General features: G+C 55.5%; 197 protein-coding genes, 3 tRNA genes, 6 pseudogenes, 1 riboswitch and 1 other annotated feature (2 of these 208 cut by a window edge). Of the genes and pseudogenes, 108 read left to right on the top strand and 98 right to left on the bottom strand.

Annotated features, from left to right (window positions below):
* The 8 genes from ACVWZ0_RS15280 to ACVWZ0_RS15245 all read left to right on the top strand — a co-directional run.
* A protein-coding gene (locus ACVWZ0_RS15280; protein ID WP_253459845.1) for a BapA/Bap/LapF family prefix-like domain-containing protein crosses the window boundary here: on the top strand, window positions 1–3,841 show its 3' portion. It extends 248 nt beyond the left edge of the window; the window shows 3,841 of its 4,089 coding nt (coding positions 249–4,089); the start codon falls outside the window, past its left edge; the stop codon is at window positions 3,839–3,841.
* A 73-nt stretch (window positions 3,842–3,914) separates the two neighbouring features.
* Window positions 3,915–5,267 (top strand): TolC family outer membrane protein, encoded by a 1,353-nt coding sequence (locus tag ACVWZ0_RS15275; RefSeq protein ID WP_253459848.1) that lies wholly within the window; start codon window positions 3,915–3,917, stop codon window positions 5,265–5,267.
* 25 nt (window positions 5,268–5,292) lie between these two features.
* A complete protein-coding gene (locus tag ACVWZ0_RS15270) occupies window positions 5,293–7,443 on the top strand; it encodes a type I secretion system permease/ATPase (RefSeq protein WP_253459851.1) in 2,151 nt (716 codons plus the stop codon).
* Window positions 7,440–8,609: an HlyD family efflux transporter periplasmic adaptor subunit gene (locus ACVWZ0_RS15265; RefSeq protein ID WP_253459854.1), complete on the top strand. Its 1,170-nt coding sequence runs from the start codon at window positions 7,440–7,442 to the stop codon at window positions 8,607–8,609. Before ACVWZ0_RS15270 ends, ACVWZ0_RS15265 begins: the two co-directional genes overlap by 4 nt.
* Window positions 8,610–9,140: 531 nt before the next feature.
* Window positions 9,141–10,253 (top strand): porin OmpC, encoded by a 1,113-nt coding sequence (ompC, locus tag ACVWZ0_RS15260; protein WP_253459856.1) that lies wholly within the window; start codon window positions 9,141–9,143, stop codon window positions 10,251–10,253.
* Between the two features lie 349 nt (window positions 10,254–10,602).
* A complete protein-coding gene (apbE, locus tag ACVWZ0_RS15255; RefSeq protein WP_253459859.1) occupies window positions 10,603–11,649 on the top strand; it encodes an FAD:protein FMN transferase ApbE in 1,047 nt (348 codons plus the stop codon).
* 40 nt (window positions 11,650–11,689) lie between these two features.
* Window positions 11,690–12,334, top strand: a complete 645-nt coding sequence (gene alkB / locus ACVWZ0_RS15250; protein ID WP_253459863.1) for a DNA oxidative demethylase AlkB — start codon at window positions 11,690–11,692, stop codon at window positions 12,332–12,334.
* 71 nt (window positions 12,335–12,405) lie between these two features.
* Window positions 12,406–14,055 (top strand): multidrug ABC transporter permease/ATP-binding protein, encoded by a 1,650-nt coding sequence (locus ACVWZ0_RS15245; protein WP_253459866.1) that lies wholly within the window; start codon window positions 12,406–12,408, stop codon window positions 14,053–14,055.
* A gap of 68 nt (window positions 14,056–14,123) precedes the next feature.
* On the opposite strand, the gene ACVWZ0_RS15240 is transcribed toward ACVWZ0_RS15245, so the two are convergent.
* Window positions 14,124–14,921 (bottom strand): 4'-phosphopantetheinyl transferase family protein, encoded by a 798-nt coding sequence (locus ACVWZ0_RS15240; protein ID WP_253459869.1) that lies wholly within the window; start codon window positions 14,919–14,921, stop codon window positions 14,124–14,126.
* A gap of 69 nt (window positions 14,922–14,990) precedes the next feature.
* Window positions 14,991–15,197, bottom strand: coding sequence for a hypothetical protein (locus tag ACVWZ0_RS15235; protein ID WP_125288215.1), 207 nt, complete (start codon window positions 15,195–15,197; stop codon window positions 14,991–14,993).
* An 878-nt stretch (window positions 15,198–16,075) separates the two neighbouring features.
* On the opposite strand from ACVWZ0_RS15235, the gene ACVWZ0_RS15230 reads away from it, so the two are divergent.
* Window positions 16,076–17,149, top strand: a complete 1,074-nt coding sequence (locus ACVWZ0_RS15230) for an acyltransferase family protein (protein WP_301251153.1) — start codon at window positions 16,076–16,078, stop codon at window positions 17,147–17,149.
* An 88-nt stretch (window positions 17,150–17,237) separates the two neighbouring features.
* Here ACVWZ0_RS15230 and ACVWZ0_RS15225 read toward each other — a convergent pair whose 3' ends face one another.
* Window positions 17,238–18,449, bottom strand: a complete 1,212-nt coding sequence (locus ACVWZ0_RS15225; RefSeq protein WP_253461269.1) for a sugar transporter — start codon at window positions 18,447–18,449, stop codon at window positions 17,238–17,240.
* A gap of 469 nt (window positions 18,450–18,918) precedes the next feature.
* Window positions 18,919–20,109, bottom strand: a complete 1,191-nt coding sequence (locus ACVWZ0_RS15220; RefSeq protein WP_253459873.1) for a macrolide family glycosyltransferase — start codon at window positions 20,107–20,109, stop codon at window positions 18,919–18,921.
* Between the two features lie 188 nt (window positions 20,110–20,297).
* Between ACVWZ0_RS15220 and ACVWZ0_RS15215 the strand changes: the two are divergent.
* Window positions 20,298–20,452, top strand: a pseudogene (locus tag ACVWZ0_RS15215) (IS3 family transposase); the annotation flags it as partial.
* A 198-nt stretch (window positions 20,453–20,650) separates the two neighbouring features.
* Window positions 20,651–20,953, top strand: coding sequence for a hypothetical protein (locus ACVWZ0_RS15210; RefSeq protein WP_369895600.1), 303 nt, complete (start codon window positions 20,651–20,653; stop codon window positions 20,951–20,953).
* A gap of 448 nt (window positions 20,954–21,401) precedes the next feature.
* Here ACVWZ0_RS15210 and ACVWZ0_RS15205 read toward each other — a convergent pair.
* From ACVWZ0_RS15205 to ACVWZ0_RS15195, 3 genes are all read right to left on the bottom strand, one after another.
* A tRNA-Pro gene (locus ACVWZ0_RS15205) sits at window positions 21,402–21,478 on the bottom strand.
* 133 nt (window positions 21,479–21,611) lie between these two features.
* Window positions 21,612–23,360, bottom strand: a complete 1,749-nt coding sequence (yejM, locus tag ACVWZ0_RS15200; protein ID WP_253459874.1) for an LPS biosynthesis-modulating metalloenzyme YejM — start codon at window positions 23,358–23,360, stop codon at window positions 21,612–21,614.
* Window positions 23,361–23,372: 12 nt separating this feature from the next.
* Complete coding sequence (locus tag ACVWZ0_RS15195) at window positions 23,373–23,600, bottom strand: YejL family protein (protein ID WP_125288209.1); 228 nt, start codon at window positions 23,598–23,600, stop codon at window positions 23,373–23,375.
* Window positions 23,601–23,756: 156 nt separating this feature from the next.
* Between ACVWZ0_RS15195 and yejK the strand changes: the two genes are divergently transcribed.
* Window positions 23,757–24,761, top strand: coding sequence for a nucleoid-associated protein YejK (gene yejK / locus ACVWZ0_RS15190; protein WP_253459876.1), 1,005 nt, complete (start codon window positions 23,757–23,759; stop codon window positions 24,759–24,761).
* A 91-nt stretch (window positions 24,762–24,852) separates the two neighbouring features.
* On the opposite strand, the gene rplY is transcribed toward yejK, so the two are convergent.
* Together rplY and ACVWZ0_RS15180 are read right to left on the bottom strand one after the other, a co-directional pair.
* A complete protein-coding gene (gene rplY, locus ACVWZ0_RS15185) occupies window positions 24,853–25,137 on the bottom strand; it encodes a 50S ribosomal protein L25 (protein ID WP_125288207.1) in 285 nt (94 codons plus the stop codon).
* Between the two features lie 141 nt (window positions 25,138–25,278).
* The gene (locus ACVWZ0_RS15180) at window positions 25,279–27,033 is read right to left on the bottom strand and encodes a DEAD/DEAH box helicase (protein WP_253459878.1); all 1,755 of its coding nucleotides are present in this window, start codon (window positions 27,031–27,033) and stop codon (window positions 25,279–25,281) included.
* Between the two features lie 165 nt (window positions 27,034–27,198).
* On the opposite strand from ACVWZ0_RS15180, the gene rsuA reads away from it, so the two are divergent.
* From rsuA to ACVWZ0_RS15165, 3 genes are all read left to right on the top strand, one after another.
* Window positions 27,199–27,912, top strand: a complete 714-nt coding sequence (gene rsuA / locus ACVWZ0_RS15175) for a 16S rRNA pseudouridine(516) synthase RsuA (RefSeq protein WP_253459880.1) — start codon at window positions 27,199–27,201, stop codon at window positions 27,910–27,912.
* 10 nt (window positions 27,913–27,922) lie between these two features.
* Window positions 27,923–29,131, top strand: coding sequence for a Bcr/CflA family multidrug efflux MFS transporter (locus ACVWZ0_RS15170; protein WP_253459882.1), 1,209 nt, complete (start codon window positions 27,923–27,925; stop codon window positions 29,129–29,131).
* 309 nt (window positions 29,132–29,440) lie between these two features.
* Window positions 29,441–29,773, top strand: coding sequence for a YejG family protein (locus ACVWZ0_RS15165; RefSeq protein ID WP_253459886.1), 333 nt, complete (start codon window positions 29,441–29,443; stop codon window positions 29,771–29,773).
* An 8-nt stretch (window positions 29,774–29,781) separates the two neighbouring features.
* Here ACVWZ0_RS15165 and yejF read toward each other — a convergent pair whose 3' ends face one another.
* The 5 genes from yejF to ACVWZ0_RS15140 form a co-directional block, all read right to left on the bottom strand.
* Complete coding sequence (yejF, locus tag ACVWZ0_RS15160; protein WP_253459889.1) at window positions 29,782–31,365, bottom strand: microcin C ABC transporter ATP-binding protein YejF; 1,584 nt, start codon at window positions 31,363–31,365, stop codon at window positions 29,782–29,784.
* Window positions 31,365–32,390 carry a microcin C ABC transporter permease gene (locus ACVWZ0_RS15155; RefSeq protein ID WP_253459891.1) on the bottom strand — a complete coding sequence of 342 codons (1,026 nt, stop codon included), beginning with the start codon at window positions 32,388–32,390 and terminating at the stop codon, window positions 31,365–31,367. The genes yejF and ACVWZ0_RS15155 overlap by 1 nt, the downstream gene beginning before the upstream one ends.
* Window positions 32,390–33,481: a microcin C ABC transporter permease YejB gene (locus tag ACVWZ0_RS15150; RefSeq protein WP_253459893.1), complete on the bottom strand. Its 1,092-nt coding sequence runs from the start codon at window positions 33,479–33,481 to the stop codon at window positions 32,390–32,392. The genes ACVWZ0_RS15155 and ACVWZ0_RS15150 overlap by 1 nt, the downstream gene beginning before the upstream one ends.
* Window positions 33,482–33,491: 10 nt before the next feature.
* Complete coding sequence (locus ACVWZ0_RS15145) at window positions 33,492–35,297, bottom strand: extracellular solute-binding protein (RefSeq protein ID WP_253459896.1); 1,806 nt, start codon at window positions 35,295–35,297, stop codon at window positions 33,492–33,494.
* A 102-nt stretch (window positions 35,298–35,399) separates the two neighbouring features.
* The gene (locus ACVWZ0_RS15140) at window positions 35,400–36,974 is read right to left on the bottom strand and encodes a cyclic di-GMP phosphodiesterase (RefSeq protein ID WP_253459899.1); all 1,575 of its coding nucleotides are present in this window, start codon (window positions 36,972–36,974) and stop codon (window positions 35,400–35,402) included.
* A gap of 33 nt (window positions 36,975–37,007) precedes the next feature.
* Here ACVWZ0_RS15140 and ACVWZ0_RS15135 point away from each other — a divergent pair, with 33 nt between their 5' ends.
* Complete coding sequence (locus ACVWZ0_RS15135) at window positions 37,008–37,373, top strand: hypothetical protein (RefSeq protein WP_253459902.1); 366 nt, start codon at window positions 37,008–37,010, stop codon at window positions 37,371–37,373.
* 53 nt (window positions 37,374–37,426) lie between these two features.
* On the opposite strand, the gene mepS is transcribed toward ACVWZ0_RS15135, so the two are convergent.
* From mepS to ACVWZ0_RS15120, 3 genes are all read right to left on the bottom strand, one after another.
* Complete coding sequence (gene mepS, locus ACVWZ0_RS15130) at window positions 37,427–38,002, bottom strand: bifunctional murein DD-endopeptidase/murein LD-carboxypeptidase (RefSeq protein WP_125288197.1); 576 nt, start codon at window positions 38,000–38,002, stop codon at window positions 37,427–37,429.
* Window positions 38,003–38,520: 518 nt separating this feature from the next.
* The gene (locus ACVWZ0_RS15125; RefSeq protein WP_253459905.1) at window positions 38,521–39,228 is read right to left on the bottom strand and encodes a phosphatase PAP2 family protein; all 708 of its coding nucleotides are present in this window, start codon (window positions 39,226–39,228) and stop codon (window positions 38,521–38,523) included.
* Between the two features lie 38 nt (window positions 39,229–39,266).
* Window positions 39,267–40,247, bottom strand: a complete 981-nt coding sequence (locus ACVWZ0_RS15120; protein ID WP_253459908.1) for a CobW family GTP-binding protein — start codon at window positions 40,245–40,247, stop codon at window positions 39,267–39,269.
* 97 nt (window positions 40,248–40,344) lie between these two features.
* Here ACVWZ0_RS15120 and ACVWZ0_RS15115 point away from each other — a divergent pair, with 97 nt between their 5' ends.
* Window positions 40,345–40,644: a type 1 fimbrial protein gene (locus ACVWZ0_RS15115; RefSeq protein ID WP_253459911.1), complete on the top strand. Its 300-nt coding sequence runs from the start codon at window positions 40,345–40,347 to the stop codon at window positions 40,642–40,644.
* Between the two features lie 51 nt (window positions 40,645–40,695).
* On the opposite strand, the gene yeiP is transcribed toward ACVWZ0_RS15115, so the two are convergent.
* Window positions 40,696–41,268, bottom strand: a complete 573-nt coding sequence (gene yeiP, locus ACVWZ0_RS15110) for an elongation factor P-like protein YeiP (protein WP_253459914.1) — start codon at window positions 41,266–41,268, stop codon at window positions 40,696–40,698.
* 159 nt (window positions 41,269–41,427) lie between these two features.
* Here yeiP and ACVWZ0_RS15105 point away from each other — a divergent pair, with 159 nt between their 5' ends.
* The 4 genes from ACVWZ0_RS15105 (at window position 41,428) to fruA (ending at window position 45,728) form a co-directional block, all read left to right on the top strand.
* Entirely contained in the window at window positions 41,428–41,685 is a 258-nt protein-coding gene (locus tag ACVWZ0_RS15105) for a YkgJ family cysteine cluster protein (protein WP_125288192.1), read from the top strand.
* Window positions 41,686–41,936: 251 nt separating this feature from the next.
* Window positions 41,937–43,070: a fused PTS fructose transporter subunit IIA/HPr protein gene (gene fruB / locus ACVWZ0_RS15100; RefSeq protein ID WP_253459917.1), complete on the top strand. Its 1,134-nt coding sequence runs from the start codon at window positions 41,937–41,939 to the stop codon at window positions 43,068–43,070.
* Window positions 43,067–44,005, top strand: coding sequence for a 1-phosphofructokinase (gene fruK / locus ACVWZ0_RS15095; protein ID WP_253459920.1), 939 nt, complete (start codon window positions 43,067–43,069; stop codon window positions 44,003–44,005). The genes fruB and fruK overlap by 4 nt, the downstream gene beginning before the upstream one ends.
* Window positions 44,006–44,021: 16 nt before the next feature.
* Window positions 44,022–45,728, top strand: coding sequence for a PTS fructose transporter subunit IIBC (gene fruA / locus ACVWZ0_RS15090; RefSeq protein WP_253459921.1), 1,707 nt, complete (start codon window positions 44,022–44,024; stop codon window positions 45,726–45,728).
* A 56-nt stretch (window positions 45,729–45,784) separates the two neighbouring features.
* On the opposite strand, the gene nfo is transcribed toward fruA, so the two are convergent.
* On the bottom strand, window positions 45,785–46,627 hold the full coding sequence (nfo, locus tag ACVWZ0_RS15085) for a deoxyribonuclease IV (protein ID WP_253459924.1): 843 nt from the start codon (window positions 46,625–46,627) through the stop codon (window positions 45,785–45,787).
* 60 nt (window positions 46,628–46,687) lie between these two features.
* Window positions 46,688–47,728 (bottom strand): YeiH family protein, encoded by a 1,041-nt coding sequence (locus ACVWZ0_RS15080; protein WP_253459927.1) that lies wholly within the window; start codon window positions 47,726–47,728, stop codon window positions 46,688–46,690.
* Between the two features lie 105 nt (window positions 47,729–47,833).
* Here ACVWZ0_RS15080 and ACVWZ0_RS15075 point away from each other — a divergent pair, with 105 nt between their 5' ends.
* The 5 genes from ACVWZ0_RS15075 (at window position 47,834) to ACVWZ0_RS15055 (ending at window position 52,730) form a co-directional block, all read left to right on the top strand.
* Window positions 47,834–48,205 (top strand): YkvA family protein, encoded by a 372-nt coding sequence (locus tag ACVWZ0_RS15075; protein ID WP_253459930.1) that lies wholly within the window; start codon window positions 47,834–47,836, stop codon window positions 48,203–48,205.
* A gap of 9 nt (window positions 48,206–48,214) precedes the next feature.
* A complete protein-coding gene (gene yieE, locus ACVWZ0_RS15070; RefSeq protein ID WP_253459933.1) occupies window positions 48,215–49,081 on the top strand; it encodes a DNA-binding transcriptional regulator YeiE in 867 nt (288 codons plus the stop codon).
* A gap of 150 nt (window positions 49,082–49,231) precedes the next feature.
* Window positions 49,232–50,698 (top strand): amino acid permease, encoded by a 1,467-nt coding sequence (locus ACVWZ0_RS15065; RefSeq protein ID WP_125288184.1) that lies wholly within the window; start codon window positions 49,232–49,234, stop codon window positions 50,696–50,698.
* Window positions 50,699–50,862: 164 nt separating this feature from the next.
* Window positions 50,863–51,945 (top strand): FecCD family ABC transporter permease, encoded by a 1,083-nt coding sequence (locus ACVWZ0_RS15060; protein ID WP_253459936.1) that lies wholly within the window; start codon window positions 50,863–50,865, stop codon window positions 51,943–51,945.
* On the top strand, window positions 51,942–52,730 hold the full coding sequence (locus tag ACVWZ0_RS15055) for an ABC transporter ATP-binding protein (protein WP_253461271.1): 789 nt from the start codon (window positions 51,942–51,944) through the stop codon (window positions 52,728–52,730). Before ACVWZ0_RS15060 ends, ACVWZ0_RS15055 begins: the two co-directional genes overlap by 4 nt.
* A 106-nt stretch (window positions 52,731–52,836) precedes the next feature.
* Here ACVWZ0_RS15055 and ACVWZ0_RS15050 read toward each other — a convergent pair whose 3' ends face one another.
* The 6 genes from ACVWZ0_RS15050 to ptrR all read right to left on the bottom strand — a co-directional run bounded on the left by ACVWZ0_RS15050 (window position 52,837) and on the right by ptrR (window position 56,649).
* Window positions 52,837–53,175 (bottom strand): helix-turn-helix domain-containing protein, encoded by a 339-nt coding sequence (locus tag ACVWZ0_RS15050; protein WP_253459939.1) that lies wholly within the window; start codon window positions 53,173–53,175, stop codon window positions 52,837–52,839.
* Window positions 53,172–53,399, bottom strand: coding sequence for a hypothetical protein (locus ACVWZ0_RS15045; RefSeq protein WP_253459943.1), 228 nt, complete (start codon window positions 53,397–53,399; stop codon window positions 53,172–53,174). Before ACVWZ0_RS15045 ends, ACVWZ0_RS15050 begins: the two co-directional genes overlap by 4 nt.
* On the bottom strand, window positions 53,329–53,550 hold the full coding sequence (locus ACVWZ0_RS15040) for a type II toxin-antitoxin system RelE/ParE family toxin (protein WP_253459947.1): 222 nt from the start codon (window positions 53,548–53,550) through the stop codon (window positions 53,329–53,331). The genes ACVWZ0_RS15045 and ACVWZ0_RS15040 overlap by 71 nt, the downstream gene beginning before the upstream one ends.
* Before the next feature lie 164 nt (window positions 53,551–53,714).
* Window positions 53,715–54,557 (bottom strand): S-formylglutathione hydrolase, encoded by an 843-nt coding sequence (gene fghA / locus ACVWZ0_RS15035; RefSeq protein WP_253459950.1) that lies wholly within the window; start codon window positions 54,555–54,557, stop codon window positions 53,715–53,717.
* A 10-nt stretch (window positions 54,558–54,567) separates the two neighbouring features.
* Entirely contained in the window at window positions 54,568–55,692 is a 1,125-nt protein-coding gene (locus tag ACVWZ0_RS15030; RefSeq protein WP_253459953.1) for an S-(hydroxymethyl)glutathione dehydrogenase/class III alcohol dehydrogenase, read from the bottom strand.
* Between the two features lie 75 nt (window positions 55,693–55,767).
* On the bottom strand, window positions 55,768–56,649 hold the full coding sequence (gene ptrR, locus ACVWZ0_RS15025) for a putrescine utilization regulator PtrR (RefSeq protein ID WP_253459956.1): 882 nt from the start codon (window positions 56,647–56,649) through the stop codon (window positions 55,768–55,770).
* Between the two features lie 116 nt (window positions 56,650–56,765).
* Here ptrR and ACVWZ0_RS15020 point away from each other — a divergent pair, with 116 nt between their 5' ends.
* The 7 genes from ACVWZ0_RS15020 (at window position 56,766) to mglC (ending at window position 64,839) form a co-directional block, all read left to right on the top strand.
* Window positions 56,766–57,902 (top strand): YbfB/YjiJ family MFS transporter, encoded by a 1,137-nt coding sequence (locus ACVWZ0_RS15020; protein WP_253459959.1) that lies wholly within the window; start codon window positions 56,766–56,768, stop codon window positions 57,900–57,902.
* Between the two features lie 125 nt (window positions 57,903–58,027).
* Window positions 58,028–58,693 carry a GTP cyclohydrolase I FolE gene (gene folE / locus ACVWZ0_RS15015; protein ID WP_125288176.1) on the top strand — a complete coding sequence of 222 codons (666 nt, stop codon included), beginning with the start codon at window positions 58,028–58,030 and terminating at the stop codon, window positions 58,691–58,693.
* Window positions 58,694–58,749: 56 nt separating this feature from the next.
* Entirely contained in the window at window positions 58,750–59,901 is a 1,152-nt protein-coding gene (gene yeiB, locus ACVWZ0_RS15010) for a DUF418 domain-containing protein YeiB (protein ID WP_253459962.1), read from the top strand.
* Window positions 59,902–60,052: 151 nt separating this feature from the next.
* The gene (galS, locus tag ACVWZ0_RS15005) at window positions 60,053–61,093 is read left to right on the top strand and encodes an HTH-type transcriptional regulator GalS (RefSeq protein WP_253459965.1); all 1,041 of its coding nucleotides are present in this window, start codon (window positions 60,053–60,055) and stop codon (window positions 61,091–61,093) included.
* A 135-nt stretch (window positions 61,094–61,228) separates the two neighbouring features.
* Window positions 61,229–62,221 (top strand): galactose/glucose ABC transporter substrate-binding protein MglB, encoded by a 993-nt coding sequence (mglB, locus tag ACVWZ0_RS15000; RefSeq protein ID WP_253459968.1) that lies wholly within the window; start codon window positions 61,229–61,231, stop codon window positions 62,219–62,221.
* 81 nt (window positions 62,222–62,302) lie between these two features.
* The gene (mglA, locus tag ACVWZ0_RS14995; RefSeq protein WP_125288172.1) at window positions 62,303–63,811 is read left to right on the top strand and encodes a galactose/methyl galactoside ABC transporter ATP-binding protein MglA; all 1,509 of its coding nucleotides are present in this window, start codon (window positions 62,303–62,305) and stop codon (window positions 63,809–63,811) included.
* Between the two features lie 17 nt (window positions 63,812–63,828).
* Complete coding sequence (gene mglC / locus ACVWZ0_RS14990; protein WP_125288171.1) at window positions 63,829–64,839, top strand: galactose/methyl galactoside ABC transporter permease MglC; 1,011 nt, start codon at window positions 63,829–63,831, stop codon at window positions 64,837–64,839.
* A gap of 46 nt (window positions 64,840–64,885) precedes the next feature.
* Here the strand turns inward: mglC and ACVWZ0_RS14985 are convergent, their stop codons facing one another.
* The 7 genes from ACVWZ0_RS14985 to metG all read right to left on the bottom strand — a co-directional run bounded on the left by ACVWZ0_RS14985 (window position 64,886) and on the right by metG (window position 72,710).
* Window positions 64,886–65,638: an SDR family NAD(P)-dependent oxidoreductase gene (locus ACVWZ0_RS14985; protein ID WP_253459971.1), complete on the bottom strand. Its 753-nt coding sequence runs from the start codon at window positions 65,636–65,638 to the stop codon at window positions 64,886–64,888.
* Between the two features lie 96 nt (window positions 65,639–65,734).
* Window positions 65,735–66,472 carry an outer membrane permeability protein SanA gene (sanA, locus tag ACVWZ0_RS14980; RefSeq protein ID WP_253459974.1) on the bottom strand — a complete coding sequence of 246 codons (738 nt, stop codon included), beginning with the start codon at window positions 66,470–66,472 and terminating at the stop codon, window positions 65,735–65,737.
* Window positions 66,473–66,636: 164 nt separating this feature from the next.
* On the bottom strand, window positions 66,637–68,334 hold the full coding sequence (locus ACVWZ0_RS14975; protein WP_253459977.1) for an NAD-dependent malic enzyme: 1,698 nt from the start codon (window positions 68,332–68,334) through the stop codon (window positions 66,637–66,639).
* Between the two features lie 151 nt (window positions 68,335–68,485).
* On the bottom strand, window positions 68,486–69,367 hold the full coding sequence (gene cdd / locus ACVWZ0_RS14970) for a cytidine deaminase (protein ID WP_253459980.1): 882 nt from the start codon (window positions 69,365–69,367) through the stop codon (window positions 68,486–68,488).
* 126 nt (window positions 69,368–69,493) lie between these two features.
* Window positions 69,494–70,186, bottom strand: a complete 693-nt coding sequence (locus tag ACVWZ0_RS14965; protein WP_253459983.1) for a CidB/LrgB family autolysis modulator — start codon at window positions 70,184–70,186, stop codon at window positions 69,494–69,496.
* Window positions 70,179–70,565, bottom strand: a complete 387-nt coding sequence (locus ACVWZ0_RS14960; protein ID WP_253459986.1) for a CidA/LrgA family protein — start codon at window positions 70,563–70,565, stop codon at window positions 70,179–70,181. Before ACVWZ0_RS14960 ends, ACVWZ0_RS14965 begins: the two co-directional genes overlap by 8 nt.
* 111 nt (window positions 70,566–70,676) lie before the next feature.
* On the bottom strand, window positions 70,677–72,710 hold the full coding sequence (gene metG, locus ACVWZ0_RS14955) for a methionine--tRNA ligase (protein WP_253459989.1): 2,034 nt from the start codon (window positions 72,708–72,710) through the stop codon (window positions 70,677–70,679).
* 163 nt (window positions 72,711–72,873) lie between these two features.
* Between metG and apbC the strand changes: the two genes are divergently transcribed.
* The gene (gene apbC / locus ACVWZ0_RS14950; RefSeq protein WP_253459992.1) at window positions 72,874–73,980 is read left to right on the top strand and encodes an iron-sulfur cluster carrier protein ApbC; all 1,107 of its coding nucleotides are present in this window, start codon (window positions 72,874–72,876) and stop codon (window positions 73,978–73,980) included.
* A 42-nt stretch (window positions 73,981–74,022) separates the two neighbouring features.
* On the opposite strand, the gene ACVWZ0_RS14945 is transcribed toward apbC, so the two are convergent.
* The 3 genes from ACVWZ0_RS14945 to ACVWZ0_RS14935 form a co-directional block, all read right to left on the bottom strand.
* Complete coding sequence (locus tag ACVWZ0_RS14945; RefSeq protein WP_253459996.1) at window positions 74,023–74,445, bottom strand: GNAT family N-acetyltransferase; 423 nt, start codon at window positions 74,443–74,445, stop codon at window positions 74,023–74,025.
* Window positions 74,442–74,702, bottom strand: a complete 261-nt coding sequence (locus tag ACVWZ0_RS14940) for a hypothetical protein (RefSeq protein WP_253459998.1) — start codon at window positions 74,700–74,702, stop codon at window positions 74,442–74,444. Before ACVWZ0_RS14940 ends, ACVWZ0_RS14945 begins: the two co-directional genes overlap by 4 nt.
* 127 nt (window positions 74,703–74,829) lie before the next feature.
* Window positions 74,830–75,063: a hypothetical protein gene (locus tag ACVWZ0_RS14935; protein ID WP_253460001.1), complete on the bottom strand. Its 234-nt coding sequence runs from the start codon at window positions 75,061–75,063 to the stop codon at window positions 74,830–74,832.
* Between ACVWZ0_RS14935 and ACVWZ0_RS14930 the strand changes: the two genes are divergently transcribed.
* The 3 genes from ACVWZ0_RS14930 (at window position 75,058) to thiD (ending at window position 76,961) form a co-directional block, all read left to right on the top strand.
* Entirely contained in the window at window positions 75,058–75,180 is a 123-nt protein-coding gene (locus tag ACVWZ0_RS14930; RefSeq protein WP_301289678.1) for a hypothetical protein, read from the top strand. The genes ACVWZ0_RS14935 and ACVWZ0_RS14930 overlap by 6 nt on opposite strands.
* Window positions 75,181–75,252: 72 nt before the next feature.
* Window positions 75,253–75,349: riboswitch (TPP riboswitch) on the top strand.
* 32 nt (window positions 75,350–75,381) lie between these two features.
* Window positions 75,382–76,167: a hydroxyethylthiazole kinase gene (gene thiM / locus ACVWZ0_RS14925; RefSeq protein ID WP_253460003.1), complete on the top strand. Its 786-nt coding sequence runs from the start codon at window positions 75,382–75,384 to the stop codon at window positions 76,165–76,167.
* A complete protein-coding gene (gene thiD, locus ACVWZ0_RS14920; RefSeq protein ID WP_253460005.1) occupies window positions 76,164–76,961 on the top strand; it encodes a bifunctional hydroxymethylpyrimidine kinase/phosphomethylpyrimidine kinase in 798 nt (265 codons plus the stop codon). Before thiM ends, thiD begins: the two co-directional genes overlap by 4 nt.
* Before the next feature lie 169 nt (window positions 76,962–77,130).
* Here thiD and ACVWZ0_RS14915 read toward each other — a convergent pair whose 3' ends face one another.
* The 13 genes and pseudogenes from ACVWZ0_RS14915 to ACVWZ0_RS14855 all read right to left on the bottom strand — a co-directional run bounded on the left by ACVWZ0_RS14915 (window position 77,131) and on the right by ACVWZ0_RS14855 (window position 97,063).
* A complete protein-coding gene (locus tag ACVWZ0_RS14915) occupies window positions 77,131–77,817 on the bottom strand; it encodes a GntR family transcriptional regulator (protein ID WP_253460007.1) in 687 nt (228 codons plus the stop codon).
* A 105-nt stretch (window positions 77,818–77,922) separates the two neighbouring features.
* Complete coding sequence (locus ACVWZ0_RS14910; protein ID WP_253460009.1) at window positions 77,923–79,380, bottom strand: mannitol dehydrogenase family protein; 1,458 nt, start codon at window positions 79,378–79,380, stop codon at window positions 77,923–77,925.
* A gap of 40 nt (window positions 79,381–79,420) precedes the next feature.
* Window positions 79,421–80,704, bottom strand: coding sequence for an MFS transporter (locus tag ACVWZ0_RS14905; RefSeq protein ID WP_253460011.1), 1,284 nt, complete (start codon window positions 80,702–80,704; stop codon window positions 79,421–79,423).
* 117 nt (window positions 80,705–80,821) lie between these two features.
* Window positions 80,822–81,832, bottom strand: coding sequence for a Zn-dependent oxidoreductase (locus ACVWZ0_RS14900; RefSeq protein ID WP_253460013.1), 1,011 nt, complete (start codon window positions 81,830–81,832; stop codon window positions 80,822–80,824).
* 10 nt (window positions 81,833–81,842) lie between these two features.
* Complete coding sequence (gene manD / locus ACVWZ0_RS14895) at window positions 81,843–83,057, bottom strand: D-mannonate dehydratase ManD (RefSeq protein WP_253460016.1); 1,215 nt, start codon at window positions 83,055–83,057, stop codon at window positions 81,843–81,845.
* Between the two features lie 492 nt (window positions 83,058–83,549).
* Complete coding sequence (yegS, locus tag ACVWZ0_RS14890) at window positions 83,550–84,452, bottom strand: lipid kinase YegS (RefSeq protein ID WP_253460018.1); 903 nt, start codon at window positions 84,450–84,452, stop codon at window positions 83,550–83,552.
* A 244-nt stretch (window positions 84,453–84,696) separates the two neighbouring features.
* On the bottom strand, window positions 84,697–86,037 hold the full coding sequence (gene trhP, locus ACVWZ0_RS14885; protein ID WP_253460020.1) for a prephenate-dependent tRNA uridine(34) hydroxylase TrhP: 1,341 nt from the start codon (window positions 86,035–86,037) through the stop codon (window positions 84,697–84,699).
* An 88-nt stretch (window positions 86,038–86,125) separates the two neighbouring features.
* Window positions 86,126–86,833: an envelope stress response regulator BaeR gene (gene baeR, locus ACVWZ0_RS14880; protein WP_253460022.1), complete on the bottom strand. Its 708-nt coding sequence runs from the start codon at window positions 86,831–86,833 to the stop codon at window positions 86,126–86,128.
* Between the two features lie 26 nt (window positions 86,834–86,859).
* The gene (gene baeS / locus ACVWZ0_RS14875) at window positions 86,860–88,251 is read right to left on the bottom strand and encodes an envelope stress sensor histidine kinase BaeS (protein WP_253460024.1); all 1,392 of its coding nucleotides are present in this window, start codon (window positions 88,249–88,251) and stop codon (window positions 86,860–86,862) included.
* The gene (gene mdtD, locus ACVWZ0_RS14870; RefSeq protein ID WP_253460026.1) at window positions 88,252–89,655 is read right to left on the bottom strand and encodes a multidrug transporter subunit MdtD; all 1,404 of its coding nucleotides are present in this window, start codon (window positions 89,653–89,655) and stop codon (window positions 88,252–88,254) included.
* A complete protein-coding gene (mdtC, locus tag ACVWZ0_RS14865) occupies window positions 89,655–92,732 on the bottom strand; it encodes a multidrug efflux RND transporter permease subunit MdtC (protein ID WP_253460028.1) in 3,078 nt (1,025 codons plus the stop codon). The genes mdtD and mdtC overlap by 1 nt, the downstream gene beginning before the upstream one ends.
* A pseudogene (locus tag ACVWZ0_RS14860) lies at window positions 92,729–95,849 on the bottom strand (MdtB/MuxB family multidrug efflux RND transporter permease subunit). The gene mdtC and the pseudogene ACVWZ0_RS14860 overlap by 4 nt, the downstream one beginning before the upstream one ends.
* Window positions 95,849–97,063 (bottom strand): MdtA/MuxA family multidrug efflux RND transporter periplasmic adaptor subunit, encoded by a 1,215-nt coding sequence (locus tag ACVWZ0_RS14855; RefSeq protein ID WP_253460034.1) that lies wholly within the window; start codon window positions 97,061–97,063, stop codon window positions 95,849–95,851. Before ACVWZ0_RS14855 ends, ACVWZ0_RS14860 begins: the two are co-directional and overlap by 1 nt.
* A 282-nt stretch (window positions 97,064–97,345) precedes the next feature.
* On the opposite strand from ACVWZ0_RS14855, the gene ACVWZ0_RS14850 reads away from it, so the two are divergent.
* A complete protein-coding gene (locus ACVWZ0_RS14850) occupies window positions 97,346–98,305 on the top strand; it encodes an aldo/keto reductase (RefSeq protein ID WP_253460037.1) in 960 nt (319 codons plus the stop codon).
* Here ACVWZ0_RS14850 and yegD read toward each other — a convergent pair whose 3' ends face one another.
* The 3 genes from yegD to ACVWZ0_RS14835 form a co-directional block, all read right to left on the bottom strand.
* Entirely contained in the window at window positions 98,306–99,658 is a 1,353-nt protein-coding gene (yegD, locus tag ACVWZ0_RS14845; RefSeq protein WP_253460040.1) for a molecular chaperone, read from the bottom strand.
* Window positions 99,659–99,778: 120 nt separating this feature from the next.
* Window positions 99,779–102,436: a diguanylate cyclase gene (locus ACVWZ0_RS14840; RefSeq protein ID WP_253460043.1), complete on the bottom strand. Its 2,658-nt coding sequence runs from the start codon at window positions 102,434–102,436 to the stop codon at window positions 99,779–99,781.
* Window positions 102,437–102,582: 146 nt separating this feature from the next.
* Complete coding sequence (locus ACVWZ0_RS14835) at window positions 102,583–103,212, bottom strand: phosphatase PAP2 family protein (protein WP_253460046.1); 630 nt, start codon at window positions 103,210–103,212, stop codon at window positions 102,583–102,585.
* A gap of 241 nt (window positions 103,213–103,453) precedes the next feature.
* Between ACVWZ0_RS14835 and udk the strand changes: the two genes are divergently transcribed.
* The 3 genes from udk to asmA all read left to right on the top strand — a co-directional run bounded on the left by udk (window position 103,454) and on the right by asmA (window position 106,684).
* A complete protein-coding gene (gene udk, locus ACVWZ0_RS14830; protein WP_125288134.1) occupies window positions 103,454–104,095 on the top strand; it encodes a uridine kinase in 642 nt (213 codons plus the stop codon).
* Between the two features lie 98 nt (window positions 104,096–104,193).
* On the top strand, window positions 104,194–104,787 hold the full coding sequence (gene dcd / locus ACVWZ0_RS14825) for a dCTP deaminase (protein ID WP_253461273.1): 594 nt from the start codon (window positions 104,194–104,196) through the stop codon (window positions 104,785–104,787).
* Window positions 104,788–104,851: 64 nt separating this feature from the next.
* Complete coding sequence (asmA, locus tag ACVWZ0_RS14820; RefSeq protein WP_253460049.1) at window positions 104,852–106,684, top strand: outer membrane assembly protein AsmA; 1,833 nt, start codon at window positions 104,852–104,854, stop codon at window positions 106,682–106,684.
* Between the two features lie 43 nt (window positions 106,685–106,727).
* Here the strand turns inward: asmA and ACVWZ0_RS14815 are convergent, their stop codons facing one another.
* Entirely contained in the window at window positions 106,728–108,299 is a 1,572-nt protein-coding gene (locus tag ACVWZ0_RS14815; protein ID WP_253460052.1) for a TerC family protein, read from the bottom strand.
* Window positions 108,300–109,087: 788 nt separating this feature from the next.
* On the opposite strand from ACVWZ0_RS14815, the gene wbaP reads away from it, so the two are divergent.
* The 12 genes and pseudogenes from wbaP (at window position 109,088) to galE (ending at window position 124,818) form a co-directional block, all read left to right on the top strand.
* On the top strand, window positions 109,088–110,521 hold the full coding sequence (gene wbaP / locus ACVWZ0_RS14810; RefSeq protein WP_253460055.1) for an undecaprenyl-phosphate galactose phosphotransferase WbaP: 1,434 nt from the start codon (window positions 109,088–109,090) through the stop codon (window positions 110,519–110,521).
* Between the two features lie 259 nt (window positions 110,522–110,780).
* Window positions 110,781–111,914, top strand: coding sequence for a polysaccharide export protein (locus tag ACVWZ0_RS14805; protein ID WP_199746380.1), 1,134 nt, complete (start codon window positions 110,781–110,783; stop codon window positions 111,912–111,914).
* 12 nt (window positions 111,915–111,926) lie between these two features.
* Complete coding sequence (locus ACVWZ0_RS14800; RefSeq protein WP_253460058.1) at window positions 111,927–112,361, top strand: arsenate reductase/protein-tyrosine-phosphatase family protein; 435 nt, start codon at window positions 111,927–111,929, stop codon at window positions 112,359–112,361.
* 12 nt (window positions 112,362–112,373) lie between these two features.
* Window positions 112,374–114,542 carry a tyrosine-protein kinase Wzc gene (wzc, locus tag ACVWZ0_RS14795; RefSeq protein WP_253460062.1) on the top strand — a complete coding sequence of 723 codons (2,169 nt, stop codon included), beginning with the start codon at window positions 112,374–112,376 and terminating at the stop codon, window positions 114,540–114,542.
* Window positions 114,543–114,638: 96 nt separating this feature from the next.
* Window positions 114,639–115,544 (top strand): glycosyltransferase family 2 protein, encoded by a 906-nt coding sequence (locus tag ACVWZ0_RS14790; RefSeq protein WP_253460065.1) that lies wholly within the window; start codon window positions 114,639–114,641, stop codon window positions 115,542–115,544.
* 33 nt (window positions 115,545–115,577) lie between these two features.
* Window positions 115,578–116,708, top strand: a complete 1,131-nt coding sequence (locus ACVWZ0_RS14785) for an EpsG family protein (protein WP_125288128.1) — start codon at window positions 115,578–115,580, stop codon at window positions 116,706–116,708.
* A 48-nt stretch (window positions 116,709–116,756) separates the two neighbouring features.
* The gene (locus tag ACVWZ0_RS14780; protein ID WP_253460068.1) at window positions 116,757–117,812 is read left to right on the top strand and encodes a glycosyltransferase family 4 protein; all 1,056 of its coding nucleotides are present in this window, start codon (window positions 116,757–116,759) and stop codon (window positions 117,810–117,812) included.
* Between the two features lie 11 nt (window positions 117,813–117,823).
* A complete protein-coding gene (locus ACVWZ0_RS14775) occupies window positions 117,824–118,624 on the top strand; it encodes a glycosyltransferase family 2 protein (RefSeq protein ID WP_253460071.1) in 801 nt (266 codons plus the stop codon).
* A gap of 69 nt (window positions 118,625–118,693) precedes the next feature.
* Entirely contained in the window at window positions 118,694–120,910 is a 2,217-nt protein-coding gene (locus tag ACVWZ0_RS14770) for a phage tailspike protein (protein ID WP_253460074.1), read from the top strand.
* 293 nt (window positions 120,911–121,203) lie between these two features.
* Window positions 121,204–122,433: a glycosyltransferase gene (locus ACVWZ0_RS14765; RefSeq protein ID WP_253460077.1), complete on the top strand. Its 1,230-nt coding sequence runs from the start codon at window positions 121,204–121,206 to the stop codon at window positions 122,431–122,433.
* Between the two features lie 425 nt (window positions 122,434–122,858).
* Entirely contained in the window at window positions 122,859–123,755 is an 897-nt protein-coding gene (gene galF, locus ACVWZ0_RS14760) for a UTP--glucose-1-phosphate uridylyltransferase GalF (protein WP_125288123.1), read from the top strand.
* Between the two features lie 47 nt (window positions 123,756–123,802).
* A pseudogene (gene galE, locus ACVWZ0_RS14755) lies at window positions 123,803–124,818 on the top strand (UDP-glucose 4-epimerase GalE).
* A 63-nt stretch (window positions 124,819–124,881) separates the two neighbouring features.
* Here the strand turns inward: galE and rfbA are convergent.
* Together rfbA and rfbB are read right to left on the bottom strand one after the other, a co-directional pair.
* Window positions 124,882–125,754 carry a glucose-1-phosphate thymidylyltransferase RfbA gene (gene rfbA, locus ACVWZ0_RS14750; RefSeq protein WP_253460083.1) on the bottom strand — a complete coding sequence of 291 codons (873 nt, stop codon included), beginning with the start codon at window positions 125,752–125,754 and terminating at the stop codon, window positions 124,882–124,884.
* 10 nt (window positions 125,755–125,764) lie between these two features.
* Window positions 125,765–126,829 (bottom strand): dTDP-glucose 4,6-dehydratase, encoded by a 1,065-nt coding sequence (rfbB, locus tag ACVWZ0_RS14745; RefSeq protein WP_253460086.1) that lies wholly within the window; start codon window positions 126,827–126,829, stop codon window positions 125,765–125,767.
* Window positions 126,830–127,308: 479 nt separating this feature from the next.
* Here rfbB and rfbC point away from each other — a divergent pair, with 479 nt between their 5' ends.
* The 8 genes from rfbC (at window position 127,309) to gndA (ending at window position 137,165) form a co-directional block, all read left to right on the top strand.
* Window positions 127,309–127,845, top strand: coding sequence for a dTDP-4-dehydrorhamnose 3,5-epimerase (gene rfbC / locus ACVWZ0_RS14740; protein ID WP_253460089.1), 537 nt, complete (start codon window positions 127,309–127,311; stop codon window positions 127,843–127,845).
* Window positions 127,842–128,720: a dTDP-4-dehydrorhamnose reductase gene (rfbD, locus tag ACVWZ0_RS14735; RefSeq protein WP_253460092.1), complete on the top strand. Its 879-nt coding sequence runs from the start codon at window positions 127,842–127,844 to the stop codon at window positions 128,718–128,720. The genes rfbC and rfbD overlap by 4 nt, the downstream gene beginning before the upstream one ends.
* Window positions 128,721–128,802: 82 nt before the next feature.
* Window positions 128,803–129,633 carry a glycosyltransferase gene (locus ACVWZ0_RS14730; RefSeq protein ID WP_253460095.1) on the top strand — a complete coding sequence of 277 codons (831 nt, stop codon included), beginning with the start codon at window positions 128,803–128,805 and terminating at the stop codon, window positions 129,631–129,633.
* Between the two features lie 67 nt (window positions 129,634–129,700).
* Window positions 129,701–130,534, top strand: a complete 834-nt coding sequence (locus ACVWZ0_RS14725; RefSeq protein WP_253460098.1) for an ABC transporter permease — start codon at window positions 129,701–129,703, stop codon at window positions 130,532–130,534.
* Entirely contained in the window at window positions 130,524–131,861 is a 1,338-nt protein-coding gene (locus ACVWZ0_RS14720; protein ID WP_253460101.1) for an ABC transporter ATP-binding protein, read from the top strand. Before ACVWZ0_RS14725 ends, ACVWZ0_RS14720 begins: the two co-directional genes overlap by 11 nt.
* The gene (locus tag ACVWZ0_RS14715) at window positions 131,858–132,994 is read left to right on the top strand and encodes a GT99 family glycosyltransferase N-terminal domain-containing protein (RefSeq protein ID WP_253460104.1); all 1,137 of its coding nucleotides are present in this window, start codon (window positions 131,858–131,860) and stop codon (window positions 132,992–132,994) included. The genes ACVWZ0_RS14720 and ACVWZ0_RS14715 overlap by 4 nt, the downstream gene beginning before the upstream one ends.
* On the top strand, window positions 132,991–135,489 hold the full coding sequence (locus tag ACVWZ0_RS14710) for a glycosyltransferase (protein WP_253460107.1): 2,499 nt from the start codon (window positions 132,991–132,993) through the stop codon (window positions 135,487–135,489). The genes ACVWZ0_RS14715 and ACVWZ0_RS14710 overlap by 4 nt, the downstream gene beginning before the upstream one ends.
* A gap of 269 nt (window positions 135,490–135,758) precedes the next feature.
* Complete coding sequence (gene gndA / locus ACVWZ0_RS14705; protein WP_253460110.1) at window positions 135,759–137,165, top strand: NADP-dependent phosphogluconate dehydrogenase; 1,407 nt, start codon at window positions 135,759–135,761, stop codon at window positions 137,163–137,165.
* Window positions 137,166–137,239: 74 nt separating this feature from the next.
* On the opposite strand, the gene ACVWZ0_RS14700 is transcribed toward gndA, so the two are convergent.
* The 10 genes from ACVWZ0_RS14700 to hisL form a co-directional block, all read right to left on the bottom strand.
* Window positions 137,240–137,719, bottom strand: coding sequence for a YbaK/prolyl-tRNA synthetase associated domain-containing protein (locus ACVWZ0_RS14700; protein ID WP_253460112.1), 480 nt, complete (start codon window positions 137,717–137,719; stop codon window positions 137,240–137,242).
* Between the two features lie 65 nt (window positions 137,720–137,784).
* Entirely contained in the window at window positions 137,785–138,396 is a 612-nt protein-coding gene (gene hisIE, locus ACVWZ0_RS14695) for a bifunctional phosphoribosyl-AMP cyclohydrolase/phosphoribosyl-ATP diphosphatase HisIE (RefSeq protein WP_253460115.1), read from the bottom strand.
* Window positions 138,390–139,166 carry an imidazole glycerol phosphate synthase subunit HisF gene (gene hisF, locus ACVWZ0_RS14690; RefSeq protein WP_253460118.1) on the bottom strand — a complete coding sequence of 259 codons (777 nt, stop codon included), beginning with the start codon at window positions 139,164–139,166 and terminating at the stop codon, window positions 138,390–138,392. The genes hisIE and hisF overlap by 7 nt, the downstream gene beginning before the upstream one ends.
* Window positions 139,148–139,885 carry a 1-(5-phosphoribosyl)-5-[(5-phosphoribosylamino)methylideneamino]imidazole-4-carboxamide isomerase gene (gene hisA, locus ACVWZ0_RS14685; RefSeq protein WP_253460121.1) on the bottom strand — a complete coding sequence of 246 codons (738 nt, stop codon included), beginning with the start codon at window positions 139,883–139,885 and terminating at the stop codon, window positions 139,148–139,150. The genes hisF and hisA overlap by 19 nt, the downstream gene beginning before the upstream one ends.
* Window positions 139,886–140,476, bottom strand: a complete 591-nt coding sequence (gene hisH, locus ACVWZ0_RS14680) for an imidazole glycerol phosphate synthase subunit HisH (protein WP_253460124.1) — start codon at window positions 140,474–140,476, stop codon at window positions 139,886–139,888.
* A complete protein-coding gene (gene hisB, locus ACVWZ0_RS14675) occupies window positions 140,476–141,543 on the bottom strand; it encodes a bifunctional histidinol-phosphatase/imidazoleglycerol-phosphate dehydratase HisB (protein ID WP_253460129.1) in 1,068 nt (355 codons plus the stop codon). The genes hisH and hisB overlap by 1 nt, the downstream gene beginning before the upstream one ends.
* On the bottom strand, window positions 141,540–142,628 hold the full coding sequence (gene hisC, locus ACVWZ0_RS14670) for a histidinol-phosphate transaminase (RefSeq protein ID WP_253460132.1): 1,089 nt from the start codon (window positions 142,626–142,628) through the stop codon (window positions 141,540–141,542). The genes hisB and hisC overlap by 4 nt, the downstream gene beginning before the upstream one ends.
* A complete protein-coding gene (gene hisD / locus ACVWZ0_RS14665) occupies window positions 142,625–143,920 on the bottom strand; it encodes a histidinol dehydrogenase (RefSeq protein WP_253461275.1) in 1,296 nt (431 codons plus the stop codon). Before hisD ends, hisC begins: the two co-directional genes overlap by 4 nt.
* A gap of 6 nt (window positions 143,921–143,926) precedes the next feature.
* A complete protein-coding gene (hisG, locus tag ACVWZ0_RS14660; protein ID WP_125288103.1) occupies window positions 143,927–144,826 on the bottom strand; it encodes an ATP phosphoribosyltransferase in 900 nt (299 codons plus the stop codon).
* A gap of 78 nt (window positions 144,827–144,904) precedes the next feature.
* Window positions 144,905–145,026 (bottom strand) — a sequence feature (His leader region).
* A complete protein-coding gene (gene hisL / locus ACVWZ0_RS14655; protein ID WP_100396937.1) occupies window positions 145,002–145,049 on the bottom strand; it encodes a his operon leader peptide in 48 nt (15 codons plus the stop codon). Its footprint overlaps the feature before it by 25 nt.
* A 176-nt stretch (window positions 145,050–145,225) precedes the next feature.
* Between hisL and ACVWZ0_RS14650 the strand changes: the two genes are divergently transcribed.
* A complete protein-coding gene (locus ACVWZ0_RS14650; protein WP_253460135.1) occupies window positions 145,226–146,053 on the top strand; it encodes an SDR family oxidoreductase in 828 nt (275 codons plus the stop codon).
* A gap of 1,584 nt (window positions 146,054–147,637) precedes the next feature.
* Here ACVWZ0_RS14650 and ACVWZ0_RS14645 read toward each other — a convergent pair.
* The 6 genes from ACVWZ0_RS14645 to ACVWZ0_RS14620 all read right to left on the bottom strand — a co-directional run bounded on the left by ACVWZ0_RS14645 (window position 147,638) and on the right by ACVWZ0_RS14620 (window position 152,648).
* Entirely contained in the window at window positions 147,638–149,149 is a 1,512-nt protein-coding gene (locus ACVWZ0_RS14645) for a glucosyltransferase domain-containing protein (protein WP_253460138.1), read from the bottom strand.
* 2 nt (window positions 149,150–149,151) lie between these two features.
* The gene (locus ACVWZ0_RS14640) at window positions 149,152–150,066 is read right to left on the bottom strand and encodes a glycosyltransferase family 2 protein (RefSeq protein ID WP_253460141.1); all 915 of its coding nucleotides are present in this window, start codon (window positions 150,064–150,066) and stop codon (window positions 149,152–149,154) included.
* The gene (locus tag ACVWZ0_RS14635; RefSeq protein ID WP_253460143.1) at window positions 150,066–150,428 is read right to left on the bottom strand and encodes a GtrA family protein; all 363 of its coding nucleotides are present in this window, start codon (window positions 150,426–150,428) and stop codon (window positions 150,066–150,068) included. The genes ACVWZ0_RS14640 and ACVWZ0_RS14635 overlap by 1 nt, the downstream gene beginning before the upstream one ends.
* Before the next feature lie 145 nt (window positions 150,429–150,573).
* Window positions 150,574–151,851 carry an NAD(P)/FAD-dependent oxidoreductase gene (locus ACVWZ0_RS14630; RefSeq protein ID WP_253460146.1) on the bottom strand — a complete coding sequence of 426 codons (1,278 nt, stop codon included), beginning with the start codon at window positions 151,849–151,851 and terminating at the stop codon, window positions 150,574–150,576.
* A 42-nt stretch (window positions 151,852–151,893) separates the two neighbouring features.
* Window positions 151,894–152,448 (bottom strand): HTH-type transcriptional regulator PuuR, encoded by a 555-nt coding sequence (puuR, locus tag ACVWZ0_RS14625; RefSeq protein WP_253460149.1) that lies wholly within the window; start codon window positions 152,446–152,448, stop codon window positions 151,894–151,896.
* Window positions 152,445–152,648: a hypothetical protein gene (locus tag ACVWZ0_RS14620; RefSeq protein ID WP_253460152.1), complete on the bottom strand. Its 204-nt coding sequence runs from the start codon at window positions 152,646–152,648 to the stop codon at window positions 152,445–152,447. The genes puuR and ACVWZ0_RS14620 overlap by 4 nt, the downstream gene beginning before the upstream one ends.
* A 221-nt stretch (window positions 152,649–152,869) precedes the next feature.
* On the opposite strand from ACVWZ0_RS14620, the gene ACVWZ0_RS14615 reads away from it, so the two are divergent.
* Entirely contained in the window at window positions 152,870–154,279 is a 1,410-nt protein-coding gene (locus ACVWZ0_RS14615) for a glutamine synthetase family protein (RefSeq protein WP_301289680.1), read from the top strand.
* Between the two features lie 379 nt (window positions 154,280–154,658).
* On the top strand, window positions 154,659–156,020 hold the full coding sequence (locus tag ACVWZ0_RS14610) for an APC family permease (protein WP_253460155.1): 1,362 nt from the start codon (window positions 154,659–154,661) through the stop codon (window positions 156,018–156,020).
* A 94-nt stretch (window positions 156,021–156,114) separates the two neighbouring features.
* Here ACVWZ0_RS14610 and sbcB read toward each other — a convergent pair whose 3' ends face one another.
* The gene (gene sbcB, locus ACVWZ0_RS14605) at window positions 156,115–157,542 is read right to left on the bottom strand and encodes an exodeoxyribonuclease I (RefSeq protein WP_253460158.1); all 1,428 of its coding nucleotides are present in this window, start codon (window positions 157,540–157,542) and stop codon (window positions 156,115–156,117) included.
* 180 nt (window positions 157,543–157,722) lie between these two features.
* Here sbcB and ACVWZ0_RS14600 point away from each other — a divergent pair, with 180 nt between their 5' ends.
* Complete coding sequence (locus ACVWZ0_RS14600; protein WP_253460161.1) at window positions 157,723–158,904, top strand: tyrosine-type recombinase/integrase; 1,182 nt, start codon at window positions 157,723–157,725, stop codon at window positions 158,902–158,904.
* Window positions 158,905–159,117: 213 nt separating this feature from the next.
* On the opposite strand, the gene ACVWZ0_RS14595 is transcribed toward ACVWZ0_RS14600, so the two are convergent.
* From ACVWZ0_RS14595 to ACVWZ0_RS14570, 6 genes are all read right to left on the bottom strand, one after another.
* Complete coding sequence (locus ACVWZ0_RS14595; RefSeq protein ID WP_253460165.1) at window positions 159,118–159,666, bottom strand: hypothetical protein; 549 nt, start codon at window positions 159,664–159,666, stop codon at window positions 159,118–159,120.
* Between the two features lie 240 nt (window positions 159,667–159,906).
* Window positions 159,907–160,398, bottom strand: a complete 492-nt coding sequence (locus ACVWZ0_RS14590) for an HNH endonuclease (protein WP_253460167.1) — start codon at window positions 160,396–160,398, stop codon at window positions 159,907–159,909.
* 177 nt (window positions 160,399–160,575) lie between these two features.
* Window positions 160,576–161,088 (bottom strand): hypothetical protein, encoded by a 513-nt coding sequence (locus ACVWZ0_RS14585; RefSeq protein ID WP_253460169.1) that lies wholly within the window; start codon window positions 161,086–161,088, stop codon window positions 160,576–160,578.
* Between the two features lie 110 nt (window positions 161,089–161,198).
* On the bottom strand, window positions 161,199–161,495 hold the full coding sequence (locus tag ACVWZ0_RS14580) for a hypothetical protein (protein ID WP_253460171.1): 297 nt from the start codon (window positions 161,493–161,495) through the stop codon (window positions 161,199–161,201).
* The gene (locus tag ACVWZ0_RS14575) at window positions 161,492–162,124 is read right to left on the bottom strand and encodes a hypothetical protein (RefSeq protein WP_253460173.1); all 633 of its coding nucleotides are present in this window, start codon (window positions 162,122–162,124) and stop codon (window positions 161,492–161,494) included. Before ACVWZ0_RS14575 ends, ACVWZ0_RS14580 begins: the two co-directional genes overlap by 4 nt.
* Entirely contained in the window at window positions 162,112–162,378 is a 267-nt protein-coding gene (locus ACVWZ0_RS14570; protein WP_253460175.1) for a hypothetical protein, read from the bottom strand. Before ACVWZ0_RS14570 ends, ACVWZ0_RS14575 begins: the two co-directional genes overlap by 13 nt.
* A 107-nt stretch (window positions 162,379–162,485) precedes the next feature.
* On the opposite strand from ACVWZ0_RS14570, the gene ACVWZ0_RS14565 reads away from it, so the two are divergent.
* The 11 genes and pseudogenes from ACVWZ0_RS14565 to ACVWZ0_RS14515 all read left to right on the top strand — a co-directional run bounded on the left by ACVWZ0_RS14565 (window position 162,486) and on the right by ACVWZ0_RS14515 (window position 170,999).
* A protein-coding gene (locus ACVWZ0_RS14565; protein WP_253460177.1) for an IS3 family transposase occupies window positions 162,486–163,633 on the top strand; the annotation gives its coding sequence in 2 pieces (ribosomal slippage) (window positions 162,486–162,723 and window positions 162,723–163,633; 1,149 coding nt in all).
* The gene (locus ACVWZ0_RS14560; RefSeq protein WP_253460179.1) at window positions 163,596–164,339 is read left to right on the top strand and encodes a phage tail tape measure protein; all 744 of its coding nucleotides are present in this window, start codon (window positions 163,596–163,598) and stop codon (window positions 164,337–164,339) included. The genes ACVWZ0_RS14565 and ACVWZ0_RS14560 overlap by 38 nt, the downstream gene beginning before the upstream one ends.
* 65 nt (window positions 164,340–164,404) lie before the next feature.
* Complete coding sequence (locus ACVWZ0_RS14555) at window positions 164,405–164,860, top strand: hypothetical protein (protein WP_253460181.1); 456 nt, start codon at window positions 164,405–164,407, stop codon at window positions 164,858–164,860.
* A gap of 57 nt (window positions 164,861–164,917) precedes the next feature.
* A complete protein-coding gene (locus tag ACVWZ0_RS14550) occupies window positions 164,918–166,264 on the top strand; it encodes a DNA circularization protein (protein ID WP_253460183.1) in 1,347 nt (448 codons plus the stop codon).
* Window positions 166,261–167,331, top strand: coding sequence for a phage baseplate assembly protein (locus tag ACVWZ0_RS14545; RefSeq protein WP_253460185.1), 1,071 nt, complete (start codon window positions 166,261–166,263; stop codon window positions 167,329–167,331). The genes ACVWZ0_RS14550 and ACVWZ0_RS14545 overlap by 4 nt, the downstream gene beginning before the upstream one ends.
* The gene (locus tag ACVWZ0_RS14540; RefSeq protein ID WP_253460186.1) at window positions 167,331–167,888 is read left to right on the top strand and encodes a phage baseplate assembly protein V; all 558 of its coding nucleotides are present in this window, start codon (window positions 167,331–167,333) and stop codon (window positions 167,886–167,888) included. The genes ACVWZ0_RS14545 and ACVWZ0_RS14540 overlap by 1 nt, the downstream gene beginning before the upstream one ends.
* Window positions 167,885–168,298 (top strand): phage GP46 family protein, encoded by a 414-nt coding sequence (locus tag ACVWZ0_RS14535; protein WP_253460188.1) that lies wholly within the window; start codon window positions 167,885–167,887, stop codon window positions 168,296–168,298. Before ACVWZ0_RS14540 ends, ACVWZ0_RS14535 begins: the two co-directional genes overlap by 4 nt.
* Window positions 168,291–169,358: pseudogene (locus ACVWZ0_RS14530) on the top strand (baseplate J/gp47 family protein). The gene ACVWZ0_RS14535 and the pseudogene ACVWZ0_RS14530 overlap by 8 nt, the downstream one beginning before the upstream one ends.
* Window positions 169,349–169,930: a YmfQ family protein gene (locus ACVWZ0_RS14525; protein ID WP_253460190.1), complete on the top strand. Its 582-nt coding sequence runs from the start codon at window positions 169,349–169,351 to the stop codon at window positions 169,928–169,930. Before ACVWZ0_RS14530 ends, ACVWZ0_RS14525 begins: the two are co-directional and overlap by 10 nt.
* A 2-nt stretch (window positions 169,931–169,932) precedes the next feature.
* A complete protein-coding gene (locus ACVWZ0_RS14520) occupies window positions 169,933–170,814 on the top strand; it encodes a glycine-rich domain-containing protein (RefSeq protein WP_253460193.1) in 882 nt (293 codons plus the stop codon).
* A complete protein-coding gene (locus ACVWZ0_RS14515; protein WP_253460195.1) occupies window positions 170,814–170,999 on the top strand; it encodes a hypothetical protein in 186 nt (61 codons plus the stop codon). Before ACVWZ0_RS14520 ends, ACVWZ0_RS14515 begins: the two co-directional genes overlap by 1 nt.
* A gap of 4 nt (window positions 171,000–171,003) precedes the next feature.
* Here ACVWZ0_RS14515 and ACVWZ0_RS14510 read toward each other — a convergent pair whose 3' ends face one another.
* Window positions 171,004–172,080, bottom strand: a complete 1,077-nt coding sequence (locus ACVWZ0_RS14510; protein WP_253460197.1) for an acyltransferase family protein — start codon at window positions 172,078–172,080, stop codon at window positions 171,004–171,006.
* A 124-nt stretch (window positions 172,081–172,204) separates the two neighbouring features.
* Here ACVWZ0_RS14510 and ACVWZ0_RS14505 point away from each other — a divergent pair, with 124 nt between their 5' ends.
* Window positions 172,205–172,525 (top strand): S24/S26 family peptidase, encoded by a 321-nt coding sequence (locus ACVWZ0_RS14505; protein ID WP_253460199.1) that lies wholly within the window; start codon window positions 172,205–172,207, stop codon window positions 172,523–172,525.
* A gap of 494 nt (window positions 172,526–173,019) precedes the next feature.
* Here the strand turns inward: ACVWZ0_RS14505 and ACVWZ0_RS14500 are convergent, their stop codons facing one another.
* The 6 genes from ACVWZ0_RS14500 to ACVWZ0_RS14475 form a co-directional block, all read right to left on the bottom strand.
* Window positions 173,020–173,892 carry an acyltransferase family protein gene (locus ACVWZ0_RS14500; RefSeq protein ID WP_253460201.1) on the bottom strand — a complete coding sequence of 291 codons (873 nt, stop codon included), beginning with the start codon at window positions 173,890–173,892 and terminating at the stop codon, window positions 173,020–173,022.
* A gap of 368 nt (window positions 173,893–174,260) precedes the next feature.
* Window positions 174,261–175,499 (bottom strand): hypothetical protein, encoded by a 1,239-nt coding sequence (locus tag ACVWZ0_RS14495; RefSeq protein ID WP_253460203.1) that lies wholly within the window; start codon window positions 175,497–175,499, stop codon window positions 174,261–174,263.
* Window positions 175,474–175,926, bottom strand: a complete 453-nt coding sequence (locus ACVWZ0_RS14490) for a hypothetical protein (protein ID WP_253460205.1) — start codon at window positions 175,924–175,926, stop codon at window positions 175,474–175,476. Before ACVWZ0_RS14490 ends, ACVWZ0_RS14495 begins: the two co-directional genes overlap by 26 nt.
* Window positions 175,916–176,857 (bottom strand): glycosyltransferase family 2 protein, encoded by a 942-nt coding sequence (locus tag ACVWZ0_RS14485; protein ID WP_253460207.1) that lies wholly within the window; start codon window positions 176,855–176,857, stop codon window positions 175,916–175,918. Before ACVWZ0_RS14485 ends, ACVWZ0_RS14490 begins: the two co-directional genes overlap by 11 nt.
* The gene (locus tag ACVWZ0_RS14480; RefSeq protein ID WP_253460209.1) at window positions 176,854–177,216 is read right to left on the bottom strand and encodes a GtrA family protein; all 363 of its coding nucleotides are present in this window, start codon (window positions 177,214–177,216) and stop codon (window positions 176,854–176,856) included. Before ACVWZ0_RS14480 ends, ACVWZ0_RS14485 begins: the two co-directional genes overlap by 4 nt.
* 441 nt (window positions 177,217–177,657) lie before the next feature.
* The gene (locus ACVWZ0_RS14475) at window positions 177,658–178,488 is read right to left on the bottom strand and encodes an acyltransferase family protein (protein WP_253460211.1); all 831 of its coding nucleotides are present in this window, start codon (window positions 178,486–178,488) and stop codon (window positions 177,658–177,660) included.
* 315 nt (window positions 178,489–178,803) lie between these two features.
* On the opposite strand from ACVWZ0_RS14475, the gene dacD reads away from it, so the two are divergent.
* The 18 genes from dacD to ACVWZ0_RS14385 all read left to right on the top strand — a co-directional run bounded on the left by dacD (window position 178,804) and on the right by ACVWZ0_RS14385 (window position 200,622).
* Entirely contained in the window at window positions 178,804–179,973 is a 1,170-nt protein-coding gene (dacD, locus tag ACVWZ0_RS14470; RefSeq protein ID WP_253460213.1) for a serine-type D-Ala-D-Ala carboxypeptidase DacD, read from the top strand.
* Window positions 179,974–180,128: 155 nt separating this feature from the next.
* Window positions 180,129–181,187 (top strand): FUSC family protein, encoded by a 1,059-nt coding sequence (locus ACVWZ0_RS14465; RefSeq protein ID WP_253461278.1) that lies wholly within the window; start codon window positions 180,129–180,131, stop codon window positions 181,185–181,187.
* 153 nt (window positions 181,188–181,340) lie between these two features.
* The gene (locus ACVWZ0_RS14460) at window positions 181,341–181,661 is read left to right on the top strand and encodes a DUF496 family protein (protein WP_253460215.1); all 321 of its coding nucleotides are present in this window, start codon (window positions 181,341–181,343) and stop codon (window positions 181,659–181,661) included.
* Between the two features lie 167 nt (window positions 181,662–181,828).
* Window positions 181,829–183,286 carry an EmmdR/YeeO family multidrug/toxin efflux MATE transporter gene (locus tag ACVWZ0_RS14455; RefSeq protein WP_253460217.1) on the top strand — a complete coding sequence of 486 codons (1,458 nt, stop codon included), beginning with the start codon at window positions 181,829–181,831 and terminating at the stop codon, window positions 183,284–183,286.
* Window positions 183,287–183,298: 12 nt separating this feature from the next.
* Entirely contained in the window at window positions 183,299–184,540 is a 1,242-nt protein-coding gene (locus tag ACVWZ0_RS14450) for an MFS transporter (RefSeq protein WP_253460220.1), read from the top strand.
* Window positions 184,541–184,803: 263 nt separating this feature from the next.
* A complete protein-coding gene (fes, locus tag ACVWZ0_RS14445) occupies window positions 184,804–186,066 on the top strand; it encodes an enterochelin esterase (protein WP_301251070.1) in 1,263 nt (420 codons plus the stop codon).
* The gene (locus ACVWZ0_RS14440) at window positions 186,053–186,262 is read left to right on the top strand and encodes an MbtH family protein (RefSeq protein ID WP_125288080.1); all 210 of its coding nucleotides are present in this window, start codon (window positions 186,053–186,055) and stop codon (window positions 186,260–186,262) included. Before fes ends, ACVWZ0_RS14440 begins: the two co-directional genes overlap by 14 nt.
* A gap of 8 nt (window positions 186,263–186,270) precedes the next feature.
* On the top strand, window positions 186,271–190,194 hold the full coding sequence (locus tag ACVWZ0_RS14435) for an enterobactin synthase subunit F (RefSeq protein WP_253461280.1): 3,924 nt from the start codon (window positions 186,271–186,273) through the stop codon (window positions 190,192–190,194).
* Window positions 190,191–191,447, top strand: coding sequence for an enterobactin transporter EntS (gene entS / locus ACVWZ0_RS14430; protein ID WP_253460226.1), 1,257 nt, complete (start codon window positions 190,191–190,193; stop codon window positions 191,445–191,447). Before ACVWZ0_RS14435 ends, entS begins: the two co-directional genes overlap by 4 nt.
* Before the next feature lie 222 nt (window positions 191,448–191,669).
* Entirely contained in the window at window positions 191,670–192,848 is a 1,179-nt protein-coding gene (locus ACVWZ0_RS14425) for an isochorismate synthase (RefSeq protein WP_253460228.1), read from the top strand.
* 9 nt (window positions 192,849–192,857) lie between these two features.
* Window positions 192,858–194,471, top strand: a complete 1,614-nt coding sequence (locus tag ACVWZ0_RS14420; RefSeq protein ID WP_253460231.1) for a (2,3-dihydroxybenzoyl)adenylate synthase — start codon at window positions 192,858–192,860, stop codon at window positions 194,469–194,471.
* 14 nt (window positions 194,472–194,485) lie between these two features.
* A complete protein-coding gene (locus tag ACVWZ0_RS14415) occupies window positions 194,486–195,337 on the top strand; it encodes an isochorismatase (RefSeq protein WP_253460234.1) in 852 nt (283 codons plus the stop codon).
* On the top strand, window positions 195,334–196,086 hold the full coding sequence (gene dhbA, locus ACVWZ0_RS14410) for a 2,3-dihydro-2,3-dihydroxybenzoate dehydrogenase (protein ID WP_253460237.1): 753 nt from the start codon (window positions 195,334–195,336) through the stop codon (window positions 196,084–196,086). Before ACVWZ0_RS14415 ends, dhbA begins: the two co-directional genes overlap by 4 nt.
* Window positions 196,086–196,508, top strand: coding sequence for a hotdog fold thioesterase (locus ACVWZ0_RS14405; protein ID WP_253460240.1), 423 nt, complete (start codon window positions 196,086–196,088; stop codon window positions 196,506–196,508). Before dhbA ends, ACVWZ0_RS14405 begins: the two co-directional genes overlap by 1 nt.
* A 72-nt stretch (window positions 196,509–196,580) precedes the next feature.
* Entirely contained in the window at window positions 196,581–197,627 is a 1,047-nt protein-coding gene (yncE, locus tag ACVWZ0_RS14400) for a 7-bladed beta-propeller protein YncE (protein ID WP_253460243.1), read from the top strand.
* 120 nt (window positions 197,628–197,747) lie between these two features.
* Window positions 197,748–198,422 (top strand): antitoxin Xre/MbcA/ParS toxin-binding domain-containing protein, encoded by a 675-nt coding sequence (locus tag ACVWZ0_RS14395; RefSeq protein WP_253460245.1) that lies wholly within the window; start codon window positions 197,748–197,750, stop codon window positions 198,420–198,422.
* Complete coding sequence (locus ACVWZ0_RS14390) at window positions 198,415–199,080, top strand: RES family NAD+ phosphorylase (RefSeq protein ID WP_253460248.1); 666 nt, start codon at window positions 198,415–198,417, stop codon at window positions 199,078–199,080. The genes ACVWZ0_RS14395 and ACVWZ0_RS14390 overlap by 8 nt, the downstream gene beginning before the upstream one ends.
* A 108-nt stretch (window positions 199,081–199,188) precedes the next feature.
* Window positions 199,189–200,622 carry a glycoside hydrolase family 1 protein gene (locus tag ACVWZ0_RS14385; RefSeq protein ID WP_301289684.1) on the top strand — a complete coding sequence of 478 codons (1,434 nt, stop codon included), beginning with the start codon at window positions 199,189–199,191 and terminating at the stop codon, window positions 200,620–200,622.
* Between the two features lie 48 nt (window positions 200,623–200,670).
* Here the strand turns inward: ACVWZ0_RS14385 and ACVWZ0_RS14380 are convergent, their stop codons facing one another.
* Window positions 200,671–204,255, bottom strand: coding sequence for an AAA domain-containing protein (locus ACVWZ0_RS14380; protein ID WP_253460255.1), 3,585 nt, complete (start codon window positions 204,253–204,255; stop codon window positions 200,671–200,673).
* A 548-nt stretch (window positions 204,256–204,803) separates the two neighbouring features.
* A tRNA-Asn gene (locus tag ACVWZ0_RS14375) sits at window positions 204,804–204,879 on the bottom strand.
* A 290-nt stretch (window positions 204,880–205,169) separates the two neighbouring features.
* On the opposite strand from ACVWZ0_RS14375, the gene ACVWZ0_RS14370 reads away from it, so the two are divergent.
* Window positions 205,170–206,309: a Gfo/Idh/MocA family protein gene (locus ACVWZ0_RS14370; protein WP_253460258.1), complete on the top strand. Its 1,140-nt coding sequence runs from the start codon at window positions 205,170–205,172 to the stop codon at window positions 206,307–206,309.
* A 117-nt stretch (window positions 206,310–206,426) separates the two neighbouring features.
* On the opposite strand, the gene ACVWZ0_RS14365 is transcribed toward ACVWZ0_RS14370, so the two are convergent.
* Window positions 206,427–207,881 carry an AMP nucleosidase gene (locus ACVWZ0_RS14365; RefSeq protein WP_253460262.1) on the bottom strand — a complete coding sequence of 485 codons (1,455 nt, stop codon included), beginning with the start codon at window positions 207,879–207,881 and terminating at the stop codon, window positions 206,427–206,429.
* A 145-nt stretch (window positions 207,882–208,026) separates the two neighbouring features.
* On the opposite strand from ACVWZ0_RS14365, the gene ACVWZ0_RS14360 reads away from it, so the two are divergent.
* Together ACVWZ0_RS14360 and ACVWZ0_RS14355 are read left to right on the top strand one after the other, a co-directional pair.
* Window positions 208,027–208,686, top strand: coding sequence for a nucleotidyltransferase family protein (locus ACVWZ0_RS14360; RefSeq protein ID WP_253460265.1), 660 nt, complete (start codon window positions 208,027–208,029; stop codon window positions 208,684–208,686).
* Complete coding sequence (locus tag ACVWZ0_RS14355) at window positions 208,661–208,846, top strand: XdhC family protein (RefSeq protein WP_253460269.1); 186 nt, start codon at window positions 208,661–208,663, stop codon at window positions 208,844–208,846. The genes ACVWZ0_RS14360 and ACVWZ0_RS14355 overlap by 26 nt, the downstream gene beginning before the upstream one ends.
* A gap of 32 nt (window positions 208,847–208,878) precedes the next feature.
* Here the strand turns inward: ACVWZ0_RS14355 and ACVWZ0_RS14350 are convergent, their stop codons facing one another.
* From ACVWZ0_RS14350 to ACVWZ0_RS14335, 4 genes are all read right to left on the bottom strand, one after another.
* Window positions 208,879–211,161 carry a xanthine dehydrogenase family protein molybdopterin-binding subunit gene (locus tag ACVWZ0_RS14350; protein ID WP_253460272.1) on the bottom strand — a complete coding sequence of 761 codons (2,283 nt, stop codon included), beginning with the start codon at window positions 211,159–211,161 and terminating at the stop codon, window positions 208,879–208,881.
* Window positions 211,158–212,156, bottom strand: a complete 999-nt coding sequence (locus ACVWZ0_RS14345) for an FAD binding domain-containing protein (RefSeq protein WP_253460275.1) — start codon at window positions 212,154–212,156, stop codon at window positions 211,158–211,160. Before ACVWZ0_RS14345 ends, ACVWZ0_RS14350 begins: the two co-directional genes overlap by 4 nt.
* Window positions 212,153–212,644: a (2Fe-2S)-binding protein gene (locus ACVWZ0_RS14340; protein ID WP_125288063.1), complete on the bottom strand. Its 492-nt coding sequence runs from the start codon at window positions 212,642–212,644 to the stop codon at window positions 212,153–212,155. The genes ACVWZ0_RS14345 and ACVWZ0_RS14340 overlap by 4 nt, the downstream gene beginning before the upstream one ends.
* Before the next feature lie 204 nt (window positions 212,645–212,848).
* Window positions 212,849–213,292 (bottom strand): type II toxin-antitoxin system RatA family toxin, encoded by a 444-nt coding sequence (locus ACVWZ0_RS14335; RefSeq protein ID WP_253460278.1) that lies wholly within the window; start codon window positions 213,290–213,292, stop codon window positions 212,849–212,851.
* A gap of 302 nt (window positions 213,293–213,594) precedes the next feature.
* On the opposite strand from ACVWZ0_RS14335, the gene ACVWZ0_RS14330 reads away from it, so the two are divergent.
* The 3 genes from ACVWZ0_RS14330 (at window position 213,595) to ACVWZ0_RS14320 (ending at window position 215,713) form a co-directional block, all read left to right on the top strand.
* On the top strand, window positions 213,595–213,957 hold the full coding sequence (locus ACVWZ0_RS14330) for a type II toxin-antitoxin system RelE/ParE family toxin (protein ID WP_253460281.1): 363 nt from the start codon (window positions 213,595–213,597) through the stop codon (window positions 213,955–213,957).
* Window positions 213,945–214,244 (top strand): XRE family transcriptional regulator, encoded by a 300-nt coding sequence (locus ACVWZ0_RS14325; RefSeq protein ID WP_253460284.1) that lies wholly within the window; start codon window positions 213,945–213,947, stop codon window positions 214,242–214,244. The genes ACVWZ0_RS14330 and ACVWZ0_RS14325 overlap by 13 nt, the downstream gene beginning before the upstream one ends.
* Before the next feature lie 236 nt (window positions 214,245–214,480).
* Entirely contained in the window at window positions 214,481–215,713 is a 1,233-nt protein-coding gene (locus ACVWZ0_RS14320) for an MFS transporter (protein ID WP_253460287.1), read from the top strand.
* A 199-nt stretch (window positions 215,714–215,912) separates the two neighbouring features.
* Here ACVWZ0_RS14320 and xylE read toward each other — a convergent pair whose 3' ends face one another.
* Window positions 215,913–217,403: a D-xylose transporter XylE gene (gene xylE, locus ACVWZ0_RS14315; protein WP_253460290.1), complete on the bottom strand. Its 1,491-nt coding sequence runs from the start codon at window positions 217,401–217,403 to the stop codon at window positions 215,913–215,915.
* A 360-nt stretch (window positions 217,404–217,763) separates the two neighbouring features.
* Between xylE and xylA the strand changes: the two genes are divergently transcribed.
* The 4 genes from xylA (at window position 217,764) to ACVWZ0_RS14295 (ending at window position 223,848) form a co-directional block, all read left to right on the top strand.
* Complete coding sequence (gene xylA, locus ACVWZ0_RS14310) at window positions 217,764–219,083, top strand: xylose isomerase (RefSeq protein WP_253460293.1); 1,320 nt, start codon at window positions 217,764–217,766, stop codon at window positions 219,081–219,083.
* A gap of 33 nt (window positions 219,084–219,116) precedes the next feature.
* Window positions 219,117–220,568, top strand: a complete 1,452-nt coding sequence (gene xylB, locus ACVWZ0_RS14305) for a xylulokinase (RefSeq protein ID WP_253460296.1) — start codon at window positions 219,117–219,119, stop codon at window positions 220,566–220,568.
* 217 nt (window positions 220,569–220,785) lie between these two features.
* Window positions 220,786–221,982 (top strand): XylR family transcriptional regulator, encoded by a 1,197-nt coding sequence (locus tag ACVWZ0_RS14300; protein ID WP_253460299.1) that lies wholly within the window; start codon window positions 220,786–220,788, stop codon window positions 221,980–221,982.
* A gap of 72 nt (window positions 221,983–222,054) precedes the next feature.
* Window positions 222,055–223,848 carry a DNA/RNA non-specific endonuclease gene (locus ACVWZ0_RS14295; protein WP_253460302.1) on the top strand — a complete coding sequence of 598 codons (1,794 nt, stop codon included), beginning with the start codon at window positions 222,055–222,057 and terminating at the stop codon, window positions 223,846–223,848.
* A gap of 70 nt (window positions 223,849–223,918) precedes the next feature.
* On the opposite strand, the gene ACVWZ0_RS14290 is transcribed toward ACVWZ0_RS14295, so the two are convergent.
* The gene (locus ACVWZ0_RS14290; protein ID WP_253461283.1) at window positions 223,919–224,479 is read right to left on the bottom strand and encodes a TetR/AcrR family transcriptional regulator; all 561 of its coding nucleotides are present in this window, start codon (window positions 224,477–224,479) and stop codon (window positions 223,919–223,921) included.
* Between the two features lie 258 nt (window positions 224,480–224,737).
* Between ACVWZ0_RS14290 and ACVWZ0_RS14285 the strand changes: the two genes are divergently transcribed.
* Both ACVWZ0_RS14285 and ACVWZ0_RS14280 read left to right on the top strand, forming a co-directional pair.
* Entirely contained in the window at window positions 224,738–225,520 is a 783-nt protein-coding gene (locus ACVWZ0_RS14285) for an SDR family NAD(P)-dependent oxidoreductase (protein ID WP_253460305.1), read from the top strand.
* A gap of 189 nt (window positions 225,521–225,709) precedes the next feature.
* Window positions 225,710–226,743, top strand: a pseudogene (locus ACVWZ0_RS14280) (NADP-dependent oxidoreductase).
* A 104-nt stretch (window positions 226,744–226,847) separates the two neighbouring features.
* Here ACVWZ0_RS14280 and ACVWZ0_RS14275 read toward each other — a convergent pair.
* A tRNA-Asn gene (locus tag ACVWZ0_RS14275) sits at window positions 226,848–226,923 on the bottom strand.
* 290 nt (window positions 226,924–227,213) lie between these two features.
* On the opposite strand from ACVWZ0_RS14275, the pseudogene ACVWZ0_RS14270 reads away from it, so the two are divergent.
* A pseudogene (locus ACVWZ0_RS14270) lies at window positions 227,214–227,588 on the top strand (Gfo/Idh/MocA family protein); the annotation flags it as partial.
* 101 nt (window positions 227,589–227,689) lie between these two features.
* On the opposite strand, the gene ACVWZ0_RS14265 reads toward ACVWZ0_RS14270, so the two are convergent.
* The 3 genes in view from ACVWZ0_RS14265 to ACVWZ0_RS14255 are tightly spaced (each overlapping or abutting the next) and all read right to left on the bottom strand, a layout consistent with a single transcriptional unit that may run on beyond the window.
* On the bottom strand, window positions 227,690–229,261 hold the full coding sequence (locus tag ACVWZ0_RS14265; protein ID WP_253460308.1) for an ABC-F family ATP-binding cassette domain-containing protein: 1,572 nt from the start codon (window positions 229,259–229,261) through the stop codon (window positions 227,690–227,692).
* Window positions 229,251–230,498 (bottom strand): MFS transporter, encoded by a 1,248-nt coding sequence (locus tag ACVWZ0_RS14260; protein ID WP_253460311.1) that lies wholly within the window; start codon window positions 230,496–230,498, stop codon window positions 229,251–229,253. Before ACVWZ0_RS14260 ends, ACVWZ0_RS14265 begins: the two co-directional genes overlap by 11 nt.
* Window positions 230,476–230,686 carry the final stretch of a JmjC domain-containing protein gene (locus ACVWZ0_RS14255; RefSeq protein ID WP_253460314.1) on the bottom strand. Its footprint extends 596 nt past the window's final position, so the window shows 211 of its 807 coding nt (coding positions 597–807); its start codon lies beyond the right edge, outside the window — the gene reads right to left on this strand; its stop codon occupies window positions 230,476–230,478. Before ACVWZ0_RS14255 ends, ACVWZ0_RS14260 begins: the two co-directional genes overlap by 23 nt.

The following is a 230,686-nucleotide window of genomic DNA, read 5'->3' as shown; positions in this document are numbered from 1 at the left end:
TCAGGATGGCGCTACGCAGCAGCAGGCGCTGTTCGCAAACGAAGCAGATGAGGCTGAAACAACCGTCACACTGACGCCGACGCTGGCTGCGGTGCCGGCAGCCGTCGAAACAGTGGATTCCACGCTGATTGTTAACAATATGGCCGTGCCTGTTGATAGCGTAGCAGCGGCCGTCACCACCACTCCCACAACGCCTTCGCCAACGCCTGGCACCGGCGCTGTTACCGCAGAAGCCTCGAACACACTGCCGACGCTGACCATCAATCCGGTTTCTGGCGATGACGCGGTTAACTATAAAGAGGGCGTTTACGGCGTCGAAATTACCGGCACCAGCACGCAGCTGGCCTCCGGCACGCGGGTAGAGCTGACGCTGGATGGTAAAACCTGGTCCGGCTACGTCAATAACAACGTCTGGTCGGTGCAGGTTGGCGACAGCGATCTGGCGGCGATCAAAGACGGCAGCTACACCTTTTCCGTCAGCGCCACCGACGCCAGCGGCAACAGCGTCAGCGCCACGCGCGATCTGCTGCTTATCAGCCACTACAACAGCAGCATCCCGCTGGTCACCACCGATGAGCTGACGCTGGCCGACGTGACTTATCAAAACGGCGAGCCGATCTACACCGTGACCGGCACGATGCAAACGCCTTTTCCGCTGACCATGTTTGCCGTTAAGGGCGAGATCGAGAGCTATCGTACCGGCACGCTGAATGCGGACGGCAGCTGGAGCGTGCAGCTCACTTCCCAGGATATCCATACTCAGCATGGGCAAAACGCGCTGGTGCTGGGCGTGCAGGACGGCGCGGGCAACTGGTTCGAGCAGCAGATTTATGTTACCACCGATTTGGAGACGCCGGTCGGCACGGGCGGCGGTGGCGCGGAAGTGCCGGTTCCTGTTCCGCCGGTAGAAAACCCAACGGACGGTACGCCGCCGGATAACCCAGGCACCACGCCGCCGGAAACGGGCGGCGGCGCGACCGCTACGCCGAAGCCAACTATTGCCGTACCTTTCGGCGATGGCTGGCTGAATCACGATGAGAAAACCCATAGCGAAACGCTGAGCGGCACCACGGGCGTGACGGGCAGCGGTCAACAGGTAGCGATCAATATCAGCGGCAGCCGCTATCAGGCAACGGTGGCGGACGACGGTAAATGGAGCCTGGCGCTGACCTCCGCCCAGCTGATGGGCACTGATTTCTCTACCGGCAAGCACTGGATTAACGTCTACGCCACTAATGCCGAAGGCGAAAGCGGTAAGACCGGCGCCTACTTCTTTACCGATATCAGTACGCCGCATGTCAGCGTCGATACGCTGTCGAACACGGATATCAACCTGAATAGCGCCCGGCAAAACGGCCTGGCCTTTACCGGCACGGGCGATGCGGGCGACGGACTGACGCTGACGCTGGGCACCCAGACCTGGCAGACGCTGGTCGGCTTCGACGGCACCTGGCGGGTAGACATCACGCCGCAGCAGGCGCAGCAGCTGCAATTGGGCAACTATACGCTGAAAGCCAGCGTGACCGATCCGGCGAAAAACGTTGGCACGGAGACGCAGGATATTACGTTTTACAACGGCGCGGTGACGCCCGCTGCGGCTGTTGACAGTGTTTCCGCCGACGATGCCGCCGCAGCCGCAGCCGCGACCGCCGGGCAGGCGATCCCCGCTGCCCAGCCTGAAGCAGACAGTAGCGGCGTGCTGCTGGCCGCCACCGCCGTGCCGCATCCCACTATCAATACGCCTTTTGGCGATGGCTGGCTGAATCGCAGTGAAAAGCTTGACGGTCAGGCCCTGGTCGGCACGACCGGCGCGATCGGCAGCGGCCAGACGGTTACGGTGAATATCAACGGCGTGGACTACCAGGCCGCGGTGACCAACGATGGGAACTGGCGTCTGGATCTGAATACCGAAACGCTGCTGCACAGCGAATTTAATACCGGCAAGCGCTGGATCACCGTGACCGCCAGCAACGCGGAAGGCGAAACGGGTAGCACCCAGGCTTACTTCTTTACCGACGTCAGCACGCCGCAAACGGCTATCGACACCCCTGCTGACGGGACGCACATCAATCTCAACCAGATCGCCGAAAATTATCTCTTTACCGGCACGGGCGATGCGGGCGATGCGCTGACCCTGACGCTGGGCGCGCTGACCTGGCACACCACGGTCGGCTTTGACGGAACCTGGCAGGCGGCGCTGACGCCGCAGCAGGCGCAGCAGCTGACCGCGGGCGACTACACGCTACAGGCCACGATTTCGGACATGGCGAAAAACGTCGGCTCCAGTTCGCTGGCGCTGGACTTTTACAGCGGCAGCACGTCGCCGACCGTCACCATTAACAGCCTCTCCGACGACAACCGCGTCAATCTCAACACCCTTACCGATGATTACGCCATCAGGGGAACCGGCGAGGTGGGGGCCAGGGTTACCGTGTCCATCGGCTCGCTTGCACTCGGCTCGGTTATCGTAGGGCAGAACGGCGAATGGACAACCTGGCTGTACGAGAACGACGCTAAGCAGCTGACCGCCGGTAATACCACGATACTCGCCAGCGTGCAGGATTCGGCCGGGCATGAACACAGCGCGTCGCTAAGCGTGGAGCTTTATGCGGCGGACGTGCAGCCAACGCTGACCATGGATACGGTGGAAATCAACGATATCGTTGATTACGCCAACTATCAGAATGATGTCCAGCTGCACGGCGACAGCTGGGGTCTGCATACGGACACCGAAGTCACCATTACCCTGGCCGACAAAACCTATACTGGCTATGTCTACGCCAATCACTGGATGGCCACGATCCCTTCAGCGGATATAGAGGCGACGGCGGACGGCTACTATAACCTTAAGGTCAGCGTTGAAAGCGCGGGCGGCAATGCCAGCGCCAGCCGCGACGTCCTGCTGCTGTCGCATTTTCACAGTAGCGATCCCGTGCTGACGTTTAACGCGCTGACGCCAGAAGATGTTGTTTATCACGACGATAATGCTTACTACCTTATCAGCGGTACGGTGACCGAACCGCTCCCCGTAGACAAGCTGTCGTTTTATGGCGGCGAGCTGCTTAATTACTATGATATCAACGTGGCGGCGGACGGCACTTTCACCTCCGAGGTGCCGGTAAGCGAATATACCTCCATTTCTTCTACGCCTGGCTTCTACGTCTCCTATCAGGACGCGGCGGGCCATTGGTATGAGACGCGGGATAGCGTCACTCTGCCGGATGCGCCAGCCACAGTAGAAACGGCCGATCAAAGTACGTTTAGCCTGCTTGCGGAGGCTAATCCCCTGGATGACGTTAGTCACGCCAGCGCCACGGATGCGCACGAGAGCAGCGCGGCAGCCGTAACGGAAAGCGGCGCTACCGGCGGCGAACCGGCCGTAGCCAGCCACGTCGAAAGCGTTGCTCCCACCGCTGGCACCGAGGGCAATGACACCTTTACGCTCTCCACGTTGAATCTGCTCAGCAATCTGAACGGCGGCGCCGGTCACGACACGCTGGTGCTGGGCGGTGCGCACGAAGCGCTGGATTTCGCCTCGCTGGGCCTGAAGATTGGCAGCGTTGAAACGATCGACCTCGGCACCTCCGGCAGCAACAGCCTTACGCTGGGGCAAAAGGATCTGCTGGCGCTGACCGACAACGCCAGCGAGGCGCTGACCATCAAAGGCGCGGACGGCAGCGCGGTGACGCTGAGCACCGCCGAAGGCGGCGTCTGGAACGAGGCCGGTATGCAGACGATCGCCGGTCAGCAGTTTGATCTCTATCACAATTCCTCCGCAAGCCATGAAGGCACGCTGGCGGATGTCTTAATTCAACATAATCTACAGGTACAGACTGCCTGACGTAACAGGCCGGCGCGGGGTTGCCGCACCGGCCGTTTTTTCACCAAAAAGGAAGAAGGAAGAGAGGACCAGGATGAAGAAAGTGTGGGTATCTTTGTGCCTGGCCGCGCTGTGCGGCACCGTGGGACAGAATGCGCTGGCAGCAAAGCAGCAGAAAGTGGAATTTAACTGGCGTGCCGCTCCCACCGAGGAGCAAATCTCAACGCTGACGCTACGTGAAGCTATCCTCCGGGCCTTTGCCCGCAACCCAAAAATCTCCGAGGCCGCCGCGCAAATCCGCGTGGGCGAGGCCGATCTGGATGCCGCCGAAAGCGCCTGGTATCCGCAAATTTCCCTGGCGGCGACCGGTGGACGATCGCATACCACCGACTCCTCCGGCAGCCTCAACAACAACGGCTCTGGCGGCATTACCCTCAGCCAGCTGCTGTATGACTTTGGCCGCACCGGCGGCGCTATTGACGAACAGCATCACCTCTCGGAAGCCTATCGCTTCGCCCTTTACGACACCATGACCACGGTGGCGCAGGATACGCTACAGGCCTATTTGCAGGTCAAACGCTACCGGGCGCTGGTGGAGGCGGCCAAAAACAACGTCGCCTCGCTGGAACATGTCAAGGACATCGCCCATATGCGCGCCGACGCGGGGTTAAGCTCGCAGTCGGACGTGCTACAGGCGGAAACCCGCATCGCCGGGATGCACGCGACGATGGAGCAGTACCGCGCTTCAGAACGCTCTGCGCTGGCGCAGCTGACGGTGCTGACCGGCGTGGTGCCCAGCGCGCTGCCGGAGCTGCCGCAGTCGCTGTTGAATCAGCAGATCACGCTGGACAGGATCGCCTACGAAAAAAGCGCGGCGGTGCGCAGCGCGCAGGCCAAACAGGAAGCGGCGATCGAACGCGTTCGCCAGGCGTCCTCTAACCACTGGCCGACCATCAAAGTGCAGGCGGGCCGCACGCGTTATGAAAACGCCACCCGATCCTATTGGGACGATGAGCTACAGCTTCAGGTAGAAGCGCCGCTTTATCAGGGCGGTCTGGTCAACGCCAGAACCCGCGCGGCGGAAGGCGACCGCGAAGCGGCCCAGGCCGCCGTCGAACAGTCCAAGCTGGATATCAATCAGAGCGCCTCCACCGCCTATGCCGACATGATTGGCGCGCAGCAGCGCCAGACGGCAGGCGAGCAGCAGCTGAGCAGCGCCGCTCACACCCGCTCGGTTTACGCCGACGAATACAAATTAAATAAGCGCAGCCTCAACGATTTACTGAGCGTTGAGCAGGATGTCTTTCAGGCTGACAGCAGCCGTCTGACCGCGCTTTACGACGGCTGGGACGCCACCGTGCGCTACGCTTCCGCCGTCGACAACCTGCTGGATATTATGGGCATCGATCGTGAAGCCACCAGCGGACAAACCCTGCCATCGCTCTGATGCCAAACAAGATAAGGCCGTACTTATGACCAAAACCGCTAGTACTGAAAACTGGATTGACGCGATGCTGCGCGTGGCGGCGCGCTTTGGCAAACCGGCGGATGGCTCCACGCTGCGTCAGCAGATGCGCTGGTTCGAGCATCTGACGCCCGCGCAGCAGCTGGAACGGCTGGCGGGCCTGCTGGGCCTGCATCTGACCATGATGCCGCGCGATAAAATTCGCTGGCGGCAGGAGGTGACGCCGGTGGTGCTGATTATGGAAAACGGCAGCGTGGTGGTGGTGGAAACCATCGATACGGAGGGCAAAGCGCGCTACTGGCTGAGCGACGGCGGCGACGTGGTGCGGGAAAGCGAGCTGGCGGTGCTGCTGGCGCAAAGCCAGGAGCAGGTCGGCATTGTCGGCGTGGCGGCGCGCGGACGCGACGCGCGCATCGACGAATTTGTGCAGCCGTACAAAAAGCACTGGTTCTGGGAAAACTTTCGCGGCATGGGCCGCCGCATCATGGAGATTTCGCTGGCTTCGGTGGTCGGCAACGTGCTGGCGCTGGCCGGCATCCTTTTCTCCATGCAGGTTTATGACCGCGTGATCCCGGCGCAGTCGGAGCCGACGCTGTGGGTACTGTTCGCCGGCGTGCTGATTGCCGCCGCCATCGAATATGTGATTCGTTTGATGCGCACCCAGGTTTCGGATCTGATGGGAAAGCGCATCGATCTGAAAGTTTCCTCCATGCTGTTCGCGCGTGCGATGAATATTCGCAACGAAGCGCGGCCAAAATCCACCGGGTCTTTTATCTCGCAGCTGCGTGAAATCGATCAGGTTCGCGAGCTGCTGACCTCGACCACCGTGGGCGCGGCGGCGGATATGCCTTTTGTGATCCTGTTTTTATGCCTGATGGGCTTTATCGGCGGCCCGCTGGTGATTATTCCGCTGCTGGCGATCCCGCTGATCGTTATTCCGGGGCTGCTGGTACAGTTCCCGATGGCGAAGCTGGCGAAAGAGGGGCTACGCGAGGGCGCGCTGCGCAACGCGGTGCTGGTGGAAACCATCGAAGGCATCGAAGATATCAAATCTTTACAGGCGGAACCCTATTTCCAGCGGCAGTGGGAGCAGACGCATGAGGTCAGCGCCACTATCGGCATGCAGCAAAGGCTGTGGGGCGCGAGGCTGACCGGCTGGGCCTCGACGGTGCAGCAGCTGACCTATGCCAGCATGTTGGTGTTCGGCGTTTACCTGGTGCTGAACGGCGATATCACCACCGGGACGCTGGTCGCCAGCAGTCTGCTCTCATCGCGCACCATCGCGCCGCTGATGCAGCTGACCATGGTGTTTTCGCGCTGGCAACATGCCAAAACCGCGATGGCGGGTCTGGATGAGCTGCTGAAAAAACCGCTGGATCAGCCGGAAGAGGGCGAAATGGCGCACTGTCCGACGCTGACCGGCCATTACGATCTGCGCGGCGTACAGTACAGCTACGATGAGGAAAACGTCAAAAACGTGGTCACCATCAACCAGCTGCAAATCAAGCCGGGCGAGCGCGTGGCGATCCTCGGTAAGGTCGGCGCGGGGAAATCCACGCTGCTGAAGCTGCTGGCCGGGCAGGCGCGGGCAACGCAGGGCAAAGTGATCGTCGACGGCGTGGACGTTCAGCGCATCGATCCGGTAGATCTGCGTCGTCAGCTGGGCTGGCTGTCGCAGGACTCGCGCCTGTTTTTCGGCACGCTGCGGCAAAACCTGATGCTGGGCAATCCGCACGCCAGCGAGCAGGAAATGCTCCAGGCCCTGAAGGTCAGCGGCGCGCTGAGCCTGGTGCAGCAGGATGCGTCCAGCCTTGACCGTATTATCAACGAGGGCGGGCGCGGCCTGTCCGGCGGGCAGCGGCAGATGGTGATGCTCAGCCGCATGATCCTGCGGCAGCCGCAGGTGGTGCTGATGGACGAGCCGACCGCCTCGATGGATGAAGCGCTGGAAGAGTATGTGATCCGGCAGATGCAGGGCTGGCTGTCGGGCCGCACGCTGGTGCTGGTCACGCACCGTCCGGCGCTGCTGAAGCTGGTGGACAGAATTATCGTTATGGATAACGGGCGCATCGTGGCGGACGGCCCGCGCGATGATATTTTACGCGCCGCCGCCGCGCAGACGGCGAAGCAAACCGGCGGACAGGGGGACGCAGCATGAGCCTGATACTGATCGACCGCAGCCTGAAACGTAACGAAAAGCGCACCTCGGCTATTATCTGGCTCTGTACCGCCGCGCTGGTGATCTTTTTTGTCTGGGCGCACTTCGCCATTCTGGACGAGGTCACGGTCGGCACCGGTAAAGTCACGCCGTCCAGCCGCGCGCAGATTATCGACAGCCTGGACGGCGGCATCGTCAATCAGCTGAACGTGCATGAAGGCGATATCGTCGAAAAGGGCCAGGTGCTGGGCCGTCTCGACCCCACGCGCTTTCAGTCCAATTTTGGCGAGGCGGCAGCTAAAGCCCGTACGCTGCGCGCCTCGGCGGAACGACTGCGTGCTGAACTGACCGGCGCGCCGCTGGCGTTCAGCGCTGAAACGCTCAAGGAGCCGGAGCTGGTGGCGCGCGAGACGCAGCTTTTCCAGTCGCGTCGGCGCAACCTCACGGAAACGGTCAGCAACCTTACCCAGTCGATGAAGCTGGTGCAGGACGAGCTGCGCATGACCGAGCCGCTGGTGGCGAAAGGCGCGGCGGGGCAGGTGGAGGTGATCCGGCTGCGTCGGCAGATTAGCGATCTGCGCGGTAAGATCGACGAGGCAAAAAATGACTACGCGGTACGCGCGCGCGAGGAACAGGTTAAAAACAATGCCGATCTGGATGCTCAGCTCCAGGTACTGACCGGTAAAGAGGATCAGCTGACGCGCGCCACGCTCTATTCGCCGGTGCGCGGCATCGTCAAAGATATCCAGGTCACCACCGTCGGCGGTGTGCTGCAACCGGGCGGTAAGCTGATGGAGATTGTTCCGCTGGAGGATCAGCTGCTGATTGAAACCCGCATCAACCCGCGCGATATCGCCTATATCCGTCCGGGCTTGCCTGCGGTGGTCAAAATCACCGCCTACGACTCTTCTATCTACGGCAATCTGGATGGCGAAGTGGAGACGGTTTCGCCGGATACGCTGCAGGACGAGGTTAAACGCGACCAGTATTACTATCGCGTTTACGTACGTACGCAGAAGGCGGAGCTGGTCAATAAGGCCGGCAGAAAATTCCCTATCGTGCCCGGCATGGTGGCGAACGTTGAAATTAAAACCGGCCAGAAATCGGTCATGGATTACCTGGTTAAGCCGCTGAATAAGGTTAAAGAGTCGCTGCGCGAAAGATAATTACTTACGCCGCTGAATAGTGAATGAAATAAACTTTTATCATTCGCCGTTCAGCGGTTTTTTTTGGCCTTAATTATAACCGTAGAAACAGCGAGGCGTTCTGCAGATAGCGGCCATAAAAAAAGCCGAACACAAGGTTCGGCCGAAAAATAGGGTAAAACAAAACATTCGGGGTGAATGAAGGTAATAATGAAATAAAATGATGATAGCCCGGTTATTATAAACCAAAATGCTACGCCTTTTTATCATTCAGTGCTCACACAAGTAACATTACATAACCATATGAATCTTCAAAGATTAGCTATTACTTGACATTACGTGCGTTATTTTTTATCACTGCGTGCGGCCATAAAGTTCCCGGTTATTATCATTTTGTAATATTTGAATTACAAAATGAAACACATTCGGAAATTTAGTAGCATTTTCTTTATAGATTATTACTGTCCGCGCTCTACCATGAGGGTGCCGACTGAATTTTCGACGTTCAGCACGCAGTGGTAAATAAGGCATATAACAAGAGGGTAATACAAAATGAAACTTCGCGTTCTCTCCCTGGCCGTTCCGGCCATGCTGATCGCAGGTTCTGCCGGCGCGGCAGAAATCTACAATAAAGACGGGAACAAGCTCGACCTGTTTGGCAAAGTAGACGGCCTGCACTATTTCTCTGATAACGATGGCTCCGATGGCGACCAGTCTTATCTGCGCTTCGGCTTCAAGGGCGAAACCCAAATCAGCAACGAGCTGACCGGTTACGGCCAGTGGGAATACCAGGCGGCGCTGAACACCACGGAAAATGAAGGCACCGCAGACAGCTACACGCGTGTTGGCTTTGCCGGTCTGAAATTCGGCGATGCGGGCTCTCTGGACTATGGTCGTAATTACGGCGTGGCTTACGATATCGGCGCATGGACCGACGTGCTGCCGGAGTTCGGCGGCGACACCTACGGCGCGGACAACTTTATGTTCCAGCGCTCCAGCGGCCTGGCGACCTACCGCAACAACAATTTCTTCGGTGCGGTTGAAGGCCTGAACTTCGCTATCCAGTATCAGGGCAAAAACAACAGCGGCACCGAGCTGGACGGACGTGACGTGCTGGCGCGCAACGGCGACGGCTGGGGTTTGTCCACCACTTACGATCTGGGTTCCGGCTTCGGTATCGGCGCGGCGATGTTCAGCTCTGACCGCACCAACGAACAGAACAATAACACCAACGGCATTCTGGGTAACGGCGACAAGGCAACAGCCTATACCGGCGGTCTGAAATATGATGCTAACAACATCTACCTGGCGGCGATGTATACCCGTTCTTACAACGCAACCCGCTTTGGCGACAGCAGAAGCGACGACAGCATCTACGGTTACGCCAACACGGCGGATAACTGGGAAGTGGTGGCGCAGTATCAGTTTGACTTCGGCCTGCGTCCGTCTCTGGCGTTCGTCAGCTCTCGCGGCTCCGATATCGAAGGATACGGCACGCAGAACCTGAAAAAATATGTGGATGTAGGCGCGACTTACTACTTTAACAAAAACATGTCTACCTACGTTGACTACCAGATCAACCTGCTTGATGACAACAACTTTACCGACGCTGCCGGCATCAACACCGATGACGTAGTAGCGCTGGGCTTAGTATACCAGTTCTGATTTACGCGGGAGCGCGCCATGCGCTCCCGCTTCTTAACTCTTCGCCGTTTCCCTGCGCTTAGCGTACCTCCCTGACCACTTTCTCAGCGAAAACGTGGACGATTGAGCTGTCTGGTATGCGTCTGCTTGTAATGCTTGTAGCCTGAAAAGATAATCAGCGCGAGACAGACGAAAGGCAGCAGAAAGTAGATCATAAAGACCTCCATTATTGCGGCAAAGCGCCGCGGTAAAGTGGGTTCAATGGGTATACTGAGTAGCATCCGTCAGAAGATCAACCCCGCCTGGTCCGGCGCCATGCTGCATTTTCACGCTTTCAGGACCAAAACTATTGCAGGGAAATTTGCGTAATATGAAGAAGAAATGGCTGTACTATCCTGTTATGGCAGCATTTATCCTGCTTTCCGGCTGTGACCGTCATCGTGAAACCGTTGGTGCGTCAGCCATGGTGCTGGAAGGACGCACTATGGGAACATTCTGGAGGGTTAGCCTCGCCAACGTTGACCCCGGCCTGAAAGAAAATCTGCAAAAAGCGGTACAGCAGCAGCTGGATAATGACGATCGGGAGCTGTCGACCTGGAAAGCCGATTCGGTGCTTTCGCGCTTTAATCAGTATCGCGGCAGCGACCCGCAGCCGGTCAGCGACAACATGGCGGACATCGTCACTCTGGCGCTGCGCATCGGCCAGAAAACGCACGGCAAAATGGACATCACCGTCGGGCCGCTGGTCAATTTGTGGGGATTTGGGCCGGTTAAGCAGCCTGCCACCGTGCCGACGCAGGCGCAGATTGCGGCGGCGCGCGCGCTGACCGGCCTGCAACATCTGCGCGTTATCCAGCGCAGCGAAGGGGCTTATCTGCAAAAGGATCTGCCGAATCTTTATGTCGATCTGTCCACCATGGGAGAAGGGTTCGCCACCGATCATCTGGCGCGCCTGCTGGAAAAAGAAGGGATCAATAATTACCTGGTTTCCGTTGGCGGCGCGGTGCTGACGCGCGGCCAAAACGCCGAAGGCAAGGCGTGGAAAGTAGCGATCCAGAAGCCTACCGATAAAGAAAACGCGGTGCAGGCGGTAGTGGATCTGCAGGGGCACGGTATCAGTACCTCCGGCAGCTATCGCAACTATTATGAGCTGAACGGCAAACGCATTTCGCATGTGATCGATCCGACCACCGGCGAGCCGATCCAGCACAAGCTGGTTTCCGCAACGGTGATCGCGACCACCGCGCTGGAAGCAGACGGTTGGGATACCGGCCTGATGGTGCTTGGCGAAGAGCAGGCGAAGGCGCTGGCGCTGCGCGAACAGCTGGCGGTTTATCTGATCGTGAAGCAGGGCAACGGCTTTAGCAGCTGGATGTCGCCGCAGTTCAGCGCCTTCCTGCTGCCGGAAGCGCAATAGCGGCATTTACTCACGGGCAACGGCCCGCTAAGGAGCCATTATGCTGGACTTATTTAGTGAAGAAGCGCCCTGGCTGGAGCCGCTGGCGGAAGGCGCGGCTATCCTGCGTCGACGCGCGCGGGACGAGGCGGCAGCGCTGCTGGCGCTGGTTGACGATATCGCCGCGCAGAATCCTTTTCATCACCGCATTACGCCGGGCGGACACCGCATGTCGGTGGCGATGACCAACTGCGGCGATTTCGGCTGGTCGACGGACGCGCGCGGCTATCAGTACAGCGAATACGACAGCGTTAGCGGCCAGCGCTGGCCGGCGATGCCGGATCGCTTCCATCAGCTGGCGGTGGCCTGCGCGGAAGAGGCCGGTTTTCCCCATTTTCAGCCCGATGCCTGCCTGATTAACCGCTATGCGCCGGAGGCGAAGCTCAGCCTGCATCAGGACAAGGACGAACAGGATATGCGCCAGCCTATCGTCTCTGTTTCGCTGGGCCTGCCCGCCGTGTTTCAGTTTGGCGGCTTCGAGCGAGGCGACGCGGTGCAGCGCGTGCTGCTGGAGCATGGCGACGTGGTGGTATGGGGCGGGCCGTCGCGCCTGCGCTATCACGGCATCCTGCCGTTAAAAGCGGGCAGCCATCCGGCCACCGGCGCATTTCGCTATAATCTGACCTTCCGGCGCGCTTTTCGGTAAACGAGAATTATTATTGCTATCGTCCCGCTTCTCATTAAACTGCAGGCTGCTCAGAATAATGGGATAGTGTCATGGAGTTGCTTCGCGTCGTTTACCGCCAGTATCGCTGGCCTTTTGTGCTGGTTATTGGCCTCAGTTTGCTGAGCGCCGCGCTCGGTATCGGGCTGATCGCTTTTATCAACCGCGAGCTGATTGTTTCGCTGAACGCCGGTACCTGGCTGCTGCCGTCTTTCCTTGGGCTGCTGCTGCTGCTGATGGCGGTGACCCTGGCCTCGCAGCTGGCGCTGACGCTGCTTGGCCACCATTTTGTTTATCGGCTGCGCGGTGAGTTTATTCGACGCATTCTGGATACGCAGATCGAACGTATCGAACAGATCGGCAGCGCCCAGCTGCTGGCCGCGCTGACCAGCGACGTCCGCAGCATTACCCTTGCCTTTGTGCGCCTGCCCGAGCTGATCCAGGGCGTGATCCTGACTTTAGGTTCGGCCGCTTACCTGGCGTGGCTGTCGCCGAAAATGCTGCTGATCACCACTCTCTGGCTGACCATCACCATCGTCGGCGGCTGGCTGCTGGTCTCCAGAGTCTATCGCCATCTGGCGAAGCTGCGCGAGCTTGAAGACGCGCTTTACGCCGACTATCAAACCATTATCGAAGGGCGCAAAGAGTTGGCGCTTAACCGCCAGCGCGCGCAGCAAATTTACGAGACGGTTTATCAGGAAGACGCTCGAGCATATCGTCACCATATTGTGCGCGCCGATACTTTCCATCTCAGCGCGGTGAACTGGTCGAATATCATGATGCTGGGCGCCATCGGGCTGGTCTTCTTTATGGCTAACGGTCTGGGCTGGGCGAATACGGCGGTAGCGGCGACCTATTCGCTGACGCTGCTGTTCCTGCGCACGCCGCTGCTTTCCGCCGTCGGCGCGCTGCCTACGCTGCTGAGCGCCCAGGTTGCCTTTAACAAGCTCCACACCTTCAGGCTGGCGGCTTACCAGGAAAGCTTTGCGCAGCCCGCCGCCGCGCGTGCGTGGCAAACGCTGGAGCTGCGTGACGTGGTGTTTCATTATGGCGACGGCGGCTTTGCCGTCGGCCCGATCGACATGACGCTGAAACGCGGCGAGCTGGTCTTTCTGATCGGCGGCAACGGCAGCGGTAAATCCACGCTGGCGATGCTGCTGACCGGCCTTTATCAGCCGGTATCCGGGCAGATCCTGCTGGACGGCGTGCCGGTGGCGGCAACGGAGATGGCGGACTATCGACGCCTTTTCTCCGCCGTCTTTACCGATGTTCACCTGTTTGACCGCCTGATCGACGCCAGCGGCGAGCCGGCCGATCCGGCTCAGGTACAGCTGTGGCTGGAGCGCCTGCATATGCAGGATAAACTCAAGCTGGAAGGCAACCGGGTGCTGAACCTTAAACTGTCGAAAGGGCAGAGCAAGCGTCTGGCGATGCTGCTTGCTACGGCGGAGCAGCGCGACATTCTGCTGCTGGACGAATGGGCCGCCGATCAGGATCCGCATTTCCGCCGCATCTTCTACCGCGAGCTGCTGCCGTGGCTGAAAGAGATGGGCAAAACCGTTGTTGCCATCAGCCATGACGACCACTATTTTCTGCACGCCGACAGGCTGCTGGAAATGCGTGAAGGCAAACTAAGCGAGCTGATCGGCGAAGCGCGCGATCAGGCTACGCTGGATGCGGTAAAACGCACCGGCACCGACTAGCCTGCCGACGCCGGCTTGCCGTCACTCAGGCTGGCTAAAAAATGGATAAGCCAGCCTGAGGCTATGGCTTAATAAGGGCCAGTGGGCGTATCGGCCGCCTGCGTGACGATGACCCAGCTGGTCAGCTGCCCTTCAGCCAGCGCCACGCGGCCGGTAAACAGCGTGCCGACGGGAAAGCCTGGCGATAAGGCCCGGTTCAACCGCAGCGTGACGTTGGTCAGGCCGGCCCGGCAAGCGATGATTTCCGCCTCGTTGAAATGCATAAACTGGCGGAAAAGCGGGAACAGCGCCTTATACAGACTCTCCTTGAGGGAAAAAGCGGCGGTGAGCGCGGTCGCGAACGGCACGCCGCTGCTCTGTAAAATGCCGTGTTCGCGCTCGTTAATAATCATCTCACGCATCTCTTCCGCCGCTTCGGGCCGCATAATCTCTTCGCAATCCACGCCGGGCTGCTTTCCCGTCACCTTATCGGCCAGCAGGAGGCTGATGCAGGCGCGGGTATGCGAAAGGGAACCCGCTATTCCTTCTGGCCAGACCGGCGCGCGGTCGGCATCGTTAGTCAACAGGAAGTCGTCAAAGCCAAACTGACGCAGCGCTGCACGCACGCACAAGCGGCTGGCAAGGTATTCCGCCCGGCGTTTCGCCACGGCTTTATTCAGGTGAGCAGGGAAGGGCAGGCGATAGTCGGTGAACAGTTGGTCGCTGTAATAAGCCAGATCGTAGCGGGCCTGTACCAGCAGAACATCAGGATGTTCTGCCAGTCGGGAACTGACGGGCGCGGCTAAAAACCGATCTTTGGGTAAGGTGGCGCCCGACAAAATCGCCGGTTCGCTCTGTGCCGGTCTGTTGAGCCAATCAGAACGCATTTCTTCTGCCTGTTAATCAAAAAGAGGATTTAAGCAGGTTAGCGTACCGAGAGTAAAGCACGGCGCAGGTTACTTGTTGGGAGGAATGTGCAGCCCTTTCAGTGAAACGACAAAGTGCTTATTGCCGCGGGAAATCTTCGCGCCGCGATCGCACCAGTGGCTGGCGAATCGAAAAAAATCATCGCTGTCAATGTCATAGGCCAGTTCAACCTTGCTGATACCGGACTGCAGCATCTCTTCAGCGTCCCTGTAATTTCTTGCCTTAATGATTGCCATTGGGTTACCTGTTACTGCCTCAAAAAGTGTAGGGTCAGCCTATGTCAAGAAGATGACAGTTTTGTTGCAGCGTCTGGCTTTAAGATTAAGGCTAATGCCAACCGGGCCGGCAAGAAGTGTGCTTTATGACGGAAGCACTTTCGTAGAGGCTTTCTGGTCAACGTATTGAAGCTAAATTGGCGACTTTTTAATGACTTATAATTGGTCTCAGGATCACAGGGCGCTGAAAATGCTGGCCTGACACCTGACACCTGACGCCTGACGCCTGACGCCTGACGCCTGACGCCTGACGCCTGACGCCTGAACCCTGACACCTGACACCTGACACCTGACACCTGACACCTGACACCTGACTCCTGAGCCTGAGCCTGAGCCTGAGCCTGAGCCTGAGCCTGAGCCTGAGCCTGAGCCTGAGCCTGAGCCTGAGCCTGAGCCCCGAAGGCTGTAAGTAATTATACGCGGCTGTATCAGGCTGTTGGCCAGTCAGCGCTGAACCACCATACCGCCTTGATCTGGCTGATATCTCAGTAAGCATTGGCTGGTACTTTCTGATAATAATTAATTAGCGCGATATTCAAGTGTGGAAAATGGTTACTTTCACTATCTGAATAAGCTGGGCGGTGGGCAAAAAGGCTGAATTGTAAACGTTTACAGACAGGCAAAGCTTTTTCAGAACTTTCCGGTAAGAGACGTCACCTTATGCTCGTTTTCGTTATACTTTGTAAGTTATTTAAAATTAAGGTGATTTTTTTACAACCCTGCTTCTCTGGCGGCCAGCTTTTATGCCGCATCCTTTTCTAAGATTCCTCCCATGTGTGAAGTGTTGTTTATGAGTGCTATGTTGCCGCTTTTGTTGTTTTAGGCTATCAGAGGTCACCATGGAAACGCGAATAAAACACCTGGATGGAATGCGGGGACTAGCAATACTGCTGGTGATCGGCTTTCATGCCTGGGCCAGATGGCCTGAATACCTGGGGTACGTTTCGTTTACTAAGGATTTTCCTTTATTCGCCTGGGGCTATCTGGGCGTGCCGCTGTTCTTTATGATTTCCGGGTTCGTTATTTTTATGACCCTGGATAAATCAAAAAGCTTTATAAACTTTATGTTTAAGCGCTGGCTGCGGCTCTTCCCGGCCATGCTGATAGTAACGCTGCTGATCTTCGCTACGGCCAGCTTATTTAGCGAAAGACCGCTCGGCGTCCCGCATCCGGCCAATGCCATTCCGGGCCTGACTTTTATCAGTCCAGAGATACTCCAGTATTTGACCGGTGTGACCTTTAAACCGCTGGAAGGATCGTTCTGGTCGCTTTACGTTGAAGCCGCGTTTTATATCTTTATCGGTGCCGTCTACTTTACGCTGGGCAGAAAATACTGCCTGCCTTCGCTGCTGGTGCCGATGTTTCTGGTGGCGGGCGCCTCCGCCTTCAAAATGATTGGTCATCCGGCCATTGCGGATTTTATCTCCAAGTTCGGCTTTATCCACTACTCATGGTTTATGATCGGTTGCCTGGTGTATGAGCGGCTGCATCAGCGCGACGCCAAATTCCATTACGCACTGGTGCTGGTGGCGGTGTTGATTAACTTCAGTTATTACATCAAAAACAATGGCTATATCGTTATTTTACCGCTGCTGCTGATGCTGGCGCTGTTTATCGTCAGCTTTTACAGCCGGCTCGTGGAACGACTGCTGTCAGGAAAGTTTCTGACGCTCACCGGCTTTATCAGCTACACCATCTATCTGCTGCATGAAAACATGCTGATCGCTACGTTAAGGAAGCTGGAGCGCCATATCAGCAGCGATTACGTGATGGTCTTTATGCCGATAGCGGTAGTCGCCGCGCTTTACCTGGTTGCCTGGCTGATCACTAAATACATTGAACCGGCCGTCAGAGATACGCTGAGGAACCTTATTCTGTTCCGAGGGAAAAAGAAGGCACTGCCCAACGGCTAAGCGCGAACGGGCAGGGCGGTTGCTGGCAGAGAGGGCACAGCGGCCGTAAAGCCGTAAAAAAAAGGGCGCAGATGACTGCGCCCTGAGTTTATTTCACTTCGGTAATCACGCTGCCTTCATGGGTGGACGGCTGCTCTTTTGTCTTGCGGAAGATCGCCACCGCCAGCACCAGCGCCGCGACGGCAGGTATAGCGCCGATATAGCCCACCGAGGACATGGAAAGATCCAGGCTAACCTTATTGCCCAGCAGCGCGCCCGCGCCGATGCCAATATTGAAAATACCGGAGAACATCGCCATAGCAACATCGGTGGCGTCCGGTGCCAGCGTCAGCACTTTCATCTGCATCCCCATGCCGATCATCATAAAGGCCATGCCCCAGAACAGCCCCAGCACAATCAGACCGGCCTTGCTGGCCGCTACCGACGCCAGCAGCAGCAGGCAGATCGACAGCAGTGCGATAGAGCCGGTCAGCAGCGGCGACAGGCGTTTTTCGCCGCTCTTGCCAAAAATAATGCTGCCGGTAATGCCCGCAATGCCGAAAATCAGCAGCAGAAGCGTGGCGAAGCTTTGGTCAAATCCGGCTACTTTCTCGACAAAAGGTTCAATGTAGGTAAACGCGGTAAAGTGCGCGGTCACCACGGCGACGGCCAGCACGTAAAGGCCTACCAGCGCAGGGCGGCGCAGCAGATCCGGCAGGCTTTTCAGCGAGCCGGTATGCTCCGACGGCACGCGCGGCATAATTTTTAAAATCAGACCCAGCAGCACTAAAGCTCCGACGCCAATGGCCAGGAAGGTGCTGCGCCAGCCGAATGCCTGACCGATAATTCTGCCCAACGGCAGGCCCAGCACGGAAGCCAGCGCGGTAGCGGTCGCAATCAGGCTCAGCGCCTGCGCTCTTTTACCCGGCGGGGCCAGCCTGACCGCCAGCGATGCGGTAATAGACCAGAACAGCGCATGGGCCAGCGCTACGCCCGCGCGGCTCAGCAGCAGCACGTCGAAGCTCCAGGCGAAAAAGGCCAGCACATGGCTAAAGGTAAACAGGCCAAAGATCGCAATCAGCAGCACGCGCCGATCGGTATTGCTGGTCATCAGCATCAGTGGCAGCGACATTAGCGCCACAATCCACGCATAGATGGTCAGCATAATGCCCGCCTGCGCCGATTCCATGCCGAAGCTATGGCCGATATCGGACAGCAGGCCGACAGGCATATATTCCGTGGTATTAAAGATAAACGCAGCAACAGCCAAAGCCAGAACGCGTGACCAGGCAACTTTGCGTGAAACGGTAACGGTGTTCATATCAGTCATAGGCTTCTGCTCCGCAAAACTCAAAACGCGTCATTCTAAAGCCGGCCGCATAAAATTCAATCCGAAAGTGATCGTCATCACACTTTTTACATAGTTTGAAGGTTTAGAAAAGGCTATATCCTGCTACGACGTCGCTGGCCAACAGACCTGGGGAGTTATTTGCGGGCAGGCAGCAGCATGCGGTCAGGCGTAGATGTTCAGCAAAGGAGGAAACAGATAAGCATAAAGAGAGGCGCTAACGGGGGGGCCGAGGACAGTCTTGGTTACGCTGCGTTTACCACCTCGTTGATATCAGCCGCACGCTTTTGGCTTTTCCCTTCTGGTCATTTTCAGCCCCTGAATGCATTTGCGATAAAACAGCCCTGTGAGGGGCTTTGATCTATCTATAAAAGCCTGACGTCTGCCCATCAGTTCAGGCCGTCAGACCGTTGCGGGCCATCACCAGCGGTTTAAAAGCCAGTCAGGCGGCGTGTTGACCCGCTGCCATGATCCGATCGAATACGTCTACGGCAGCGCTGGCACCGCCTGCCTGAGAGATTTCTTGCTGTAAGACGGCCAGGTTTCTCTGACAGGCCGGATCGGCGCTTATCTCCTGCGATGCCATAAGCAGACTGGCTGCAGAAAGGGTTTCCCGAGGCAAATATTTTCCTATGCCCAGCGCCTGAATCCGCCGGGCATTGAGGCGTTGTTCGGCCTGCTGCGGTACGGCTATCATCGGCACCCCGAAATAAACGGCCTCCATCAGGCTGTTCATTCCGGCATGGGTGATAAACAGGCTTGCCGCCTGTAGCACATCAAGCTGGGGTATCTGACGGTGAATTTCAATATTGGCGGGCAGCTCTCCCAGCTGGGCAGAATCGACATAGCGGCCAATAGCCATTACGACATGCCACTCGCTATTGGTGAAAGCCTGAATGCAGGTGCGGAAAAAGGCGGTCTGATGCGTATAAACCGAACCCAGCGAGATGACGACAACCGGCCGTCCTGCTGTTTTTAGTCGCCAGCCAGGCTGCGCGGCCAGTGGCCTGATTTCGGGCCCGACAAAGGTTACGCCAGGGGGAATAGTGTCTGGTTTTTCCTGAAAAGAGCGCGGAATAAAGGCAATGGCAGTATCGCGGGCAGCCAGGATGGCACGAAGATCCACGTTCAAATTATTGTCGTGCAGCATTTTTTCCAGAATCGGTATGCAGGGCCACTCTTCGCCCGACAGGCCCAGCCACTCCTCGGACTGCCCCTGATAGCTGACGTGGGTAGGATTAAGGCTGATGGCCGGAACTTGCCAAAGATGGGCGAATATCTTGCCCAGCCAGCTAAGCGGGCCGTAGGCGATAATGTCGGGCCGGTCGTTCTCAAAGGCCGCCAGCAAAGGGCGACAGGTCGCCTGTGCTTCCCGTGCCAGCTCGCGGACAACGTAGCCCATCTCCTCTGGTCGTGGCTGCTCTTTAGTAAAAGTGGGTTCAAACAGAACCGGCGTGGCGCCGCAGGAAGCGACAAGAGAGGAAAACTCTGGCGAGGTGGTATAGCTGACCCTGTAGCCCCGCGCGACCAGTGCCTTGACCAGCCCCAGGGTCGGGTTGACGTGTCCTTGTTCAGCGCAGTTAAAAATGGCCACGTGCCGTTGGGTATTCTTGCCGCTTATATTCACCGTCATAGTCAGTTTTCCTGAAAGAATGAGAGTTAAAACCGCTTTAGTTTTCCCTGTGCCCGGCCACTGTTGTAACCGCCCGTATAGCTGGCCATTGCTATCAGTCACGTTGGCTCAGGGATTCTCAAAGATATCATTCAGTTAATGAAATTAATATGTCAGGATTTTCTCATAACAAAGAGCGCCGCCGGGCTAACAGCCTTGCACCGGGTATGAGCCGGCATGACAATATTTGGGATAATGTGGTGGCCGAGTCGTTCTTCGATTTACTGAAAAAAGAGCGTATAAGAAAAGGATCTACAAAACTCGCGATCTGGCCCGCGCCGATATCTTCGATTACATTGAAGTGCTCTGAAATCAGGCCCGGTATCATAGCCAGCCCGGGGCATCAGTCCGTAGGCCTGCGGACAGGTTTCAGCGTGAGGACAGGATCTGTCTATTGTTGAGAGGGCAGCGCGGATCTTAGCTTCTGTTGGATAGCTTTTGCCGTATGTGGTATTGCTGGCTTTGCTGCTTCTCATCTTGTCAGAGAGTGGATGGATAAAAAATGAAGAAACTTTTACTTATAGTCGCTATTTCCATGAATATAGTTAACTTTGCCTGTGCGTCTCCTACACCCAATCACACCGTTCCTGCTGGTAAGGTTGCGCAGTGGAAAGGATATGATGTCATTGTTAAGAGGGACAGCTTAGGGATTGTCACTGTTGACGGAAAACCAGCGGCTGTAGATGAAATCACAGAGAAGGCTACAGCCTATCAGCAAGGGCTGTTTAGTGTGATCATCTATAAGAGCGGTAAAGTCGCTTTGATGAAGCAAGGGCAGTTTGTAGGCTATTTGAAGAAAAGCTGACCAGGAAGGGCTGATGAGTCTCTTTTTTATGGGGCATTTGGGGAAATGTACATCATACGAGGATAGGCTTATCAAGCGCTCTGTACTATCCTGATCCCAAAATGAGTCCCTGACTGACAGACTCAGTAGTGATGCCTTTGCCAGGCCATAACTACTGTGGATTGACCGCAAATAAGGCTTACTTTTTGTGCATCACGATGCAAATAAATCCTTACAGCGTGGCGATGAGTGTACATATAGTGACTATTAACGAAGCGACTTACACCTGTCAGGAACAGTTCGTTGCCCGGTCGGACAGAGTTGTGAGCCTCTCCAGACCAATCTTAAAAAATCCATTTGTATACGTTAAATCCCGCTACCTACAGGCAACAAAAAACCCGCAAACTCAAAGAGAATGCGGGTTCTTGCGGGGTTTCCATCAGTAACCGGTACTGACAGAATATGTATTTGGTCGGCACGAGAGGATTTGAACCTCCGACCCCCGACACCCCATGACGGTGCGCTACCAGGCTGCGCTACGTGCCGACGCGTGAGCTAATAGTACGCAAATTCGCTACGATTGCAAGCGGCTAACACGTTGACTGCTATGAAAATAGCCAACGTTGCCGTCTGGTTTACGCAGAGCAGGGCGCGGGAAATAATCTTTAAAACCCACGCCTCAGTTAGCGATAAAGCGTTTCTCTTCCGTCAGCACCTGCAACAGCAGCGTCAGCTGCGGCTTGTGATCTTTCAACCGCTGGCCCTGAGCATCCCAGGCGGTATAGCTGCCGTTGCTGTTCAGCTCCAGCGTCAGGTTCGGCGTAGTCACCACCAGCTGGCCGTCATGCATACTGGTTATCCAGTTATGGCTGCGGCGCACGGCAAACAGATCTTCGCCCTGCGAATAATCAGAAGCTGGCGTACGCACGTGCAGCAGCCGCTGCATCAGCGTAGTCATAATATCCTGATGGCTGGTCAGCTTATCAATCTGCTGCGATGGCGTATTCGGCCAGTGGATCACCAGCGGCACCTGTAGGTTTGCACGGTTGCCCATATCGTCATCGTCGTTCAACGCCACGCCGTGCTGCGCCGTGATCACCACCACCGTATTATCCAGCAGGCCTTTCTCCTGTAACGTGGCGAGCACGTTCTGGATTTGCCCATCCACCTCTGCCGCACTGCGCGCGTAGCGCCGTGCCGCTTCTTTCGCCACGCCAGCGTTTTTGCCGCCGGACAAAGAAAGATAGGAGAACCAGGGGGCGCTTTTCGCTTTCTGCGTCTCCAGCCAGCGTTGCCACTGCGCAACGGTTTGTGCATCGGACTGGCTTTCTGAAGTGGGCAGCGAATAGTCCGCCAGCAGCGCCTGACGATAGAGCGGCGAGGCAAAGCCGTCGCTGGCAAACAGGCCAAACTGGTAACCCTGTTTCGCCAGCGCCTCCGTCAGCGCCGAAGGCACGCGCGAAGAGAGCACGCCGTCCATATAGCCTGCCGAAATACCGTAAAAGAGGCCGAACAGACCGCTGTCGGCCTGGCTGCCCGCGCTGAAATGCTGCGTAAAACGCACGTTGTCCTGAGCGAACCGGGCCAGATGCGGCAGCTGTTTCGGCATCGTGGCCTCGTTCAGGCCATCCACGGTGACGATCAGCAGATTGCTGCGGGTGCCGCCATCGCGGAAAGTAATATCGTTCAGCGGATAGGCGACCGAAAGCGCCTCCGGATTACCCTGCTGCACCAGCCTGCGCTGATACTCCTGCGCATCCAGCAGGCCATGGCGTTCCAGAAAGCGGCGGGCCGTCATCGGATAAGAGAGCGGCAGGTTGGAACGCTGCATGGTGACAGGCCGATAGAAATTCGCATCGGCCCAGATATACATCAAATGGCTGGCAAAGAACGTGACGATAAACAGCACGGCCAGCGGCTTGCCAAAGCTGCGGCGATTCAGGCTGCGCAGCTTTTGCCAGCTCCAGGTAGCGAACAGCATCTCGACCAGGAAAATAGCCGGTACGCTGATAAACATCAGCTGCCAGTCACGCGCCATTTCGCTTTGATCGGGATTGACCACCAGCTCCCAGACGACCGGGTTGAGGTGCAGGTGGAAGCGGGCGAACACCGCGCTGTCAATAAGCAGCAGCGTCAGCCCGGTGGTAGCGATGATGGCGGAAAGAAAGCGCAGCAGTCTTTGCGACATCACCACAAACGTCAGGGGAAAAACAATCAGCAGATAGGCGGCGAAAACAATAAAGCTAAAATGGCCTGTCCAGCTGGTAAACGCATAGATACGCCCGACCAGCGAGGCAGGCCAGTCGGCAACAATCAGATAGCGACTACCCAGGATAAGGGCAAAGATAATGTTAAACAGGGCGAACCAGTGCCCCCAGCCAATCATCTGGGAGACTTTATCACGGTAGCGCGGCTGACTTGTTACCATAGCGGGATCACATCAGTGTGCTTTATCTTCACGTACCGAAGCCTGAAGCGCCTCGGCAAATGAACGCGCAAGCGCGCGGCGTTGCTCCGGAGCAACGCTGGTGTTCAGCAGGTTAGTCACCATATTGCCCAGCACCATCAAAGAGAGATCGGTGGGCGCCTTGTCTTTTTCAAGCACGTTGACCATTTCGGCGAGGAGTTTTTCCACGCGGTCGTCGCTGTAACGGGATGATTGTGGCATAGCGTCAAATTTATCGAGTATTAAAAGGCGGCATCTTACCGTAAAAGCGCGATTCTTTCTGCAATTTTATCATGTGGAAAAGGTTAATGTTGTTGCCTGTTGATCCCGACCACGCTCGGTGATTGAATACGCGCTTAAGTTTAAAGGAGAGTTTACATGAGTCTGGATATCGAGCAGATTGCCCTTCATCAGATGATTAAGCGTGACGAGCAGACGCTGGAGCTGGTGCTGCGGGAGTCGCTGCTGCCGGCCACTGGCCCGGTTACGGCGATGATGGAGGAGCTGCATCGCGTCTACAGCGCCAAAAGCAAGGCTTACGGCCTGTTTAATGAAGAGAGCGAGCTGGCCGACGCGCTGCGCAACTGCCGGAAGGGCCAGGATGATTTTCTGGCCTTCAGCCGCGCGGCGACCGGACGTTTACGCGACGAACTCGCTAAGTATCCCTTTGCGGACGGCGGCGTCGTGCTGTTTGCACACTATCGCTATCTGGCGGTGGAGTATTTGCTGGTTGCGGTGCTGAACAGCCAGAACAGCATGCGCGTTAACGAAGAGCTGGATATCAGCACCACGCACTATCTGGATATCAACCATGCGGATATCGTGGCGCGTATCGATCTGACCGAATGGGAAACCAATCCGGAATCAACTCGCTACCTGACCTTCCTGCGTGGCAGAGTAGGGCGCAAGGTCGCCGACTTCTTTATGGATTTCCTTGGTGCCAGCGTGGGCCTGGATACCAAAGCGCAAAACCGTGGTCTGCTCCAGGCGGTGGACGACTACTGTGCCGAGGCGGCGCTGGATAAAAACGAGCGTCAGAACTATCGCCAGCAGGTTTACAGCTACTGTAACGAACAACTGCAGTCGGGCGAAGAGATTGAGCTGGAAGGCCTGTCGAAAGAGCTGGCGCCGCTGGGCGAAAAAACCTTTCAGGATTTCACCCAGGAGCAGGGCTACGAGCTGGAAGAGAGCTTCCCGGCGGATCGCAGCACGCTGCGCCAGCTGACGAAGTTCGCCGGCAGCGGCGGCGGGCTGACCATTAACTTTGACGCCATGCTGCTGGGCGAGCGCATTTTCTGGGATCCGGCTACCGATACGCTGACCATCAAAGGCACGCCGCCTAATCTGCGCGACCAGCTACAGCGTCGCAGCGGCGGCAAATAAGCGCAGCGGCAGGGATGCCCGCTGCTGACAAACGCCCATAAAAAAACGCCGCATTAAGCGGCGTTTTCTTCACACAGAGATCGGTCGGCGATTAAGCGCGAACGAAGTCGATGTGGTGCAGTTTTGGCTTGAACGGGTGACGCTGTACAGCCTGCACTTTTACTTTAGTTTCTTTACCGTCAACAACCAGAGTCAGCACGTCGGTGTAGAACTCAGGCTTAACCTGCATGTTCATCACGTAGTCGTGATCCAGTTCGATAGCTACAGCTGCTTCGTTACCGCCATAGATGATGGCCGGGAATTTGTTAGCTGTACGCAGGCGGCGGCTCGCACCCTTACCCTGCTCTTTACGTTCTTCTGCATTGATAGTGAACATTGTTCAGTCTCTTTCTAAGTAATTATCCTGCTACAGGCGACCCAGCAACAGGTTGGATTGTTCAGCTTTCGCCAGCGGCAAAAGCGGGGCGCATTGTAGCAGGCAAGGCCGGTGCGGGCAACGCATTAAACACCGTGTGCCCTAACGGATCTCATTAGCGCGTCGAAAACGGCCCTGATAATCGAACACTTTTTCACGGATCTGCCAGAAATTGCGCTGTTTGCGGGCCACCACAAAATCGGGGTGGCGTAGCAGCGGCTGCATCGCTACGATATCCGCCGCGTTTTCCCAGCCGAGCGGCACGCCGGGCGCTCGCTGATGCGGCCGCATAAACAGCTGCTCGAAGGCTTTGCGCTGCGCGGGCGTGCTCAGGCGGAAGCGCTCGCTCACTTCGGTTGCTTCCTCATCGAAATAGCGCGCCTTCAGCCACTCGCCTTTCTCATCGCGACCGTTTTCCAGCACCATCGCGGCGCAGCGCAGCACCAGCGCATCCTTCAGCTTTAGCGCCGCTTTCAGCATATCGTCGGGATCGACCAGCACCGCGTCGCACTGATGGCAGCGGCGGGCGGCGATATCGTTCTCGGCGTTGCAGTGCGGGCAGCTTTTAAAGCGGAAGCGGAAGTCGCACTGCTCGCGCTCGCCTTCGTCGTCTTCCATCACGCCCTGACAACGGCGGCCAAAGTGCTCAATGATGGTGCCGTCGGCGGTGGTTTTGCCCCAGAACGTATTGGCAAAGCCGCAGGCCGGGCAGAAAACCTGCACCGGTTTATTGTCGCTTTTGCCCTTGGGCGCGCCCACTTCCGGCGTAAAGATATCGTGCGGATTACCCGCGTAGTCCAGGATCAGGCAGTCGGTTTTGCCAGGGCACAGCCGCAGCCCGCGTCCGACAATCTGCTGATACAGGCTGACCGATTCCGTAGGGCGAAGGATGGCGATAAGATCGACGTGCGGCGCGTCAAAGCCGGTAGTCAAGACCGCCACGTTAACCATGTAGCGCAGCTCGCGCGCTTTAAAGGCGGTAATAAGGGCATCGCGCTCGGCGGCGGGCGTGGTGGCGCTGATCAGCGCCTTGCTGTCGGGCAGCAGGCCCAGCACCTCTTTGGCATGCTCGACCGTGGCGGCAAAAATCATCACGCCCTGGCGATCCTGCGCAAACTCAACGATCTGCTGAATAATATGCGGCGTAATGCGCTGCTGCTGCTTCAGCTCCAGGTTGAGATCCGCCTCGCTGAACAGGCCGTTTTCCCTGGCGGTCAGGCGGCTGAAATCGTACTGCACCACCGGCATATCCAGCCTTTCCGGCGGCACCAGAAAGCCGTGTTTGATCATATAGCGCAGCGGCAGCTCGTAGATGCAGTCGCGAAACAGCGCCCGCTCGTCGCCGCGCACCATGCCGTGATAGTGGAACTGATAGATCCAGCCCTTGCCCAGGCGATAGGGCGTGGCGGTCAGGCCCAGCAGGCGCAGCTGCGGATTGCGCTGGCGCAGATGGTTGAGGATCTGCTGGTACTGGCTGTCTTCGGCGTCGCCAATGCGGTGACACTCATCCACAATCAGCAGCGAAAACTCGCTGTCGAACTGCGCCAGATTGCGGGCCACCGACTGTACGCTGCCGAACACCACCTTGCTGCGGCTCTCTTTCTTTTGCAGACCGGCGGCAAAGATATCGGCCTGCAGGCCGTAAGCCTGATATTTGCTGTGGTTCTGCGCCACCAGCTCTTTGACGTGCGCCAGCACCAGCACGCGTCCGCGCGCCAGCCGCGCCAGTTCGGCGATCACCAGGCTTTTGCCCGCGCCGGTCGGCAGGACAATCACGGCGGGCTGGTGAGAGCGACGGAAGTAGCTGAGCGTGGCGTCAACGGCTTCCTGTTGGTAGGGGCGCAGGGTAAAGGACATGATTAAATCCGCGAGCAAAGCCGCATTATGCCACGAAAGTCCGCTCCGTGCGCGCGCGCCTCTGTGCCTGAGCCGCAACTCCCGATATACTTCTGCTGTTACTCTCTTCTGACGTTCCCTACAGGAACGGTGAATTCATTCATTGAAACAGGCAGTGCAGATTTAATGCGACTTGATAAATTTTTATCTCAGCAACTGGAAGTCAGCCGGGCGATTGCCGCTCGCGAGCTGCGCGCGCGTAAGGTGACGGTTGATGGGGAAGTGGTGCGCGAAGGGTCTTTTAAGCTCAGCCCGGAAAGCGAAGTGGAATATGACGGCAATCCGTTACGGCTGCAGATCGGCCCGCGCTATTTTATGCTGAACAAGCCGCAGGGCTACGTCTGCTCCACCGACGATCCGGATCACCCAACGGTGCTCTATTTTCTGGAAGAGCCCACCGCGTATAAACTGCACGCGGCAGGGCGGCTTGATATCGACACCACCGGCCTGGTGCTGATGACCGATGATGGCCAGTGGTCGCACCGCATCACCTCGCCGCGCCATCACTGTGAAAAAACCTACCTGGTGACGCTGGAAAACGCGCTGGCCGAGGATACGGCGGAGCAGTTCGCCGCAGGCGTGCAGCTGCATAACGAAAAAGACCTCACTAAGCCAGCCAGCCTGGAAGTCATCAGTGAAAATCAGGTGCGGCTGACCATCAGCGAAGGGCGCTATCACCAGGTAAAACGGATGTTCGCTGCGGTGGGTAACCACGTGGTGGCGCTGCATCGCGAGCGTATTGGCGATATCGTGCTCGATGAGGAACTGGAGCCGGGCGAGTATCGCGCCCTGACGGCGGAAGAGATCGCCAGCGTGAGACTGCCCGCAGAATTAAAATAAGGAAACAGGGATGCGTAAGGAAAAGAACTCGTCGGCGGGACTGGTCGTTATTCTTGGCCTGCTGGCTATGCTAATGCCGTTGTCGATCGACATGTATTTGCCTGCGCTTCCGCAAATCGCCCGCGAATTTGGCGTGTCGGCCGGCAGCGTGCAGATGACGCTGAACCTCTATATCCTGGGCTTTGCGCTGGGGCAGTTAATCTACGGCCCGCTGGCCGACAGCTTTGGCCGCAAGCCGGTGATAGCCGTGGGCACGCTGATTTTCGCCGTCGCGGCGGCGGCCTGCGCGCTGGCGCAAACCATCGATCAGCTGATCTTTATGCGTTTGCTGCACGGCCTGTCGGCGGCGGCGGGCAGCGTGGTGATCAGCGCCCTGATGCGCGACAGCTACTCGAAAGAGGAGTTCTCGCGCATGATGTCCTTTGTCATGCTGGTCACCACCATCGCGCCGCTGCTGGCGCCTATCCTGGGCGGTTGGATGCTGCTGCTGTGGAACTGGCACGCCATCTTCTGGGCTATCTCGCTGGCCGCCGTGGTCACCACGCTGCTGGTGGTCACGCAGATCAAAGAGACGCTGCCGCACGATAAGCGGCAAAAATTCAATATGCGCACCACGCTGCGCAACTTTCTGTCGCTGTTTCGCCACAAGCGCGTGTTCAGCTATATGATGGCCAGCGGCTTTTCCTTTGCCGGGATGTTCTCTTTCCTTAACGCCGGCCCCTTTGTCTATATCGAGCTGAACCATATTTCGCCGCAGGATTTTGGTTACTACTTTGCGCTGAACGTGGTTTTCCTGTTCCTGATGACGCTGCTGAACAGCCGCTGCGTGCGCCGCTTCGGCCCGCTGGCGATGTTCCGTCTGGGGCTGCTGATCCAGTTTACGATGGGCATCTGGCTGGTGGTGGTCAGCGCACTGAACCTCGGTTTCCTGCCGCTGGTGTTTGGCGTGGCAATGTTTATCGGCTGCGTGGCGATGGTTTCTTCTAACGCCATGGCGGTGATCCTGGAAGAGTTTCCGCATATGGCGGGCACCGCTTCCTCGCTGGCGGGCACGCTGCGCTTTGGCGTGGGCGCGCTGGTCGGCGCGCTGCTCTCCACAATGACCTTTACCAGCGCCTGGCCGATGGTTGGCTCCATTTTTATCTGCGCCGCGTTTTCCGTGCTGCTGTTTATCTACGCCACGCGCCCGCGTAAAAGCCGTCAGCGCAGCTTGCCATAACATTGACGCCCGCATCCGCGTAACAGCCTGACCCGCTTAATCCTCGCCAAAACGGGAAGCCTTGCTTCCCGGCTTTTCTGAAGCTTTGCTTCCCGGCTTTTCTGCTGATACACGCTATAATGTTGCCTTATTGTAAAAATAACTAAGCTTAAATTACTTTTGTGCAACAAAATTGATTGTTATTACGGCGCCGACGCGGTAAAAATGAGAACAAAATCACGAACTGGCGGTACTAAGCCCTCGCAGATGGGGTATGTCCACGACCAGAAACAGGCAGAAATGATGATGGCTACGGGCTGGGGAGTAGGGGTGAACAGATTACAACATTCGGTGGTGCATCGCCTGCCGCAAAGCTATCGCTGGGGAGCCGGAAAGCGGCTGGAGCCGCGTGCGCTCAGTGGTACAGAGGCGGAGGATGACCTGGTAGGCCTGAGCCTGCTCAGTCATCAGGGCGTACAGGCCTGGGATATCATGCAGATGCTGAAAGAGGCGCTGGCGGAAATTCAGCTCGACTGCGCCGTGGTCGAGTGGGAAGGCGAGCCGTGCCTGTTCGTGGCGCGTAATGATGAATGCGCCACTACCTGCCGCCTGAAAAACTTTGGCGTCGGCATTGCTGAAGCCTTTAAAAATATACCTGCCTGAGCCAGGCCTCAGGCAAGCGCAATTAGCTCCTGCGTATAGCGCGCTTTCGGCGCGGTAAAAATAGTTTCGCAATCGCCTTGCTCCACGACTTCTCCCTGGCGCAGCACCACCACCTGGTGGCACAGCGATCTGACTACGCGCAGATCGTGGCTGATAAAAATATAGGCCAGCTGACGATCCCGTTGGAGCTTTTTCAGCAGCGCCAGGATCTGTTTTTGTACGGAACGATCCAGTGAAGAGGTTGGTTCATCCAGCACGATCAGCTGCGGCTGAAGGATCAGCGCGCGCGCGATGGCGATGCGCTGCCGCTGTCCGCCGGAAAACTCCGATGGGTAACGATGACGGGTTTCCGCATCCAGTCCCACTTCCTGCATTGCCTGGATCACCAGCGCCTCGCGCTGTTCCGCGCTCAGTTCAGGCTGGTGCACCTGCAAGCCTTCCGCAATGATCTGCTGCACGTTCAGCCGGGGATTGAGCGCAGAATTCGGATCCTGAAAAACCACCTGCATTTCCCGACGTACCGGCAGCATTTGCCTGCGATCCCACTGGTGCAGCGGTCTGTCGCCCAGCCAGATTTCGCCTTTGGCCTCGATTAGCCGCAGCAGCGCCAGGCCGGTGGTGCTTTTGCCCGAGCCGGATTCCCCGACCAGTCCCAGGCTTTCGCCCGGACGTAGCTCAAAACTCAGCGACTTCAGCGCCTGATGCGCACCCACTACGCGGCGCATCAGACCCTTTTTCAGGGAAAAAGCGACGCTGAGGTTGCTGACCTTCAGCAGCGGTGGCGCCGCGCTGTCAACAGGATCGGGGCTGCCTTCCGGCTCCGCATCCAGCAGCGTGCGGGTATAGGGATGTTCGGGCGCGCTGAACAGCTGGCGACTGGTATTGCGCTCCACGCCCTGGCCGTTACGCATCACCAGCACGTTGTCGGCCAGCTGCCGCACAATATTCAGGTTGTGGGTGATAAACAGCAGGCCCATATTCATCTCCTGCTTCAGCTCCTTCAGCAGAACCAGGATCTGCGCCTGCACGGTAACGTCCAGCGCGGTGGTCGGCTCATCGGCAATCAGCAGCTGAGGCCGCGTCAGCAGCGCCATCGCAATCATTACCCGCTGCCGTTCGCCGCCGGAAAGCTGATGCGGAAAATCGCCCATTCGCTTGGCGGGCTGCCGAATGCCCACGCGATCCAGACAGCTAAGGATCTCGGCCTTCGCCGCCGCCGCGCGCATGCCACGGTGCAGCGATAACACCTCATACAGCTGTTTTTCAATGCTGTGCAGCGGATTCAGCGACACCATCGGCTCCTGAAAAATCATCGCCATACGGTTGCCGCGCAGGCCGCGCAGCGTGCGCTCATCGGCCTTCAGTACATCCTGACCGGCGAACAGGATTTCGCCCTGCGGATAGACCACCGGCGGCGTGGGCAGCAGGCGCATCATCGACAGGGCGGTCACGCTTTTGCCCGAGCCGGATTCGCCCACCAGCGCCAGCGTCTCGCCCGCTGCGACGCTCAGCGACAAATTATCGACAACCTGACGCTCAACGCCGGCCTGGCGAAAGGCAATGCTTAAGTTTTTGACGGTCAGCAACGACATCAGTGCACCTTACTGGGATCGAAGGCGTCACGAACCGCCTCACCGATAAAGATCAACAGCGACAGCAGGATCGCCAGCGAGAAAAAGGCCGCCATGCCGAGCCAGGGCGCCTGAAGGTTATTTTTGCCCTGTAGCAGCAGCTCGCCCAGCGAAGGCGACCCCATCGGCAGCCCGAAGCCGAGGAAATCCAGCGAGGTCAGCGTGGTAATAGAGCCGCACAGAATAAAGGGCAAATAGGTCAGCGTCGCCACCATCGCATTCGGCAGCATATGGCGCAGCATAATAGTCCGGTCGCCGACGCCCAGCGCTTGCGCGGCGCGAATATAGTCAAAGTTGCGCGCGCGTAAGAATTCAGCGCGCACCACGCCGACCAGCTGCATCCAGCCAAACAGCACGTTAATGGCCAGCAGCCACCAGAAGCCGGGCTGCACCACGCTCGACAACAAAATAATCAGAAACAGCGTGGGCATCCCCGACCAGACTTCGATAAAGCGCTGGCCCCACAAATCTACCCGCCCGCCATAATAACCCTGACAGGCGCCGACGATGATGCCGACTACGCTGGACATCAGCGTCAGCATCAGGCCAAACAGCAGCGAAATACGCGTGCCGTAGAGGATCCTTGCCAGCACGTCGCCGCCGTTAGCATCGGTGCCCAGCCAGTTTTGCAGCGAGGGTGGCGAAGGGAAGGGGACGCTGGAGGCGAAATTGATGGTGCCATCGCCAAATTTGATCGGCGCCCAGATGGCCCAGCCTTCCTTATCCAGGCGGGATTTCAGCCACGGATCCTGATAGTCGGCTTTGGTCGCCAGCTGGCCGCCAAAATCGGTTTCGCTGTAGTCCACCAGCAGCGGAAAATAGAAGCGATGATCGTAGCGCACCAGCAGCGGCTTATCGTTAGCCAGCAGCTCGGAGCCAAGGCAGAGCACAAACAGAACGGCAAAAATCCACAGCGACCAGTAGCCACGACGGTTATGTCGAAAACGCTGCCAGCGCGCGTGATTAACGGGGCTTAATCGGCTCATCAGCGACCTTCAAAATCAATGCGCGGATCGACCAGCGTATAGGTGATATCGCTGAGGATATTCAGCAGCAGGCCGATCAGGGTGAAAATGTAAAGCGTGCCGAACATAACCGGATAGTCACGCTGAATGGTGGCGTCGTAGCCCAGCAGGCCCAGCCCGTTCAGAGAGAACATCACCTCAATCAGCAGCGATCCGGTAAAGAACATGCTGATAAAGGTGGCCGGGAAACCGGCGATCACCAGCAGCATGGCGTTGCGGAAAACGTGACGGTAGAGAATTTTGCTCTCGTCCAGCCCTTTGGCCCGCGCCGTGACCACGTACTGCTTGCGGATTTCATCAAGAAACGAGTTTTTGGTCAGCATAGTCAGCGTGGCGAAGCCGCCGATCACCGTCGCCAGCACCGGCAGGGTAATATGCCAGAGATAGTCCGTGATTTTGCCGTACCAGGGCAGCGAGTCGAACTGCGCCGACACCAGCCCGCGCAGCGGAAACCAGTCCAGATAGCTGCCGCCTGCAAACAGCACGATCAGCAGCGTGGCGAACAGGAACGAGGGAATGGCGTAGCCGATGATAATCAGCGAGCTGCTCCAGATATCGAAGGCGCTGCCGTTATGCACGGCTTTGCGGATGCCAAGCGGGATAGAGACCAGGTAGATAATCAGCGTGCTCCACAGCCCCAGCGAGACGGAAACCGGCAGGCTCTCTTTAATCAGCTGCACAACCGAGCTGCTGCGAAACAGGCTGTCGCCAAAATCGAAGCGCACATAGTTCCACAGCATATCCAGGTAGCGCTGATACATCGGCTTGTCGAAACCGTAACGTTTGGTGATTTCCGCCACCACTTCCGGATCCAGCCCGCGCGACCCGCGATATTGGCTGTCACCGGGCTGAGCATGCAGCGCGCTGCGTCCCTGCGCCTGCGGCGTATTGCCGGCGCCCGGCATTCCGGTAGTCTGGCCGAATTCGATATTGGCCAGCGCCTGATCGACCGGGCCGCCCGGCGCAATCTGCACGATAAAAAAGTTAATCGTAATAATCGCCCACAGCGTGGGAATGATTAATAGAAGTCTGCGTAGCAAATAGGCGCCCAAACTGCTCTCCTTAACGACGCTGGGCCGGCAGCTGCGCGGCTTTATTAACGTCATACCACCAGCTGTCGAAGCCTAAAGAATAAGTCGGCCGCGTGGCGGGCATCGAAAATTTATCCCACCAGGCATAGCGATCGCTGGCACCATACCACATCGGTATCATGTAATAGTTCCACAGCAGCACCCGATCCAGCGCGCGACCCAGCGGCAGCAGCGCGGCTTCATCGCTCTGATGCTGATTTATCTTTTCAATCAGCTGGTCGATTACCGGGCTGGCGACATGCGGCCGGTTGTAGGTGGAATTTACATAGGCGCTTGACCAGTAAATTTGCAAGTTGCTGTCGGGGTAGGGGATAGCCGGGTAGGGCGAAACCAGCATATCAAAGTCGCTTTTGCGCATGCGGGCCAGATATTGCGAGCTGTCTACCTGCCGGATGACCAGGTTGATGCCCAGGCGCGCCAGATTGTGCTGAAAAGGCAGCACCCACTGATCGTTGCCGCCGCTGCGCAGCAGCAGTTCAAAGGTGAAAGGCTGGCCGCTGGCGTTGACCAGGCGCTGATTTTTCAACGTCCAGCCGGCCTGCTCCAGCAGCGCCGTGGCCTTCAGCAGATTGGCGCGATCGTACCCGCTGCCGTCGGTGTGAGGCGGCTGATAAATCTGCGAGAAAACCTCATCAGGAATTTTGCCCTTAAAGGGCGCCAGAATTTCCAGTTCTTTAGCGTCGGGATAGTCGGTAGCGGCATAGTCCGTGTTCTGAAAATAGCTGCGGGTGCGCTTATAAGCGCCGTAAAATAACGCCTTATTCATCCACTCAAAATCGAACGCCAGCGAAACTGCTTCGCGCACGCGGCGATCGGCAAACAGGGGTTTCTGTACGTTAAACGCCAGCCAGTTTGAGGAGGTAGCCACGGTATTCGGCTTTGCGTCTTTCACGATGTAATGGCTGTCGAAATTCCGGCCGCGATACTGGGTGGCCCACTTTTTGGCGGAGCCTTCGGCACGAAAGTCAAACGCGCCCGCTTTAAACGCCTCGAAAGCCACATTGTCATCCAGATAGTAGTCGTAGCGCAGCGTATCGAAATTAAAACGGCCTTTATTGACGGGCAAATTAGCGGCCCAATAATCTTTGACCCGTGACCAGGTCACGGACTGACCAACTTTATAGGCCGACACGCGATACGGCCCGCTGCCGGGCGGCGGTGCAGGTAACGGCTCGCTGAGATTATGATCTTTCCAGAAGCTCTGCGGGAAAACGGGCAGCGTAAGCAGCGAAAGCATCATATCTTTGTTGCCGACCGGCAGCTCAAAGCGCACCGTCAGCTGCGCAATGGCTTTGACCGTGACGCCTTTGTAGAACACCCGAAACTGCGGTACGCCCTGCTGCATAAATTTATTAAAGGTAAAAGCAACATCTTCTGCGGTGATGGATGAACCGTCCTGGTAACGCGCCTGGGGATTCAGCGTGACTTCCACCCAGCGATAGCTATCCGGGTAGCGAGCGAATTCGGCAATCAGCGGATAGTAGCTGCCCACTTCGTCTTCTGAGTTCACGAACAGCGTATCGTAAAGCGTATCCGTGCCCTGCGCCGGATTGCCGCGCGAGGCGAAACGGTTAAAGTTATCGTAAGTGCCGATAGCGGCAAGCGTCGCGCTACCGCCCTTGGGCGCAGCCGGATTGGCGTAGTCAAAATGCGTGAAGTTCACGGCATATTTAGGCTCGCCCAGCTGGGCAAAGGCGTAGCTCTCATGAATTTCTTCAGCCCGAGCCGTCGTCGCGGCGCAGCAGAACAGCAGCAAAGCTAACCAGCGAAAAATCATCTTATTATCCGATCCTGATAAAAAACGCAGCGCGATCCCCAGCCTGCCAGAGCATTGCGCAATGCGCCAGCGAAGCACATTTAAAAAGCGTAGCGCAATAACTCATCCGGCAGCCGGTTCGCTGCGGGGCTCATGCTGAAAATAATCAATCAGCTGCGTCACCGTACGCGGGCGGCTGAATAAATAGCCCTGAAAATGACAGACGCCACGGTGGCGCAGCCAGCGCGCCTGCTCACCGGTTTCTACGCCTTCAGCTACCGTCAGCAGATTGAGTTTTTTCGCCAGCGCCAGCACCGCATCCAGCACCGGCGAAGAAAACGACTCGCGGGCGATGTTTTTTACAAATCCCCGATCTATTTTCAGGTAGTCAAAACGGAATTTTTCCAGATAAATTAAGGCACTGTGTCCGGTGCCGAAATCATCCAGCGCGATACGAATATTTTGGCCGCGCAGCCAGTCGAACACCGACTGGGCGTTGCGGGTTTCTACCATAGTCCGTTCGGTAATTTCAAAAACGTAGCTGAAGTGATCCTTAGGCATCGCTTCCAGCCACGCTAAAACGTCCTGGAAAAAGGTTTTATCGCCCAGGTGAGCAGGCGAAAGGTTCAGGTTGAGATTGATGCCGGCCGGCACGGCATGTTGCAGCGTATGGCAATCGCGCGCCACCAGTTCAAACAGGTGCCGGGTTAAGGGCACAATCAAATTTTTGTTTTCGGCGTAGCGGATAAAAACGTCGGGCGGGATGGCGCCAGCTTCGGGATGCGTCCAGCGCAGCAGCGCTTCCAGACCGCAGGCCTGGCCGGTCGCCGCGGCAATAACCGGCTGGTACTCTACGTGGAATTCCCCGCGCCGAATGCCCTGCAGGATTTCCTTGCCCGGTCGGATAAAGAGCGTGAGCAGGGCATAGCAGGCAAAGCCGCCGGTCAGGCTCAGCAACAAACCGGCCAGCAGCACCAGCGTAATATCGTCACTATTCAGCCTGCCGCCATAAAGCTTTAACTGTAAAGGATAGCCGGGTAGCGTCATGGTTTTTGACGGATCGTCGGGCAACGAGCTGGTTGCCGTTACGCGCTGTTCCCAGCTGGTTAACGCCCGCTTGCCGGTCACGATAGCTATACCTGACATCTCATGCTGCCGTTCGGTATACAGCAGCCAGGGCGTCAGATTAATCTTTAGCGTGACCAGCAGGCCGTTGCCTGCCTCGCCATTCTGCAACCAGAGGTGAAGAACCGGTTTATCAGGCGTCAGCGGCGCGGCGGCAAGCTGAATATCAAGCGGCTTGCGGGTGTCCGTCGTAGGGGAAAACTGGCGCATAGCGATTTGGGTTTCTCCGGCCAGCGAAGAGCACCATGCCCGATTGTGATTAACCATCAGGATAGCCTGAATATTATCATCCAGGGCGGCGCGCTCAATCAGGTCATTTTTTATGGCGGAGCAGGCAGGGCGAGGCGACGTTTGTAACGGCAACAGTTTCCGCTTTAGTTCATCGAGCATCGTCAGCACATAGGCCTGGGTGTTTCTGGCCATTTCATCGTGATTGTCGGCCCGGCGATGAAGCATAACGGCCAGCGCGATGATGATAAATGCCAGAAAAAGAAGTAAGCCGAGGGTCGCGCTGAAGCAGGCAATCTTGCGAGGATTGAGAAGTGGCCGCGTAAGGCTTGATGAGAGTGGCATGGGGTTTATCTCCCGAAAGTGCCGGTTAAGTCATTGCGCTGTCCTGCACAACAGACGCCGTTTCAATCCGGCAGGATATACCGGGAAAGTGCCGTTTGTCTTCTTATTATTATGATTAGCTTCGGTTTTTTAACGCATTATGTCAGTTATTTCGCTCGTGCGCGCAGGCAGGGCGCAATAAAACAAACCATCAGAACGGCCGATGTAGCCAAAAAGCTTTTGAATATAAATATTTGTGCGTCTGTTATTAATAACAAATTAGTGCCAGTTAATATTGAAGCAAGAGTGTCAGGCTCAGCGGAAAACAGGTTTCTTTGTGCTGGCCTCTCTTTGTCGTTTTCCAACGGGGCTTTAGTGAAAAAGGGGAAGAGCCAGGAAGCAGCCAGCCTTTACCCATAAAAAACCCCGCTTATAGCGGGGCTCGGAACCGTTTTGCACAGACTTCAGGGGGATCAGCTTTGCGTTCGGCTTAGTACCCGGCGGCCTTCGCGATAGCGATTTTTCCAGTAGGCGTCGTTGAGATTGGAAATCATCACGCCGCTACTGGTAGAGGCATGCACGAAATTATCGTTGCCCAGGTAGATGCCGACATGGCGGCCGGTAGAGCCGGCGCGGAACAGCACTAAATCGCCCGGGCGCAGTTTGCCGCGCTGGATGCTTTTGCCGGTGTCTTCCTGTTCATAGGTTGAGCGGGGCAGATCCAGGCCAAACTGTTCACGAAAGGTGGTCTGCACAAAGGCAGAACAGTCAATGCCGCGTTTACTGGTACCGCCAAGACGGTAACGAACGCCCTTCCAGTCCGAATATTGATCCATCAGGCGGGATTTAATATCCACATTCTGAACCATCTGTTCGAATTCATCCTGAGACGCCTGAAGTAAAAAGCCGTTATGGCCATTAACTGCATGCGTATCAGTTTGTGCATTGCTGTTGGTATTCGTCGAGCTACAGGCTGAAAGCAGCGTGGCTAAAGCCACTGCGGGCAATACCCGCCATATATATCTCAGAATCGGTTGAGACTTGACCATTATGTTTGTGATCCCTTGAAGTCCTTAACGACAGAAGTCGCTAGCTATGCGAAACGGAACGAGATTAATTAGCGCACACGGGCAAAACAATTCCACAAAATTCAAATTGTGCGAAAGCGCACAGTTTAAAATGTAAATAATGGAAATATCTTACAGCTTTGTCCTAATCGGAAATGAGATTACCCGATTAACTGCGTGCTGGCGAGGGGTTTTAACGACTTTTTTATTGATTTTTATCATAAGAAACAGAGAGGTCGTAGTCTGGCCACTTTATCGGCACAAACGCTGAAAACCTGAGGCGTGAAAGGCTAAAAGAGCGTTAAAAAATGTGTGTTAGCCACAATTCAGTTTAATCCTGCTGTACGTTTCTTAAAGGCAGAAGATTCCGCTGGGGAGCAAACATCACGGCAGCTGTAGCATAAAGTGGGATTTTGAGAGCTGCATCGCATAAAAAAGCAACGAAAGTGGCGTAAATCACTTTTCGTTGCTTCCTGAAAACGGTAAAAAAAGCGGCTTAATTAATTAGCCGGCTTATATTTACCTGGTAAAGCACGATATAAAATATTCACCAGCCAGTCGCTGCCCGGCGTAATTAACCACCAGCTCGTCCCTACCAGCACCACGGAAAGCGAGCCTACCGCGACATCGGTAAACCAGTGCGCGCCAATCATAATGCGCGGCGTAGCGAATATCAGCACGATCCCCACGGCAATTAAAAAAGCACGAACGCCAAAGTAGCGCAGCATAAAGCTGGCAAAAATCATCAGCATCATGCCGTGATCGCCAGGAAAACTATCGGAAGAGGCATCTTTAGTTGGAATGCCGGTTAATGTCGTCACGTGATGAACGTCCGGGAAATATTTGGTCGGGCTGGGATGCGAAACCGGGATCAGATGACCAAGCTGGTTCAGCACCACCGCCGTCAGCAGCATAGCGATGCCGATAGCCAGCAGCCGCCTGCGCCCCTGGGGCGTTTCACGCCGCCAGAAACTGTAATAAAGCGCGCCCATCGCCAGCAGCGACACCGCGTCAAAAGGGCGAAAGTTGGTAATAGCAACCAGCCATAACAGCGCTTTATTGGTTGCCAGCCGCTCGTTAAACCAATAAAAAAGGTTTTTATCGAGCGTAAACCAGGCGCCGTGATTCTCCGGCAAATACCAGGAAAAAAAGAGCGCCAGTCCCAGCGCGTTAAGCACCAGGATAGTGATCAGTTGATTAGCACGCATTTTATTAAGATTAAGTTAAGAAGAAGTGACGGCGTACATTATACAACAGCAGTTAAACGAAGTTTCAACAAAGATGCCTGGAGGCTGTTCCAGTCGGCTTCTTCTTCATGAATAATTTCGATCCGGCTGTCTGGCGGCGCAGCCTGACGCGTTTCGATATTAAGATCCTCGCCCTGACGATTCACGCTCAGCAGGCCTTCCTGAATGCGCACCACGCCTTTTACCCGGCTAACCGGAGCGAGCCGCGCCCACTCCAACACGCCAACCGTATCGAACACGGTTTCTGCATCAAACACCCAGCCGCAGGAATAGTAGCCCTGGCCCTGATTCAGCGAACGCCGCCAGCGCGTATTCTGCACGGGCGCCAGCGCCGCCAGTCGCGAAGCGGGCCTGGCATGATGGTGTGCCGCCTGCGGCAGCGGCTGCTGATTCAACCGTGGACGCGTCAGCAGTTCGCCAGCGATCTGGCCGAAACGCGCGGGAATAATGGGGCGCTGTAAAGCGTCCTGCGCGCGCCAGTCTTGCAGCGCTGCCAGCGTGGCCTCATCCCAGCGATCCTCTTTATTGGCCACGATAATATCGGCGGCGGCGAGCTGATCGCGGAAGTTTTCATTAGCCGTAATGCGGGCATCGCCTAGCTGACGTGGATCGAGCAGGCAGAGCGTGGCATCCAGCGTCAGCCAGGGCTGATAAACCTCCGCAGACAGCAGGTCGAGGATCTGTTTAGGGTGACCAAGGCCGGTCGGCTCAATCAGCAGACGGTCGGGCCTGGTTTGCTTCAGCAGCATATTCAGGCCCACCTGCATCGGCAGGCCGTTAACGCAGCACATGCAGCCGCCGGGGATCTCTTTTAGCACCGCGCCGCTTTCCGCCAGCAGCGCGCCGTCTATACCTACCTCGCCGAACTCATTAACCAGCACCGCCCACTTTTCTCCCTGTGGTTTCTGCGCCAGCAGATGCAGCAGCGTAGTGGTTTTGCCGCTGCCCAGAAAACCGGTAATCAGGTTTACGCGAGTCATTATTTTCTCCTTGAGTTGTGGCCGGTTGTGCTTATCGGCTTTCGGAAAGCGTATTGCCGACTATGTTAATTAAGAGACGCTAATAAATGAGGTAAGTATGAGCAAACTTAACTTTTCGCTGGCCCTTTTTTTGATGGTTCCGGCAGGTAGCGCGCTGGCGACGGTAGCCGCAGGCACCGGCGTTATCACTTTTTCCGGAGCGATCACGGAGCCGGGTTGCGCTGTGCAACAGGAACAGAATCAAATCAGCGCTACCTGTTATCGCGACGGCCAGCTAAAAGTATCGCCGATCTCGCTACAGGCCAACGGTACGCTGCCATCCGGCATCGCCCGTATCGACGTTGAATGGCTGGACCAGGCGCGACGACAGGGCATACTGACCGTTAGCTATCGCTAGTAGTGTAATAATATAACAATAACGGCGAGGCGTGGCGCGCTCGCCGTTTTATTAGTCTGCGCGGCCCATATAGCGGCGTTCGGCAATATGGATGCGGATGCGCTCGCCGCTGCTGAGGTATTCCGGCACCTGGATCACCAGGCCGGTGCTCATGGTGGCAGGCTTGGTACGCGCGCTGGCGGAAGCGCCTTTAATGCCCGGCGTGGTTTCGATAATTTCCATATCCAGCGTTTGCGGCAGCTCAAGCGCCAAAATTTGCCCGTCCATCGTCAGCACCTGAATGCCCGGAATGCCGCCTTCCGGGATAAACAGCAGCTCTTCTTCGATCTGATCTTTTTTGAAGACGTAAGGCGTGTAGTCCTCGTCATCCATAAAGACGTATTCGTCACCGTCTACGTAAGAGAAGGTAACCTGACGACGGCTCAGCGAGATCGCTTCCAGGATGTCGTCACCCTTGAAGCGCTCCTCGACTTTCATGCCGGTACGAATATCGGTAAAACGCATTTTATAAAGGGTAGAAGCCCCGCGCGCGCTGGGGCTTTGGACATCAATATCTTTGACTAACAGCAGCTTACCGTTATGGCTGACGGCCATGCCTTTTTTGATTTCGTTTGCTCTTGGCATTGTGTTATCTCGATGAAAGGGGCAATGAAAATGTTCGCGACAAATTACTCTTGCTGACGGCTTCAGGCAAGTGCTGAACGAGGAAGAAAAGCGGGGATGGCGACCATAGTATTCCCACTGCGCGCCTGCTATTGTCGCGTCTCTTAAAGGGGATAACCAATGCAATGTCGAGCTTCCTGCGGCGCCTGCTGTACCGCGCCGTCTATTTCCACACCGATCCCCGGAATGCCCGACGGCAAACCGGCCAACACGCCCTGCGTTCAGCTGGATGAACAGCAGCGCTGCAAAATCTTTACCTCGCCGCTGCGGCCGTCGGTCTGCGGCAGCCTGAAACCCGATGCTGAAATGTGCCGTAACAGTCGGGAAGAGGCGATGGTCTGGCTACTGGATCTGGAAAAACAGACCGCCTGGTGTTAATTGCCTGTTGGCTAAAAGTAAGGCATCAGCCATCCATCGGCCGATGAGACCTTTTTCCCAAAAAGAAAAGTCGAAGTGTGCGTCGCTTCAAAAATCTGCTATGCCGTTGGCAGTAAAACTTGCCATAAACGCAGGAACGGGGCCAAAATCATTGAAACGTTTCAGCGTCGTCTGCACAGGCAGTTAGCGGCCTGAAAGCTTATTTTTCCGTCCGCCAGCTGAAACGATTCAATGAAGCAGTGAGGAGAACTATGTTCCAGCTTGAACTGAATGCAATCCATCCCGGTGCCAGGGCCGGAGATAAAGAAGAGGCCATCCGACAGGTGGCAGCCGCTTTAACCTCAGCCGGCAACGTGGGTGAAGGATATGTTAACGGTATGCTGGCCCGCGAGCAGCAAACCTCGACCTATCTGGGTAACGGCATCGCTATTCCCCATGGCACGACCGACACGCGCGATCTGGTGTTGAAAACCGGCGTGCAGGTTTATCAGTTTCCGCAGGGCATCGCCTGGGGCGAAGACCAGACCGCCTATGTGGTGATCGGCATCGCCGCTAAATCGGACGAGCATCTGGCGCTGCTGCGTCAGCTGACGCACGTGCTGAGCGATGACAGCGTGGCGGAACAGCTGAAAACCACGGACTCCGCAGAAACGCTGCGCGGTTTGCTGATGGGGGAAAAGCAGGGAACGGAATTTAAATTCGACACCTCGCTGATCACAGTTGACGTGGCGGCCACCGATCTGATGACGCTCCAGGCGCTGAACGCCGGTCGCCTACAGCAGGCCGGCGCGGTTGATGCGAGCTTTGTCAGCCGCGTTATCGCTTCGCGTCCGCTGAATTTAGGGCAGGGCGTCTGGCTGAGCGACAGCACCGAAGGCAACCTGGGCAGCGCCGTCGCCGTAAGCCGTAGCGCGACACCCTTTGAAGTAGACGGCGAAAAAGCCGCGCTGCTGGTGACGGTTGCCGTAGCCGACGAGCAGCCGCTGAACGTGCTGAACTATCTAAGCGATCTGCTGATTAAGCAAAAAGCGGATCGCCTGCTGAGCGCCGATGCCGCAGGGATCCTGGCGCTGCTGACCAGCGAAGTCTCCGAACAGGCCGATACGCTGACGGAAGAGTTTACTATCCGCAACGAGCACGGCCTGCATGCCCGTCCGGGCACGGCGCTGGTCAGCGTCATTAAAAAATTCAACTGCGACGTCACGGTGACCAACCTTGACGGCAGCGGCAAGCCGGCTAACGGCCGCAGCCTGATGAAAGTAGTGGCGCTGGGCGTGAAAAAAGGTCACCGCCTGCGCTTCACCGCCAGCGGCGAAGATGCCCGCGCGGCGCTGGATGCGATCGGCGAGGCTATCAGCGCTGGTTTAGGCGAGGGGGCGGCATGAGCAGACGCGTAGCAACCATCACGCTGAATCCCGCTTACGATCTGGTGGGCTATACGCCGGAAATCGAGCGCGGCGAAGTCAACCTGGTGAAAACCACCGGCCTGCACGCCGCCGGGAAAGGCATCAACGTTGCCAAAGTGCTGAAAGATTTGGGCATCGATGTCACCGTTGGCGGCTTCCTGGGCAAAGAGAATCAGGATGGCTTTCAGCATTTGTTCAGCGATCTGGGCATTGCTAACCGTTTTCAGGTGGTCGAAGGCCGGACCCGCATCAACGTTAAGCTGACTGAAAAAGATGGCGAGGTCACCGATCTTAACTTTTCCGGTTTTGACGTCACCCCGCAGGACTGGGAGCGCTTCACCACGGATTCTCTGACGTGGCTGGGCCAGTTCGATATGGTCTGCGTCAGCGGCAGCCTGCCCGCAGGCGTCAATCCCGATGCCTTTACGGAGTGGATGATCGCGCTGCGTACGCACTGCCCGTGCATTATTTTCGACAGCAGCCGCGAAGCGCTGGTGGCGGGCCTGAAAGCCGCGCCCTGGCTGGTTAAGCCAAACCGTCGCGAGCTGGAAATCTGGGCCGGGCGCAAGCTGCCGACCCTGCAGGATGTGATTGAGGCGGCGCATGCGCTGCGTGAACAGGGGATCGCCCACGTGGTGATTTCGCTGGGCGCAGAAGGCGCGCTGTGGGTTAACGCTTCAGGCGAATGGATCGCCAAACCGCCGGCCTGTGAGGTGGTGAGTACCGTGGGGGCCGGGGATTCGATGGTGGGCGGGCTGATTTACGGCCTGCTGATGCGCGAATCCAGCGAGCATACCCTACGCCTGGCTACCGCCGTAGCAGCCCTGGCCGTAAGCCAGAGCAATGTGGGCGTAAGCGATCGTACCCAGTTGGCCGCGATGATGGCGCGCGTCGACCTGAAACCTTTTAACTGACAGCAGGAGAGGCATAATGAAAACGCTGCTGATACTTGATCCTTCGCTGGGACTGGCTACCGGTCATCTGGCAAAAAATATCACCAGAGCGAGCGCGGCCGCAAAAGGACTGACGCTAACGGAAAATCTGGCCGAAGCGGACCAGGTGATCCTGGTGGGCGACACGCTGCCCGCCAACATCGACCTGACGGGTAAAACCGTTTATCAGACCACGGCGGAGCAGCTGCTGCGCCAGCCGGAAGCAGAGCTGGCCCGCGCGCAAACCGAGGCGAAAGCCTGGCAGGCGCCTGCCGCCGTAGCTAAACCTGCCGCGGTGAACACGGCCGACGCGGTTGCCAGCGGGCCAAAACGCATTGTCGCCATTACCGCCTGTCCAACCGGCGTGGCGCACACCTTTATGGCGGCCGAAGCCATTGACGCCGAAGCGAAAAAACGCGGCTGGTGGGTGAAGGTCGAAACGCGCGGCTCCGTAGGCGCGGGCAATGCCATCACGCCGGAAGAAGTCGCCCAGGCTGACCTGGTTATCGTGGCGGCGGATATCGAAGTCGATCTGGCTAAGTTTGCCGGTAAGCCGATGTATCGCACCTCGACCGGCCTGGCGCTGAAGAAAACCGCACAGGAGTTTGATAAGGCGCTGGCGCAGGCCAAACCTTATCAGCCGCAGGGCGGCGGTCAACCAGCGGCGCAGGGCGAGAAAAAAGAGGGCGCAGGCGCCTATCGTCATCTGCTGACCGGCGTTTCCTATATGCTGCCGATGGTGGTGGCGGGCGGCCTGAGCATCGCGCTCTCTTTCGCCTTCGGCATTACCGCGTTTAAAGAGCAGGGTACGCTGGCGGCGGCGCTGATGGAAATCGGCGGCGGCAGCGCCTTCAAACTGATGGTGCCGGTGCTGGCGGGCTTTATCGCCTTCTCAATTGCCGATCGTCCTGGTCTGACGCCTGGCCTGATTGGCGGCTGGCTGGCCAGCACCATCAACGCCGGTTTCCTTGGCGGCATTATTGCCGGTTTTATTGCCGGTTACGCCGCGAAGTTTATCAGCGCTAAGCTTAAGCTTCCGCAGAGTATGGAGGCGTTAAAACCGATCCTGATTATTCCGCTGGTCGCCAGTCTGATCACCGGCCTGCTGATGATTTATGTGGTTGGCGGCCCGGTTGCCCAGATTATGGCGGGGCTGACCCACTGGCTGAGCAATATGGGCACGGGTAACGCGGTTCTGCTGGGTGCGGTACTGGGCGGCATGATGTGTACCGATATGGGCGGCCCGGTGAACAAAGTGGCCTATGCGTTTGGCGTCGGCCTGCTCAGTTCGCAAACCTATGCGCCGATGGCGGCCATTATGGCGGGCGGCATGGTGCCTCCGTTGGCGATGGGCGTCGCTACGCTGGTGGCGCGCCGGAAATTCAACAAAGGCCAGCAGGAAGGCGGTAAAGCGGCGCTGGTGCTGGGCCTGTGCTTTATTTCCGAAGGCGCTATTCCGTTTGCGGCGCGTGACCCGATGCGCGTTCTGCCATGCTGTATCGTTGGCGGCGCGCTGACCGGCGCTATATCTATGTGGGTAGGCGCGAAGCTGATGGCGCCGCACGGCGGGCTGTTTGTGCTGCTGATCCCTGGCGCTATTACGCCGGTGCTGGGCTATCTGATAGCGATTATCGTCGGCACGCTGGTTGCCGGACTCTCTTACGCGGTGCTGAAGCGCCCGGAAGCGGAAATGGCTAAAGCCTGATCCAGGCGGGCATAATAAAAAAGCGCGGGCGACCGCGCTTTTTTTTCGTCTATAGATCAGACCTGCTGCGACTTGAGCCAGGCGATTTCATCTTTCCAGATATCAGGATTGACGGTTTCCAGGATCAGCGGAATACCGTCGAAGCGAGCATCCTTCATCAGCCAGCTGAACACCGTATTGCCGATATTACCTTCGCCCAGGCTGTGATGACGGTCAACGCGGCTGGCAAACGCGCTTTTGGCATCGTTAAGATGCATCCCGCGCAGATACTCAAAGCCCACCACGCGACCAAACTCCTCAAAGGTTTTCACGCAATCTTCTTCAGTACGCAGATCGTAACCGCCCGCAAAGGCGTGGCAGGTGTCAATACAGACGCCGATGCGCGACTTATCCTCTACGCCGTCGATAATGGCTGCCAGGTGCTCAAAGCGGAAGCCCAGATTGCTGCCCTGACCGGCGGTATTTTCAATCACGGCGGTGACGCCCTGGGTTTTATCCAGCGCGACGTTAACCGATTCGGCGATGCGCTTCAGGCAGGCGTCCTCGTCAATCTGCTGCAAATGGCTGCCGGGATGGAAGTTCAACAGCGTCAGGCCCAGCTGCTCGCAGCGCTGTAGTTCGTCGATAAAGGCGAGGCGGGACTTTTCCAGCGCCTCTTCCTGTGGATGGCCCAGGTTAATTAAAAAGCTGTCGTGCGGCAGGATCTGGGCCGCGCTGTAGTGATATTTTTCGCAGGCGTTGCGGAAAGCGGCAATCACCTCTTTGCTCAGCGGGGCCGCGCGCCACTGACGCTGATTTTTAGTGAAAAGCGCAAAGGCCGTCGCCTCGATTTCATGGGCGCGAAGCACCGCCTGATCCACGCCGCCGGATGCGCTGACGTGGGCGCCGATATATTTCATGCCTGCTCTCCTGTTGGTTTTACTGTAAAGCGGGCCATGATAACCGGAAACGGCGCGGATTTATGCCAGCAAATGCTGGATAGCCAGGTTTATCGCGCCGCCGCCCAGCAGCAGCCAGACGAATAACAGCAGGCCCAGCAGTAAAGGCCTTAGTCCCGCCTTTTTCAACAGGCTGAACTGCGTGGTTAATCCCAGCGCCGCCATCGCCACGGCCAGTAAAAAATTGTCCAGCTCGTTCAGGCCGCTAACCAGCGACGGCGGCAGCAGATGCAGCGAGTTAAACAGCGCCACGCCGATAAAACCCAGCGCGAACCAGGGAAAGCTTACTTCGCCGCCGCCGCTGTCGTCGGCACGCACGAAACGGCTGAGCAGCAGCAGGAAGGGCGCCAGCATCATCACGCGCAGCATTTTAGTAATGACCGCCGCGTTCTCCGTTTCCGCGCTCACGGCGTGCCCGGCCGCCACTACCTGTGCCACTTCATGCAGCGTAGAGCCGGTAAAGATCCCCCATTGCGTCGGCGTCAGGCCCGGCAGCAGAGCGGCCAGCTCATGCCATAGCAGTGGATAAAGAAAGATGCCGAGCGTGCCAAACAGCACCACGGTAGCCACCGCTACCGCCACTTTTTGCGGCTCCGCTTTAATTACCGGCTCCGTCGCCATAATCGCCGCCGCGCCGCAAATGCTGCTGCCCGCGCCAATCAGCCAGGCGGTATCGCGATCCAGATGCAACACGCGACGGCCCAGCCAGCAGGCCAGCAGAAAAGTGGAGGTCAGCAGCAGCAGATCGGTCAGCACGCCGCTTAAGCCGATATCGGCAAGTTGCTGAAAGGTCAGCCGAAAACCGTACAGCATGATGCCAAGCCGCAGCAGCTGCTGTTTGGCAAAGTGTACGCCTGTGCCGCAGCGCGCAGCCAGGCGGCCATAAACCGTATTGCCTGCTACGATCCCCAACAGCATCGCCAGCGTTAAGGTGCCCAGCCCGGCCGTTTTCAGCACGGGCAGGTTGCCAGCCTGAAGGGCAGCAGCGGCCAGCAGCATTGCCAGCCCGAGGCCTGCGCCATAGCGCAGCGGACGAGAAGAAGGAAATGCCAGTTCAGCCATATCAGCCTCCTTAGTAGACAGACGCAGCATGGCGCAGGCTGGCTTAAAAGAGAAATTGATTATATATTTATAATTAACCAGAATAAGTGATATGAGAGGGCGGGGATGTTCAGGCGATTAACAAGATGGGTAAGCGTAATCAGAAAAGATGGCGTCACGCTGTGGTATGCCTGCCGCGATCCGCGTACGCCACTGTGGCAAAAGGGCATGGCCGTGCTGCTGGCGGTTTATGCGCTAAGCCCCGTTGATTTTATTCCCGACGTTATTCCCTTTGTTGGGCTACTGGACGACGCTATTATCGTGCCGTCGGGCATGATGCTGCTGCTGCGCCTGCTGCCGGCGGAGGTCAGGGCCGCCAGCCAACAGCGAACCGCCCGGCAGGCCCACAGGAAAAAGAAGCTTGGCGGCTGGCTGGCGATAGTGCTGCTGGTATGGCTGGCGATGATTATCTGGCTGGTGAAGACATGGAGTCAGTAAGGAAGAACAATGCATATCACATTAAGGCAGCTTGAGGTCTTTGCTGAGGTGCTGAAAAGCGGCTCGACAACTCAGGCCTCGCAGGTGCTGTCGCTGTCGCAGTCGGCGGTCAGCGCGGCGCTGGCGGATCTGGAAAATCAGCTGGGCGTTCAGCTGTTCGACAGGGTCGGAAAACGGCTGGTGGTTAACGAGCACGGCCGCCTGCTTTATCCACGGGCGGTGGCGCTGCTGGAGCAAACCACTGAAATCGAACAGCTGTTTCGCGAAGATAACGGCGCGCTGCGGGTTTACGCCAGCAGCACCATTGGTAACTATCTGTTGCCGGGCATGATTGCCGGCTGGCGGCGCGACTTTCCCGAGCTGCCGCTGGAGCTGAGCGTGGGCAACAGCCAGGATGTGATTAACGCCGTGGCTGATTTTCGCGTCGATGTGGGTTTTATCGAAGGGCCGTGCCACGTCAGCGAGCTGGTTGGCGAACCCTGGCTGGAAGATGAGCTGGTGGTTTTTGCCGCCGCCGACGCGGCTATTCTGCGTCAGCCGGTAACGCTGGAAAGCCTGGCGGCCGCGTCGTGGATCCTGCGCGAACACGGCTCCGGCACGCGCGAAATCGTCGATTATCTGCTGCTTTCGCATCTGCCGCAGTTTAGCCTGGCGCTGGAGCTGGGCAACTCAGAGGCAATCAAGCATGCCGTGCGCCACGGGATGGGCATCAGCTGTCTGTCGCGGCGGGTTATTGCGGAACAGCTGGCGGCAGGCACGTTAAAAGAAGTGCCGATCCCGCTGCCCAAACTCAAACGCACGCTGTACCGTATTCATCATCGGCAGAAGCATCTCTCGAAGGCGCTGCTGCGTTTTCTAAGCTACTGCGCGGAATAAAGCGGAGCAGTCAGAAAAACGGGGCTTAATCAGGCGCTAATAATTCACCGCAGATCATGAAGCTATCTTATAACGTCGCGGAATGACTTCTTCTGACGAAGGAGTTTGTTACAATCGCGCCTCATTTTAGCCAGAGCACAGCATTTACCAATGGATCATGACACAAAAACAACACAACAGCCTGAATTACAGCGCAAACTAAAGGCGCGTCATTTGACGATGATCGCCATCGGCGGTTCCATAGGCACCGGCCTGTTTGTCGCTTCCGGCGCGACTATCTCCCAGGCTGGCCCCGGCGGCGCGCTGCTTTCCTATGCCCTGATCGGCCTGATGGTCTATTTCCTGATGACCAGCCTCGGCGAACTGGCCGCCTTTATGCCGGTATCCGGCTCCTTTTCTACCTATGGCTCCAACTTCGTTGAAGAAGGCTTCGGCTTTGCGCTGGGCTGGAACTACTGGTACAACTGGGCCGTGACCGTGGCGATTGAACTGGTTGCCGCGCAGCTGGTGATGACCTACTGGTTCCCCGATACGCCCGGCTGGATCTGGAGCGTACTCTTTCTGAGCGTTATCTTCCTGCTCAACTACATCTCGGTAAAGGGCTTTGGTGAGGCAGAATACTGGTTCTCCCTGATCAAAGTGGTCACGGTAGTGATTTTTATCGTAGTGGGCGTGATGATGATCCTCGGCATTCTGCGCGGCGACCAGCCGGTCGCGGGCTGGGGTAACTGGCAGATCGGCGATGCGCCTTTCTCCGGCGGCTTTTCCGCCATGATCGGCGTGGCGATGATTGCCGGCTTCTCCTTCCAGGGAACGGAACTGATTGGTATCGCCGCAGGCGAATCGGAAGATCCGGCCAAAAATATTCCGCGCTCGGTTCGTCAGGTCTTCTGGCGCATCCTGCTGTTTTATATCCTGGCGATCCTGGTGATCAGCCTGATTATCCCTTACACCGACCCAAGCCTGCTGCGTAACGATGTGAAAGACATCAGCGTCAGCCCGTTCACGCTGGTGTTTAAACATGCCGGGCTGCTTTCAGCGGCGGCGATCATGAATGCCGTGATCCTCACCGCTATTCTGTCAGCGGGCAACTCCGGGATGTATGCGTCGACCCGTATGCTGTTTACGCTGGCGCGCGAAGGCAAAGCGCCGCGTATGTTTGGCAAGCTGTCAAAAGGCGGCGTGCCGCGCAATGCGCTGTATGCCACCACCGTGGTTGCCGCGCTCTGTTTCCTGACCTCAATGTTCGGCAACCAGACGGTCTATCTCTGGCTGCTGAATACTTCCGGCATGACCGGTTTTATCGCCTGGCTGGGGATAGCCATCAGCCATTACCGTTTCCGTCGCGGCTTTGTCTCGCAGGGCTACGATATCAACGATCTGCCGTACCGCTCTAAGTTCTTCCCGCTGGGGCCGATCTTCGCTTTCGTGCTCTGCCTGATCATCACCCTGGGGCAAAACTACCAGGCGTTCCTGGCGGATCGCATCGACTGGTACGGCGCGGCGGCAACCTATATCGGCATCCCGCTGTTCCTGATTATCTGGTTCGGCTACAAGCTGACGAAGCGCACGCGCTTTGTGAAATACAGCGAAATGCAGTTCCCCAAATTTAAATAAGGGTGAAGGCGCGGTTTCCGCGCCTTTTTCTTTGACATACTCTGTTACATATAGGATTGATAACTATTATCATTTCCTTTATTGTTAGCGCCGTACGTTTTCCGCTTTGCTAATTTTCAGGGTTTGCAGCCGGCCTGGTGCGAACTCCATGACAGGTAGAAACCATGAGCGTGACCCACAACACCGACCGCTACGCCAGCGTCCAACAGCACGAAGGCGCGATGGATCGTTATCATCATCTGCTGCGCCGCCGCCTGTTTTTTATGGGCGTGCTGGTGTTGGCTATCCTCGCTTCGCTGCTGTTCGACTTTACTTTAGGCCCGTCGGGCCTGTCGCTGGAAACGCTGTGGCAAACGCTGCTGTCGCCGCAGAGCGTGGATGCCGGTTCGCGCGTTATCGTCTGGGATATTCGTTTACCTTACGCGCTGATGGCAGTGGTGGTCGGGCTGGCGCTGGGGCTGGCCGGGGCGGAAATGCAGACTATCCTGAATAACCCGCTGGCCAGTCCGTTTACGCTGGGCGTCTCTTCCGCCGCCGCCTTTGGCGCCGCGCTGGCTATCGTGCTGGGCATCGGTTTGCCCGGTATCCCGGATCAGTGGTTTATCTCAGCTAACGCCTTTATTTTTGCGCTGCTGGCCGCGCTGATGCTGGACGGCGTTACCCGCTGGACGCGCGTGGCGACTTCCGGCGTGGTGCTGTTCGGCATCGCGCTGGTGTTTACCTTTAACGCGCTGGTATCCATGATGCAGTTTATCGCCAGCGAAGATACGTTGCAGGGCCTGGTGTTCTGGACGATGGGCAGCCTGGCGCGCGCCTCCTGGGAGAAACTGGGCGTGCTGACGCTGGCGCTGCTGCTGGTTCTGCCGTTCTCCATGATGAGCGCCTGGAAGCTCACCGCGCTGCGCCTGGGCGAAGATCGCGCCGTCAGTTTTGGTATTGACGTGCGCCGCCTGCGGCTGGGCACGCTGCTGCGCATCAGCGTGCTTTCCGCGCTGGCGGTGGCTTTTGTCGGCCCAATCGGGTTTATCGGCCTGGTGGCGCCGCATATCGCTCGCCTGATCTTTGGCGAGGATCACCGTTTTTACCTGCCAGCCAGCGCGCTGACCGGCGCGCTGGTGCTGTCAATGGCGTCGGTGGTGTCGAAAAACCTGGTGCCCGGCGTGATTATCCCGGTCGGCATCGTCACTTCTCTGGTCGGCGTGCCGTTCTTCCTGAGCATTATTCTGCGTCATCGGGGGAGCGTCTGATGGACGGTTTAGCTATTAAAGGCTTTCACGCCGGTTATCCTAAACGCAAGATTATCAGCAACCTGAACGTGCCGCTGCTGCCGCGAGGCAAAATCACCGTGCTGCTGGGGCCGAACGGCTGCGGAAAATCCACGCTGCTGCGCTCGATTGCCGGACTGAATCAGGCGCAGGGCGAGCTGTGGCTGAACGGCACGGAGCTGCTGAGCCAGCCGTTTGCCCGCCGGGCGGAAAAAGTGGTGTACCTGCCGCAGTCGCTGCCCGCTGGCGTGCATCTGCACGTGCTTGAATCCATTATTGTCGCCCAGCGCGCTTCCGGCGCACGCGGTAGCGCGACGAGCGAGGCGGAAGTGATGGCGCTGCTGGAAAGGCTGGGCATCGCGCATCTGGCGCTGAGCTACCTCGATCAGCTTTCCGGCGGCCAGAAGCAGCTGGTTGGCCTGGCGCAGTCGCTGATCCGTCGCCCGGAGCTGCTGCTGCTGGACGAGCCGCTAAGCGCGCTGGATCTTAACTATCAGTTCCACGTCATGGATTTAGTGCGCCGGGAAACCAGCAAGCGGAATATCGTTACCGTAGTCGTGGTGCACGATATCAATATCGCTCTGCGTCACGGTCAGCACGTGCTGATGCTGCAAAACGGCGGCCTGATTGCTGACGGTCTGCCGGAAGAGGTGATTACACCGGAAAGCCTGGCGAAGGTATACGGCGTGCGGGGCCGTATTGAGCGCTGCTCGCAGGGGACGCCGCAGGTGCTGATTGATGGCCTGGTCAGCGAGCCGGTTTCCTGAATGGACGAGTCGGTTTCTTGCCGGCTCTCTTGTGCATTGCTTCCCTCTCTGTCTGGCGCATCATTGTTAATTCCCTGACGCTCAGATTTTTACCCTGCGTTTGTGCTCAGATAGCGAAAACATCGGGGCCTTTTACCGCCAGCGTGTTCAGTATGCGCAGAACCGGGCCGCTTGGGGTAATCTCGCCACGCTCCCATTTGGAAACGCTGTCTACCGTCATGCCCAACGTATAGGCCAGCGTGGCCTGGGTCAGTCCCCAGCGGGCGCGAACGGCTTTGATTTCGCTGGCGGACATGGTGCGGACTGCGGCAATACGTTGACGAAACTCACGCAGGCTGACGCGGGCAGCGATTTCCTGCACATCGTTATTGCTCATTAGCCCCAGCGCCTGTAGCTCTTTAGCATCGTCAAGCATCTCATGTAACTCGGCCGGTTTCGTTTTCATTGTTTTACCTCTCTGAACGTCCCGCTTGCTTTCAGTCGATCCAGCATGTTTTTATCCGCTTTAAAATAAGCTCTGGCGAGCTTCTTATAAATCTCCAGCTCATCCTCGCCAATCTCTTTTGCCGCTTTTTTCGAACCGTCTTTCAGCCAGCCATCATAAAAAAAACAGATTGTTATCTTTTTTAAAAAATACCACTGTGCGGGCGCCGCCGCGTTTGCCTGCATTCAAAGCAATCCGCTTTTTTTTAACGCCCCCGCCCAAATCTGCCTCATAGTTGCCGCACTCAATCTCCCTTGCGGCCAGACAAAGGTCGGTATCTGCAATGCCAGCTTTTGCAAACATCTTGTCCAGGCGCTTATGGATATAAATCGCCATTTCCCTGGCCTCCGCTCCATATAGTAACCATTATTATAATAACCATTACGGCTTCACTACAAGTGGTTATGGCCATGCCGACAGGAGGATGTATTGCTATTGCAGGGCGGATCCTGAGGGGAGCGCAAGAAAAAAAAGGCCGGGAAGATCCCGGCCCTGAAGGGTTACGCCAGCAAATAGCGGGCATGGAAGCGCAGATGATCTTCCACGAAGCTGGCGATAAAGTAGTAGCTGTGATCGTAACCGGGCTGAATGCGCACGGTCAGCGGATAGTTTTTCTCGCTGGCCACCGCTTCCAGCCGTTCCGGGCGCAGCTGATCGGCGAGGAACTGATCGCTGTCGCCCTGATCCAGCAGCATCGGCAGCGGATGCGTCGCCTGCTGCATCAGCAGACAGCTGTCCCAGGCTTCCCACAGCGCGCGATCCTCGCCCAGATAGGCCGTAAAGGCTTTTTCGCCCCACGGCACCTGCGTTGGATTAACGATCGGCGCAAAGGCGGAGGCCGAAACATAGCGCTGCGGATTACGCAGCGCCAGCATCAGCGCGCCGTGACCGCCCATAGAATGGCCCATAATCGCCTGCTTATCGCTGACGTTAAAGTTGCCGGCAATCAGCGCGGGCAGCTCTTCCGTCAGGTAGTCGTACATCCGAAAATGCGCATCCCACGGCGCCTGGGTCGCGTTCAGATAGAATCCGGCACCCTGGCCCAGATCGTAGGCTTCGTCGTTGGGCACCACTTCGCCGCGCGGGCTGGTATCCGGCATCACCAGCACCAGACCCAGCTCTGCCGCCGCGCGCTGCGCGCCCGCTTTGGTCGAGAAATTCTCGTCGCTACAGGTCAGCCCGGCCAGAAACCAGAGCACCGGCGGGGCGGTATCGCCTTTCGGACCCGGCAAAAAAATGCTGAAGGTCATAGAGCAGTTCAGCGTGGCCGACTGGTGGCGATAGCGCTGCTGCCAGCCGCCAAACATGCGGTGTTCTTCCAGTAACTCCAGGGTGGATACCATCCTTGTCTCCTTATTTAGAAAAATGCACCACGGAACGGATAGATTTCCCTTCGTGCATCAGATCGAACGCGTCGTTGATCTCTTCCAGCGGCATATTGTGGGTGATGAAATCATTCAGCTGGAATTCACCATCCAGGTAGCGCTGGACGATCCCCGGCAGCTCCGAGCGGCCTTTCACGCCGCCAAACGCGGAGCCGCGCCAGACGCGTCCGGTCACCAGCTGGAACGGGCGGGTAGAAATCTCTTCGCCTGCACCAGCCACGCCGATAATCACGGACTCGCCCCAGCCTTTGTGGCAGCACTCCAGCGCGGAACGCATCACGTTAACGTTGCCGATGCACTCAAAGGAGAAATCGACGCCGCCATCGGTCATTTCAACAATCACATCCTGAATGGGCTTATCGTAATCTTTTGGATTAACCAGGTCGGTGGCGCCCAGCTTTCTGGCGAGATCGAACTTGCTGGTATTGAGATCGATACCGATAATCCGGCCCGCTTTCGCCATCTTCGCGCCGATAATCGCCGAAAGGCCGATGCCGCCCAGACCGAAGATCGCCACGGTATCGCCTTCTTTTACCTTGGCCGTGTTCATCACCGCGCCCATACCGGTGGTGACGCCGCAGCCCAGCAGGCAAACTTCTTCCAGCGGCGCTTCTTTACTGATTTTCGCCAGTGAAATTTCCGGGATAACGGTGTACTCAGAGAAGGTCGAGGTGCCCATATAGTGGAAAATCGGCTTGCCGTCCTTAAAGAAACGGGTGGTGCCGTCCGGCATTAGCCCTTTGCCCTGGGTGGCGCGGATAGCCTGGCACAGGTTGGTTTTGCCGGAGAGGCAGAACTTACATTTGCCGCATTCCGGCGTGTACAGCGGAATGACGTGATCGCCGACCGCCACGCTGGTAACGCCTTCGCCAACCGCTTCGACAATACCGCCGCCTTCGTGGCCCAGAATAGCCGGGAACACGCCCTCAGGATCTTTTCCTGAAAGGGTATAGGCATCGGTGTGGCAGACGCCGGTCGCGACGATGCGTACCAGCACTTCGCCTTTCTGCGGCGGCATCAGGTCGACTTCTTCAATCGACAGCGGCTCGCCGGCGGCCCAGGCAACAGCGGCGCGAGTTTTAATCATCTGCATATCAGTTTATTCCTTGTAGAGGTTGCCATTTGGCAGGGATCTGGCGAGCGGCCTGACGCCGCTCAAACCATTTAATTATGGCTGAATTTCATCGTCCGGGGATTGCTCTATAATCAGGTACTTCAGCGCCTTGACGTTGGGGGTAAACGCATCCCGACGCCACACCAGGTAAGTCGTGGTCTCGCTGATATCCGCAGGCAGCGCATGTTTTTGCACCTGGCCCGGCGCGGCGATCCTTTCCAGCACCGATTCCGGCAGTATCGCCAGCCCGGCGCCGCTGGCTACGCAGGCCAGCATGGCGTGATAGGACTGGATCTCCATAAACGGGCCGGGTGAAATCCCCGCCTGACGAAACCAGTTTTCTAAACGAAGACGGTAAGAGCAGCCGGGACGGAAGGCGAACAGCGTATCGCCTGCGGCATCTTCAGGGCGCTGAATGGGCGCATGGTGCAGGTTGCTGATCAGCACCATGCGCTCGCTAAAGGTTTTGCAGCTGTTCAGCTCGTCGGCCACGACCGGGCCTTCGGCCAGCGCGGCGGCCAGCGTGCCTTTCCGCACCTGCTCAATGATTTCACCCGAGGTACCGGTGACCAGCGACAGCGTGACCTCAGGATAGCGCTGATGGTAGGTTGACAATAAAGAGGGCAGGTGGACAGCGGCGGTGCTCTCCATCGATCCCAGCGCAAATATGCCGCCAGGCTCGCCGTTGTGCGTCATTGCCAGCGCTTCCTCGCTGAGCGCCAGGATCCGCTGCGCATAGCACAAAAAATTATGGCCCATCGGCGACAGCCGCAGGCGCTGCTTTTCGCGGATAAAAAGATCGATGCCCGTTTCCTGCTCCAGCTGGCGCAGCCTGGTCGTCAGGTTGGACGGCACGCGATGCAGCTGTTCGGCGGCGCGCGCCAGCGAACCGGTCTCCGCTACCGCGCAGAACATTTTAAGCTGGGTCAGATCCATTTATTCTCTTTTCGTAAACAAGTTGGTTTGTATTATTCACTTTTTGTAAGTCTATCCATGATGCAGACTGACTGCAACACTTTCATCAAGCCGGATAAAGCCGGAAGGGAGAACAAATGGCAATACGGGTAGCGCTAAGCGCTTTTATTGCGCTGATTGTCGCGATGGGCATTGGGCGGTTTACCTTTACGCCGCAGGTGCCGCTGATGATTACGGAGCATCAGCTGACGCTGACCAGCGCGGCGGTGGTCGCGGCCTTCAACTACCTGGGCTACCTCTGCGGCTCCTGGAACGCGATGCGGACGACCACGCACGTGGAGGCCAGGCTTAAGGCAGGCATCGGCGGCGCGGTGATCCTGACGCTGCTTTCCGCCTGCGTGTCCGATGCCTGGCTGCACGGCGTGGTGCGCTTTGCGATCGGCTGGGCCAGCGGCTGGGCGATGGTGCTGGTAGCGGCATGGAGCAACGAGCAGCTGCATAAATATGGCCGTCCCGGCTTAAGCGCCGCCGTCTTCGCCGGGCCGGGCATGGGCATCTTTCTGAGCGGGCTGCTGGCCGTGTTTCTTCACGCACGCCAGGTCAGCGCCGCGCAGGCCTGGTGCGCCTATGGCGTGCTGGCGCTGGTGCTGGCTTCTCTTATTTTTCGTTTCCTGCCGCGTAAAGGCGAGCTGCACCGGCCCGAAACCACGCCGGAACCGCTGGTGCTGACCAGCGGGCTGAAAAAGCTGGTCTGGAGCTACAGCCTGGCCGGCTTTGGCTACATCATTCCCGCCACGTTTCTGTCGCAGATGGCGGCGGCCCGTTTCCCTGCCAGCGCTTTTGCGCAGTTTGTCTGGCCCATTTTTGGCGGCACGGCGGTGTTAGGCGTCGGGCTGGGCATTGTTATGCGGCATATCGGTTCATCCAATACGCGGCTGGCGTTTAACCTGTGGGCGCAGGCGCTGGGCGTGCTGTGCGCCGCCGTGGTGCCGGGTTTGAGCGGGCTGGTGGTCGGTTCAATACTGATGGGCATTGGCTTTCTTAACCTGGTGTCGCTTTCGCTGCAATATGCCCGCGAGATGGCGCCACGCCATAGCCGGTATATGGCGGGTCTGCTGACCACCGGTTACGCTATCGGCCAGCTGGCCGGGCCGCTGGTTTCCGCACTTTCCACCACTTTTACCCATCGCCTCGAGCCAGCGCTTTACGTCGCGGGCGCGGGACTGCTGGTGGCCGGGCTGCTGGTCTGGCGGCGCGATCCCGGTGCTGCATGAAACAGTTTCAGGGTGGTTTAGCTTGATTCGCTGGATTAACGACGCGTTGTGTACCAAAATACGCCCTCTGAAATTGTACCGGTCCCGTCGGGACCGGCGTTACACCTGCTGGAGAATAGATCGCCATGGCTACGTTAAGTCAGGAAGCCACACTTGTTCACGAAGCGCTGCTTGCGCGTGGACTGGAAACACCCCTACGCTCGCCTGCGCGTGATATGGATGACGAAACCCGCAGGCGGCTGATCGCCGGGCACATGACCGAAGTCATGCAGCTGCTTAATCTTGATTTAGAAGATGACAGCCTGATGGAAACGCCGCACCGCATCGCTAAGATGTATGTGAATGAGGTGTTCTCCGGCCTGGACTACGCCAACTTCCCGAAAATCACCCTGATTGAAAACAAAATGAAGGTGGACGAAATGGTGACGGTGCGGGATATCACGCTGACCAGCACCTGCGAGCACCACTTTGTGATCATCGACGGCAAAGCGACGGTAGCCTATATCCCGAAAGATAAAGTGATTGGCCTGTCGAAGATTAACCGCATCGTGCAGTTTTTCTCTTCCCGTCCACAGGTACAGGAAAGGCTGACCCAGCAGATCCTGGTTGCGCTGCAAACGCTGCTTGGCACCAATAACGTCGCGGTTTCCATCGACGCGGTGCACTACTGCGTAAAAGCGCGCGGCATTCGTGATGCGACCAGCGCCACCACCACCACTTCACTGGGCGGCCTGTTCAAATCCAGCCAGAACACCCGTCAGGAGTTTCTGCGCGCCGTTCGCCACAGCTAAGCTACGGCGCGCCGTCGTAGCCAGTTGTTACCCTTCACCACAGTCAGGGCCTGCCGATGCCTCGTATTCAGACGCTGGATTTTATTCGGGGCATCGCCATTCTGGGGATCCTGCTGCTCAACATTAACGCCTTCGGTCTGCCGGGCGCCGCCTATCTGAACCCGGCGTGGCAGGGCAGCGTTACGCCGGGCGATGCCTGGACGTGGGCGCTGATCGATTTCTTTGCCCAGCTGAAATTCCTCGCGCTGTTTGCGCTGCTGTTTGGCGGCGGCTTGCAATTGCTGCTTTCGCGCGGCAAACGCTGGCTACAGGCGCGCCTGAGCTGGCTGGTGCTGCTCGGTTTTCTGCACTGTCTGCTGTTCTGGGAAGGGGACATCCTGCTGGATTACGGGCTGATTGGGCTGGTAGCCTGGCGGATGATCCGCGACGTCTCCTCGACGCGGCAGCTGTTTAATACCGGCGTGATGCTTTATATCGTGGGCTGCGGCGTGCTGCTGGTGTTCGGCCTGCTGTCGGGCCATCAGCCTAACAATTCCTGGCTGGCGGGGGCGGCGGATATTCAGTATGAAACCTTCTGGAAAACCCACGGCGGTTGGGAAGCGGTGCGCAACCGTCTCGATCTGCTCTCGTCAGGCCTGCTGTCGCTGGCGGCGCAGTACGGCTGGCAGCTGGCCGGCCTGATGCTGATTGGCGGCGCCTTGATGCGCAGCGGCTGGCTACAGGGGCGCTGGAGCCTGACCCACTACCGGCGCACTGCGCTGATGCTGCTGCTGCTGGCGGCCATCATCGAAATACCGGGCATTTATCTGCAGTGGGCTTGCGGCTGGGCATTTTATCCGTCAGCGTTCTATTTACAGCTGCCGCGCGAGCTGAGCGCGCCGCTTCAGGCTATCGGCTATGCCGCGCTTTGCTTTGGTTTCTGGCCTACGCTGGCCCGTTTTACCCTCACGCGCGCCATCAGCAGCGTAGGGCGGATGGCGCTGAGCAACTATTTACTGCAAACGCTGCTTTGCACCACGCTTTTTAACCATTTCGGCTGGTTCAACCGGCTCGATCGGCCGCAGCTGCTGGTGGTAGTGCTGCTGGTCTGGCTGGTAAATCTCCTCTTTTCGCTGTGCTGGCTGCGCTATTTCCGCCAGGGGCCGGTCGAATGGTGCTGGCGTCAGCTCACCCGTCTGAGCAGCCGCGACGTAATGTTACAAAAATGATAAGCGTCACAAATGTGACGGAAAGGGATGTAACCGTTTTCATCAGTGTGACCTGATTCACGCAGTCTTGCCTTGCCCTTTGTCAGAATAGCCCCGCAAACAACGCATCCGGGAGGGCTATGCAAACCTTATCTTCCACAGGCAGTCAGCCATGATCACCATTCGCGATGTAGCCCGTGAGGCTGGCGTGTCGGTGGCGACGGTTTCACGCGTGCTTAACCACAGCGCGGCGGTCACACAGGAAACGCGGGAAAAAGTGCTGGGCATCGTCGGCCAGCTGGGCTACCGACCCAACGCCAACGCGCAGGCGCTGGCTTCCCAGGTCAGCGATACCATCGGCGTGGTGGTGATGGACGTCTCCGATCCCTTCTTCGGCGCGCTGGTCAAAGCGGTGGATACCGTCGCGCAGCGTATGCAAAAACACGTACTTATCAACAACTCCTATCATCAGGCGGACAAAGAGCGGCACGCTATCGAGGTGCTGATCCGTCAGCGTTGCGGCGCGCTGATCGTTCATGCCAAAGCCCTGGCAGACGACGAGCTGGCCTCGCTGATGGATCAGGTGCCCGGCATGGTGCTGATCAACCGCGTAGTGCCGGGCTACGCGCACCGCTGCGTCTGCCTGGACAACGTCAGCGGCGCGCTGATGGCGATGCGCATGTTGCAACAGCAGGGCCACCGGCGCATCGGTTATCTGGGGTCGAGCCATACTATCGAAGATACAGACCAGCGACGCGCGGGCTGGCGGCAGGCGCTGGCCGAGCAGGCTACCCAGCCTGCCGAAAGCTGGATCGCCAGCGCCGAGCCGGATATGCAGGGCGGAGAGGCGGCGATGGTGGAGCTGCTGGGGCGTAATCTCCACCTCAGCGCCGTGTTCGCCTATAACGACAGCATGGCCGCCGGGGCGCTGACCGCGCTGAAAGATAACGGCATTGCGGTGCCGCAGCAGCTGTCGGTGATTGGCTTCGACGATATCCCCATTTCCCGCTATACCGACCCGCAGCTGACGACCGTCCGCTATCCTATTGTTTCCATGGCTAAACTGGCTACCGAACTGGCGTTGAAAGGCGCGGCGGGCCTGCTGGACGAGTCGGCCGGTCACTGCTTTATGCCAACGCTGGTGCGCCGTCATTCCGTCGCGCCCTGCCAAAGTGTGGCGGCGATCACTATACGCAACGATACCGCCATGTAACCGTTTTCAATCCGTGAGTAAGTTCACAGTTAATTAACATCTGCTTCACTAAGATGGCCGTGCCTGGCCGGGACAGAATAACAACACGGTCCGGCTGCACACGCATACCGACCCTACAAAGAACCGGAGAGAACAATGAAGAAGGCATTCACCCTCACAGCCCTGGTTGCCAGCATGATGTTTGGCGCAACGGCGCAGGCGGCCGATACCCGCATTGGCGTAACCATTTATAAATATGATGACAACTTTATGTCCGTGGTGCGCAAGGATATCGAGAAGGAAGCGAAAAACAGCAGCGGCATTCAGCTGCTGATGAACGATTCGCAGAACAGCCAGTCAACGCAAAACGATCAGATTGACGTGATGGTGGCGAAAGGCGTGAAGGCGCTGGCGATTAACCTTGTCGATCCGGCGGCGGCGGCGGTGGTTATCAGTAAAGCCAAAGCCAACGATATTCCGATTGTTTTCTTCAACAAAGAGCCTTCTGCTAAAGCGCTGGCCAGCTACGACAAGGCTTACTATGTCGGTACCGATTCTAAAGAGTCCGGCGTCAAGCAGGGCGAGCTGATTGAGAAACACTGGAAAGCCAATGCCAACTGGGATCTGAACAAAGACGGCGTGGTGCAGTTTGTGCTGCTGAAAGGCGAGCCGGGCCACCCGGATGCCGAAGCGCGTACCAAATACGTGATCGAAACCCTGAATAAAGACGGCCTGAAAACGCAGCAGCTGCATCTGGATACCGCCATGTGGGATACCGCTCAGGCAAAAGACAAGATGGACGCGTGGCTCTCCGGCCCGAACGGCAACAAAATCGAAGTGGTGATCGCCAATAACGATGCGATGGCGATGGGCGCGGTAGAAGCGCTGAAGGCGCATAACAAAACGTCCGTACCGGTCTTCGGCGTGGATGCGTTGCCGGAAGCGATGGCGATGGTGAAATCCGGCGCGATGGAAGGCACCGTGCTGAACGATGCGGAAAACCAGGCCAGAGCCACTTTTGAAATGGCGAAAAACCTGGCGGCGGGCAAACCGGCGACCGAAGGCACCAACTACAAGCTGGAAGGTAAAGTGGTGCGCGTGGCCTATGTGCCGGTTGATAAAGAGAACCTCGCTCAGTTCAGTAAATAAGTCTTTCCGGGCGCACTCGCGTCCGTTACCGGGCCCGTCGCAGAACGGGCCCGATCGTAAAACGATCCGCCAGGTAGAATTATGAGCAGCGATCAGGGGCAGTATCTGCTGGAAATGACTAACGTCAGCAAGTCCTTTCCGGGCGTAAAGGCGTTAGATAACGTTAATTTAAAAATTCGTCCCCATTCGGTTCACGCGCTGATGGGGGAAAACGGCGCGGGCAAATCGACTTTATTAAAATGCCTGTTTGGTATTTATAGCAAAGACACGGGAAGCATTCTTTTTCAGGGCAAAGAGATCGACTTTAAAAGTTCCAAAGAGGCGCTGGAAAACGGCGTATCTATGGTGCATCAGGAATTAAACCTGGTTTTACAGCGCACGGTCATGGATAACATGTGGCTGGGCCGCTATCCGCGAAAAGGCTTTTTCGTCGACCAGGATAAAATGTATCGCGATACCAAAGCCATTTTTGAAGAGCTGGATATTGATATCGATCCGCGCGACAAAGTGATTAACCTTTCCGTTTCGCAGATGCAGATGATAGAGATAGCTAAAGCGTTCTCTTATGATGCCAAAATTGTCATTATGGACGAGCCGACCTCTTCATTAACGGAAAAAGAAGTGAACCACCTGTTCACTATTATCCGTAAATTAAAAGATCGCGGCTGCGGCATAGTTTATATCTCCCACAAGATGGAAGAGATTTTCCAGCTGTGCGACGAAATTACTATTTTGCGCGACGGCCAGTGGATCGCTACCCAGCCGCTGGAAGGGCTGGATATGGATAAGATCATCGCCATGATGGTAGGGCGCTCGCTGAACCAGCGCTTCCCGGATAAGTCCAACGTGCCGGGCGAAACTATCCTGGAGGTGCGTAACCTTACCTCACTGCGCCAGCCGTCTATTCGCGATATTTCGTTCGATCTGCGCAAGGGCGAAATCCTTGGCGTGGCCGGGCTGGTGGGGGCTAAACGTACCGATATCGTGGAAACGCTGTTCGGCATCCGCGAAAAGTCCGGCGGCACCATTAAGCTGCACGGCAAAAAAATCAACAATAACTCGGCTAACGAAGCGATTAATCACGGCTTTGCGCTGGTGACGGAGGAGCGTCGCGCCACGGGGATTTATGCGTTTCTGGATATCGGTTTTAACTCGCTGATTTCAAATATTCGCAAATATAAAAACTCGATTGGCCTGCTGGATAATAACCGGATGAAAAGCGATACCCAATGGGTTATCGATGCCATGCGGGTAAAAACACCGGGACACGCGACCTCTATCGGCTCGCTTTCGGGCGGCAACCAGCAGAAAGTCATTATTGGCCGCTGGCTGTTAACCCAGCCGGAAATATTAATGCTGGACGAACCGACGCGCGGCATCGACGTCGGCGCAAAGTTTGAAATTTATCAGCTGATTTCCGATCTGGCGAAAAAAGAGAAGGGCATCATTATTATCTCTTCCGAAATGCCGGAGCTGCTGGGCATTACCGACAGGATCCTGGTCATGAGCAACGGCATGGTCGCAGGCATTGTCGAAACCAAAACTACCACGCAAAACGAAATATTACGTTTAGCATCCAAGCACCTTTAATGAGGTAAGGGCTGTCCATGAATGCTGTGAATAAGAAGAATGCGCTCACCTGGCTGAAAGAGGGTGGCATCTATGTTGTGTTGCTGGTTCTGCTGGCGATTATTATTTTCCAGGATCCGACATTTTTAAGCCTGATGAACCTGAGTAATATTCTGACCCAGTCCTCCGTGCGCATTATTATTGCGCTTGGCGTGGCCGGGCTGATTGTAACGCAGGGCACCGACCTTTCCGCCGGTCGTCAGGTTGGTCTGGCCGCGGTAGTGGCGGCGACGCTGCTCCAGGCGATGGATAACGCCAACAAGGTGTTTCCACATATGGATACCGTGCCGATCCCGCTGGTTATCCTGATTGTCTGCGTTGTCGGCGGCCTGATTGGCCTGATCAACGGCGTGATCATCGCCTATCTGAAGGTGACGCCTTTTATCACCACGCTGGGCACGATGATTATCGTTTACGGCATTAACTCGCTTTATTACGACTATGTAGGCGCTTCGCCGATCGCCGGGTTCGATGAGAAATTCTCGACCTTTGCGCAGGGCTTTATTCGCCTGGGCGACTTCAAGCTCTCCTACATTACGTTCTATGCGGCTATTGCTATCTTCTTTGTCTGGATTTTGTGGAACAAGACCCGCTTTGGCAAAAACATCTTTGCTATCGGCGGCAACCCGGAAGCGGCAAAAGTGTCGGGCGTGAACGTTAACTTCAACCTGATCCTGATTTATGCGCTTTCCGGCGTGTTCTACGCCTTCGGCGGGATGCTGGAAGCGGGACGTATCGGCTCGGCAACCAATAACCTGGGCTTTATGTACGAGCTGGATGCGATTGCGGCCTGCGTAGTAGGCGGCGTCTCCTTCGCCGGCGGCGTGGGCACCGTGGCCGGTGTGGTAACGGGCGTGCTGATTTTCACCGTTATCAACTACGGCCTGACCTATATCGGCGTTAACCCTTACTGGCAGTACATTATCAAAGGCGGCATCATTATTTTCGCCGTGGCGCTCGACTCCCTGAAATACGCCCGCAAGAAATAGTGTGCTTCTATAGAGAAAGGCCAGCCCGGCCTTTCTCTTTTTCCTGTCAGAACTGCACGCCTTTGGTCAGCCCGCCGTCCACCAGGAGATTAGTGCCGGTGGTGAAACTGGCCGCCTCGCTGGCAAGAAACACCGTGGCTTTCGCTACTTCCTGCGGCGTCGCCATTCTTCCCAGCGGATTCGCCGCCAGGCATTTGGCAAAGGTTTCCGGCTGGTTGCGTTCAATATCGCCCCACACGCCTTCACTGAAATAAACGTTGCCCGGCGAAACGGTATTCACGCGAATGCCATCTGCCGCGTGGCGTTCCGATAAGGTTTTGCCGTAATGGATCAGCGCCGCTTTCATAATGCCGTACGGCTCGGCAAACATATCGACCTCGCGTCCCGCCACGCTGGAGATCAGCACGATAGATGCAGCAGAGGATTTTTTCAGGTAAGGAAGGGCGCCCTGCACCATCGTTACGGTGCCCATCAGGTCGGTGTCGAACGCTTTACGCCACACGTCCGGATCGCTGCCTGCCGCCAGCGCGCTGACGTTAGGCACGATAATATCCAGCCCGCCAAGGCGGTTCGCCGCTTCCTGAATCCATGTTTGCATCTGCTCTGGGGAGGTGACATCGACCGCCGTGCCGTTTGCGCGTGAACCCAGCGCCTGTTGCGCTTCCTGCACGCCTTCAGGGCTGCGCGCGCAAAACTCCACCCGTGCGCCTTCGGCAAGAAAGCATTCCACAATTGCTCGTCCAATGCCGCGCGAGCCGCCGCTGACCAGTACGCGACGATCCTTCAAGTTCAGATCCATTTGTCTCTCCTGTTAACGTTTAGTGATCTATTCGGCAGACAGACTGACAGAAGAAGCGGGCAGGTTCATAACAATCAGTGCGTTAACGGCGGCATGTCACGCTGGCGGACGGGCATCCGCCTTCATTTTTTGTTCCAGCTCCAGCAGCTGTTCAGGCGTGACCGCCGGATAGCTCTGCGCATCTTCCGGGACTTCGTGCCGCGCCGGGATCGGCACCAGCGGCCCCAAAAAGCGCGGTTCGCGCTTCATCAGATACAGATCGGCCAGCGCGCCCAGGCGAGCCGCCACTTCCCTGGTGCGGATATTCAGCATGTTTTTCGGCGAGGGCACCGCGTAACACTGCGCCTGAATGCCCATATGCAGCGCAATAAACAGCGCGCGCTCGCAGTGGAAACGCTGGGTGATGATGATGAAGTCGTTGGTGTCGAAGACCTTGCGCGTGCGCACGATAGAATCCAGCGTACGGAAGCCGGCGTAATCCAGCACAATATCGGCAGGCGCCACGCCGGCGGCAATCAAATCCCGCCGCATGGTCATCGGCTCGTTGTAGCTTTGCTGCGCATTATCGCCGCTCAGCAGCAGATAGTTAACCTTGCCGCTGTTATAGGCGTTGAGCGCGCCCTGCATCCGATAAAGGTAATACTGATTGATGACGCCGGTACGATAATATTTTGCCGTGCCTAATACGACGCCGACCTGACGATGGGGCAGGGATTTGAGATTATCGTAGACGTAAGGCGCGGTTTTGACGCTTATCCAGCGATCCAGGCCGAGCGCGGTTATTACCATCAGGGTAACGATGATAATCAGGCCGTAGATCAAGCGTTTTATCATGCCGTACGGTACTCAGACTGAAGCCGAAAAGGTGGCTCAAGGCTACTGTACCCGACGAGGTGAAGCAAGCGGTAGCGCACCGGCTGGCGGCTTTTTGCACAAAATCGTCAAACGCTGTGGAAAGGGGATAAAAACCGGGCGCACGGCGCGCCCGGTCAGCGGTATTAAATAGAAGTACGGCGATAGTTACGGTACTGCGGCAACCAGAAATTGGCGGCAATCGCTTTGGACAGCACATCTTCCGAGGTGACCACCGCCACGCCGGCCAGCTGCGCCGCTTTGCCTACGGCCATCGCAATTATTTTCGACACGCCCTGAATATCTTTCACTTCCGGCAGCACCGGGCCAGCGCCGTCGTTGACCAGCGGTGAACAGTCGGCCAGCGCGCGGCTGGCGGCCATCAGCATACTGTCGGTCACGCGGGTGGCGCCCGAAGCGATCACGCCCAGGCCGATGCCGGGGAAGATATAGGAGTTGTTGCACTGCGCGATCGGGAACGTTTGCTCTTTCCAGGTGACCGGCGCGAACGGGCTGCCGGTCGCGACCAGCGCGGCACCGTCGGTCCACGCCATAATATCCTGCGGCGTTGCTTCCACGCGGGAGGTCGGGTTGGAGAGCGGCATGACGATTGGGCGCGCGCAGTGCTTGTGCATCTCGCGGATAATCTCTTCGCTGAACAGGCCGGGCTGGCCGGAAACGCCGATCAGAATATCCGGGCGCGCGTTACGCACCACGTCCAGCAGCGACAGGGAATCGGAACTGGAATCCCAGTCGGCCAGATCCTCGCTCTTCTGCACCAGCTTGCTCTGGAAGCTGAGCAGGTTTGGCTGCTTGTCGGTGAGCAGGCCGAAGCGATCCACCATAAAGACGCGCGCGCGGGCTTCTTCGTCGCTCAGACCTTCTGATTTCATCTGCGCGATAATCTGCTCGGCGATGCCGCAGCCGGCAGACCCCGCGCCCAAAAACACTACTTTCTGCTCGCTCATTTTGCTGCCTGCTGCGCGGCTGGCGGCGATCAGCGTGCCCAGCGTGACGGCGGCGGTGCCCTGGATATCGTCATTAAAGCAGCAGACTTCATCGCGATAGCGCTCCAGCAGCGGCATGGCGTTTTTCTGCGCGAAATCCTCAAACTGCAGCAGCACGTTTGGCCAGCGGCTTTTTACCGCCTGGATAAATTCATTAACGAAGTTATCGTACTCTTCGCCGGTGATACGCGGATGACGCCAGCCCATATAGAGCGGATCGTTCAGCAGCTGCTGGTTGTTGGTGCCGACGTCCAGCACCACCGGCAGCGTATAGGCCGGGCTGATGCCGCCGCAGGCGGTATACAGCGACAGCTTGCCGATAGGAATGCCCATGCCGCCGATGCCCTGATCGCCCAGGCCAAGAATACGCTCGCCGTCGGTGACTACGATGACCTTCACGTTCTGCTTGGTGGCGTTTTGCAGCATATCTTCAATGCTGGCGCGGTTCGGATAGGAGATAAACAGCCCGCGCGCGCGACGATAGATTTCAGAAAAGTGTTCACAGGCCGCGCCGACGGTCGGGGTATAGATAATCGGCATCATCTCTTCAAGATGATTATCCAGCAGGCGGTAGAACAGCGTTTCGTTGGTGTCCTGAATGTTGCGCAGATAAACGTGCTTGTCGTTGGCGTTTTTGAAATCCTGAAACTGACGCCAGGCGCGCTGGGCCTGCTCTTCAATGGTTTCCACCGTCTCGGGCAGCAGACCGTTCAGGTTAAAGTCATTGCGTTCTTCTATAGAGAAGGCGCTGCCCTTATTCAACAGCGGAAATTCCAGCAGGATAGGGCCAGCGTAGGGAATGTAGAGAGGGCGTTTACTTTCGTAGTCGAGTTCCATGTAATCAATGCTCACTGGGATCGGTAGTGGCCCAATCCTAAAATAATTCATCCGAAAGTACAGCATTTGTTAACAGCTTATAACAAATGCGGGCACTTTTTTGGCAATAAAAAGCCAGCCGGCAGCGGGGCTTGCGGGCTGGCGAAGCGGATCAGCGCAGCGGCACGGTTTGCAACGTCGCGCAGCCCAGCGCCTGAAGCGTCGCGGCGGTTGCCTGTCGCTGGATAAGGCGGGCATCGGGCGCTTCCGCCAGCACGGCGCGCTGAATTTGCAGCACGTCGTAGCCTGCAAGGTTCAGCAGGATCAGCGCGGCCTGCAGCGGCGGCAGGCTTGGGTTAAAGGCGGCGTTTTCCGCATAGCTGCCGGCAAAAATCGCGCCGTCGGCCATTTGCAGCGCCACGCCGCTTAACGCCTGCGAGTAAGGCGCATGGCTGCGGTTAGCCGCCTCAAGCGCGGCCCTGACCAGCGCGTCGCCGGTAATGGTCAGGCCGTGATCGACCTCGTCCAGCAGCAGCGTCTCAATCGCTAAATCGCGCGGGCCGAAAGCATCTGGCAGGTAATCGCCCAGCGTCGCCGGTTCGCGTCCCGGCAGATGAATGCGCAGCGCGGTGCCGCTGTTCAGCTCGTTCATAAACTGGCGGCAGTGGCCGCAGGGCGTGTAGTTGACGGTAATCGCCTCAAGACCTTTTTCGCCGCGCAGCCAGGCATGGGTTACCGCGCTCTGTTCGGCGTGGACGGTTTGCTGCATGGTCGCGCCGGAAAACTCCATGTTTGCGCCAAAATAGAGATGGCCGCTGCGGCCCAGCGCCAGCGCGCCGACGTTAAAGCGCGACAGCGGCGCGACGGCACAGGCGGCCGCCAGCGGCAGCAGCGCAAAGGTAAGTTCGCGGTTGTCCAGACCGGTTTCGGTTCTGATGGCGGCCATTTGTTCTGGGGTAAAAAAAGCGGGAAAGGTGTCGGTCAGCAAAGGCTGCAACGCCGCCTGCAGCGGGGAAGGCAGCGCGGCGAAAGCCGCTTGAAAACGTGGTTGCATAGTGGCTTCTCTTGCATAAGTGGCCGCTTATTCTGGCGGGCAGCCAGGCTAATGTATGTGATTATAATCACACAGATTATGCAATTTATGAAAGAGAACCACAAAATGCGCGACGCATCGCAAGTTTTATCGCCAGAAATGCATCAGTAGCGGAAAAAGAAACGGTGCCAGCAGCGAAGTGATAATGCCGCAGATCACCAGCGCCAGCGAGCTGTAGGCGCCTTCCTGGTAATCCAGCTCCGAGCAGCGCGCCGTACCCAGCGCGTGAGAAGCGTTGCCGATCGCCAGACCGCGCGAGGCCTTGCTGCGGATCTTCAGCAGGTTAAGCAGCATATGACCGAAAACCGCGCCGAGTACGCCCGCAATCAGCACGCAAATGGCGCTGATGGCCGGAATGCCGCCCAGCGTGGCGGAAACCGCCATGGCAATCGGCGTGGTCACGGATTTAGGCATAATAGTCGCCGCTATCTGCGGCGTGGCGCCCATCCACAGCGCGATAGCCGTACCGGAAATCATCGCCGTCATGCTGCCGATAAAGCAGACGCCGATAATTGACTTCCAGCGCGCGCGGATCTGATGCATCTGTTCATACAGCGGCAGCGCCAGCGCCACCACGGCGGGCTGCAACAGCTGGTTCAGGATCGCGCTGCCCTGAAAATAGCGGGCGTAGGGCATCTGCATCAGCAGCAGCAGCGGAATGATGACCGCCATGGAGATCAGCAACGGATTGAGCAGGGAAATTTTCACCTTCGCCGCCACCCGGCGAGCGCCGAAAAAGACCAGCATGGTCAGCGGCAGAGACCACCAGATATCACTCATCGCCTGTTCCTTTCACTTTGCCATGCAGCTGGTGCGAAGCCAGCCCCACGGTCAGCAAAACAATAAAGGTGCTGACCACGCAGGAAACCACTATCGGGCCGAACTGCGCGCTGAGCAGGTCGGTATAGCTCATCACGCCGACGCTGATCGGCACAAACAGCAGCGCCATATAGCGGATCAGGAGCAGGCTGCCGGGCCTGATCCAGTCGGGTGGAACCAGTTGAAAAGCCAGCAGAAAAAACAGGATCAGCATACCGATAATGCTGCCCGGGATCGTGACCGGCAGCAGCAGCCCCAGCGCGTTTCCGGCATAGAGGCAGAGATAGATAATCAGAAAGGCGCGCAGATAGCGCCAGAGGATCAACAGTACGGTACGCATGATAAGCTCCGGTTTTGCAACGCATTAATCATACGATCGGCAGGAGATTTGTGCCAGAGATCACAGTGGGCCGCAAAAAAACGGGCGAATCGCTTCGCCCGTCTCCGTTGCTTATTTCACCTGCATTCCCGGCTGAGCGCCGCTGTCCGGCGACAGCAGGAAGATCTCTTTGCCGCCAGGGCCGGCGGCCATCACCATACCTTCCGAGATGCCGAAGCGCATCTTACGCGGCGCCAGGTTAGCCACCATCATGGTCAGGCGGCCTACCAGCACCGACGGATCCGGATAGGCGGTACGAATGCCGGAGAAAATGTTGCGGGTTTCGCCGCCCAGATCCAGCGTCAGGCGCAGCAGCTTATCGGAGCCTTCGACAAACTCGGCGTTCTGGATCAGCGCGATACGCATATCCACTTTGGCAAAGTCGTCAAACGTAATGGTTTCCTGAATCGGATCGTCCGCCAGCGGGCCGGTCAGCGCCGGTTTGTTCGCCGCCGCCGCGTCCTCTTTCGAGGCCTCGATCAGCGCGTTGACCTTGTCCATCTCGACGCGGTTGTACAGCGCTTTAAAGGCGGAAAGCGTGTGATCGCGCAGCGGCTGCGCAATACCGTCCCAGCTCAGCTCCTGGTTCAGGAAGGCTTCGGCGCGCTCGCTCAGCGAAGGCAGCACCGGCTTCAGCCAGGTCATCAGCACGCGGAACATATTGATGCCCATTGAGCAGATCGCCTGCAGGTCGGCATCGCGGCCTTCCTGCTTCGCCACCACCCACGGCGCCTGCTCGTCAACGTAGCGGTTCGCTACGTCCGCCATCGCCATGATTTCACGCACCGCACGGCCAAACTCACGGCTCTGCCAGGCTTCCGCAATGCTGGCGGAGGCGTCCACAAAGGATTGATACAGCGCCGGATCGGCCAGCTCGGCGGACAGCTTGCCGCCAAAGCGCTTGTTGATAAATCCGGCGTTACGGGACGCCAGGTTAACCACTTTATTAACGATATCCGCATTCACGCGCTGGACGAAATCTTCCAGATTCAGGTCGATATCATCAATGCGCGAAGAGAGCTTGGCGGCATAGTAGTAGCGCAGGCTGTCGGCATCCAGATGCTGTAGCCAGGTGCTGGCCTTAATGAAGGTGCCGCGCGACTTGGACATTTTCGCGCCGTTAACCGTCACGTACCCGTGGACAAACAGGTTGTTCGGCTTGCGGAAGTTGCTGCCTTCCAGCATGGCTGGCCAGAACAGGCTGTGGAAATAGACGATGTCCTTGCCGATAAAGTGATACAGCTCGGTCTCGGAGTCTTTTTGCCAGAAGGCGTCGAAATCAATATCGCCGCGCTTGTCGCAGAGATTTTTAAACGAGCCCATATAGCCGATAGGCGCATCCAGCCAGACGTAGAAATATTTGCCCGGCGCGCCCGGAATTTCAAAGCCGAAGTAGGGCGCATCGCGTGAGATATCCCACTGTTGCAGACCCGACTCGAACCACTCCTGCATCTTGTTGGCGACCTGCTCCTGCAGGGCACCGGAACGGGTCCAGGCCTGTAGCATGGCGCTGAACTCCGGCAGATCGAAGAAGAAGTGCTCGGAGTCGCGCAGTACCGGCGTCGCGCCGGACACCACGGATTTAGGATCGATCAGCTCGGTCGGGCTGTAGGTGGCGCTGCACACTTCGCAGTTGTCGCCGTACTGATCCGGCGATTTACATTTCGGGCAGGTGCCTTTCACAAAGCGATCCGGCAGGAACATGCCTTTTTCCGGGTCGTAAAGCTGCGAAATAGTCCGGTTTTTGATAAAACCGTTCTCTTTCAGACGGGTATAGATCAGCTCCGACAGCTCGCGGTTCTCCTCGCTGTGCGTGGAGTGGTAGTTATCGTAGCTGATATTGAAACCGGCGAAGTCATTCTGATGTTCCTGACTCATCTCGGCAATCATCTGCTCAGGCGCAATGCCCATCTGCTGAGCTTTCAGCATGATCGGCGTACCGTGCGCATCGTCGGCGCAGATGAAGTAAACCTCGTTGCCGCGCATTCGCTGGTAACGGACCCAAATATCCGCCTGGATATGCTCGAGCATGTGGCCGAGATGAATAGAACCGTTGGCGTAAGGGAGTGCGCACGTTACCAATATTTTTTTCGCGACTTGAGTCATAGTGAGACTTGCTATACCTGTTTAAAATAGGGGGTTCCGATGTTACCCGAAAGGCCCGGCCTGCGTAAACAACGCCGCGCCGACCGTGCCGTTTTTTACTGCCTGCCGCCGACAGCCTTATCTGATATGCTCTGAATAACGTCACAGAAAAAAAGGAGCCGGGATGATGCCTCAATCCCAACATTCACCTGAAGCGCTGCGCGCGATAGTGATGGGCGTTTTAACCACGTTTGAACATCCGACGCTACAGCGCAACCTCACCGCGCTGAAGGCGCTGCACCATTGCGCAATGCTGGACAACACCCTGCATATTGAACTGCTGATGCCTTTCGCCTGGCACAGCGGCTTTGAAGCCTTAAAGGAGAGCGCCAGCGCGGAGCTGCTGCGCCTGACTAATGCCACCGCCATCAGCTGGAAGCTGAGCCTGGATATCGCCACGCTGAAAAGGGTGAAGAACCAGCCAGGCGTAAAGGGCGTGAAAAATATTATTGCCGTCAGCTCCGGCAAGGGCGGCGTCGGCAAATCCAGCACGGCGGTCAACCTGGCGCTGGCGCTGATGGCCGAAGGCGCGAAAGTCGGCCTGCTGGATGCGGATATCTATGGCCCGTCGATCCCTGATATGCTCGGCACGCAAAACGAACGGCCTACCTCGCCGGACGGTACGCATATGGCGCCGATTATGGCGCACGGGCTGGCGACCAACTCTATCGGCTATCTGGTGACCGATGACAACGCGATGGTGTGGCGCGGGCCGATGGCCAGCAAGGCGCTGATGCAGCTGCTGAACGAAACGCTGTGGCCGGATCTGGACTACCTGATCCTGGATATGCCGCCAGGCACGGGCGATATTCAGCTGACGCTGGCGCAAAACGTGCCGGTGACCGGCGCGCTGGTGGTGACCACGCCGCAGGATATCGCGCTGATCGACGCCCGTAAGGGGATTGTGATGTTTGAAAAGGTCAGCGTGCCGGTGCTGGGCATCGTCGAGAACATGAGCGTGCACGTGTGCAGCAACTGCGGTCATCACGAGCCGATTTTCGGCAGCGGCGGCGCGCTGGCGCTGGCGGAACAGTATCACACGCGCCTGCTGAGCCAGCTGCCGCTGCACATCACGCTGCGCGAGGATCTGGACGACGGAATGCCGACGGTGGTGCGCCGTCCCGACAGCGAATTTACCTGGCTGTATCGCCAGCTGGCAGGCCAGGTCGCCGCACAGCTCTACTGGGATGGCGAAGTGATCCCGGACGATATCGCTTTCCGTGTAGTCTGACGGCAAATGTGCGATACGGGCGCACCAGGCGCCCGTTTTCTTTTACAGCACGTAGTGCAGCAGCAGATATTCTCCCTGTTCGCCTTCACCGCTGCTGATAACCTGCCAGCCGTGACCCTGATAAAAAGCCAGCGCCCGGTCGTTTGCCTTAAGGCACTTTAGCGCGCCGGTCGACGTGAAGCCGGCCTGCACCGCCTCCAGCAGCTCGCTGCCAATACCCTGACCCTGACACGCCGGGTCGACAAATAAACTGTGCAAAAAATTATCGGCGGGCAGCAGCGCGGCAAAGCCCGTGCGGTGGCCGTCGTGCTCGGCGACCAGGATGCGTTCGCCCAGCGTTACGCGGTCGAAATCCTCCAGCTGCCAGGCGCTGCCGTCAAGCCAGTGCCAGTTCGCCTTGCGGGCGGCCAGAAACAGCGTGCGCAGAAAAGGGCGGTCGGCTTCGGTAAAGGCGCGTACCGTCATCCGTTCTCTCCCCAGACGGGCTTTACGTGTCTTTCGCCCTCAATGCCCGTGCCGCGATAGTCATAATCGATTTTGCCCGCTTCAAAAAGCTGATCCAGCAGGCGGAAATTGTCGGGGGGCGTAACGTTACAGCGGCTATTCAGCACGGTATCCTGAATGGTAAAGGCACGATCGCCGCGCGCTATCTGTTGCAGATAGTGCAGCATTTGCAGCGCCGCGACGCTGATGCCGTATTGTTCATTAAGCGGTCTTGTCATCTTACTTCTCGTCAGGACAGGGATGGCGTTCAGATTAGCGAATGGGCGGACTTTATCAAAAGCCGCTACGGGATCGGAGAGTATGACGCAAAAATTCCCGGCGGCAAAAGAGACCGCCGGAAAATAATCAGAAATTCACCGTCACGCCGCCAGCCAGCAGCCAGTCGTTGGCGCCTTCCCGTTGCAGCCTGCGCTGATGGTTGAGGCGGGTGGAGAAGGTCACATTGTCGGTAACGGCCAGCCTGGCCTCCGCTTGCACAGCCAGCGCATCGCCGCCGTTGCCGGTACGGAAGGCGTCACGGTTGTGGCCATCGCTAACGGTTACTTTGCCCTGGCCTGCCGGACGATGAAGCCAGTGCATGTCCATGCCCAGATGCAGGGTGCCAGGGACTATCGGCAGCGTGTAATCCCAGGCCAGGCCGCCAATCCATGCCGTCCGCCGCTGCTGCTGCTGGCGCTGGCGCTGGCAGCAGTGTAAACCCTGGCGCTATCTGCGTTAGCAAGCCGTTCCGCGCTTGCGTAAAACAGCGCGTTTCCCTATGCTGGCAAGCACTACGACTCGGGGTGCCCTTCCTTGTGAAGGCTGAGAAATACCCGTTGAACCTGAACTGGATAATGCCAGCGGAGGGAAGTCAGATGCTTTATCGCATCGCCTTCTTGATCGCCGGTTGGGAGCGCTATGATCCAACCTACTCACTATACGGCCAGCCCGGCCGCGTCTCTTGCTCTGTTCCGCCAGCGGTCGCCGCTGGTTCACTGCCTGACCAATGATGTGGTACAAAGCCTGACGGCTAACGTGCTGCTGGCGCTGGACGCGTCGCCCGCGATGGTGACTGAACCTGTGGAAGCGGCACAGTTCAGCGCCATTGCCGATGCCGTGCTGATCAACGTCGGCACGCTGACCGCTGCACGTAGCGAAGCGATGCTGGCCGCGGTGCAGGGAGCGACGGCGGCAGGCCGACCGTGGACGCTGGATCCGGTTGCCGTCGGCGCGCTGACTTTTCGCAGCGATTTTTGCCAGCGGCTGCTGGCATTCCGTCCTGCCGCCATTCGCGGCAACGCCTCTGAAATTATGGCGCTGGCCCGACAGGCGGTTTCCGGTCGCGGCGTCGACAGCCAGCATCATCCTTCCGCCGCGCTGGAGGCCGCTATTCAGCTGGCGCAGTCCAGCGGCGCGGTGGTTGCCGTGACGTGCGAAACGGATTACGTCACCGATGGACGGCGGCTGCTGGCGGTATCGGGCGGCTCTCCGCTGATGACGCGCGTGGTCGGCACGGGCTGCGCGCTCTCCGCCGTGGTGGCCGCATTTTGCGCACTGCCGGGCGACAGGCTGCTGCATATCGCTGCCGCCTGTCGGGTAATGAGCCAGGCGGGCGAGCAGGCGGCGGCGGCGGCCAACGGGCCGGGCACCTTTGAACCGCTGTTTCTCGATGCGCTCTACCGTCTGTACAAGGAGGCGGTATGAGAGTCAACGCATTGACCATCGCCGGTACGGATCCCAGCGGCGGAGCCGGGATCCAGGCCGATCTGAAAACGTTCTCCGCGCTTGAAGCCTACGGTACCAGCGTGATCACCGCGCTGGTGGCGCAGAACACCTGCGGCGTGCAGGCCGTCTATCCCGTGGCGGCCGATTTTGTTTCGGCCCAGCTAGCCTCGGTATTAAGCGACGTGCGCATCGACAGCGTCAAAATCGGTATGTTGCAGGACAGCGATATTGTGGAGGCGGTAGCAGAAGGGCTGGCAAAGGCGGCGATCCCCTGGCGGGTGTTGGATACGGTGATGCTGGCGAAAAGCGGCGATCCGCTGCTTTCCGGGCGGGCCGTGGCGACGCTGCGGGAAAAACTGCTGCCGCAGGTTTCCATTATCACGCCGAATCTGCCGGAAGCCGCTGCGCTGCTGGAGTGCTCACCGGCCCGCAACGAACAGGAGATGCTGCAACAGGGCAGGGCGCTGCTGGCGCTGGGCTGTCAGGCGGTGCTGATGAAAGGCGGCCACCTGAGCGACAACGAAAGCCCGGACTGGCTGCTGACCCCGGAAGGAGAAGAGCGCTTTACCGCGCCGCGCGTGCCGACTAAAAATACGCACGGCACCGGCTGCACGCTTTCTTCCGCGCTGGCCGCGCTGCGCCCGCGTCATACCAGCTGGCCGGGTACGGTAAGCGCAGCGAAACAGTGGCTGCAGGGCGCATTGCAGCACGCAGATACGCTGGAAGTGGGTAAAGGCATTGGCCCGGTGCATCATTTCTACCGCTGGTGGTAGCGCGCTGGAACGCTATCAGCGGGCAAACTGCTGACGGGCCGGGAGAGGATGATTAGTAGTGCATCGACGAGCGAAAACGTTACGGCTGAACCGGCGCGTGTAGCGGTAGTGATGAGACGCGCGGGTGGAAGGACGCTGACGGCCGGAACCGCTCGCCAGCCCGGCAGGATTACTCCTGTTCAAACCACGCGCCGTTTTGCTCTGCAATCGGCGTGATGGAAAAAATCATCTCCTGCAAATGATGCCGCAGCGCCCGTTCGGCGGCGTCGGCGTCTTTCGCCAGCAGCGCCTGCAGGATCTCTTCATGCTGATTGATCAGGCTTTCCGGCGGCGAAACCTTACTGAGGGTCAGGAAGCGCACGCGATCCATCGTCGCCTTGATATTTTCTACCGTTTCCCATGCCAGCTCACAGTTGATGCTCTGCGCGATAAGGCGGTGGAACTCATCATCCAGCAGCAAAAACGCCTGGCTGTCGTTGCGCTCCGCAGACAGCTTTTGCAGGCGCAAATTATGCTCCAGCCGGGCCAGCGCCTCTGGGGTCGCTTCCGTCGCCGCTCGCCTTATTACCGCCGTTTCCACCGCTTCACGAATAAAACGGCCGTCGGCAACGCGTCGCGCAGAAATCTTGCGCACAAAGGTGCCGCGCTGCGGCAGAATTTGCACCAGATCGGCCTCGGCCAGCTTAATAAAGGCTTCCCGCACCGGCTGGCGCGAGACGCTGAAACGGGCAGAAACCTCTTTTTCAGACAGTAAGGCACCCGGTGAAATCACGCAGGTCACAATATCCTGGCGTAAAAAGCGATAGATTTGCTGATTGACTGGTTCGCTGGCGGTAATGATATAGGCAGTAGACATGCGGCAATTTTCATTTCATTAGTGCGTCGCGAAGCCTGACGCTGGAAACAGCCAGTCTAATCAGCCTGCTGCGCCAGCGCCAGTTCTTTTGCCATTAAGCGGCGGTCAGCCGATAACCTGCCTGACCGTTTCTTTCGCGCCCAACTTCAGTAACAGCGCGTAGTAATGGCCGACTTTTTCGCGGAACAGCGAATTATCGGGCAGATCCTCGCCAAAAACAGCCCGCAGCGAGAGCAGAGCGGCGACGCGCTCATCGCCTTCCTGACTGTCGTTTACCCGCTGCGCCAGCTCCGCACGCAGCGGATCGTTAATGACGATTGGCTTGCCCTGCTCATCCACGCCGCCAACAAAGCGTATCCAGCCTGCCACGCCCAGCGCCAGCAGCGTAAAATCGCTGCCGTTAGCCAGATGCCAGCGAATACTGTCCAGCCAGCGCTGCGGCAGCTTTTGCGTGCCGTCGGTAGCGATCTGATAAGTGCGGTGCTTAATCGCCCGGTTGCGATAACGCGCGATCAGCGAATCCGCATAGGCTGTCAGATCCACATTTTTAGTGCTCAGCGTGGGCGCCTGCTCATCCAGCATCAGGCTGCGGGCGGCCTTGAGGTAGTAAGGATCGTCCATACAGTCGCTGATATGCTCATAGCCAGCCAGATAGCCGAGGTAGGCCAGCAGCGAATGGCTGCCGTTGAGCATCCGCAGCTTCATCTCCTCAAACGGCAGGACGTCCGCCACCAGCTCCGCGCCCGCTTTTTCCCATGCCGGGCGACCATTCACAAAATTATCTTCAATGACCCACTGGAAAAAAGGCTCGCATTCGACGCCCACCGGATCGGCGCAGCCCAGCTTGCGGCTCAGTTCGTCAAAGGCTTCCGGCGTCATGGCGGGCACGATGCGGTCCACCATAGTGGAAGGGAAGGTAAGGTGTTTACGGATATAGTCGGCCAGCGCCGGCTCCTGCTGCTGCGCCAGCTGCGTGATGACGTTGCGCGTTACCCGACCGTTTTCCGGCATATTGTCGCAGGACATCACGCTGAAGGGCGGCAGGCCGAGCGCGCGCCGACGTCTGATGGCCGCCAGCACGATCCCCGGAAAAGAAACAGGCTGCTCAGGATGAGCCAGGTCATGCACAATGGACGGATGCGTCAGGTTTAGCTCGCCGCTGGCAGGCTGGTAGCAGTAGCCTTTTTCCGTGATGGTGGCGGAGACAATCGCCACGTCCGGCTGGCAGAGCGCGGTAATAACGCGCTCGACGCCGTCTTCGCGCGCAAAGAGCGCTTCTTTGACCACGCCAACCACGCGGGTGCGCAACTCGTCGGCGGTTTTTTCCGTTACGCTGTAGAGACAATCCTGCCCGCGCAGCGCTTTAATCAGATCGCCGCTGTTAAGCTGGCATTCGCAATAGCCCCAGTCGCTTTGCTGCTCGGCGGCCAGCCTGTCGGTACACACGGCCTGATGAGCGCGATGGAAAGCGCCGAAGCCAAAATGCACGATACGCGTACGCAGCGCGCTACGATCGTAACGCGGGAGGAGGGTGCCTTCAGGTAACACATCGACAAGTAACATGATAAATCCTTATCAAATAAAAGGCGCCGCAATGCGCCAGTCAGACGGAAACTCGCGCCGCCGCGTTTTTTGGGCTTTTGATCACCAGCAGTACCAGCACAGCGCCCACGGCGGCAATCACGCCGGCCAGCACGAAAGCGCTGTCGAACTTGCCGGTGTGGTGCACGATATAGCCGGTAACGACAGGGCCGATAATGCCGGAAAGGCTGCCGATCAGGTGGATAAAGCCGCTGATGCTGCCGACGCGGCTTTTATGCACCACATCCTGAATAATCGCCCAGTAGATAGCCCCGGTGATATAGAGGAAAAAGATAGAGACCGACATCAGGATAACGGCCGGATAAACCCCTTTTACCGAGCCGGCGAAAGCGACGCAGATAGCGGCGGCCAGCAGCGACACCACCAGCACAATTTTTCTGGAGAGCAGGAGCTTACCGGTGACCTTAAAGATTTTGTCGGAGATTAAGCCGCCCAGCGCCAGCCCGACGAACCCCACCACCCAGGGGATCACCGTAGTCATACTCATCGATTTGATATCAAGGTTATGCGCCTGCACCAGATAGGCCGGGAACCAGCTCAGGAAGAAAAACAGAATATAGTTGTAGCAGAAGAAGGCAAAGGCGGTCACCAGGATAATCGGCTGGCGCAGATAGTAGCCCAGGCCGTGGGACGCCTGCGCCAGCTCTTCGTCCGGCGTGGTTTGCTCCGCTTTCAGACTGGCAATCAGCTCACGCTCGCGCGCGCTGACAAGGCGGCTTTTTAACGGGTTATCCGCGGCGATAAAGAACCACGCCACCATCCAGACGATACCAATAGAGCAAATAATCATAAACGCCGGCCGCCAGCCGAAGGCCAGCGCCAGATAGCCGATAATCGGGCCGGCTACCGCGCCGCCCAGCGGCGAACCGGCGCTGAGAAAGCCCATCGCGGTCGCGGCCTGTTTTTTAGGAAACCAGCCGTTGATCGCCTTATTCGCCGAGGCGCAGATCGGCCCTTCGGCCATGCCAAACAGCACCCGCAGGATCAGCATCGACCAGAAGCCGGTAGCCAGCGCGGTAAAGCCGCAGAACAGCGACCACAGGCCGACGGCAATCCCCAGCACCAGCGTCGGGCCATATTTATCGGTGGCCAGGCCGCCAACAAAGTTGAAAATCGCATAGCCAAAGAAAAAGCTGCCGAAAATCAAACCGAACTGTTCGGCGTTCAGCAACAGATCTTTTTCAATCATCGGCACGGTCAGAGAGAGCGCCACACGATCGAGATAGTTGATCATGTAGACCAGAAACAGCAGGAGTACGATAGTCCAGCGGAGATGCTTGAACATATAAAATCCTTATTTCTTATGGTTTTAAGTGATTCTCTTGACGACTCAGGGAGCCTGGTAACGGGAGGCTGGCCCTCCCTTACCGACTACCGCCCTGACCGTTAAGCCCGGCGTTCGTTAACTGACTTTAAGGACAACTTTGCAGCAGCTGCGCGGATCTTTTTCAAACAGCGTCATCGCTGCCTCCACCTCGCTCAGCGGCAGATAATGCGTGACCAGCTTTTCTGGCTGGATCAGGCGTTTTTCCATCCACTCGATCACCTGAGGGAAACGGTGGCTATTCAGCCTTGAGGTAAACAGGGAGAGCTCTTTGCTGGTCAGGCTTTGCTGCGTTACGGTGCACGGCTCGCCGGAAAAACCCAGTAGCCCGATACGCGCCGCTGGCGAAGCGAGCGCGACGGCTTCGGCCAGAATAGCGGGATGGCAGGCGGCATCGATAATCAGCGTTGGCTTGACCCCTTCCAGCTGGGCAGCCAGCGGGATCTCGCTGTTATCCAGCACGGTATCCGCGCCGTTTTCTTGCGCCATCGTCAGCCTTTCCGGCAGCCTGTCCGCCACAATGACGTTACGCACGTTGAATACGCCTTTCAGCGCCTGGATAGCGGTTAAGCCCATCGGGCCGGCCCCGAAGATCAGCGCAACATCGTCCGGCACGGGCTTCAGGAAAGCACAGATATTGGCGGCGATGGTAAAAGGCTCGATCAGGCTGGCGAGCTTATCGGGGATCGATGGCGGCACCACGTAAGCGTTGCGCGCCGGTACGACGGCATAGTCGCTAAAACCGCCGTCGCGGTGGACGCCGATCACCTGTAGCTCGCTACAAACGTTGGGGCGACCAACGGAGCAGGGATAGCAGTGGCCGCAGCTGACCACCGGATCGACCGCTACGCGCTCGCCAACGCGCGATGCCTCTACGCCCGGGCCTGCTGCCTCGATCACGCCAAAAAACTCGTGGCCGATCACGCGCGGATAGCGGGCGAAAGGATTGTGGCCGTGCCAGATATGCACGTCTGAACCGCAGATGCTGGCATAGGCTATTTTTACCCGTACTTCGCCAGCGGCTGGCTCCGGTAAGGCGCGCTCCTCAATTACCAGCTCGCCGGGTTTAGCAATAACGACGCTTTTCATTTTATTTTCCTCACCAGTTCCATAAAGTGCCGTCTTCAAGGCGGGCTACCGGCAGGTAGGCAGGCTCATAGGGGTATTTCGCCGCCAGCTTCTCGTCAAACTCAATGCCCAGGCCCGGTTTATCGCCCGGATGCATATAGCCGTCTTCAAAAGTCCAGCTGTGCTGGAACACTTCCATCATCTGTTCGGAATAGCCCATATATTCCTGCACGCCGAAGTTCGGTACCCAAAGGTCAAAATGCAGCGCGGCCGCCATGCAGATTGGCGACAGATCGGACGGGCCGTGCGAACCGGTACGTACCTGATAAAGCGAAGCGAAATCGGCGATGCGGCGCATACCGGTAATGCCGCCCGCATGGGTGATGGTGGTACGGATATAGTCGATCAGCTGCTCTTCTATCAGCTGCTTGCAGTCCCAGATGCTGTTGAAGACTTCGCCTACCGCAATCGGCGTAACGGTGTGCTGGCGGATCAGGCGGAAACATTCCTGATTTTCGGCAGGCGTCGGATCCTCCATCCAGAACAGACGGTAATCTTCCACGCTTTTACCAAAGCGGGCGGCCTCAATCGGCGTCAGGCGGTGGTGCATATCATGCAGCAGATGCTCATTAAAACCGAACCTGTCGCGAATGGCGGCAAACAGTTTAGGGGTAAAATCGAGGTATTTTTCCGTAGACCAGAGCTGCTCTTCCGGCCAGTCGCCTTTGGTGGCCGGCTCGTAGGCCAGGCCCTTGCCTTTGGCCATCCCGTAGGTGGTTTTCATGCCCGGCACGCCGCACTGCGCGCGGATAGCCTTAAAGCCCATCTCTTTATGCTTTGCGTAGTCGTCCATGACTTCATCAATGCTGTGGCCGGTGGTGTGACAGTAAACCATCACGCCCTCGCGCGAGGCGCCGCCCAGCAGCTGGTAGACCGGCATATTGGCCGCTTTGCCTTTGATGTCCCACAGTGCCTGATCGACAGCCGAAATGGCAGACATGGTCACTGGGCCGCGACGCCAGTAGGCGCCTTTATAGAAATATTGCCAGATGTCCTCGATCTGATGCGCGTTGCGACCGATCAGCTGCGGGCAAACGTGATCTTTCAGATAGGAGGCCACCGGCAGCTCGCGGCCGTTCAGCGTGGCGTCGCCGATGCCGGTCAGCCCCTGATCCGTGGTGATCTTAACCATAACGAAGTTCCTGCCGGGGCAGGTAACAAAGACTTCCGCTTTTACAATTTTCATTCTTGTCGTCCTGGTGAAGAGAATGAGGAGAAAATACGTTCTGGCGTACTACCATACAAGTTGCAGGGGACGAAACTCCGATAGCGATCACACTTGTGAAAGCATTGTTATGAGCAGAGGGGCATTTTTGCTGGCGGAAGCCGATGCCGGATCCACCGGAAGCGCGCTTTTCAGCATCCAGACGGAAACGGCGCCGCTATGCGGCAGGAGATAAGATCGGTAACGGCGGAAGAGGGCGCGCGCCGGTTCGCGCTGAACGTTAAGGCTGGCGGTCAGCGCCGGTCGCTCTGAACGTTAAGGCTGGTGGCCTGCGCTGGTCGCCCTGAACGTTAAGGCTGGCGGTCAGCGCCGGTCGTCCTGAACGCTAAGGCTTGCGGTCAGCGCCGGTCGCCCTGAACGTTCAGGCTGGCGGCCTGCGTGGGACAAGGCTAAAAGCCTGCCTTCGCCTTTATGCATCGCTGTCCAAAACCGGGGCGCAATGGCCCCGGTCGGTCAGGCCAGAAGCTCGCAGGAAGGCGGCAGGCGGCAGGCCAGCGCGGCGGGCAAAATCTCAATATGGAAAGTGGTGCCGCGCAGCGGTTCGCCATCAAGATTAAAGGCCATCTCGTTTGGCGAGGTAATTTCCAGCCACGGCAGCGAAGCGCGAATGATGTTTGGATTTTCATCATCGCCGCCGGTCAGCGAGTTAAACAGCGTCGGCAAAATTTCTTTTGAGGTGACAATGGTCAGCTCCAGCCGGCCGTCGTTGATCAGCGCGGTCGGACAGAGCCGCTGGCCGCCGCCCGCCTGGCGTCCGTTGCCGATGCCGATCACCAGCGCGTCGCCCTGCCAGCTAAAATCCGGGCCGCGCAGTTCGCAGCTGTCCGCCTTAAGCGTATCCATGCGCAGCAGGCCGTGGATCAGATAAGAGACGCCGCCCAGCGCCGATTTGAGCTTCTCCGGCGTTTCGGTGGTAATACGCGTGCCGAAGCCGCCGGTCGCCATATTGATAAAGTAGCGATCCTGATTAACCCGCGCCAGATCGACGGAGGTGGCCTTGCCGACGATAGCCAGACGCAGCGCGTGCTCCATCTCTTCAGGTATGCCCGCGCTGGTGGCGAAATCGTTGGCGGTGCCGAGGGGAATAATCCCCAATACCGGACGTAGCGGCGCATCCACGCCCGCCAGCGCGGTAGCGATTTCGTTAATCGTGCCGTCGCCGCCGCCCGCAACTACGGTCGCCGCGTGCAGATCTACCGCCTCTTTGACGAAGCGTTCGCCATCGCCGTGTTCCCAGGTAACGCGGACTTCAATCTGCAGTCCTTCCTCGCGCAGCGACAGAATAGCTTCGCGCAGTTCCTCATTACCTGCACCTTTACCATTAAGGATTACCAGCGTAAGCGATTGTTGGTCCATCTTCTTTTCCTGTCAAAATGGCCTTAGCCAGACGAGCTTCTGTTATAGCACATCCGACCATCGGTGGAAAAAACCGTGGCTAAAAGAAAGGCCCGCTCGGCGAGCCGGGCGGGCCAGGAGGTGGTTTTAAAAACCGCTATTTAGAATTTTTCATTCGAGGCCCGTGCATCATAACCGGAAACGGCGCGCCGGAATGTGATGGCATTCTAAAAGTCACGTCAGGAAACTTTTAGCACCCTGAACGTTATGCCGATTCAGGAAAATTGCGCATCAGCAGCGCGAAAGCGAGGTCGATCGCTTCCGGCACCGGGATCCAGACAAAGTGGCCGTTGCCCGGCGCGACGCTGGTCGGTTGGCCTTTTTGATTTTCCATCTGCTCCAGGCGGAAATTGACGTTGCCTGCCGGCGTCATCAGCTCCAGGCTGTCGCCCAGGCTGAACTTGTTTTTTACTTCGACCAGCGCCATGTCGCCACGGCGTTCGCCGGTAAACTCGCCGACAAACTGCTGGCGCTCGGAAGCGGAGAAGCTGCGGTCGTAAGTCTGGTAGCTGTCATGCGTGTGGCGGCGTAAAAAGCCTTCCGTATAGCCGCGATGGGCCAGGCCTTCCAGCGTTTCCAGCAGGGAGGCATCGAAGGGTTTGCCTGCGGCGGCGTCATCGATGGCGCGACGATAAACCTGCGCGGTGCGGGCGCAGTAATAATGCGATTTGGTACGGCCTTCAATTTTCAGCGAGTGCACGCCCATCTTCGTCAGCTGCTCCACGTGCGCCACCGCGCGCAGATCTTTGGAGTTCATAATATAGGTGCCGTGCTCATCCTCAAAGGCGGTCATATACTCGCCGGGACGCATGGCTTCCTCAATCATAAAGACTTTGTCGGTTGGCTGGCCCACGCCCAGCGTCGGCTCGACGTTTTTTACCGGAATGGGCTGATACTGGTGCACGATATTGCCGATTTCATCCTCTTTGCCTTCCTGCACCTTATATTCCCAGCGGCAGGCGTTGGTGCAGGTGCCCTGATTCGGGTCGCGCTTGTTGATATAGCCGGAAAGCAGGCAGCGGCCGGAATAGGCCATGCAGAGCGCGCCGTGCACGAAAATTTCCAGTTCCATTTCCGGCACGCGCTCGCGGATTTCGGCGATCTCCTCCAGCGAAAGCTCGCGCGAGAGGATAACGCGCGTCAGCCCCATCTGCTGCCAGAACCTGACCGTGGCCCAGTTGACCGCGTTGGCCTGCACGGAAAGGTGAACGTCCATCTCCGGGAAGGCATCGCGCACCATCATAATTAAACCGGGATCGGACATAATCAGCGCGTCCGGCCCCATCGCCACGACGGGCGTCAGATCGCGGATAAAGGTTTTCAGCTTGGCGTTATGCGGCGCGATATTCACCACGACGTAGAATCGCTTTCCCTGCGCGTGCGCTTCACTGATGCCGATAGCCAGATTTTCGTGGTTGAACTCATTGTTGCGCACGCGCAGGCTGTAGCGAGGCTGACCGGCATAGACGGCGTCCGCGCCATAGGCAAAGGCGTAGCGCATATTTTTCAGCGAGCCGGCGGGAGAAAGCAGTTCTGGTTTAAACATAGAGGTCTCAATCCTGGCATAAGGCCGTCTGACGGCCTTACAAAATGTGCGGGGATTGTAAAAGCTGGCGGCAGGAATGTAAATTGCGCTAGATCAAGCGGCACACGTCCGCTTCCCAGCGGTAGCCCATGCCGTAGACCGCGCGGATAAAGGGCTGATCGGCATCCAGCGCCTCCAGCTTGCGGCGCAGATTCTTGATATGGCTGTCGATAGTGCGGTCGGTCACCACGCGATAATCGTCATAGAGATGGTTCAGCAGCATCTCGCGCGAAAAGACTTTGCCTGGCTCGTGCGCCAGCGTTTTCAGCAGGCGAAACTCGGCGGGCGTCAGCTCCAGCGGCGTGCTGTTCCAGCTGGCCTGAAAACGCGCTTCATCCACCACCAGCAGCGACGCTTTTTGCGCCTCTTCCGGCGTACGCTTGCAGCGCTTGAGAATAGTTTTCACCCGCGCGACCACTTCACGCGGGCTGAAGGGCTTGCAGATATAGTCGTCGGCGCCAATCTCCAGCCCCAACAGCCGGTCGATCTCTTCCATTCTGGCGGTAACCATAATCACCGGCAGATCGGAGAAACGGCGCAGCTCGCGGCACAGCGTCAGGCCATCCACGCCCGGCAGCATTAAATCCAGCAGCATCAGATCCGGCGGCGTCTGCTTAACCCATTCCAGCACTTCATCGCCGCGCAGCAGATGATGCGTGCGGTAATTGGCGGCCTGCAAATAATCGACCAGCAGCTGGCCGAGCTTGGGTTCATCCTCAACCACCAGGATCAGTGGGCTAAGCGGTTCCTGATTCATGACACTCTTCTTTGCAAGCAGGCGCATTACGCCCGGGTTAGTCTTGCGGGTAAGTGTACCGTAATTTTAAGGCCACCGGCAGCAGAGTGATCCGCTTTGATCGCGCCCTCGTGCGCCTCTACGATATTCTGACAGATGGCCAGCCCCAGGCCGGAACCGCCGCTGGCGCGGTTGCGCGAGCTTTCCGCCCGGTAGAAACGCTCAAAAATCTGCTCGCGCTGCTCGTCGGTAATGCCCGGCGCGCTGTCTTCAAAATCAATGATTTGCTGGCCCTGTTCCGCGCGCAGCGTCACCACCAGGCCGCCGCCCGCATCGGTATAGCGCAGGCTGTTTTCCATCAGGTTGGTGAACAGCTGCATCAGGCGATCCGGATCGCCAAACAGCGGCGCGGAATCGGGCAGGCGAAGCTGCAAAGTCAGATGTCGGCTTTGGTAGCGTCCCGCAAAATTCGCGGCGACCATTTCCAGCAGCGGCACCAGATCGATATCGCTGCGGCGATAGGCCAGCGCGCCTTCGTCAGAGAGTGAAAGCTGATGCACGTCCTCCACCAGCTTGGTCAGCGTCGCGACTTCACCCTGTAGGGAGACAATTGACTCCGGCGTCAGCTTGCGCACGCCGTCCTGAATGGCCTCCAGCTCGCCGCGCAGGATCGCCAGCGGCGTGCGCAGCTCGTGCGAAATATCCGCCATAAAAGCGCGCCGCATACTTTCGTTTTTCTCCAGCGTGCTGGCCAGGCGGTTAAAATCCTGGCCCAGGCGGCCCAGCTCGTCGCGGCTGTCGGCCTTAACGCGCGTGGCGAAATCCCCGGCGGCCAGGTGATGCGTGCCCTCGACCAGCCTTTTCACCGGCGCGAGCAGGCCGCGCGACATCAGCCAGGTCACCAGCGCCGCCAGCAGCATGGTCAGGCCGACAATCATCCAGCTGGTGCGCTTCTGCTGCTGATCGAAGTTAATATCCGCGCTGCGGGTCAGCCTTTCCGGCGGCGAGCCGATCACCCAGCCCACGATATGGCCGCTGCTGGTGGTAATGCTGCGGCGGGTGCCTTCCGGCGGCACCGGCCCGCGCGGCCCCATCATCACGCGATATTGCTGATCGATGATCCAGAACTGCGTGCGCCAGCCGTGCGGCGGCAGCTGATTATTCGCCTCCGGGTTCTGCTCCAGCGAATGCAGGATCTGAAACACCAGCTTGTTGTTATGGCGCAGAAAGTCCCAGTTGCCGTGCTGCTCGTACTGATCGGCCAGCGCGTCGCTCAGCAGCCCCAGCCGCTGCTCGTTGCCTTTTTTGATATAGTCGATAAAGCCGTGCTCAAAGCTGAGGCGCACGCCCCAGTGCATGGTGATCAGCACCAGCATACAGGTGGAAAAAATAGCGATAAACAGCTTGGCGGTGATGCCGATACGTAATTTTGCAAACATTCAGGGCTTTCTCCGACGGCTCAGCACCACGTTTTTGGTGACGTCTGGCGGCACGTGGCGAAACACCAGCGCGGGCAGAACAATCACCGCCGCCATACAGATCCAGGTTGAAATAAAGGCCTGCTGCATCAGCTCAGGCTGCGACTGTTGAGCAGCAAAGGTGCCGAGCAGCAGCCCGGCCAGCGTGACGCCCACGCTCGTCGACAGCTGCATTACCATCGACAGCAGGCTGTTGCCGCTGCTGGCCAGCTCGTCCGGCAAATCCTTCAGCGTTAGCGTGTTCATGGCCGAAAAACGAATGGCGTTAACCATGCCCTGAAGGAACAGCACCAGCGGCAGCAGCGCCTCCCAGCCAAGCAGCGCCGTCACCGGGAACTGCAGCACCACCAGCGCCAGGGCGACGGTAGCGCCGACCAGCACGTTACGGTAGCCGAAACGGTTAACGATCTGCACCACAATGCGCTTCATGCCCATATTGCCCAGCACCATCGGGATCATCATCAGCCCCGCGTGAAAAGGGGTATAGCCCATGCCGACCTGCAGGAAGATCGGCGTCATAAAAGGCAGCATGCCGCTGCCGATCCGCCCGGTAAGGCTGCCCAACAGGCCGACAGAATAAATACGGTTGTCGAACAGCTTCAGGCTGAACAGCGCCTGGTCGTTGGCGCGGGCATAGAGCAGATAGGACAGCAGGGCCAGGACGCCCGTCAGGATAAACAAACAGAGCAGCAGCGGAGAAAAAACGGCGCCGCGCGAGCCGTCCAGCGCCAGCGTCAGCGTCGCCATGCCTGCGGCCAGCAGCAGAAAACCGCGAAAGTCAAAGCGGCGGCGCGGCAGGCGCAGATCGGGCAGCAGCAGCAGCGTTGCCGCCGCGCCCGCCAGGCCGACCGGCAGGTTCAGCAGGAAAATCCAGTGCCAGCTGGCGTACTGCACCAGCGCGCCACCCAGAACCGGCCCCAGCAGCGGCCCGATCTGGCCCGGCAGCGTCACAAAGGTCATCGCGGCCATATACTGCGCGCGCGGCACCAGCTTCATCACCGTCAGCCTGCCGACCGGCACCATCATCGCGCCGCCTAATCCTTGCAGCACGCGCGAGGCGATTAGCTGGTCAAGCGTGGAGGAGAGCGCGCAGAACAGCGAACCAACGCTGAACAGCACGATGGCGCTGAAGAAGATATTGCGCACGCCGAAGCGATCGGCCAGCCAGCCGCTGACCGGCAGCATCACCGCGACGGTCAGCACGTAGGAAACCACCACCGAATGCATCTGCAGCGGATCCTGGTGCAGGCTGTGCGCCATCGCGGGCAGCGCGGTGTTGACGATAGTGGTGTCCAGCGACTGCATAAAGAAGCCGAACGCCACAATCCACAGCTGCCAGCGCACGCCGGCCGGAAGCGTCTCCATCAGCCGGTCGCGCCTGCGCGCCTGCGCGCGGCCGGTTTTCTGCGCAGCTTATCCATATAGAGATAAACCACCGGCGTGGTGTAGAGCGTCAGCAGCTGGCTCATCACCAGGCCGCCGACGATGGTGATCCCCAGCGGCTGGCGCAGCTCCGCGCCGTCGCCCGTGGTCAGCACCAGCGGCAGCGCGCCCAACAGCGCCGCCAGCGTGGTCATCATAATAGGGCGGAAGCGCAGCAGGCTGGCCTGGAAGATTGCCTCGCGCGCGCTCAGATTACCGTTGCGCTGCGCATCCAGCGCGAAGTCGACCATCATGATAGCGTTCTTTTTCACGATGCCGATCAGCAGCAGAATGCCGATCAGCGCAATCAGGCTGAAGGGCGCGCCAAACAGCTCCAGCGCCAGCAGCGCGCCCACGCCCGCAGAGGGCAGGGTGGAGAGGATAGTCAGCGGATGCACATAGCTCTCGTAAAGAATGCCCAGCACGATATAAACGGTGGCGATGGCGGCCAGGATCAGCCACAGCTGGCTGCTTTGCGTCTCCTGAAAGATCTGCGCCGTGCCGGCAAAGCTGCCGCGCACGCTGGACGGTACGCCCAGCGCGGTCATGCTGCGCTCGATAGCCTCGGACGCCTGAGAAAGCGAGACGCCTTCCGGCAGGTTAAACGACACCGTCGAAGCGGCGGAAAGCCCCTCATGGTTCACCGACAGCGGCGCGTTGGCGGGCTGCCACTTCGCAAAGCCGGAAAGCGGAATCGCCTTGCCGTCGTTGTTGATCACGTACATCAGATCCAGCGAGCTGACGTCCTGGGTATAGCGCGGGTCGACCTCCATCACCACCTTATACTGATTCAGCGGCTGGTAAATGGTGGAGATCTGCCGCTGGCCGAAGGCGTTATTCAGCAGGCTGTTGGCGTCGGCGACGTTGATGCCCAGCTGCGCCATGCGGGTGCGATCGTAAACCAGCGCCATCTCGGCGCCTTTGTCCTGCTGATCGGAGTTAACGTCCGCCAGCTCGGGCAGCTTAGAAAACGCCTGACGAATTTTCGGCTCCCAGCTGCGCAAATCGTCCAGATCGTCCGACAGCAGCGTGTACTGATAGCCCGCGTTCGACTCGCGCCCGCCCACTCTTAAATCCTGTACCGCCATTAAAAACAGGCTCGCGCCCGGTTCTTTCGCCAGCTTGCCGCGTAGCCGGGCGATCACCGCCTGGGCGCTGTCGCTGCGTTCGCTGAGCGGTTTAAGCGAAATAAACATTGAGCCGCTGTTGGTGCGCGAGCCGCCGGTAAAGCCGACCACGCTTTCCACCGCCGGATCGTCACGGACGATTTTCATAAAATCTTCCAGCTTGCCGCGCATCGACTGGAAAGAGATGCTCTGATCCGCCTGGATAAAGCCCATCAGCCGCCCGGTATCCTGCTCTGGCATAAAGGTTTTCGGCACCACGACGTACAGGTACATGGTCAGGCCGATGGTGGCGATAAACACCAGCAGCGTCCAGCGCGAATGGTTCAGCACCCAGTTCAGCGAGCGGCCGTAGCCCTGCTGAATGCCCGTCAGCACGCGGCCGAAACCGCGCAGGCGCGGCTGCTCGCGGCGGGGATGCGCTTTCAGCAGGCGGCCGCACATCATCGGCGTCAGCGTCACCGAGATCAGCAGCGAAATGATAATGGAGACGGAGAGCGTCACGGCGAACTCGCGGAAAAAGCGGCCAATCAGCCCGCCGAGCATCAGCAACGGCAGGAACACCGCCACCAGCGACAGGCTCATCGACAGCACGGTAAAGCCGACCTCGCGCGTTCCCTGCAGCGCGGCCTGAATCGGCTTCATGCCCGCCTCCACGTGGCGGGAAATATTTTCCAGCACCACGATGGCGTCATCCACCACAAACCCCGTCGCCACCGTCAGCGCCATCAGCGACAGGTTGTTGAGGCTGAAGCCGCAGAGATACATGGCGGCAAAGGTGCCGATCAGCGATACCGGCACGGCAACGGCAGGGATCAGCGTGGCGCGGCCCGAACGCAAGAAGGCGAACACCACCAGGATTACCAGCCCGACGGAAATAACCAGCGACTGTTCCACTTCGGCCAGCGACGCGCGGATAGTTGGTGAGCGATCCTGCGCGACATCCAGCTGAATGGAGGCGGGAATGCTGTTGCGCAGCTCCGGCACCGCCGCGCGAATACGATCGACGGTATCGATAATATTGGCTTCGGGCAGCTTGCGGATCAGCAGCAAAATCGCCGGTTTAGCGTTGGCCATCCCGGCGTTGCGCACGTCCTGCACCGAGTCGGTGACGTTGGCGACATCCTGGAGCCGCACCGCCGCGCCGTTGCTGTAGTGCACGATCAGCGGCTGATACTCCGCCGCCGTTTTCAGCTCGTCGTTGGTTTTGATCTGCCAGCGTTGATGGCTGTCTTCAATCGCGCCCTGTGGCCTGCGCTGGTTGGCGTTGCTGATAGCCGTGCGCACCGCGTCCAGCGACACGCCCTGGTTAAACAGCGCCTGCGGATTCAGATCCACGCGCACCGCTGGCAGCGAGCTGCCGCCTACGGAGACGTCGCCCACGCCCTCGATCTGCGCCAGCTTCTGCGCCAGCTGGGTAGAGGCGTAGTCGTACAGATCGCCCTGCGACCAGGCATCCGACGTCAGCGTCATAATCATAATCGGCGCGTCGGAAGGGTTGATTTTGCGCCAGGTCGGCCGGCTCGGCATCCCCGTCGGCAGCAGGCTTTGCGCCGCGTTGATCGCGCCCTGCACGTCGCGCGCCGCGCCGTTGATATCGCGATCGTAATCAAAAACCAGAATGATGCGCGTGCTGCCCAGCGAGCTGGTGGAGGTCATCTCGCTGACGCCCGCGATGCGGCCCAGCGACCGCTCCAGCGGCGTGGCCACTGACGAAGCCATCGTCTCCGGCGATGCGCCGGGCAGCGAAGCGGAGATTAAAATCACCGGGAAATCGACCTGCGGCAGCGGCGCGACCGGCAGCAGGCGAAAGCTCAGCGCGCCCGCCAGCGCGATGGCGATGGTCAGCAGAATAGTGGCGACCGGACGGTGAATAAACAGCGCAAAAAATTTCACTGCGCCTCCTTCGACGGCAGGCGACGACGGGCGGCCTGCGCCAGGCGATCGAACAGCAGATAGATGACCGGCGTGGTGAACAGCGTCAGCACCTGGCTGACGATCAGGCCGCCCACCATCGCCACGCCCAGCGGATGCCGCAGCTCGGCACCGACGCCGGTGCTCAGCATCAGCGGCAGCGCGCCCAGCAGCGCCGCCAGCGTGGTCATCAGGATCGGCCGGAAGCGCAGCAGGCAGGCCTGATAGATCGCGTCATAAGGCGTCATGCCCTGTTCGCGCTCCGCCGCCAGCGCGAAGTCAATCATCATAATGGCGTTTTTCTTCACGATGCCGATCAGCAGGATGATGCCGATGATAGCGATCACATCCAGCTCGTTGCCGCTGAGCATCAGCGCCAGCAGCGCGCCGACGCCCGCCCGTCGGCAGCGTGGAAAGAATGGTGATCGGATGGATAAAACTTTCATACAGCACGCCCAGCACGATATACATCGCCACCACGGCGGCCACGATCAGCCAGACGGTGCTGGAGAGCGCCGCCTGAAACGCCAGCGTGCTGCCCTGGAACTTCGTGACGATCTCGGCGGGCATTGCCATCGTCTGTTCAGCCTGAGTAATGGCGTTCACCGCCTCCTCCAGCGAATAGCCGTCGCGGACGTTAAACGAGAAGGTGGTGGAAGGGAACTGATCCAGATGATTGATGCTTAACGCGCCGTGACGCTGCTCCACGCTGGCAATAGCGCTGAGCGGCACGCTGCCGCCGTCGGTGCTGGTCAGGCGAATCGATTCCAGCGCGGCCAGGCCCGGCGTGGCGGAAATATCGTTTTCCAGCACCACGCGATACTGGCTGGCCTGGGTATAGATAGTGGAGATCAGCCGCTGACCAAAGGCGTTATAGAGCGCGTTGTCGACGTCCGCCATGCTGATGCCAAGACGGCTGGCGTTATCGCGATCCACCTTGATATAGGCTTCCAGCCCGCGATCCTGCCAGTCGCTGCTGACATCCTTTAGCTGTGGCAGCTGGTTCAGCGCCTCGGTGAGCTTCGGCACCCACAGGCTCAGCGAATCCAGCGAGCCGGTTTGCAGCGTAAACTGATACTGCGTGCGGCTGAGCTGGGTATCGATGGTGAGATCCTGCACCGGCTGAAGATAAAGATTAATGCCGGGCAGGGCGGCGACCGCCTGCTGTAAACGGGCAATCACCGCCGGAATGCGATCCTCACGCTCGTCCAGCGGCTTAAGGTTGATTTGCAGCCGTCCGCTGTTCAGCGCCGGATTGGTGCCGTCCACGCCGACAAACGAGGTCAGGCTCTGTACCGCCGGATCTTTCATAATAATCGACGCGACCTGCTGCTGGCGCTGCGCCATGCTGGCCCAGGAAACCGACTGCGGCGCCTGCACCGTGCCCTGAATAATGCCGTTATCCTGCAAGGGGAAAAAGCCTTTCGGGATAGCTATCCACAGCAGCACGGTGATGGCCAGCGTGCCGAGCGCCACGCCAAGCGTCAGCCACTGGTGATCCAGCACGCGCTTGAGAAAGCGGCCATAGGCGGCAATGACGCGATCGAACATCGCCTCGCTGGCGCGCGAAAAGCGGTTCTGCTTGCGCAAGGATTCCACGCTGAGCATCCGCGCGCACATCATCGGCGTCAGCGTCAGCGACACCACGGCGGAAATCAGGATTGATACCGCCAGCGTAACGGCAAACTCGCGGAACAGCCTGCCGACGATATCGCCCATAAACAGCAGCGGGATCAGCACCGCAATCAGCGAGAAGGTCAGTGAGATAATGGTAAAGCCGATCTCGCCCGCGCCCTTCAGCGCCGCGTCCAGCGGCTTTTCGCCTTTTTCGATATAGCGGGAGATATTTTCAATTACCACGATAGCGTCATCGACCACAAAGCCGGTGGCGATGGTCAACGCCATCAGCGTCAGGTTATTGACGGAGAAGCCGAGGAAGTAGATCACGGCAAAGGTGCCGACCAGCGACAGCGGCACCGCGACCGCCGGAATAATCGTTGCCGGCACGTTGCGCAGAAACAGATAGATGATCATCACCACCAGCGCGATTGCCAGCATCAGCTCGAACTGCACGTCGTTGACCGAGGCGCGAATATTGGTGGTGCGGTCGGTCAGCACTTTGACCTCGACCGACTTCGGCAGGGAGGCGGTCAGCGCGGGCAGCATCTGGCGAATGCTGTCGGCGGTGGTGATAATGTTTGCGCCCGGCTGCCGCTGAATATTAAGCACGATAGCCTGCTGGCGGTTAGCCCAGGCGCCCAGCCAGCTGTTTTCCGCTCCCTGTTCCACGGTAGCGACGTCGCGCAGGCGCACCGGCGCACCGTTCTGCCAGCTGATAATCAGCTGCCGATAATCTTCCGCCGACTTCATCTGATCGTTGGCGGAAAGCGTAATCGAGCGCTCCGGGCCGTCCAGACTGCCTTTAGCCGAATTGACGTTGGCGCTGCTGATGGCGGTGCGCACCGTTTCGCTGGTTAAGCCCAGCGAGGCCAGCGCCTGCGCGTTAAGCTTCACCCGCACCGCTGGCCGCTGGCCGCCCGCGAGCGTCACCAGCCCCACGCCGGAAACCTGCGAAATCTTCTGCGCCACGCGCGTCTCCACCATATCCTGCACCTGGGTCATCGGCATACTGGTGGTGGTTACGGCCAGCGTCATGATCGGCGGATCGGCGGGGTTCACCTTGCTGTAAACCGGCGGGTTTGGCAGATCGGACGGCAGCAGATTGGTCGCGGCGTTGATGGCGGCCTGCACCTCCTGCTCGGCCACGTCCAGCGGCAGCGTTAGCTGAAACTGTAGCGTCACGACCGACGCGCCGCCGGAACTCTGCGAAGCCATCTGCTTTAAGCCCGACATCTGGCCGAACTGGCGCTCCAGCGGCGCGGTAACGGCCGAGGTCATCACGTCCGGGCTGGCGCCGGGGTAGAGCGTCACCACCTGAATGGTGGGATAGTCGACCTCCGGCAGCGCCGAAACGGGCAGCGAGCGGTAGCCCAGAATACCGGCCAGCAGGATAGCGACCATCAGCAGCGTGGTTGCCACCGGACGCATAATAAACTGGCGGGAAGGGCCGCCGCCGGGGTTGGAAGGCATCACCTGCATTACTGGCGCGCTCCCTTAGCGGGCGGCGTGCCGGTGCCCGGCAGCGGCGTGGCCTGCGGCGCGACCACTTCTACCGTGGCGCCTTCCGTCAGGCGATCGATACCGTCGGTCACCACTTTTTCGCCTTCATCCAGTCCGGCATCCACAATCGCTTTTTCGCTGTCCTGCACGCTGACGGTGATAGTCTTTTTACTGACCTTGCCGTCGCTGTTAACCACCCAGACAAAATGCCCCTCGTTGCCCATTTGCAGCGCCGCTACCGGGATAACAATGGCGTCGTGCAGCGTGTTGACCTGCAAACGCGCGTTGACAAACTGATTAGGAAACAGGCGGTCGTCCTGATTAGTGAACTGCGCTTTGACTTTAATCGTACCGGTCGTGACGTCGATCTGATTATCCATGCTCAGCAGCGAACCGGTCGCCAGCAGCGTTTTGTTGCTGCGGTCCCAGGCTTCTACCGGCACCGTCTGCCCGGATTTTTGCGCGTTCAGCAGGGTTTCGATCTGGTTTTCAGGCAGGCTGAACACCAGCTCGACAGGATGCGTTTGGGTGATCACCACGATGCCGTTGGTATCGCCGCTGCTGATATAGTTGCCAATATCTACCTGACGCAGCCCGACGCGGCCGGAAATGGGCGAGGTGATGCGGCTGTAGGTCAGGTTCAGCTGCGCGCTGGCAACGCTGCCCTCGTCCGCTTTGATCGTGCCCAGGGTTTCACTGACCAGCGCGCGCTGCGTATCCAGCTCCTGCTGCGAAACCAGGTTGGTTTTCACCAGCTTCTCCAGCCGCGCCAGATCGCGACGCGCGTTGGCAAGCGTCGCCTGATCTCTTGCCAGCTGGCCCTGCGCCTGCGTCAGCGCGACCTGGAAGGGGCGAGGATCGATTTCCGCCAGCAGCTGGCCCGCTTTAACTTCCTGGCCTTCGGTAAAGTGAAGCGCCATCAGATCGCCATCGACGCGGCTGCGCAGCGTAACGGTATTGGCGGCGGCCACGGTGCCCAGCCCGGTCAGGTATTGCGGCACGCTCTGACGCGCGGCGGCGGCGGCCTGCACCGGCGCCAGCGGGCCGCCTGCGGCTTTACGACCGCCGCCGGAAGCGTGCGGGCGTTCGGCTGTTTTTTGCGGCTCGCCGTGGCTGTGCCACCAGTAAAGTCCGCCCGCTGCGATAGCCGCGAGCACCACAAGTATGATTTTAAAACGGCGCCGGGTGTTCATCCTGTTATCAGCTCTCCAAAGGCAAAAGTTAGCGTCGGTAAAGCAATCTCGCCGGTCGAAAAGCATGGCTGTTTTCCGGGGCCGGCCGAGACTGAAGACGCTTAATATTTCAATTTTAACGGATTTATCGATTATAAAAATGAAGGAATTAAGAATAACCGTTCAGCAAGTGTAAGTATTCCTGCCCCGGCGTGCCTGTACCGTCAATCAACAAACGGCTCGTGTGGATATTTGCTACGCTAATAGTCACTTCAGAAACCCTTCCAATACAGGAGTATAAAGATGATCCAAACGCATCGCGAGCTGGGCCGTACCGGTATTCAGGTTCCCACGCTGACTTTTGGCGGCAACGTTTTCGGCTGGACGGTCGATCGGCAAACTTCTTTTTCTCTGCTGGACGCGCTGGTGGAAAAAGGCCTCTTCTTTATTGATACCGCCGACTGCTATTCGCGCTGGGCGCCGGGCAACGAGGGCGGCGAATCAGAAACCATCATCGGCGACTGGCTGAAGAAAACCGGCAAGCGCAATCAAATCGTGCTGGCCACCAAGGTCGGCATGGAGATGGGCGAAGGCAAAACCGGCCTGTCGCCCGCCTATATTCGCCAGGCGGTAGAGGCCTCGCTAAAACGTTTGCAAACCGACTATATCGATCTCTATCAGGCGCACCGCGACGATAGCGACACCCCTTTGCAGGAGACGCTGGCGACCTTCGACTCGCTGATTAAAGAAGGCAAGGTGCGGGCCATCGGCGCCTCTAACTACAGTGCGGAAAGGCTGCAGGAAGCGCTGAATATCAGCAAACAGCAGGGCCTGGCCCGCTATGAAACGCTACAGCCGGAATACAATCTTTATGACCGCCAGGGTTACGAAAGCGGCCTGGAGCAGGTAGCACGGGAACATGGCCTGGGCGTCATCAACTACTATTCGCTGGCCAGCGGCTTTTTAAGCGGCAAATATCGCAGCAAGGCCGACGCGAACAAAAGCAAGCGCGGCGAAGGCGTGGTCGAGAAGTACCTGAACGATCGCGGCCTGCGCATCCTGAAAGCGTTAGACGAGGTGGCGGAAGAGAGCCAGGCCACGCCAACGCAGGTTGCGCTGGCGTGGCAGATTGCCCGTCCGGGCATCACCGCGCCGATTGTCAGCGTGACCTCGCTTCCTCAGCTGGAAGAGCTGAGCAAGGCTGCCAGTCTTCAGCTTAGCGAGGAAGCGATCCGCAAGCTTACCGAAGCGAGCCGCTATTAATTAGCGAAACAGCACCTGCGCCCAGCGCGCCAGACCGGCGGTGACGGAACCGAAGTCATCGCCGCTGGCGAGCGGGATGTCCGGCAGCTGCTTTTGCAGCGCCTCGCGCAGCACCGGCGAGCGGGCGCTGCCGCCCGTCAGATAGATCACGTCCGGTCGGGTGCCGCTGCCGTCCAGCGCCAGCTTTACCTGTTCCTGAATGCGCTCCAGCGGCTGGGCGATAGCGCTTTTCAGCGCGTCCACGCTGATATCGGTCGCCAGCGACTGCTCAATAAAATCCAGCGTCGAGGTGGCCGAAGGCCGATCGGAAAGGGCGATCTTGCTCTCTTCCGCCGCGCGCACCAGGCGATAGCCCAGCCGCTGCTGCCAGACTTTCAGCAGGCGCTGCACTTTTTCCGGCTCGCGGGCGTCGCGGATCAAATCCTGAAGCTGTTTGCGGCTGGCCGTGGCGTAAAAGTCGCTTTGCGCAGGCACGTCGTTGATAGCGATAGCGTTCCACCACGGCAGCGCAGGCAGCGCGATGCCTTTGTGCGTCTGGCCGCCGCTGCCCAGCAGCGGCATCAGCTCTTTAAAGGCCAGCATTATGTCCAGGTCGTTACCGCCGACGCGGCAGCCGCTGTGGCCCAGCAGGCTCTCCTGTCGCTCGGCCCTGTCGTGCCATTGCGGGCCCATCAGCAGCACGGAGCAGTCGGTGGTACCGCCGCCGATATCCACAATCAGCACGCGCGTCTCTTTTTTCAGCGTCGCTTCAAATTCCAGACCGGCCGCGACCGGCTCGAACTGGAACTCAACTTCTTTAAACCCGGCGCGGCTGGCGGCGCGCGCCAGGATGCCCTGCGCCTGGCGGTTGGCTTCTTCGCCGCCCAGCCCCTGGAAGTTGACCGGACGGCCAATCACCGCCTGGGTAATGCTTTCCTGCGTCTGCGCTTCGGCCTGCTGGCGGATATGTAGCATCATCGCGCACACCAGATCTTCAAAGAAGGCGACCTGCTGCGGCTTCAGGCCGCTCGCGCCCAGGAAGGATTTTGGCGATTTAACGAACCAGGTATCTTCCGGCTCGGCCATATACTGCGCCAGCGAAGCCAGACCGAACTGCACGCTGGCGGGCGTGACTTCGATATCTTCTTCACGGTTGAACGCGATGGCGCGCCGTAAAATCGCCTGATTTTCGGCTTCGGGCGTTGGCACCTGGTGATGGCGAAACAGCCATTCGCTGACCGTATCGCGCGTCGGCGCGCAGAGCATTGAGGGTAGCAGGCTGGAACCGTTTTCCAGCGGCAGCAGCGCGGGCACGCCCTCTTTCATGATGGCGACCGAGCAGTTTGCCGTCCCGTAATCAAAGCCGATAAACATTCCTTCCCTCCGCTAATAAAAAAAGGGGGCGACTTTAGCCCAGGGGCGGCAGGAGAGCAAGCGCCGGGTAAGCTTTAATTGACGCGCGCGGCGCTGGTTGTGTGCCAGGGCGAACAAAGGCTACCGCAGCGGGCTGCTGTTATTGCCTTGAGAAGAGAGCTGCTGCGGTAAAATTTGTTCGTTTTCGCGCTGTGACAGCACGGGTTTAAGCGTATCTATCAGCTTTGCTTCATAAATGGAAAACTGGCCGCGACCGTTGTGCTTGGCGTTGTAGCAGGCCAGATCGGCCTGAGCCATCACGTCGCTGGCGTGAGCGTTGTCCTTGCTGAGCTGGGTGATGCCCGCGCTGGCGCCAATGCGGTGCAGCTGGCCTTCCCACAGAAAAGGATAATGATTTACTGCCACCACCAGGCACTCTGCGATATCGCGAGCCTCACCAAGCGCGCAGTCCGGCAGCAGCACGCCAAACTCATCGCCGCCCAGGCGCGCCAGAAAATCGCCGCTGCGCAAATGCTGTTTCATCTGGCCCGATATCTCCCGCAGCAGCGCATCGCCGGCGGCATGCCCGGCGCTGTCGTTGACCGCCTTAAAGCGATCGAGATCGATAAAGATCAGCGCGTGTTGACGCTGCTGCTGGCTGGCGCTGTGCAGCAGCTGTTTCAGACGCTGTTCGAAGCTGACGCGGTTAGGCAGGCGGGTCAGCATATCGTGCGAGGCGCCGTAGCTCAGCCGCCGCATCATCTCCCGCGATTCGCTGACGTCCTGGATCACCATCACGCTGCCGATATAGCCGCCTTCCAGCGTTTTCAGCGGCGTAATGCTGTAGTGAATATCAAAACAGTCGCCGGAACGAGTATGCAGCACCAGCTCTTCGGCCAGTTCCGGCACCGATTTGCTGTGCGGCAGCCCGCATAACAGCAGGTTTTCCATTTCCGGGCCGTCGCTACCGTGAGTGATGCGCAGCAGATCGCTGAGCCGTTTTCCTGCCGCCTCTTCCTGCGTCCAGCCGCTCATCACTTCCGCTACCGGGTTCATAAACGTCACCCGCATCTCTTCATCCGTGCTGATCACCGCCTCGCCGATGGCGTCCAGCGTAATGTGCATTCGCTCTTTTTCCTGGTAGAGCGCGTCGGTCAGCTGACGCATCGCGGTCACGTCCTGATTGATGCCAAGCATTCTTTCAACGTTGCCGTCGTCGCCAAAAACCAGCGTCGACTGGCTGTGAATAAAGCGGATGCCGTCATCCGTAGCGATACGGAACACGATATCTACCGGCAGGGATTCTTTGATGCCCTTATCAAAAGCGTCGATAGCCATTTGACGATCGGCAGGCAGCAGGCTGTTAACCCACGTCAGATAGGTCGCCTGGCCTTCTTCCTTCAATCCATAGAGCTGAAACATGCGCTTGTCCCAGTTCATTTTGCCGGTCTTCAGGCTCAGATCCCAGACGCCGATGCCGCCCGCCTCATTAGCCAGCGTAATACGTTGCATCAGGCGACGGTTGGCGGCTTCGGTCTGCTTCAGGTCGGAAATATCTTCAATTTGAGAAATAAAGTAGAGCGGCCGCTGCTCGCTGTCGCGCACCAGCGAGGTTGCCAGCAGCGCCCAAACAATCCCCCCGTCTTTACGCAGATAGCGTTTTTCATGACTGTAGGTTTCGATCTCGCCTGCCAGCAGCTCGTGAAACTTGCTTTCATCAACCGCCAGGTCATCAGGGTGCGTCAGCATCTGAAAGGTCATCGTAACCAGCGCGGTTTGGGCGTAGCCCAGCAGCCGACAAAGCGATTGATTCACCTGTAGAAAGCGGCCTTCCGGCGACACCAGCGCCATGCCGATCACCGAATACTCCATGGCATGACGGAATCTGGCCTCGCTCTGGGAGATATGCTTTTTTTCCTCCCGGAACGAGTGCATCACCTGCGCCATAATATGGCTGGGAATGATCGCCAGCAAAAACGGCAGCCAGGGCGCGCTGTTCACGATAGTCACCGCGTTGGTATATTGCACCAGCTGGTTTAGCGCCAGCAGCAGGCTCATCATCAGCAGCGTGGCGAAGAAAACAATAAAGGCAGACAGGCGCGGCAGGCGTACGGCGCTGTAGAACAGCACCACCATCACAAAGGTAAAAGACCACGGCAGATAGCGTAACGCGCAGTAGCTCAGCGCCAGCGTCACGATCAGCGTCAATAACGTTTCCACCAGCGCGTGCTGGCTAAGGGATTTGCGCAGCTCTTCGGGTCGCCATAGCAGGCAAACCGGGCCGATCGCCAGCATCCCGATAGTTTCCGAAACCGCCCAGGTGGTAAAAAAGTGGAAGTTGGCCCGCCCGGTAAAGTTCAGTGACCAGCAGGCGAGCAGCGCGCCGAGCAGCGGCGTAAAGATGCCGACCGATACCACCATCTTGCTCCAGCCGAGCAGCGAATCCAGCGGCGCTTCTCTGTCCAGCAGCCTGCGCAACAGCGCGCCGCCCAGCAGCGCCTGAAGTAAATTGATTAGCGGAAACGTCAATACGACGACGGCTGTGCCTACCATCAGCGCGTTGGCGGCGATAATGCCGACCATACAGCCGCCCAGCAGTCCCGGCAGCCTGCGCGGCGGATAGTGGAACACCAGCAGGGTCATCAGGGCGGTGGGCAGCCAAAGCGAAGAGATTTGAATGCTGACTTTAATCAGTTCCAGACAAAACAGCGTCAGGACAAAGGAAAGCACGCCAAACATCGCTCCCCTGAGCCAGGGGAGAGAGGAGCGGTCAGCGGGGGAAAACGTATCAGTCGTCATAAAAATCCAGCGAGGCAACGGGGAACGGTCAGCTCGAACCAGGTAACTTAAGGCATGCTAACACATTCGTTTTTGAATGCCTGCGCTAATTCAAAAGATCGCTTTATTCGGGCGATTGACCGCCGCGCGCCGCTGGTGGACGGGAATTACTGCCGAAGCTTCAGCAAATCGTCACGTGTCCAGGGATGGTCAATGCCGGCAATCTGCACGGAAAGACGCTGTAAAAACTGTTGCGTGGTGGCAAGACGACCGTGGCTCAGCAGCAGCAGAGGCAGCAGGAGCGCAATGCAAAGCTGCAGCGTGGAAAAGCCCTGTACTCTGGCGCGCCGCTGGCTGACCAGGAAAGCCGTGCTCAGGGTAAAGCCCAGGATCAGACCGGTAATCACTTCGCTGGTGGAGTGGTAGCTAAGCAGCAGCCGCGAGACGCCGACCAGGATGGGGATCAGGTAGCCGATACCAACGGCAAACAGGCGGCCCTTGTCCGACAGGCGTCCGCTGAGCAGCCACAGCATCACCGGCCACAGCGTTGCCGACATGGCGGTGTGGCCGCTGAAGCCGGTAAAGTTCAGGTGCGCGCTGCCAAGGCCAAAGCCCATAAAAGCCACTTTAGAGAGGCTCACCACGGCACCGGCGGTGCAGAACGCCAGCGCCCAATACCAGGCCGCGCGCCGATCGCTGTTTTTCCAGCTAATCAGCCCGGCCATCACGATAGCGGTAGGGATAAGCAACATGCTGTCGCCAAAATAGGTCAAAAAATGCAATGTACGCCAGTACACGGTGTTTCCTTATTATGCTGTGATAACCCGCTACGCTGTTGCAACAGGGTGCCTGCAACGGCCGGGCCGACATTGTGAATCTGACAGCCAACAGTTTAGCGAGAGGGGCAGCAGAGGTATAACGGGAAAGTCTTAAAAGCCTTCCGCCGGTTTTTTCTGGCATCAACACCCCGAAATCCCTATAATTACGCGCGAATTCATCCTCTCCATCTGTCTCAGACACAAATCAGGTCTTTAATTTATGACTGACAAGTCGCATCAGTGCGTCATCGTAGGTATCGCCGGCGCATCTGCCTCGGGAAAAAGTCTTATCGCCAGTACGCTCTATCGTGAAGTTCGCGATCGGGTCGGCGATGAAAATATTGGTGTTATCCCTGAGGATGCTTATTACAAAGACCAAAGCCATCTGACCATGGATGAACGGGTTAAAACAAACTATGACCACCCCAGCGCCATGGATCACAACCTGCTGCTGCAACATTTGCAGATGCTGAAAGCAGGGGAAGCGATCGATCTGCCGGTTTACAGCTATGTAGAACATACCCGTACCGCGCAGACTATTGAGCTGAAACCGAAGAAAGTCATTATTCTGGAAGGGATCCTGCTGCTGACGGACGCGCGGCTGCGCGCCGAAATGAACTTTTCGATCTTCGTGGATACGCCGCTGGATATCTGCCTGATGCGCCGCATGAAGCGCGACGTCAACGAACGAGGCCGCTCAATGGACTCCGTGATGGCGCAGTATCAGAAAACCGTGCGTCCGATGTTCCTGCAGTTTATCGAACCTTCCAAACAGTACGCTGACATTATCGTGCCTCGCGGCGGTAAAAACCGCATCGCGATCGATATCCTGAAGGCGAAGATCAATCAGTTCTTCGAGTAAACCTGCCCCGGCGGCCGAAAGGGCCAGCCGGGTAGCCCGCGCAGGGAGCGCTCATGCTCCCGCCGCTCAGCCTGTTATTAATTTGGGAGTATCTGTCCATGCGTTTATGCGACCGTGATATAGAAGCCTGGCTCGACAGCGGCCAGCTTGATATCTCTCCGCGTCCGCCGGTAGAGCGTATTAACGGCGCTACCGTTGACGTCCGCCTCGGCAATCAGTTCCGCACTTTCCGCGGCCACACCGCTGCCTTTATCGATCTCAGCGGCCCGAAAGACGAGGTCAGCGCGGCGCTTGACCGCGTGATGAGCGACGAAATCGTGCTGCCGGAAGGCGAAGCGTTCTTTTTACACCCTGGCGAACTGGCCCTGGCGGTGACGTTTGAATCCGTGACCCTTCCTGATAACCTGGTCGGCTGGCTGGACGGGCGTTCATCGCTGGCCCGGCTGGGACTGATGGTGCACGTTACCGCCCACCGTATCGATCCAGGCTGGCAGGGACGTATCGTGCTGGAGTTCTATAATTCTGGTAAGCTGCCGCTGGCGTTACGGCCGGGGATGCTGATTGGCGCGCTGAGCTTTGAACCGCTTTCCGGGCCGGCGGCTCGTCCTTATAACCGCCGTCAGGATGCCAAATACAAAGGGCAACAGGGCGCGGACGCCAGCCGTATCGATAAAGATCAGGACGACGTATAGCGGCGGCGGGGCAGGGCCTGAGCCGGCGGCATGCGTCAGGAAGTGGAAGCTATAAGGGGAAGGCATGAAAAGGTTTATCACCACGTTGGCCATTTTGCTGGTGGTTATCGTGGCCGGCATGACGGCGCTGGTTTTGCTGGTCAATCCCAATGATTTTCGCGCCTATATGGCCAGACAGGTCGAACAGCGCAGCGGCTATCAGCTGGCGCTGAACGGCGATTTGCGCTGGCACGTCTGGCCGCAGCTCAGCATTCTCTCCGGCCCGATGACCCTGACCGCGCCCGGCGCGCAGCAGCCCTTCGTCAGCGCCAGCAATATGCGGCTTGACGTCAAGCTCCTTCCTTTGCTTTCTCATCAGCTGGCGGTTAAACAGGTTCTGCTGAAAGGGGCAGTGATCCGCCTGACGCCCGACAGCGCGGCGCAGCGTCCGGCCAATGCGCCGCAGGGCCCGGCGGATACCGCACCGCCGCCGCCGCTGACTCAGCGCTGGACCTTTGATATCGATAATTTGCAGGTTGCCGACAGCCTGCTGATATGGCAACAGAACAGCGGCGAGCAGCTTAACGTTCGCGATCTGAACCTGCAGCTGTCGCAGAACGCGCAGCGCCATGCCCATATTGAATTTGGCAGCCGCGTCAGCCGTGACCAGCGTGAGCTGTTGGTGAATCTGAATGCGGATGTGGATCTCAGCCACTATCCACAGCATCTTGCAGCCACGGTAAACCAGCTGGACTACCAGCTGAGCGGGGCCGATCTGCCGCGTGAAGGCGTCAAAGGGCAGGCGACCCTGCAGGCGGAGTGGCGCGACAGCGATGCTTTCAGCCTGAAAAATCTGGCGCTAAGCCTTAACGACAGCCAGCTCAACGGCAGCGCCAGCGGGACGCTGGGCGACCGCCCGCAAATCTCGCTGGATCTGCATGCCTCCGTGCTGAATCTGGATCCCCTGTTGGGGCTGGAAACCGAGGTCAACAGCGAAGGCCAAAATATCCAGACTCAGCGCGGCGGCCCTGCGCCCGTTATTGCTCAACCCGTGCAGGATAACGCCAGCTCGCCGTTTAACCAGATGGACGGACAGCTGGCGCTGTCGGCAGATAAGCTTAACTGGCGCGGTATGACGTTTGACGGGGTGACGCTACAGGGCAACAGCAGTAATGGCCTGGTGACGCTGGCGACGCTGACCGGCAAAACGGGCAATGGGCAGTTTTCCCTGCCGGGCAGCCTTGATTTCCGCCATGCACAGACGCAGATCGCGCTGACGCCTTCCTTGCAGAATATCGCCGTGGCGCCGCTGCTTAAAGCGTTTGAGCTGCCGGCTTCGCTGAGCGGCGATCTGACGCTGAACGGCAGCTTCAGCGGCGCGGGCCTGAGCGTGCCCGCCTTTAAACATGCCTGGCAGGGCAGTGCCGAAATCAGCCTGAACAACGCGCTGCTCTCCGGACTGAACTTTCAGCGTATGATCCAGCGCGCCGTAGAGCGTAGCAGCAGCCGCGTTCACGCCGCCGCCGGGCCGGAGAACGACTTCCAGCAAATCACGGGTAAGATGTCGCTGCAAAAAGGGCTGCTGGCTTTCGTCGACCTGCACGGACGCGCCTCCATGCTTAACTATAGCGGCAAGGGCACGGTGAATATGGCAGACAAACAGGCGGATATGAACTTTGGCGTAACGGTCACCGAGGGCTGGCAGGGCGACAGCGAGCTGATTGGACGGCTTCAGCAGACGCCGGTGCCGTTAAGGATCTACGGCCCGTGGGATGGCCTGAACTATTCGCTGCAAATCGATCAGGTACTGCGCCAGCAGCTACAGGATGAAGCGAAGAAGCGTCTGAAAGCGTGGTCGGAGAATAATCCGCAAAGCGGCAAAAGCAGTTCGGTACAGAAACTGATTAACGACCTTTGATGGGCAGCGCTGATAAAGCAGCATCGCTTTATCAGCGCCGGTGTTACCAGTCTTCTTCTTCCGTCACCAGAGGGATAATTTGGACTTTCTGCACGCGGTGGCTTTCCACTTTAAGCGTGCGGAACAGGCAGTCGTTAATCTGGATCTCTTCGCCTTCCTGCGGCACCCGCTGCATATGCTCCATCAGCAGTCCCGCCAGCGTGTGATACTCCCTTTTTTCATCCAGCGGCAGCGGCACGTACATAATCAGGTCGTCCAGCGGCATATGCCCGTTGGCCGTCCAGCTGCCGTCTGCGTTTTGCTGGATATCGTAGCGGGGATCGATAGCTTCGCCTTCGTTAGGCAGGTTGCCCGCGATGGTTTCCATCACGTCGCTGAGCGTGACCACGCCCTCTACCGACCCAAACTCATCCACCACAAAGGCAAAATGCGTGCGCGCATTGCGAAACTGCTCCAGCGCCGGCAACAGCGACAGCTGCTCGGGGAACACCAGCGGCTGACGGATCAGCGCGCGGATATCCAGACTGTCGCCGTGCAGCGCCTGCTTCAGCAGGTCAATAACGTGCACCACGCCGAGCGGATCCTCGCTGTTTTCCGTGACCACCAGCCGCGTATGCTGGTTCTGGTCAAGCATCGCCATAATTTCTGCCGGCGACTCGCTGAGATCCACAGAAGCGATATCCTGACGGGAGGTCATAATGCTGCTGACCGTGCGCTGCCCCATGCCAAGCACGCGCGCAATCATCATGCGCTCCTGCTTGTTAAATATCGCCTGGCTGCTGCTGTCGGCAACCAGCGAAGAGGTTTCCGCATCCAGCTCCGCCTGCTCGTGGCTGCCGCGCAGCAGGCGCAGCACGGCTTCGGCGGTACGTTTACGCAGGGGCGCCTTGGAAGAGAGGAAGCGGCGACGGTTGAAATGCGCCAGCTGATTCAGCGCTTCGATAATCACCGAGAAACCGATAGCGGCGTAAAGGTAGCCTTTAGGAATATGATAGCCAAAGCCGTCCGCCACCAGGCTGAAACCAATCATCAGCAGGAAGCTCAGGCAGAGGATAACGATCGTCGGGTGTTGATTAACGAAACGCGTCAGCGGCTTGCTGGCCAGCAACATTAAGCAAATTGCGATAATAACGGCCGCCATCATCACGGCCAGATGGTCCACCATCCCTACGGCCGTGATCACGGAATCCAGGGAAAAGACGGCGTCCAGCACCACAATTTGCGCTACCACTGGCCAGAATTTAGCCCCACGCTTTTGTGGATTTTCATCCTCATCTTTGCCTTCCAGCCGTTCGTTCAGCTCCACTGTCGCTTTAAACAGCAGAAAAACGCCGCCCAGCAGCATGATTAAATCGCGCGCGCTGAAGGCGTGTCCGCCGACCGAGAAGAGGGCAGAGGTCAGTGAAGAAAGCCAGGAGATAGAGGCCAGCAGCAGCAGACGCATAATCAGCGCCAGCATCAGGCCCGTGACGCGGGCGCGGTCACGCTGCGCGGGCGGCAGCTTTTCCGCCAGGATAGCGATGAAGACAAGATTATCAATGCCCAGCACCAGTTCCAGCACGATCAGGGTGACAAGGCCAGCCCAGATTGACGGATCGACGATCCATTCAAACATCAGAAGTTCACTCATACAGATTAAGGAAATGCCATGATGATAGTGAACGCCGCCTGATTCAACAAATAATCCCCTGAAAGTCGCCGCAAGGTCGATAAACAGCCGAATAAATCGCCACTCATTCCTGGAATTGCCCGCGCAAAATTTGGCATCTGATTAAAAGGTTTTCAGGAATATTCGCATAGGTCTGCCTGTTGAAATAAGGGATACTTAAGCAATGAAGTAAAGTCAGACAGGAATATTCTGACTGTGACAGTAAAGCTAATCTGAATTTATCGTGAGGATAAAGATGAAAGGTATGGTTTAGCATGGCGCTGAAGGTAGTCTTAATCCTAAAAGCGCGCATGGGTAGCGGCAGGCTCTTGTAAACAGGCCAGTAATAACTAGTATAGCAATGTGTTAGTAAATGGCTGCGTTAATGTAGCAATTAGCACGGTCGCGTCTTAACGTTCTTTTTTATGTTCGGCTTTATGTAGACGCGCCAGTTAGTGCCTTTAGATGGCAGGATAAAACCAACACTTCAGGACAAAATACAGCGCATTGGCAGCTACAAGCCAGGGGCGGTAGCGTGTCCGAAGCGGTGAAAAGACCACGCCTTTTGGCGATAAAATCACCGCAGTTGTTGATTTTACATGTCATTCTCTGATTGTACTGCCAGTTACCATGAGCTTTTACACAATTTCTGAATACGTCTCCTGTGTAATAAAGAGCGTGTCGATAAGATACGCAATCCTTAGCGGTGGGAATTATTAAATCACAGGCTTTTGAAGAAAAAATAAGAGTTAACTATGCGCGATATAGAATTTACATTTAAAGGACTGTTAATAAAAATATCACTGGCACTTTCAGATCTTATTTTCTTTAACGCCTCCTTATTTATTGCTGTTCTGCTGATGAAAACTTTTCCAAACAGTTTGTTGGAAAATATGTCAGAGCAGGATCTGCAATTAAAAATAAGCACACACATCATTCTCTCTGTGATTTGTATCGGCTGGTTCTGGGTTCGCCTGCGCCACTATACCTATCGCAAACCGTTCTGGTTTGAATTAAAAGAAGTCTTCCGCAGCGTGCTGATCTTCTCCGTTATTGACCTGTCGATTACGGCATTGTCAAAATGGGAAATGTCCCGCTGGGTGTGGATTATTACCTGGCTGCTGGCGCTGATCCTTATTCCTGTCGGCCGCGCCATCGTTAAGCGTGTGCTGAACCGTAACGGCCTGTGGAAAAAGCAGTCCATTATTATCGGCAGCGGTAAAAATGCGGAAGAAGCCTATCTGGCGCTGCAAAGCGAAGAGGTAATGGGCTTTGACGTGGTGGCTTTCTACGATGTGGATGGCACTACGCCCGCGCCTGCGCTGTTCGGCATTCCGGTCATTCGCGATGAAACCTCGCTCTGGCAGCTGGTCAACAGCGAAACGCAATTTATTGTCGCCGTAGAATATGAACAGAGTCAGTATCGTGATCTCTGGCTGAAAAATCTGGCGAAACATAATTGCCGTTCCGTTTCCGTTATTCCTTCACTGCGTGGCGTACCGCTATACGGTACTGATATGGCTTATATCTTCAGCCATGAAGTTATGATCCTGCGCGTCAGCAATAATTTGGCGAAGCGCACCTCGCGTTTCCTTAAGCGTACCTTCGATATTGTCGGTGCCTTAAGTATTATCACCATGCTGATGCCTGCGCTGGCCTTCCTGATCTTTATGGTCGCTCGCGACGGCGGCAATCCTATTTATGGGCATGAGCGAGTAGGGCGCAACGGACGCAAATTTAAATGCCTTAAGTTCCGTTCAATGGTGGTGAATTCCAAAGAGGTACTGGAAGAAGTGCTACGCACCGATCCTGTAGCGCGTGCGGAATGGGATAAAGACTTTAAGCTGAAGAACGATCCCCGCATCACCCGCATCGGTCACTTTATTCGTAAAACCAGCCTTGATGAGCTGCCGCAGCTGTGGAACGTGGTTCGCGGCGAGATGAGCCTGGTCGGCCCGCGTCCGGTGATTGAAGACGAGCTGGAGCGCTATGCGGGCGACGTTGACTACTACTTTATGGCTAAGCCTGGTATGACCGGCCTGTGGCAGGTAAGCGGACGTAACGATGTCGATTATGAAACCCGCGTTTATTTTGACTCCTGGTACGTAAAAAACTGGTCATTGTGGAACGATATCGCCATCCTGTTCAAAACCATCGGGGTGGTGCTTAAGCGCGACGGCGCCTATTAATTTGAGCTTTCGACGCGCTCTTCGGAGCGCGTCGCTGTTATAGCGTAGTTTGACTGTAACCGTCATGGACTTACGCGCTCACCACTTTCTTTGTTAAGCGTCGGTTCACAGCGAGTCGGCAAGGCATTAAAAAAGGATAGGGATCGGACGATAATGACTGACAGTTATAGCGATTGAAACGCTTATCTTTACTTTTGCAAGACGCTACACAGCGGCGGATCCGCCACTATCAATCAAATTACTGATAGCGATGAAACAGATGATTACAATCAAAACGAAGTTACTGCCCTTGTTGATATCGGCTACCCTCCTTTCCGGATGTACGGTAGTTCCGGGTTCAAAGCTTTCCACCAGCGGAAAAGACGTAATTAAGCAGCAGGACAACGATTTTGACATTGATAAATACGTTAATGTCTTCCCGATGACCCCAAGCCTGGTTGACCGTATGCGTCCGGCGCCCGTTGTGGCGCGACAGAACGTTCAGCTGCAAAATGAACTGCAAAACTATGAGTATCGTATCGGCGTCGGCGATGTGCTGACCGTTATCGTCTGGGACCACCCGGAGCTGACCACGCCAGCGGGCCAGTACCGCAGCGCCAGCGACACCGGTAACTGGGTTCACTCAGACGGCACCATCTTTTACCCTTATATCGGCCGCGTTCGCGTAGCCGGTCGTACCGTGCAGGAAGTGCGTACCGAAGTCGCCGGCCGCCTGGCGCAGTATATCGAAAGCCCGCAGGTTGACGTCAGCGTCGCCTCGTTCAAGTCGCAGAAAGCGTACGTGACGGGAGAAGTGACCACGTCTGGCCAGCAGCCGATTACCAACGTGCCGCTGACTATTCTGGATGCGATCAACGCCGCAGGCGGCCTGACCGCCAATGCCGACTGGCGCAACGTGGTGCTGACCCACAACGGCAGCGAAGTGCCGGTTTCTCTGCAGGCGCTGATGCAAAACGGCGATCTGTCGCAGAACCATCTGCTTTATCCGGGCGATATCCTGTTTGTGCCGCGCAACGACGATCTGAAAGTCTTTGTGATGGGCGAAGTCAGACAGCAGACCACGCTGAAAATGGATCGCAGCGGCATGACGCTTTCTGAAGCGTTGGGCAGCGCCCAGGGGATGGATCAGACCGCCTCTGACGCGACGGGCGTATTTGTTATCCGTCCAATCAAAGGGAAAAACCGCACCAAGATCGCCAACATCTATCAGCTGAACCTGAAGGATGCGTCGGCGATGGTGATGGGCTCCGAATTCCAGCTGGAACCGTATGACATCGTTTATGTCACCTCAACGCCGCTGACGCGTTGGAACCGTGTTATTTCGCAGCTGACCCCAACTATCACCGGTATCTATAACGCGAGCGAAAACGCACAGATCATTCACAGATGGTAACGGCGGGGCATGATGATTAATTCAATCTTAGTGGTCTGCGTCGGCAATATCTGCCGCTCTCCTACGGGGGAGCGGCTGCTGAAACAGGCGCTACCGGATAAAAAGATCGCCTCGGCGGGGCTGAGCGCGCTGGTCGACCATCCGGCCGACGAAACCGCCAGCAGCGTCGCCAGCGAACATGGGGTTTCGCTGGCGGGCCATCAGGCACGGCAGCTGACCTCCGGCATGTGCCGGGATTACGATCTCATCCTGGTGATGGAAAAAAGGCATGTCGATCTGGTCAACCGCATTAACCCCTCCGTACGTGGCAAGACCATGTTATTTGGCCACTGGCTCAACCAGCAGGAAATAGCGGATCCCTATAAGAAAAGCCGCGATGCCTTTGAAGCCGTGTACGGATTACTCGAAAAAGCTGCCCAGAAATGGGTCACCGCATTAAGCCGATAGTTGGGATACTCGATGAATATAAAAAGTAAGGCGCCGACCGCGTCGAAAGAGGAAGCTGGCGGGTGGGATTTAGCGCACCTTGTCGGACAGCTGGTTGATCATCGCTGGATTATCGTGGCCGTTACGGCCTTCTTCCTGCTGCTCGGCACGCTCTATTCGCTGTTCGCCACGCCTATCTACAGTGCGGACGCGCTGGTACAGGTAGAGCAGAAAAGCCCTAACACCGTGCTGACCGATCTGACCGAGGCGCCGGTGGAACCCGCTTCCGCCACGGAAATCCAGATCATCCAGTCTCGTATGGTGATTGGCAAAACGGTAGACGATTTGGGCCTGAATATTCAGGTTGAGCAAAATCACTTCCCCGTAGTGGGCAAAGGCTTTGCCCGCCTGCTGGGCGAAAAGCCGGCCAAAATCGCGGTATCCCGTCTTGAGATGCCGAAAAGCTGGAAAGATGCCAGCGTAAAGGTTGAGATCACCGGCGCCGACAGCTACACCGTTTCGAAAGACGGCGACGATCTGTTCAAAGGTAAAATCGGCCAGTTCCAGCAGCAGCATGGCGTGTCGATGCTGGTTAGCGGCATTGACGCTGAACCGGGCACCACTTTTACCGTCTCTAAGCTGTCCACGCTGGCGGCGATCGGCATGGTCACTAACAACCTTGCCGTGGCCGACAAAGGCAAAGATACCGGCGTGATGGGTCTGACCTATACCGGTGAAGATCCGGAGCTGATTAGCCAGGTGCTGGATCGGGTGATGAGCAACTACCTGATGCAGAACGTGGAGCGTAAATCCGCCGAAGCGCAGAAGAGCCTGGAGTTCCTGCAGCATCAGCTGCCGCAGGTGCGCAGCAAGCTGGACGAAGCGGAAGACAAGCTTAACACCTATCGTCGTAATAACGATTCGGTGGATATGTCGCTGGAAGCCAAATCGGCGCTGGACTCCTCTGTTAGCGTACAGAGCCAGCTAAACGAGCTGACCTTCCGTGAAGCGGAAGTTTCCCAGCTGTTCACCAAGGATCACCCGACCTATCGCGCATTGCTGGAAAAACGTAAAACGCTGGAAGACGAGCAGAAAAAACTGAACCAGAAAATCGGTCAGATGCCGCAGACCCAGCAGGAAATTTTACGTCTGACCCGCGACGTGCAGGCCGGTCAGGAAATCTACATGCAGCTGCTTAACCGTCAGCAGGAGCTGAGCATCAGCAAAGCCAGTACGGTTGGCGACGTGCGCATCATCGACCATGCGGAAACCGCATCCAAGCCGGTTGCGCCGAAGAAAATGCTGATTATGCTGGCCAGCCTGATTGCAGGCCTGGTGATCTCCGTGGGCATCATCCTGCTGAAAGCGCTGTTCCACCACGGCATCACCGCGCCGGACCAGCTGGAAGAAGCCGGTATGAACGTTTATGCCAGCGTGCCGCTTTCCGAATGGCAGCGTAAGAAAGACGTCGAGGCGCTGAACAAGCGCGGCGTGAAGGTCGATCCGCACAACAGCCTGCTGGCGTTGGGCAACCCGACCGACCTCTCTATCGAAGCGATCCGTAGCCTGCGTACCAGCCTGCACTTCGCGATGATGGAAGCCCGTAACAACGTGCTGATGATCACCGGCGCCAGCCCTGGCATTGGTAAAACCTTTATCAGCGCCAACCTGGCGGCGCTGGTTGCACAGGCGGGGCAGAAAGTGCTGTTTATCGATGGCGATATGCGCCGTGGCTATACGCACGAGCTGCTGGGCGCGGCCAATAAGTCCGGACTGTCCACCATCCTGTCGGGCAAAACCGCCTTCACGCAGGATCTGATCCAGCACGGTGAATACGGCTTTGACTTTATTCCGCGCGGACAGGTGCCGCCAAACCCTTCCGAGCTGTTGATGCACAGCCGCATGAACGAGCTGCTGGAGTGGGCGAGCAAAAATTACGATCTGGTACTGATCGATACGCCGCCGGTGCTGGCCGTGACCGATGCAACTATTATCGGCAAGCTGGCAGGCACCGCGCTGATGGTAGCGCGCTTTGAAACCAACACGCTGAAAGAAGTAGAGTTCAGCTACAAGCGCTTTGCGCAAAACGGTATCGATATTAAAGGCGTCATTCTTAACGCCGTCGTGCGGAAAGCCGCCAATGCGTACGGCTACGGCTACGACTATTACGATTACAGCTACAAAGGCAATGCAAAAAGCTAATGCTTAAAAGGATCCGCCGCAAGGCGGATCCTTTCGCCTCTGGAATCAGGCCTGTTTCCGGCTGTTTTATGTATAACGTTTAAAAGGTGCCTTGTGATGAAGGATATTTTCTTCTCGATCGTTATCCCTGCCTATAACGCCTCCGAATCGATCGTCACCACGCTGGACTGCGTTAAAGCGCAAAGCTATAAGCATTTTGAAGTGATTATCGTCGACGACAAGTCGGCCGATGCGGCAAAGCTGGCCGAGGTCGTTAACAGCGATCGCTACAGCGACCTGAAAATTAATCTGGTGCTGTCAGAGGTCAAACTCAACGGCGCGGGCGCGCGCAACCGGGGCATTGACCTGGCGACGGGCGACTATGTCTGCTTCCTGGACGCCGACGATGAATGGCATGAAGACAAGCTGCTGGAAAACGTCAAAAAAATCCAGGAGCTGACTGCCAGAGGCAAAGACCGCTTTGTGATCTACAGCCAGGTGAACATTATGCAGGACGGCGCCTTTTTAAAGGTGATGCCGATCAATTTGCCTGCGCACAATGAAAGCATCGCCGAATATCTGTTTGGCTGCTACGGCTTTATCCAGACCAGTACTATTGTGCTGAAGCGCGAGCACGCGGCGGAAATTAAGTTTGATGAGCGGTTTATCCGTCATCAGGACTACGACTTCTGCATCCGCGCGGATAAAAACGATTTTGAATTCGTGATGATTGCAAAACCGCTGGCTAACTACCATATGGTGAGCAAATTCAACTCCAGTCATAAAGGCGAGTCCGTAAAGTACTCCACCTTCTGGCTGAAAAGCATGAGCCCGTATCTGAGCAAGCGGGATGTTTATACCTATAAAGCGTATAAGCTGCCGATCCGCTATAAAATGGATGGCAAGGTGCTGCACGCCAGCCTGAGCTTCGCGCAATATTTCTTTTTAACCAACAAAGGCAATCGCGATTATTTTCTCGGCCGTTTAAAACAGAAGTTCTCAGAACGTATTGCAAAAAAATAGCCCTGATTAAAATAATAAGACGGCGGAACAACAATGGCCATATATTGGATAATCAGTTACAGCATTCTGGCGTGCTGTATTTTTGAGTTGGCAGCAATCAACCAGCTTAACGACCCCAGGATCAAACGCGTCATCATGTGGCTGGCGTTTATCTGCACGATGGCGCTGATCTGTTTCGGCGGCTCGCGCGGTCTGCACTCCGGCATGGATGACAGCCAGTACCTGGACTTTTTCGCGGATTTTTCGGCACAGCTTCACGTCAACACCTATGACGCGATCACCGACACCTATCGCTATGAAAAACTCTTTATGCTGCTGGCCTGGCTGTTTTCACTGGTCACCAGCCAGAGCTACTATTTTCTCTTTTTTATCTGCTTTATTGCGGTTTCGACTAACGCTTACTGCTACAAAAAGTATTCTCCGCTGATCCTCTGTTCGCTTTGTTTATATTCAACTCACCTGTTTATCAACAAAGACATGAACCAGATCCGCTTTGGCTTATCCAGCGCCTTTGCTATCGCCTTTATCTGCTCGCTGGCGACGAAGAGAAACGTGTTGGCGCTGGTATTCCTGGTGCTCAGTACGCAGTCGCACGCCACGGGTTATACCATCCTGCTGGCGGTGCCGTTCTTCTTCCTGCGCGAGCGCAAGTATCTGCCGCTGATTATCGTCTTCGCCTGTATTCCGCTGGGAATTATCGGCGGGAAAAAGCTCTTTCTCGACTCGTTGGGCATCGTGCCTGGCCTGGGCGAACGAGCGGCGGGCTATAGCGGCACCGACTTCGATACCGCCTCGCCGGTGTTTGGCCTGGCCAACCTGAAAAACATCTTCTTTATTGCCGCCTTTACCCTTTACTACTTCCGTAACGGCATCCAGAAAGGCGATCGTCTGGTTTATATCCTGCTGGTCTCGTATGCGGTGGGCGCGGGCGTGCGTATTACATTCTCCGACTTCAGTATCTTTGGCGGCAGGGTGGGCAACCTGTTCCTTCACGCCGAACCGATACTTTTCTCTTTCTTGCTGCTGCGAATACGCAATCTGCTGGTAAACGTCGCCTTGTTAGCGGGGATCTGTTCTTACTACCTCGCCTATAACACGATACTTTCCGCGCAGTCGATTACCGGCTATAGCGTAGCGCCGCTGTTCCGTATGTTCAGCGGCTAGGCGGCCCTGAGCCGCGCTTTTTGCTCAATTTCAACAGGATGATTGAATATGTACAAATTGCTGATCCTTATTGACGGCATTTCCAACAGCGGCGGTACGGATCGCGTTGCCAGCACCTTATCCAGCCTGCTCAGCAATAATGATTACGACGTCACGCTCTATTCGTTGAACAAAGGCGATCCTTACTATCCGACCGATGCGAAAGTGAAAATTCGCTATCCCGAAGCGACCGCGCGCCTGCTTAAGATCCGCGAGTTTATCCGCTTTGCGAAATCGCAGCCCTTTGACGGCATTATGATTATCTCCATGGGCAAGCTTTCCGTGCAGGCGCTGCTGGCCATGAAGCTGTTCGGCGTGAAGTCAAAAATCATCTGCTGCGATCACGTCTCGATTGAAACCTTTAAAACGCCGATCCGTCGCCTGAAAGTGTTCTGCTACGGCCTGGCGGACAAAATCGCCGTGCTTACCGATCACGATAAAAGCTATCTGGAAAAAAATTACGGCGTGAAAAACGTGCACGTGATGAGAAACATCTCGCCTTTCCATGCTGAAAGCAGCGCCAGCAGCTTTGATGACGTTTTCGCCGGCAAGCAGGATCGGGTGTTGGCGGTGGGCCGTCTCACTTACCAGAAAAATTTCGACCGGATGCTCGACGTCTGGCAACGCGTGGATAAGCAGGGCTGGACGCTGCAAATCGTCGGCGACGGCGAAGACAAACCCGCGCTGCTGGCGAAAATTAAAAGCTACGGCATGGAAGCGAGCACGGAAATCATTACGCCCAGCAAAAAGATCAACGATTACTACCGCGCCGCCGGCATCATCATCATGACCTCCCGTTATGAAGGCCTGCCGATGGTGCTGATCGAGGCGAAAAACTTTGCGCTGCCCGCCGTCGCCTTCGACTGCAAAACCGGCCCGGCGGAAATTATCAAAGACGACGGGTTCGTTATCGATTACGACAACGACGACGCCTTTGTGGCGCAGCTGAACATGCTGATCGCCGACGAGCAAAAGCGCAAAACCTTTGCCCACGCGGCCTGGCGCAACGCCGAAAACTACGGGCCGACGCTGATCTTACAAAAGTGGAATGAACTTCTGAATTAACGGGTGATGTTATGTTTTCAGTTCTTATGTCTCTCTATCACAGAGAGAAACCGGAAAATGTTGAGCAGTGCATGCAGAGCCTGTACGAGCAGACGCTGCCAGCTGACGAGATCGTGCTGGTCTACGACGGCCCGCTGGGCGACGATCTGAAAGCGGCGGTCAACAACTGGATGGACAAGCTGCCGCTTGTCATCGTGCCGCTGGAAAAAAACGTCGGTCTGGGCAAGGCGCTTAACGCGGGTCTGGAGCGCTGCTCGCATAATATCGTCGCGCGCATGGACACCGACGACATCTGCCTGCCGGAACGCTTTGAAAAACAGATCCCCTATATGGAAGCGCATCCTGATATGGCGCTGCTGGGCGCGGCGGTAATTGAATTTGATGAATTCGGCAACGAGCGTCTGAAGCGTCTGCCGCTGAACAACGCAGAGATCCGCCATTTCGCCCGCATGAAAAACCCGTTCAACCATATGTGCGTGGTGTTCCGTAAGGATAAGGTATTGGCGGCGGGCAGCTACCAGCACCACCTGTTTATGGAAGATTACAATTTGTGGCTGCGTATGCTCTCGCAGGGCTATGACGTCGCCAACCTGCACGATGTGCTGATGCGTGTGCGCTCGGGCAGCGAGATGGTCAGCAAGCGCCGCGGCATGACCTATATCAAAAGCGAGGTGCAGCTGTGGTCGTTAAAGAATCGCCTGCGCCAGACTAACTTCGTGAACGGCACGCTCTATTTTTTGATCCGCACCTCAACGCGGGTGATGCCGGTAAGCGTAATGAAGTTCCTGTACGAGCGGGATCGCAAAGGATAAAAAAGCCTGCACCGGACTATACCTCTGGATGAAACAGCATCGACACTTACCTGATTAACGGAATTTTGTATGAAGCGCAGAGAATTAATCCGAACAGCATTTTCCTCTATCGTGGCAACCGCAGCACTGAGTTCGCTACCCGCAGCCGCCCGCAGTGAAGAAGCGGGTCTGAAGCTGAAGAAAGTGCCGGCCGATGCCATTCCCAAAAATGACGTGCCGATTTTTTCACCTGACGACGTCTTCACCATGCCCGCCGAATTCTGGCATGACTTTAACGGCAAGCTCTATATCGGCAAGGCGGGCACCGATCCCGCTCAGCATCCGATCGACGTTTTTGTTAAAAGCGCCAACGGCGAAGTTTCGCTGCTGTCGCAGCCCGTGTCGTTGAACAGCGATACTTTAAAACGTTTTGTGGCAGCCAAAGGCGCGCTGTGGTCAAACAGCGAATATTCGATGGCGCTCTATAACGATCGCGACGAGCAGCTGTTCTACGTGCCGGATGTGAAAAACAGCGGCGCTTCCGAATTCAGCCGCCGTCTGGCGCAGCCTTCCGGCTACCAGCTGATTGGCGAAATCGGCTCTTACGATGAATTACGCCAGACCCGACCGCTGTTCAACGGCGCAAAAGTGCGGCTTAAGGGCTGGCACGCCGGAACGGAAACGGGCGGCGGCGCCTTTGTCGGCGAGCTGAGCAAAGCACAGGATGACGGTGGCTATATCGCCTCGTCCGGTCAGGATTACCACTGGCGTCGCATCTCTGACGATCTGAACGCGCTGACCATCTTTGACTTTGGCGCGGTGGCCGACGGCCGCACCGACTCGCTGCCCGCCATTCAGGCAATGTTCCACTGGGCGCAGGATAACAACAGAATGTTGTCCGTGCAGTTCCCGGCCGGGCGCTTTTTCGTCTCCTCGTTTGATATCTCCGCTAACTACGTCAGCTACTTCCGCGTATCGGGCGCGCCTATCAACTTCGGCTATTTCCCCTCGACCACGATTGTCTCCGATGGCAAATCGGACTTTGCCTTTAAGGTGAACGCGCGTTGGGTAGAGATCAGCAACCTGAGCTTTGAAGGCCGCAATAAAGAACTGCCGAACACGCAGGGATTTTATCACAACTCGTGTCCGGCGGGGCAGTACTTCCGCGGTTCCTGTCTGCGCTTTATTGGCGTTGGCGGCACGTCGCTGAGCCTGGTTGATACGCTGGATTGTAAAATCGACCAGTGGTATGCCAATAACTGTACCGGCGATGTGATCAAAGCGACCTGGTCCTATACCAAAAAAGGCAACTGGGACCACAGCACCGCTATCGAACTGTCGAACTTCAACGTGCAGCACTGCTCTAAAGGCATGGCGCTGAACCTGCCGCGCTGTACGCAGTCGATTATTCACAACGGCTGGATTGAGCACACCGAGTTTCCGGGCGATCTCTCTAACGGTCAGTGGATCGTGGATGCGTTAAGCATTGAAACCTGCCCGAACCCGCTGATTGCCCACCACTCGCGGCTGAATATGCGGCAAATCAACCTGCAGGCGAAAAGCTGGATTGATAACTCGCTGCAGGGCGATGAGTGGCTTGGCCCTTACGAACGCGGTTCTACTCGCGTAGAGTCTTACGGCATCGCCGCCGACGGCAGCATGAAGTACAACTATCTGACTTCACGCTTTCGTATTCAGAACAACAGCAACCAGGAAAAATGGTATCTGTTGGGCAACATCCATACGCCGGATGTGGGCGACAGCTGGGAAATTGAGATCCTCGGGCAGTCGCAGTTCAGCAATGGCACCACGTCGGAGCCGCTGCATAATCTGTTGAACGATCGCAACACCGGCGGTAAAGCCGTTATCACCTTGCAACGTAAGGTTCACGGTTTTGAAGGAAGCTGGCACATCGAGGGCAGCAGCCCGATTGTCGACGTGATGTATACCACTACGCACGATGCCGATACGCAGGTCTTTGTGAAGCTGGCAGGCTGGGTCGGCTCGTCCGGCGTGATGATGAAAACCACGGCGCGCGATCGCTTCCTGACCGGCCAGTGCGCCCGCTTCGATGCGGAGATGGACTTCAAAAATCCGCCGCAGGGCGCGCGTCAGGCCGTGCGTCGCTTCTCGCTGCACAATGGCAAAGCAGGGATAGGCGCCAACGAGCAGGGCGATCTGCTGGTGCAGTCGCGGCAGTTGGATGCGGCCGAGGTCGATACCACCAAACCCGGCGGTTTTGTTTCCATGGTGATCAACGGCCAGCAGGTTGCGGTGCCCTGGTATGCGCTAAAAAATCAGGGTTAACGGCTGTTTTCGGCGGTCAGCCTGCTTTTAATCGTAAAAAAGCAGGCTAGCCGGTTGATTTTTAGGATAATTACGCTTGCCTGGCTGCACAGGTTAGCTGCTAGTATTAGATAAAATTGATCAAGCTGTTCGGGGCAGGGCGAGACGTTCCTGCCCTGTTGCTAAAACCGCCTCTTGGTGGATACGACGCTGCGAATATTATGTCTTTCGCCCCGGGCGATCCGCCAGTCTGCGCAGGAGCGCGTTCCCGGGACTTACTACCGAAGACGTCGTCAGTATTTTAGGGTAAATCGATGAAACTAACTTTTTTCACCATGCGTTTTCCGGTAGCGTCAGAAACCTTTGTGCTCAACCAGGTAACCCACTTCATTGACAGTGGATATGACGTAGAGATCATTTCGGTATTTCCGGGCGATCACGTTAACCGGCATGCGGCTTTCGATCGCTACAATCTGGCGGAACGTATTCATTATCTGTTGCCGGAAGAGCAAAAAAACAACGCGGAAAAGCTAAAGCAGCGCCTGAAAATGATCCTGCCGAAGCTCTTCAAGCCTGGGGTTATTAAGGCCATGAACGTGGGTCGCTATGGCGATCAGTCCATGAAGCTGCTGCTGCCGGCTATCGTCGCCTGGGCTAAGAAACCTATTACTTCAGATGTGTTTCTGGTGCATTTCGGCTACGCGGGCGCGCTGGCCAACAAGCTGCGTGAGCTGAAAGTGCTGCGCGGCAAGCAGGCAACGGTTTTTCACGGCGCGGATATTTCCCGTCGCTTTATCCTCAACGAGCACCGTAAAGATTATCCCATCCTTTTCCGCGATACCGAGCTGCTGCTGCCTATCAGCCATCTGTGGGAAAGAAAGCTGATTGCCATGGGCTGCCCGCCGGAGAAAATCCAGGTCACGCGGATGGGTATTGAACCTGAAAAATTCAATATGAAAGCGCGTGAAGCGCTGCATCAGCCGTTACGTATCCTTACCGTGGCGCGTCTGACCGAGAAAAAAGGCCTGGGCGTGGCGGTGGAAGCCTGCAAATATCTGAAAGAGAAAGGCGCTAATTTCCAGTACACCATTATCGGCAACGGCGATATGGAAGAGCAGATGCGCGACACTATTCGTCAGGCTCATCTGGAAGACTGCGTGCAGATGGTCGGCTTTAAGCCTCAGGAAGAGATTAAGCGTTACCTGGACGAAGCCGACATCTTCCTGCTGCCTTCGCTGACCGCCGCCGATGGTGATATGGAAGGCATTCCCGTTGCGCTGATGGAAGCGATGGCCGTAGGGCTACCGGTGGTTTCCAGCGATCACAGCGGCATTCCGGAGCTGATTGAAAACAACGTTTCCGGCTGGCTGGCCCCGGAAAGCGATGCGCAGGCGCTGAGCGATATCCTGTTCCGGCTGTCCAAAGGCGATGTGGACGTCGCGCCCGTGGTCGCCGCCGCTCGCCAAAAAGTGGAAACGGAGTTTAACCAGCATATTGCCTATCAGGAACTGGCGGAAACGCTGGAAAAGCTGGCTAAGCGTTAATAAATCGTACTATTAATTTCAGATAATCTTTATTAAAGCGGCAGAGTAAATTTGCCGCTGAGTGCAGCGTAATTATATTTTTGTGCGGACTTATCGAATACCCGACAATTAATTCAGCGCTAAGCTAAGACAGGTAAAGGCGATTGCTGTGGCAATGGCCTTTTTTTATTTAAGCCCGATAAGTTATCGAAACTGAACGAGGTTCACGGCAAAGTCTGGCAAAGCCGCGCCGCCTGCGTTTGCAGGCTCGCAGCTCAAGGGCCGTTTGCCGCGTGCATTTATGAAAATTCATGGGCTAAGCATTAAAATGCCGGTCCTTATATGGGCCAGCCGCAGCTAAATTTTCAGATTAAGATTATACTTGCTGAATATCACTTTAATGCATAATTGCTGAACGTTTTTTACTTCATTTATATGGAAAAAATATGACCAAGCTTAAAGCAGTTATCCCCGTTGCGGGTCTGGGTATGCACATGCTCCCTGCTACAAAAGCCATTCCTAAAGAGATGCTGCCCGTTGTCGACAAGCCGATGATCCAGTACATCATCGACGAGTGCGTAGCGGCAGGCATCAAGGAAATTGTTCTGGTCACCCACGCGTCCAAGAATGCGGTTGAAAACCATTTCGATACCTCTTATGAGCTGGAAGCCCTGCTGGAAGCGCGCGTGAAGCGTTCGCTGCTGAGCGAAGTGCAGTCAATCTGTCCGCCAGGCGTGACCATCATGAACGTGCGTCAGCCACAGCCGCTGGGCCTGGCTAACTCTATTCTGTGCGCTCGTCCTATGCTGCACGACGAAGCTTTCGTGGTCGTCCTGCCGGACGTGCTGCTGGACGACTCTACTGCCGATCCGCTGCGCTATAACCTGGCCGCGATGGTTGCGCGTTTCGAAGAAACCGGCCACAGCCAGGTGCTGGCGCACCATATGCCTGAAGCCGACCTTTCCGAATACTCCGTAATTAAAACGAAAGAAGTCATGGATAACCCGGGTCAGACCAGCCAGATCCTGGAGTTCGTGGAGAAGCCGGATCAGCCGCAGACGCTGCAATCCGATCTGGCTGCGGTAGGCCGCTACGTGCTGTCCGCCGATATCTGGGCCGAGCTGGAAAATCTGGAGCCGGGCGCCTGGGGCCGCTACCAGCTGACCGACGCTATCGCCAGCCTGGCGAAAAAGCAGCGTGTTGACGCGCAGCAGCTGACCGGTACCAGCTTCGACTGCGGCCGTAAATTAGGCTACATGAAAGCTTTTGTCTCCTGGGGACTGAGAAATAACGCGCAGGGCCGCGAGTTCCGCGAAGAAATCAAAAAGATCCTCGCTAAGTAATTTCCCATTATTTAAGGTCGCGCCAGCGCGGCCATAAAGGAGTCAATATGGCTATTTTGGTAACGGGCGGAGCGGGCTACATCGGTTCGCACACGGTACTGACGCTTCTGGAACGCGGCGATGACGTGGTGGTTCTGGATAACCTGAGCAACGCTTCCCGCGAATCTATCGTTCGGGTAGAAAAGCTGACCGGTAAAAAGGCCGTTTTTTGCGAAGGTGATATCCTGGATCGCGCCTGCCTGCGCGACCTTTTCGCTCAGCATAATATCACTGCGGTTATTCACTTTGCTGGTCTGAAGGCGGTTGGGGAATCTACCCGTATGCCGCTGGAATACTATCAGAATAACGTGACCGGCACGCTGGTGCTGCTGGAAGAGATGCGCGCGGCCGGCGCGTGAATCAGTTTATTTTCAGCTCTTCCGCCACCGTTTACGGCGCGGATGCGCCGGTACCCTACGTTGAAACTACGCCAATCGGCGGCACGACCAGCCCTTACGGCACCTCTAAGCTGATGGTTGAGCTGATCCTGCGTGACTATGCCAAAGCCAATCCGGAGCTGAAAGCCATTGCGCTGCGCTACTTTAACCCGGTAGGCGCGCATGAATCCGGCCAGATTGGCGAGGATCCAAACGGTATCCCTAACAACCTGCTGCCTTATATTGCGCAGGTTGCGATTGGCCGTCTTGAAAAGCTGGGTATCTTTGGCGACGACTATCCGACTAAAGATGGCACCGGCGTACGTGACTATATTCACGTAATGGATCTGGCAGAAGGCCACCTGAAAGCGCTGGATCATCTGTCGGCTATCAGCGGTTATAAAGCCTATAACCTGGGCGCGGGCGAAGGCTATTCCGTACTGGAAATGGTGAAGGCGTTCGAGAAGGCTTCCGGTCGTCCGGTGCCTTACCAGGTCTCGCCTCGTCGCGATGGCGATCTGGCAGCGTTCTGGGCCGACGCCTCGCTGGCGGACAAAGAGCTGGACTGGCGCGTTTCACGCGGCATCGACGAGATGATGCGCGACACCTGGAACTGGCAGAGCAATAACCCTAACGGTTATAAGTAAAAAAAAGCACAGCGGAAGCTGTGCTTCAGGTAAAACGTCGAGCACAGCTTCCGCTGTGCTTTTTTAAATCTTTTCGTCGATCAGATTTTGCAGATACTGGCCATAAGAGGTTTTGGACAGCAGTTTTGCCTGTGCGGCCACTTCGTCATAATTCAACCAGCCTTTACGCCAGGCGATTTCCTCCAGGCAGGCAACCTTCATTCCCTGACGTTTTTCGATAGTATGGATAAACTGCGATGCCTCAATCAGGCTGTCGTGCGTGCCCGTATCCAGCCAGGCGAAACCACGCCCCAGCAGTTCAACATTCAACTGACCTTTTTCCATATACATTTCGTTCAGCGTGGTAATTTCCAGCTCGCCACGATGGGAAGGCTTCACCTGTTTAGCCATTTCTACTACGCTGTTGTCGTAGAAATAGAGGCCGGTTACGGCCCAGTGCGATTTCGGCTTCAATGGTTTTTCTTCAATAGAAAGCGCACGGAAGTTTTCATCGAACTCAACTACGCCAAAACGTTCCGGGTCCATTACCTGATAACCGAATACGGTGGCACCGGTTTTTAGCTGCGCGGCGGTTTCCAGCTTCTTGCCAAAGCTCTGACCAAAGAAGATGTTGTCGCCCAGCACCAGCGCGCAGGGATCGCCGGCAATAAATTCCTCACCGATAATAAAGGCCTGCGCCAGGCCATCAGGAGAAGGCTGGACGGCATATTCCAGCTGAATGCCAAACTGACTGCCGTCGCCCAACAAACGCTGAAACGAAGACAGATCGTCCGGCGTGGTGATAATCAAAATTTCTCTGATCCCTGACAGCATCAGTACGGAAAGCGGATGATAGATCATCGGCTTATCGTAGATGGGCAGCAGCTGTTTTGATATGCCGCGGGTAATAGGGTACAGACGCGTTCCGGAGCCTCCGGCTAAAACGATGCCTTTCATAAAATACCTTTTATTTATTTAAACCCAGACGTTCGCCTGCATAGGCGCCGCTTTGCACACGCTGCCACCACTCGCTATTATTCAGATACCACTCAACGGTTTTACGAATACCGGTTTCAAACGTTTCCTGAGGCTTCCAGCCCAGCTCGCGAGCGATTTTGCTGGCATCAATGGCGTAGCGCATATCATGGCCAGGACGATCGGTAACGTGGGTGATCAGCTCGGCAAAATGGCTCACACCGTTTGGTTTGTCAGCAATCAGCTCATCCAGGATCGAGCAAATGGTTTTCACCACCTCGATATTTTTCCGTTCGTTGTGGCCGCCGATGTTGTAGGTTTCGCCCACTTCGCCTTCCGATACGACTTTATACAGCGCTCGGGCATGGTCTTCGACATAGAGCCAGTCGCGGATTTGCAGGCCTTCGCCGTAAACGGGCAGCGGCTTACCGGCCAGCGCGTTCAGGATCACCAGAGGGATCAGTTTTTCTGGAAAGTGATAAGGTCCATAATTATTTGAACAGTTGGTAATAATTACCGGCAGGCCGTAGGTACGATGCCACGCGCGCACCAGGTGATCGCTGGAAGCTTTAGAAGCGGAATAGGGACTGCTTGGTGCATAAGGCGTAGTTTCCACGAAAAGATCGTCCGTACCGTGCAGGTCGCCATAAACCTCATCGGTGGAGATATGATGGAAACGGAAAGCAGATTTCTTCTCACTGGAAAGCGAGGACCAATAAGCTCGGGCCGCTTCTAACAGCGTATAGGTGCCGACAATATTGGTTTCGATAAAAGCAGCCGGGCCATCGATAGAACGGTCAACATGGCTTTCTGCCGCCAGATGCATAACGGCATCCGGTTGAAATTCTGTGAAGGTTCTTTTCATGGCGGCCGCATCGCAAATGTCAGCCTGAATGAAGTGATAGCGAGGACTTTGTGAAACGGCAGCTAAAGATTCCAGATTGCCGGCATAGGTCAGGCTATCCACCACCAGTACCGTCGCCTGAATATCGTTAATAAGATGCCTGACGACGGCTGAACCGATAAAACCTGCACCGCCTGTTACAAGAATTTTCATGAATTAAAGCTCACTCATTTGCTATCGCGAAGTTATCCAGCATATTAAGCCGCAGGATCAGAGAGATAACCTGACCACAGGTTAAGAGAGCAAATTATACCTGTAACCACAATCGCCTCAACCATCGAAGGGCAAAAAACACGCGTTTAGTTACAGTTTTTCCCAGTATCATTCCTGCCTGTAACCGCTCATAAGGATATAAAGGCTGATGAGATGTAAATGAGCAGCAGGCGCAAGAATATTTTAAGGGTGCAATGGCGAAAATTTCTTTAAGTCAAGAGCTTATATGACCTTTATATGAAATTCCTTTACAGACAAACTCGTAAGAAAAAAAAGAATTACTGACACAGGGTTCAGCGTCGATCGAGTTAATGCTAAGATCAACCCCTTAAAACTGGCTCTTTTGATTTTGTTGAATGATCCATAAAATACGAATCAGCGCCAAAAGCATGTATTAACGGATGACGAACGGTGTACAAATGAAAGTTACTGAGACGCGTGTACAGGGTGTAAAACTCATCGAGCCAAAGGTTTTTGGCGATGAGCGAGGTTTTTTTCTCGAAACATTCCAGAAAGAGCGTTACCAGGCGTTGCTGGACATAGATTTAGATTTTGTGCAGGACAATCACTCCCGTTCGTCTCAGGGGGTTTTGAGAGGGCTGCATTTTCAAACTTCAAGGCCGCAGGGCAAGCTGGTCCGGGTCGTACGTGGTGAAGTTTTCGATGTGGCGGTAGACATTCGTCCTGATTCGCCTACGTTTGGCCAGTGGGCTGGCGTTTATCTTTCCGAAGAAAATAAAAACCAGTTCTGGGTTCCACCCGGCCTGGCGCACGGGTTCGTAGTGATTTCAGAATTTGCTGATTTTGAATACAAGTGTACAGACTATTATGACCCGCAACACGAAGGCTGTCTGCTGTGGAACGATCCTCAATTGAATATCGAGTGGCCTGTCGCTGAGCCACTACTTTCCGGTAAAGACGCGCAAGGTAAATTGTTCAGAGAGCTGTTCAAATGAAAGTGCTGTTAACCGGTGCATCTGGTCAGGTTGGTTCTTGCTTCCAGGATCTTGCTAAAGAGAAGTTTCCGCAGGTTACGCTGCTGGCTACCGATCGCTCGCAGCTGGATATCTCTGACGCTGCCGCTGTTGAACGGCTTGTCGGACAATTTCAGCCAGACGTTATTTTTAATGCGGCTGCCTATACTGCGGTAGATCGCGCGGAATCCGATCCTGAAGGTGCCTGGAACGTAAATGTACAGGCTGTAGAAAACCTTGCACTTGCCGCTCAGCGCCATCATGCGTTTCTTATCCATATTTCTACCGATTACGTTTTTAATGGAGAAGCAGATAAGCCTTGGGCTGAGGATCATCCCTGCGATCCGCAAAGCATATATGGTTCTACCAAACTGGCTGGTGAGAAAGCGGCGCTGACCTGTGAGCAGGCAATAGTACTGAGGACGTCATGGGTATTTAGCGAATATGGCAATAATTTTCTGAAAACCATGCTGCGGTTGGGTAAAGAGCGCCCCGCACTAAGCATTATTGACGATCAGCGTGGATGCCCTACCTATGCAGGCGATATAGCCAGTGCTGCGATGGAGATAATATTTGCCGCCCCGCGCCCTACAGGTATTTATCACTATAGCGGTGTAGGTGAAACTAGCTGGTTTGGCTTCGCAGAAGCCATTTTACAGAAGGCCTGTGTCGCCGGACTGCTGGAAAAAATGCCTGAGCTGACGCCCATCCCGACCACCCAGTTTCCTACGCCAGCGAAACGACCAAAGTATTCGGTTATGTCTACGCAAAAGATTGCAGCAGCAGGCATTATGCCCGTTAGCTGGCTGCCACGTATTGATCTCGTATTGCAAAAGCTGAAGACAAGCCTATCCTGAAAAACCTGGCGTTCGCGCAACATGCAAATCAGAGCAACGGACCGGCACACGGGACAGGTGCTAATTTCAGACAGGTTTAACGATGGATAATAACCCATATATGCAAATAGTCGCCTCAATCGTTCTGTATCGTCATACTCAGGCAGACATCGAGCCAACGCTGGCTTCTTTGTTAAGCGAGGAAACGGTAGAAAAGATCGTGCTGGTGGACAATGGCGGTGCTGACTGGGCTGCAAAGTTGCATCATCCGCGAGTTGACTATATTCGGGCTGAAAGCAACCGTGGGTTTGGCGCGGGACACAATATTGCAATAAAAAAATACCTTAAGCAATCTGAGTATTTTTTAATCTGCAATCCTGATATACGCTTTCATGAAGGATCTGTTTCCGCTTTATATCACGTGGCCAGGCAAAACAAATATAAATTTGTTTCGCCCTCAATTGTTTATTCGGACGGATCAAAACAGTTTAGCTGCCGTCTTTTACCTACGCCAGTAAATTTATTTGTTCGTCGGTTTATCCCGGCATTGGCAAAGGATCTCGATAATAAATATGAGCTGCGAAATGCAGATTTTTCGAAAGTTTTCACTGTACCTTCAGTATCTGGCTGTTTTATGTTTTTAGAATCCGATCTGCTTGCCAGACTGGAAGGTTTTGATGACAGATACTTTATGTATATGGAAGATATTGATCTTTGCCGCCGAGCCCTAAAGTATACAGATATTATTTACTATTCAGATGTCACTGTTACACATCTTTTTAAGAAAGGATCTTATAAAAGTAAATACCTCTTATTGCAACATATTTTATCATCGATAAAATATTTTAATAAATGGGGCTGGTTTTTCGATCCGCTAAGACGTTCAAAAAATAAAGAGTGTTTGAAGTCGGTACCCACCAGGGCCGATACCTAAATACTGTTTGAGGTATTAATAATATGTTCAAAAAATTTATTATGGCAGGTTCAGAGAGGGGAGAGAAATGAGCAACCCTCATTTAAAACAGCGTATTTCCGTCAGGGCGATGCTGGCTTCAATTTTTCGTCATAAGCAATTGATTTATCAAATGACCAAGCGAGAAGTTGTCGGCCGTTATAAAGGCTCCAGCATGGGGCTGGCCTGGTCTTTTCTGAATCCTTTATTTATGCTCGCGGTTTATACCTTCGTCTTTTCCGTAGCCTTTAAAGCCCGCTGGTCCGTGGGCGGTGATGAAAGTAAAACGCAATTTGCACTGATACTGTTTGTGGGCATGATTGTGCATGGTCTGTTCGCTGAGGTGGTAAACAAAGCCCCAACAATTATTTTGGGAAATATCAATTACGTCAAAAAAGTTGTTTACCCCCTTGAAACGTTATCCGTTATCAGCCTGCTTTCCGCTATTTTTCATAGCGTAATTAGCCTGTTTGTCCTGATGCTCGCTTTCTTTACTTTTAACGGCTATCTGCACTGGACAAGCGTCTTTCTACCCGCTGTGTTTATACCTTTGATAATTTTTTGTCTTGGCTTATCCTGGATCCTTTCTTCACTAGGTGTTTATATTCGTGATGTAGGGCAAACCACCATGATCATTACTACCATCATGATGTTTCTCTCTCCGGTATTTTTTCCTATCACGGCTATTCCTGAAAAGTTCCGTATCTGGATTATGCTTAATCCGCTCACTTTTATCATTGAGCAAGCACGTGAAGTTCTAATTTGGGGGCATATACCAAACTGGAAAGGATTATTAATCTATACCGGCTGTGCCTCTGTTATTGCCTGGCTCGGCTTTGCTTTCTTCCAGAAAACCAGAAAGGGATTCGCTGATGTCCTCTAATGAATTTGCTGTCCGCATTGAAGGACTGAGTAAGTGCTATCACATCTACGATCGTCCCAGGGATCGCCTGAAACAATTCGTCCTCCCGCACGCGCGCCGCTTCGCAGGGAAAAGTACCCAAAATTATTTTAAAGAGTTTTGGGCCTTGAGGAATGTTTCTTTTACCATTAACCGTGGTGAAACCGTAGGTATTATTGGCCGCAACGGCGCAGGAAAATCGACGCTGTTACAGATGATCTGTGGGACGCTTTCCCCTACGGCGGGGAGCGTAGAAATCAACGGCCGCGTCGCCGCTCTGCTGGAACTGGGCGCAGGATTTAATCCGGAATTTACCGGACGCGAAAATGTCTACCTCAACGCCAGCGTATTAGGCATGAGTAGAAGCGAAACTGACGCTAAGCTTGACGAAATTTTAAGCTTTGCCGATATAGGCAACTTTATCGATCAGCCTGTAAAAACTTACTCCAGCGGCATGTACGTGCGACTTGCTTTTGCCGTGCAGGCCTGTGTGGATCCAGAAATATTGATTGTCGATGAAGCATTGGCGGTAGGCGATATCGGATTCCAATACAAATGCTTCAAACGCATGGAAGCCTTAAAGAAAAAGGGCACAACTATCCTGATGGTGACGCATTCGACTGGCAGTATCCTGGAATATGCCGATCGCTGCATCGTGATGAAAAACGGCGAATTGGTCGCTGACACCACGGATGTTCTGGCTGCCGTGCTTGCCTATGAAAAAGGCATGATCCTTTCGCAAGCCGAAGCGGTAGAAAATGTTAAGCCTCAAAACGAAACTCTTGCTGCCACGGCTTTCAGTGTCCCAGATCTACAGCGGATTCAGCAGACAGGTATTCATCGTGAAGTCGATGAAAAACGCTTCGGTAGCGCTCGCGCTATTATAGAAAAAATGGCCGTCATCAAGTCTGACGGTACGCCTCTGGAAGAGAAGCCAATGGTGAAAGCCGGTGAGGCGCTCACTTTTAACTTCACCCTGTTGGTTGCGGAGGAAATTAAAGAAGCCGTACTGGGTATTTCTTTGTCCAGAGCGCAGGGGGGAGACGTTTGGGGCGATAATAATATTGCCGCCGGGCAACCTTTTCATCTTAAACCGGGTAAATATTATATTGATTACAAGGTAACTCTGCCTCTCAATGCGGGTGATTATTTAATCCATTGTGGGCTGGCTTCTTTGGATAATGGACAGCGTGAAGAGCTGGATCAGCGTCGCCCGATGCACAAAATAAAATATTGGGCGCCGCGTGAGCAGGGTGGTGTGCTTTACGCCCCGGTCAAGGTTTCCTTTAAAGAGAGTGCCGACAAATGATTGTCGCCTATTTCCCTTCTTTTCCATTCAGGGGGCAGTCTGCCCCTTATTTATGGATATTTTATAAGCTATTGACGACCTATGGCGATCGACTGCATTTTCTAACTGACGATCTTTATCGTAGAGATATCGATATCTGGCGTCAGTATGAACGCTGGGAATTGCTGGACGATTCGCAAACTCGTCAGGGCTATCGGCTGCCTACTCCGGCAGAACTGGCCGCTATGAGCTTCACCCCTTTTAACAGCGACTTTTTTGTCCGAAAGTTGGCCGAGCATAACGGTAATCCGACGCGTGCGTTTTATGATTACCTCACTACAGAAGATGCTACGCTTGAAAAAGATTTCCATGATACGATTTTGTCAATCGGAAAGGTCGAAGTTGTACTAAACTGGTGTAATTGTCCTTCTTTATCCCTGGCTTGTAAAAAGTTGAATATACCAGTAATGAATATGGAGTTAGGGCCGTTAAGACACCCGGAATACATCTCTACGGGCTACCTTGATTTTAGCGGCGTCAATGGCAACACTGAAGCAGCGACTCGCTATGCGGCCGTGGCGAAAGAATGCCGGTTAGACCTGACGCTTGAAGATTTAAGAGATTTTTTTGCCTCTTCGCCGTTGCCCCCGCTGACAAAAGAATACAAATCAGGCATAGTGCTACAGGTCGAAAATGACTCTAATCTTATTGCTTATGCTAATGGTTTCAATAATCAGGTATTGCTCGATTACGCACGCTTAAACTACGACAGCGATTTTATCGTGCGTAGCCATCCGGGCAGCGCTTTCAGATTAAATGACGAACTTTTTAATGTAGACAAATCAGCTACCAGCATTGATTTTATTGCTCGTTGTAAAAAAATAGTGACTATCAATTCCAGTGTAGGTCTTGAAGCGTTGTTAATGGGCGTGCCGGTTGCTGCTTTTGGCGATTCATCTTTTCGATTTATTTTAGAGGCAGAAGATGAAAAGGAACGTATTAACCGCCTTGGGTTTTACCTGTTTGCTTATCTGGTACCCTATTCCCTTATCTTTGATTTAGACTATATACGTTTCAGGCTCGCTAAGCCCGATGAAAAAGCGATTATAAAAAAACATCTTCAATTTTATGAAAGTGCAGGAAATACAAAATGAATGATAACGATAAGGGATCACTGGCATCCGATATCGAAAACGGCGTTAAGGACCGTAAGATAAAGGAATTAACCTCCAGCATCGCTGCGTTGCAGAATACTATAGCCATGCTGGAAGCTAATCGTGTTGAAACCCAGGCTGGCCATATTGCTTCAGCTAATGACCATTCAACGCTGGAAGCGGAAAATCAGACGCTGAAAGAGCAGGTAGCCGCTCTAATAACCCAGTTGGATGAGGTGCAGGCTAGCCACCGCAAAGCGCTGGCACGCAACGAAATTGATCTGTCGAAAACGGTTGACGTCATTGTCCCTGTCTATGCTGGCCTGGAAGAAACCCAAGAGTGTATTGAATCCACGTTGGCTTCAATTCCGGACTGGGCGCAGCTGGTCGTTATTAACGATTGCTCACCGGAGCCGGAGCTGACGGAGTGGTTACGCGCGCGTAGCAGCAATGATGAGTTTATCCTGCTGGAAAACGAAACCAATCTGGGCTTTGTGGCTACAGTCAACCGCGGAATGCAGCTTCACCTGCGTAATGACGTGCTGTTACTCAACAGCGACGTTGAAGTAGCGAACGACTGGCTTGAAAGGATTAAAGATGCCGCTTATAGCAAAGAGCGCGTAGGCAGCATTACGCCGTTTTCAAATAATGCCACTATTTGCAGCTTCCCTAACTTCTGTGAAGATAACGAACTGTTGCTCGGGCTGGACGTTAAGGCATTGGACGACCATTTCTCCAGTTATGGCACCCAGGACAACCTGGTTGAGATCCCAACAGGGATCGGTTTCTGCATGTATATTCGTCGTGACTGTTTAAATCAGGTAGGCTATTTCGATGTCGAAACCTTTGGTCGCGGCTATGGTGAAGAAAATGACTGGTGTCAGCGAGCGGATAAGCTGGGGTGGAAGAATTATCATCAGCTGAACGTATTTGCCTACCATAAAGGCGGCGTCAGTTTTGCTGGCGAGCAAAGCCCACGTAAGATCAAAGCTATGGAGCTTTTGTCCGAACTGCACCCGAATTATACTGCTGACGTTATGTCCTTTATCGCTGCCGATCCGGCTAAAAAAGCTCGTCAACAGATGATGGCGCGTATTATCGCTACCACGCCGGTCCCTAAAGTGCTGCTGGTCAGCCATAAAATGGGCGGCGGCGTAGTTACCCATCTAAATGAGCTTATTGCGCATTACAAGAATAAAGTGCATTTTTTACTGCTGTCGCCAGGTGAAAAAGAGAATACCTATGCACTGGCGCTAACGGCAGAAGGTGCGGCCAACAAAGACCGGATTATTTTCGATCTGGATCAGGGCACAGATAAATTAATAGATTTGCTGACCTTCGTAGGTGTAGGTAATATTCACTATCACCATATTATGGGATTCAGCAAAGAGATCCTGGCGCTGCATGAAAAGCTGAAATGCAGTTATGATATAACGGTACATGACTACTTTTTAATTAACGGCAACCCCACGTTAACCGACCGAAACGGACGCTTCTGCGGCGATGATTTAACCACTATGGATCAGCTCTGCATTGAGCACTATCCAGTGCCAATGTATATGCCGCTGGAAGACTACCGCAAGCATGTCGCCGTCTGGCTACAGGGCGCACAGCGCGTGATTTTTCCATCAATTGATACGCAGGCGCGCTATGCCAACGTATACGATGCGAAAAATTACAATGCGGTCAGCGCGTGGCATATCGACCATCATGTTAAACAGCTTGATGTGCCGGTTAAAGCGCCGCAGCCTTCGCGCAATCTGAATGTCCTCATTATTGGTGCTATCAGCAAAGAGAAGGGCGCTGTTCTTCTGGAAGAAACCGCCGTCGCCCTGAATGGACATCCGGTGAAATTTACCCTGATGGGATATGCTTTCCGTCCGTTACACAGTGCAATTAATACGCTGGGCGGCTATTCAGATGCCGATATCGAAAAAATCATTGAGGAAGTGAAGCCTGACGTGGTCTGGTATCCTGCTCAATGGCCAGAAACCTATAGCTATACGCTTAGCATCGCCCTGGAGAATAGTTTGCCTGTGATCGTGCCTAACATTGGCGCATTCCCGGAGCGGGTTAACGAGCGTCAATATAGCAGAGTCATCCAGTGGGATATGGCGATCCCGGCGCTGAAGGAATTCTTCCTCTCGCTGGCGGCCGATCCGGCACTGCTGAATAATGGTGAAAATAAGCACAATATACTTGATGATAAAGGCATCAAGCTAAATAAAGGATTTTATCAGGCGGAATACCTCAATCCTGAATGGCAGCGCAAAGGGAAACTCGGCATTATCGATTACAAAACGTTGATCAATCATGTTGAGGTTACCAGGGTAATTAGCGATCAGCTCTCGCAAAAAGAGGTCTATCTGGCGAAACTGTGGAAGCTCATTCAGCTTCCTGGCGTTAAAGTTGTTGCGCGGCTAATCCCTTATCGTTTGCAGCGTTATGTGAAACGGCGATTATCAAATCGTGCTATTCACGAGATTGTTAAATAGTGCCTGGGCCCCCGCATCGCGGGGGCTTTTTATTTCAGAGTGTAAATAATGCTGTCGCGGTTACTATTAATGACTGTTTTTTATTCATTGACATGCTTTATATATGGTTATTACTTAAGCATTAATCTGAAAAGAGTAATAGCTGTGATAGCTTTGAATGTTAATTTTGCTATGTACAATAGAATGGATAATCTCTAAGGTAGAGAGACAGTTCAAGCACTAAAACGAGGGCGATGCAAGCCATTGTTTTTACATGACAGGAGTATGTAATGTCCAAGCAACAGATCGGCGTTGTAGGTATGGCGGTAATGGGTCGTAACCTGGCTCTTAACATCGAAAGCCGCGGCTATACCGTATCCATCTTTAACCGCTCTCGCGAAAAGACTGACGAAGTCATCGCCGAGAACGAAGGCAAAAAGCTGGCGCCTTACTACACCATCGAAGAGTTTGTTGAATCCCTTGAGAAACCTCGTCGTATTCTGCTGATGGTGCAGGCAGGCGAAGCGACTGACAAAACTATCGCTTCTCTGACGCCACACCTCGATAAAGGCGATATCCTGATCGACGGCGGCAACACTTTCTATAAAGACACCATTCGCCGCAACCGCGAGCTGTCTGAGCAGGGCTTCAACTTTATCGGTACCGGCGTTTCCGGCGGTGAAGAGGGCGCACTGAAAGGCCCATCCATCATGCCTGGCGGCCAGAAAGAAGCTTACGAGCTGGTTGCACCGATCCTGGATAAAATTGCCGCGCGTGCCGAAGGCGAAGCCTGTGTTGCCTACATCGGCCCGGACGGCGCTGGTCACTATGTGAAAATGGTGCACAACGGTATCGAATACGGCGACATGCAGCTGATTGCAGAAGCCTACTCGCTGCTGAAAAACGCCCTGAACCTGAGCAACGAAGATCTGGCTAAGACCTTCAGCGAATGGAACGAAGGCGAGCTGAGCAGCTACCTGATCGACATCACCAAAGACATCTTCACCAAGAAAGACGAAGAGGGTAACTACCTGGTTGATGTGATTCTGGATGAAGCGGCCAACAAAGGCACCGGTAAATGGACCAGCCAGAGCTCTCTGGATCTGGGCGAGCCGCTGTCGCTGATCACCGAATCCGTATTCGCACGCTACCTCTCCTCACTGAAAACTCAGCGCGTTGCCGCTTCCAAAGTTCTGAGCGGCCCGACCGTGCAGACCGTTTCCGGCGATAAAGCAGAGTTCGTTGAGAAAGTGCGCCGCGCGCTTTACCTGGGCAAAATCGTTTCCTACGCACAGGGCTTCTCTCAGCTGAAAGCGGCTTCCACCGAAAACAACTGGGATCTGAACTACGGCGAGATTGCTAAAATCTTCCGCGCTGGCTGCATCATCCGCGCACAGTTCCTGCAGAAAATTACCGATGCCTATGCGGATAACGCCGACATTGCTAACCTGCTGCTGGCACCGTACTTCAAGAACATCGCGGACGAATACCAGCAGGCGCTGCGTGACGTTGTGGCCTATGCCGTACAGAACGGTATCCCAACGCCAACCTTCTCCGCCGCTATCGCTTACTACGACAGCTACCGTTCAGCGGTGCTGCCAGCGAACCTGATCCAGGCGCAGCGTGACTACTTCGGCGCGCATACCTACAAGCGTACCGATAAAGAAGGTGTGTTCCACACCGAGTGGCTGGATTAAGTTTCTCCGCAGGCTGAAACAGCATAAAGTAAAACCCCACGCTCTGCGGTGGGGTTTTTTTTTGCCCGTTGCCGCTATGCTTTTAAAATATCAGCCGGGAGCGACGGCGCGATACGCTGATAATCCTGCGCGTTCAGCACCACTGATTTCTCCAGCAGTCCGGCGTTAAACGCAATCTCGCTGTTACGCTCGCACAGCGTAGGATCGACGACGACTTTCAGCTCATCATGAAAGCTGAAGGGCGGGATCGCACCAAACACGCAGCCGGTCAGCCGGTCAACTTCCGCCGGGCTGGCCAGCGAGGCGCGCAGGCCACCGACCGCTTTTGCCACCTTGCTTAAATCGGCCTGCTGGTCGGCAGGTAATACCGCCAGAACATATTGCTTAACGCCGTTGCCTTTGACATGGCACACCAGCGCCTTGGCACCCTGACCAACCGCAGTTCCGCGGATGGCCGCGACCTCTTCACATTTGCCGGTCGGCTCATGCGTCATGATCTTATAACGTGCCTGCTGGCCGTCCAGCAGAGTGATTAACTTGTCAAACGTGCTCATCTTGCTCCCTTAATAAAAAAGGCCGGTTTCCCGACCTTGCTATTTGTTGCTATACCCCGGCTTGGTTACTTATGCCGCTGGCGCAGGTTTTCGATTACCGCACTCAGATTAAGATCCTGATCCTGAAGCAGCACCAGCAGGTGATACACCAGGTCGGAAGCCTCGTTAGTCAGCTCATTGCGATCGTTAACGGTGGCCGCCAGCGCGGTTTCCACGCCTTCTTCACCGACCTTCTGTGCGATGCGCTTGGTGCCGCTGGCGTACAGGCTGGCAGTATAGGAACTGGCCGGATCGGCGTGCTTGCGTTCGGCCAGCAGCTGTTCCAGCTGATACAGGAAAGCCCAGTCGGCGGCGGCAGGCGAGAAGCAGCTGCTGGTGCCGCGATGGCAGGTTGGGCCAACCGGGTTGACCAGCAGCAGCAGCGTATCGTTATCGCAGTCAGGCGTGATGCTGACGACGTTAAGAAAATGCGCCGAGGTTTCGCCCTTGGTCCACAAACGCTGTTTGGTACGCGACCAGAAGGTCACTTTACCGGTCTCCAGCGTTTTCGTCAGCGCTTCCTGATTCATATAGCCGTGCATCAATACTTCGCCGGAGACGGCGTGCTGCACGATAGCCGGCATCATGCCGTCGGTTTTTGCCCAGTCAAGTTGGGCAAGCTGTTGTTCTGTTAACACGCGCGGATCTCCACACCCTGGTCGAGCAGAAAAGCCTTCAGCTCGCCAATATTAATGATTTGCTTATGGAATACGCTGGCTGCCAGCGCGCCATCGACGTTGGCGTCGCGGAAAGCCTCAAGGAAATGCTCCATGGTGCCCGCGCCGCCGGAAGCAATTAATGGCACCTTGCAGACTTCGCGGACTTTTTGCAGCTGGGTCAGATCGTAGCCGTTACGCACGCCGTCCTGGTTCATCATATTCAGCACGATTTCGCCCGCGCCGCGCTTCTGCACCTCCTGTACCCAGTCCAGCGTTTCCCACGTCGTGACCTGCGTACGCGCTTCGTCGCCGGTATACTGATTCACATGGTATTTGCCGCTTTCGCTGTCGTACCAGGTATCAATCCCGACCACGATGCACTGTACGCCGAAGCGATCCGCCAGCCGCGTGATCAGCTCAGGATCGGCCAGCGCCGGTGAGTTAATCGAGATTTTGTCCGCGCCGAAAGAGAGAATTTGCGCCGCGTCTTCCGCCGATTTAATGCCGCCCGCCACGCAAAAAGGAATATCGATCACTTCCGCTACGCGAGCTACCCAGCTTTTATCCACCACGCGACCGGCCGAAGAGGCGGTAATATCGTAAAATACCAGCTCGTCCGCGCCTTCCTGCGCGTAGCGCTGCGCCAGCGGCACGATATCGCCGATGATCTCATGATTGCGGAACTGCACGCCTTTGACCACCTGGCCGTCACGCACGTCCAGGCAGGGGATTATCCGTTTTGCCAGCATGTTATCGCCTCCGATACGTTGAATTTACCTTCCAGCAGAGCACGGCCGACAATCACGCCCGCAGCGCCACAGCCGCGCAGGGCACGAATATCCTCCAGCGAGCCGATGCCGCCGGAAGATTGAAAGGCGATTTGCGGATAGCGGGCCGAGACTTCACGATACAGCGCCACGTTAGAGCCGCCGAGCGTGCCGTCGCGGGAGATATCGGTACAAAGCACATGTTTCAGGCCATAAGGCCGAAACTGTTCGATAACTTCTTCCAGCGTCACGCCAGCCGCTTCCTGCCAGCCGCTGATCGCTACTTCTTTGCGGTTAGCCGCGTCGATACGCACATCCAGCGCCAGCACGATCGCCTCCGCGCCGTACTGCTTAAACCAGCGCTGCACTTCTTCGGGGTTTTTTACCGCCGTAGAGCCAACCACCACGCGCGTGGCGCCCGCCTCCAGCAGCGCCTCCACATCTTCCCGCGTGCGGATGCCGCCGCCAACCTGTACCGGCACGCCGACGCCCGCCAGCAGGGTTTTCAGCAGCGGGATCTGCCGCGCCGCCGGATCTTTCGCGCCGGTCAAATCGACCAGGTGCAGTACCTGGGCGCCCTGAGCCTCGTATTCCTGCAGGCGCGGCAGGGGATCGCTGCCGTAGTCGCGCTGCTGACCGTAATCACCCTGATGCAGCCGCACCACTTTTCCTTCAATTAAATCCAATGCGGGAATAATCACTTACATCTCCAGGAAGTTTTTCAGCAGCTGCGCGCCAGCCGCGCCGGAACGTTCCGGATGGAACTGGACGCCGAAGAAGTTATCTTTCTGCACCGCGGCGGTAAAAGGCTCGCCGTAGTTGCACTGCGCGATGGTGCAGGCATTTACCGGCATAGCGTAGCTGTGCACAAAATAGAAGTACGCGCCGTCGGGAATGCCGCGAAACAGATGGTTGCCCGCCTGAGCGGTAATCTGGTTCCAGCCCATATGCGGCAGCGGCAGCCCGCAGTCGTTCATCTGCTCAACCGCTTGATCGATAATCCCCAGCGTGGTGACGCCGTTGCTCTCCTCGCTGTGCGAGCCAAGCAGCTGCATCCCCAGGCAGATCCCCAGCACCGGCTGGGTACAGGCTTTAATCAGCTCGATCAGCTCGCGCTCGCGCAGCTGATCCATCGCCGCCTGCGCCGTACCGACGCCCGGCAGCAGCAGCTTGTCGGCCTGTAGCACGACGTCGGCCTCACGGCTGACCACTGGCTCATAGCCCAGGCGCTGGATCGCCCATTTAACGGAGGAAAGGTTGGCGCAGCCGGTATCCAGGATCACCACGTTCATTACAGCACTCCTTTCGAGCTGGGCAGGGTATTGCCTTCCACGCGGATCGCCTGGCGCAGCGTGCGGCCAAAGGCTTTAAACAGGCTCTCCACGCGGTGGTGATCGTTCTTGCCTTTGGTTTTCAGGTGCAGCGTGCTGGCCATGGTATAGGAAAGCGAGCGGAAGAAGTGTTCCACCATCTCGGTGCTGAGATCGCCCACGCGCTGATAGCTGAACTCGGCTTTATATTCCAGGTGCGGACGGCCGGAGATATCGAGCGCGCAGCGCGCCAGGCACTCGTCCATCGGCAGCACAAAGCCGAAGCGGCCGATGCCGCGCTTGTCGCCCAGCGCTTTCAGCAGCGCCTCGCCCAGCGCCAGGCCGGTGTCTTCCACCGTGTGGTGATCGTCGATATAGAGATCGCCTTTCACCTCAATATTCATGCGGAAGCCGCCGTGGGTGGCGATCTGATCCAGCATATGGTCAAAGAAGCCCACGCCGGTATTGAACTGGCTGTTGCCTTCGCGATCCAGCCAGACCTCTACTTTAATCTGTGTCTCTTTGGTGTTGCGGTTCACCAGCGCGTGACGATCGCGTTTGGTCAGCTGTTGCTGAATACCCTGCCAGTTAAGGCCTTCCTTAGAGTAGTGCAGCCCCTGAATGCCCATATTACTTGCCAGCTGCAGGTCGGTGGTGCGATCGCCGATAACATAGCTGTTAGCGGTATCCAGCACGCCTTCCGCCAGCCATGCCGTGACCAGTTTGGTTTTCGGTTTACGGCAGTCGCAGCCGTCTTCCGGCAGATGCGGACAGATCAGCACGTCATCAAAGCGGATGCCCTGCGAGCTTAAAACCTGCATCATCAGCTGGTGCGGGCCGTCAAAATCCGCCTGCGGGAAGCTGGCGGTACCCAGCCCGTCCTGATTGGTGATCATCACCAGTCGATAACCGGCATTTTGCAGCGCCAGCAGGGCAGGGATCACGTCCGGCTCAAAGGCCAGCTTCTCCATGCGGTCAACCTGATAATCTTCCGGCGGTTCGGCGATAATCGTTCCGTCGCGATCGATAAAAAGAACTTTCTGGCTCATGCTTGCTCCATGGATGCGGACGCGCCGGATAACTTTTGCAGCGCGGAGATAACGCGGTCACACTCTTCAGCCGTGCCGACGGAGATGCGCAGGCAGCCCGCCAGTCCCGGCTGTTTGTTCTGGTCACGCAGAATAATGCCCTGATCCCACAAGGTTTTAAAGACCAGCGCGGAGTCAGTGAAGCGGGCCAGCACGTAGTTGGTCTCGCTGGGGAAAACTTTTTCCACGCAGCGGCAGTCGCGCAGATCGCTAATCAGCTTGTCACGCGTCGCCAGCAGCTCGTCGACGTGCTCCTTCATCAGGGCGACGCCCTGTTCGCTCAGCGCCTGGGCAGCGATATCGGCTACCGGCGTGGCAAGCGGGTAAGGCGCGATAACTTTTAATAGCAGCGCAATAACTTCGGCGTTGGCCAGCGTAAAGCCGCAGCGCAGTCCGGCCAGCGCAAACGCCTTGGAGAGCGTACGCAGGATCACCAGGTGCGGATATTCCTTCAGCCAGCCGGTCAGCGTCGCCGTCGGGCAGAACTCTATATAGGCTTCGTCTGCTATCACCAGCGCCTTGCCGCGCGTCATCTCCAGCAGCTGGCGGATGGCCTCCGGCTTCACCAGGTTGCCGGTAGGATTGTTTGGGCTGCACACGTAAACCAGCTTCACGCCGTCAAGTTTTTCAGCAATGGCGGACAGGTTAAGCTGCCAGCCCTCCTGCGCGGGCACGGTGCGGTATTCCACGCCCAGCGTTTCGGCGCTGACGCTGTACATGCCGTAGGTCGGCGGACAGAACAGCACGGCGTCTTTGCCCGGCTCGCAAAATGCGCGCATCAGCAGCTCGATGCCTTCGTCCGCGCCACGGCTGACCAGCACCTGCTCCGGCGACAAACCCGCATAGGCCGCATAGCGCTCAATTACGGCTTTCGGCTGGCACTCGGGATAGCGGTTCAGCGTCTGCTGACGGAGGTCGAACGGCACCGCCAGCGGATACTCATTGGCGTTGAGCCAGACATCGCCGTTGCCGCCAAGACGACGAGCGGACTGATAGGGCGTCAGCTGGCGCACGTTGGCGCGGGCGAGATCTTCAATCTTGCTCATTGCTTCTCCTTCAGCGCGGCAACGCGCAGCGTCACGGCGTTTTTGTGGGCGGTCAGCTGCTCGGCGGCGGCCAGGGTTTCAATGGTCGGCGCCAGATTTAAAAAGCCCTGCGGCGTCAGCTCCTGCACCGTCATCCGCTTCTGGAAATCGGCCAGTCCCAGGCTTGAACAGGTCGCCGTAAAGCCATAGGTCGGCAGCACGTGATTGGTGCCGGAGGCGTAATCACCGGCGGATTCCGGCGACCAGTCGCCCAGAAACACGGAACCGGCGCTGGTGATGTCTGCAACCAGATCGCGCGCCTGGCGCGTCTGGATAATCAGGTGTTCCGGCCCGTAGCGGTTGCTGATTTCAACGCACTGCGCCAAATCTTTCGCCACGATCAGGCGGCTGGCGGCCAGCGCCTGACGAGCCGTTTCGGCGCGCGGCAGGCTGGCCAGCTGCTTTTCTACCGCGTCGGCGACCGCTTCGGCCATCTGGCGATCGGGCGTCAGCAGGATCACCTGCGAATCGGGGCCGTGCTCCGCCTGAGAAAGCAGATCGGAGGCGACAAAATCCGGTGTGGCTGCACCATCCGCAATCACCAGCACCTCGGAAGGGCCGGCAGGCATGTCGATCGCCGCGCCGTCAAGACGCTGGCTGACCTGACGTTTCGCTTCGGTCACCCAGGCGTTGCCCGGCCCGAAGATTTTATCGACCTTCGGCACGGATGCGGTGCCCAGCGCCATGGCGGCGATAGCCTGTGCGCCGCCGACCTGAAACACCTCCTGCACGCCACACAGCTTAGCGGCATATAAAATCTCATCGGCGATCGGCGGCGGCGAGCAGAGCACCACGCGCTTGCAGCCGGCAATGCGGGCGGGAGTCGCCAGCATCAGCACGGTAGAGAAGAGCGGGGCGGAGCCGCCGGGAATATAGAGGCCGACGGACGCCACGGGGCGGGTGATCTGCTGACAGCGCACGCCGGGCTGGGTTTCAATATCCACTTCCGGCAGCTTTTGTGCCTGGTGAAATTTATCGATATTGGCGACTGCCACCGCCATCGCCTGTTTGACCTCATCGCCAAGCCGCGCTGACGCCGCCTCTATCTCTTCGCTGGTGACGCGCAGCGCCTCAACTTCAGTTTTGTCAAAAGCGGCGCTGTAGTAGCGCAACGCCTCGTCGCCTTCCGCTTTTACCTTTTCCAGGATAGCGCGCACGCTGGCGGTAATGTTTTCAGAAGCGGAGATAGCCGGACGAGTCAGCAGCATCTGCTGTTCTTCGGTGCTACACGCCTGCCAGTCAATCGGGGTCATCATCGCTTACTCCATCATCTTCTCAATAGGCAGCACAAGGATGGAGCTGGCGCCCAGCGCTTTCAGTTTCTCCATCGTTTCCCAGAACAGCGTTTCGCTGCTCACCATGTGCATGGCGACGCGGCTCTTGTCGCCCGCCAGCGGCAGAACGGTTGGACGCTCCGCGCCCGGCAGCAGAGCGATGATATCTTCCAGACGTTCGCTCGGCGCGTGCAGCATGATGTACTTGGATTCACGTGCCTGGATAACGCCCTGAATGCGGGTCATCAGCTTGTCGATTAGCTCCTGCTTGGCGGCAGGCATTTCGCCGTCGCGCTGGATCAGACAGGCTTTAGAGCGGTAAATAACTTCGACTTCGCGCAGGCCGTTGGCTTCCAGCGTCGCGCCGGTGGAAACCAGGTCGCAAATGGCGTCGGCCAGGCCGGCGCGAGGTGCCACTTCGACGGAGCCGTTCAGCAGGCAGGATTTAAAAGCGACGCCCTGTTTGTCGAGATACTTTTTCAGCAGGTGAGGATAAGAGGTGGCGATACGGGCATTTTGCAAACACTGCGGGCCGGTATATTCATCATCAACCGACATCGCCAGCGACAGGCGGCAGCCGCCGAAATCAAGACGGCGCAGCAGGGCATAACGAGGATCCTCGCCCTGCGCGCGGCGGGTCAGCAGCTCTTCTTCCAGCACGTTTTCGCCGATAATGCCTAAATCGACAACGCCATCCATTACCAGCCCCGGAATATCGTCATCACGCACGCGCAGGATATCGATCGGCATGTTCTCGGCGAAAGCGATCAGGCGCTGCTGTTGCAGATTAATTTTGATGCCGCAGCGGGCCAGCAGTTCGCGTGATTCATCGCTTAAACGGCCTGATTTCTGCATAGCTATGCGTAAACGTTTGTTATCTAACATCGGTGCTTATCCTCTTTTCCTGTCTGCTCGATTTAACTGCCAGCGTCGTTCGTCCTTTCAGGCCCGGGCCTGCGCCCATAAAAAAAGCCCCCGGAAGGCGATCTTCCGGGGGCTTTTTTTGCGTTCTGCACCGCTGGAAGATCTGAATGTCTCCCAGCACACATCGCCTGAAAGACTAGTCAGGATGATGGTGATGATGGTGGTTGAACTGAACGCGTGTCATAGTCTTCTCAAATAGGGTTGAATGATTATTCATTTCGTGACCAATAACCTAACTCAGGACAAATGTCGGGCGCAACACTTTTTTATCATTGATGACAGATAAAAAGGCTTAACCGATTGTTGTTGACGAAAGGCTGGCGTAGTTTTAGGGCATGGTTGAGAAAGCAGGGAACAAAGATGAAAAAAGTGGCGATTGTAGGACTGGGCTGGCTGGGTATGCCGCTGGGGCTGGCGATGACGGCGCGAGGCTGGCAGGTCACCGGCAGCAAAACCACGGCTGACGGCGTGGAGGCGGCGCGCATGTGCGGGCTGGAAAGCGTGCTGCTGACGCTGACGCCGGAACTGGAGTGCGATCCCGACGATCTTGACGCGCTGCTGGACGTGGAGGCGTTGGTCATCACCTTACCTGCCAGCCGCACGGCGGAGGGCGGCGAAAATTATCTGCTGGCGGTTCAGCAAATCGTGGACAGCGCGCTGGCGGCAAACGTGCCGCGCATTGTTTTTACCAGTTCCACCTCTGTTTACGGCAGTGGAAACGGCGAGATGAATGAAGACAGCCCGCTTGAGCCGGTTACGGTAGCGGGTAAAACGCTGAAAGAGCTGGAAACCTGGCTACATAATCTGCCGGGCACCTCGGTAGATATTCTGCGGCTGTCCGGCCTGGTGGGGCCGCAGCGGCATCCGGGCCGCTTCCTGGCGGGTAAAACCGATTTAGGCGACGGTTCACACGGCGTTAATCTGGTGCACCTGGAAGATGTGGTTGCCGCTATTATCCTGCTGCTGGAAAACGGCGAAGGTGGAAGAACTTATAACCTGAGCGCGCCGCATCATCCTGCCCGCAAAGATTTTTATCCGGCGGTTGCCCGTCAGCTGGGGCTGACGCCGCCGACGTTTCTTGCAGAAGCGGGCGAGGCAACGGGCAAAATCATCAACGGCGAGCGTATTTGTCAGGAACTGGGTTTCTACTATCGCTATACAGATCCGGGGAAAATGCCGGTTAGTTAATAAGAATCTGATTATAGAATTATAGTAATAATAGAGTAAGTAACTTCGTAAACTTACTCTATTATTCTATTATTCTATTATTCTGTTACTCTGTTACTCTGTTACTCTGTTACTCTGTTACTCTGTTACTCTGTTACTCTGTTACTCTGTTACTCTGTTACTCTGTTACTCTGTTACTCTGTTACTCTGTTACTCTGTTACTCTGTTACTCTGTTACTCTGTTACTCTGTTACTCTGTTACTCCATTGCTCTATTGCTCTTCGCTATAAAAAGACTTTTTGTATGATCTGATTAATAAAAAAGTATAGTGAGCTAAAGTAGTAAGGCAGTATATTAATTCATTGGGGCGCTAAGTTAAGATTAGTCCATATTTTTATATGAGGATAGATGTTAAAAAATAACAACAATATTCAACATCATATGCTGAAATTTCATTAAATTGGTTCAAATCAGGTAAAATATAAACTACATTTACCAATGTCTAAAGGAGAGTGGGTAAAAATGTAAAAAATTAATTCTATCTTTATAAGATAACTTTTTAGGTCAGGCAGGAAAAGAGAGTAGCTAATCGACGTTGGGGTAAACTTTAAGTGAAAAGCTATTTTCATGCAGTTATCTTTTTAAAAACATGCAGAGCTGTTATCTTTATAGTAAATTTATGCCCACACCACATACGAAATGTTGTCTTTATAAATTTACGCTTCAATTTTATTTTTTGTTTCTTTATTTGAACTGCTGTAGGCAATAACTAAAAAATATAGACGTGCAAAATCTTGATAAAGCAAAAAGGATTTTTCTAAAAACATGCAATATGCTGAGTTGTCGTTAAGTTACCACTATAGAAATGTGGCAGTAACATATTAATGAAAATAGCAGTCAAAATAGCGACAACACTGTGAAAGGAGCCAATATTGAAATTTACATAATTATTGGTACAAATAACCTTTATCATCACGCCCACAATTTTGAACAGACTCGCTGAGACAAGAAATATTCTTGTGCGCTCTATACTGTTACAGAGATATAGGATATTTTTTTACTATTGTTAGTTAAGTATCTTAATTTAAGGAAGTAATAAAATTTTATGTTTTTTTGTAGCGTGATTCACACTGAGAGCCCTGCTTGTTATTTTAAAAAGAATGAATGCAGAAGAGAAAGGTCAATTAGGAAAGGCAAGATAGTCAGGGTATGGAGATTGGCTTAGCTTGCATTATAACAGCAGCAATGCAAAGTCAGCGAAGACAAGCATATTAATTCTGTACGCTAAAGGATAGATTGACAAAAGAAACGGAAACCTGGTTGTATAATTTGCCAGGAAGCTTGACAGGTGTTCCGCAGCTTTCCGTGCCGGTAACATCCTGGACATCTTCATCTGACAGTAATTTACCAGCCAATCCTGACGCCGCTGAGATTCACAAAGAAGAGCGGCACAGAATGTATATGATAATCGAGGGTAATCATATTTTTATAAGCTCCTGTTGCCGCAATAATGATACTGATCATTAAGAAAAGAATTTTCATAATGATTTTGTAGAACAATGAATGAATTATTAAAATAAAAGCGGGAATACCCGCTTTTATCAATTAACATTTCGTATGGCTGAAGTCAATTACGGCAAAATTTTCATTTCTATAAAGTGAATAAATTCTATTAGAAGAGATTTTTTTCAAAGTGCATATTTTTGATCTGCCGGTTTCCGAAGGTAAATAGTTTTTGTCAAAATAGTATTGATTTAGCTGTACATTTCCCCAGAGTAAATCTTGTCCAATATTATTAGAGTTAAGGAATTTTATAATTGGGAAGTTTTTCTCCGCAAGATCAGATTGATAACTGGTAGGTGCATTACCAAGTATACTTATATTCTGTATATCATTCATATTATGACTGGAAAAGTCACTTTGAATACGAGTAATTAAAGATACTTCAAATTTTTCTGTGGTTTTCTGTGCATTATATAAAGAATACGCTAACGTAAACAGGCCAAAAACAGGAAGTAAAATCCAAAACTGTGCTTTGGGATGTTTTTTGAGGAGGATAAACGATAATGTAAAGATGCCACACATTAATCCTGATGCTCCTAACAGAGTTCTTGCAGAAGTTATAGGATTAATTAGCAATAGCATTGGTCCATATACAGCCATGTACAATAAGAAAGGAGACAGGGAAATAATGATGCAAGAGATGATCTTTGATATAAATGATATATTTTGAGATAGTATTTTCTTGAAAATAATAGCTATAGCTGCGGGGGCTATGATAGCAAAAGGTAAAAAGAATACCCATAAATTACCTATAAAAGCGCTAAGGAATATCTCACCTAGTAGATGATGGTTTCTTATTATCGTTGATAAGATTAAATTCAGGTTACTGGTTGCAATTTCGCCATGTGTTATATTATATTCACCATAAATTACAAACTTTTTGATGATTAAAATATACATGATGTTTGCCAGTAAGTAAGCGATGAGCTGATACTTTATTTGCTCTAATGCTTTTATAGTTTTCCCATTATTGATATTTAACAGGAAGAATAAAATAGAAAGGCTAATGAATATGTTTAAGGCTGCCTGATAGAAGCATAAAGAGGAAAATAACAAAAAGGTTGTAAGGATTGTCTTTTTTAGAAATGAATTACCCTCGTTAAGGAGAAACGGAAGAGTGGCCAGAAAAACAGAAAGAGACATTGTTAATGAATCATACTTATATGACCAGTTTTCCAGGTAGTAGGGAGAGATGGCAAGAGGCAGAAAAGTAAACAGGGGAATAAAAATCCGGCTGTCATCAATTTTACCTGACAAACAGCTAATTGTAATCGCCATTATTACCGCAGCCAGTAACTGTGGTAGTGGTGAAATATCATTAAAAAGGCCACCAGCCATCATAATCTTAAACGTCAATACCGAAAGGGGACGGCCATTAGATAACCAACCTGTTACACCAACCATTGAATGAACAAGGTCGTCAGAATAATAATGTTCAGATACAATAAGAGGTAGGATATATAATATTATTATGCCTAAGCTTATGTAAAATACCTTGTTAAAATCTTTTCTAATGGAGAAGCTTTTTGAGATTAATTCTTTTAAGTACAACATTTTTAATTTTTACCTTTTGATTTAATATATTTCGGTCTTCTTTTTACCTCTGTATAGATTCGACCTATATATTCACCTAGCACACCAATACCAATAAGTTGAACTCCACCGAGAAAAAGGATTGAAACCATAATAGAAGGATAACCCCTGACCGAATTCCCCCAGATAATTTTTTCAATTATCATCCATGAACCATATAAAAAGGAAAGGGCAGCAACTAACAGGCCTAAATATGTCCAAACACGCAAAGGGAATGTGGAAAAGGAGGTGATACCTTCTAAAGCAAGATTCCATAGTTTCCAGCCGTTAAACTTAGTAACGCCTGCTACTCGTTCTTCTCTGACATACTCAACAATAGCTGTTTTTCCCCCAACCCAACTCAGGATGCCTTTCATAAAAAGGTTTCGTTCCTCTAGTTGCTTAATGTTATCCACGATTTCCCGTGAAAGCAGGCGGAAATCACCAACGTTTTCCTCTATCTTTGGTGTGCTTATTTTATTATGCAGGCGGTAGAACCATTCAGCTGTCTTTCTTTTCAGATGGCCATCAGAACTGCGATCTATTCTTTTAGCCAAAACAACATCTGCGCCGCTTTGCCATTTTTCAATAAGTTTTGGAATAACTGATATAGGATCCTGTAAATCGACATCAACAGGTATTACAGCATCGCCCGTAGCATATTCAAGCCCTGCAAAAAGGGCAGGTTCTTTACCAAAATTACGGGTGAAATTAATTAAACGGACAGCATCGTCCTGGGCAGCTAATTCCTGTGCAATAACACTGGTGCTATCCGTGCTCCCGTCATTGATGAAAATGATCTCTAGTATATATTGCGTTAGTTCCCTTTTTACTGTGCTATAAAAAATAGGTATAGCTTCCTCTTCATTATATACAGGCACGATTAGCGATATTTTCATTAAAACCCCCCCCTATACACCACTAATTTGGAGTAGATAAACCCGGTGGTAAGACTGATAAACGAGAAAGTAATAAGCGTAACTATTAGCGGAAGATTTAATTTGTCAGCAATATGGCCAGTTAGCCATGCCAGTGTTCCCATAAAAATGACAAATAAAAAATAGCGTTTTTTTGTCGCTTCGCTTTTAAAAGTCCATCTTGCATTAGCAATGAAACTAAAGCTTACAGCAATAAAGAACGCCAATAAGTTAGCAAAGGATTGTGAGCAGGCGAGAACATAAACAAAAAATGAGAAGCTAATCCAATGGAGCAGCGTGTTAACTATGCCAACAGACATATATTTTGCAAATAATTTCCACATAATAGCATTCTTTTTTTAAAAATTATGACAATCTTAACATTTACAAAGAGATAAGCAAAGGGACTACTAACGTGAAAATATTATATCATGATTAATCATAGTGGGTTTATTTTCCGTATAGCATCCATGAGCATAGGTAAAAACTTTAAACCCCCAATCTGTCCCTCAGCGCATACCAGGCGGCGCCCAGCGCCGTCAGAGGCGCGCGCAGACGGCGACCGCCCGGGAAAGGCAGATGCGGCAGGCGGGCGAACGCATCGAAGCGTTTTGGCTCGCCCTGCAACGCTTCACAAACCAGTTTGCCTGCCAGATGCGTCCAGGTCACGCCGTGCCCGCTGTCGCCCTGCATATAGTAAACGCCGTTTTCCAGCCTGCCGATCTGCGGCATACGGGACAGCGTCAGCAAAAAGTTCCCGCTCCAGGCATAATCAAATTTTATTCCTTCCAGCTGTGGAAAGGTCTTTAGCAGTCTGGGCCGGATCAGCTCGTGGATGTTGCCCGGCTCGCGCGCGCCATAGCTCACGCCGCCGCCATACAGCAGGCGGTTGTCGGCCGTCAGGCGATAGTAATCCAACAGATAGTTACGGTCTTCTACACAGTAGTTGTCCGGCAGCAGCGCCAGCGCCTTATCGCGTGAGAGCGGTTCCGTGACGACGATCTGCGAGCTACAGGGCAGGCTCTTGCTCGCCAGTCTGGGTTCCAGCTGCGGCGCCAGATAGGCATTACCGGCAAAAATAACGTATTTTGCCAATACGCTACCCTGAGCCGTCCTGACGCGATGCGGCGTGCCGTAGGTCACGGCGGTCGCCTCTGACTCTTCATAAATCCTGCCGCCGTGACGGCGAATCGCCTCCGCTTCGCCCAGCGCAAGATTCAGAGGATGCAGATGACCGCCGCTACGATCCAGCAGGCCGCCGACATAGCGTTCGCTGGCGATTTTACGCCGGATGCCCAGCTCGTCCAGCAGCTCCAGCTGATGATTGCCATAGTGCTGCCAGCGTTGGTGCTGCTGCTTTAAATGGCTAAACTGACGGCTGTTAAGCGCGGCAAAAACGCCGCCGGGCCGGTAGTCGCAGCTAATGGCGTAGCGATCGATACGGTCGCGGATCGTCGCTGCGCCTTCAAACATCATGCTGCCCAGCAGTCGTGCGCTTTCTTTGCCGTAGCGGCGCTCAATAACGTCAATATCACGGCTGTAGGAGTTAACCACCTGCCCGCCGTTGCGGCCGCTGGCACCAAAGCCAACCCTGGCCGCTTCCAACACCACCACGTCATAACCCGCTTCGGTAAGGTAGAGCGCCGAGGAAAGGCCGGTAAAACCGCCGCCGATGATGCAGACGTCGCAGAGAATATCATCCGTCAGCCGCGGCCAGCGGTCATGAGGATTGGCCGTAGCGGCGTAATAGCTCTGCACATGTTCCATAGCTTTCTCCAACAAAAAGCGCGAAGCGGCGTCAACTGGCGATCAAAAGGTGGTTGGGGTATGCGCGCTGACGATCCGGCAGGGCTGCGCAGAGGTGTTATTAAAGCTGTGGGGATGGCCGGTATCGATAACGTAGCTTTGGCCAGCCCGAAGCTGATAGCGCTGGCCGTCGACGGTTAAGGTGATTTCGCCTTCCAGCAGCGTACCGATCTCTTCACCCTGATGACGAATTTTTTCGGTTGTCGCGCCGGATTCATAGGTTTCTAACATCATCGCCAGCGTCCGCTCGGGGCTGCCGTTATGGATCAACCGCAGCGAGACCCCCTGGCTGCCAATATCAATCAGCTCATTTGCCTCTATTACCACCTTTGGCCTGGCAGGCTGGACCGGCTCGGAAAAGAATTCGGAAAGGGAGAGGCCATAAACTTTTAACAGCTTCTGTAATGTACCGACGGCGGGACTGACCTTGTCCTGCTCGATAGTGCTGATGGCGCTGTGCGTCAGGCCGGAAAGCTCGGCCACGCGCCGCTGCGACAGGCCCTGCTGCTGGCGGATTTCAGCCAGGCGGCGGCCGGGGGCCAGAGAAATATCGCTCATCGACGGGTTTCCTTTTGCTGCCGAAAAAACGCACGTAAAGGCGTTAATAAATAGTCTTCCTTAAGGTCAAAGCCAGCATACCCGGTTGGGTTTTGCCATGCCGGGCAGGCATCGGGAAGCGCCGTCGTCAGGGCCTGTTTGCTGAGGCTTGCCTGATACATTATTACGTCAATCAAGGGGTTGTTCGAAATAATGCCCATCCCAACTCTCCGTCCGGTTTTAGTGAGCGCGGAAAGGCAGGACGGATCCGTGCCTTATCCAGCCAATCTGGCACTCTGCAAGGCAATATGCAAAAGATTTTGCCTGGAAAATAAACTCTGTCATAACATTTGCCGCGCTGAATAGTTGACGCTATGTTAAGAAGGCGGCGCTTATTTTGAGCGGCGCGCAAACATCAGACTGAGCGAAGGCGGGTGGCATCATGACCAATATCGTCGAAGTGGAAGATTTTACGCGGCACGGCGAGCGAACCAGCGCGTTCCAGCTTGAAGTAGAAACTTATCTGGAACGCTATCCTGAAACACAGCATGTTGATGTTCTGCTTAATGATTTAAACGGTGTTTTTCGCGGCAAACGCCTCCCGATCGGCAGTTTGCTCAGGCTGGAAAAAGGCTGTTATTTTCCCGCTTCCGTCTATGCCATGGATATTCTCGGCAACACGGTGGAAGAGGCCGGACTTGGCCAGGCGCTGGGTGAACCGGATAATATCTGCTTTCCTGTCGAAGGCACGCTGACTCCCTCCGCAACCGATCCGCAGCGCCTGGCGCAGCTTTTGCTGACCATGCGTAATCAAGATGGTACTCCCTTTGACGTTGAACCCCGGAATGTCCTGAATCACCTTTGGCAGCAGTTGCGCAATCGGGGGTTATTTCCGGTGGTAGCGGTAGAGCTGGAGTTCTATCTCGTCGATAAAAAACGCGATGCGGAAGGCGCAATTCAGCCGCCGTGCTCGCCGGGCAGCGACGATCGTAACCGGCAAAGCCAGGTTTATTCGGTTGATAATCTCGACTGTTTTGCCGCCGTGCTCAATGATATCGACAGGCTGGCCAGACTGCAGGGTATTCCGGCCGACGGCGCGCTGGCGGAAGCCTCGCCAGGCCAGTTTGAAATCAATCTGCGCCATACCCGCAACGTGCTCAGCGCCTGCGATCATGCCGTGCAGCTGAAGCGGCTAATCCGTCAGGTGGCAGAAAATCACGGGATGAACGCTACCTTTATGGCAAAACCCTACGAGGCCTGGGCCGGTAGCGGAATGCACGTTCATATCAGCCTGCTGGACGCCGCCGATCATAACGCCTTTATCACCGATGACGGCAGCGATTCGCCCCTGCTGAAGCGAGCGCTGGCCGGGATGATCGATCTGATGCCCGCCTCCATGGCGTTGCTGGCGCCTAACGTTAATGCCTATCGTCGCTTTTTACCGGAAGCCTTTGTGCCTCTACAGGCATCCTGGGGGCACAACAACCGTACGGTAGCGTTGCGTATTCCCTGTGGCGAAGCGGAAAACCATCGCGTGGAGTACCGCGTGGCAGGCGCGGATGCCAATCCTTATCTGGTGGTCGCCGCGGTGCTGGCGGGCATTCTGCACGGCATCGATAATCAGCTGCCGCTGCCGTCGGCCATTACCGGCAACGGCCATGAAGCCGACGGCAGACCGTTGCCGATCAGGCAAAGCGATGCGCTGGACGAATTTGCCCAAAGCTCTCCGCTGCAAAAGCTGCTGGGCGAGCGCTTTGGGTTTGTCTGGCACAGCTGCAAACATCATGAACTAATGCATTTTGAACGGCTGATCACCGCCACCGAAATCGACTGGATGTTGAAAAATGCCTGACGTTTCCTGTAAAGAAATGGCGCAGAAAGGCTTTAAAAACTTGTATTCTGTCTTACAGCCTGGCAAAATATACGGACTGTAAATGAATAACCGACGCTTAACGCGCCGGTTATTTTTTTTGCACAAAAAAACGAAGCCAAAGAGGCCGGCTCAGCCGGACTGATACACACTGACAGTGTTTTTGAGGAAATAAAGATGGGGCAACACTTCATTACGCCGGCCGCAGCCGGTAAACATCTGCGCGACGACTACGGCGCAGCGGCAGCCGTCACCTTCACGCCTGCCTGCTTTACCTTCCCAAATCAGAACAACGCTCGCATAAAGCGAAGTTTCCCTGTGGTTCAACCCAGAAAGGTTGATGCTATGGGGAGGCTGAATCATGTCGCATAATTCCCAGACCGCCGCGCCGCGCGCGCACCTGAAAAAAACGCTGACTCTGATGCCTGTAGTGATGATGGGCCTGGCTTATATGCAGCCAATGACCCTGTTCGATACGTTCGGCATCGTTTCCGGCCTCACAGACGGTCACGTAGCAACCGCCTACGCCTTCGCGTTAATCGCGATCCTGTTTACTGCGCTGAGCTACGGCAAGCTGGTTCGCCGCTTTCCGTCTGCCGGCTCGGCCTATACCTATGCCCAAAAAGCCATCAGCCCGCACGTCGGCTTTATGGTGGGCTGGTCCTCGCTGCTGGATTACCTGATCATGCCGATGATCAATATCCTGCTGGCGAAAATCTATTTTGAAGCGCTGGTGCCGGGTGTCCCGTCATGGATATTCGTGGTGCTGCTGGTTGGTTTTATGACCCTTTCTAACCTCAAGGGCATTAAAACCGTCGCCAATTTCAACAGTATTATCGTGGTGCTGCAAATGGCGGTCATGGTGGCGATTACCGGTATGGTAATTTACGGCGTGTCCCATGGCGAAGGGGCCGGCACCCTGACCAGCAGCAAGCCGTTCTGGTCTGAGCAGGCGCACGTGGTGCCTATGATCACCGGCGCGACCATTCTGTGCTTCTCGTTCCTGGGCTTTGACGGCATCAGTTCGCTGTCGGAAGAAACCAAGGATGCGGGTCGAGTGATCCCGAAAGCGATCTTTTTGACCGCCCTGATTGGCGGCGTGATCTTTATCGTGGTTTCTTACTTCCTGCAGCTTTATTTCCCGGATATCTCGCGCTTTAAAGATCCGGACGCGTCGCAGCCGGAAATCATGCTCTACGTGGCGGGTAAAACCTTCCAGTTCGGCATTCTGATTTTCTCCTGCATCACCGTGCTGGCTTCCGGCATGGCGGCGCACGCGGGCGTTTCCCGTTTGATGTATGTGATGGGGCGTGACGGCGTGTTCCCGGAGCGCTTCTTCGGCTATATTCATCCGAAGCTGCATACGCCAGCGCTGAACGTATTGTTGGTAGGCGCTATCGCGCTTTCCGCCATTACCTTCGACCTGGTGACGGCGACGGCGTTGATCAACTTCGGCGCGCTGGTGGCCTTTACCTTTGTTAACCTTTCGGTGATCTCGCAGTTCTGGATCCGTGAAGGGCGCAACAAGACGCTGAAGGACAACATCAACTTCCTGCTGCTGCCGCTGTGCGGCGCGCTGACGGTGGGCGCGCTGTGGATCAATCTGGAAGAAAGCTCGATGATCCTCGGCCTGGTCTGGGGCGCAATTGGCCTGGTCTATCTGGCCGTGGTGACGCAGCGCTTCCGCAAACCGGTGCCGCAGTACACCGAAGAGCCGATGTAACCCAGCCCGCATTTAGCGTGGTGATGGGCTAAAAAGAAGGGCGCGGTTCTGTGAACCGCGCCCTTTTTAATTGCCGCTGCCCGTAGCCGAAAAATCAGGAAACCAGTTCGCGAGCGTAATCAAACAGCGCTTTCAGCTGCGTCATCTTCGCCTTATCGCCGTCGTACTGATTAAACAGCATCTCCAGCTCCTGCACATAGTTCTGCACGCGTTCCGGGCTGAGCGCCTCACGGCGATGCTGCAACCAGCGCTTTTGCTCGGCCTCATCCAGCGTGCCGGGGAAGTTGCGCGCCCGAAAGCGGAACAGCAGCTTCTCAATACGCTTATCGTTAAAGGTCAGATCCAGCGCGGGCAGGTTTTCCGGCGTCGTTTGCCGGATAATATTCATGGCGCTGCGATCGGCGTCGCTGAAAAAGCCGTCGTAGAGCTGGGCGTCCACATCGTCAGAAGCCACAAACGGCTCCGCTTCTGCATAGAGCGCCACCACTTTTTCACGCGCCTCCGGGTGCTGACGCAGCAGCGCCAGATTATCCAGGCAGCGCTGACGATCGATCCCCAGACGCTCCGCATCTTCCGGGCGTAACGTATTGGCCGGTGCGACGACCGGACATTTATTGATATGCACCAGCTTGATCGGTACGGGGGCGGCATCGCCCAAATCTTCCCGGCGCGTGTAGAGTCTCTCACGCAGCGCATCGGCATCCAGCGCCAGGAGCGGAGAAATATCCTGGGCCAGATCGCAGGTAATCAGCGCGTTTTTATTGGTGGGATGCCAGGCGAGCGGGGCGATCCAGCTGGTATTGCCGCGCTGGGCGCCAAACATGCCGGAGATGTGCATCAGCGGCTTCATCTGCGGAATATCGATAAGCGTCATAATTTTCTGCTTGTTGCGATGGCTGAACAGAAAATCATACAGGCGCGGCTGCTTCTCTTTTACCAGCTTTGCCATAGCGATGGTTGCGTAAACATCGGACATCGCATCGTGCGCGTTTTCGTGCGCCACGCCGTTGGCTTTGGTCAGATGTTCCAGGCGAAAGCTGGGAAAGCCGTCGTCATTTTCCGGCCACTCGATACCTTCCGGCCTCAGCGCGTAGCAGGCGCGCATCACGTCCAGCAAATCCCAGCGGCTGTTGCCGTTCTGCCAGCTCCAGCCGTAAGGATCGTAAAAGTTGCGGTAGAGCAGATTGCGCGTGACCTCGTCGTCGAAACGGATATTGTTATAGCCGACGATGCAGGTATTGGGCTCGCTAAACAGCTGGTGAATACGCTGGGTGAAAGCGGCCTCGTTCATGCCTTTGGCTTTCGCCAGCTGCGGCGTAATGCCGGTGATCATCACGGCTTCCGGCTGCGGCAGATAGTCGTCTGCAGGCTGGCAGTAGAACACTTCCGGTTCGCCAATAATGTTAAAATCCATATCGGTGCGGATGCCGGCAAACTGCGCAGGGCGGTCCAGCGATGGGCTTTTCCCGAAAGTTTCGTAGTCGTGGAAAAGGAACGTAGGTTGATTGCTTTCGTTTTTCACTGTTTATCTCGGTTCACTTCTGTTTGTTAACTTCCTGAAAACGCAGTATCAAACCTTGATGTTTCGGCCCTCTACGTTTATTAGTGTTCACTTTTGATTATTGATGTTCGCTTTAGTCCATGCAATATTGCGTACAAAGTTGGTACAGAATCCCTGAAACCACGCGTACAGAATATTATTATGGCCCTCAGCGATACTAAACTCCGCTCTATACATGGTAAACCATATTCAGGAAGTCCAGAAGTGGCAGACGCCGATGGGCTCGGCGCACGCATCTCGCCAAAGGGCGTGATCACCTTTCAATACCGTTACAGATGGAACGGCAAAGCTCAGCGTCTTGGACTAGGCCGATACCCAGCTGTAAGCCTGAAAGACGCCAGGGCAATTACTGCCGACCTGCGCGTTATGTATGACAGCGGCAAAGACCCGCGTTTCTTCTTTGAGAAGGAGTCCGGCGATAGGAGCATGACCGTAGCCGACTGCCTGGATTACTGGCACGATAATTACGTTAAAGTGGCCCTCAGGCCTAAGACGCAAACCCTGTATGAATCAACTCTGCTGAAAAACTTGCATGGGGCTTTCCCCGGGCGTCCCATATCAGATATCTCAGTTAAGCAGTGGGTTGATCTGTTCGCGAAGCAGGAAAGAGAAAATCCCCGTCGTGCGCGGCAACTGTTGGCACAAATGCGATCGGCAATAAGCTGGTGTATCCGTCGCCAAGTTATCGATAACTGCTCAATTATGCGTATCTCACCTAAGGATGTTGGTGTGCGAGCTGAGACAGGGAGCAGGGTGCTCACTTATACAGAGCTGGCTCATATCTGGATCGCGATAGAAAGAAGCCGAGCCGCCACCTCAAATAAGCTTCTGCACCAAATGTTGATGCTTTGGGGGGCGCGTGTCTCTGAGCTTCGCCTGGCTGAGCGTTCTGAGTTTGATATGAACGAACTTGTCTGGAGCGTACCCAAGGAACACAGCAAGATGGGGAACATCATCAGGCGACCCATCTTCGAGCAAATAAAGCCACTGTTAGAAAAAGCGATGTTAACCTATGACACGATACTTTTCCCTGGCGCCGACATAAAAAAGCCGATCACCATAGCGGCGGCGAATCGATACATTCAGCGAGTCAGAGAAGGAATGGATTTAAATTACTGGCGCGCGCATGACTTCAGGCGAACCCTGGTCACGCGCTTATCTGAGGAAGGCATTGCCCCGCACGTCACTGAAAGGATGCTGGGGCATGAGCTTGGTGGGGTAATGGCGGTTTATAACAAGCACGACTGGCTGGATGATCAAATGAAGGCGTACGAGCTGCACGCTGATAAGCTGTTCTGGCACGTCAAGAAGCTTTCTGGTTAACACCGCCGTTGATAAGCCAGTCCTCAAACGCTGAGCGCAGGTAAGCTTTTGGGCGTGTACGGACTGGCTGCGGAAAATTGTGTAATTTGCAGTATTTCCACATAGTGGTGCGAGATGAGACATGGAGTTTCTCCATAACTTCATCCTCTTTGATCAGAGTTGTATCTGCCATATTGACCTCGTTTATTTTTTGCGATGATGTGGGGAGGGTGATTAGTGCTGACGGAGAATTAAGTCACCTTTTATCAGGGCCTGTTTAATGGCGTTGAATTCCCAGCAATAAATATTGGCGTCCACGTACACACGCAGACCATCACGGTAATCATGTTTTTTGCGGGCGATGAAGGCTTCTGCTGCTTCGCGGGTGAAATGGCTATTAACGTACTCCCATTCCCATTGGTAGCCGGTCACGGTATGGTCATCCAATTCACCGACCAGATACCACCGATCCCGGTCTTCGGCCTTCATGAATTGCTTATCGCACCAGTCCTGCGATTTTTTATTAAGTTCAACCCGTGATTCATAGTCCAGATCATCCCAGTATTCCTGGATACTGAACCAGTGATTATCGTCGCAATAAATCATCAACTGATCCGTATAGTCGGTGTCAATGCCGCTCACCAGCCGCCTGCGTTCAACGATAAAAATCGCATCAGCAGTACAATGTTCGCTGACTCCCTCTCCCTCGCAGTGGTATTTAAGGCGGCTTACAAAATCGGCGAATGTTTCGGGTGTAAGCTTGTCGCCAGTCGCTAAAGTCATGCTTTCATCTCCTTATCCACCACGCGCACGAAGTAGACCAGCCATTGTCTGGCCGGGTATCTGCCTGGCGGCAGCGCGGTGATTAGTTTTGTGTATTTGTCTAAAAGGTGCGACGCAATTTGGTCACGCTCTGACTTTGGCTTGTCAGCAATAGAATTGAGGATTTCAGCCCGGCAAGCGCGAGCGACAGACCGAATAGCATTCTCTTGTACAGGTGACATTGCTCTTCCGATTCAATACCTAATTCCCGTGATTCGAAAATTCACCGTGCAGCTTAATTCGAGCTTCTTGCACAGCTAACTCTGCTGCAGCGAGGGTGGTGAAATATCCGAGGTGTGCATTCTTACTGTTAATGCATATTTGCGCTTGCCATTTTCTCGCAAATTTATCCCAGCAAACGCCTTTGACACCTGATGTATTGGCCGAGCTAATCGACCTGTTTTGGTTATTTTCTGCGCGCGTAGCTTGGCGTAAGTTAACCCAGCGATTATCATCACGGATTCCGTTGATGTGATCACACATATCTGTCGGAAACTCGCCTGTCATGAAAAGGAAGGCTAAGCGGTGAGCCCTATAGTTCTTTCCTTTTATCTGAATCGTCAAATATCCATTATTGCAAAGGTTCCCAGCTATTCTCCCGGCACGCGCAGTACCTTGGCGATTCGTCTTCCATGTGAAAAATCCAGTTTCCGCATCGTAGTGCAGCAAAGCCTTCAGTTCTTCTTCAGTCATATCACTCTCCTTTGTTGTTCAGCCCGCGCCAGCCTTTCCGCATCTTCCCGGCACTCCGGTGAGCAATAGCTGGTGCCTGGCTGCGACTTCTCGCCGCAATCCCCGTTGCGGCAAACCGGCGACGGCGGATCCGGCAATTTGGACGTAAAAAAACCACCGCTTTGGTGGTTTTATTAACTATTTACCTGCTATGTTTGGGTCAGGTATGTGTGTTGGATTGTGGATGCTAAGGAATATTTGTGCATCCCTATATTGCTGTCTTAATATATCATTTGTGAATGCATCTGGCACTTTCATTAAAGAATTTGGCTTTTTTATTTCGCCAACTATACCTGGGCGCAAATGCCTTCTAAAAAAAGAAGCTAACTCTTTTTTGTCTTTTATTTCCAATGTTGATTCTTCTAAGGCTTGACGAGCAAGAGTTAATGCCGTCGCCATTTCAACAAGGCTGGCATAATTTTCCCTGACTAAAGAATCCTCATTGATTACGGTGTTACTTCTTTCAGCTAAACGATAAAGTTCATCCTTTAACTGAAGATTATTGTTTTGCCGAATCGACTCTTCAATCGTTTTCTTTGAAATCTGCGTAGCTAATCTGGCTTGCCTGGTTGATAGCCAAGCAAATACCGCTGAAGCGAGGCCGCCAACAGCTGAAATAAAGCCTATATAATCCTCATGATGCCAGCTCACTCTATCTCCTCAAAATTAATAATTAGTACAATTTTGGATAATAGCTTGGCGGCTTCAATCTTTCCACACAGCCCACGCTATCAGGGCTATGAATGCGAGGTTGATGGCTATCATGGGGTGGGGGCTGCGGCGAGCATGGCCTGATATGCCGCCTTGTCATCATAGAATCCTTCCCAGAAATCCACTCTGTCCCATGCCGTTGAGCTTTGTGCTGCATTAATCATTTCTACTGTCGGCTCTAACGGCACAAGCCGCCATCCCTCTGGAACAGCAACCGGCTCTGCGGTCAGGGAGGTCAGGGCTATCTGATAAACCTTTTTTTCATCACTTTCATCACCGTATTGCTGGTGAGCCAATATTGACGACTCGCAAAGATTAATTAGCCTCGCCTTTTCTTCTGTAGTCATTCTGCAATCTCCCCGCCAGCGACTTTGGGTGGGATTACACCGTTAACATGATCGCCTTCCGTTATCAGGCGATAAAGCATTGCGATTGTTTGTACAACCTCGCCCTCCAGGGCTGCCCATGTTTCCCGGCCTTCCGCGTAATGAACGCCAGCCTGAACCACTTCGCCAGCCTCTTCTGCCACTTTCAAAAGTACGTAATTAGGCTGTGGAAACTTAACCATCGCTTTTTGTGCCGCTTCTACCGCTGACGTAACAATTCCCGCAAAGTAATCCGGCGCTACCTGCGGCGGGCAGCCAAGTTCCAAGGCGTCGGCGCGACACTCGTTATACCCCTCCACTTTCGCCCGCGCTAACGCTCTTTTGGCCCAATCATAAGCCTTGAATTCTTCTCCCAGGCCCTTTTCCGGCGGAAGCACTGCCGGGCGTGGGCTGACTTCCTGTTTATCGCATTTGTGCTTCAGAAACCAGCAACGAAGCCGCTCGCCGTTTGTTGCGGTAGCCAGCACATCGTTAAGTGAGGCCACAGTGAAAAGATTCCCTCCAGGTGCCATGTAGGTGTCCCCGACTTTTACACCGTTCTTTGCTTTTTGCTGTGTCCTATTTTTCACCTGTGCCTTTAGCCGATCCATCTCTGCCTCTGCGGCCAGTAGTGCGCGCTGATGGCGTCGGTTGCTTTAAACGGGTTTTCCCCTTCAACATCACGAGCAACGTGACTATTTATCTCCGATACATATTCAAGTGGGATTAGCGCGTACATCTGATCATCATGCGTACATTCCTCATGATTTTCGGTGATGTCAGTGAGAAGTCGCAGCATCGCCAAATTTTCCCCCGCCAGCTCGTTCACCTGCTGCTTAAATTCATAAATCTGGTCTTGCAGCATAACGTTTTTGACTGCTGTTTTGTGCTCACTATCAGCTAACTCTTTGAATCGCCACGGGTTTAACAGACACCTCAGAGTCATTTAAGATGGCTGAAAGAGAGGTGCCCATGAGCGGTAAGCGTTATCCAGAAGAGTTTAAAATTGAAGCAGTCAAACAGGTTGTCGATCGTGGCCATTCTGTTTCCAGCGTTGCAACACGTCTCGATATCACTACCCACAGCCTTTACGCATGGATAAAGAAGTACGGTCCGGATTCTTCCACTAATAAAGAACAGTCAGATGCTCAGGCCGAGATCCGCCGTCTCCAGAAAGAGCTGAAGCGGGTTACCGACGAACGGGACATATTAAAAAAAGCCGCGGCGTACTTCGCAAAGCTGTCCGACTGAGGTACGCCTTTATCCGTGACAACACCTGTTGCTGGCCTGTTCGCCTGCTCTGTCGGGTGCTGGATGTTCATCCCAGTGGTTTTTACGCCTGGCTTCAGCAGCCGCATTCACCACGCCATCAGGCAGACCTGGGACTGACAGGACAGATTAAACAGTTCTGGCTGGAATCGGGATGCGTCTATGGTTATCGCAAGATCCATTTGGATCTGCGGGACAGCGGGCAACAGTGCGGAGTGAACAGAGTCTGGCGACTGATGAAACGTGTCGGGATAAAGGCTCAGGTCGGATACCGGAGCCCGCGGGCACGTAAAGGCGAGGCCAGTATCGTGTCGCCCAACAGGCTCCAGCGACAGTTCAATCCGGATGCTCCGGATGAGCGTTGGGTAACGGACATAACCTACATCAGGACCCACGAAGGCTGGCTGTATCTTGCCGTGGTTGTTGATCTGTTCTCACGCAAAATTATCGGCTGGTCCATGCAATCCCGGATGACAAAGGACATTGTCCTGAACGCACTGCTGATGGCTGTATGGCGGCGTAATCCCCAAAAACAGGTGCTGGTTCATTCGGATCAGGGCAGTCAGTACACAAGCCATGAGTGGCAGTCGTTCCTGAAATCACACGGCCTGGAGGGCAGCATGAGCCGTCGCGGTAACTGCCATGATAATGCGGTTGCAGAAAGCTTTTTCCAGTTGTTGAAACGCGAACGGATAAAGAAAAAGATCTACGGAACGCGGGAAGAAGCCCGCAGCGATATTTTTGATTACATCGAAATGTTTTATAACAGTAAGCGTCGGCATGGTTCTAGCGATCAAATGTCACCGATAGAATATGAAAACCAGTATTATCAACGGCTCGGAAGTGTCTAGATTATCCGTGGCGATTCACTCCCGTGCTTTTAAAATACTTAATGCCGTAATAAACCTTTCACCAGCTAAACTGGCGATCACTGCATTAGCAGCTGGCGCGCTGTTGATTATCAACAACTGGGATCAGATTGGCCCGGTTGTAAAACAGGTTTGGTCAGAGGTAGACAAGGTCGCTCAGGAAATGGGTGGATGGCAGACTGTTATTGAAGGTATTGGCATGGTGATGGCTGGTTCGTTTGCCATTAAAACTATTGGTTCTCTTCAGCAGGCTGTGACGCTCGCTGGCTCGCTATCGGGTTTATTGGGCAAGATCGGGCGTATGGGTGCAATGACGATTACGATAGGCATTGCTATTTCATTGCTGAAGCAATTGCAGGATTTGGAGAAGGACTCATCTGCTGCCGGAGTGTCTAAGGGGGAATTCCTGACCAGAAAAATGCAATCACAGGAACGAGAACGAGGCTATAAAGGTTTCATTCCCCGGCTACGTGAGCTATTGGGCATGGACAACCCTATTCCTGATGGCCGCTATAACCCAAAGGTTGGACTCGATAAACCATCCGTTACCGGAAGGCTGCAGGCAGGGGAGCTAAAGGTCAGTTTTGATAATGCTCCTCCAGGAATGCGAGTTGCCAGCCCAGCCGGTAACGCTACCCCATGGTTATCTTATGATGTTGGTTATAATCGTTTTAGCGGTAATAACTAGTCGCGCCAGCCGTGTTTGCATGTAAAATAACCAAATTAAATATCAATTATCTCTGGTGATGGATCATGCAAAAATTATTGGCTACGTTGCTCGCTACTACTTTTGTTTTCTCTGCCTACGCGAAAGAAAATTCTTATACTGCAAACTTTGTGAATGAAGTTAAGAAAGCCGCAGATAGTGATGGGCAATTAAGCGAACAACTCGTTATTGAGTGCCCGGTCCCTTCAGCGAGCGGAACCTTCCTGATAACTAAAGCTACCTATGATTTCAGCAATAACCTTGGGGTTTACGTTTTCAAAAATGGTCAAGGCCATGACGCCAAGCTTGACTGGATTGGGGCAAAAACTAAGGGTGATGATCTGTCTTCCGATGAAGTGGTTGGTTTTGATTTTGGACTGACGATGCCAGGCGGCCAGTTCTTCATTACCGTTATGAAAAACGGAAAAGTTAAAGTCGGCGTTAACAAAAATGGAACTTCTGGAGTTAAAGAGATTACATGCAAGGTCGTTGTTCCAGACTGACAGAAGTTATAAAAGAACAACTCGCTTCGGCGGGTTTTTTTATGCCCGGAGAAAGCCATGAGCTGGAAAGACAATCTGCAGGATGCCTCGCTGCGGGGCGTCGCATTTAAGGTTGATGAAGACGAGGCCACCCTTGGCCGTCGTGTACAGGTACATGAATACCCTAATCGCGACAAGCCATGGGCTGAGGATTTAGGCCGCGCCACGCGCCGGTTTAGTGTGCAGGCCTATCTGATAGGCAATGACTTTTTTGAGCAGCGGAACCGGCTGATCGAAGCCATTGAGAAACCCGGAAGTTGTACGCTGGTTCACCCCTATTATGGAGAGATGACCGTCACGGTTGATGATGCTGTGCGCGTGTCCCACTCAGTAAGTGAAGGGCGCATGTGCCGTATCAGCTTCAGCTTTATTGAGTCTGGCGAATTGTCATTTCCCACCGCCGGGCTGGCTACTGGCCAGAAGCTTTCTTCTTCCGTTTCTTTCCTGGATGACACGATTTCATCGGCGTTCGGCGCCTTTGGTATGGATGGGTTGCCTGACTTTTTGCAGGACGGCGTACTGGATGAGGCGGCTGGTATGTTCAGTACCGTCACCGATGCCTTCCAGTATGTTGATTCGGGCATAAGCGCCGCATCTCGCCTTATGCAGGGCGATTTGTCCGTGTTGCTTAGCCCGCCGTCAAGCGGAATGAGCTTCGTTAACCGCCTACAAACTATGTGGCGGGCAGGTACTCGCCTGACCAGCAACACCTCCGATCTCATATCAATGATAAAAGGGCTGACAGGCGTCACGGTCGATAGCGGTCTGGCGCCGCGTGGCGTCTGGAAGACCGACAGCAAGACCACACAGTCGCAGACAACTCAGCGGAACTATGTTGCCCAAGCGGTAAGGACTACCGCCATCAGCGAGGCTGCCTATACGGTTACAAGCCTGCCGCAGATGACAAATCGTTCGGTAACGCGGCAGCAGGATCAACAACAGCCAGTGATGGTCTCACATCCTGCAGTCAGTGACATCCAGACGGATGCCGGAATCGACAGCGCCGCCGCATCAGCGGGCGTTACCAGCTCTCTCGATAATGCCACTGTTATTTCATGGGATGACCTGGCAGGCGTGCGGGACAGCCTGAACGAGGCTATCGATAAAGAAATGGAGCGCGTTACTGACGATGCGCTTTTTCAGGCGCTTGTTACTGTCAGGACGGACGTTAACCGGGATATTTCAGCCCGAATCGAACAGGTTGAGCGCCTTACCGAAAGAACGCCACAGCAGGTCACTCCGGCGCTTGTGCTGGCAGCCGACTGGTACGACTCCGCAGCGCGCGCATCAGAAATAACCGCACGAAACGGTATTCGCCATCCCGGCTTTGTGCCGGTCAAGACATTAAGGGTGCCGGTCAGATGAATAATACTGTGATTCTGCGTGTGAACGGGCAGGAGTGGGGCGGATGGACATCAGTACGGATCGCCGCAGGCATAGAGCGAATTGCCCGTGATTTTACCGTAGAGATAACCCGTAGCTGGCCAGGCGACACCGACCAGGCTGCCACAACCAGCCGTATAAAAAACAGCGATTTGGTTGAGGTGTTGATTGGCACCGATAAAGTGTTGACCGGCTATGTCGAAGCCACACCAGTGAGGTATGACGCTCGCAGCATCAGCGTGGGAATCTCGGGGAGAAGCAAGACAGCTGACCTCATCGACTGCTCCGCGACGCCATCACAGTATGCCGGGCGCTCCCTTGTTCAGGTGGCCGCAGAGCTGGCTAAACCATTCAGTATTTCAGTCGTTGATGCCGGCGGTGCAGCGGGCGCGCTACAGGGCATTCAGGCCGATCAGGGCGAAAGCGTTATGGACGTGCTGAACAAGATGCTTGGGTTGCAGCAGGCACTTGCCTATGACAACGAGCAGGGAAATCTGGTTATCGGCGGCATTGGCAGCCAACAGGCTCACACTGCTTTGGTGCTGGGCGAGAACATCCTTTCCTGTGATACCGAAAAAAGTATTCGCGATCGCTTCAGTGACTATCAGGTTTCCGGGCAGCGCAAAGGGAATGATGATGATTTTGGCGAAACCACAACGACCGCCATCAGAGCGAAGACGATTGACGGTGGCCTGAAGCGGTACCGCCCCATGCTTATCCGACAGACCGGGAATGCGACAACAGCAACCTGTAGCGAGCGGGCGGAGTTTGAGATGCGCCAGCGTGCCGCGCGTACTGATGAGGTCACCTACACCGTTCAGGGCTGGCGTCAGGGTGATGGTGCGCTGTGGCGCCCAAATCTACAGGTTATTGTGTTTGACCCCATCAACGGCTTCAACAACCGGAAGATGATTATTGCTGAAGTGACCTATCAGCAGGATGGGAACGGCACGATCACCGAGCTGCGTGTCGGGCCGCCTGACGCTTATCTACCCGAGCCGACTAAGCCTGGTAAGCGTAAAAAGAAAAAAGAAGAGGATGATTTCTGATGGCTAACCCTTTATCAGCAATGGGGCGGGGTATCTCTAACCTGCTGGCCCGCGCCGTTGTTCGCGGCCTGAATACAGCAACAAAATGCCAGATGCTGCAGATTGAAATGACGGGCGGCGAGGGGAAAAGCGACATTGAGCACATGGAGCCTTATGGCTTTACTGCCGCACCGCTGATGGGCGCTGAAGCTGTGGCCGCTTATTTTGACGGGGATCGCTCTCACGGCGTGGTGCTGGTCGTCTCTGACCGCCGCTATCGCATTAAGGGGCTTAAGTCCGGCGAGGTGGCGGTATATGACGACCTCGGCCAGGCGGTAACCCTCACCCGTACTGGTATCGTTGTTAACGGTGCCGGCAAACCGGTGACTATCACTAACGCACCTAAAGCGCGCTTTGAGATGGATATTGAAGCCACAGGAGAAATTAAAGATAAGTGCGATTCTTCCGGGTTAACAATGTCAGCGATGCGGCAGGCATATAACGGGCATACGCATAAAGAGAACGGCGATGGCGGAGGAACAACCGACGCGACAACACAGAAAATGGTGGCGTCATGATAGTTGTTATAAATGGCGTCCAGCGTGACGCGACGTGGCCTTCAGATGCGATGACTCGCGCTGTCATTATCTCCCTTTTTTCATGGCGCCGCGCCGATCCCGACGACAGCCCGCAGCAGGATAACGGCTGGTGGGGGGACAGTTTCCCGACGGTGCAGAATGACCGCATAGGCTCACGCCTGTATCTGCTCAGTCGCGAAAAACTTACGAACAAAACTCCTTTGCGGGCCCGTGAATATATCAGCCAGGCGTTGCAGTGGCTGATTGATGATGGCGTGGCAGTGCGCGTGGATGTAAAAACCGAACGCACAGGAATAAATACGCTAAGTGCGTCCATCACTATCAGCCAGAAAAATGGCAACAGGACCGCTTACTCATTCGATGATTTATGGAGTGAACTTAATGGCTGACAGTGGATTTTCCCGCCCGACACTCCCCCAGTTAATTACCACAATCCGAAGCGACATTTTGACCCGACTGACAGCTGACAGCACGCTGGCCGCCTTGCGTCGTACGGATGCCGAAGTCTATGGGCGCGTGCAGGCAGCGGCGGTATATACGGTTTATGGTTACATCGATTATCTTGCAAGAAACCTCCTGCCTGATATGGCTGATAAGGAGTGGCTGGTGCGCCATGCCAATATGAAGCGATGCCCACGAAAAGCGGCGACTTATGCTGCCGGCTATGTGCGCTGGGATGTGGCGACTAATGGCATTGAAATTCCGGCAGGCGTGACTATTCAGCGTGACGACCTGGTTTCATTTACCACGTCCGGCGCAGTGAGGTCTGCTGGTGGCGTGCTGCGCGTTCCCGTTATCTGTGATGTAGCAGGCAGCACAGGAAACACAGATGATGGCCTTGCGATGCGCCTGACCAGCCCTGTTACCGGCCTGGCATCTGCGGCGGTGGCTGACAGCATTCAGGGTGGCGCCGATATTGAGGATTTGGAAGTGTAGCGCGCCCGCGTCATTGAGCGCTGGTACTGGACTCCACAGGGCGGCGCTGATGGTGATTATGAGGTATGGGCAAAAGAAGTTGCGGGTGTCACCCGGGCCTGGACCTATCGCCACTGGAGCGGCAGGGGGACGGTAGGCGTAATGATTGCAAACAGCGATCTGACAAACCCAATACCAGATGCTGCTACTGTTGCTGCTGTTCAGGCATATATAGAACCACTGGCGCCGGTAGCGGGTGCAGATATCTATGTTTTCGCTCCATCTCCCCATCCGGTGGATTTTGAGATACGTCTAAGCCCGGACAGTGAGGAAATCAGGTATGCCGTTGAGGCTGAGCTTCGCTCGATGATGCTACGTGACGGTGTTCCTCAGGGCGTAATCAAACCATCACGGATCAGCGAAGCAATCAGCATTGCAACCGGTGAATACAGCCATGTGCTGGTAAGCCCGGCAACAGATATTGCTATCGCGAAAGGCGAGGTTGGCGTGGTGGGGGATATATCGTGGACTTAACGGCGCAGTACCGGCAGATGTTGGGGGCGTTATTGCCACGTGGCCCGGCATGGGATGCAGACGACCCGCTGCTAACAGGCATTGCACCATCGTTTTCAGTGGTGCACGAGCGTGGTGACGCGCTGATGCTGGAAGCCGATCCGCGCTCAGTGACAGAACTGATTGATCGGTACGAGGAGATCAGCTGCCTTCCCGATAGTTGCGCCCCTGCAGGTGTACAGACCATTCAGCAGCGGCGGCAGCGCCTGGATGCAAAGCTTAATTTGCCAGGTGGTATTAACGAGGCGTTTTATCTTAAGCAGCTTGAAGCGCTGGGCTATTCAAATGTGACTATCACCCGTTACAACAATAGCCAGTTCACCTGCTTTGCCAGTTGTACTGACTCACTCTATAACGACGACTGGCGTTATTACTGGCAGGTTAATATGCCTTCTTCAACGCAGATAAATGATATGAACGCAATCAGCAACTGCACTGACAGCCTGCGCACATGGGGTGACACGGTCGCTGAATGCGTGCTCGAAAAACTCGCGCCTTCTCATACCTACGTTATTTTCAGATATCCGGAGTAAATATGCATCGTATTGATACATCTACCGCGCAGGTGGATAAATTTGGCGCGGGTAAAAATGGTTTTACTGGCGGAAACCCACAGACTGGAGAGCTACCTACGGCACTCGACGCAGACTTTTTTGACTCTGTGCAAGAAGAAATAGCCACTTTAATTGAGTCTTCCGGAATAGTGCTTGATAAAGCCAAAAATAATCAGCTTTTAACATCTCTCAAAAAATTATTCGGATCCGGAAGGCTTAATGGTGCGCCGGTTGTCCTCAATGCCAGTGGTACATACAACTCAAGAGCAGGAACTAACGCCGTTCTGGTTTACGCTATGGGCGGTGGAGCTGCAGGAGGTGGCACAACAGCCGTCAGCCAAGGCTCAGCTTCGGCGGGAGGTGGCGGCGGTGGCGGCGGGCTTGCTGTAGGCTATTTTACCTCTGGATTCAATGGCATTAACGTTACCATTGGCTCTGGAGGAGTGGGAAATATTGGGGCAGCAGGGGGCAGTGGCGGTGCAACATCATTTGGCTCGCTTCTTTCCGCTGGAGGAGCAAGCCCTGGCGCACTTGGTGGCGCGCAGTCATCAGCCTACTTTTATAGTAACGGTCAGGGTGGTTCCGTTTTTTCAGGCTCGCCACTTTATAGTAAAAAAGGAAACCCTGGCGGTGTTGGACAAACATTTAATGCAACAACAGCCTTAGGCGGTAGCGGAGCAATTAGTGAATATGGACAAGGTGGTAATAACGCAGGAGCCACTGTAGGAGGGAGTTATTTTTATGGGGCATCAGGAATTGGTTATGGAGCGGGAGGAGCTGGCGGTGTAGCGTGCGGTGGATCGCCAGCGACAAAAGGTGGTGATGGTTCTGCTGGAATTATTATTGTTTGGGAGTATACATAATGGATAATTATGCATTAATTAATAATTACGGAGTGGTTGAGAATATTATTGTTTGGGATGGGGAATCAAAATGGAACCCTCCAGATAATAGCATCGTCGCAAGGATAGATAATGGTGTTTTTGTGGATATAGGCTATACATATCAGAAAGGGGCGTTCGCCCCGCCGAAAGAAAATAATCAATAAAAACTTAGCGTGGTGATATCCTATCCCTAATCATTAGGATTCTTTTTTCTAATGATTTATGTATGAAAATAGATATCATCAACGTAGAGGATAGGTATACTACCCACCAGATCATCCCTTGAAATTTTGTGGTTTGGGTTGGTACATAGTTATGCATAAAATATAGCACTGGAAGGTTTACCAGATATGCTATATATGAGCACCTTGCAACAATGTTTGTGATTTTATTTAAAACCCTATGAATTTTTAAATCTAACCCACAGACAATTACTGAAGCACATACTATGCCAGATGCATTAAATAAAAAAACATTCATGATACAAATGTTATTTATGGTATCATCTGGCAGATGGGTAATGTAAGCCAATATTGGAAATAAAATTGCTACTTTCTTTGAGAAAGATATTATCGCATCCTTACGACTAGGGAAAAAGTAGAGCGCCCAAGCAAAAAAAACACCATACATAATGGAGTCAAGCCTTGCTAAGGATATGGTTCTTATTTCATTTAGTGACAGGCTTGATGTGTTTGTAAGATAAATTCGATAAAGAGTAGGAGCTATCATCATTATCAACAGGCAAAAGAATAGACTTTTTTTTGTGCTTTTGAAGAAATAAAATAAAACCGCGTAAAGCAAAGGAGTCATAAAGTAGAATAACTCTTCTATAGCAAGGCTCCATGCCTCCCCAAAGAAAGTCGGGTGTGGGGATGCTAGCGCTTGGGTAAATGTTAAGTATAGATATTCATCAGTATTAGGAGCGGGCCTAACCCAGTATAATAATAAAATATTTATCAGGAGAAAAATTAAATATATTGGGTATGTTCGCGCCCATCGCCTAAACCAAAAAGGAGATATCCATGATAATCCATTATCACTTATTGATTTTCTTATTATTATCTTTCCAATCAAAAAACCTGAAAGCGCAAAAAAAAGCTCAACACCTAAAAAGCCGCCAAATTTAAAGCCATTAAAAGGTTCCCATATGGGAATCAAGTACCCTCTACCATGCGAAAGCAATACCATTAAGATAGCAAGTGCTCTACATATATCTAACCATTGGTTATTATCATTTTTGTTCATTTAATTGCCAATTAATAACATATAACTAATATTTTTATTTAATCATATCACTGACCTTAAATCTAGTTGCCATGCTGCCCAGGCCTGAACTACTGTATATAAAAACAGTAACAGGAGTTGCATTATGGGCTTCCCATCCCCGGCGCAAGACTACGTTGAGTCGCGTATCGATTTGAACAACCTATTCATCCGGCATCCATCCGCGACGTTCCTCGTTAAGCGCGGTAACCTGAGCTACGTCGTGGACTCGTCGCTGAAGCCACAGCCAGGCGACGAGGTTTGCTACGAGCTGTTCGGGGAGCAGGGGGTCGGCAAGATGATGGGTCGCGCGATAATCACGCCGGACGGGAACGCCCTGGAGGGAACGATGCTGGACGACATGCTGATCCGTGGCGTCGTGGTTCTGCAGGTGATGAAGGTGTGGGATGAGCGGTTGCCATATTAATTACTAATTATGTACATAAGTGTGTACATAATTAGGGTTTATGTCCGGCGAGGTCAATACTGGCGCGGCTTGAAAGGTCGCGTTTCGTAGTCGTGGAAAGGAACGTAGGTTGATTGCTTTCGTTTTTCACTGTTTATCTCTGTCCACTTCTGTTTGTTAACTTCCTGATTCGAAGCATTTGTTTCAACTTCTTTGGCCTGCTACGTCGATTTAAGATTAGTCAGTATCTACCATAAAGTGCGTCAGTCGAGTGATTTTCAGGGAGAGTAGGGTCGTCTTTCATGTCAAACGCGTGTTTTACATGGTAAACCATATCCAAAGCGTTCAGAAGCGGCAGATGAACAAGCATTTGTACAAAGTATTCCGGCACCAACATTTCGTTGCCATGCAGACCCCCGGCATCATGCCGTTACCGGCCGTACAACGCGAAAGGTAATAGCCGCAGCATCACGGTAGCATTAGCCGGGGCCTCCCGGCTCGACTAGTATACCGCTTTAAACTGTTTTTATTCTTCTTCTGATTTTATTTATCCGTTCTTCAAGCTGTACTAACAAATAGCAAACTAAAAGCGACAGCACCATGCTGGATAAAAAAAGACTCCATGAATGCACGACCATTCCTGATAATTTATAGACAATAAAACCACAAGGAAGATGGACAAGGTAAAGCGGGTAAGAGTAGTTGCCGATAGCTTTTGAAAATTTACCTTCTTTGATTTTGAAAAGGAAAATAACGATGACTGCACTCAATAACATATTCAGATAATAAAAATAAACAGATAACAGCACGGCAAAAACATCGTTAAGGCGAAAAAAATAGCTAATCATCCCTGCGCCATGAAGCAAAGCAAGCTGCAAAATAGCAAAAGCGCCCAGAGTGACAGGGATCCTGATCTTATGCTGATAAAGTGACAGCAAACAACCGACTGAAAAGCCCAGCGAGCCCGCCAGTACTGAGCCGTATCTGGCGTTCCAGTCAAAATAAGGCTGACGGGATACAGCGATAATATAGCCATGCCAGGTAACCGAGGCCAGGAACCAAATCCAGACCGCACGGCGACCAGAAATCAGCACGAAGGGGATAAAGATGTAATAGCTTAGCTCAATAAATAAAGTCCATGCTGGCGGAACGCTTCTCTGCTGAACAAAAAAGTCCATACCTATGAGGGTGATATTTTTTGCCCATAGCCTAATGTCGGAAGGAATGTCCAGATTGACATCGAAAGCACTAATGTTTTCTGTACCGAGCAAAAACATAGCGCTGATGGCGATGAAAAAAACAATCAGGTAGGTGGGGTAGATCCTTAATATTCTGTTCATGGCATATTTTGCTATGCCTCCGGGCGTTAAGCCGTCCGTACCTCTCATTAAGGATGGCGGTCATTAAAACCCGCTAAGGATATAAAATGAGAACACCGCATACCTTCCAAGTCCACCGATGCTGGAAAGATGGTTACAGCAGACGACAACGGCCAGAATAAACCTAAAGTACCCCAATTGCACACCTCATATCTAATAACAATACGTTAACAGTAATTCTGCCTGAAAGTTGGTCTGTGCAGCCAGACTCTATATTGTTGAATGTTATAGGTTACGATATTTATTTTGATTGTATCTTTAAAAAGGCAGACATGCCCATGAGCCAATTCTTTAGCTATCCGTTTTAAAAGAAATCAAATCCTGCTTCCAAAGTCAGTTGCGTTCGTTTCAGACCGGGCTGAAACGAACGCATTTCTCTATTTTTTCAGAAAAACCGTTCTGATATAGACGCAAAGCGTGGCCAGCGAGCATACTTCAAAGACAAACAGGACTCTTTGAGCCGAGGCATAAACAGTCGGCGAGAACCCTATCATCATCACGGTCGCGCAGCCCGTCAGCAATGAAATCAAAGCGAAAAGCGCCATGTTTGTGTTATAAATATGACGATAAGAAAGTAACAAAAGTGAGAACAGGGCAGCCAGCGTAAAGAAAAAGGAACTGTATATCTTAAAGCCGAACCAGGACTGCGCGCTAATGAAATCTTCGTTGTAAATAAAGTCGCGTACTCCGTGTTGAAAATGCGCCAGAAGAAAGCCGACCAGCTTCAAAATAATAAAGCCAACGGCTGCAAAATCTGAACCGGTCAGGTTTTTTTGTCTTAACGTGTTAGCTAAGGCCATGACGAACAGTGCGTTGATAAGCAGATTGTCTGGATCGCTGACATGGTGGTTCAGACGATCTACGCCCAGCGTTAATTTATCGATAAAGTTGTAATCGGCAAATTCAGGGAAAGAGTTTTTTATCTCAAAAAAGTATCTTAACGCATTGCCGGGCGCTGTCAGCAAAATCGTGATAAAAACGATAGCTACGACTATAAATAGAATATCATAGCGTCTTTTCTGCTCTTTATGGCAAAATAGAGCAATAGCGGCAATTAACAAAGCCAGGGCGACCTGTTCACTAAAGCAGCTAAGCAGTAGCGTTAAAAGCGCCGCTGTTTTTGCCATTGGTGAGGCTGTTTCCGAGTTTTTTAAAATAAAAAGCGACCAGCTTGCCAGCGCTACGGGAAGCAAATAATTATAAAACCCCGTTACCCACCATGCGGCATCCATATTGACGCTGGGCGTGATTATCATAAATAGAGCAATACCACCTGGAACAGCATAAGCCGCTTTTACCGTATCGGCGAAGAACACTTTCCACGCACAGTATGAAAGCAGCATAATCGAACCAATAATAGCCAGCTTCCAGAACCAGATGATATTAATTGTTTTTATTAATAATGCTTCTATGGTAAGGCGCCCGCTCCATTCAAGATAGCGCTGTTGCAACAAAGGGGACAATCTTTGCCCGTCTAAAATATGAGCAAACATTTTATCATCGCCATTGGATCCCAGTTTGACTGACAGAAAGATGCAGAAAAGCAATAAAAAAGCTGCTCCCCAGGCAAGAAGGGGTATCAGCGATTTTTTATTTACATTCATGATAGATAACACTGCTTTTCCCCTGATGAATTAATTCAATAGCAAATTTGCCTGTCATTAAGCGGGCTTCGTGCACGGCAACGGAGGCCACAAAGCCAGACTTTTTAAAAGCAGCATTTTTGTGAAATTTTCTTACGATATCATTTCGTTCAGTTGTCGTTTTCCTTATTTTATGAAACTGATTGTTTTGATCGATAAGATAAATGTTGGTGATAACATCACGCCCACCATCCGTTAGCCCGGCCCAGCCTGCGACAAGGAAAAATCGCGGCGTAGCTTTACAGTATTCTATTTTGTAATAAATCGGACTCAGACTGGTCTCTGTCAGAGGAGGCGTCGCGCTACCATAAGTATTCAATGAAGATCGGGAGATAATAATAAATACGGCACTAAAAAAAAGTGCAGCGGAAAAAAGCAGTGTGCTGCGCTTAATGGTCATTTTTCAGCTCCGTATTTTTGGTCTCTTTGACCAGATATCTTGGGCGACGTTTAGATTCAAGGTAAATACGACCTATATACTCGCCCAGAACACCGATGCCAATCAGCTGTACGCCGCCCAGGAAAAGGATAGACACGATGATGGAAGGGTAACCCGGAACATTATTTCCCCAGATAATTTTATCGATAATCATCCAGCCGCCATAGGCAAAGGAGAAAAATGCGACAAACAGGCCTATATAAGTCCAGATCCTGAGCGGGAAAGTAGAAAAGGAGGTAATGCCTTCAAGTGCCAAATTCCACAGCTTCCAGCCATTGAATTTGGTTGTGCCGGCTACTCTTTCTGCACGACTGTATTCAACAATTTCAGTTTTACCGCCAACCCAGCTAAGTACGCCTTTCATAAACAGGTTTCTTTCAGGAAGCCTGAGAATATTGTCAACAGTAAATTTATTCATTAATCTGAAATCACCTACATTTTCAACAATCTTAGAGTGGCTAATAGCATTATGTAATTTATAAAACCAGCTGGCAGTTTTTTTCTTTAAAGCCGTGTCGCTGCTTCTGTCAATACGCTTTGCCAGCACAACATCAGCCCCTGACTGCCATTTCTCCAGCATTAGTGGAATAACTTCAATAGGATCCTGTAGATCCACATCCATAGGGATTATAGCATCGCCGCTTGAAAATTCGAGTCCGGCAAAGAGGGCTGCTTCTTTGCCAAAGTTACGAGTGAAGCTAATCATTTTAACACCAGGGTCCGCTACTGATAATGCTAATATAATATTTTCGGTATTATCATTACTCCCATCATTAATGAAAATTATTTCTATATCATAATTTTTCAAAATATCATAGCCCTTTACCGTTTTATAAAAAATCGGTATTGTATCCTCCTCATTATAAACAGGTACAATAAGAGAAACTTTCATATTTTCCTCCTGAAAACTATAAAATTGCTAAAGAGAAAACCAAATATCATGCTCAGGGATGAAAACACAATCAGCGTTAACAAAGGCGCTAACCGGATCTTGTCTGCAGTATAACCAACCACTAATGCCATAATTCCCATAAAAGCGGTAAAAATAATGTATTGAGCCAGGCCTGCTGAGCTTTTGAAAGTCCATTTTGCATTTGCAAAAAAGCTGAAACTAACTGCTATAATAAAAGCAAGCAGATTGGAAATCATTTGATCAAGATTTAGCAAGTAATGTCCTGTAGCAAATGCCAGCCAGTGTATCAGCGTGTTTATAACCCCAACGGAGACATACCTAGTAAGGAGGGTTAACATTATAAATCCTTATTTTACAGTTGGTTATGCATGGCTGTGCCAGCTGAATGATAAGTTTATAACAAAACGGCGGGGAAAACGAGAGAGGAAGTATTGTATAGACGTTCGTGAAGCGGCTGAATAAGAAACAGGCATCTTTATTTTGGATGCCTGTAAAAACCAGGAATAAATTATTTATTTTGGGCGGACAATCGCATAAGCCAGCCATGTTTTATTATTTTTTTATAAATTTGCATTGCCGGAACTTCGATCCATTTTGAAGATAAATATCCTGCCAGTACAGCTATTAGCATAGCTAGTATTTGTGAAAAATAAATGTTTACATCAAGGAACTGAGAGATAAGCTGTTGAATAAGAAACCCCCATAAATATACACCATAGGATATATCATATTTTATATGCAGCTTTTTAACGGGTTCTTATGCAGCTTTTTAACGGGTTCTAATGATGAAAACCATAATGCTGTTGTACAATAAAAAAACGGAATAAAAACTTTGAAAGTAAAGGGTAATATTTTTCTGTAACAAAATATATTATTAATAAAATCAGCGGAATTAAGAGAGAGACGCGGATTTTATCTTTATGAATAGCATATATCCCTCCCAGCGCAAAGCAGGAGAAAATAATAACAACATAAAAGAAGTTATATAAGGGTATGACATTTTTAAGGGGTTCAATAGCGGGTGCGAACATAACCAATAAGCATAAAGCGGTGCTGATGATTTTGTTTTTAGTGAGTCTTAATATAAATAAAAATGGCAAAATTATGTAGCATAATACTTCATAACGAATCGTCCATAAGGAGCCATTGACGCTAATAGGGTAAGAGTTATTTTGAAATACACCAGGCAAAGAAAACTGCGTATTCATTAATAAATTATTTGTAATATACTGGTGCCATTGCGTGGAAGAAAAATACTCGCTTATCGTTAAAGATGTTACTAAAGGACCAATGATTAATGCGGTTGTAAGCAATAAAAAAGCGAGGGCAGGAATAATTCTGCAGAAACGGGAAAGGATAAACTCGGCAATATTTTTCTTGGTTAATAGGCTGTTAGTAACTAACATTCCGCTAATAAAGAAAAAAACGTAAACGGCTATACTGCCACCCGTTTGCTTACCGGTAAGCCAGGAAATTGGCTCAATCAACTTTCCATTATTATTGATAGCATAGGCATGACTCCATATAACCATGAGTGCAGCGAAAATACGTACTAAGTCGAGATTATTGTTGCCACGCTGCAACAGGCTAGCTACAGTTATTGACGGCATTGTAAAATCATCCAGAGGTTATGTATATTTTCATTATAAATCTTACTGGCATAATTTCAACGCGAAATTTATATATAAATTTTTAAAGGTTTATTTTTTTTCCTGTTTGCCATTTATTTAGAATAGTATGTTATGCATACCTTCTGGCCTGAAGAGAAGATATTAGTACTTTCGGCTAAGAATAGCGTTTAGCAGGGAAGGCTGGTCAAAATTATACCACCCTAATCTTAATATTTTCTTGCACTTTTTTAACACGTTACGACAGCAAATCCCGTACAACAGGCTGTTTTTTTCCAGTCTATTGAGGATTTACCGTTGAAGAAGCGTCAGCTTGCAAGTATCAGCCTGGTTCTGGCCGTGGTCGCCGTGGCCCATGCTGAAGATAACCCCTTAGCTTTTCCTCTGACCGCGCCCGCTATCGACGCCGCTTCCTGGGTGCTGATGGATGCCACGACCGGTCAGGTGCTGACGCAGGGCAATGCCGACGAACGCCGCAATCCGGCCAGCCTGACCAAGCTGATGACGGGCTACGTGGTGGATCGCGCTATCGACAGCAAACGCATCAGCCGCGACGACATGGTCACCGTGGGTAAAGATGCCTGGGCCGCCGGTAATCCCGTGTTTAAAGGGTCTTCGCTGATGTTTCTTAAGCCCGGCGAGAAAGTCTCGGTACGCGATCTGAGCCGCGGCGTCATTATCGATTCCGGCAACGACGCCTGCGTGGCGCTGGCGGATTATGTTGCGGGCAGCCAGGCCGCTTTTGTCGAGCAGATGAATCAGTATGTGGTTAAGCTTGGCCTTAAAAACACCCATTTTGAAACGGTTCACGGCCTGGATGCGCCGGGACAGTACACCACGGCTGGCGATCTGGCTAAGCTGTCGCGCGCCATTATCTCCGGCGAGCCGGATTTTTATCAGATGTACAGCGAGAAATCGCTGACGTGGAACGGCATTACCCAGCAGAATCGTAACGGTTTGTTATGGGATAAAACGCTGCACGTCGACGGCCTGAAGACCGGCCACACCGAAAGCGCGGGTTTCAATATCATTGCTTCCAGCGTGGACGGCCAGCGCCGACTGATCGCCGTGATCATGGGCGGCAAAAGCCCTAAAGGGCGCGAAGAGCAGGCGCGCAAGCTGCTGATCTGGGGACAGAACAATTTTGATACCGTGCAGCTGTTCCATGCTGGTAAAGAGATCGGCCATGAGAATGTCTGGTACGGCAATCCGCATCAGGTAGCCGTAGGCAGCGATAAGGATGTTTATCTCTCCTTGCCTCGTGAAGACGTCAAAAAAATCAAGGCCAGGTACGTCATTGACCGCAAGGATCTTGAGGCGCCGCTGAAGCTGCATGAGCAGGTCGGGACTATCCAGCTGGTGGATGGCGACAAAGAGCTGGCCTCTTACCCGTTGGTGACGCTGAAACCGGTGGAAAAAGCGGGCGTGATCACTCGCATTACTGACTACATCAAACGCAAGCTGTAACCCCTGATGGCGATCCGCAACGGGTCGCCATTTTGCCTGTTTGTTGAGCTGCTGTTGCACCACTGTTATCGTGAGACGGCAATACGCAAAAAAGCGGGCGAAGCCCCGCAGGGCAGGGTATGATGCCGGAAAATAGCCCGCCCCTGGAGAAAGTTTTGCGTCCCGACAAGCCGCTATCGGCCTTTGAATTCACCCTCTATCGTAACTATCGCACGGTGCACGGCATTCGCATCGCGCTGGCGTTCGTGCTGACGTTTCTGCTGATCCGCCTGTTCTCTATCCCGGAAGGCAGCTGGCCGCTGATTACGCTGGTGGTGGTGATGGGGCCGATTTCCTCCTGGGGTAACGTCTTTCCGCGTGCGATCCAGCGCATCGGCGGTACGATATTCGGCTCGGTTTCGGGGCTGATTGCGCTCTGGCTGGAGCTGTGGTCGCTGCCGGTAATGCTGGCCTGGTGCACGCTGGTGATGTTTTTATGCGGTTTTCTGACGCTGGGCAAGCACCCTTATATGGCGCTGCTGATCGGCATTACGCTGGCGGTGATCTGCGGCGGCGCGCCGGGCGATATGACCATGGCGCTGTGGCGAGGCGGCGACGTGATCCTGGGTTCGGTGCTGGCGCTGTTTTTTACCAGCATTTATCCGCAAAAGGCCTATACCCACTGGCGCATCAAGCTTTCCGATTCCCTGCTGGAAACCGCTAAAATTTACCATGCCGGCTGTTCACCTAACCTGGTGGACAAGCCCCGGCTGACGCGCCCCCTGCAGCGGCTGCTGACCGGCGTGGTGAAAATACGGTCGCTGATCGATCCCGCCAGCAAGGAAACGCGTATTCCGCGTTCGGTTTTTGAAGGTATTCAGACGCTGAACCGCAATATGGTCTGCACGCTGGAGCTGCAGCTGAACGCCTGGTGGTCCTCTCGCGAAAGCCACCTGATAATGCTGAACGCGCCTACGCTGAGGCGCACCCAGCAGATGACGGAAAATACGCTGCGCGCGCTGTCAAATGCGATAGTGGCGGGCAGCACGGACCAAATCTCCGCCAACAGCGCGGAGCTGGCGGAAATCACCCGCGAGCTGCGGCAGCTGATCAAAGCCTCCAACAGCGACGAGCTGGTGGAAACGCCGATCCACGGCTACGTCTGGCTGAGTCTGGAGATGGCCGCGCAGCTGGAAAGGCTGTCGGATCTGATGCGTCTGGTGCTGCGTAAATAAACGATTAATAACAACTTACTGCGAAAAGCGCCGGTTCGCGCTAAGATAACGCCAGTCCGACTCTACAACTAATCGCCTCGACAGCGGTTCGCCGCTACGCTGAGCGCAATGATAATAATGCCTGCCTTGCAGGCCTGAACAGAAGGTGTTTCCATGGAAAATGCAAAGCAATCCTTTCAGGACGTACTGGAGTTTGTGCGGATGTTCCGTCGTAAGAACAAGCTGCAGCGTGAAATCCACGATATTGAAAAGAAAATCCGCGACAACCAGAAACGCGTGCTGCTGCTGGATAACCTGAGTGAATATATCAAGCCCGGCATGAGCGTCGAAGCCATTCAGGAAATTATCAGCAGCATGCGCAGCGATTACGAAGATCGCGTTGACGATTACATCATCAAAAACGCCGATCTTTCCAAAGAGCGTCGTGAGCTTTCCAAAAGGCTCAAGGCGCTGGGCGAGCCTAAAGCGCAGTAGTCAGGGCTGGAGAACCAAAAAAGGCGATCGACGATCGCCTTTTTTGATCGTACAGGGCACGGCGCTATCCGCAGGGGAAAATCACTTTTCTCCGGAAAAGACTTTGCATATCAGAGCGCCTTTTACCATCATCAGTAGAGTCTTCTCCATTTCTGGCAGGCAGCACTTTGCAAATATTCCGTATTTCTCCGTTAGAGGCCATCAGGCGTACGCCCTGGTATCCCAAAAGACGTTCTTATCGGGTTCTGTTCTGGCGAGAAATCACGCCGCTGGCGGTACCGATCTTTTTTGAGAACCTTTGTGTGCTGTTGATGGGCGTGCTGAGCACTTTCCTGGTGAGCTGGCTGGGCAAGGAGGCGATGGCGGGCGTCGGGCTGGCCGACAGTTTTAATATGGTCATCATCGCTTTTTTTGCCGCTATCGATCTGGGTACTACGGTGGTGGTCGCCTTCAGCCTGGGCAAGCTTAACCGTGAACGGGCCCAGGCGGCCGCCCGCCAGTCGCTGGTGCTGATGACTATTTTCGCCGTGCTGCTGGCAATAGGCATTGAGTTTTACGGCGAGTGGATCATCAATCTTATCGCCGGTAACGCAGAACCGCGGGTAAAAGAGATGGCGCTGATCTATCTCAATATCACCGCCTGGAGCTATCCGGCCGCCGCGATTGCGCTGATTGGCTGCGGCGCGCTGCGTGGCGCGGGCAATACCAAGATCCCCATGCTGATTAACGGCGGCATGAATATCCTGAATATTATTTTCAGTACGGTGCTGATCTACGGCTGTTTCTCCTGGAAAGGGATGGGCTTTGTCGGTGCCGGACTGGGGCTGACCATCGCCCGCTATATCGGCGCGGCGGCGGTAATTTATGTGCTGGCTATCGGCTTCAATCCGCGCCTGAAAATCACGCTGAAAAGCTATTTCACCCGGCTCAACACCAATATCCTGATGGAGGTGCTGAGCATCGGCGTGCCCGCCAGTATCGAATCGGTGCTGTTCAACGGCGGCAAGCTGCTGACGCAGGTTTTTGTCGCGGGAATGGGCACCGACGTGATCGCCGGTAACTTTATCGCCTTTTCCATTGCCTCGATGATCAACCTGCCGGGCAACTCCCTTGGCTCCGCCTCAACCATTATTGTCGGCACCCGCCTGGGCAAAGGACAGCTGAAGCAGCCGGAAAGGCAGCTGCGGCATATTTTTTGGCTTTCAACCATCGGGCTGTGCGCGCTGGCGGCGTTGACGGTGCCTTTTGCGGGCATTCTGGCTTCGTTTTATACCCGCGACGAGGAGGTTATCCACGTGGTCAAAATCCTGATCTGGCTGAACGCGCTGTTTATGCCGTTCTGGGCCGCATCCTGGGTTTTACCGGCGGGGCTGAAGGGCGCGCGCGACGCCAGGTTTACCATGTGGGTTTCGCTGTTGGGCATGTGGGGATGCCGCATTGTGGCGGGCTACGGACTGGGCGTGGTACTCGGCTTTGGCGTGGTGGGGATCTGGCTGGGCATGTTTCTGGACTGGATTGTCCGTGGTATCTTCTTCTACCGCCGCATGACCAGCGGACGCTGGCTGTGGAAATATGCGCCCCGGCAGGAGCCGGCCGCTCAGGATTTGGCGCTGTCAAAAAAATAACCGGAAATCACCATGCAATCGCCTACTTCCGCCGGGTCGGAATCGCTGTTTCACCATCGCTCTTTTGTCGCTTTCTGGCTGGCCCGCACCAGCTCCAGTTTCGGTTTTCAGATGCTCTCTATCGCGGTCGGCTGGCAGATTTATGCGCTTACCGGCCGCGCCTTCGATTTAGGCTTAATCGGGCTGGCGCAGTTTCTGCCGGCGGTGGTGCTGGCCTTGCCGGCAGGGCACGTTGCCGATCAGTTTGACCGTCGTCGCGTCGTATTACTGGGGCAGTTTACCGAACTGCTGGCGATTGCCGCGCTGGCGGTGCTGACGCTGATGCACCTGACCAACGAGCTGGTGATCCTGGCGCTGATTTTCGTGCTCTCTATCGCCAAAACGTTAGAGGCGCCGTCGCTGCAGTCCATGCTGCCCGCGCTGGTGCCGCCCTCGATACTGGCGCGGGCGACGGCCGCTAACGCCGCATCGATGCAAACGGCTTCCATGCTTGGCCCGGCGCTCGGCGGCTTTTTATACGTTGCCGGGCCGCAGGCGGTCTATATCACCACTGGCGTGCTCTATCTTATCTCCGTCGTGATGGTCAGCCGCCTGCGCTACGACCATGCGCCGCCGCCGCGCACGCCCGCCACTTTCGCCAGCGTCTTTGCCGGGGTGAAATTTATCCGTAACCGGCCGGACGTGCTGGGCGTCATTTCGCTGGATCTGTTTGCGGTACTGCTGGGCGGGGCGACGGCGCTGCTGCCCATTTTCGCCAAAGATATTCTGCATACCGGGCCGTGGGGGCTGGGCCTGCTGCGCGGCGCGCCAGCGGTTGGCGGCCTGCTGGTCGGCTTCTGGCTCAGCCGTCGTTCGCTGGAGCGCAACGTCGGTAAAATCATGTTTGCCTCCGTAGCCGGTTTCGGCGTGGCGACGCTGGTGTTTGCGCTCTCTGAAGAGCTGTGGCTGTCGCTGCTGGCGCTGTTTGCGCTGGGCGGGTTCGATATGGTCAGTATGGTGATCCGCGGCTCGCTGGTGCAGCTGGATACGCCGGATGAGATGCGCGGACGCGTCAGCGCGGTTAACTCTATTTTTATTAATACCTCTAATCAGCTTGGTGAATTTGAGTCGGGGATGCTGGCAGCCTGGCTGGGCGCGGCGCCGGCGGCGGCAGTCGGCGGTATTGGCACGCTGATCGTGGTCGGCCTGTGGATGGCCTGGTTCCCGAGCCTTCGCAAGCGCCAGCGGCTGCACGATCCCGTTTCTTCTTCCTGATCCCACCCTTAATAAGCGCCGTTAATGATTAACGGCGCCGTTACCGCTTTTCTCCCCCTCGTTTTTTTCGCCAGGCTGGCCGCGCCGATAGGTTATCGACAGCCTGTTTTTTCCGTGGTCGCTTCCTTTTTTCCTTATCTTTTCTGCGGGTTAAGACCAAGCGGTACGTCTCGACGGTCTGAAAAACGTGATGATTTCTTATTGCAAATGAAAACCATTATCAATAAAATCGACGCCTTGCAGTTCCTGTTTTCATGGCACTAATGATGGAAGATGATGATATGACAGGCGGTTGGGATAGCGACGCGCAGGCGAGCTGGCAGCACAAGCTGAGCCTGGGGTCGCCAGCGGTCGTGACGGAAGGTGACATCTGCACCGTCACCTTTTACTGGCGGGATCCCGCCGGAACGGAACAGACTTCGCCGGTGCGCCGGGTATGGATTTATATCACCGGCGTAACCGATCATCACCAGCAGCGCGCGCCGCAAAGCCTGCAACGCATCAGCGGCACGGCTATCTGGCAGTGGCAGGTTCGGCTAAATGCGGGCTGGCGAGGCAGCTACTGCTTTATCCCTTCCGTAAACGAAAATGATTTTCCCCCCGAGGCGCTGCAAAGTCCGCCGGACCGCGCGGCGCTGCGCGAAGGCTGGCGCAGGCTGCTGCCGCAGGCGATAGCCGATCCGCTTAATCCCCATACCAGCTGGCGAGGCGGACGCGGCCATCCCGTCTCCGCGCTGCATCTGCCGCAGGCGCCTGTGCAGCCGGGTTGGACAGAGCGCGTTGAGTTCGCTGCGCCGTGCTGCCTGACGTGGGAAAGCAAAAGGCTGGGCAATCAGCGTCGGGTATGGCTTTTCACCACTGGCGAAAGCCAGCCGGAACAGCGCCCGCTGGCCGTGCTGCTGGATGGCCAGTTCTGGGCGGAGCAGATGCCGGTCTGGTCTGCACTGCAGGCGCAAACCGATCGCGGTCAGCTGCCACAGGCGGTTTATCTGCTGATTGATGCCATCGACACGCAGCATCGCGGCGAGGAACTGACCTGCAATCCCGACTTCTGGCTGGCGGTCCAGGAAGAGCTGCTGCCGCTGCTTGCGCAGCACGCGCGCTGGCGCGACGATCCGGCGACCACCGTGGTGGCCGGACAGAGCTTCGGCGGTCTTTCCGCCCTCTATGCCGCGCTGCACTGGCCGCAGCGTTTCGGCTGCGCGCTCAGCCAGTCCGGCTCTTTCTGGTGGCCGCATCGCCAGCGCACCGGCGAGGACGGCTGGTTGACAGAGCAGCTGATGCAGGGCCGGCTCAGCGCCGCGCCGCTGCGCATTTATCTGGAAGCGGGCCTGCGCGAACCTGTCGTTTTGCAGGCTAACCAGCGCATTTATCCGCTGCTGCAACGGGCCTGCCCGACGCTGCACTATCGCCTTGTTGACGGCGGCCACGACGCTCTGTGCTGGCGAGGCGGCCTGATTAACGGGCTGACCACGCTGTGGCAGTCTGTCCCTGCTAAATCCGGAGTTTCCGATGGAACAGAGTAATCCTTTCGATCGCCCTGAGGGGCCGTTTTTCGTGCTGCAAAATCATCTGGGCTACAGTCTGTGGCCAGCCCACTGCGCCCGGCCCGCTGGCTGGCAGCCGGCGTATGGCCCGGCGACGCAGCACGAATGCAACGACTGGCTGGCGCGCTGGCAAACGCTGACCCCGGCCCATTTTGCGGCGGGAGTCACAGCGTGAAAAGTGAAATGAGCGAGGCGCTGATAAATAAAGTGCAGCAGCAAATGATGCCGCTGGTAGCGGCGCAGTCCGGTATCTGGATGGCGGAACAGCTTTCGTCACAGGTAAACGCCTGGAGCGTGGTGCACTATGTGGAGCTGAACGGCGCGTTGAATGAGCCGCTGCTGCGCAAGGCCGTGGTGTGCGGGATGCAGGAGGCGGACACGCTGCGGATGCGCTTTACCGAAAGGGACGGCGTGCCGATGCAGTGGGTCGATGCCGACGCTGACTTTACCCTGCCGGAGTGCGTCGATCTGCGCCACGAGGCCGATCCCGCAGCGGCGGCGCTGGCGCGTATGCAGCAGGATCTGGATCAGGATTTGCGCATCAGCAGCGGCAGCCCGATCTACCGTCATATTCTTTTTCGCCTGAGCGAAAGCCGCTGGTACTGGTATCAGCGTTTTCATCATCTGGTGGTGGACGGCTTCAGCTTTACCGCCATCACCCGTCGCATTGCGGAGATTTATACTGCGCTTTGCACCGGCAGCGAGCCGAAGCCTTCGCCTTTCGTCCCTTTCAGCGACGTGGTGGAGGAGTACGATCGCTATAGCGCCTCCGCGACCCGCCAGCGCGATGCCGCCTTCTGGAAAGAGCAGGCGAGCCAGCTGCCGATGCCCGCCAGCCTGTCGCCGCTGCCGCTGAACGGACAAAGCGCCACCACGCATCTTATTCGTCAGCATTTGCAGCTGAGCCGCGAAGATTTCCGCGAGCTGCGGGCGCAAAGCCAGCTCAGCGCGTCGGAACTGGCGCTGGCGCTGGTTGCGGTGTGGCTGGGCCGCCTCAGCGCGCGGGCGGAATACAGCGCGGGCTTTATCTTTATGCGCCGCCTGGGATCGGCCGCGCTGAGCGCCACCGGGCCGGTGCTCAACGTGCTGCCAATGGCGATACGGCTCGATCCTCAGGCCACGTTGCCACAGCTGGCGGAGGCGCTGCAGCAGCAGTTGAAAAAAGCGCGCCGCCATCAGCGCTACGACGCGGAGCAAATCCAAAGGGATATCGGCCAGCTGAGCGAGCCGCTGTTCGGCCCGGTCATTAACCTGAAAATGTTTGACTACCGGCTGGATTTTGCCGGTATCGAAGGCGTGACCCACCAGCTGGCTTCCGGCCCGGTACGCGATCTGGAAATCGCGCTCTACCCGGACGAAGAGGGCAACGTCTCGCTGGAAATCCTGGCGAACGCGGAGCGCTATCAGGCGGAAACGCTGCGTGAGCATCTTGCCCGCCTGCCGCTGCTGCTTAGCCAGTTCGCGGGCCATCCGACGTTGACCTACGCGCAGGCGACGCTGCTGCACCCGCATGAGGAAAAGCGGCTACGGCAGATTAACGACACGGCGATCGAGGTACCGCAAACCACGCTGAGCAGCCTGATTATGGCGCAGGCGCAGCGCACCCCGGACGCGGACGCGCTGGCGGATGACCAGCATAGTTTTACCTACCGCGAGATGCGTCAGCAGGTAACGGCGCTGGCTCAGGCGCTGCAAAAGCGAGGCGTGCAGGCGGGCGACATCGTGGCCGTGGCGCTGCCGCGTTCGGTATTTTTGTCGCTTGCCCTACAGGCCATTGTGGAGCTGGGCGCCGCCTGGCTGCCGCTGGATACCGGCTATCCGACCGATCGGCTGAGCATGATGCTGGAAGATGCTAACCCGCGTCTGTTAATCACCACCGAAGAACAGCTGGGCCGCTTTGCGCAGCTCGAAAATCTGCAAAGCTTCTGCTACCACCAGCCGCTGCCGACAGTGGATCTTGCGCCTGCTCAGGATCTGTCACGCCCGCACCATACCGCCTATGTGATTTATACCTCCGGCTCAACCGGACGGCCAAAAGGCGTCATGGTCGGCCAGCAGGCGATCGTAAACCGCCTGCTGTGGATGCAGGACCACTATCGATTGACTACCGACGATGTAGTGCTGCAAAAGACGCCGTGCAGTTTTGACGTCTCGGTCTGGGAATTTTTCTGGCCGTTTCTGACCGGCGCGCAGCTGGTGATGGCGCCGCCGGAAGCGCATCGCGATCCGCAGGCGCTCCAGGCGCTGCTCAGCCGTTACGGTGTCACAACTACGCACTTCGTTCCTTCCATGCTGGCGGCGTTTGTCACCGCGTTAACCGATGACGAGGCCGTGGCCCACTGTGCTTCTTTACGGCGGGTATTCTGTAGCGGCGAGGCGCTGCCGACCGATCTCTGTCGCCAGTGGCAGGACAAAACGGCCGTGCCGCTGCACAATCTTTATGGCCCGACCGAAGCGGCGGTGGATGTGAGCTGGTATCCGGCCTACGGCGAAGCGTTGGCAAACGTAACGGGCGCAAGCGTGCCGATTGGCTATCCGGTCTGGAACACCGGGCTGCGCATCCTGGATGGCAATATGCAGCCAGTACCGCCGGGTATTGCGGGCGATCTCTATCTGACCGGCGTGCAGCTGGCGCAGGGCTATCTGGCGCGAGCCGATTTGACCGCCAGCCGTTTTATTGCCGATCCGGAAGGCGAGGGCGCAAGAATGTACCGCACCGGCGACGTGGCGCGCTGGCTGGAGAACGGCGCGGTGGAATATCTGGGCCGCAGCGACGATCAGCTTAAGATCCGTGGGCAGAGGATCGAGCTGGGCGAGATCGATCAGGCGCTGCTGTCGCTGGATAATGTGGCGCAGGCGGTTACCCATGCCTGCGTGCTCGGCAACGCCAGCGCGGGCGGCGGCGATCAACGGCAGCTGGTGGGCTACGTGGTGGCCGTGTCCGGCGAACTGGATACGGCCGCGCTACGCGAGCAGCTTAGCGATCGCCTGCCCGCGCACATGGTGCCGGTGGTGCTGGTGCAGCTGGCGGCTTTCCCGCTAAGCGCCAACGGCAAGCTGGATCGCAAGGCGCTGCCGCTGCCACAGCTGGCCCACGCCGCAGGTCGCGCGCCGGCAGAGGGTGTGGAAACCGTGGTGGCCGAAGCCTTTGCCCGCCTGCTGGACTGCGAGATCCGCTCGGTTAATGATGACTTCTTTGCCCTCGGCGGCCATTCACTGCTGGCGATGCGGCTGGCGGTCGATCTGCGTCGCCGTCTCGACAGGCCGGTGACGCCGGGGCTGATTATGGTGGCGTCCACCGTCGGCGCGCTGGCGGAAAAGCTGACGTGGCAGAGCGAAGAAGAGGCGAGCCGCGCGGGCATGGAAACCATCCTGCCGCTGCGGCGTTCGCACGGCCCCACGCTGTTTTGCTTCCATCCGGCCTCCGGCTTCGCCTGGCAGTTCAGCATTCTGCAACGCTATCTGGACGCGCGCTGGTCGCTGATCGGCATTCAGTCGCCGCGCCCGCACGGGCCAATGCGGCAGGCGGAAAATCTTGATGAGCTTTGCGAGCGGCATCTGGCCACGCTGCGCGAGCAGCAGCCGCACGGCCCTTACTATCTGCTGGGCTATTCGCTGGGCGGCACGCTGGCGCACGCTATCGCGGCGCGCCTGCAGGCGCAGGGCGAAAAAGTCGCCTTCCTGGGGCTGCTGGATACCTGGCCGCCGGAAACGCAAAACTGGTCACAGAATAACCAGCTGGATGCCGAAGTGCTGGCGGAAATCGACCGCGAGCGTGAAGCCTTTATGGCCGCCCAGGCGTCGCTGCGCGAGTCGCTGGCGGCCTCGGCCAGCCAGGCGCTGTTTGGCGCTATCGAAGGCAACTACGGCGATGCGGTCAGGCTGCTGGCGACCGCGAAAAGCCGCCGCTTCGTCGGGGAAGCCACGCTGTTCGTCGCGCAGAAAACGCTGAAGCCGGGGCAGGATGCGCACACCGCGTGGGCGCCATGGCTCGACACGCTGCAAACCTTCCCGGTGGAATGCGCGCATGTGGATATTATTTCGGCAGAGGCGTTTACCCATATCGGCCCACGCCTTAACCAACTGCTGGATCGGGCAACACAATGAAAAAACAGACCTTTATGCTCAGCCTCAGCCTGCTGAAGACGCACCCTGATTTTCGGGCGGTGTTTATCGCCCGCTTTATCTCTATCCTGGCGCTGGGCCTGCTTGGCGTCGGCGTGCCGGTGCAGATCCAGCAGCTGACCGGTTCTGCCTGGCAGGTAAGCCTGGCGGTCACGCTGACCGGCGCGGCCCTGTTTACCGGTTTGATGCTGGGCGGCGTGCTGGCGGATCGCCACGAGCGTCGGCGGCTGATCCTGTTCGCGCGATCGACCTGCGGGCTGGGCTTTATCGGCCTGTGCGTCAATGCCGCCATGCCGTCCCCGTCGCTGACCGCCATCTACCTGCTGGGCATCTGGGACGGCTTTTTCGGCGCCATCGGCGTGACGGCGCTGCTTGCCGCCACGCCCGCGCTGGTGGGCCGTGAAAACCTGATGCAGGCCGGGGCGATCACCATGCTCACGGTCAGACTGGGCGCGGTGATCTCGCCGATGGTGGGCGGCGTGCTGCTCGCAGCGGGCGGCGTATTCTGGAACTTCGCGCTGGCGGCGGCGGGCACCTTTATTACGCTGATCCCGCTGCTGCGTCTGCCGTCGTTGCCGCCGCCGCCGCAGTCGCACGCCAGGCCGCTACGGTCGCTGGCGGAAGGCTTTACCTTTCTGCTCGGCCATCGTCTGATCGGCGGCGTGGCGCTGGTGGGCGCGCTGCTGACCATGGCGACGGCGGTACGCGTGCTTTATCCGGCGCTGGCTATTCGCTGGGAGCTGAGCGCGCAGCAGATCGGCTTTCTCTATGCTGCCGTACCGCTCGGCGCGGCCGCAGGCGCGCTGACCAGCGGCAATCTGGCACAGCATCCGCGTCCGGGCAAGGTGATGCTTTTCACCGCCGTCGCCGCTTTCGTCGCGGTAGGGCTGTGCGGCCTGATGCCTTACTGGGAGGCGGGCGCGCTCTGTCTGATGCTGTTCGGCTACCTGAGCGCCCTGAGCGCGCTGCTGCAATACACGCTGATCCAGACGCTGACGCCGGACGCGATGCTGGGCCGTATCAACGGCCTGTGGACGGCGCAAAACGTGATGGGTGACTCGCTGGGCGCGCTGCTGCTGGGCGCGATGACCACGGTGATGCTGCCCGCCACCGCCGCCAGCAGCAGCGGCCTGGGGCTGGCCATCGTCAGCCTGGTGCTGGCCGCCGCCTTCGGTTCGCTCCGACGCTATCGCCAGCCCGCGCCCGCTTCGCCGGGAGAAAGCGTAACTGAATAACATCGGGTTTTAGTCCTTCCTTACCTGCCCTGGCGGCAGGTAATGCTGCCAAATGATGCTAATAACGGCGCAAACGTTGCGCCCGGTCGCGGCGTGGTGTTTTGCACTGTTTTAAACTGCGAAACGTTGCTTGACATCACAAAGAATTTACTTAAAGTTACGCGGTAATAATGCAAATGATAATCATTATTATACTTTTTATCGTTGTGGCTGGAGGCCGTTATGGAGACGCTTTGCGCTGATGCAGTTAAACCATCAGTTTCTCTCTCATCTGAGAGCTTTTTCTTCGCATCGCCGTGGAAAAGCTTTATCACCACTGGTCGCTTTGCCGAAATTACCTGTCCCGCCGCCGACGGCGACAACCTGCAGGGCGCTTTCCAGCAGCAGGTACGCAGCGCCTTTGCCGCAGCCAGGGCCAAAGGGATTATGCGCCCGGTGATGGTTGGCGCCATCCCCTTTGATACGCGCCAGCCTTCCGCGCTATTTATTCCTGAGCGTCATGAGGCATTCTCCCGCCAGCAGCAGCCAGAGTCGGCGCAGCAGGCGAGATCTGCCGTAGAGCCAGTAATTACCGCGCGCCAGAACATTCCTGAACAGGCTGAATTTATGGAGATGGTGGCGAAAGCAGCGGAAGCGACCGCCCAGCCTGGCCTGGATAAAGTGGTGCTCTCGCGTCTGATCGATATCACTACCGCCGAGCCGGTGCAGGCTACGGCGTTAATGGATCGCCTGATTGCGCTCAACCCTGGCAGCTATCACTTCCATGTTCCGCTGGCCGACGGCAGCACGCTGCTGGGCGCCAGCCCGGAGCTGCTGCTGCGTAAGTCGGGCGAAACCTACACTTCGCTGCCGCTGGCGGGCTCGGCCAGACGCGATCGCAGCGACAAAGCGCGCGATCTTGCGGTAGGCGAAAAGCTGATGTACTCGCAAAAAGATCGCTACGAGCACCGCCTGGTGACCAACGCCATGTACGACGTGCTGAAACCGCGCAGCCGCTCTCTGGCGGTGCCGGACAAGCCGGAGCTGATCACTACTTCGACGCTGTGGCACCTTGCTACCGCGATTGAAGGCAAAGCCGCAGCGGCTGAGGAAACGGCGCTGTCGCTCGCCTGCCTGCTGCATCCTACGCCCGCGCTGAGCGGTTATCCGCACGTTGCCGCTTGCGAGTGGATTGAAAAGCTGGAGCCGTTTAACCGCGAGCTGTTCGGCGGCATCGTCGGCTGGTGCGACGACGAAGGCAACGGCGAATGGGTGGTGACCATTCGCTGCGGCACGCTGGCCGGAAAAAACATTCGCCTGTTCGCCGGCGCGGGCATCGTTCCGGCCTCTTCGCCGGAATCGGAATGGCGCGAAACCGGCGTCAAGCTCAGCACCATGCTGCACGTATTTGGACTGCAATAAGGCTATTTTATGACGATTTCCTATTCCCGCTGGCCCGACGATTTTGCGGCCCGCTACCGTGAAAAAGGCTACTGGCTTGATCTGCCCTTAACGGATATTTTAACTCGCCATGCCGACAGCACGGAAACGGCGCTGATCGAAGGCGACCGTAAATACAGCTATCAGCAACTTGAGAGCGCCAGCACCCGTCTGGCGGCGGCCTTACAGCGTCGCGGCCTGAAGTGCGGCGATACCGCGCTGGTGCAGCTGGGCAACGTGGCCGAATTCTATATCGTGCTGTTTGCACTGCTGAAACTCGGCGTCGCGCCGGTCAACGCGCTGTTCAGCCATCAGCGCCAGGAGCTGGACGCCTACGCCAGCCAGATTGAGCCTGCTTTGCTGATCGCCGATCGTCAGCACGCGCTGTTCGCCACCGACGACTATCTGCAACCGCTGCGCCAGCGCTATCCGTCGCTGCGTGAGGTGGTGCTGCGCAACGCTCGTGAGGACGATACCTCGCTTGCGGCCTTAATTGACGAGGCGCAAGGCGAGTTTGTCGCTGCGCCTTCCGCCGCTGACGAAGTCGCGTTTTTCCAGCTTTCCGGCGGCAGTACCGGCACGCCCAAGCTGATCCCGCGTACCCATAACGACTACTACTACAGCATCCGCCGCAGCGTGGAAGTCTGTTGCTTTAACGAAAAAACCCGCTATCTCTGCGCTTTGCCCGCCGCGCACAACTATCCGCTCAGTTCGCCGGGCGCCTTCGGCGTGTTTTATGGCGGCGGCCTGGTGGTGCTGGCAGGCGATCCGAGCGCCAACCTTTGTTTCCCGCTGATTGAAAAACACCAGATTACGGCGACGGCGCTGGTGCCGCCAGCGGTCAGCCTCTGGCTACAGGCGATTCAGGAGTGGGGCAGCAATCGGGCGCTTGGCTCGCTCCAGCTGTTGCAGGTGGGCGGCGCGCGCTTAAGCGAAGCGCTGGCGGCACGCATTCCGGCAGAAATCGGCTGCCGGCTGCAACAGGTCTTCGGCATGGCGGAAGGGCTGGTCAACTATACGCAGCTGACCGACGACGAGTGGCACATCTTCTCGACGCAGGGCACGCCGATGAGCCCGGACGATGAGGTCTGGGTTGCGGACGAGCAGGGCAATCCGCTGCCGCAGGGCGAAACCGGACGGCTGATGACGCGCGGCCCGTACACCTTCCGCGGCTATTACCGCAGCCCGGAGCACAACGCGCAGGCCTTTGACGCCAACGGCTTCTATTGTTCCGGCGACCTGGTCTCCATTACGCCGGACGGCTATATCTGCGTGCAGGGCCGCGAAAAAGATCAGATCAATCGCGGCGGCGAGAAAATTGCCGCTGAAGAGATCGAAAACCTGCTGTTACGCCACGAGGCCATTCTGCACGTTGCGCTGGTTTCGATGGAGGACAGCCTGCTGGGCGAAAAAAGCTGCGCCTTTATCGTGGGCAAACGTCCCGTGCGCGCCGTGGAGATCCGCCGCTATCTGCGCGAGCTTGGCGTGGCGGACTACAAGCTGCCCGATCGTATTGAAACCGTTGACGAACTGCCGCTGACGCCCGTCGGTAAAGTGGATAAAAAACGCCTGCGTCAACAGCTGGCCGCCAGCCAGACCAACTGAATTCCGGAGAAAAAATGACTATCCCTGCACTAAAAGCCTATGCGCTGCCTGCCGCCGCCGACCTGCCAGAAAACAAGGTCAAATGGACGTTTGAACCTGCCAGGGGCGCGCTGCTGATCCACGATATGCAGAACTATTTTATTAATTTCTGGGGCGAAGACTGCCCGATGATCAAACAGGTCATCAGCAATATCGCCGCGCTGCGTGAATACTGCCGCCAGAACGGCATTCCGGTTTACTACACGGCGCAGCCTAATCATCAAAGCGATAAAGACCGCGCGCTGCTGAACGATATGTGGGGGCCGGGGCTGAATAAACATCCGGAGCAGCAGAAAGTCGTAGCCGAACTGGCGCCGGAAGAGGGTGACGAAGTGCTGGTGAAATGGCGCTACAGCGCCTTCCATCGCTCGCCGCTGGAACAGCACCTGAAAGAGACCGGCCGCGACCAGCTGATTATCTGCGGCGTGTACGCGCATATCGGCTGCCTGACCACCGCTATCGATGCCTTTATGCGGGATATCCAGCCCTTTATGGTGGCGGATGCGCTGGCTGACTTCAGCCGCGATGAGCACCTGATGGCGCTGAAATACACCGCCGGTCGCGCCGGGAAAGTGGTGCTGACGGAAGATCTGCTGCCGGTGCCGCTGAGCATGGCGCAGCTGCGCGCGCTGGTGCAGCCGATGCTGGATGAGGACGAAACGCCGGAAGAGGATGAGAACCTGATCGATTACGGCCTGGATTCGGTGCGCATGATGGCGCTGGCGGCGCGCTGGCGTAAAGTTTACGGCGATATCGATTTTGTGATGCTGGCGAAAGAGCCGACGCTGGCGGCCTGGTGGCGTCTGCTGTCGCGGGAGCGCGCATGAGCCTCGATTTTACCAATAAACATATTTGGGTAACCGGTGCCGGTAAAGGCATTGGCTATGCCACCGCGCTGGCCTTTCACGAGGCGGGCGCGACGGTAGTCGGGCTGGATCTCGCTTTCCCGCAGGCCGATTACCCGTTTCAGACCGTGGAGCTGAACGTGGCCGACGCGCAGCAGGTAAAAGCGGTATGCCAGCGGCTGCGGCCGGAAACGCCGCGACTGGACGTGCTGGTCAACGGCGCGGGCATTCTGCGGATGGGCGCGACGGATGAGCTGGACGTGGCGGACTGGGAAGCGGTGATGGCCGTCAACGTCGGCGGCGCGTTTAACCTGTTCCAGCAGACCATGCCGTGGTTCCGCGAGCAGCGCGGCGGCGCTATCGTCACCGTGGCGTCGGACGCTGCGCACTGTCCGCGCATCGGCATGTCGGCCTACGGCGCGTCGAAAGCGGCGCTGCGCAGCCTCAGCCTGACGGTTGGCCTGGAGCTGGCCTCTTTCGGCGTGCGCTGCAACCTGGTGTCGCCAGGCTCGACCGATACCGATATGCAGCGCACGCTGTGGAAAAGCCCGGATGCCGAGCAGCAGCGCATTCGCGGCTTCGCGGAGCAGTTTAAAGTCGGTATTCCGCTGGGCAAAATCGCCCGGCCAGAGGAGGTTGCCAGCACCATCCTGTTCCTTGCGTCCGATCAAGCCAGCCATATCACGATGCAGGATATTGTGATCGACGGTGGCAGCACGCTGGGGGCGTAATGACAAAATCTATCTGGAAGCGCCAGCTGAGTCTGGATGAGCTTAACCGCATGGGCGACGGATCGATGGTCGCCCATTTGGGCATGACCTTTACGCTGCTGGAAGAGGCCAGGCTGGAGGCGACCATGCCGGTCGATGCCCGTACGCAGCAGCCTTTTGGCCTGCTGCACGGCGGCGCGTCGGTCGCGCTGGCGGAAACGTTAGGATCGATGGCCGGCTTTTTGACCAGCCAGGAAGGGCAGTGCGTGGTCGGCACGGAGATTAACGCCAGCCACCATCGCGCCGTGACCGGCGGCCTGGTGCGCGGCGTGTGTCAGCCGCTGCATCTGGGCAGAAGCCAGCAGGTCTGGGAAATCGCTATCTATGACGACAGGGACAGGCGCTGCTGTACCGCAAGATTGACCACGGCGCTGCTGGGCTAATTTTCGGCCCGCCGCCGCAAGACAGCGCGTCGGGCCGCTTTACCTCTGATCATTCAGTTACATGGAGAGAATATGAACGCTACCTTCAGCCGTGGAAAAGGCTACCTGTTAACGCTGGCGCTGTTTGCCGCCGCGATCCCCGCCCACAGTGAAACCGCTGAACCGCTGCGCCAGGCCGTTGCCAAAGGCGCTTATGAAATGGCTTACAGCCCGTCGCAGCAGGCGCTGTATGTGGCAACCTCCGGCAGCCGCCAGCTGGATAAGGGCGGCGTGGTTTACCGCCTCGATCCGCAGACCCTGGCCATTACTCAGGCGATCCACAACGACCTCAAGCCCTTTGGTACGGCAATCAACAATAAAACCGACACGCTTTTTGTCGGCAACACGCTGGACAGCACGGTCACCGCGATCGATGTAAAAAGCGGTCAGGTAAAAGGACGTCTGGTGCTGGATGCGCGTCCGCGCAGCGAAAATTTCCGTCCGCTGGCGCCGCGTGAGCTGGCGGTAGATGAAAATACCAATACGGTTTATATCGGCGGCGTGGGCGAAGAGAGCCGCATCTGGGTGGTGGATGGCGATAAGCTGACGCTGCGCCATACGCTGGAGGGCTTAGGCAAGCACGCTACCGGCCTGACGCTGGACACCGCCGCGCACCGCCTTTACGCCACCGGCGGCGATAACGAACTCTTCACTTTCGACACCGCCAGCAACAGGCTGCTTGGCAAAGTGAAGCTGGCAGAGGGCGAGCACTTCTTTCTGAATATCAGCCTGGATCCGGCCACGCATCGCGCCTTTATCACCGACTCTAAGCAGCCTGAGCTGCTGGTGGTGAACACCGAAGACGGCAAGGTCATACAGAAGGTCGCCGTGCCAAAATCGCTGGCGGTGCTGTTTAATCCGCAGCGCAATGAAATTTATGTGACCCACCGTGAGGCGGGCGAAGTCAGCATTATTGACGGCAAAACCTATAAAGTTGTCAAAACCCTTAAGGCGCCGACCCATCCAAACAGCCTTGCGCTGTCGCCGGATGGTCAGACGTTGTATATCTTCGTTAAGCAGGCTTCTTCCCGCAAACAGGAAGCCGCCGCGCCTGACGAGGTGATGCGCGTCGCGCTGTAATCCGTTGCCCCGATCGCTGACGTCGGGGCTTTATCTTTACGTTTCCGTTCAAAAAGCGACCTTGTCAGTAATGATGGTTATGTTATATTGATCATAACTACCATCACCAAGGATAAAGCTATGAGCGCCATTCCGGTTTCTTCAGGTATCGCCACGCTGGTAGGCACTCCGAAAGAGATCCAGGCCCGTTTAAATAAGTCTCAGGCCGATCGCGTATTGGCCATGACCTTTGTTCATCAACAGCCGGGCGTGGTCGAGACGTTAACGGAAAACATTATGAACATGACCGTTTCTTTGCTTGAGGTGCTGCGGGAGCGTCAGGAGCAGTCATCGCTGGAGCGGCTGGCGGAAATCATGTTGCCGTCGGCGCCGGTCTCGCCAACGCTGCTGAAAGAAGCCGCTATGCTGATCCAGGCCCGTAAGGCCGTACTGGAAAGCGGAGACTGGCTGACGGCGGCAGAAGTGGCCGGGCTGGCCGGGTTCAGCGCGCGCAACCCCAGCGCGCAGCCGCATAAGTGGAAAAAACAGCAGCAGATTTTTACCATTCAGCATCACGGTATTGATTACTATCCTGCCTGGGCTCTGGCGGCGGACACCGGGTTCCGGCCCTGTAAGGCGCTGGCGGAAATCATAAAAATCTTCACCGATAGCAAGGACGGTTGGGGAATGGCCTACTGGTTTCGGGCCGACAACAGCGCCCTGGGCGGCAGGCGTCCGCAGGATTTGCTGCTCAGCAGCCCGGAACAGGTAATAGAAGCAGCGAAAGATGAGGTAGAAGGCGTTGAACATGGCTAGCTCTGCCGATGCTTTACTGCTTCCCGCTCCCACGGCAGAGCTTGCTGTTACCCTGACGCTCCTTAACGCCGGTGAAAAGCTACACCGTATCCATCTGGATAAATATCAAGCGACGCAGTTTAATCCGGGCCTTAAAGGCAACGCGCGATTCAGCCCCATTAAAGATGAGAAAGATCGCGCTATTCCCACGCTGTATGCCGGTACGACGTTTTCCTGCGCGCTGATGGAAACGCTGTTTCACGACGTTCCGCATACCGCCGGGTTCAAAAGCATGGACAAGGCAAAGTTTACCGGCCAGCAGCACTCGGTTATTGAGGTAACGGAAGCGCTGAGGCTGGTGGATTTACGCAGCCTGGCTTTACACAAGCTCGGCCTGAAGCGTAGCCAGCTAATCGATACCGAAAAAGATTGCTATCCGGCCACCCGAAAATGGGCCGAAGCTATTTATTGCCAGTGTCCGCAGGCGCAGGGATTGCTCTGGATATCCAGACAGGATGACGCGGCGCGCGCCATCGTGCTTTTTGGCGATCGCCTCGGCGTAAAAACGCTACGGCCCACGGGCGTTTCCCGTTCTCTGCTACAGGATCACGGCACCTGGTTTAAAGTGCTGGAGCTGGCAGAACGCATAGCGCTGACCATTGTGCCCGCACGGCATTAATCGGCTTCTTTCCTGTCTGCCATCCTGCTTTTGCTTTAAAATCGTCGCTGGTACAAATCTTGTCATCAATTGCCGTTAAAACTTGCCGTTTTAAAAAGGATGAATGCAATGAAAGAAAGATTTCCGCAAGGCTTTATGTGGGGCGGCGCGACCGCCGCGAATCAGGTAGAAGGCGCCTACAACGAGGATGGCAAAGGGCTTTCCATCGTGGACGCCATTCCCGGCGGCAAGTCCCGCCTGGCTATCGTTTCCTCGCCTGATTTTGATTTCACCCTCGACCCTTCCCGCTACACCTATCCCAACCATAAAGGCATCGATCACTATCACCGCTTCCGCGAGGATATCGCGCTGTTTAAGGAGATGGGTTTTAAGTGCTATCGCTTCTCCATTGCCTGGACCCGCATCTATCCAAACGGCGTTGAGAAGCAGCCCAACGAAGCGGGCCTGCGTCATTATGATGAGGTGATTGCTACCTGTCTTGCGCACGGCATCGAGCCGGTTATCACTCTTTCCCATTATGAAATGCCGCTGCATCTCGCCACCGAATTCGGCGGCTGGAAAAATCGTGAAGTCATTGAGCATTTTGAACGCTTTGCCCGGACGGTGCTGGAACGCTACGGCCAGAAAGTAAAGTACTGGATGACCTTTAACGAGATCAACAGCGCGGTACATTTCCCGATGATGAGCCAGAGCCTGACGGTAAAAACCGGCGCGCTGGATCCGCAGGCGAAGTTCCAGGCGTGGCATAACCAGTTTGTCGCCAGCAGCATGGCGGTGAAAATCGCGCACGAAACCAATCCCGCCATTCAGATTGGCTGCATGATTATCTACGCTACCGCCTATGCCTTTGACTGTAACCCGCTTAATCAGCTGGCCACGCTGAAAGAGATGCAGTCGTTTAACTTCTACTGCGCCGACGTGCAGGCAAAGGGCGACTACCCTTATTACGCCAAAAGCCTGTGGAAATCGCTGGGCGTGACGCTGGATATCCAGCCGGGCGACATGGCGTTAATCAAAGCGCATACCGTGGATTACATCGGCTTCAGCTACTACATGTCCACCACCATCAATAAAACCGCGGAAGCGGAATCCGCTCAGGGCAATCTGCTGGGCGGCGCGCGTAACCCGTTCCTGGAGGCCAGCGACTGGGGCTGGGAAATCGATCCTGTCGGCCTGCGCATCGGGCTGAATCAGCTCTACGATCGCTACCAGAAGCCGCTGTTTATTGTCGAAAACGGCCTGGGCGCCATTGATAAGCCTGATGAAAACTTCCGGGTGGAAGACGACTACCGCATCAACTATCTGCGCCAGCATATTGAAGCGATGGCGGAAGCGATTGACGACGGCGTCGAGCTGATGGGCTACACGCCGTGGGGCTGCATCGACCTGGTCAGCATGTCCACCGGCGAAATGAGCAAGCGCTACGGCTTTATCTATGTCGATCTGGACGACACTATCTCCGGCACCGGCAACCGCTATAAGAAAAAATCGTTCTACTGGTATCAGAAGGTGATTGCCAGCAACGGCAGCGATCTGGAGTAGGGTATGGGCCGTACAAGATCTGTTCTGTACGGCCCAACGCCGCCGGCGTCAGAACGATAGCCGCTCTTTTAGCTCGTTAACGAAAGAGACATCATCCAGTTCTGCGCTCAGTTCATGACGAATAGCATTGCTGAAATTACCTGAACCCTCGCAGCTGTGATGATAACCATGTGACAGCCAGTTCCAGCTACCCAGGGTGATGTAGCGTCCGTCAACAACCAGCAGTTTTTCGTGCGTCCCTTCCGGCAGGCGGATGACATTCTCTTTACCCAACTGGTCGCAATACTCTGCAACCAAATCGTTATCGTTATCTTCGCCCCGATCCAGCCGCTGATGATGATAGCCATAACAGACTTTTACCGTTATGCCGCGACGCTGTGCGGCCACCAGCATCGCTAATTCCGGCCGCTGCCAAAGGCCGCCGCGTCTTATCCATGGCGTTACTACCAGCAGTTCCTGTTCGCAAGTGGCCGCCTTAGCGGCAAAAGCCGCAATATGCTCACAATCTTTATAGTATCGCTGTAGCCGTGGCGTCTGGCTTATCCGTTCGAAATCGGGGTGTTGGCTACCTTGTTCAAGGAGAAAATCATCGGCCAGCGTTTGCGCCACTATTGCCAGATAGCCACCAGCCTGCTTCAGGCGGCGGTAATTTCCCACTACGATAAATTGTTGCCTGGCTCGGGATACGACGACGTTCAGCATATTGGGCGCATCGTTCTGAAAACCTTCTTTATCCAGAGGATGAAAAATGACCGGACTATAAATAATGACTTCAAAACCTACGCCCTGAAACTGATGAACTGTCCCGATACAGTTTTTTTCCCAGTGGTTCATTCTTTTAGCAAAACGTTGGACCAGTAAAGACTTTTGATTGCTGTAAGGCGTCACAATGCCTACGTCGGCGCACAGGTCGTAACCTGCGTCTTCAAGTTTATCCAGCAGCTGGCCAATGGCTTCCGCCTCATCGAGATTGGTATTGGCGACGCGGCCTTTCTGGCCTTCCACGCTGTAAAACATCAGATGATGACCGCCCGCCTTTTCAAAAGCCTGGGCTATTCTTTTATCAGGTGGCGCCGTTTCTACCGTGACGCCTTGATAGCCCGCCACGCGCGTGAACAGCCTGGCTATAGGTAACTGACAGCGGCGATGCTCGTCCAGAATTATACCATTGCCTATATCGCCAGCACGGCCGGTAGCGCTGCCAGCTGCCCGATGATAGGCGGTGACGGTGGCAGGCGAGACTCGCTCATAAAGGAGATTATTGGTAGCGAAATGACGCTGGCGTAACAGCTGTTGCGTTCCTTCAGAAAGCGTACGGATAGGTTCGATTTGCAAAGGATCACCTACAATCATCGCTTTTTCGCTGCGGCTCAGTAACGGTACCAGCGACTCTGCCGAAATCATGCCCGCCTCATCACAAAGCGCCAGTGCCCAAGGCTTATGGCCTTTCAGTTCGCTGAGTTTAGCGTATCCCGCCATTTTGTAAGCGGAGACCAGCGTGGTCGCCATGATCGGATAAACCAGCGACAGCGCGCTATAAAAATCATCCAGCCTCTCCAGCCAGCGGTAGTAGCCTGCGCCTGTTTTCTGACGAGATATAAGCGCGCGCCAGTGCGTGACTACCTCTTCCAGATCGTGTTTACGTTTCAGCTGTTCCTGCCAGAGATAACCTGTAGCATCTGCAAACATTTCACGGTGTTGTCGGATAAAGCGTTTACGTAAAATGTCGCACCAGCTGCCTTCAGGATAACGCTGCGCATGTTCGTCGATGTAGTGCTGCGCCAATTCAACCCTGCGCTGTAACGTCATTAATTCAGCAATTTCTTTTTCCAGCGCGTCCAGGGTTATCAGTTCTTCAGGATCCGGTTCAGGCGTCAGCAACAGCTTTAGTAACTGAACGGCTTCTTTGTCTGCCGATAGGTTTGCGCCAGCGTCTGCCAGTTCGACTAGCTGCTGGTGGGAAAACTCAATAAGCATCATTCGCTGATAGCTATCAGCATAGCGTGCGCGCATCTTATCGCAGCGAGTCTGATATTTGCCTGTTAAAACACGCGCCAGTAAATGTCGGATGCCCTGGCGTGGATAATCATGGTAATTTTTTTCCAGCACTGGGCGCAGCGGGTCGTCCAGCCAGGCGACGATAGATTGCCAGTTATGCGGCAGTGGCCAGGTTGACTCAATCTCCATGGCCAACTGCCATGCCTGCTTACGCCGCCGTTTTGCTTCAATAAACGCCTCTTTTTGTAGTTCAATAGCCAAATCAAGCGAAAAGAGATCGTCAGACTGCGTGACCAGCAGAGGAGGGAAATTGGCTGCCTTGACGAAAAAGTTCGCTACTTTCGTTGCTAAAGCAGCCTTTACTTCCGTGATATCGGTCGTCGGGAATCCACAGTCGCTTATACTCTGTAACGTGCAGGCCTTATGGTTAATATATTCTTGATAACACGCGTTAATTTGCTGGCGGTGCTGGTTTAAACTTTCCAGAAAGGCCTGCTGACGTTCCGGCTCATAGCTTCCCTGTCGCCAGCGGTCTATTAATCTTTCCAGGCGAGAAAATTCTTGTTGTATCTGTTTATTTGAGCCGCCCTGAAACCATAGCCAGTCAAGATTCTGAGTAACCGGATCTTTACGAAGATCGTCGATAATATTTTCTACGGCTTTGATAGCCGTTGAGGTCACCAGCATACCGCAGTTGCGATCCTGACCATCGGCGATGGCGAGAGCCCGCTCTACGAGCTTTTGTGCAATCAGTGATTTAAAAAGCGTGGTTTTACCGGTGCCTGGGGCGCCCTGAACTGCGATCAGCCGCTCCTCCTGATTTATCGCCTGTATCGCCTGCATCTGGCCATGGCCCAGAGGATACTTTTGCTCAAACAAGCCATGGGTAGGCAAATCAAAACAGGCGGGAGCTTCATCCGCTGAATGCTCATAAGTCAAATACTGTTCCAGCAGAGGAAAAGTCCCCTCGGGCTTATCGCAGAGCCACTGATAATCCTTACCGTCGCGTTGGGTAGTAAAATCTTCATTATGTAACGGCGCGATAAGAGCATTGAAAGCCGTTTCAGGCGTCTGGCGCTGTTGACTAATCCACTGTAGCAATCCCTCAAAAGCAGCGTAAAAACCCTCATACTTATGGCCGGTCAGCGCGCTGACGATGCTCATCATATGCCGGTTTTCTCCCAGCTCTGCCAGCTCAATAGAAAACGTATTGCGGAACGCAAAAGGGAAGGCGCTGACCTGCTGACCATCATTTACCGGGATCAGCAGCGTATTGTCTTGCGAGGTAAAAAAGGATTTAGGAACAGGGAAAGAGAAAAGCGGCAGATATTTCGCATTAGCGTTACCATTTTCTGCATCAACGCAGCGTATGATGGGGAAAAGAAAGCTAATGGGTTCGATATGACTGATATAACCTTTATCATCATACTTAACGAAGCGTCGACGCCAGCTTTCGGCCATTTCCGCAGGGATAGTCAGGCGGACGCCGGACTCTTCGTCGCGGCAGTGCTGTCTGGTAATAAAAAGCTGTTGATATTCGTGCACCTTACTCGCAGGTATTTTACTTTTTTCTGCGCCACTATGCTGGACATAGTCTTGCCAGGCAGTAAGGATAAGGTTAGAAGTATTATTCATTAGAAGAGGCAAATCCTTGTAGGTCTTTGTCCTGTCAAATTGCATTTCAGGCAGAATATCACAAAATAACAGCGGCTTTCAGCCCGCAATTTTTTTTAGCGCGCTGCGGCTTTATAGCTAAAAGGTAAGGGGGATTTATACAAGCGTGCAGAGAAGCCACGCTATCGCAGCAAGCAAAAGCAAAAAGCCTGCTTACGTTTTTCACGCAGGATTTTCAAATCAAACCCTCTGCCTGAACCCGACCCGACGATACAAGAATTCATTGTTCTGCGGGCTGAAATATAAGCAAAGCTTGGAGTAAGGCTTACATTCACGCTATGTCGGATTGTTGCTACGAAAACGCTTACTCACAAGGATGAAAAGCGTCGTTATCGATAGTGAATGATTGGCGGCATTCTGGCAGACCACGGCTTAGGCCGACGGATATAGAATCCGGGCGTGCTGACCTCTCAGGCGAATGCAGCAGCAGGCTTGACGATAACGGCCCAAATGAAAATGCGAAACAGTAAAAAGCCCGCTCAGGTAACCCTGAGCGGGCTTTTCAAATCTGGCTCCTCTGACTGGACTCGAACCAGTGACATACGGATTAACAGTCCGCCGTTCTACCGACTGAACTACAGAGGAATTGTTGGGACGGGGCGCATAATATCTATAGCGATTTGCGATGTCAAAGCCTGTTTGCACTTTTTTCGCTGACTGCTGCATTAATCGGCAATTAAGCGGCGGGCATCGCCCGACGCGAAAAACGCCGTCGGCCAGGCTTTGCGTAGCGCCTCGCAATCCGTGAATGTAACCACTGAATAACGCAGCAATTTTCGTCAGCATGATCACGTTTATTTCATTTTCACATTGTTCAGACGGATTTTGAAATATACATTCCATCGACGCGCCTCGTTCACCCGTAAGGAACCCCAATGAAAAAAGTCAGGATAGGTTTGATCGGCACCGGCTATATCGGACGCTGTCACGCGATTGCTTATGCGCAGGCGGCCACCGTCTTTGCGCTGAAAGGCGAGATCGTGCGCGAGATGGTGGCGGAGGTCAGCCCGGCGGTCGCCAAAGCGCAGGCCGCAGCGCTGGGTTTTGCCCGCTGGACAGGGGACTGGCGCGAGCTGGCGGCAGACCCGGCGATCGACGTGGTGGATATCTGCGCGCCCAATTTTCTGCACAAAGAAATGGCGCTGGAGGCTATCCGCCACGGCAAGCATGTCTATTCTGAAAAGCCGCTGGCGCTGAGCGTGGCGGATGCCGAGGAGATGACGCGGGCCGCCGCGCAGGCCGGGGTGAAAACGCTGGTGGGCTTTAATTATATGAAAAACCCTACCAGCCAGCTGGCGAAAGAGATTATCGCCAGCGGCGAGATAGGCGAGGTGGTGCATTTTTACGGCACGCATAATGAAGATTATCTCGCCAGCCCGCAGGCACCGCTGGACTGGCACTGTCAGAAGGCGCTGGCCGGGCTGGGCGCGCTTGGCGACCTGGGCGCGCATATCGTTAATATGGCGCATTATCTGGTAGGCGAAATCCGCGAGGTTTCTGGCGATATGCAGACGGTGATCGGGCAACGTCCCGATGCGAAAAATCCCGCCGTGCTGCGCGAGGTAGAAAACGAAGATCAGGCCAGCGCGCTGCTGCGCTTTGCCAACGGCGCGCACGGCGTGATTGAAACGTCGCGTATCGCCTGCGGCAGCAAAATGGGGCTGACCTACGTGGTGACCGGCACGAAAGGAGCGATCCGCTACAGCCAGGAGAGAATGGCGGAACTGGCGCTTTATCAGCATGAGGACGCCGCCGGACGACAGGGGTTTAAAACCATTCTGACCGGCCCGGCGCATCCTGATTATGCTGCCTTTTGCATTTCTGCCGGACACGGCATCGGCTTTAACGATCAAAAAACAGTGGAAATCCGGGATCTAATCAACGGCATCGCGGCGGGCGATCCGATGTGGCCAGACTTTGCCGAAGGGCTACAGGTATCGAAAGTGTTGGAGGCGATAGCCGTTTCTGCGCTGGAGCGTCGCTGGATTGAGGTGCAGGGCACGTCCCGGTTTTAATGCGGCGTTTTTATGCTTTTTCGCCGGAGATAAGAATGACCACTTTAGCGATACCAGCTGCTGGCTTTGGCGACATCAGTCTCTGACAGGCGGAGGCTTCTACCTCCGCCCTGTTGCTCAGCGGAACGGCGGCTCGTTAAAGGTACGAAGCTTACGCGAATGCAGCTTATCGCCCTCCGCGCGCAGCAGATCTATCGCGCAGATGCCAATCTGTAGATGTTCAGAGATCGCGCCTTCGTAAAAACGGTTAGCCTGGCCGGGCAGCTTGATCTCACCGTGGATCGGCTTATCGGAGACGCAGAGCAGCGTGCCGTAAGGCACCCGAAAGCGATAGCCCTGGGCCGCGATGGTGGCGCTTTCCATATCCACCGCTACCGCGCGGCTGAGGTTAAACCGCAGAGCGGAGGCGGAATAGCGCAGCTCCCAGTTGCGATCGTCCGTCGTCACCACCGTGCCGGTACGCAGGCGCTGTTTAACTTCTTCGCCCGGCATGCCGCTAACCTGTTTGGTGGCGTCAAACAGGGCGCGCTGCACTTCGGCAATGCTCGGTACCGGAATATCCGGCGGCAGTACCGCGTCCAGCACGTGATCGTCGCGCAGGTAAGCGTGAGCCAGCACGTAGTCGCCAATCGTCTGGCTTTCACGCAGGCCGCCGCAGTGGCCAATCATCAGCCAGGCATGCGGACGCAGCACCGCCAGATGATCGCAGATGGTTTTCGCATTGGAGGGGCCAACACCGATATTAATCAGCGTAATGCCCTGGCCCTCTTTGGCAATTAAATGCCAGGCCGGCATCTGGTGGTTTTTCCACGCCAGGCCGGAAATAGTGGTCTGGGGATCCGGCGTTTCGGCAGTCACGCAGATATTGCCCGCGCAGGAAAGAGCTTCGTAAGGCGAATCCGGATCTGCTATCTGCTCGCAGCTCCAGCGCACGAATTCGTCAACGTAGCGGGTGTAGTTGGTAAACAGCACCCACGACTGAAAATGCTCGACCGGCGTGCCGGTATAGTGACGCAGTCGCGCCAGTGAAAAGTCGGTGCGCAGCGCGTCAAAATGCGACAAAGGGAACTTTTCGCCCGGCTGGTAAAGGCCGTCCGCGTTCTCATCGCCAATTTGCGCCAGCTCGGTAGTCGGAAAATGCTGCGCCAGCCCGGCGCTCATGCTGCGATCCAGCCCCAGGTTGGAGCCGTCGATAACGTAAGGGAAAGGGATCTCCTGCTGCGAAGGCCTGACTTCCAGCGTTACCGGATACTCGCTGCAAAGCATGGAAAGCTGTTCGGAAAGATAGTGGCGAAACAGCGCGGGGCGGGTGATGGTGGTGGCATAGCTGCCGGGGCGGGTAAAACGGCCAAAGGCGCGCGACAGCTTGTGGCCCGCCGCATCACCCTGCCAGCTGACGCGCAGCTCCGGGTAAACAAACAGGCCGGCGGCGCGGCTGGCCGCATCCGGCAAGGTGCCTTCGCTGACATAGGTGGTAATCGCCTGGCGCAGCGCGCTGACCGCTGCTTCGTACAGGTCATCCAGCTTATCCAGCGCCTCGTCTACGGTTAATCCTGATGGTGGCCGCGTCATAAGTCTCTCCTGGGCGGTTATTGTTTTCTTAACAGCATGTTAGCTGAAATAAAGCGTGCGCGCTCAGGCGCAGTCTGAATTCATCCCCACAGGGGATAATTTGCGCTACGCTGGTAGCCCCGAACGTTAATAAGGGGAATGGGATATGGATAAGCATGAGCACAGGGAAAAAACGATCGGCGTTCTGGTTATCGCGGCCGGTCAGGGACAGCGGTTTACCGAAGCGGGTGGCGCAACCGATAAGCTCCAGGCGGCGTTCGCCGATGCGTCAGGGCTGGTAAAATCGGTGTTTGTTCACAGCTGCCAGGCGGCGCAGCAGAGCGGCCTGCCGGTATGCGTGGTGACGCGGCCCGCGCAGCAGGCCATCCGGGACTACTGCGAGCAGCAGGGCATTCCGACGGTGCTGGTGGAAAATACCCGCATGGGCGAATCGATCGCCGCCGGCGTTCGCCAGACGGCGGCATGGGACGGCTGGCTGATCCATCTGGCCGATATGCCCTTTATTTCTGCGGCCACGCTGCGGCTGGTAGCCAGTAAAGTGGTTGAGGAGGGGATCGTGCGCCCCGTTTTTCGCGCCAGTCCGGGGCATCCGGTGGGGTTTGGCCGCTGCGCTTTCAGGGCGCTCAGCGCCTTGACCGATGAGCAGGGCGCACGCAGCCTGCTGGTGCAGTTTCCCCTGTATACGATTGAGCTACAGGATACGTCAATTTTGCAGGATATCGATCTGCCTTCACAGCTGCCAGCAGGAGAGAGCCCTGCTGTCGCTCAACGATCGGGTTATGCGCCAGGCGCTGAGCTGGACTAAAGATCGGCCCGTCTGGCTCTGTATCGTCATCAAAACCTGGGGATCGTCGCCTTGGGCAGTGGGATCGCTGCCGATCGTTGACGGGGGCGGTGCGGTTTGCGCCGGTAGGGCTGGCGATCGGCAGCAAAACGCCAGCCGAAACAGCGCTGGCGCCGCATAAAAATCGCGGGCCGTTTGCCAGCCCGCCTGCGGTTATAACAGCTTGTCCTGAGTGATGGGTAAATCGCGGATGCGTTTGCCGGTGGCGTGCCAGACCGCATTGGATATGGCGGCCGCCACGCCGACGATCCCCAGCTCGCCGACCGCTTTGCCGCCCAGCACGGTAGCCAGGTAATCCGGCTTGCCAACGTCAATCGTGGTCAGTTCAGGGATATCCGCGTTGACCGCTATCAGATAGTCGGCCAGGTTGGCGTTGGCTATCCAGCCGTCGCGATCGTCTATCTGTCCCTGCTCCAGCAGCGCCTGGCCAATGCCCATCACCATGCCGCCAATCCACTGGCTTTCTGCCAGCTTAGGATTGTAAACCCGGCCGGAATCAAAGGCGCCGACCATTCTTTTAACCCGCACCGTGCCGAAGTCTTCATCTACTGCGACTTCGACAAAGATAGCGCTCCAGCTGTGGGCCGACACGCCGCCATCGGTAGGCGGCAGCATCATAGTGGAAGTACGATCCGCTTTGTTGCGATCTTCCTCGCTGGCGGTTTTATCGAAAGTGTCCTGATGCGCTACCAGCTTTTCGCGGCCGCTAAGCTTCAGCAGCTCGGCAAAGCTAATCCGTAATCCCGGGCTGTTGCTCAGCCAGAGATAACCGTCGGCCAGCGAGAGAGCGGAAGGCGGCTGCTGCCACAGCGGCGATTTCTCCGTGGCAGTCGCCAGCGTTATCAGCCTATCGCGCAGCGCCTGCGCGGTCTTATGCACCGCGCCGGTCAGCAAATTCGCCAGCTGCGAACCGCCCGCAACCGGCGCACGGGGCAGCAGCGTATCGCCAAGCGACACGGTGATGCTTTCCGGCGCAACCAGCAGCACGTCCGCCGCCGTCTGCGCCAGAATAGTGTAGGTGCCCGTGCCGATATCCACCCCGCTGCTCTGCACCTCAATACTGCCGTCAGCGGACAAAACAATCTGCGCCTCGCCGGGCGTACGGCGTACCGGATAGGTACCGGAAGCCATTCCCCAACCGATCAGCTGGCGGCCTTCGCGCAGGCTGCGCGGCTCAAGAGGACGTTTACTCCAGCCAAATGCGTCGGCGCCCTGTTGATAAGCCTCGCGCAGCTGGCGAGAGCTCCAGGGGATCCTGGCCTGCGGATCCTGCTCCGCATAGTTTTTCAGGCGCAGCGCCAGCGGATCCATTTTTAGCGCCCACGCCAGCTCGTCCATTGCCACTTCCAGCGCAAAGGCGCTCGGGTTTTCGCCCGGCGCGCGCATCCAGCTTGGATTGACGGTATTCAGGTGGATCAGCTTGTGGTGCGATAAAAAGTTTGGCGAGGCGTACATCAGCGCCGTTACGGAATTACAAGGCTCCTTGTGCACATCGTTCAGCGCGGTTTCGTTCCAGCTGTCGTGCACGATAGCCTGTAACAGCCCGTCACGGTTGGCGCCCAGCGCCAGCTGCTGATGCGTGCGCGGCCTGCCGCCGAAAGCGGTAAAGGTCTGCGGCCGGGTCAGCGCCAGTTTAATCGGCCGGTTAAGCTCGCGCGAGGCCACGCAGGCCAGCGCGCTATGCGGCTGTATCCCGCCTTTGCAACCGAAGCCGCCGCCGACAAAGGGTGAAATCACGCGCACCTTGTCGTGATCTATCGCCAGCCATTCCGATACTACCTGACGCGCGCCGCCCGGCCACTGGCTCGGTTCCCACAGCGTCAGGCTGCCGTTTTGCCAGTGCGCGATACAGCCGTGCGGCTCAATGGGCGAGTTATATTCTCTGGGCGTGGTATAGATGCCGCCTACCTGCACCTCCGCCTGGGTCAGCGCAGGGATGGCGTCGCCCCAGTCAATCGTTAACGCATCCACCGTTTCTGGTTTAGCGTTGGGGTGGGTCGGATGCACCACAGGCGGCTGTTGTTCATATTCCGTCTCAATTAGCGCGGCGGCCTCGGTGGCCTGCTCCAGCGTTTCGGCCACGACCAGCGCAATATGCTGACCGTTCCACAAAACCTTATCGTCCTGCAACGGCAGAAAAGCCTGCGCCGCCGCGCCGCCTTCGCCAAAGGTTTTGGCTGAATGAATGGTTAATCCGCTTTCGTGGTTATACACCGCCAACACGCCGGGCGACTGGCGCGCTCGCTCGGTATGCATCGCGGTAATACGTCCATAGGCGATGGTTGACTGAACCACTACCGCGTAAGCGAGATTATCCAGCGATTTTTCGACAGCGTAGGTCGCCAGCCCCTGAATTTTCAGCCTGCCGTCGGCGCGATCCAGCGGGCTGCCTAAAGCCTGCTGACGACCGATCGAAGACGTTTCGAGCGTGCTCATACCAGACCTCCCACGGTCATCAAAGCCCTGGCGATAACGCGAGGCGCAAGAATAATTTTGTGCCCGTTATGCTGGCGGGCAATGGCGCCTTCCGTCACTTTTTCCGCCGCTTTGCGCAGCGTTTTCTCCTCCAGCCGCTGGCCTTTCAGCGCCTGCTCTACCTGGTAAGCGCGCCAGGGTTTGGTTGCCACGCCGCCCAGCGCGACGCGTACCTCTTTGATGGTCAGGTTATCTTCTTCCATCTCCAGCCCTACGGCCGCGCTGGCAGCGGCGAATTCGTAGGAGCTACGATCGCGCACTTTAAGGTAGTGCGAGCGGGCCAGCGCGGCGCTACGCGGCACCGTCAGGCTGACGATCATCTCGCCAGGCGCGAGCTGGTGTTCAAGATCGGGACGATCGGACGGCAGGCGGAAAAAATCGGTAACGGGAACGGAACGCAGTTCGCCCGCGCTGTTTTGCAGGTTCAGCACCGCGTCGAAAGCGGTCAGCGCCACCGCAAAATCGCCGGGATAGAGCGCGATGCAGCTGTCGCTGGTGCCCAGCACCGCATGATTATGATTCAGGCCGTTCAGCGCGGCGCAGCCGGAACCGGGGTTGCGCTTGTTGCAGGCGGACCAGGCCAGCGGATCGCGAAAATAGCTGCAGCGGGTGCGCTGTAGGATATTGCCGCCCAGCGAGGCCATATTGCGCAGCTGCGCCGAGGCGGCGAGCGAAAGGCTTTCCGCCAGCGCGGGCGCAAAAGTTTTTACCGTTTTGCTGTCGGCCGCCTGGCTCATCTTTACCAGGGTGCCGAGCGTCAGCTCACCGTCGCTGAGCGTAATATCATGCAGATCCTGCAAATGCGTAATATCCACCAGCGTGGCGGGACGCTCAACGCCGCACTTCATCAGATCCAGCTGCGTCGTGCCGCCGGCGAGAATGCGCGCCTCTGGCTGGCTGGCCAGCGTCGTGGCCTGGCTGACGTCGGTCGCGCGTTGATAGTTGAACGATCTCATGATGTGGCCTCCTGGCTCAGGCTGGCCGCCGCGTCCTTCACGGCTTTGACGATATTGGGATAGGCGCCGCAGCGGCATAAATTCCCGCTCATATATTCGCGGATTTCGTCATCGGAACGGGCATGACCTTCTTTGATGCAGGCGACGGCCGACATGATTTGGCCGGAGGTGCAATAGCCGCACTGGAAGGCATCGTGGCGCAGGAAAGCGGCCTGCACCGCGTGCAGCGTCCCGTCCGGCGCGGCCAGGCCTTCAATGGTGGTAATATCTCTGCCCGCCGCCTGGGCCGCCAGCGTCAGGCAGCTCAGCACGCGTTCGCCGTCGATATGCACGGTACAGGCGCCGCACTGCCCCTGGTCGCAGCCCTTTTTTGAGCCGGTTAAACCAATATGCTCCCGCAGCGCATCCAGCAGGGTAGTGCGCGGATCGACCATCAGCTGACAGCTTTCACCGTTGACGGTGAGCTGCAAAGGATAAAGTTGAGTCATTGTCGTCTCCAGATTGGGGAGGTCACTGACAGTGTGCGCAGCGCTTACTCATGTCGACACTGCCTCATTGCTCGAAATACAGGCACGCCTGAAAAGGTGAATGCGATCGCTCTTTTTAGAGGAGCGTATCGGAAAGATAAGGATAGTCAGATTTGGGAAAAAGGGCGCGCGGCAGTTTGCAGGCGCAGATGCCGCATCCTGGCTTCAGGCGTGCGAATAAATTTCCTCCGCCCGCTGAATAAATACGCCCGGCAGCATTCTGACCATCAGGCTGAAAAAAGGGGCGAGGGTCAATCGCAGCAGGCCGTTAGCGAAGCGATATTTCACCGCGAAAGTCACGGTACAGGTTTTTTCTCCCGTAGCCTCAAAAAACCAGTCGCCCTCAAACTGCGACAGAAAGGAACCGCTTACCAGCCGCAGATGCAGCGAGGAGGGGGGATGGAAAGTGGCGCGGGTTGTCAGGCTAAGTTCAGGAAACTGCTGAAAGCGCAACCCGATGCGCACCATTTTTGCTTCCGGTTGGCTGGCAAGGATCTCGACCTGCCGACACCAGGGCAAGAAGTCGGGATAAGCGGCGACGTCGGCGACAAGGTTATACATCTGGCTCTGGCTGAAATTAACCTGAATGCGTTTTTCAAAAGTTGTCATCTTAACCCTTAGCCTGTTTGGCATCGCGCGCAGCCAACATAGCCGCTGCTCAAGGCTAATAAGTTACTTTCTAACGCTTATTGATCGGCCGCAAAAGAATTCGTTACAGACAGAAAACTGCGCTTTCCGAGGCACAGTTTTGCGAGCGGCGCTGCATTCACACTGCAAGCAAGGCATACGTGCACGCTTTCTCAGGAAAGCGCTTCTGATTTTAGCAAACAGGCAGCGGCATCTTACAAAAAAAGCCGTCATTATAGTTTTACACCTATATAGGTCTGGAGATATATTAACGGAGGCCGCATATGTGGTTGCTCAAAACAACGGACAGGTTTGACTGGTGGTTCAGCACGCTTCAGGATCACGAACGGGCAGCCGTGCTGGGTTCGCTGCTGGTACTGCGCGCAAGAGGGCCGGAGCTGCCACGTCCCAGGGCCGACAGCATTCAGGGTTCGCGCTACAGCAATATGAAAGAGCTTCGCGTGCAGTGCCGTGGCAAACCGATACGGATCTTTTTCGCTTTTGATCCACAGAGAACCGGCGTGCTGCTTTGCGCAGGCGGCAAAACAGGCAATGAAAAACGTTTTTATCGCGTGATGATCCCGATAGCCGATCGGGAGTTTACTGACTATCTGAACAGGACCAGAGGTAACGTATGCGTACATTAGAACAGATGCTGGCGGAAGAAGCACCGCATGTCGTGGCAGAAGCGGAAAAGCTGGCCGCAGAGATACAGCTGGATATTCAGCTTGCTGAACTGCGTGAGCGGGTGCAGAAAACCCAGAGCGAGATGGCGCAGGCGCTGGGTGTAAAACAGCCTACCGTGGCGGGCATGGAAAAGCCGGGGCGCGATATCAAACTTTCCACGCTAAAACGCTATATCGAAGCGGCGGGCGGCAAGCTGCAGCTGAACATAGAGCTGCCGGACGGCTCGCACTATGGGTTCAAGGTGTAAAACCGCAGGCAAAAGGGCATAGGCAACGGGCCAGCCAGCCGTTATTATTTCACCCTCTTTTTTCAGGGTTAAAGGCAAAAGCAGGGAGGCGATAGCTGGCGGCATGAGCAGAAAAATCACAGGGCGCGCGGCGTCAAACCACAGCCCGTATCAAGGCTGCGCAGGGGGAGGCGGGGATCGCACCAGTCCCTGCCTGAGCCGGAATCGCTCTCAAGGCGGTGCGCAGGGAGGCAGGTTTGAACGCTAAAGCCGCACTCCCGCACCGACAACATGCGTTCCGCTATGCGCCATTCAGAAACCTTTTTCTGGCCCGTTTCCTTACCGTATTGGGCAACAGCATTGCGCCCGTTGCGCTGGCTTTCGCCGTGCTGGATATGGGCGGATCCGCAGCGGATTTGGGACTGGTGGTGGCGGCGCGCTCCATTTTCAACGTTGCCTTTCTGCTGTTCGGCGGCGTGCTGGCGGATCGCTATTCGCGCAGCCTGGTGCTTTTTTCCTCCTCCGCCGTGGCTGCTTTGTCGCAGGGCGTGGTGGCATGGCTGGTGCTGGAAGGGATGGCGACTATTCCGCTGCTGGTTCTGCTCGGCACGGTGAACGGCGCGGCGGCCGGTATTGCGCTGCCTGCCTCCTCAGCGCTTGTACCGCAAACCGTCCCCTCGCCAACGCTGCGTCAGGCTAACGCCTTTATTCAGGTCGGCATCTATATCGGGACGGTGTTTGGCGCGTCGTTCGGCGGCGTGTTGACCAGCGCGGTTGGGCCGGGCTGGGGGCTTGCCGTTGATGCGCTGGGGTTCGCTGCCGCCGCGCCGCTCTATCGGTGCATCCGTATTAGCTATCAGCCTGTCGATGCGCCGGGTAATCTCTGGCTGGATCTGCGCGACGGCTGGCGCGAGTTTACGGCGCGTGCCTGGGTCTGGGCGGTGGTGGCGCAGTTTGCGGTGGTGAACGCCGCTTTTACCGGCATGGTCATGGTGCTGGGGCCGGTGATCGCCGACGCCTCTTTTGGCCGCACCCGCTGGGGCATGATGATTGCCGCGCAAAGCGTCGGGCTGATCCTCGGCTCGTGCGTCGCGCTGCGCTGGCGACCGCAGCGCGCGATGTTTATCGGCGTCATGCTGGTGGCGCTTTGTGCCGTTCCTGTTTTGCAGCTGGCGACCGGCGCGACGGCGCTGGCACTGATGGGCGGGTTTTGCCTGGCGGGCGCAGGATTCGGGCAGTTTGGCGTGGTCTGGGCGCATGCGCTACAAACGCATATTCCCCGTGACAGGCTGGCGCGCGTTTACGCTTATGACGCTATGGGGTCTTTTGTTGCTATCCCCGTTGGCGAGCTGGCCGCCGGGCCGCTGGCGATCCGCTACGGCAATAGCGCCGTGCTGCTGTGTTGCGCTGCTGCCGTGGTTATCGCTACCGTTGCAACCAGCCTGGTTCCGGCAATAAGGCAGCTGAAAAGTAATGCATCGGTTAAATAGCAGCCGATGCCTGTGCCTTTGACAAAACGCCGGTAAGAAAAACCACAGGCCCGTTGTAAATGGGCTGCACCCTAAAAGTTGGTCACCCAACCGAGTAAGGTGCAGTTTTTTATGGCAAAGCTGATATTCTTTTTAGCCAGGGCTGGCTGTCGTAATCACTCCGCCCGGGAAGATGGGCCGCCTCCCGTGCACGAGTCGGTCAGTCCGCCAGTTTCTCACTCAGCCCGGCTGAAGCGGGTTTTTTCCATTGGGATTCCAGCTCTTCCAGCGATTTGCCTTTGGTTTCCGGCACAAACTTCCACATAAACAGCGCCGCCAGCAGCCCCATCACGCCATACAACCAGTAGGCGAAACCGTTGTTGAAATGCGCATTGAGCGTGCTGTTTTTATCCATCATCGGGAAGGTCCAGGAAACCAGATAGTTTGCCACCCACTGCGCCGCCACGGCCAGCGACATCGCTTTACTGCGGATGCGGTTGGGGAAAATTTCCGCCAGCAGCACCCAGCAGACCGGCCCCCACGAGATGGCAAAGGACGCCACGTAAAACAGCATTGCGCCCAGCGCCACCACGCCGGACATTTTGCTGTAGAAAGCGGTGCCCAGCGTAAACATGCCGATCGCCATACCCAGCGCGCCGATAATTTGTAGCGGCTTACGGCCAAAATTATCCACCGTCATAATGGCAATAGTGGTAAAAATTAAATTAATGACGCCCACAATGATAGTTTGTAACAGAGCAACATCCGTACTGGAGCCAACAGAGCGAAAGACCTCCGGCGCATAATATAAAACCACATTAATACCAACGAACTGCTGAAACACGGAAAGCATAATGCCAATAACAATGACGCCAGCGCCAAAAGAAAACAGCGGAGCGCTTTTGCTGGTACGGGTATTAACCGACTGTAAAATATTCTGTAGCTCTTTCTGGCTTTGCGCTTTACCAAAAAGCTTCTCCAGAATGGCGGCGGCTTTATCATTCATACCTTTGGCTGCCAGCCAGCGCGGACTTTCCGGGACGGCAAACAATAAAATGAAAAATAATAAAGAAGGAATGGCGCCGGAAAGAAACATTAGCCGCCATCCCATCGTATCCAGCCAGTCGGCATTGCCGGACAGCGCAATGCTGTAATTCACGCAATAAACTAACAGCTGCCCTAAAATAATAGCGAACTGATTACAGGCAACCATACGGCCACGAATTTTCGCCGGCGTAATTTCCGCGATATACATAGGGGAAACCATAGAGGCCAGGCCTACGCCAATCCCGCCGACGATACGGTAGATCACAAATTCGCTGAGATAGCCCGACAGGTAATAAGGCACGCCGCTGTCAGTACCGACGGCGCGGTGGCCGATTTCAGGGAAAGCTGAACCCAGCGCAGATAAAAAGAACAGCACGGCAGCCACCAGCAGCGTTTTCTTTCTGCCAAAGCGGGCGCTTAACGGGCCGCCCAGCACGCCGCCGATAATACAGCCGATCAGCGCGCTGGCGACGCAAAAGCCCAGCAGGGAGTTGGCCGCCGATTCGCTTAATCCTCTGGGCGAAATAAAAACTTTATCCAGGGAGGAAACGGTGCCGGAGATCACCGCCGTATCATAACCAAATAATAACCCGCCTAATGTCGCCACCAGCGTGACAGAGATTATATAACGATTGTTGGCTTTCATCTCGGATGCTATTGCCATAACAAACCTCTTGGGTAGAAAGGAACAGGATAAAACGCGTTTATATTTGGAGGTAAGACGGATGCTTTTTATAAACTTCCACGCGTTTATTTTTTGAACTCCCTATGTCGCGAGGTAAACATAATCTTCCTGACTCGCCAAAGAAATTACAATTTTTTGTAATCGCTATGCTCGTTTTGCTTTTTATGAGAGGGATCACGGGTGTCTTCGTTCACGCCGGTAGCAACTTTGTGACTAAGGTCATGGTTGGGATATTACAGCGCCGCTTTGTGAAATTTTATAATTGAGTGTCGCGCTTTGTTGTTTGCATAGTGATGGGGTTACCGCTAATTCCTGAACATATCTTTAAGGATAATGACCATGGCAGACTATTTCGATCGTATTACCAAAATTGCTTATGAAGGCAGCGACAGCCAGAACGATCTGGCCTTTCATTTTTATAATCCGGATGAAGTCATTCTGGGTAAAACCATGAAAGAACACCTGCGGTTTGCCGCCTGCTACTGGCACACCTTCTGCTGGGCCGGCACCGATATGTTCGGCACGGGCGCTTTCGATCGTCCCTGGTTTAAGGGCGGTGACGAGCTGGAACAGGCGAAAGCGAAAGCGGATATCGCCTTTGAGTTTTTCGATAAGCTCAACGTGCCGTTTTACTGCTTTCACGATGCCGACGTGGCGCCGCAGGGCCACTCCGTCAAAGACTATCTGCATAACTTTGCGGTGATGACGGATATCCTGGCGGAAAAACAGCAGCAGACCGGGGTGAAATTGCTGTGGGGCACGGCAAACTGTTTTACCCATCCACGCTACGGTGCGGGCGCGGCGACCAGTCCGGACCCGGAAATCTTTGCCTGGGCCGCTTTGCAGGTTAATGCGGCAATGGCCGCCACGCAAAAGCTGGGCGGTGAAAATTACGTGTTGTGGGGCGGTCGTGAAGGGTATGAAACCCTGTTAAATACCGATCTTAAACAGGAACGTGCGCAGATTGGCCGGTTTATGCAGATGGTAGTGGAGAACAAGCACCGCATCGGTTTTACCGGCACCTTGCTCATCGAGCCAAAGCCGCAGGAGCCAACCAAACACCAGTATGATTATGATGTGGCAACCGTTTATGGCTTCCTGAAGGAGTTCGGGCTGGAAAACGAAATCAAGGTCAACGTAGAGGCCAACCACGCGACGCTGGCCGGGCACTCCTTCCAGCATGAAATTGCCACGGCGGCAGCGCTGGGCATTTTTGGCTCTGTGGATGCCAATCGGGGTGATTTGCAGCTGGGCTGGGATACCGATCAGTTCCCGAACAGCGTGGAGGAAAACGCGCTGATTATGTATGAGATCCTGAAAGCGGGCGGCTTCACCACCGGCGGACTGAACTTCGATGCCAAAGTTCGTCGGCAGAGCACCGATCCTTACGATCTGTTCTACGGCCATATTGGCGGGATGGATGTGATGGCACAGGGCCTGCGGATTGCCGCTCGTCTGATCGAAGAAGGACGGCTTGAACAGGCTCGCGAAGCACGCTACGCGGGCTGGAAGGGCCAGCTGGGCCAGGACATTCTTACCGGGAAATTCTCTTTGCAGGAGCTGGCGCGCTATACGGAAAAATCAGCGTTCTTTCCGGAACACCGCAGCGGCCATCAGGAGCGGCTGGAAAATATTGTCAACCAGGCGCTCTACCGCTAGTGTCTTTTAGCCTCACGCCAGAGGAAGCGACGCATGTATATAGGAATCGATCTGGGTACGTCCGGCGTAAAAGCCGTATTGCTGGACGAAAACAACGCGGTATTGGCCAGCCACACGGAGAAGCTGACCGTCTCACGGCCGCATCCTTTGTGGTCGGAGCAGGATCCGCAGGCATGGTGGCAGGCCACCGATCGGGTGATGCTGGCGCTGGCCGCACAGCGGTCGCTGAAGGCGGTTCGGGCTGTCGGGCTGACCGGGCAAATGCACGGCGCCGTGCTGATGGGACGACAGCATGAGGTACTGCGGCCCGCTATTTTGTGGAATGATGGCCGCAGCGCGCGGGCCTGCCAGCAGCTGGAGGCAAGCGTGCCGGATGCGCGAAAGATCACGGGCAATCTGATGATGCCGGGCTTCACCGCGCCAAAGCTGCTATGGGTAAAAGAGCATGAGCCGGCGATCTTTAATCAGATAGCGCATGTTCTGCTGCCGAAGGATTATCTACGTTGGCGGATGACCGGCGATTTCGCCAGCGATATGTCCGACGCGGCGGGCACGATGTGGCTGGATGTCGGCAAGCGCGCCTGGAGCGATAAGCTGCTGGCCGCCTGTGGACTGACGCGCGACCAGATGCCGACGCTGTTTGAAGGCAACGAAGTCACGGGACAGATAACCGCAGAGCTGAGTCAGCGCTGGTCGCTGCCCTCTGAGCTGCCGGTGGTGGCGGGCGGGGGAGATAACGCCGCCGGCGCGATTGGTGCCGGGATCTGGCAGCCGGGCCAGGCGATGCTGTCGCTAGGCACTTCCGGCGTCTGTTTTGCGGTCAGCGAGCGCTTTCTCAGCAATCCCGACCAGGCGGTGCACAGCTTCTGCCATGCGTTGCCCGACACCTGGCACCTGATGTCGGTGATGCTCAGCGCCGCTTCCTGTCTGGACTGGGCGGCGCGGCTGACCGGGCAGCCTTCGGTAGCGGCGCTACTGGCGCTGGCCGAAAAGGCGCAACCGGGAGATAGATCGCCCTGTTTTCTGCCTTATCTGTCCGGTGAGCGTACGCCGCATAATAATCCTGACGCTACCGGCGTGTTCTGGGGCTTCACCCATCAGCACGGTCCGGAAGATCTGGCGATGGCGGTGCTGGAAGGCGTCAGCCTGGGGCTGGCGGAAGGAATGGCCGCGCTACAGGCGACGGGCATCAGGCCGGCTGCCGTCACGCTGATTGGCGGCGGGGCGCGCAGCGCGTTCTGGCGGCAGCTGCTGGCGGATATCTCCGGCGTAACCATGGAATACCGCACGGGCGGCGATGTCGGCCCGGCGCTGGGCGCCGCCAGGCTTGCCCGCATGAGCTGTCATCCGGGCGTTTCGCCGGCGGAGCTGTTGCCGGTGCTGCCGCTGGAGTCCCGCTATACGCCCCGCGCCGATCGCCATGACTTCTACCGCCAGCGACAAAGGCTGTTCAGCGCGCTTTATCAACAAACCGCCTCGCTTTAAGGCGCGGCCACAGCTTATCAACAAGCCTGGCGTTTTGGCAGCAACGCCACCGCTTTGCTTTAAGCGGTAGCCAGCGGCTTCTTCGCGGTAACGGGAGGAAGCCGCGCCGCATTTTTTTGATCGCCCGAGCAGACCTGACGGTTGCTCCCCCCAATCCCTTGTCTTTACAAAAAAACTCTTCATATTGAAGCGGTCGCTTTAGTTTCAGGGTCTGAATATGAAGAAAAATGAGGCTCCCGCCAGGCACGCCAGGATTTCGCTGCTGTTCAACGCTAACAAAGCCTATGACCGCCAGATCATTGAGGGGATAGGCGAGTATTTTTACGCCTCGCAGTGCGACTGGGATATCTATATAGAAGAAGATTTCAGCGTTCATCACCTGAACGAGAACATTCTTTCCGGCAGCGGTATTATTGCGGACTTTGACGACGCGCAGCTGGCCGCACAGCTTAGCCAGATCGCTATGCCTGTTGTGGGCGTGGGCGGCTCCTACAGTAATCGGGAAGACTATCCCGGCGTCAGCTATGTCGCCACGGACAACGAGGCGCTGGTGGCTGCGGCTTTGCATCATCTTACCGAGAAAGGCATTGAGCGCTTCGCTTTTTTCGGCCTGCCCGCCGAGGCAGGAAAACGCTGGGCGCAGGAGCGGGCCGCGGCGTTCCGGCGTTTGACCTGCGATATGGCCTTTCCCGGCATGCTTTATGAAGGCATGGTCACGGACAGCAACACCTGGGAAACGGCCCAGCAGAAGCTGGCCGAATGGCTGCATTCGCTGCCCGCCCATACCGGCATCGTCGCCGTCACGGATGCCCGCGCCAGGCACATCCTGCAAACCTGTGAGCATATCGGCATTGCGGTGCCGGAATGCCTGTGCGTGATCGGCATTGATAATGAAGAATTAACTCGATATCTGTCGCGAATTTCGCTCTCTTCGGTAGTGCAGGGCACGCGCAGAATGGGATTCGAAGCGGCCAGGCTGCTGGACAATCTGCTTTCAGGCCGTCGCGTAAGTAGCGAACCGGTGATAATCGCCCCGGAAAGCGTAATTGCCCGGCAGTCTACCGATTACCGATCGATTATCGACGCTATGGTGGTGAAGGCGATGGGGTTTATCCGTAAAAACGCCTGCCGGGGCGCCACCGTTGAGCAGGTTCTGGAAGCGGTCGGCACCTCTCGTTCCAATTTGGATAAAAAATTTATGACCGAGCTGGGCACCACGATCCATAAGGTGATCCAGGATGAGAAATTTGCCAGAGCGAAGGAGCTGCTGGAAACCACCTCGCTGCCGGTGGCCGAAATCAGCCGTCTGTGCGGTTACAGCACGCCGCAATATTTTTGCACCGTTTCACGGCAAAACCTGGCCATGACGCCGATAAAATATCGCAGCAGCCGGAACGGCATGACGAGGGCGTAACAGCGTAGCGCTTGTTCCGTCACAGGCAGCAGCTATGGTTAAAAGGCACATATCCCTGGCATGGAGAGGCGAATGAAAATTAACGAGCTGATTGCTGCAAGACTGGCGCTGACCGCAGAGCAACGAGAACAAACCCGCGCGGCCCTGGCGCAGGGTGAGCAGGCCGAGCCGGATCGGCGACGCGCGCAGCGCTATGCTTTTCAGCAGCGAACCCGGCAGAGCCTGATTATTGGCGAGCGCGATCTGCTGCCGGTTTCTTTTTTGCAGCAGGGCCTGAGTTCGGCGCGGGCGGTAGGGCTGATCCGCAAAGACGGCATTCCTGAGGGCAGCGGCTTTCTGACCCACGGCGGCCTGTTTATCACCAACCATCACGTGCTGCCTGAACCGCCTGCTTCAGGCACGGTGACGGTACAGTTCGGCTTCCGTCAGAGCGAGACCGGCGAAATTAGCGACGGGCGGCTTTACACGCTGGATGCAGAGCGTTTCTGGCTGACCAGCCCGACAGAGGCGTTCGACTGCACGCTGATTGCGCTGGGCGAAGCCCTTAGCGGCAGCGGGGAGACGCCGTTGCCGCTGGCGCTTAACGATCGCAACGATAAACATGCGCTGGGTATCAGCCTGAACCTTATCCATCATCCGAGCGGCGCGCCACAGCAGCTCACGCTGCGTAATAATGCGCTGCTGGCGCGGCACGAGCAGTTTCTGCATTACGAAGCCGACAGCGAGGGCGGATCGTCCGGCGCGCCCGTGTTCAACGACGGCTGGCAGCTGGTGGCGCTGCACCACGGTGCCGTTGAGGACGGCGAAAAATGGGTTAATGAAGGCATACGCCTCAGCGCCTTAACCGACTGGCTGAAAGGCGAGCTGCCGCAGCTGTCCGCCGATATGCAGGCACAGCTGATGCAGGCGTTAACTTCGGACGCCACGCCGCTGCGTCCCGTCGCCAGCGCCGCCGCGCCGGAGAGCAATTATGGTAATCGTGATGGTTATCAGGCCGATTTTCTTGCCGGTACGCATATTGATATGGCGGAGATTATCGCTCCGCGCGCGGCGGAAGTCGCCCCATTGCGCGACGGCAGCAAAGGCGCAGGGGCCAGGCTCGACTATCAGCACTTTTCTCTGCTGATGAGCGGTGAGCGGCGGCTGGCCTTTTTTACCGCCACCAACATTGATGGCGCGAGCTATATCAATATCGATCGCGACAGCGGACAGCCTTCGCTGCTGCCGGAGGGCGACCGCTGGTATGAAGACAGCCGCATCGACAGCCGTTTCGTCACCGGTCAGGCGTTTTACAGCGAGTTCAGCCGCTGGTTCGATCGGGGCCATCTGACCCGCCGCAGCGATCCCACCTGGGGCAGCGCGGCCGAAGCGGTTCGCGCCAATAAAGATACTTTTCACTTTACCAACTGCTCGCCGCAGCATTTCCGCTTTAATCAGAGTTTGCAGTACTGGCAGGGCGTTGAGCGCTACATCCTTGAGTCTGGCGTCCTGCAGTCAAAGCAGCGGATCAGCGTGCTGACCGGGCCGGTGCTTAACGAGCAAAGCAGGCAATATGCGGATTTAGCGGTGCCGCTGATGTTCTGGAAGGTCGTTTTGCGCATCGGGCCGCAGGGCAAGCCACAGGCTACGGCACTGCTGGTGAGCCAGGATAAATTGCTGGACGAACCGCGCCGCGTATTGCCGCAGGCGCAGCCGGAAGCGGTGCCCAATGTGGATGAATACCGGGTTGCCGTCAGCGCGCTGGAAACCCTGACCGGGCTTGATTTCAGCGCTTTCCGCGCCTGGGACAGCTGGCAGCCGGACGCGGCGCTGCTGGCGGAGCCGTTACCGGCGAAGCTGATTATGACGTGGCGGGATCTACTGTAGCTGATGCCACTTGCCGCAAGGGGAAGAGCAAAAAGCCCGCTGTAAAAGCGGGCTTTTTTAAATCGAAACCTTATTTCGTCTCGTCTTCCTGACCGAGAATACGCGAGCGGCTAACAGCCAGAATCTCATCGGCCAGAGCAGAATCATCAGGGCAGGCACGTGACAGCACCAGCGCGCCGACAAGCTGTGCAAGGGTAGCAAGCAGGTCGGCACGGGTTTCGGCGCTTGCCTGCTCTTCATGCGCTAAACGGGCCAGATGGTTTTCAATACCCGCCGCAAATACAGCCTTAATTGATTCAGGCTGACGCGCCGTATCGGCCGCCAGCGCCGAAATCGCACACCCTTTTCCCATCGCATCCCGATGCTGCCGTGACAGATAGTGTTCAACAAATTGTTCCCGACCGGCGCCTGAAGCATTCTCGGCGGAGCGCGCAAAACCGCAGCCCAGCGCCTCTGCCATCAAATCAGCTTTGGAACCAAAGTGCTTGTAGAACCCACCGTGGGTTAAACCGGCGGCTGACATCAGCTCCGCAACGCCCACACCGTCGTAGCCCCGCTCGCGAAACAGCTCCGAAGCCGTTTCGACAATGCGCCTGCGGTTTTCACGAACCTGCTCTTTCGACACCTTCATCGGTTTACCCTTTCCACCTGTCATTTCCACGCTCAGTATACATTGATGATGGTCGTAATCAAACTGATTGACTTTTTAGATTACGATCACCATCATTAATTTGCGTCATCGGACGTTTATTGGTAGGGGAAGCGCCAGCACCTGTTTCCCCCCTGTGGGCCTCGATGGCGCCGCTAACGCATAACCTTGCCAGCGCCCGATTCTGTCTGTATCGCCTGGCGCCGCTCTCATTTATTTTTTAACAGAGAAGAATAACTTATGACCCAATCGACAGTTCTTATTACCGGCGCTTCTACAGGGATTGGTGCTGTATACGCGGAACGGTTCGCCTCACGGGGCCACAACCTTGTGCTGGTCGCTCGCGACAAGACAAAACTGGATAGCCTTGCAGAACGTTTGCGTCATGAAAGGGGGATTTCCGTCGACGTTCTGCCTGCCGATCTCACCCAGGCAGAGGATTTAACGGCTGTCGAAGCTCGTCTGCGTGATGACGCGCGGATCGGTATTCTTATCAATAACGCGGGCGTCGGCCAGTCGGGTAACTTTATCGGCCAGCAGCCTGATGCGATCGAGCGGCTTATCGCGCTTAACATAACGGCGCTGACGCGACTGGCGAGAGCGGCAGCGGCACGCTTTGTTGAAGCTGGTGAAGGCGCAATCGTCAACATCGGCTCCGTTGTCGGCCTGGCCCCTGAATTTGGCATGTCGGTTTATGGCGCGACCAAAGCCTTTGTTCTCTTTTTATCGCAGGGGATGGATCACGAGCTCTCTTCCAAAGGCATTTACGTGCAGGCGGTGCTTCCTGCCGGAACCTATACGGAAATCTGGCAGCGGACAGGCATTGATACCCGCACTTTGCCCCAAATGATGGAAGTGGGCGAGCTGGTCGATGCCGCGCTGGTTGGCTTTGACCGTCGGGAACTTGTCACCATTCCGCCTTTACATAATGCGGCACGCTGGGATGCCCTTGATGCTGCCCGTCAGGCTCTGATGGCGGATATCAGACAGGCGGAAGCGGCGGAGCGATATAAAGCGCTTTAGCCAAAGCGAGGGAGCCAGCAGGACGAGGCAATATCCCTTGAGTTGTTTTGTCGGCGCAGGGTCTTTTTCTTTTCACGGAAAAGCCGTGCGCCGGCGAAATTACCCGGCAAAGCCGAAATAGCCTTAGCTTGATAAGAAAGAATATTTTCGCAACCGGCTGTTGCAGGTAAATAATAAATGAATAAAACGATGAAAGCCTTCACGTTTAAACGCTATGGCAAACATCCTGAGCTGGGGTTCGAAAAAGTCGATTATCCAGCGATCAACGCCAATGAAATTCTGGTAAAAATTTACGCGGTGGGGCTGAACCCCATTGATAATATGATCCCCACTGGAATATTTAAGCCGGTTCTGCATTTTAAACTTCCGGGAGTATTGGGGAGCGACTTGTCTGGCGTAGTTATGCGGTGGGCAAGCAGGTCACTCGCTTCAGGCCAGGCGATGAAGTTTTTGCCAGCCTGTTCGACAGTGGAACAGGCTCTCTTGCCGAATTTGCAGCCGTGCCTGAAAGTGCAGCCGCCTTAAAACCCGCAAATCTCGATTTCGTGCAGGCGGCGTCGCTGCCGATGGTAAGCCTCACGGCCTGGCAGGCGCTGACGGAGCGGGGCAGACTGCGGCCGGGCCAGAAGATTTTCATTCCGGCAGGCTCGGGAGGCATTGGCACCTTTGCTATCCAGCTGGCTAAGCACCTGGGCGCCACGACGGCCACGACTACCAGCACGGCTAACGTCGGGTGGGTTAGTCAGCTTGGCGCCGATAAAGTGATAGATTATAAACAAGAAAAGTTTGAAAACGTTTTAAGCAGCTACGATGTCGTTCTGGGCACCCTCAAAGGCGATACGATTGAAAAATCCGTGCAGATCCTTAAGCCTGGAGGACAGATTATTTCTCTCGTCGGGCCTTTAGATGCCGCCTTCGCACGGGACAGAGGGGTAAACTTTTTTCTGACTTTTGTGATGAAAATGATGAGCCGAAAAATCACGCGCCTCACCAAAAAACGACGTCTGACCTATTCTTTTCTTTTTGTTCGCCCGGAGGGGGAGCAGCTGACCCAAATTGGCAAGCTAATAGAGGCTGAACAAATCAAACCAACGATCGACAAAGTATTTTCCTTTGCTGAAACAAAGAAGGCGCTGGCCTGGCTTGGCCAGGGACATGCAAAAGGGAAGGTGGTGGTTACGATGCAGGCGCCTTCAGATACCGAACCAGCGGCCGGTCGTTAAAGAATGAACAAGGGCCGCCGCCAGTCCATTCCCTTCGCGCAGAATACCTGACGGCACAAACGCAAAAAGCCCGCTTAAATTTCTTTAAGCGGGCTTCTCTAATCTGGCTCCTCTGACTGGACTCGAACCAGTGACATACGGATTAACAGTCCGCCGTTCTACCGACTGAACTACAGAGGAATTGTTGGAACGGGCGCATAATATCCAGAGGGCAGAGGGATGTCAAAGCCTGATTGCACCTTTTTAACCGGCTGCTGAATAAATCAGCATTTTGTTGAAATTTCCTCAGGTTAGAAGGTGTTCCTCATCGCTGTTCTTTGCGGAATGCTCCGCAGGTCTCTGACAAATGGCAACAAGCATAACAGCCGTTTACGTCAGAATAATTACGTTTATTTCATTTCGTGGTTGCCGCCTCTTATTTTGAAATATGCATTCCATGCACGCGCTTCGCTCACCGGCAAGGAACAAGAATGGAAAAGGTCAGAGTTGGACTGATTGGTAGCGGCTATATCGGACGCTGCCACGCAATTGCTTATGCACAGGTTTCCACCGTTTTTTCGTTAAAGGGGGGAAATGGTGGCGGAAGTGAACCTTGAGGTGGCGAAACCGCGGGCTGCATTGCTGGGGTTCAAACGGTCAACAGGCGACTGGCGTGAACGGGTTGCCGAGCCTGAGAGAGATGGGGTGGATATTTGCGCGCCCAACTGCCTGCACAAGGAGATGGCGCTGGAAGCGATTCGCCACGGTAAGCACGTCTTCTCAGAAAAACCGCTGGCGCTGATGTGGCTGATGCCGAAGAGATGACCCGGGCAGCAGAGGCGGCAGGAGTAAAAATGCTGGTGGGAGGGACAGGTAAAGCCACAATACCGGGTGAAATATGATCTTTACAGACGAGGGGCGGGTAAAGCCCCAATATCGAATGAGACAGGCTCTGTTCAGCAACAGATCATGACGCATTACTCAGTAGATAACCTTCAACTGTCATTTGTGAGGCGCTGTAAGCCTTGTGGTAGTCGTTGAAAGAGTGCAGCTTTCCATCGCTTATCACTAAAAAGCGTTTGCAGACCTTTTCAATAAGACTACGATCGTGCGAGACCAGAAGCACAGTGCCGTTAAACTCTGCTAACTGACGTTCAAGGGCCTCTTTACCTGAAATATCCAGATGGTTAGTGGGCTCATCCAGCAAAAGCAGATGACTGTTGATAAGGGATATACCTGCAAATAATAATCTTGCTCTTTCTCCCCCACTCAATGTTCTGACTTTACTCTGCAGACGTTCCCAGGGGAATCCGGCTTTAAGTAACGCCTGCTTCAGCTGCTCATTATTGGCATTCACGCGCGACGTACTGCAGAAACTGAATAATGCATTCATCATATCCAGCTCGCTATCCACGCCATTTTGCAGCTGATCGTAATAGGCCATCACCGTCGAGTCATGCAGCGTAATGGCCCGATCCCGTTCCAGATAACTCTTCCAGATAAGCTGCAGCAGAGTCGACTTACCCATGCCATTGGCACCGATTAAAGCAATTTTTTCTCCTGGCTGAATCAACAGCTCATCTATTGCGTACAGGATTGTAGTCTGCCCTGGCGCTCTGACCATGACCTCATTGCAAAACAGGAGTCGTTTTGCCGGCAGCATTTGTCCGGGAAAGGAGAGATTCCAGGGATAAGGCTCTGGTAAAGTATTTTGCTCAAGCTTGAGTTTGTCGACACGTTTGAACATGGACTGCGCTTTTCTTGCCGAGCTTTTACTGTGCTGCTCTTTACCCCACACCGCCAGCTGACGCGCGCTGGCTTCAATGCGCTCAATTTCGTTTGCCTGATCCTGATATTGCTGCTGGCAGGCAAGATCGCTTTGTTCGTGCTGCACTAAAGCTTGCGTGCAGGGGAGTCGATATTGATGCACGCCGCCATTAGCGATAATCCAGGTACTGTTGGTGACAGTATCAAGCATGCGGGTATCATGGGAAACCAGAATTAAGCTTCCACGCCAGTCTGCTAAAAAGGTTTCAAGCCAGATTAACGTCGGCAAATCAAGATGGTTTGAAGGCTCATCAAGTAAAAGAACATTGGGAGCAGAGAGCTGCGCTCTACCCAGTAACAGGCGCGTCTGCTGGCCACCGCTAAGTTCTGAACACGGCGTGTCACGCTGGGTAAGCCCCATACCAATATTTTCAAGAATAACTTCAGCGCGCCAGCTTTCACTTATGCGCTCATCAGTTTCTAAAACATCAAGAAGAGCCTCTTCTGGCGTCAAAGATAATAAGTGCTCTGGAAAACGCTGTTCCACCAGATAATAACGTAACGATTTGGCGTGAGTAACCTGGCCTGAACTCGGCTCCAGCTTCTTAGTCAACAGCTGTAGCAGGGTAGACTTACCGGCACCGTTGAATCCAACTAAGCCCACCTTTTCAGCGGAGTTTAATGAAAGAGAGACATCGCTAAACAACAGATGGGTTGTATTATGGTAACTCAACTGATTAGTTGAGAGGAAAACTTGTTCTTTACGATTCACGAAGATCCCCTTTACGATAAAAAAGCACAATCACAATGCCCGCTAGCGCAAGAACCGACTGAGTCAGGTAAACCCCCTGCGAGGATAAGCCATTCCCTTCTTTTGCCATAAGAAGATACATGGCAAGAATAAGTATTCCCGACAGACCGTTAAAAGTAGCCTGAAGTCTCCCCTGATACTCAGGCTCACAGTGAAGTTGTGAAAGAGATATCGACAGGGCCCAGCTGGAAATCCCAAAACCAATAAGGAAATAAACCGGGAATACCAAAATAACAGCATCATTTACAGAGAGAATATATAAACCGCCAGCCATGACCAATAAAAGCAAGGCCAGCGTTTTCCTGATGCTGGTTTTTTTACAAAGCACAGGTGATAAAAAGCCGCCGGCCAAAACTCCCAGCGAATAGAGCGCTTCATAAAGGGCAAATACTCGTGTGCTCGCATGCAGCACTTCACGAGTATAAGGAACTAAAATAATAGGAATAGTCATCAAAAGAACCATTATTATCATCTGGCTCATATAAGGCATAAAAAGCGCAGGCTTACTTTTAAAGTATCTCAGCGAAGAGGTATAGCTATACCACCAGCCTTCACTTTGTTTATTTGCGCTTTCTGCCGTTGCTACCGTACGCATGGCAAGGTTGAAAAGGCCGGCGATAATAAAAAGTATACCACCGATAAGCAGCGTGCCTTTGATGCCTGCTACAGCCAGTATGAAGCCACTTAAACCCATTCCCATAATAGTGCCGAATTCGTAAACCATATCAATGGTCGCATTAGCGCTAACAAGCTCCTTTTCAGGCACGATACTTTGAATAAAAGGCACCGCGGAAGGCATGTAAAATGAGATAAACACCCCAAGCAGAGAGCACAAAATCATCAGATCTGGCTCAATATTCATTTCCCACATCAGGACCCATGCAACGATAACCATCCCCCTGACCAGATTTGAGATAATGATTTGTGCTTTACGATTGTAACGATCGGCAAGCAGGCCAAATAAAGGGGCGAAAAGGATACTGGGCATCCAGATGCAAAACATCATTATCGCCACGCCTTTAACAGAGTTGGTTTTGTTATAGGCCAGCCAGGAAAGCGCAATATAATTTAATCCGTTGCCAAAAGTGGCAAAAAGGCCGCTCACGGTGAAAAACAAAAAATTCTTGTTTTCAAACAGTGCCAGCCGTTCCTTTACTTCTGCTCTAAACATTCTCTTACCCCAATGACCGGAATCCATTACACAACCAGTTAATTCTGTCGCCGAAATAGCCACGTTTTTTCGCTGCTGACTGCACTCTTTGTATCAAGGCCGGCATTTGAGAGATGGCATCATCCAAAAAGGCGGTCATATTGTACAGATTTACTGTACTATGAATGAAGGTCACCGAGCATTCAATCGTTTTTGCCTGATGCCACCAGTGCGCA

Source organism: Erwinia sp. TECH1 (genome assembly GCF_054057575.1).
The sequence above is the reverse complement of the archived record's forward strand: the minus strand, read 5'-3'. Positions and strand labels throughout refer to the sequence as shown.

What these genes read in the sequence shown, in the direction of transcription:
- ACVWZ0_RS14515 (WP_253460195.1), top strand. Translation starts at nt 170,814, where the DNA reads ATGGATAATTATGCATTAATTAATAATTACGGAGTGGTTGAGAATATT.
- ACVWZ0_RS15060 (WP_253459936.1), top strand. Translation starts at nt 50,863, where the DNA reads ATGAGCGTGACCCACAACACCGACCGCTACGCCAGCGTCCAACAGCAC.
- puuR (WP_253460149.1), bottom strand. Translation starts at nt 152,448, where the DNA reads ATGAGCGATATTTCTCTGGCCCCCGGCCGCCGCCTGGCTGAAATCCGC.
- hisD (WP_253461275.1), bottom strand. Translation starts at nt 143,920, where the DNA reads ATGACCCCGATTGACTGGCAGGCGTGTAGCACCGAAGAACAGCAGATG.
- yejK (WP_253459876.1), top strand. Translation starts at nt 23,757, where the DNA reads ATGAGTCTGGATATCGAGCAGATTGCCCTTCATCAGATGATTAAGCGT.
- ACVWZ0_RS14560 (WP_253460179.1), top strand. Translation starts at nt 163,596, where the DNA reads ATGAAAACCAGTATTATCAACGGCTCGGAAGTGTCTAGATTATCCGTG.
- nfo (WP_253459924.1), bottom strand. Translation starts at nt 46,627, where the DNA reads ATGAAATATATCGGCGCCCACGTCAGCGCATCCGGCGGCGTGGATCAG.
- ACVWZ0_RS14435 (WP_253461280.1), top strand. Translation starts at nt 186,271, where the DNA reads ATGAGCGAGGCGCTGATAAATAAAGTGCAGCAGCAAATGATGCCGCTG.
- ACVWZ0_RS14595 (WP_253460165.1), bottom strand. Translation starts at nt 159,666, where the DNA reads ATGACTTTAGCGACTGGCGACAAGCTTACACCCGAAACATTCGCCGAT.
- ACVWZ0_RS15275 (WP_253459848.1), top strand. Translation starts at nt 3,915, where the DNA reads ATGAAGAAAGTGTGGGTATCTTTGTGCCTGGCCGCGCTGTGCGGCACC.
- ACVWZ0_RS14300 (WP_253460299.1), top strand. Translation starts at nt 220,786, where the DNA reads ATGAAGAAAAATGAGGCTCCCGCCAGGCACGCCAGGATTTCGCTGCTG.
- fruB (WP_253459917.1), top strand. Translation starts at nt 41,937, where the DNA reads ATGTTCCAGCTTGAACTGAATGCAATCCATCCCGGTGCCAGGGCCGGA.
- ACVWZ0_RS14545 (WP_253460185.1), top strand. Translation starts at nt 166,261, where the DNA reads ATGAATAATACTGTGATTCTGCGTGTGAACGGGCAGGAGTGGGGCGGA.
- ACVWZ0_RS14815 (WP_253460052.1), bottom strand. Translation starts at nt 108,299, where the DNA reads ATGTTTGAATGGATCGTCGATCCGTCAATCTGGGCTGGCCTTGTCACC.
- ACVWZ0_RS15270 (WP_253459851.1), top strand. Translation starts at nt 5,293, where the DNA reads ATGACCAAAACCGCTAGTACTGAAAACTGGATTGACGCGATGCTGCGC.
- ACVWZ0_RS15040 (WP_253459947.1), bottom strand. Translation starts at nt 53,550, where the DNA reads ATGGCGATTTATATCCATAAGCGCCTGGACAAGATGTTTGCAAAAGCT.
- ACVWZ0_RS14535 (WP_253460188.1), top strand. Translation starts at nt 167,885, where the DNA reads ATGATAGTTGTTATAAATGGCGTCCAGCGTGACGCGACGTGGCCTTCA.
- ACVWZ0_RS14415 (WP_253460234.1), top strand. Translation starts at nt 194,486, where the DNA reads ATGACTATCCCTGCACTAAAAGCCTATGCGCTGCCTGCCGCCGCCGAC.
- ACVWZ0_RS14945 (WP_253459996.1), bottom strand. Translation starts at nt 74,445, where the DNA reads ATGACGGTACGCGCCTTTACCGAAGCCGACCGCCCTTTTCTGCGCACG.
- ACVWZ0_RS14490 (WP_253460205.1), bottom strand. Translation starts at nt 175,926, where the DNA reads ATGACCATTAAGCGCAGCACACTGCTTTTTTCCGCTGCACTTTTTTTT.
- ACVWZ0_RS14940 (WP_253459998.1), bottom strand. Translation starts at nt 74,702, where the DNA reads ATGACAAGACCGCTTAATGAACAATACGGCATCAGCGTCGCGGCGCTG.
- rfbB (WP_253460086.1), bottom strand. Translation starts at nt 126,829, where the DNA reads ATGAAAATTCTTGTAACAGGCGGTGCAGGTTTTATCGGTTCAGCCGTC.
- ACVWZ0_RS14385 (WP_301289684.1), top strand. Translation starts at nt 199,189, where the DNA reads ATGAAAGAAAGATTTCCGCAAGGCTTTATGTGGGGCGGCGCGACCGCC.
- ACVWZ0_RS14295 (WP_253460302.1), top strand. Translation starts at nt 222,055, where the DNA reads ATGAAAATTAACGAGCTGATTGCTGCAAGACTGGCGCTGACCGCAGAG.
- ACVWZ0_RS14485 (WP_253460207.1), bottom strand. Translation starts at nt 176,857, where the DNA reads ATGAAAGTTTCTCTTATTGTACCTGTTTATAATGAGGAGGATACAATA.
- ACVWZ0_RS14360 (WP_253460265.1), top strand. Translation starts at nt 208,027, where the DNA reads ATGGATAAGCATGAGCACAGGGAAAAAACGATCGGCGTTCTGGTTATC.
- ACVWZ0_RS14790 (WP_253460065.1), top strand. Translation starts at nt 114,639, where the DNA reads ATGAAGGATATTTTCTTCTCGATCGTTATCCCTGCCTATAACGCCTCC.
- ACVWZ0_RS14645 (WP_253460138.1), bottom strand. Translation starts at nt 149,149, where the DNA reads ATGTTGTACTTAAAAGAATTAATCTCAAAAAGCTTCTCCATTAGAAAA.
- ACVWZ0_RS15140 (WP_253459899.1), bottom strand. Translation starts at nt 36,974, where the DNA reads ATGCCACTCTCATCAAGCCTTACGCGGCCACTTCTCAATCCTCGCAAG.
- ACVWZ0_RS14390 (WP_253460248.1), top strand. Translation starts at nt 198,415, where the DNA reads ATGGCTAGCTCTGCCGATGCTTTACTGCTTCCCGCTCCCACGGCAGAG.
- xylE (WP_253460290.1), bottom strand. Translation starts at nt 217,403, where the DNA reads ATGGCAATAGCATCCGAGATGAAAGCCAACAATCGTTATATAATCTCT.
- ACVWZ0_RS14570 (WP_253460175.1), bottom strand. Translation starts at nt 162,378, where the DNA reads ATGCTGCAAGACCAGATTTATGAATTTAAGCAGCAGGTGAACGAGCTG.
- rfbC (WP_253460089.1), top strand. Translation starts at nt 127,309, where the DNA reads ATGAAAGTTACTGAGACGCGTGTACAGGGTGTAAAACTCATCGAGCCA.
- ACVWZ0_RS15235 (WP_125288215.1), bottom strand. Translation starts at nt 15,197, where the DNA reads ATGGCAATCATTAAGGCAAGAAATTACAGGGACGCTGAAGAGATGCTG.
- ACVWZ0_RS14915 (WP_253460007.1), bottom strand. Translation starts at nt 77,817, where the DNA reads ATGTCTACTGCCTATATCATTACCGCCAGCGAACCAGTCAATCAGCAA.
- ACVWZ0_RS15180 (WP_253459878.1), bottom strand. Translation starts at nt 27,033, where the DNA reads ATGTCCTTTACCCTGCGCCCCTACCAACAGGAAGCCGTTGACGCCACG.
- ACVWZ0_RS14610 (WP_253460155.1), top strand. Translation starts at nt 154,659, where the DNA reads ATGTCGCATAATTCCCAGACCGCCGCGCCGCGCGCGCACCTGAAAAAA.
- ACVWZ0_RS15120 (WP_253459908.1), bottom strand. Translation starts at nt 40,247, where the DNA reads ATGACTCGCGTAAACCTGATTACCGGTTTTCTGGGCAGCGGCAAAACC.
- ACVWZ0_RS14910 (WP_253460009.1), bottom strand. Translation starts at nt 79,380, where the DNA reads ATGTTACTTGTCGATGTGTTACCTGAAGGCACCCTCCTCCCGCGTTAC.
- ACVWZ0_RS15220 (WP_253459873.1), bottom strand. Translation starts at nt 20,109, where the DNA reads ATGACGGTGAATATAAGCGGCAAGAATACCCAACGGCACGTGGCCATT.
- rfbD (WP_253460092.1), top strand. Translation starts at nt 127,842, where the DNA reads ATGAAAGTGCTGTTAACCGGTGCATCTGGTCAGGTTGGTTCTTGCTTC.
- hisF (WP_253460118.1), bottom strand. Translation starts at nt 139,166, where the DNA reads ATGCTGGCAAAACGGATAATCCCCTGCCTGGACGTGCGTGACGGCCAG.
- manD (WP_253460016.1), bottom strand. Translation starts at nt 83,057, where the DNA reads ATGAAAATTGTAAAAGCGGAAGTCTTTGTTACCTGCCCCGGCAGGAAC.
- ACVWZ0_RS14365 (WP_253460262.1), bottom strand. Translation starts at nt 207,881, where the DNA reads ATGACGCGGCCACCATCAGGATTAACCGTAGACGAGGCGCTGGATAAG.
- ACVWZ0_RS14540 (WP_253460186.1), top strand. Translation starts at nt 167,331, where the DNA reads ATGGCTAACCCTTTATCAGCAATGGGGCGGGGTATCTCTAACCTGCTG.
- ACVWZ0_RS15155 (WP_253459891.1), bottom strand. Translation starts at nt 32,390, where the DNA reads ATGAGCCGATTAAGCCCCGTTAATCACGCGCGCTGGCAGCGTTTTCGA.
- ACVWZ0_RS14805 (WP_199746380.1), top strand. Translation starts at nt 110,781, where the DNA reads ATGATTACAATCAAAACGAAGTTACTGCCCTTGTTGATATCGGCTACC.
- ACVWZ0_RS14715 (WP_253460104.1), top strand. Translation starts at nt 131,858, where the DNA reads ATGATTGTCGCCTATTTCCCTTCTTTTCCATTCAGGGGGCAGTCTGCC.
- ACVWZ0_RS14350 (WP_253460272.1), bottom strand. Translation starts at nt 211,161, where the DNA reads ATGAGCACGCTCGAAACGTCTTCGATCGGTCGTCAGCAGGCTTTAGGC.
- gndA (WP_253460110.1), top strand. Translation starts at nt 135,759, where the DNA reads ATGTCCAAGCAACAGATCGGCGTTGTAGGTATGGCGGTAATGGGTCGT.
- ACVWZ0_RS14510 (WP_253460197.1), bottom strand. Translation starts at nt 172,080, where the DNA reads ATGAACAAAAATGATAATAACCAATGGTTAGATATATGTAGAGCACTT.
- thiM (WP_253460003.1), top strand. Translation starts at nt 75,382, where the DNA reads ATGATCCAACCTACTCACTATACGGCCAGCCCGGCCGCGTCTCTTGCT.
- xylB (WP_253460296.1), top strand. Translation starts at nt 219,117, where the DNA reads ATGTATATAGGAATCGATCTGGGTACGTCCGGCGTAAAAGCCGTATTG.
- asmA (WP_253460049.1), top strand. Translation starts at nt 104,852, where the DNA reads ATGAAAAGGTTTATCACCACGTTGGCCATTTTGCTGGTGGTTATCGTG.
- ACVWZ0_RS14355 (WP_253460269.1), top strand. Translation starts at nt 208,661, where the DNA reads ATGCGCCAGGCGCTGAGCTGGACTAAAGATCGGCCCGTCTGGCTCTGT.
- ACVWZ0_RS14725 (WP_253460098.1), top strand. Translation starts at nt 129,701, where the DNA reads ATGAGCAACCCTCATTTAAAACAGCGTATTTCCGTCAGGGCGATGCTG.
- ACVWZ0_RS14380 (WP_253460255.1), bottom strand. Translation starts at nt 204,255, where the DNA reads ATGAATAATACTTCTAACCTTATCCTTACTGCCTGGCAAGACTATGTC.
- yejM (WP_253459874.1), bottom strand. Translation starts at nt 23,360, where the DNA reads ATGGTAACAAGTCAGCCGCGCTACCGTGATAAAGTCTCCCAGATGATT.
- ACVWZ0_RS14325 (WP_253460284.1), top strand. Translation starts at nt 213,945, where the DNA reads ATGCGTACATTAGAACAGATGCTGGCGGAAGAAGCACCGCATGTCGTG.
- rsuA (WP_253459880.1), top strand. Translation starts at nt 27,199, where the DNA reads ATGCGACTTGATAAATTTTTATCTCAGCAACTGGAAGTCAGCCGGGCG.
- ACVWZ0_RS15225 (WP_253461269.1), bottom strand. Translation starts at nt 18,449, where the DNA reads ATGAACACCGTTACCGTTTCACGCAAAGTTGCCTGGTCACGCGTTCTG.
- ACVWZ0_RS14550 (WP_253460183.1), top strand. Translation starts at nt 164,918, where the DNA reads ATGAGCTGGAAAGACAATCTGCAGGATGCCTCGCTGCGGGGCGTCGCA.
- fghA (WP_253459950.1), bottom strand. Translation starts at nt 54,557, where the DNA reads ATGGTATCCACCCTGGAGTTACTGGAAGAACACCGCATGTTTGGCGGC.
- ACVWZ0_RS14960 (WP_253459986.1), bottom strand. Translation starts at nt 70,565, where the DNA reads ATGCGTACCGTACTGTTGATCCTCTGGCGCTATCTGCGCGCCTTTCTG.
- ACVWZ0_RS14575 (WP_253460173.1), bottom strand. Translation starts at nt 162,124, where the DNA reads ATGGATCGGCTAAAGGCACAGGTGAAAAATAGGACACAGCAAAAAGCA.
- ACVWZ0_RS14905 (WP_253460011.1), bottom strand. Translation starts at nt 80,704, where the DNA reads ATGTTCAAGCATCTCCGCTGGACTATCGTACTCCTGCTGTTTCTGGTC.
- thiD (WP_253460005.1), top strand. Translation starts at nt 76,164, where the DNA reads ATGAGAGTCAACGCATTGACCATCGCCGGTACGGATCCCAGCGGCGGA.
- galS (WP_253459965.1), top strand. Translation starts at nt 60,053, where the DNA reads ATGATCACCATTCGCGATGTAGCCCGTGAGGCTGGCGTGTCGGTGGCG.
- ACVWZ0_RS14520 (WP_253460193.1), top strand. Translation starts at nt 169,933, where the DNA reads ATGCATCGTATTGATACATCTACCGCGCAGGTGGATAAATTTGGCGCG.
- ACVWZ0_RS14480 (WP_253460209.1), bottom strand. Translation starts at nt 177,216, where the DNA reads ATGTTAACCCTCCTTACTAGGTATGTCTCCGTTGGGGTTATAAACACG.
- ACVWZ0_RS14730 (WP_253460095.1), top strand. Translation starts at nt 128,803, where the DNA reads ATGGATAATAACCCATATATGCAAATAGTCGCCTCAATCGTTCTGTAT.
- ACVWZ0_RS14850 (WP_253460037.1), top strand. Translation starts at nt 97,346, where the DNA reads ATGATCCAAACGCATCGCGAGCTGGGCCGTACCGGTATTCAGGTTCCC.
- ACVWZ0_RS14580 (WP_253460171.1), bottom strand. Translation starts at nt 161,495, where the DNA reads ATGACTACAGAAGAAAAGGCGAGGCTAATTAATCTTTGCGAGTCGTCA.
- fruA (WP_253459921.1), top strand. Translation starts at nt 44,022, where the DNA reads ATGAAAACGCTGCTGATACTTGATCCTTCGCTGGGACTGGCTACCGGT.
- ompC (WP_253459856.1), top strand. Translation starts at nt 9,141, where the DNA reads ATGAAACTTCGCGTTCTCTCCCTGGCCGTTCCGGCCATGCTGATCGCA.
- ACVWZ0_RS14650 (WP_253460135.1), top strand. Translation starts at nt 145,226, where the DNA reads ATGAAAAAAGTGGCGATTGTAGGACTGGGCTGGCTGGGTATGCCGCTG.
- hisC (WP_253460132.1), bottom strand. Translation starts at nt 142,628, where the DNA reads ATGAGCAAGATTGAAGATCTCGCCCGCGCCAACGTGCGCCAGCTGACG.
- ACVWZ0_RS14935 (WP_253460001.1), bottom strand. Translation starts at nt 75,063, where the DNA reads ATGCACTGGCTTCATCGTCCGGCAGGCCAGGGCAAAGTAACCGTTAGC.
- ACVWZ0_RS14505 (WP_253460199.1), top strand. Translation starts at nt 172,205, where the DNA reads ATGGGCTTCCCATCCCCGGCGCAAGACTACGTTGAGTCGCGTATCGAT.
- ACVWZ0_RS14450 (WP_253460220.1), top strand. Translation starts at nt 183,299, where the DNA reads ATGCAATCGCCTACTTCCGCCGGGTCGGAATCGCTGTTTCACCATCGC.
- apbC (WP_253459992.1), top strand. Translation starts at nt 72,874, where the DNA reads ATGATGCCTCAATCCCAACATTCACCTGAAGCGCTGCGCGCGATAGTG.
- yncE (WP_253460243.1), top strand. Translation starts at nt 196,581, where the DNA reads ATGAACGCTACCTTCAGCCGTGGAAAAGGCTACCTGTTAACGCTGGCG.
- ACVWZ0_RS14700 (WP_253460112.1), bottom strand. Translation starts at nt 137,719, where the DNA reads ATGAGCACGTTTGACAAGTTAATCACTCTGCTGGACGGCCAGCAGGCA.
- yieE (WP_253459933.1), top strand. Translation starts at nt 48,215, where the DNA reads ATGCATATCACATTAAGGCAGCTTGAGGTCTTTGCTGAGGTGCTGAAA.
- ACVWZ0_RS14800 (WP_253460058.1), top strand. Translation starts at nt 111,927, where the DNA reads ATGATTAATTCAATCTTAGTGGTCTGCGTCGGCAATATCTGCCGCTCT.
- ACVWZ0_RS14720 (WP_253460101.1), top strand. Translation starts at nt 130,524, where the DNA reads ATGTCCTCTAATGAATTTGCTGTCCGCATTGAAGGACTGAGTAAGTGC.
- ACVWZ0_RS14345 (WP_253460275.1), bottom strand. Translation starts at nt 212,156, where the DNA reads ATGAGATCGTTCAACTATCAACGCGCGACCGACGTCAGCCAGGCCACG.
- sanA (WP_253459974.1), bottom strand. Translation starts at nt 66,472, where the DNA reads ATGATAAAACGCTTGATCTACGGCCTGATTATCATCGTTACCCTGATG.
- ACVWZ0_RS14710 (WP_253460107.1), top strand. Translation starts at nt 132,991, where the DNA reads ATGAATGATAACGATAAGGGATCACTGGCATCCGATATCGAAAACGGC.
- wbaP (WP_253460055.1), top strand. Translation starts at nt 109,088, where the DNA reads ATGCGCGATATAGAATTTACATTTAAAGGACTGTTAATAAAAATATCA.
- ACVWZ0_RS15125 (WP_253459905.1), bottom strand. Translation starts at nt 39,228, where the DNA reads ATGCGTGCTAATCAACTGATCACTATCCTGGTGCTTAACGCGCTGGGA.
- ACVWZ0_RS15075 (WP_253459930.1), top strand. Translation starts at nt 47,834, where the DNA reads ATGTTCAGGCGATTAACAAGATGGGTAAGCGTAATCAGAAAAGATGGC.
- ACVWZ0_RS15245 (WP_253459866.1), top strand. Translation starts at nt 12,406, where the DNA reads ATGGAGTTGCTTCGCGTCGTTTACCGCCAGTATCGCTGGCCTTTTGTG.
- mepS (WP_125288197.1), bottom strand. Translation starts at nt 38,002, where the DNA reads ATGGTCAAGTCTCAACCGATTCTGAGATATATATGGCGGGTATTGCCC.
- ACVWZ0_RS14370 (WP_253460258.1), top strand. Translation starts at nt 205,170, where the DNA reads ATGAAAAAAGTCAGGATAGGTTTGATCGGCACCGGCTATATCGGACGC.
- ACVWZ0_RS15030 (WP_253459953.1), bottom strand. Translation starts at nt 55,692, where the DNA reads ATGCAGATGATTAAAACTCGCGCCGCTGTTGCCTGGGCCGCCGGCGAG.
- alkB (WP_253459863.1), top strand. Translation starts at nt 11,690, where the DNA reads ATGCTGGACTTATTTAGTGAAGAAGCGCCCTGGCTGGAGCCGCTGGCG.
- ACVWZ0_RS14900 (WP_253460013.1), bottom strand. Translation starts at nt 81,832, where the DNA reads ATGAAAAGCGTCGTTATTGCTAAACCCGGCGAGCTGGTAATTGAGGAG.
- rfbA (WP_253460083.1), bottom strand. Translation starts at nt 125,754, where the DNA reads ATGAAAGGCATCGTTTTAGCCGGAGGCTCCGGAACGCGTCTGTACCCT.
- ACVWZ0_RS14600 (WP_253460161.1), top strand. Translation starts at nt 157,723, where the DNA reads ATGGCCCTCAGCGATACTAAACTCCGCTCTATACATGGTAAACCATAT.
- entS (WP_253460226.1), top strand. Translation starts at nt 190,191, where the DNA reads ATGAAAAAACAGACCTTTATGCTCAGCCTCAGCCTGCTGAAGACGCAC.
- rplY (WP_125288207.1), bottom strand. Translation starts at nt 25,137, where the DNA reads ATGTTCACTATCAATGCAGAAGAACGTAAAGAGCAGGGTAAGGGTGCG.
- ACVWZ0_RS15240 (WP_253459869.1), bottom strand. Translation starts at nt 14,921, where the DNA reads ATGCGTTCTGATTGGCTCAACAGACCGGCACAGAGCGAACCGGCGATT.
- xylA (WP_253460293.1), top strand. Translation starts at nt 217,764, where the DNA reads ATGGCAGACTATTTCGATCGTATTACCAAAATTGCTTATGAAGGCAGC.
- ACVWZ0_RS15020 (WP_253459959.1), top strand. Translation starts at nt 56,766, where the DNA reads ATGGCAATACGGGTAGCGCTAAGCGCTTTTATTGCGCTGATTGTCGCG.
- ACVWZ0_RS15065 (WP_125288184.1), top strand. Translation starts at nt 49,232, where the DNA reads ATGGATCATGACACAAAAACAACACAACAGCCTGAATTACAGCGCAAA.
- ACVWZ0_RS14855 (WP_253460034.1), bottom strand. Translation starts at nt 97,063, where the DNA reads ATGAACACCCGGCGCCGTTTTAAAATCATACTTGTGGTGCTCGCGGCT.
- dcd (WP_253461273.1), top strand. Translation starts at nt 104,194, where the DNA reads ATGCGTTTATGCGACCGTGATATAGAAGCCTGGCTCGACAGCGGCCAG.
- mdtD (WP_253460026.1), bottom strand. Translation starts at nt 89,655, where the DNA reads ATGGAGACGCTTCCGGCCGGCGTGCGCTGGCAGCTGTGGATTGTGGCG.
- ACVWZ0_RS14500 (WP_253460201.1), bottom strand. Translation starts at nt 173,892, where the DNA reads ATGAGAGGTACGGACGGCTTAACGCCCGGAGGCATAGCAAAATATGCC.
- ACVWZ0_RS14635 (WP_253460143.1), bottom strand. Translation starts at nt 150,428, where the DNA reads ATGTGGAAATTATTTGCAAAATATATGTCTGTTGGCATAGTTAACACG.
- ACVWZ0_RS15145 (WP_253459896.1), bottom strand. Translation starts at nt 35,297, where the DNA reads ATGATTTTTCGCTGGTTAGCTTTGCTGCTGTTCTGCTGCGCCGCGACG.
- folE (WP_125288176.1), top strand. Translation starts at nt 58,028, where the DNA reads ATGGCTACGTTAAGTCAGGAAGCCACACTTGTTCACGAAGCGCTGCTT.
- ACVWZ0_RS14620 (WP_253460152.1), bottom strand. Translation starts at nt 152,648, where the DNA reads ATGGGCATTATTTCGAACAACCCCTTGATTGACGTAATAATGTATCAG.
- ACVWZ0_RS14615 (WP_301289680.1), top strand. Translation starts at nt 152,870, where the DNA reads ATGACCAATATCGTCGAAGTGGAAGATTTTACGCGGCACGGCGAGCGA.
- ACVWZ0_RS15080 (WP_253459927.1), bottom strand. Translation starts at nt 47,728, where the DNA reads ATGGCTGAACTGGCATTTCCTTCTTCTCGTCCGCTGCGCTATGGCGCA.
- ACVWZ0_RS14630 (WP_253460146.1), bottom strand. Translation starts at nt 151,851, where the DNA reads ATGGAACATGTGCAGAGCTATTACGCCGCTACGGCCAATCCTCATGAC.
- ACVWZ0_RS14330 (WP_253460281.1), top strand. Translation starts at nt 213,595, where the DNA reads ATGTGGTTGCTCAAAACAACGGACAGGTTTGACTGGTGGTTCAGCACG.
- mglB (WP_253459968.1), top strand. Translation starts at nt 61,229, where the DNA reads ATGAAGAAGGCATTCACCCTCACAGCCCTGGTTGCCAGCATGATGTTT.
- yeiP (WP_253459914.1), bottom strand. Translation starts at nt 41,268, where the DNA reads ATGCCAAGAGCAAACGAAATCAAAAAAGGCATGGCCGTCAGCCATAAC.
- ACVWZ0_RS15105 (WP_125288192.1), top strand. Translation starts at nt 41,428, where the DNA reads ATGCAATGTCGAGCTTCCTGCGGCGCCTGCTGTACCGCGCCGTCTATT.
- ACVWZ0_RS14285 (WP_253460305.1), top strand. Translation starts at nt 224,738, where the DNA reads ATGACCCAATCGACAGTTCTTATTACCGGCGCTTCTACAGGGATTGGT.
- ACVWZ0_RS14420 (WP_253460231.1), top strand. Translation starts at nt 192,858, where the DNA reads ATGACGATTTCCTATTCCCGCTGGCCCGACGATTTTGCGGCCCGCTAC.
- baeR (WP_253460022.1), bottom strand. Translation starts at nt 86,833, where the DNA reads ATGAATCAGGAACCGCTTAGCCCACTGATCCTGGTGGTTGAGGATGAA.
- fes (WP_301251070.1), top strand. Translation starts at nt 184,804, where the DNA reads ATGATGGAAGATGATGATATGACAGGCGGTTGGGATAGCGACGCGCAG.
- hisH (WP_253460124.1), bottom strand. Translation starts at nt 140,476, where the DNA reads ATGAACGTGGTGATCCTGGATACCGGCTGCGCCAACCTTTCCTCCGTT.
- ACVWZ0_RS14985 (WP_253459971.1), bottom strand. Translation starts at nt 65,638, where the DNA reads ATGGATCTGAACTTGAAGGATCGTCGCGTACTGGTCAGCGGCGGCTCG.
- ACVWZ0_RS14395 (WP_253460245.1), top strand. Translation starts at nt 197,748, where the DNA reads ATGAGCGCCATTCCGGTTTCTTCAGGTATCGCCACGCTGGTAGGCACT.
- wzc (WP_253460062.1), top strand. Translation starts at nt 112,374, where the DNA reads ATGAATATAAAAAGTAAGGCGCCGACCGCGTCGAAAGAGGAAGCTGGC.
- cdd (WP_253459980.1), bottom strand. Translation starts at nt 69,367, where the DNA reads ATGCAACCACGTTTTCAAGCGGCTTTCGCCGCGCTGCCTTCCCCGCTG.
- galF (WP_125288123.1), top strand. Translation starts at nt 122,859, where the DNA reads ATGACCAAGCTTAAAGCAGTTATCCCCGTTGCGGGTCTGGGTATGCAC.
- ACVWZ0_RS14785 (WP_125288128.1), top strand. Translation starts at nt 115,578, where the DNA reads ATGGCCATATATTGGATAATCAGTTACAGCATTCTGGCGTGCTGTATT.
- metG (WP_253459989.1), bottom strand. Translation starts at nt 72,710, where the DNA reads ATGACTCAAGTCGCGAAAAAAATATTGGTAACGTGCGCACTCCCTTAC.
- ACVWZ0_RS15045 (WP_253459943.1), bottom strand. Translation starts at nt 53,399, where the DNA reads ATGCAGGCAAACGCGGCGGCGCCCGCACAGTGGTATTTTTTAAAAAAG.
- ACVWZ0_RS15115 (WP_253459911.1), top strand. Translation starts at nt 40,345, where the DNA reads ATGAGCAAACTTAACTTTTCGCTGGCCCTTTTTTTGATGGTTCCGGCA.
- ACVWZ0_RS15195 (WP_125288209.1), bottom strand. Translation starts at nt 23,600, where the DNA reads ATGCCACAATCATCCCGTTACAGCGACGACCGCGTGGAAAAACTCCTC.
- ACVWZ0_RS14965 (WP_253459983.1), bottom strand. Translation starts at nt 70,186, where the DNA reads ATGAGTGATATCTGGTGGTCTCTGCCGCTGACCATGCTGGTCTTTTTC.
- udk (WP_125288134.1), top strand. Translation starts at nt 103,454, where the DNA reads ATGACTGACAAGTCGCATCAGTGCGTCATCGTAGGTATCGCCGGCGCA.
- ACVWZ0_RS14340 (WP_125288063.1), bottom strand. Translation starts at nt 212,644, where the DNA reads ATGACTCAACTTTATCCTTTGCAGCTCACCGTCAACGGTGAAAGCTGT.
- ACVWZ0_RS15230 (WP_301251153.1), top strand. Translation starts at nt 16,076, where the DNA reads ATGGAAACGCGAATAAAACACCTGGATGGAATGCGGGGACTAGCAATA.
- ACVWZ0_RS14775 (WP_253460071.1), top strand. Translation starts at nt 117,824, where the DNA reads ATGTTTTCAGTTCTTATGTCTCTCTATCACAGAGAGAAACCGGAAAAT.
- trhP (WP_253460020.1), bottom strand. Translation starts at nt 86,037, where the DNA reads ATGTTTAAACCAGAACTGCTTTCTCCCGCCGGCTCGCTGAAAAATATG.
- hisG (WP_125288103.1), bottom strand. Translation starts at nt 144,826, where the DNA reads ATGTTAGATAACAAACGTTTACGCATAGCTATGCAGAAATCAGGCCGT.
- ACVWZ0_RS14765 (WP_253460077.1), top strand. Translation starts at nt 121,204, where the DNA reads ATGAAACTAACTTTTTTCACCATGCGTTTTCCGGTAGCGTCAGAAACC.
- ACVWZ0_RS14975 (WP_253459977.1), bottom strand. Translation starts at nt 68,334, where the DNA reads ATGGAACTCGACTACGAAAGTAAACGCCCTCTCTACATTCCCTACGCT.
- fruK (WP_253459920.1), top strand. Translation starts at nt 43,067, where the DNA reads ATGAGCAGACGCGTAGCAACCATCACGCTGAATCCCGCTTACGATCTG.
- ACVWZ0_RS14770 (WP_253460074.1), top strand. Translation starts at nt 118,694, where the DNA reads ATGAAGCGCAGAGAATTAATCCGAACAGCATTTTCCTCTATCGTGGCA.
- yegS (WP_253460018.1), bottom strand. Translation starts at nt 84,452, where the DNA reads ATGGACCAACAATCGCTTACGCTGGTAATCCTTAATGGTAAAGGTGCA.
- ACVWZ0_RS14590 (WP_253460167.1), bottom strand. Translation starts at nt 160,398, where the DNA reads ATGACTGAAGAAGAACTGAAGGCTTTGCTGCACTACGATGCGGAAACT.
- ACVWZ0_RS14460 (WP_253460215.1), top strand. Translation starts at nt 181,341, where the DNA reads ATGGAAAATGCAAAGCAATCCTTTCAGGACGTACTGGAGTTTGTGCGG.
- ACVWZ0_RS14440 (WP_125288080.1), top strand. Translation starts at nt 186,053, where the DNA reads ATGGAACAGAGTAATCCTTTCGATCGCCCTGAGGGGCCGTTTTTCGTG.
- ACVWZ0_RS14780 (WP_253460068.1), top strand. Translation starts at nt 116,757, where the DNA reads ATGTACAAATTGCTGATCCTTATTGACGGCATTTCCAACAGCGGCGGT.
- ACVWZ0_RS14425 (WP_253460228.1), top strand. Translation starts at nt 191,670, where the DNA reads ATGGAGACGCTTTGCGCTGATGCAGTTAAACCATCAGTTTCTCTCTCA.
- ACVWZ0_RS14335 (WP_253460278.1), bottom strand. Translation starts at nt 213,292, where the DNA reads ATGACAACTTTTGAAAAACGCATTCAGGTTAATTTCAGCCAGAGCCAG.
- mglA (WP_125288172.1), top strand. Translation starts at nt 62,303, where the DNA reads ATGAGCAGCGATCAGGGGCAGTATCTGCTGGAAATGACTAACGTCAGC.
- mglC (WP_125288171.1), top strand. Translation starts at nt 63,829, where the DNA reads ATGAATGCTGTGAATAAGAAGAATGCGCTCACCTGGCTGAAAGAGGGT.
- ACVWZ0_RS14640 (WP_253460141.1), bottom strand. Translation starts at nt 150,066, where the DNA reads ATGAAAATATCGCTAATCGTGCCTGTATATAATGAAGAGGAAGCTATA.
- dhbA (WP_253460237.1), top strand. Translation starts at nt 195,334, where the DNA reads ATGAGCCTCGATTTTACCAATAAACATATTTGGGTAACCGGTGCCGGT.
- ACVWZ0_RS15050 (WP_253459939.1), bottom strand. Translation starts at nt 53,175, where the DNA reads ATGAAAACGAAACCGGCCGAGTTACATGAGATGCTTGACGATGCTAAA.
- hisB (WP_253460129.1), bottom strand. Translation starts at nt 141,543, where the DNA reads ATGAGCCAGAAAGTTCTTTTTATCGATCGCGACGGAACGATTATCGCC.
- ACVWZ0_RS14290 (WP_253461283.1), bottom strand. Translation starts at nt 224,479, where the DNA reads ATGAAGGTGTCGAAAGAGCAGGTTCGTGAAAACCGCAGGCGCATTGTC.
- baeS (WP_253460024.1), bottom strand. Translation starts at nt 88,251, where the DNA reads ATGTTTGCAAAATTACGTATCGGCATCACCGCCAAGCTGTTTATCGCT.
- ACVWZ0_RS14475 (WP_253460211.1), bottom strand. Translation starts at nt 178,488, where the DNA reads ATGCCGTCAATAACTGTAGCTAGCCTGTTGCAGCGTGGCAACAATAAT.
- ACVWZ0_RS15170 (WP_253459882.1), top strand. Translation starts at nt 27,923, where the DNA reads ATGCGTAAGGAAAAGAACTCGTCGGCGGGACTGGTCGTTATTCTTGGC.
- ptrR (WP_253459956.1), bottom strand. Translation starts at nt 56,649, where the DNA reads ATGGATCTGACCCAGCTTAAAATGTTCTGCGCGGTAGCGGAGACCGGT.
- ACVWZ0_RS15265 (WP_253459854.1), top strand. Translation starts at nt 7,440, where the DNA reads ATGAGCCTGATACTGATCGACCGCAGCCTGAAACGTAACGAAAAGCGC.
- ACVWZ0_RS15210 (WP_369895600.1), top strand. Translation starts at nt 20,651, where the DNA reads ATGAAGAAACTTTTACTTATAGTCGCTATTTCCATGAATATAGTTAAC.
- yejF (WP_253459889.1), bottom strand. Translation starts at nt 31,365, where the DNA reads ATGTCGTTGCTGACCGTCAAAAACTTAAGCATTGCCTTTCGCCAGGCC.
- ACVWZ0_RS14260 (WP_253460311.1), bottom strand. Translation starts at nt 230,498, where the DNA reads ATGGATTCCGGTCATTGGGGTAAGAGAATGTTTAGAGCAGAAGTAAAG.
- ACVWZ0_RS14405 (WP_253460240.1), top strand. Translation starts at nt 196,086, where the DNA reads ATGACAAAATCTATCTGGAAGCGCCAGCTGAGTCTGGATGAGCTTAAC.
- ACVWZ0_RS14555 (WP_253460181.1), top strand. Translation starts at nt 164,405, where the DNA reads ATGCAAAAATTATTGGCTACGTTGCTCGCTACTACTTTTGTTTTCTCT.
- yeiB (WP_253459962.1), top strand. Translation starts at nt 58,750, where the DNA reads ATGCCTCGTATTCAGACGCTGGATTTTATTCGGGGCATCGCCATTCTG.
- apbE (WP_253459859.1), top strand. Translation starts at nt 10,603, where the DNA reads ATGAAGAAGAAATGGCTGTACTATCCTGTTATGGCAGCATTTATCCTG.
- ACVWZ0_RS14840 (WP_253460043.1), bottom strand. Translation starts at nt 102,436, where the DNA reads ATGACGACTGATACGTTTTCCCCCGCTGACCGCTCCTCTCTCCCCTGG.
- yegD (WP_253460040.1), bottom strand. Translation starts at nt 99,658, where the DNA reads ATGTTTATCGGCTTTGATTACGGGACGGCAAACTGCTCGGTCGCCATC.